Genomic DNA, 228337 nt, shown 5'->3' with positions numbered 1-228337 from the left:
CGTGCGGCGCCGCAACGACGCGCAGTCGGCGAGGAGCGTCGGCAGGTTCTCGTGGAGTGCGTCGAGCACAGCTCGGGGCCGCTGTCCGGTCAGGTCCTCGAAGTCGGTGCTCACGACCGCGTGCCGGCCGTCGGCGACCGCCAGCTCGATGTCGACCAGGGCGTCGGCGACGTGCTCCCACAGGCCCAGCCCGAGCAGGTTTCGCCGCAGCACCACCGGTTCCGTCACCACGGCGGCGACCTCCCGGCCGCACAGCTCACCCGCGACGGTCGCGATGGTCTGCCGGTCGATCGCCGTGCCGCCGGTGATGTCGAGGACCCGGCGCCCGCCGGTCTCGGCCGACAGCGCCGCCGCGGCGGCTCGCGCGCAGTCGTCCCGCAGGACGTAGCCGACCGGTGCGGCCGGGGCGATGGTGGTCAGCTTCCCGAACACGAGCGCCACGGGAAGGGTGTCGAAGAACTGGTCCGCGTAGAGGTTGTTGCGCAACACGGTCCAGTCGAGCGCGCTGTCCGCGAGGCACTGCTCGGTCTGCCAGTGGTCGTCGTACAGCGACGGCTCCGGCGTCGGCCGTGGCGAGCTGATCGACGTGTAGACCACGTGCGCGACGCCGCGGCGTTGCGCCGCCTCGATCACCGCCCGGTGCCGCGCGAGCCGGCGGCGGCGGGTCGGATCGGAGCCGGTGCTGATGAGCAGCAGGCGATCGACACCGGTGAACGCGCGCTCCAGGGAGTCGGGCACGTCGAAGTCGGCGTAGCGGACCTCGACGCCGCCGCGCAGCAGGTCCGCCGCCCGCTCCGGTGAGCGCGTCGTGGCCACGACCTGGTCCGTCCCGCCGGCCCGCAGCAGTTCGACCACCCGGCGCCCGAGACGCCCGTTCGCTCCCGCCACCAGCAACGTCCGCCCGTTTCCCACGGTCACACCGCCACCCGGGTGGCGTCGTCGACGCCCTGTCGGGCGGACAACGCTCGCAGGTCCGCGACCTCGCGCAGCCACAGCGTCGAGACCGCGTCGCTCGGCATGCGCCAGTCGGCTCTCGGGGACAGCCCGACCACCGTGACCTTCGGTCCGTCGGGCATCGCGGACCGCTTGAACTGGTTGGCGAAGAAGGCGTAGTAGAAGATCCCCAGCCATTTGAGGACCTGCTCGGGTGCGTATCGGCCGTCGAACGCCCGCTGCGCGAGCCGGAACACCTTCGTCGGGGAGAACCCGGAGCGCACCGTGTGGAACAGGAAGAAGTCCTGGAGCTCGTCGGGGCCGACGATTTCCTCCGTGTGCTGCGAGGATCGTCCGTCCTCGTTGGGCGGCAACAGTTCCGCGGTGCTCGGCGTGGCACAGATGTCGCGCAGCACCGCCGCGGTGTCCTCGTCGAACAGGGTGTCCGCACACCACTGCACCAGCTGCCGCACCAACGTCTTGGGCACTCCGGCGTTGACGTGGTACATCGACATCTGGTCGCCGTTGAAGGTGCAGTAGCCCAGCGCCAGCTCGGTGAGGTCTCCGGTGCCGAGGTTGAACCCACCGTGCAGACCGGCGACGTCCATCAGGATCCGGGTCCGCTCCCGCGCCTGCGCGTTCTGGAACGTCGCGTCGTGCCGCCCGGAGTGCCCGATCGCGTCGAGGTGGTGTCCGGTCGACTCCTCGATCGGGATCACCTCGCACGTGACGCCCAGGAGTGCGGCCAGCGCCTCGGCGTTGCCCCGCGTCCTGCCGGTCGTGCCCGGTCCCGGCATCGTGACCGCGACGATGCCCCGCCGGTCGGCGCCCAGCCGGTCGAAGGACCTCACCGCGACCAGCAGGGCCAGGGTCGAGTCGAGGCCACCGGACAGGCCGATGCTCACCACCGGGCCGCCGCGGCCGGGTCGCGGCGCGGCCAGGTGCCGCAGCCGCGTGCACAGCGCTGTGGTCTGGATCGTGAACGCCTCGCAGCAGTGCTCGGCCCGGTCGTCGGGGTCCTCCGGGACGAACGGCGTCCGGGTCGGCACCGGTCTGAGCGCACCGGGATCGGGGCCGTCGGCGTCCGGCCGCGGAAGGTGGAACTCGACCCTGCGCAGCGGCCCGCCGGTCGAGGAGGAGAACCCGGATCTCCGCGCCCGCTCCCCACCCAGGTGCTGGAGGTCGACGTCGGTCACGATCTGCTCGGTCTCGAACCCGAACCGGCGCGACTCGGCCAGGGTGACGCCGTTCTCGACGATCATCGAGTGGCCGCCGAACACGGTGTCGGTCGAGGACTCGCCAGGACCGGCGGCGGCGTAGACGTAGGCGGCGGCACACCGCGCGGCCTGCTCGCGGACCAGGTCACGGCGGCGGCGGGACTTGCCGGCCAGGTCGTTGCTCGCCGAGGGGTTGACCAGGACCGTCGCGCCGCCGAGCGCCAACCGGCCGCTCGCCGGCTGCGGTGTCCACAGGTCCTCGCAGATCTCGACGCCGATCGCGCACCCCGGCAGGTTGCGGGCCGGGAACACCAGGTCCTCGCCGAACGGCGCCTGGTCGCCCGCGAGCTCCACCTCGTCCCGCGTCCGCAGCACGCCGGAGGTGAACCAGCGCTGCTCGTGGTACTCCCCCGCGGTGGGCAGGCAGACCTTGGGCACCACGCCGACGAGCCGGCCGCCGGACACGAGTGCGGCGCAGTTGTAGAGGCGTCCGTCCAGCCTGACCGGGAGACCGACGACCGCCGCGACGCCCAGCCGCCTGCTCGCCCGCAGCACCTCGCGCAGCCCCTGCTCCGCGGCGTCGGCCAGCACCTCCTGGTGGAACAGGTCGGCGCACGTGTAGCCGGTGAGCCCGAGCTCGGGGAACACGGCGAGCCGGCAGCCGTGAGCGGCGAGCCGCTCCAGCGCCTCGACGGTGGCGCGCGTGTTGTGGGCGACGTCGGCCACCCGCACCGACGGCGACACCGCGGCCACGCGCAGGTAGCCGAGGTCGAGGCCGGCGAGATCTGGTTCGTTGCGTCCCATGTGGTTCGGCTCCCCGTTCGACGCGAGTACGACGGAAGGGGAGGACCGCCGCGTGCAGCCGCCGGCCCTCCCCGCGCGTTCGCCCCGATCTAGTTGATCGCCTCGCCGAGCGCGCCGCCGACCTCGCGCAGCAGTTCGGCCGGCACCTCCTGCAGGGCGCTCATCCGGCCGACGGCCTCGGTCGTGTCGGCGGTGTAGGACTGGATCGCGCCGGTGTCGAGCGACTTGTCGTCCACGATGTCGGCTCCTCTCCATTCGTTGGCACTGGTGCGCGTCACCAGTGCGGCGGTACTGGCTTCTGCACGCTAACTCCTTGCGGGGCAACGGTTCCCGACTCGATTCGTGGACCATCCGGGTCCCTCTCGGCTCCACGGATCTCCACGAGATCTCCATGGGCCGTCCCGCCGGCGCTGGTTCGCTCACGGGTGATGACGACGAGATCAGGTGGGTTCAGGGATCGCCAGCTGGGGCCGACGCTGGCGCACGCCGCGCGGCACCCGTTCTACCGGGAGCACTGGGCGCGGCACCGCGACACCTCCGGCGCTCTGGACCCGTGGGAGCTGCTCGCCGCTCTGCCGCCGACGGAGAAGCGCCACCTGAGCGAGGACATCTCGCCGATGCTCGACGACGGGGACGAGATCGTCGGTGTCGGTTTCTCGTCCGGCTCGACCGGATCGGCCATGACCCGGTACTTCACCGCCCGCGAGCGGACCCTCGTCGGCGCGTTCGCCCAGGCCGCCGCCGGAGCTGCGCCGGCAGGCGGGCCGAGGCCGCTGCGGCTGGACTTCCTGTCCACGTGGCACGGAGTGGGCGGGGCCGACACGTCGGGCGCCGTGCTGGTGCCGGGAACCGTGGTGGACGACGAGCACGCCGAGCGCACGGTCCACATGCTCCGCAGGAGGTTCACCGCTCCTGGGGTCGCCTCGCGGGTGTCGATGCTGTCGGGCGGTGTCGTCGGCGTCCACGCCTTCACCCGGTACCTCGTCGACAACGGGATCCCGGTCTCCGACTTCGCGATCGGGGTCGTCGGGCTCTTCGGCGGCTACCCCGGCCGCAGCCGCCTCGCCTGGCTGGGCGAGTACTGGCGGTGCCCGGTGCTCGACAGCTTCTCCGTCTCGGAGTGCCGCGGGAAGGCGCTGGTGTGCCCGCACTGCGGGTACCTGGAGTTCGACCCGCAGCTGGTGGCGCAGGCCGTCGCCCTCGACTCCCCCGAGCTGGTCACCGCCGGCACGGCGAGGCTGGCCGTGACGGAGCTCTACCCGTTCGGGATCGCCCAGCCGGTCGTCAAGTACCTGACCGGCGACCTCGTCGAGGTGCTCGAGGACACCTCCGCGTGCCACCCCGGCCACGTCGGCGGGCTGCGCAGGATCGGCCGCGTCGAGACCTCGGTCGTCGCCTCCGTCGACGGGACGACGACGGTGCTCGTCCCGTCGCAGGTCCTGTACGACGCCTTCGACCGGCCGGGGGTGTGCCGTGCCGACTTCCGCTCGACGCTGAGCGGGGTGACGGTCAACGACCTGGCGCAGCCTCACGTCCACGCGTCGCTCAGCGAAACAGAGGGCGTGCTGCGTCTCCAGTGCCGCTACCGGCCGGACGACTCGGGCATCGACTGCGCCGGCGAAGCCCTGGCGGCACTGCGGTCGTGGCCCGCCGCCCGCGCCTGGGCGGACCGCGGGCGGCTCGTCATCGACGTGGTCGCCGATCCCGCCACCGCGCCGCCGCGGGCGAAGTTCGCCTGACGCCGTGACCGGGTCCTGGTCAGCCGACCGGCGGCGTGCCGTCCCGCGGCCCGCGCCCCGCCTCCCCGAGGAACGCGCGGAGCTCGCCCGCGAACATCGGCCAGGCCGGGTCGACGTCCGCCAGGAGGTGGTTGTCGCCGGGCAGCGCGACGAAGGTGCTCCCCGGCACCAGGTTCGCCAGTTCGAGCCCCGCGGCCAACGGCACCGCGCGGTCGTCCCTGGCGTGCACGGCCAGCACGGGGCACCGCACGGCCCTGGCCGCCGCACGGATGTCCACGTGGGCGAACAGGGTGACGATGCGGACGGCGGTCTCCGGCGAGACGGCCAGCCGGCGGGCCTCGTCGAACTGCTCCCACTCCTCCCGGCTCGCCTTCGGCAGCATCCTGGCCGTGAAGACCTGGCGGATCCCGGGATCGTCGTGCTCCCAGCCCATCCGGGCGAGGTCGAGGTCGAACGCCGCCAGCTCCTTCTCCCGCTGGGTCGTGGCCCTGGCCATCCGTCCCCGCGCGCACGCTCCGTGCAGGACCAGGCTGTCGACCCGGTCCGGGTGGCGGGCGGCGAACGCGACGGCGACCGCGGCGCCCTCGGACACGCCGAGCAGCGGGAACCGTTCGAGGCCGAGCGCGTCGACGACCGCCAGCAGGTCGTCGACCCAGTCGTCGAGGCCGAAGCGGTCGACGTCCCGATCGGACAGCCCGCAGCCCCGCGCGTCGTAGCGGACCAGCGTGTGCCGTTCGGACAGTCGCAGCAGCCAGTGCCCCTGAGCCCCGTGGTCCAGGCTCGTCATGCCGCGCGCGGCCTGGACGAGCACCGGTCCGGACCCGTTCATCGCGTAGGCCAGCCGGACGCCGTCCCGCGCGGTGCAGAACCGGACTCCCTGCTGCGGCCACACGACGGGTCTGCTCGGTGGCACGCCGGTGGCGCCGCGCACCTCGCGCACCGGGGCCACCAGTTGGTACCCGCGGCCGAACATCGTGCGGATGACGCGCTGGGACGTCCCGTTGTCGCCGACCGCGCGCCGGGCGGCCTTCACGCGGGACGCCAGCGCCGAGTCGCTCACGAACCGGTCGCCCCACACGCTGTCCAGCAGCTCGGTCCTGGGCACCACCCGATCGCGGTGCCGGAGCAGGTGCAGCAGCACCCGGAACACCTGCGGCTCCACGTGCAGCCGCTCGCCGCCCCGGCGCAGCTCCAGTCGTGCCGGGTCAAGGGAGTAGTCCTCGAACTCGTAGCGCACCGGCTCCCGTTCCCCCGACACCCACCACGCCCTCTCCGCACACGGCACTCGCCCCAGGAGTGCCGAAGTTCCCAGCCGCGGCTGGACGGCGAGTGGACGTGGGTGCGCCGCGGCTGGACGACGGCTGGACCGACGCGGCGGACTCGTCCTCAGGCGTGCTGGTGGGCGACTTCCAGACCTGCCCGGGCGCGGTCCCGCTCGTCCTGGTCGCCGGTCTCGGTGGCGATCCGCAGGGCGCTGGTGTGCGCGTCGCGGGCCTCGTCCAGCCGGCCGGCGGTCCGCAGGATCTCGCCGAGTCCGTTGAGGACGTTGGCCTCCCCGTACCGGTGGCCGATGTCCCGGAACATCTCCAGGGCGGACGTGTAGCAGCGGTGCGCCTCGGCCCAGTCGCCGAGCCGGGTGTGGACGGTGCCCAGGTTGCTCAGCGCCGACGCCACGCCGTAGCTGTGGTCGAGGCGCTGGAACATCTCCTGCGCCTCGGAGAGGTGGCGGACCGCGTCCGGGTAGCGCCGCAGGCTCGCGCAGACGTCACCGAGGTTGGACAGGGCGCTGGCCTGGCCGACCGCGTCGTCGAGGCGGCGGAACAGGTCCAGCGCGCGTTCCAGGTACTCGACGGCGTCGGCGTGGTGCCCGGGGCGGCTGTACGCGTTGCCGAGGTTGAGCAGCGCCGCCGCCTCGCCGTACCGGCTGCCCAGCCGCTGGTGCAGGGCCAGCGCCTCCAGGTGCAGTGACGCCGCTTCGTCGTGCTCCCCGAGCCGTTCCTGGACGATGCCGAGGTTCGACGACGCCCGCGCCGCGCCGTAGTCGTCGCCGGTCCGCCGATGCAGCTCCACCGCCTCGCGCAGGTGCCTGGCCGCCTGGTCGTAGTCGCCGAGGAGGCGGCGCAGCGCGCCGAGGTTGGTCAGTGCCGCGGCGAGCAGGCCGTCCTCGCCGGCCCGCCGGGCGGCGCGCAACGCGCACTCGTGGATGGTCGACGCGTCCGCGTAGTGGCCGCTCTCCAGGTACCGGAACAGCGTGTTCGCCAGGTCGACCGCGTAGCCGGGCCGGTCGTCCCGCTCGGCGAACCGGCACAGGGCGACGAGCGTGGACCGTTCGGCGTCGAGCCAGGCGCGCGCGGCGTCGGCGGCGGGGAACTCCAGCGGCGGCGTCACGGCGACGTCGGGCCGGTAGGGGCGGTCGGCCGGGTAGAGCAGGTCCATCGCCGCCGACGCGGTGGCCAGGTGGCGCGCGAGCAGCCGTTCGGTGGCGGCGGACCGCTCCGGCGCCGGGTCGTGCTCGCGGGCCAGTTCCTCGGCGTAGGCGCGCAGGAGGTCGTGGACGACGAACCTGCCGGCCGGTGCCGGCTGCACGAGGTGGTTGCGGGCCAGCACCTCCAGGGTCCGGCGCGCGGAGTCCTGGTCGCTCCCGGTGAGAGCGGCGAGCGCGAACGGCGTCACGTCCGGTCCCGCGTGCAGGCCCAGTCGCCGGAACGCCTTCGCGACCGGCGGCGGTAGCTGGAGGTACGACCACGAGAAGACGGTCCGCACGGCGGCGCGGACGTCGTCGCCGGCGTCGAGCACGTGCAACCGGCGGCGCCGGTCGGCCAGCTCGCCGGTCAGCTCGGCCAGCGCGCTGTCCGGCCGGGACGCGGCCAGCTCGGCGGCGACCCGCAGCGCGAGCGGCAACCGGCCGCACTGCGCGGCCAGCTCCGCCGCGGCGGCGGGTTCCCGGCGCACCCGCTCGCCGATCAGCGTGCGCAGCAGCGCCGTCGAGTCCGGCGCCGGCAGCAGGTCCACGTCGAGCCGGTGGGCTCCGTGCAGCGCGACCAGGCCCGCCAGGCTGTTGCGGCTGGTCACCAGCACCAGGCAGCCCGGCGTGCCGGGCAGCAGCGGCCGCACCTGGTCCACCGACGACGCGTTGTCGAGCACGATCAGCATCCGCCGGTCGGCGAGTGCGGCGCGGTACCGCGCGGCCCGCTGGTCGGGATCGACCGGGACCTCCGCCCCGGTGACACCGAGGCCGTCGAGCAGGCGGCTCAGGGCGTCCTCCGCGGTCACCGGTGACCGCGGGTCGTAGCCGCGCAGGTCGACGTACAGCTGCCCGTCGGGGAAGTCCTGCCGGATGCGGTGGGCGCAGTGCAGCACGAGCGCCGTCTTGCCCACGCCGGCCGTGCCGCACACGACGACGATGGGCACGCCGGTCCGCTCGGCGCCCAGCACCCGGCCGAGCTCGGCGAGCTCCGCCTGCCGGCCGGTGAAGCCGAACACGTCTCCCGGCAGCTGGTTCACGCCGGGCGGCGCGGGCCGGGACTCCGCCGGTGCGGCGACGACGTCCGCGGGTGTCTCCTCGAGCGCGTCGAGGTACGCGGCGGTCAGGTCGGGTCCGGGGCTGACGCCCAGCTCCTCCGCGAGCTGTCGCCGCACCAGGTTGTAGGTGCCGAACGCCTGGTCGCGCTGACCGGCCGCGGTGTGGGCCCGGATGAGCAGCGCGTGCATGGCCTCGTCGAGCGCGTGCGCGGCGGCGTCTTCGACCAGTGCGGGCAGCACGTCGCGCGGTGCCCCGAGAGCGATCATCACCTCGGCGTGCCTGGCCAGTGCCGCCCGCCGCTCCTCGGCCAGCGTGACGACGGCGGGGTGGGCGTCGAGCGCCGGCACGTCGGCCAGCGGACGTCCGTGCCACAACCCCAGGGCCTGGCCCAGCAGGTCCGCGGCCCGCCGGGGGTCGTCGCGCGGCACGGCGGCGGCGCGGGCGACCAGCGAGCGGAACCGGACCACGTCCACCCCGTCCGGCGGCGGGGTGAGCGCGTACCCGTCGCCCACGGCAGGCAGCAGCGTGCTCGGCGCACGGGCGCCGCGGTCGGGTTCGAGCACCTGCCTCAAATGCTTGACGTGGGTGTGGATGACGTTGGTCGCGCTCAGCGGCGGACGTTCTCCCCACAGCGCGTCGACCAGCTCGGCGCGGGTCACCGGTTTGCCACCGGCGAGGACGAGCAGGCCGAAGAGGGCTTTGCGGCCGGCGGGGCCGAGCGCCAGCGCGGTGCCGTCACGCCAGGCCCGGACGGGGCCCAGCACCTGCACGACCAGCACGCACGACCCCCATCATGCCGCTCGTCGCGGCGCAAACGAAGTTCCATGCTGGCACGCCGCCCAGAGCCGCTCCAGCCACCATCCAGACGATCTGCGTGGCGCGACGCACTTCCGGTCCAGAGGCCGACCAGTCGCCGTCCAGCCTCGGTGGACAGCATCGAGGGGCGGCAGCTTGCCGGCGGTGGAACGGGCGTGCACGGCACCAGCCGTGCGGCGTTCACCCACGCTGATGGGGGGACGGGCGGAATGCGGTTTGGCGAGCTGCACCCGACTCTCCGGCTGCGCATCACCGTGGCGTTCGTCGAGCGGACCCTCACCACGATCATCACCCCGCTCATGGCCATCTACCTGGCGGACGAGGTCGGCGCGGCGCGGGCCGGGCTGCTGGTCGGGGCGGCGGTCGTGTTCGCGGTGGTCGCGAGCCTGGCCGGCGGGCCGGTCGCGGACGGCAGGGGCAGGCGCGGGCCGCTGCTCGTGGGCACGGCCGGCACGGCGGTCGCGTTCCTGGGCATGGCGGCGGCCAGTTCGCCGTGGTGGGGCTCCGCGGCGGCGGTGTTCGCCTTCTACGTGCTCAACATCGCGGTGGCGAACTTCGCCCTGCCCGCGAACGAGGCGATGATCGTCGACGTCACCCCGGCCGGGCACCGCAAGGCCGTCTACACCCTCCAGTACTGGACGGTGAACGCCGCGCTCGCGGTGGGCGCGCTGGTCGCGAGCTTCCTCTACAGCGGGTACTTCACGGCGATGCTGACCGTCGCGGCCGCGGTCGCGGGCGTGGCCGCGCTGGTGAGCCTGAGATACCTCACCGAGACCATGCCCGCGGCGGGCGGCCGGCCGCCGTTCGGTGAGCTGCTGAGCGGCTACGCCGGCGCGCTCCGGGACCGCCTGTTCCTGCGGCTCGTCGCGGGCATGACGTTGTGGCTGGGCCTGGAGACCCAGCTCATCGGCTACATCGGCGTGCGCCTCGCGCAGGCGTTCCCGGAGCGCCGCGAGTGGCTCGCGCTCGGAGGGTGGCACGTCCGCCTCAACGGGGTGGAGGTGCTGGGCGTGCTGCGCGCCGAGAACACGCTGCTGATCGTGGTGCTGGCGGTGTTCTCCGCACGGCTGGCACGCGGGCTCGCCGACCGGTCGCGCGTCCACCTGGGCATCGCCCTGTTCACGACGGGCACGGTGGTCCTCGCGCTCGGCGCGGACCTGGTCGTGCTGATGGCCGCGGTGCTGGTGCTGACGATCGGCGAGCTGCTGCACATCCCGGTGATGCAGGCGATGCTCGCCGAGCTCGTTCCCGACCACGCGCGCACCCGCTACATGGCGGTGTTCAAGCTCGACGTCCAGGGCGGCCTGCTGATCTCGGCCGCCGGCATCAGCGCGGGCACGGTGCTGCCGCCGTGGGGGATGGCGGCGGCGTTCTGCGTGCTCGCCGTGCTGATCGTGACGTCCTACCGGCCCCTGCTCGCCCGGCGGGCCGTCCGATCGTCCACATAGGAACAGTCAGAAACGACTCGGAGAGAAGGAATCGCCGCGATGGCAGTCAAGAGCATCGGCGACGCCCACGTCGTCGTGCTGAACCGGTGGCGTGACTCCTTCGCCGAGTACGCCCGGTATCTCGACCACGACACCGCCCGCGTCACCTACGTCACGACCGAGGTCGGCCGGGCCGCGGTGCCCACCGGCGCCCGCGAGGTCGTGGTCGTCGAGGACCTGCTCGACCTCGCCGCGGTGCGGGCCGCGCTCGCACCCGCGGTGCGCGCCCACGGCCGCCCGGAGGCGGTGGTGGCGTTGCAGGAGAGCGACTTCGCCGTGGCGGCGGCGCTGCGGGAGGAGTTCTCCTCACGGGGCCGCAAGACCGCCGACCTGCACCACTTCCTGGACAAGCACGCGATGCTGCTGGCCGCGCGGCGGACCGGCGTGCCGGTGCCGCGCTTCGAGCTGGTCACCGACGCCGCCGGGATCACCGGGTTCGCCGCCGGGGCCGGCTGGCCGGTGGTGGTGAAGTCGTTGCAGGGCAGGGCGAGCACGGGGGTCCGGCGGCTCGGCTCCGCCGACGCCGTCGACCTGCTGGACCTCCCGCTCGACGCCGGGCACCCGCTGGTGGTCCAGGAGTACCTGCCGCACCGGATCCACCACGTCGACGGCGTGCACCTCGGCGGCGGTGTGCTGGGACCGTGGCGGCTCAACGCCTATCTGAACGCGCCCGGCGCGGCGACCCTCGGGCCGCTGGCCTTCGCCATGGGAGAGCCGGTCGGGTCGGTCGAGGTCGACGACCCGGCGCTGCTCGCCGAGGCCGAGAAGGTCCTGCGGGTGCTGGTGCCCGGCATGTCCCCCGACCCGTGGGTGTTCCACCTGGAGCTGTTCCTGACCCCGGACGGCGAGTTCGTGTTCCTGGAGGTCGGGTGCCGGCCCGGCGGCGGTGAGATCCCGTTCGTGTGGCGGGACGTGCACGGCGTCGACCTGATGGAGTGCGAGTTCTCCTTGCAGTGCGGCGAGATCCCGGACCTCGCGCCGTTCGGCGACGACGAGCCGGTGGCCGGCTGTCTGCACGTGCCGCTGGACCGGCCGGCCCCGTGCCGGGTCGTGGCCGCGAGCAGCATGGTCGCCGGGGACGGCCCCTACTCCGAGGCCATCCCCGCCGTGGGCTCCGTCGTTCCCCGCACCGCGGGCTCGTACGAGTTCGTCGGCGGCCGGTTCCGCCACCGCGGCACCTCCACGGTGGAGGTCGCCGCGCGGGTGATGACGACGGCCGCGCGCTACCGGCTGGTGACCGAACCGGTGCGGGTGGCGGTGATCGGCGGCCGGGTCGAGATGCTCGAGGCGGCCGCGGACCTCGGTCTGGACGTGGTGCTGGTGCACTTCCCGGACCGCTGCGACCCCCGGTCGGCCGAGCTGTGCGAGAAGGTCCTCCACGCCGACCTGATCGCCGAGCCGGACCGGGTCGTGGACCTCCTGCGCCGCGAACACGCCGAGCGGCCGTTCACCAGGGTGCTCACGCTGACCGAGCCGGGCCTGCTGCCCGCCGCGCGGCTCAACGCCGAATGGGGGCTGGGCGGCAACAGCGTCGAGACCGTGCTGCTGGTGAAGGACAAGGCGCTCATGCGCGACCGGCTCGCCGACGTCGGCCTGTCACCGTCCGGTACCGGACGGTGCGCGGCGCGCAGGAGCTGGCGGCGTTCCTGGACGAGCTGGACGGCGTGCCGGTGGTCGTCAAGCCGCTGGACTCGGGTGGCAGCGACGGAGTGGTGATGGTCGCGGGGCCGCAGGACGTGCCGGCCGTGTGGCGCCTGGTCGAGGGGTCTGGGCGCACGGTCGTGCTCGCCGAGGAGTACCTCGACGGGCCGGAGGTCAGCGTGGAGGCGTTCAGCCACGACGGCGTGCACACCGTCGTGGCGCTGACCGACAAGGTCCTCGGCACCGGGTTCGTCGAGGTGGGCCACGCGGTGCCCGCCGACCTGCCGGAACCGGTGCGGCGGCAGGTCAGCGAGCTGACCACCGCACTGCTGGACGCGGTCGGTTTGGTCGAAGGGCCGTCGCACACGGAGATCAAGCTCACCGGTCGCGGGCCGCGCGTCGTGGAGTCGCACAACCGCGTCGGCGGCGACTTCATCCCCGACCTGGTCCGGCTCGTCCACGGCGTGGACCTGCTGCGGCTCGCGGTCGGCGTTCCGCTGGGCCTGATGGCGTGGCGGCCGGAGCCGCGGCAGGCCGAGGGCGGCGCGGCGGTGCGGTTCCTGCTCGCCGAGCCCGGCACCGTTACCGAGGTGACCGTGCCGGAGGCGCTGGACCCGGCCGTGTCGCTCACGCTCACCGCGAAGCCCGGCACCGAGGTGCCGCCGCTGCGGTGGTCCGACGACCGCGTGTGCGGGCACGTGATCGCCACCGGGGACACCGCCGCCGACGCCGCGGCGCGCTGCGTGGAGGCCGTCTCCCGGATCCGCGTCGGCACGATGCCATGATCGTCGATCCCACCGACCCGAACCGCGTCCTGGTCGAGCTGTCCGACCTGCGCGGACCGCTGCCCGACCAGGTTCGCCGGTACCAGACCGCCCTGTACTCGGTGGTCGGCTGGGCCCACCAGTACCTGGTGAAGCCCCACCCCGATCTCGGCCGCAACGGCCCGGTCTGCCCGTTCGTGCAGGGCTCCCTGGACAGGGGGCTGCTGTACCTGGCGGTCCACCCCGGCCGGCCGGGGACGGTGACCGAGGTGACCGGCGCCCTGGCCCGTTACCGGGAGTGGTACCCGGAGCTGCGGGCGGCGGCCGGGCGCGCCGCCCAGTACCTGACGATCCTGGTGCTGTTCCCGGAGGTCGCCTCCCGGCTGGTCGACGAGGCCCAGTCGCGGCTCAAGGCCGGCTACGTCGCGCAGGGCCTGATGATCGGCGAGTTCCACGACGGACCGCCGCCGAAGCCGGGGCTGTGGAATCACGAGTTCCGCCCGCTGCGCAGCCCGGTGCCGATGCTGGCGATCCGGTCGCTCGTGCCGACCGACTTCCCGTTCCTGCGCGACGACCGGGACTTCGTGGCGGCCTACCTCGACCGCGTCAGGCCGGAGGACGTCCCGTCGCGCTGGCGTGCCGAGGTGGCCGAGGTCGCCGCCGCGTTCGGCCTGTAGCGCCCGGCACCTCGGCACGACCCCGTCAGACGGCCCGCGCGATCGCGATGTTGCCCGCCAGCCGCTCCCCCGCCTCGTAGATCATGTACTCCCGGCCCTGGTACGTGCCGAACGACGGAGCGGCCGACCGGCCGTTGTCCGGCGCACCGGACAGGGAGTCGTGGAAGACGCCCAGGTGCCTGCGCAGGGAGAAGTCGCGGCCGACCTCGGTGATGAGGATGTTGCCGCCACTGCCGATGTCGGTGTTGTAGACGACGTACACGCTGTTGTTGCGGAAGAGCAGGTGCGGCCCGCCGACGTTGACCGCGCCGACGTCCTGGTGCCGGATCAGCGGGGTCTGCGAGAACGTCCAGTCGCGGGCGTTCGCCGACCAGCCCCAGCCGATGTCGCGGTGGTTGCTCTGGTTGTTGAGCATGAAGACCATGACGTAGCGGGCGCCCTGCGAGGTCAGGTCGTGGCGGAACACCCTGGCGTAGGAGGTCTCCGTCGTCCCCGCCGGCTGCAGCCTCGTGGACAGGACCTCCTTCTCGTAGGTGAAGTTGATGCCGTCGGCGGAGCTGGCCAGGCGGGTCACGGTGTTCTCGCCGTGGAAGTACAGGTACATGCGCTTGACGTCGTCGTTCCACATCGCGTGCGGCGACGACACGTGGGACGCGCTGTACTCGCCGGGCCAGCTCCTCGAGATGATCGGGTTTCCCGGATATTCGGTGAACTCCTCGTCGAGGGAGTTCGCGTAGGCCAGGCAGATGCCGCCCGGTGCGTCGTGCGGCGCGTAGTAGAGGTAGTAGGCGGCACGTGCGCCCGCGATCCGGTCCTTCGTGCCGCGGATGGTCGGGAAGATCAGCTCACCGGTGGGGTTGTAGCGCAGCTTGCTCTTGACCAGGGCGAGCCTGCTGTACCGGTAGTCCGGGAAGCCGGCCGGTGCCGCGGCGGCGGGGACGGCCGTGCCCGCCGTCCCCGCCAGCAGGGCGGCACCGCCGAGCAGCAGTCGGCGACGGTTCAGTGTCATGGCGGGGTGCTCCTCAGCGCTGAGTGGTTCCTCTGTGGACGGACCGGTCTTCTTCGGCTGTCAGTAGATGGCCACGCCGTACGCCTGGAGCGCCTCCGTGACGGGCTGGTAGAACGACCGGCCGCCGCTGGCGCAGTCGCCGCTCCCGCCGGAGGTCAGGCCGAGCGCGGTGTCGTCGGCGAACAGGGGGCCGCCGCTGTCGCCGCCCTGGACGCAGACGGTCGTGCCGATCATGCCGGTCACGGTGGTGCCGTCGACGTAGTTCACGGTGACGCCGAGGCCGGTGACCTTGCCGCGGTGGAAGCCGGTGGTGCTGCCGCTGCGGCCGACGGTCTGGCCGACCACGGGAGTGCCGGCCCTGGCGATGTCGCGCCGGGTGCCGTCGTACAGGTTGACCCCGCCGGGCCGGCTGATGTCGCTGGTGTAGCGGAACAGGGCGTAGTCGTTGCCGGGGAAGCTGGTTCCCACCCTGGAGGCGATGACCTGACCGCCGGAGGTGCTCCAGGTGGCCGTGGCGTTGCCGCAGTGGCCCGCGGTCAGCAGGTAGGCCGTGCTGGTGCCGGGCGTCTTCACGTTGAAGCCGAGCGAACACCGCACGCCACCGCCGAGGATGGCGTCGCCGCCCGTGATCGTGGGACGGAACGATCCGCCGACGTGCTCCAGCCTCGCTGTGTCGCCGAGTCCGTCGACCGCGGCCCGCAGCCGGGTGAGCGCGGAGCCGGCGACGGTGACGTCAGCGGAGACCACGACCTGGTTGGTGGCCGGGTCGACGCCCCAGGAGGTGCCGGGAATCCTCGCCGTGCGGTCGAGAACCCCGGCACTGGCGGCGAGGGTGGCGGCGGTGTGCTTGACGACCTTCGCGCGCGCTCCGGCCGCGGTGACGATGTTCGCCGCGGCGGTATCGGTCACCGTGACGACCAGCTGACCGCTCTCGTCGACGTAGGACCCGGGGCTCGTGGCTCCGAGACGTGCGCCCAGGACGTCGGCCAGCTGACCGGGCTCGGACAGGGCGGCCGGCGCACTCATGACGAGGCCGGCCGTCAGCGCGGCGACCGCGGTCAACACGAGCGTGGCAGAGCGACCCATCGATTCTCCTCGACTGTTCCGTGACGGGAGGCGGGGCGGAGCGCCTGACTACGGAATGACAGAGTGCTCGATTCGAAGAAGTGCGTCCAGGTGATAATTTTTATTTCTCGGCGCGGCATTCACAGCGCACTCGCTCGTCAACTTGCGAGGGATGAAAATAGTATTAGTGTCTTGATTCCGCTAACAGAACAGCCCGGTCGCAGAAATCGGAAGTCATCGCACTGACCGGCCGAGCTCGACTCCCCCGCTGTTCAGCACGTCGTCGGTCAGGCTGTCGATCCATTCGGTGACGGTGCGGGCGTAGACGGCCGGGGCGTGGCCGTGCATCGAGTGGGGCATGTCCGGGAAGGCCTTTCGGGTGAAGGAGTTCCCGGTCTCCTCGACCAGCTGCCCGATCCGCCGGACCTGCAGGTCGGTGACGGCTCCGAGCACGTTGCCGGTGTCGGGGTCCACGTGGTGGAAGTGGTGGGTGAACAGGACCGGCACCTTGACCTGGCGCAGCATCGACGCGTGGTCGCAGTTGAGCGTGGCCCGCCCGGAGACGAACGCGTCTCCCCATTCCGGGTCGTACTCCCGCAGGTCCTGCGGCGGCTCCCCCGGTGCACCCTCGGCGCCCGCCGGGGCCATCCGCGCCAGCGCGGCCGTCATCCAGGCGGGCAGCTCCTCCGCCATCGCCCGCCGCATCCCGGCGAAGTCGCCGATGCTCCACTGTGGACCGAGCCACCGGTGCCACAGCCGGAAGAGCGGACCGACGCCCTGCCGGATCGAGTGACCGACCTCGGGTTCGGTCTGGGACGCGAACAGCGGCGCGTCCTCCAGGACCGCGGCGCGGATCTGGCCGGGCGCCGCGAACGCGGCCAGCCACGCCGCGACCACGCCACCGGACGACAGCCCGCAGACCACGGCCGGCCGCTGGACGACCCGGTCGAGGAAGCGGACGAGGTCACCCCCGAAGAGGTCCACGCTGTAGCGGCCCGGCGTCCAGGTCGACCGGCCCTGACCGCGCAGGTCCACGGCGTAGACCCGGAAGCGGTCCGACAGCAGCGCCATCGCGGCCTCGTAGCCCCACCAGGACTCCGTCTGCGCCGGGACGAGCAGCAGCGGTGGCAACCCGGGATCGCCCGCCACGGCGTAGTTCATCCGGATCTCCCCGAGATCCACCACCTGTTCCGGACAGGCGTGCGGCACGAAGATCTCCGCGTGGTCCGCCGCCTCCAGGTACCTGGTCGAGCCGGCACCGGCCGGCGTTGGACCGGTCGGGCCGGGAAGGGTGTCGGTGGTCATGTGCGTGCTCCGGTTCTCGGTGAGGTGATCGCCTCACCACCCCACCCCGTTCTCCCCCACCGGAGAAGGACACGCGCAGCCACTGACTGGCAGGTCCTGGTTGAGCATCCGGCGAGGGCAGAGGATGGCAGCCATGAGCCACGCGTTCGACCGTTCGTCCCTCGGCGACTTCCTGCGCACCCGGCGGGAAGCGCTGCAGCCGGAGGACGTCGGGCTGCGCCGCGGGCCTCGCCGCCGCGCCCGCGGGTTGCGCAGGGAGGAGGTCGCGGACCTGTGCGCCATGTCCGCGGACTACTTCGCCCGGCTCGAACGCGGCGACGGGCCGCAGCCGTCCGAACCGATGATCGCGGCCATCGCCCGCGGGCTCAGGCTGACCCCGGACGAACGCGACCACCTGTTCCTGCTGGCCGGCTACCGCACGACGCGCCACGACCTGCGCTCCCAGCACGTGAGTCCCGGGCTGATGCGCGTCATGGACGGCCTCGCCGACGCGACCGCCCAGGTCATGGGACCGCTGGGCGAGACGCTGCTGCAGACCCCCGCCGCCGTGGCGCTGCTGGGCGACCAGACGTGCCACACCGGCAACGCCCGCTACGCGCCCTACCGGTGGTTCACCGGCCAAGCCGACCGCGAGCGCTACCACCCCGACGGCCACGCCGAGAACAGCCGGGTCAACGTCGCGCTGCTGCGCCAGGCCGCGACCAGGAACGGCCCCGGCTCCCCCGCGGCCGCCCTGGCCGGCCTTCTGCGCCGCACCAGCGACGAGTTCGCCCGCCTGTGGGACCTGCACGAGGTCGGCCTGCGCTGGAGCGACACCAAGCGGTTCGCCCACCCCGAGCTCGGCCGGCTCGACCTCCACTGCCAGCTCCTGGTCGAACCGGACCACGGCCAGTCCCTCCTCGTCTTCACCGCCACCCCCGGTTCGGAGAGCCACGAGAAGCTGGCCCTGCTCGCGGTGCTGGGCCACGAGCAGTTCACGAGTCACTGACCGCCGGACACCCCGGGTTTCACGGCCGACCGGCGGGCGTGCCGGGCGAGGACCTCGTCCAGGCGGGAGCCGACGTCCCGGCAGTTCGCGCGGACGACGTCGAGGAACGCGGCGAGCACGGGCGAGGCGTCGTCGGCCCGGAACGACAGCTGCAGGTCCGGCAGGCGGAAGTGCGGCGTGACGTCGCAGAACCAGACGTCCTCGCGGGTGATCAGCCGCATGCGGGCGGGGCCGAGGCCGACTCCGACGTGGCAGGCGGCGAGACCGATGATCGTGTGCACGTCCCGTGACGTGGTGGCCGCCGCCAGCGCGGCGGCGTCGGACGCGAACACGGCACGCAGGTGGGCGGCCACCGCCGGTTCCTGGTCGGGAGCGGAGATGATCAGCTGCTCGGTGGCGAGCTGCTCGAAGGTGACCTCGGCCTGCCCCGCGAACGGGTGGGAGCGGGCCACGACCGCGATGAGGTGATCGGCCCCGATCGGCACGGTGACGAGACGTTCCGCACCGGCGCCACGCGGGTTGCCGCGGCCGACGGCGACGTCCAGCTCGCCCGCGACGAGTGCGGCCGCCGCCTCCGGACTGCTCATCTCGCGCAGGTCCAGCCGCACCTCCGGCCTGCTCCCGCGGAACCGGCCCAGCACGCCGGGCAACGGGTCGAGCAGGGCCGAGCCGATGAACCCCATCCGCAGCAGCCCGGTCTCGCCCCGTGCGGCGCGGCCGGCGTCGACCGACGCCGCGGTGATCTCGTCCAGTGCCCGTCGCGCCCGTTCGAGGAAGGCCGTGCCCGCCGCGGTCGGGAACACCCCTCGTGGCGTGCGGTCGAACAACCGCTGGCCGACTTCCCGTTCGACGGCGGCGATCTGCGCGGACAGCGGCGGCTGCGCGATGCCCAACGAGGCGGCCGCGCGGCCGAAGTGCTGCTGTTCGGCCAGGGCGATGGCGTACCGGAGATGACGGGCTTCCACCCCGCGCATCATACGTAGAAAGTATTGCGGCGGTGCACTTCAGATATGGGAGTGGATGACGGCGCCGGGAGCGGATGAGCTGGGACCTGATCCGCAGCCGCTCCGAAAGGCAGTCATGAACGACACCACCGTCATCGTGTTCGTGCACGGCGCTTGGCACTCGTCCCTCCACTGGGCCGCGACCTCGCGTGCGCTCACGGCTCGGGGACTGTCCTGTGTCGCCGTCGACCTCCCCGGCCACGGCACGACGGCACCGCTGCCCTCCGGCTACCTGGAACCGGGGCAACCCGGCCTGGCCACCGAACGGTCCGCGCTCGCCGGCCTGACCACCGACGCGCTCGTCGGCGCCCTGCTCGCCGACCTCGCCGAGGTCCGCCGCCGGTTCGACCACGTGGTGCTCGTCGCGCACAGCGCGGGTGGCGGCCCCGCCTCGGCCGCCGTGGAACGGCATCCGGAGCTGGTCGACCACCTCGTCTACCTGTCGGCCTTCGTGCCCGCCGGCCGGCCGCGCTTCGGGGACTACGTGACCGACCCCGTGAACGCCGGTGCCGTGCAGGTGCCGCGAGCCGGTGACCCCGAGGCCATCGGCGCGTTCCGCATCAACCCGCTCTCCGCCGACCCCGCCGAGGTCGAGCTGATCCGGCAGTCGTTCCTCGGCGACTGGCCGGCGGACCGCCCAGGCTGGCGGCTCACCCTGCACCCCGACGAACCCCTGGCGTCGCTGGCCGGCGAGTTCACCGTCACCGCCGGCCGGTGGGGACGGGTCGCACGCAGCTACGTCCGGCTGACCGACGACCTGGCGCTGCCCACGGCGACCCAGGACCTGATGATCGACGAAGCCGACCGCGAGACCCCGGACACCCCGTTCGCGGTGCACTCCCTGCCCGGCGGGCACTCGCCGTTCCTGACCCGGCCCGGCGAGCTCGCCGACCTGGTCGCCCGGATCGCGCAGCAGCGGTGAGGCCCGCCGCGCTGGCCGTGCTGCTGTCGGGGACGTTCGTCCAGCTGATGAGCGTCACCGTCATGCAGCTGGCGGTCCCCCGCATCCGCCACGACCTCGACGCCGGGCCGGGCGCGGGCCAGCTCGCGCTCGCCGGGTACACGCTGACCTACGCCTGCGCGCTGATCACCGCGGCCCGGCTCGGTGACCGGTACGGCTACCGGCGGCTGTTCGTGCTCGGCACCGCCGTGTTCACCCTCGCGTCGCTGGCCGCGGCCCTCGCGCCGGGAGCGGACGCGCTCGTGCTGGCCCGGCTGGTGCAGGGCGCCGGCAGCGGGGTGGTGGCACCGCAGATCCTGTCGCTGATCCAGACCGCGGTACCCGCCGGCCACCGGGCTCGGGTGCTCGGCCGGTACGGCGCCACGATGGCCGTCGCGTCGCTCGCCGGTCCGTTGTGCTGCGGCGTCCTGCTGCACTTCGACCCGTTCGGAGCCGGCTGGCGGGTGGCGTTGGCTCTGCCGGTGCCGGTGGGGATCGCCGCGCTGGCGCTGTTCCGGGTGCTGCCGGACGGGCGTGGAGCCGGTGCGGCGACCAGGGTGGACCCGGTCGGGTCCGCGTTGTCCCTGGTGGGCCTGGCCTTGCTGGTGCTGCCGCTGACGCTCGGCCAGGACGCGGGCTGGCCGGCGTGGACGTGGTGCAGCCTGGCGCTCTCCTCGGGACTGCTGGCCGCCTTCGCCTTCTCGCAGAAACGCGTGCCGCACCCCCTGGTGCATCCGGAAGCGCTGTCCGCGGCCACCACGCGGTGGGGCATCGGAGCGGTGCTGCTGTTCAACGCGGGGATCCCGTCGTTGAGCCTGCTGCTGTCCCTGCACCTGCAAGGCGCCCTGCACCGCGATCCGCTCGTGACGGCGTTGACCGTCGCGCCGTACGCGGTCGGAGGCCTGCTGGGCAGCGGGATGGCCGAAGCCGCGGCACGTCGTCTCGGCGTGGTGGCCCTGGCCGCCGCGTCCGGGAGCCTCGCCGTGGTCTCGCTGCTGGTCGTTCCCGCACTCGAAGCCCCGGCACCGGTCTTGTGGGCGGTGCTCGCCGCGGGCGGCTTCGCCTTCGGCCTCTTCACCGCGTCGGCGTTCTCCCTGGTGCTGCGCCAGGTGCCGCCGCACGCGGCGAGCTCGGTGTCGGGTCTGCTGCCGACGGCGCAGCAACTCGGCGGCACACTCGGCGTGGCGGTGGCCGGAATGGTCTACACCGCGGGAGCCATGGGGTCGGCGATGGTCTACGAGGCCGTCGTGTTCCTGCTCGCGGCCGCGGCCACGGCGCGCCTGCGCAGGACACCTCAGCGCGTCGGGCCGGGCCGTGGACCGCGGCGCAACCCGTCACCACTTAGCTGAGGCGAAGGACGAGCTTCCCGGACCACTCACGTCCTGTGCCTGGACGGCGGCCACTCCTGAGCGCGGCGCACGAAACCCGTGTGGACAGTGACCCTGGTATCACGGCGCTGAGACCGCAGGACTACTGCAACGGGGGTCTGCGGGTGGATGGGCGACCAGATCCGCGCCGTTAGCGTCGGACCCATGACCGATGTCCTGTCCGAGCCCGCCGCGGCGGATCGGTTGCGCCCCAGCCGATTACGCGTCGCCTCCGCTTGGCTCGCAACGACCGCAGGGGCGTTCATCGTCGTCCTGCTGTATCTCGTCGTGTTGCTCGTGATCGCGCAATTGACGGAGAACTCGGCACTCTCCTACGTTGTCGCCGCGCTGGCCGCACTCGTAGGTGCAGCGGTCTTGGCACGCGGGTCCGCGCGAATCCGGGGCACCCGCAGCCGGTTGAGCCGAGGCGTGTGTCTCGCGGTACCGCTGCTGCTGGCAGCGGGGGTGTCGTGGGCGTGGTTCGGGGCGCCCGCAACCCACACGCCGATGCCCGGCTCGCCGGCCGTCCAGTACTGGGATCTGCCGACGGGGTCGCGGATCGCCTACGTCCGCACCGCCGGCGCGGTCTCGCACGCCGAACCCGTGCTGCTCGTCCACGGTGGTCCGGGAGCCCCGAGCACCACGAGCGAGGAGTTCGCCCGGCGCCTCGCGACCGCCGGGTTCGCCGTGTACACCTACCAGCAGGTCGGTTCCGGCCAGTCGAGCCGGCTCGACCCGGACGAGTACACACTCGCACGCCACGTCGCCGACCTCGATGCCATCCGGCAGGAGCTGGCGGCTCCGAAGGTGGTGCTGATCGGCTCGTCCTGGGGTGGCCAGCTCACCGCGCACTACATGGCCGCACATCCCGGCAACGTCGCGAAAGCCGTCGTCGCGAGTCCCGGAGCGATGTCCGACGACTCCGTCGACGACGGCAGCCTCACACCCAGCGGCGCCGACGACCAGACCGACCAGTTCACCCAGCACCCCCGCTTCGCGGCGACGTACTTCCTGGCTCACGCCGGTGGACTGCGCGCAGCACGGACGTTGACGCCCGCCGACACCGCGGACGGGCTGTACCAGCAGTTCGCACGCAGCCTCGACATGAGTTCCGGCTGCCCCGACGCCGCCAAGAGCGAACGGCCCGCGGACGCCACCGCCGGGTACGGCCTCTGGGCCAACATCGCCACCGTCGCGTCGGCGTCGAAGGCACCCGACCCCAGGCCGACGCTGCGCCACGACAACACTCCCGTGCTGGTGCTGCGGGCGCAATGCGACTACCTCCGCTGGGAGGTCACCCGCGACTACCGCGACACCTTCCCCAGCGCCACGTTGCTGCCGATCGACGCCGCCGGCCACACCGTGCTCGCCGACAAGCCCGCCGAAACCGGTGCGGCCGTTGCCGCTTTCCTCACCGGAGGAGCTCTGCCGACCACGCCGTACACCCCGGCGGAAGCGCCCTGGCCACGGTGAAAGCGACGGGGCTCAACGCTGGCCGGCCAGCTGCGCGGCGTTCGTCCTGGTTTCCTCGTTCATCGGGAAGAAGCACTCGATCCGCAGCTCTTGGAGCGTCACGTCCTGCGGAGTTCCCAGGGTCGTCACGGTGGAGAAGTAGTCGAACCGCCGCCCGGCGTGCTCGTACCGGATCGGCACGATCGGCAACGAGGACACCGTGACGTCCACGTCCCGGAGATGGGAGGGCACTCCCGGGAAGTCCAGGACCTCCGCGAGGATCCGCTGAGCCCGGTCGTCGGTCACACCGCCGATCGCCTCCCGTCTCACCCGGCGCACCAGGGCCTCGGCGACCTCCACCCAGTTGACGACGTGCCGCCGCACGCCGTCCGGGTGGAACATCCGGCGGAGGACGTTGGGCGGTCCCGGGACGTGCGGGCCCTGTTCGTCGAGGAAGGCGAAGAACCGACGGGCAGCGGTGTTGGTGTGCCGGATGTTCCAGCTGCGGTCCATCACCAGTGCGGGGAAGGGCTCCTGCTGGAGCAGGATGCCCTCCACCGCCTCGCGCACCGCGGCCAGCGCCGGAGCGTCCAAACCGGACTCCGGGTACTCCGGCGAGAAGCCGGCGCTGAGCAGCAGGGTGTTGCGCTCGCGCAACGGGACGTCGAGCACCTCCGCCAGCTTCAGCACCATGGCACGACTCGGGTTCGCACGACCTGTCTCCACGAAACTGAGGTGGCGCACCGACACGGCGGCCTCGGTGGCCAGTGCCAGCTGGCTCAACCGCCGGGCGCCGCGCCAGTGTCTCAACAACGGACCCACGTCAGGCACCGGTCGAGTTTCCCACCGTCCAGGCGTGCGGCAACACGGGCTCCTCCAGCGACGGCCGGGCGAGGTTGACGGTGTAGTTCGTCATCGCCGAGATCGCCACCCCGGTGATCACCTCGACCACCTGCTCGTCGGTGAACCCGGCGGACTTGAACGCCTCCACCCGCGCGTCGTCGACGGAGCCGCGGTTCTCGATCAGGGACCGGGTGAACGCCGACAACGCCGCCATCCTGGGGTCGGCGGGCACCTCGCCGAGCCTGATCGCCTCGACCACAGCGGGCTCGACGCCGTCCTGGAGCGCTTCCAGCGTGTGGAACGCGACCGCCCACTCACTGCGGTTGGCGACCGCGTTGGACAGCAGCAGGACCTGCCGTTCGTCCGGGCCGAACGTCCCGATGCCCCGGAAGTGGCCGAACGCGGAGAAGAAGGTGGTGATCAACGCCGGCGAGCTCGCCATCAGACCGGCCGCGGCCGGCACGAACCCGAACGCGCTTTCGAGGCCCCGCAAAGGTTCCTTCGCGGCTTCCTGTGCGGTGTCGACGGTGTGCACGCGATAACTGGTCATGGGACGCACTCTGCTGCGGCCCTGACACACAGGCAATTCCCTCGGAGGTAAAGCTCGGACCGACCTGACAGAGCCTGCTGACCGGGACTGGCAGTTCAGCAGCTGACCGATAGCATGCCGCCATGGCGAGGCACAGGATGGTGGTGGTCCTCCTGGAGGACGTTCTGCCGCTCGACTACGCGATCCCGCTGCACGTGTTCGGCAGGGAGGCCTCGGAGGCCTACGAGGTGGTCACGGTGTCCGTCGGCGGCGGCGCCGTGCGGGTGGCGGGCGGAACCTCCGTCGTCCCGGACGGTGGGCTGGAACTGCTGCGACGGGCTCGCACCGTGGTGGTGCCGGGCTACGCGGGCGCGGGCGACCGGGATCTGCCCGGCTCGCTGGTGCGCTCGCTGTCGGCCGCGCACCGGCGGGGCGTGCGGATGGTCTCCATCTGCTCAGGGGCGTTCGCGCTCGCTCGCGCCGGTGTGCTGAACGGGCTCACCGCCACCACCCACTGGTCGCTCTGCGCGGACCTCGCCCGCCAGTTCCCCGAGGTCGAGGTCGACCAGTCGGTGCTCGTGGCGGGCACCGCGTCCGTCCTGACCTCGGGAGGGGTCACCGCGGGGGTCGATCTCTGCCTGCACCTGCTGCACCTGGACCTGGGAGCGGCGGCCGCGCGGCACGTCTCCCGGCGCATCGTGATGGCGCCGCGCCCGGCGGACGGCCAGCAGCAGTTCGTGGAGACGGCCGTCGTTCCGCCCGGCGACGACGTCATCGCCCGCGCACAGCAGTGGATGCTCACCTCCCTCGGCCGGACGCTCTCGGTGAAGGACATGGCCGACGAGGTGGCCATGTCGGAACGGACCTTCCACCGCCGCTTCCGCGAGCGGGTCGGCTCGCCGCCGTTGACGTGGTTGCGCGAACAGCGCATCGCGCGGGCCAAGGAGCTGCTGGAGAACTCCGATCTGTCCGTTGAGGACATAGCTCGCCGCGTCGGTCTTGGCACCGCGACCAATCTCCGCGTGCAGTTCCGGCGTTCCACCAGCGTGTCGCCTCGTGAGCACCGACGATCGTTCACGTTCAAGAACGCCTGACCTCATGGCAGGAAGGTTTCGATAGTCGGCGGTGCTGCCACTGTCACCTGCCGACCACGTTGCCGAGACTGGATGTCGTATCCCGCTCGAAGGAGAACGACATCCATGTCCCAGCCGACTTTCGTCCTCGTCCACGGCGCCTTGACCGACGCCTCGGTGTGGCGACGAGTCTCCGTGCGCCTGCAGGACGCCGGCTACCCGGTCATCGCCCCAGCACTCCCCCTGCGCGACCTCGACTCCGACCTCGCCTACCTCCACCAGTTCCTGACCACGCTCGACGGACCACTCGTGGTCGCGGCACATTCCTACGCCGGGTCCGTCATCTCGGCTCCCGGTGCGCTCACCCCGGCTGTGCGGTCGCTCGTCTTCGTCACCGCGTTCCAGCAGGACGCCGGTGAGACGGCCGGCGGGCTCAACGGCAAGTTCCCGGGAAGCCTGCTCACGCCGGAGAACCTGGTCGTGCGGAACTATCCCGGTGGCGCCGAGGTCTACCTCCGCCCGGACGCGTTCGCCGAGGCCTACGCCGCCGACGCCGACGACCGCGACCAGAAGGCCCTCGCCGCCGCGCAGAAGCCGTTCGACCCGGCCGTCCTGGACGGGACCTTCGCGGGCACCCCCACGTGGCGCACCCTACCGTCCTGGGCCGTGGTGTCCACACAGGACAGGTCCATCCCCGCCGAGGCGCAGCGGTGGATGGCGCGTCGAGCCGGGTCCGAGATCGCCGAGGTCGACTCGTCACACGCGGTTCCGCTGGTCCACCCGGACCTGGTCGCCGGCACGATCCTCAAGTCGGCGAACTGAACCTCGGTTCTGCGAGCACGCTGTCGACGGCCCGGGGTGCGGGGAGACGGCTTCACCTGTCTCCGCGCACCCCGGGCCGTCACGGTCGTGGCCGGCTCGAACCCTTCGTCACCGTCCCGAGGCGGTGTCCACTTCCCGCTCGTCGGCCGCACCGGCCCCGGCGGGTACAGATCGGCTCTCGTCGAGCTCGGAGTGGCCTTCGCCGACCGAGGTGAGCCGGACCGTCGAGGGGGCGAACTCCCGGCGGACCCACAGCGGTCCGAGCACGAGCAGCAGCACCGCGGCGACCGGCATCATCGAGGACGCCAGCTGCTGTCCCACGTTCATGGCCATCGGCTCCGCCGGGAACTCCGGCACGCCCACCCACCAGAACACCCGCAAGGTGAACACCGCCCAGAGCAGCACCGTCACGGCGGTCAAGCCGGCCGACCGCCGTTGCCAGGCCCGCACGGCCAGCCACACCAGCAGGGGAACCACGTAGACCCAGTGGTGCTCCCAGCTCACGGGCGAGACCAGCAGCCCGGTGAGCGCCGCGGCGCAGAAGCCCAGGAAGTCGGAGCCCCGCCGGTGGACGTACCAGGCCACCGCGATCCCGAGTACCCCGACGACGGCCATCAGGACCAGCCACCAGCCGGCGAACTCCCCGGTCTGCGACACCCTGGCCACGGCCGCGGCCAGGGACTGGTTGGGGGTGCTGTACACCGCACCCGCCCGCGACGACTCGAACACCAGTCCGCCCCAGTACTCCAGGGAGTCGGCCGGGGCCACCGCGAAGCCGACCGCGACCGTGCCCGCGAACGCCAGCACCGCCGTCCGCGCCGCCTTCCACTGGCCGGTGACCAGCAGGTAGGCGATGAAGATCAGCGGCGTGATCTTCAGCCCTGCCGCGATGCCGATGCCGACGCCGCGCCACCGCCCGGCGTCGCGGCGGAAGTCCAGCAGCACCAGCAGCACCAGGAACGCGTTGATCTGGCCGAAGATCAGGTGGATGCGGGTCGGCAGCAGGCAGAACACCAGCGCGAGGCCGACGACGGTCAGCACCAGACGCATCCTCGCGGCACGGACCTCGGCGACGCCGAGGGTGATCCACACGATCGCGCCCAGCGCGGCCAGCGTCAGGGTGTTCCAGATGAGCCCGGCGGCGCCGAACGACAGGAAGGTCAGGGGAACGAAGAACACCGTGGCGGTCAGCGGCGGGTACAGGTACGGCATCGGCCCGTACAGGGGCGACATGATCACCACGTCGTACAGGGACGTGCCGTCGCGCACCGCCTGCCCGCTGGCGATGTAGACCCACAGGTCTGCCATGTAGCGCACCCCCCAGTGCGCGTCGCTGGTGTAGATGACCTGGGCGATCAGCGCCAGGACGAATGCCGTGACGGCGATCGCGGACCAGGTGAGCACCCTGGTCCTGTTGTCAGCGCGAGTGGACACGGTCGTCGACCTTCCTCGTGGGTTCGGTGGGCGGGAGCGGAGCGGGTGGGCAGGGGCCGAGCAGCAGGTCGTCGTGGGTGGCCAGCCGCACCTGCGCCCCCTCGATCCCCAGGCGGTCCAGCACGCCGAGGGCGTCGAACTCGTCACAGCCGTTGAGCAGCACGCCGACCGTCCCGCCGGCCTCGGCGACCTCGTCGGTCACCCGCAGCGCGGTCGCCGGTACGGGGACACCCGCCGGCAGCCGGACCAGGGCAGCGGTGTCGAACCGGGCACGGCGGCGCAGACCGTCGCGGCGGTTCGCGCGCATCTCGTGCTCCACCGCGGCCGTCAGCAGCCCGGCGGTGCGGTCCCACCGGAAGCCCTCCGCCCAGCCGCGGCAGATCCTGGCCAGTTCCGCGGCGTGCTGCGGCTCGGCCAGCCGGGTGAGGTGGCGGGCGATGGCGGGGGCGAGGTCATCCGGCGAGGGGACGACCTCGCCGACCCGGACGAAGTCACGTGCGCCGACGGCGTCGAGCGCCACGCACGGCACCCCGTGGGCGGCGGCCTCCAGGACGGCCTGCGCGGGCAGGTCGCCGCCTGCCGCGGAGACGAGCAGCCACGCCCGGCGCAGCGCCGCCACCCGCTCGTCGTCGGGCACCCGGCCGTGGAGGACGACCGCGTGGGCGACGTCGAAGTCGTGCGCGATGCGCCGCAGCCTGGGCAGCTCCGGCCCGTCGCCGAGGACCTCCACCTGCAGCCGCGGCTCGTGTGCCAGCACGAGCGGAAGACCCTGCAGCAGGACGTCCAGGTGACGGTCGGGCGCGGGCACGACCACGACGGGGTGGTCTGCGCGTTCACCGGTGCCAGACGCGGGCGTGGCACCGGGTGGTGCGACGAGCACGGGGCCACGCAGGCCCACACGGCACCGCAGTTCGTGACGCGCCGACGGTGACGGCACGACCGTGGTGCGGCGGTCGCGGACCCATCGCGCCAGACGGCGCCACGCCACCGGTGGCCATCCGCGCCCGGTGCCGTGCGACGACCACGCGTGCGGCCACAGCTCCAGCCGCACAACGGCTGTACGACCACGTGCGGACAGCCACGCCGTGGCCATCGCGCCGTCAGTCGCGTCCAGCACCGCGTGGAAGCGGTGTGCGTGCCGCAACGCCCACGCCGCCAGCGAGGTCGGCCGCGCGAACCGCCGCACCTGGACACCCGTGCCGACGCCGTGGGACGGCTCACCGGTCACTGCCAGCGTGACCCTTGTGCCGTCGGCGATCCAGCGCCGCACGACCTCGTGCACGTACCGCTCCCCCTCCGCCGCCGAGGGGTGCGCCGGGTCGTGGCTGGACAGCACCAGCAGGTGTCGCCGGGTGCTCACCGCGCCACCTCCGCGCGGTACAGGCGCACGAGGTCCGCGAAGGCCGCACGGCCGTCGTGCAGCGGGCGGAACGTGGACCGCTGGTCGTCGGTCCAGGCGACGGGCACCTCGGCGATGCGTCCGCCGCCCAGCCGGATGCGCCGCAGCAGCTCCACGTCGAACGCGAACCCGTCGACCCGGCAGTCGGCCAGCGCCCGCTGCACGGCCACCCGTTCGAAGAGCTTGAACCCGCACTGGGTGTCGCGCACCTCGGGCACCAGGCGGCGGGCCAGCGCGCGGAACACCGCGCCGCCGACCCTGCGGCTCAGCGGCTGCGGGATCACCAGCTCGGCTCCGGGAACGTGCCGGGACCCGATCGCCGCCGCGGCGCCCGCCTCCAGTGCCGCCACCGCGCGGGTCAGCGTCCGCACCGGCGTGGACAGGTCGGCGTCGAGGAACCCGACGAACCGGGACGTGCTGCTCTCCAGGCCGCGCCGCACGGCCGCGCCCTTGCCGGGGCGGGCACACCCGATGACCACCACGTCGGGGTGACCGGCGACGGTGGTGGCGGTGCCGTCCGTGCTGCCGTTGTCCACCACCACGACCCGCGACCGCCACGGCCGCTGCGTCAGGAACTCGGTCAGCTCGGCGAGCGTGGCGGGCAGCCGGCCCGCCTCGTTGAACGCGGGCACCACCAGCTCCAGGTCCACTGTGGACCGTGCGCGTCCGGTGCGCTGCCGCGGCAGGACCACCGAGGACGAGGTCATCACCGGTCCCCCGGCTCGGACGCGTCGGCGACCAGTGAGCCGCGCGCGGTCGTGTGCCGGGAGGCGAACAGCTTCGGGTGGTTGGCCCTGATGCCGTCGACCACCACGTCGTAGGGGACGTCGTCGAACTCGCCGTGCTCGTGGAGGAACTCCATGTGGCGACGGCCGTCCTCGTCGTACGGGTGATACATGCTGTCGGTGCGGCCGTCGAAGTCCAGTGGCTTGATCCGGTAGAGCTTGCACAGCATCTTGGTGAACACCGGGGTGGCGCGCACCCACTTGCCGTCGAGGAAGACGGTGGCCAGGGCGTGGTAGGTGAAGACGTTGCCGCCCATGAGCTCTTCCAGCTGCGGTGACGCGAGGTGGTTGCGCACGTCGCCGTAGTAGAGGCGGCTGGGGATGCCCGCGGACCGCGCGGCGGCGGCGTACACGATGGACTTGTGCACGCAGAAACCCGTGCCGCGTTTGATGGTCGAGCTCGCCTTGAGGCCGTCGCGGGACAGGTCGGCGCCGTAGACCTCGTAGTGGATGCCGTCGCGCACCGCGTAGTAGAGGGCGCAGGCCCGTTCGACGTCGGTCAGGTCCTTGCCCTCGCCGGACAGCACTCCGCGCACGAACTCGCGGACCACGTCGCTGTCGTGGTCGAGGAACTCGGTGACGGCGAGGTTCGGGTGGAGCAGGCCGGCGTTGAGCGCTTGCACAGACATCTTTCGCTCACTCTCCTCATAGACCCATCATGGAAGCGATGCGCTGACGCTGGATGTCCGAGGTTCCGGAGTAGATCGTCCCGGCGACGGCGTTGCGCAGGTCCTTCTCCAGCCCGTACTCCGCGGTGTAGCCGTACCCGCCGAAGAGCTGCACCGCCGACAGGGCCGTGCTGACGTTGGCCTCGCTGGCGACGAGCTTGGCGACGGCGAGGTCCGCGGTGACGGTCTGGCCGTTCTGGAGCTTCACCGCCGTGTCGTAGAGCCACTTGCGCGCGGTCTCCACCGCGATGCGCATCTCCACGACCCGGTTCGACACCGACTGGAACGACCCGATCTTCTGTCCGAACTGGACTCGCGTGCGGGCGTAGTCCACGCAGCGCTCCAGCCGGTGCTGCATCTCGCCGACGTTGATGATGAAGGAGCAGAGGATCTCCCACTTCATCACGTGGTCGAGGATGAGGAACCCCGCGCCGGTCGAGCCGACGACGTTCGCCGCCGGCACCCGGCAGTCGTCGAAGTACAGCTCGCTCAGGGGCGACGTACGCAGCCCCATCTTGGCCACCGGCCTGCCCGCGGTCAGTCCCGGTGTGTCGCGGTCGACGAGGAACGCGGTGATCGCGGCGGGGCTGCCGCGCTTGCCGGTGCGGGCGTAGACGACGACCACGTCGGCCAGCGGCCCGTTGCTGATGAACGTCTTGCTGCCGTTGAGGACGAAGTGGTCGCCGTCGCGCACCGCGGAGGTGCGCATGGCCATGACGTCCGACCCGCCCTCGGGCTCGGTGATGGCGTGCGCGCCGATGATCGAGCCGTCGCACACCCTGGTGAGGTAGCGGTCCTTCAGCTCCGCCGAGCCGAAGCGCTGCAGCGGCACGCCGGTGCTGACCATGTGCGTGGACAACGAGAAGCTGAACCCGCCGTCGCGGCAGGTGTAGCCGAGGCCCTCCAGCACGTGCATGGTGGTCAGCAGGTCCTGGCCGAGGCCGCCCCACCGCTCGCCGAACGGCAGGCCGAGCAGTCCCGTCTCGCGCAGCACCTTCCAGGCCTCCGCGGCGAACTCGCCGGCGGCGTCGCGCTCGACGTGCCCCTCGCCGAGCACCGGACCGAGGTCCTCGACCGCCGCGCGCAACGAGCGCTGGTCCTCGTTCCACTCGATCATCGGGTCACGCTCCTTCCGCGACCGCTGTCCGCCGTGCGCAGAGCGGTGCGGTCGACCTTGCCGGTGGAGGTGCGGGGCAACGCCTCGTCGCCGATCTCGAACGCGCCGGGGATGGCGGTCCTGGGCAGCGCGGCGGCGCAGTGCGCCCGCAGGTGCAGTCCGTTGAGCCCGGAGCCCGGCGCGCGGCGGACCACCGCGCGCAGCAGGGTTCCCGCCTCCTCGTCGGGGAGCGGGACCACCGCGGCCTCGACCACCTCCGGGTGCGCGAGCACGACGTTCTCGACCTCCTGGACGTTGGTGCGCACGCCGCGCACCTTCACCTGGTGGTCGTTGCGGCCGGTGAGGTGCACGAGCCCGGTCTCGTCGCGGCGGACCAGGTCGCCGGTGCGGAACCAGCCGTCGTGCCACCGGTCGCGGTGCAGCGCGGGGTCGAGGTAGCCCTCGGCGCGGAAGGGGGTGCGCACCACCAGTTCGCCGCTGTCGGTGTCGCGGCCCTCGTCGTCGACGACGCGGAACTCGACACCGTCGATCGGTGTGCCGATCGGCGTCGGCGTGCGGGTGGGGTCGATGCGGTGCACGAAGCTGTCGTTGGTCTCGGTGCAGCCGTAGACGTTCCACAGCCGGGCCTGCGGGAAGGCGGCCGCGACGCCGGTGAGCAGGGCGGGCGGAGCGGTGTCCCCGGTGAGCAGGACCTCCCGGACGTCCGGGAGCACCCGCCCGGTCGCGGTGACCAGCCGGAAGAACAGCGGTACCGCCTGCACCACCGCGGGCGCCCACTCGGCGCACAGGTCGGCCAGGTGGTCGCCGTCGGTGGCGCGGTCGGGATCGACCAGGTCCGTCCTGGCGCCGACGGCCAGCGCCGCCCACAGGTCCAGCAGGCACAGGTCGAAGTTGAGCGGCGCGTAGTTGAGCACCCCGACGCCGGGCCCGATGCCGAACGCGCGGGCGGCCCAGGCGAGGAAGTCGTCCACGCCCCGTTCGGCGAGCACGACGACCTTGGGCGTGCCGGTGGAGCCGGAGGTGGTCAGCAGCAGACCAGGCCCCGGCAGCACGGCGGCGGCGGCGCCGGTCGGCCGCACGCCCCTCGGGGTGAGCACGTGCGAGCAGCCGACCTGGTCGCACAACCGCAGCAGGGCGTCGTGGCCCAGCGACGCCGACGGCAGCAGCACCCGCCTGTTCTCGCGGAAGCACGCGATGAGCAGGGCGATGGTCTCCGGCGACTTGTGCGCGGGCACGCACACCGGCGCATCGGCCGGGAGACCGTGCAGCAGCGACGCGGACTCCCGTGCCAGCCGGTCCAGCGAGGCGTAGTCGACCGCGGCACCGGCCCAGGACAACGCCGGAGCGTGCGGTCTGGCGTCCACCTGGGCGGCGAACGCGGTCACGAAGGATGTGGTGGGCATGGTGGGGCACCCCAGATCGAAGTAGGGCCGGCTCACCGGCCGGCGGTCAGCAGTCCGCCACCGGGCACCGTCGCGGCCAGGCCGGTGAGGTCGAGCAGCCGCCACAGGCACGCCTGGTTGGAGGTCACCACCGGCACGCGGAGCTCGCGCTCCAGCTCGTCGACGGCCTCCCAGGAGCGGAACCCGCTGCCGGGCATCAGCAGTCCGTCGGCGTACGCGGGGAAGGCCTCGGCGGCCTGGCGGCACACCTCGGCGGGGTGCACGTCCCAGCGCCCGCCGCGGTCGAAGAGCCGGTGGCGCTCGACGCCGTCCCACCGCTCGCCCAGCCGGAAGGGCACCAGCGCGGCGGGCTCGAACCCGGCGCTCACCAGGTAGGACTCGGCGGCGGCGAACGTCGGCGCGGTGAACCACGGCGGTGCGAGCACCATGGGCCGGCGCACGCCGAGCGCGGTCAGCGCGGCGCGGATGGCCTGCCCGGCGGTGTAGACCGGGGTGCCGCCGGCCAGCTCGGCGGCCGCGGCGGCGAACCCGGCGTCGAACGCCAGGCCGCCGAAGAAGCTGGCCGACCCGAAGCACAGGCAGATCGCCGAGACGCCCAGCTCGCCGAGCTGCACCAGGCCGCGCCGCACGTCCGGGCTGGACACCAGGCGCTCCCAGGACTCGCTGGTGTACTCGGCGCCGGTGCGGGTGGGGCTCTCGAAGCGGGCCGTGTGGACGGTGACGCCCGGCGGCGCCATGGCCCACAGCTCCGCCTCGACCACCGGATCGTTGTGCACGACCAGCACACCCAGCCGCGCGGTCCAGGCTCGTGTCGTCACGACCGGCTCCCTTCTCGCCGGACCGGCCCGAACCAGGCCAGCAGTGCGCCCGCCGCGGCCGCCGCGGCGGTGGTGGCGAACGCCGCGGCGAACGCGCCGGGGCCGGGGTCGCGCCCCAGCACCAGGACCAGCACGGCCACGCCGAGTGCGCCGGCCATGTACTGCGAGGTCGTCATCAGCGCGCTTCCGGTGCCCTGGTTGCGGTCCTCGACGTCGGCCGTGCCGGCGATGAACATCGACACGTAGGTCACGCCGTGGGCGAAGCCGGTGATCAGCAGACCTGGCAACAGGTGCACGACGTAGCTGTCGCCGTGCGCCTGGAACGCGAGCAGCAGCAGACCGGCCGCGTCGGCGACGAACGCCAGTGCGAGCGTGGCCCGCACCCCTATCGCGGCCACGATGCGCGCCGCCACGGAGTTCGCCACCGCGATGGCCACCGCCATCGGCAGGAACGCCAGCCCCGCGGCCAGCGGGTCGTAGCCGCGCAGCTGCTGCACGAGCAGCGTCACCACGAAGAACTGGTTGCCGACGCTGGCCATGTAGAGCGCGGTGGTGCCACAGCCGACCAGCAGCGAGCGGGTGCGCCGCAGCACCGGGTCGACCAGCGGGCGTTCGCTGCGCCGCTCCTGGACCGCGAACCCGGCCAGGAGCACCGCGGCCGCGCCGAACGCCGCGAGGACGCCCGGATCCGTCCAGCTGCCGCTCGCCGTCAGCGTCAGGGCCAGCGCCGCGGACAGCACGGCACCGGTGCACAGGACGGCGCTGGGCACGTTGAGGCCGCCGCGCTCGTCGGCGGTGATCTCGGTGCGGGGCAACAGCTTCGGCGCGGCGAAGGCGCTGATCACCGCCAGCGGCAGGTTGATCAGGAACACCCACCGCCAGGAGACCGTGGTCAGCAGACCACCGATGATCACACCCGCGGCCAGCCCGGACGCGCCGACCGTCCCCCACACGCCCAGGGCGCGGTTGCGGGCGGGCCCGGCGGGGAAGGACGTGTTGATCAGGGCGATGACCGCGGGCTGGAGCACCGCGGCCGCGACGCCCTGGGCGGCGCGGGCCACCAGGAGCAGCGGCGCGCTGGGCGCGAGGCCGCCCGCGAGCGAGGCGACGCCGAAGAGCAGGGTGCCGGCGACGAACAGGCGGCGCGGGCCGAGCCGGTCCGACACCCGGCCGCCGACGACGAGGAACCCGGCGAAGAACACCGCGTAGCCGCTGACCACCCACTGCAGGGAGCTCTCGCTCAGCGCCAGGTCCGCGCCGACGCTGGGCAGTGCGATGTAGACGATGGAGTAGTCGAGCGCGATGAGGAACTGCGCGACGGCGAGGATCGCGAGTGCCCCGTTCGCGGTGCGCCCGCGGGTCGTGGCGCCTTCCGTACTGGTCATGGAGATCACCTCGAAGGGGTACCGAGCGGGAGGAGGACGGTGGCGAGCCCGAGCGCGTCGGCGTGCACGGCACTCGCCCCCGCGGCCAGCAGCTCGCCGGTGGTGGCGACGCCGGTGGCCACGCCCAGGGCGGTCATGCCCGCGGCACGGGCCATCGCCATGTCGTCGACCGCGTCGCCGACGACGACGCAGCCGGCCGGGGCGACGCCGAGCCGGTCGGCCGCCAGCAGGGCCAGGTCCGGGTGCGGTTTGCCGCGGTCGGTCATGCCGTGGCAGGCCAGGACGTCGAAGCAGGCCAGCAGGCCGGTGGCCGCCAGCAGCTCCACCGCGCTGCGGTGGACCTTGCTGGTGACCGCGGCGACGAGCCGGCCGCGCTCGCGCAGGCCGTCGAGCAGCTCGGGCACGCCGGGCAGGACCAGCTCGCGCGCCGACGGGATGACCACCTCGGTGAACAGCTCACGGGCCCGGCCGGCGGCGCGCTCGGCACCGGGGTGGCCGGGTGGGAGGCCGAGCAGCAGTGCCAGGGAGGCGACCAGCGGCCGGCCGACGGTGGCGCGCAGCCGCGCCTCGTCCGGCACGCCGCCGTTCTCGGCCACCACCTGGCGCAGCACCGCCGTCATTCCGGCCGGCGTGTCGACGAGCGTGCCGTCGACGTCGAACAGCACGGCGGTGCTCATGCCCGCTCCTGCAGGCGGCTCTGCGCGAGCGCCGAGGCGAACTCGGCGGCCAAGGCGCTGGTGGACAGCAGGACGGACCGGTTGGCCTCGCTGGTCCGGCCGCTGGTCGCCTTGCCGACCGCGCTCAGGATGGCCGGTGTGACGTCCTTGCCCTGCACGCCCGCCGCCTCGGTCTCGGCCTGCTTCTCCCGCACCAGCGCGTAGACCTCGTCCGCGGGCAGGGCGTCCTCGGGGTGGATCGGGTGGGTGACGAGGAAGCCGCCGGTGTTGCCCACCGCCCAGTGCAGGCGCACCGCGGCCGCCAGCTCGTCGAGGTCGTCCACGCGTCGGGGATTGCGCTCGCCGCTGGAAACGCTGTAGTAGGCCGGGAAGTCGTCGCAGCGGTAGCCCACCACCGGCACGCCCTGGGTTTCCAGGTACTCCAGGGTGAGCGCCGGGTCCAGCAACGACTTGGCGCCCGCGCAGACCACGGCGACCTCGTGCCGGGTGAACTCCACCAGGTCCGCGGAGACGTCGAGGCTGCGCTGCGCTCCGAAGTGGACACCGCCGATGCCGGCGACCGCGAACACCTCGATGCCGGCCCGGCCGGCGGCGACCAGTGCCGCGGAGACCGTCGTGCCGCCGTGCCCTCCGCCGGCCAGCACGGGACCGATGTCGCGGGCCCCGACCTTCGGCACGGTCGGCGTGGTGGCGAACAGCTCCACCTGCTCGTCGGACATGCCCACCACGAGCCGGCCGGACACGATGCCGGTGCGGGCGGGCACGGCGCCCTCGGCGCGGACGGCCTTGTCCATGTCGAGCGCGGTGCGGAGGTTCAGCGGGTGCGGCAGACCCTGCACCACGCCGGACGACTCCAGGGCCACCACCGGCCGGCCCTCGGCCAGTGCGTCGGCGACCTCCTCGGACACCGAGAAGAACTCGTCGCGTGCGGACACCGTGCACTCCTTCACGTCGTGGGATTCGGGCCGGTGGCGCGGAAGCGGACGTGCTCCCGCGCCACCGGTCACCGGTCAGTACTGGGAGAACTCGTCCGTGTCGAAGTTGTGCCGCTCGTCCCCGCGCAGCGGCGGGTTGAAGACGCTGATCAGCTCCAGGTCCCGCTCGGGGGACGCGATCAGGAAGTGCTGGTCGTGGCGATCCAGCGCGTACATCACACCGGGCTCGAGCTCGTGCGTCGTACCGTCCGCGTCGATCACCTGTCCGCGCCCGGCGATGCAGTAGCACGCCTCGAGGTGGTTGCGGTACTCCAGCGGGGACTTCGATCCCGCCTTCACGACGGTGTGGGCGATCGTGAAGCCCATGTTGTCCTTCTCGACCAGCAGCCGGTAGCTGAGACCGTTCCCCCAGTCGATGCCGGTGACGCCGGCCTTGTCGCGCACGATCATGTGCGTGAGCCCTCCCTCTCCTCGGTCTTTCAGACGTAGGTGTGTGCGTCCGCGATGAAGGCCGTGATGGCCTCCACCGAGCTGAACTGGGCCGGGGAGACGTCTCGCTCCTCGACCGGGATCCCGTACTGCTCGCCCACCCAGGCGATGAGGCGGAGCAGGCCCAGGCTGTCCACCACCCCGTTGTCCAGCAGGTCGTAGTCGGACGGGAGCTGGCCGGGGGTGATGTCCGGGGCGAAGGTGGTCACGATGAACCGCTTGACCTCGTTCTCGATCGACACTCGTGGTCCTCCTGGGAGTTGGTCGTGCTGCCGTTGCCCGGTCGGCAGCCGGTCGCCGCCGGCGTTGACCGGCAACGCCTCGCTGGGCAGGTGCGCGGGCCACGTGCCGGATCGGTGCCGGCGGTGACGCGGGCCGACGACTTCAGGTGCGTCCGGCCCGTGCCCACGACCGACGCGGTGACCACGCCGGCTGCGAGCACATACCGGGCAGCCGGGGCGTCCACGAGATCAGCCGCCAGGTGCCGCCTGGAGTCCACTTCGGAACAGTCCACCTGTGCTGCCCTCCGTGGTCGCCGCGGCAGGTACGGGGACAACCGTGCGGGGCAACGCTGTCGATGCGCTTTCCACCCGCTATCGATTCCGGGCCAGGTCCTTTGAGCGGGGGAAAGGCGCGTCGAAGGCGGGAGCGGGTCAGCTGGTCGCACCGGGCCAGAGCGGCGCGGTCGGAAGGAGCCCCCGGTGCTGAAGTCCCTGCTCACCACGGCCATGGTCGGTGTGGCCGTCGCCGCCGGTCCCGCGGCAGCCGTCATCACGGCCCCCGCGGCGACGGCGGCCGTGCAGTGCCCGCAGGACACCAACTGGAGTGATGAACTGCAGACGTGCGTGGACGACACGCACTGGTGAGCGGATCGGCTGACGCAAACGGCCCGGCCACTTTCGTGGCCGGGCCGTCACGCGCTCGGCCGGTCACCCCACGACGGCCTCGCAGGCGCACCGCTCGCGCAACCGCGCCACGAGCCGGGCCGCCTCGGCGGACTCCATGCCGGCCAGGAGCACGACGGCCTGCTCGACCCGCTCTCGTGACTCCGTGCAGTCGCAGTGTTCCGCGAGCAACGCGAGCGTCCTGGCCTGCCACAGCGCCGACCCGAGCTCGCGGAAGAGCCGCAAGGCCGCCTGCAGGTGCGCCACGCCCCCGTTCACGTCGAGGCGGGCGAGCGCGATCTCCCCGAGCGAGTACCGCGACTTGGCCTCGATCAGCCGCTCCCCCACCCGCCGCGCCAGCTGCAGCACGGTCACCAGCGTCGTGTCGGCGTCGTCCAGCCGCCCCTCCCGCTGCTCGAGCACTCCCAGCCCGTACACGGTGTGGACCTCGCCGATCCGGTCACCGTTGGCGCGCACGATGCGCAGCACGCGGTGCAGCGCGTTCCTGGCGGCCTCGATCTGTCCGTTGGCGAGGTGGAGCTCGGCGAACCTGTGCACCACCTGCGCCTCGACCCGCAGGCAGCCGGTTTCCATGGTGATCGTCAGCGCCTGGTCCAGCAGCAGGGCCGCGCTCTCGACGTCACCCTCGTCGAGGCGGTGCTTGGCGATGCTGCGCAGGACGTGCGCCTCGCCGATCCGGTCGCCGACGGCCCGCAACGTCGCCAGCGCCTCGACGTACTTGGCCATCATCACGACGGTGTCGCCGCGGAGTCCGTGGACGTGCGCGTAGTTCCGCAGCACCAGCGCCCGGCCGTGCGCGTTGCCCACCGCGTCGAACAGCTCCACCGCGCCGGCGAAGCACTTCTCCGCGTCGTCGAGCCGGGCCTGGAACATGTGGAGCGTTCCGAGTGAGTACCGCGTCGCGGCCATCCCGAGCCAGTTGTCCGCCCGCTGGGCCGCCTCGTGGGCGAGCCCCGCGCACTCCACCCAGTCGTCGAAGTACCCCTTGGCCTCGAACAAGGTGACGGAGGTCAGGGCGAGGTCCCAGCACAGCTCGTCGAACCCGGCCTCGGCGGCCTGCCGGACCGCCGCCACCAGCGCCCGCCGCTCGGCCTCCCACCAGTGCGCGGGCTCGCCGAGGTGGTCGTCCAGCTCGGCGGCGCCGGGGTGCCACCGCCGCGCGCTGCCGTGCAGGATCGTGTAGTCACCGCCGTACTCGCGCCGGTGCGCCTCCTCGGCGAGCGCCAGCCAGCCGCCCAGCACCCGTCCGAGCGCGTGTGTCCGCTCCTCCTGCGTGGTGTCCTGCTGCAACCGCTCGGCGGCGTAGACCCTGATCAGATCGTGCAGCCGGTAGCGCGGCGACGCTTCCCCGTACTGCACGATGTCCACCAGCTGGGCGTCGACCAGTCTCTCCAGCACCTCCTCGGCCTCCGCCACCGTGGTGTCCAGCAGGGCGGCGGCCGTCCAGCCGGGGAAGTCGGGTGCCGTGACCAGCGAGCACAGCCGGAACAGCCGCCGGGCCTGCTCGTCGAGCACCCGGTGGGTGATCTCGAACGTCGACCGCAGCTCCAGCCCGTGGTGGGCGAACTCGTCCAGCCACCGCGCCTCGTCGCGCAGCCGCCGGACCAGCCCCCGCACCCGCCAGTGCGGCCGGGACACCAGCCGCGCGCTGGCGATGCGCAGGGCGAGCGGCAGCCCACCGCACAACCGGGCCAGCTCCACCGCCGCGTCCGGCTCGTCCCCGACCCTCGCCGGGCCCATGACGCGGTTCAGCAGTTCGAGCGACTTCGCCACGTCGAACACGTCGACGTCGAACTGCCGGACCCCCGGCAGGCCGCTCAGGCGGACCCGGCTCGTCACGATCACCGCGCACGACGGGCTGCCCGGCAGCAGCGGCCGGACCTGCGACTCGTCGGACACGCCGTCCAGCACGAGCAACAACCGCCTGCCGGACAGCTTGCTGCGGTACAGCTCGGCCCGTTCCTCCAGGTCGTCGGGCACCGCCGAACCGGAGACCCCCAGCGCGCGGAGGAACCGCGCGAGCAGCTTGGCCGTGTGGTCGTTGTCGCTGGTCGCCTCCATGTCGGCGTACAGCTGGCCGTCCGCGTAGCGGCTGCTGAGCTGGTGGGCCGCGCGGGCCGCGAGAGTGGACTTCCCGACGCCGCCCTTGCCGGAGATGGCGATGATCGGTTTGCTCCAGCGCTCGTCGGCGTCCACGTCCAGCAGCCGCATGATCTGCTCCAGCTGCTCCTCGCGACCGGTGAAGTCCGCGATGCCCGCCGGCAGCTGCCGGGGCACCACGACCGGCTCCTGCCGTTCGGCGGGGACGTGCGCGGACGGGGCCGACGGACCGGACGGCAGCGGTGACTCCGGTGCGCCGAGCGCCTTGTCCCGGCGCAGGATCGCCTGTTCCAGGTCGCGCAGCTCCTGGCCGGGCTCCAGCCCGACCTCCTCGATCAGGAGCGTGCGGGCACGCCGTCCCACCTCCAGCGCCTCGGCCTGGCGACCGGCCCGGTACAGCGCGAGCATCAACAGCCCGTGCAGTCCTTCCCTCAGCGGGTGTTCGGCCACCTGAGCGCGCAGCTCGAGGATCACCTCGCGGTGCCGCCCGAGCGTCAGGTCGAGCCGGATGCGGGCCTCGATCGCGGCCAGCCGCTGTTCCTCCAGCATGGTGGCGCTGCGCCGCACCAGGTCGCTGGGGATGTCCGCCAGCGCGGGTCCCCGCCACAACCCCAGGGCCTCGCGCAACATCGCCGCCGCGTCGACAGGTCTGCCGCTCTCGGTGAGCTCCCGCGACGCCGCCACGAGCTCACCGAACCGGAGGCTGTCCACCTCCCCGGATCCCAGCCGCAGCACGTACCCCGGCGGTCGGGTCACGATCACGTCCGACCGACCGGCGTCGGCGAACAGCTTGCGCAGCAACGAGATGGAGATCTGGATCTGCCCACGCGCCGTCAGCGGCGGAGCGGTGCCCCACACGGCGTCGATCAACTGCTCCACCGGCACCACCCGGCCGGCGTTCAACCCCAGTACCGCCAGCACGACCCGCTGCCGCGGGCCTCCCAGGTCCAGCGACCGGTCGTCCAGCACCAGCTCGACCGGTCCCAGCAGCCCAAGCCCCATGCGAAAGCTCCCGTTCCCCCATCACGGTGGCTCGATCGGCGCCGCGCATCGATGCGCAGCGGCGAAGTGCACATCTCCGGGCGCCGTGAGCGACGTGGAATGTTCACCGAGACTACCGCAATGGCGAGAGCGATTTCCGCGCAGAAATAGTCGTTGTCCCGTGGAATAATCCGGACCCGGGTTAGTTCGGCAATAGAACCGAATTGCTCGGGAACCGAACATTGCGCGTTTCCCTTCAGCGGCTGTCCCGAACTCCGCAATGGATACCCCGTCCGGAGCAATCGCGGTGCGTCCAGCCCGAACCGGGTCTCGTTCCAGGGAAAGCGCCTGCGAAAGCCGCCTTCGCGACCGCGAACAGCACGGCGAGCGCTTCGCATCGTCCATTCCGGCGACAGAGGGAACGGAATCGAACGGCACCCCGAACTGGTCGATCCTGCCACAAACCAGGAAACGAAACTCGCCGGTCCGGTCATCCAGCTCAACGAGGAAGTCGAGAGCCTATTGCGCGGTGCTCAAGAGGCCTGTCGTCGGCAGCGAGTGGCCGAATGACTTCACGCACGCCGGCGACGGCGTCCGGTGACCTCGCCGCGCGGCACTTACTGTGGCATCCGTGGACATCGTCGTGGTCGGTGCAGGCATAGCGGGTCTCTCGTGCGCGCGTGCGCTGGCAGACGGCGGCGCACGGGTACGCGTCCTCGACCGTGGCCGTGTCGTGGGCGGGCGGCTGGCCAGCCGGCGCAGCAACGGCCGGTACGCGGACATCGGCGCCGCCTACCTGGTCGCCGACGACCCCGCTTTCCTTGCGCAGACCGAGTCCTGGCAGTCCCGGGGCCTCGGTCGTCCCTGGACCGACACTGTGCGGGTCTACCCCGAAGGCACGGACACCCGCGGCCCCGTCCGCTGGGCCGCACCAGGCGGACTGCGCAGCCTGGCCACGGACCTCGCCGACGGACTCGACGTCCGCCTCTCCACCCCGGTCACCTCCGTCGAGGCCGTCGCGCAGGACGCGGACGCGGTGGTGCTGGCCATGCCCGGCCCCCAGGCCCTGAAGCTGTCCCCGCCACCGGCAATCGCCTCCGCCGCGACCTCGCAGAGCTGGCGACCGGTGATCGCCGCGGTCCTCACCTACCCAAGCCGCTCGTGGACCGGATTTCGCGGTGCGTTCGTCAACGACCACCCGGTCCTCGCCACCGTGTGCGACGACGGCGACCGCCGAGGCGACGCCGCACCGGTCCTCGTCGCCCACTCGACCCCCGAACTCGCCTCCGCACACCTGGACGCACCCGCCGAGGCCGGTCCGATCCTCGCCGCAGCCGTGGGAGAACTGCTCGGCATCACCGCCCCGCCGGAGATCGAGACGCACCGCTGGACCTACGCCCAACCCGAGAAGGCGTCCGAGACCCCGTTCGCGAGAGACGGCCGGGTGTGGTTGTGCGGAGACGCGTTCGGCCGCCCACGCGTGCAGACGGCGTGGCTTTCCGGTCGTGCCGTGGCGAGCGCCCTGCTCGACGGGTGAGCCGTGACCACGGCAGTCCCACTCTGGCCGCTGATTCCCGAACATGAGCCGGCGCGTGGCGATGCGCCGGCTCGACCCCGGCTACGACAAGCGGGCCTTCGACACCAGCCAGATGGGGCTCAGCGCCGTGGTGCGCGCCAAGGCCCACGACGACTGGGCCCGCGGCTTCCTCGCCGATCATCCCGACGCGGTGGTGCTGCACCCGAGCCACCCGCATCGTGCGGTTCCGGTTCTGACGCACGGATGCCGCAGCCGCCGAGACAGACTGTCCACATCGGACTCGAAGCGGCGAACCGCGCTTCCCCGTTTGCCTCAGGACCACCCGACAATCAGCGCGCGCCAAGTTTCGCGGTCACTGAGCACGACGAACCCGCCTTCGGGCGCCACGTTCAGCAACGTGACAAGAACCGCGGCACCGCTACGCCTCGATCACCGATCCGGCGCCCACCGCTGACGCCACCGCAGATGCCGAGCGCTTCGACGACCGTCCCGGCGGGCGAAAGGTGATCGGCGGACCGGTTTGCATCGAAAGCAGGAGCCGGTCGGTTGGCATCCTTTCGCCGATGCACCCGCCTGCCCGGATCACCACGATGGACTGGCCGGACAGCCGCTGGACGTCCGCCGCGACCGGGAGGAACGAGTCATGACCAACGAGAACGGCACACCTGGCACCCCAAAGGCCTCACGCGAACTGCCGCGCGTGCTCGCGTGGGTGCTGCTGGTTCTCGCGCTGGCGGTCAACATCTGCGTGTCGCTGTTCTCGCTGCCGCTCGCCCTCGGCGTGGTGTCCGGGGTCATCGCTCTCGCGCTCGCCGCGATTCTCGTGAGCGACCACCGTCGGAAGCGCAGCCGACCGAAGCCGTGAGAGCGCGCCCAGTACGTCGGCCACCCGTTCCAGGACGGGATCGACGTGCCGCGTTCAGACCACCACAAAATGGTCGTCAATCGAATTATTGAGACATGCATTTGCAACTTCGAGGGTTTACTTGAACCTTCAATCATGGCCCACTAGATTGGCTTCACCCGCCAAGAACGCCATTTCACAAGGGGAACAATGCGCATCGCTTTCACCGGCAACCCGATGACCGGTCATCTCCTGCCGATGATGCCCTTGCTCGACGCCGCTCGCGCGGCCGGGCACGAAGCGGTGGTCGTCACCGCCAAGGAGCTGGAGCCCCGGCTGGCTCCGGCCACCGTCCTGCCGGCCGGCCCCGACGCGGCCGTGAACGTTGAGGAAGCCCTGCGCCGCACGGGTTTCCACCCGGCGCACCCTAGCCCGGGAACGATCGAGTACTTCGCCGGTGTGCGGGTCGACCTGGCTCTCGAGGAGACCTTGGACCAGCTGACCCGGCTGGAGCCGGACCTGCTGGTCGTCGAGGAGCTCGACTTCCTCGGCCCGCTCGTCGCGACGATGCTGAAGATCCCGTGGGTGGGACACCGAGTTGGTGCACCGCTGCCGGAGGAATTCACCGCCGCGTTGCGCGAACGTTCGGAGAAGAATTTCACCGCGCACTCGCTGCGACCGTCGGAACGCGTCGCCCTGGTCGACACCTATCCCGATTTCCTGCTCGGCCCGGATGAACACCATGACGCCGACCGGATTTCCCTGCGGCCGACGCCGAACGAGCACGGCGAAGGAACGACGGTCTCCCTCCCGGAGCGGTCCTCCCGGCCTCGTGCGCTGGTCACGCTGGGCACGACGGTGGAGGACGACGACGCGCTCGCGAGCATGGTGTCCGCGGTGAACGCCGCCGGGTTCGAGGTGCTCACCACGGTGGACGAGCTGCCTGCCGCAGCCGGTGCGCAGGGTGTGCACGCCCTCGGCTTCGTGCCTGTCGCGAAGCTGCTCCCCGAGGTGGACCTCGTGGTGTCCGCCGGTGGCACCGGCACGGTGCTGGCATCACTCAGCGCGGGCCTGCCCCTCGTTCTCCGGCCGTTTCTCGCCGACCACCCGTGGAACGCCGCCCGAGTCGCCACGCAGGGAGCCGCCATCGTCATCGACGATCCGGCCGACGCCGGCGAAGCGGCACTTCGCATCATGAACTCGGACGACCACCGAACGGCAGCCACCGCCGCCGCCGAGGCGATCAGTGCGATGAACTCCCCCGAACACGTCATCGAACTGCTGACCGCCAAGCTGCACCAGCGGTGAACGTCTGATCAGCGGCTCGCCCGCAGCATGCGGAGCACGTGCAGCGCCGGAGGCGGGGCACCGTCGAACGCCCCGCCATAGCCGGCGATCAGGTCGGGCCCGGAGCAGTCCTCGACGCCGGTGAACCCGAGCGCCAGCAACTCGGCGGCGATGCCATCAGGACTGAAGTAGCTGAACAACGGCTCACCGACCCCCGCCAACCGGGCGGCACGTGCCCGCTCGTGCACGCGTTCCTCCTCGGTAACGGCCGACCGCAGGTAGTCGAACACCACCTCGACCGACCCGCCCTGACCGGCGATGTAGGCCAACGTGGCCCGAGCGGCATCCGGAGTCAGGTAATAGACGACGCCCAGCCACACGAACACAGCCGGCTCAGCGCGGTTGAACCCGGCGGACTCCAGTTCCGTTGCCAGGGCCTGGGTCTCGAAGTCGACCGGCACGAACGTCACCGTCTCCGGACTGGAAATCCCGGCAGTGGCAAGACGTTCCCGCTTCCACGCCTGGGTAGCGGGGTGGTCCACCTCGAACACACGCACGTCCCGATGCGGATTGCGGAAGGCGAAGGTGTCCAGCCCCGCACCCAGCACCACGACCTGCCGCACACCGCCGGCCACGGCCGCGGCGACAGCGTCCTCGGCGAAACGGGCCCGGGAAGCGAAGAACAGACGGCGATGCCGGTTCGTCACAGCGTCGCTGAGACGACCGGCCGCGCCCAGCTCGACCAGATCCTCCGCGGTACGGCCGAGCAGACGTGCTGCCAGGGGGTCGGTGAAGATCTGTGGCCGGTCGACGACCTGGTGGTACGCGCGGGCGTACGCGGTCGCGAGCGCCGTCCGGCTGGGGCCGCCGTTGTCCATGGTCACGACGCTACTCACGAAACCGGCACCCCGTCAGGGCCGGGCCGGCCAGGGCCGGTCAGCGCTGATGCGGCAGGGCGTTCGTCGCCACCAGTCCGAAGGTCGTGCTCGGCCCGAACCGCTCGCCGACCCACTGCAACGGGCCTGCCTGCGTCGACCAGTAGCGGTCGACGCGCACCGAGGAGAACCGCGGCACGAGCAACGCCTCCAGCGCGCGCTCGTCGACGCCGTCGCGCACCACGTGGTACTCCACCATGTCCCCCGGTTTCGTCTCGTCGTAGGCGCCTCGGACGCGGCGCAGGAACGAGGCGAGGCCGCGCGTCAGGTCGGGACGGCCCAGGCGCCAGGTGAAGTAGGCGCCGCGGTCCACCAGCACGGACGCCCGCGTGCGCCGCGGGTACCAGAGCGGGTCCTGGTAGCTGACGAACGCTCCGCCGGGCGCGATCTGCGAGGTGTACTGCCGGACGGTGCTCAGGTAGTCGGGGATGTGGTGCAGCACCGACAGGCACAGCACCACGTCGAACGTGCCCAGCGAGGCCGCCGCCGTGCCGTCGCTGTCGTGGAGCACATGGACGGAGTTGTTGTGCCGGAACCGGTCTGCCAGCAAGATGGCGCTGTCCTGGCTCATCTCGGTGATCCACACCTCCGCACCGAGAGCGGCGACGTGGTCGGTGAACGCGCCGTGGCCCGCGCCCACCTCCAGCACGCGGCAGTGGCCCCAGCGGTCGAGCACCTCGCGCACAACGTCGCGGCAGACGTCGATCACGCGCTGGTTCAGCGTGCGGTGTCGCAGGTGCGGCGATCCCGCCGTGTAGTCGAAATCGTTCTGGTAGGCCACACTCTGATGACGTGCGACCTGTTCGGCGATGATCGTCATGGGTGTTCGTTCCTCCTGTGGGGTCGTCCGGGTGCAGTCCGAAGGGGACAGATGTCACCGACCTTCCGGTCCGTCTGGGCCGCCGACGTCGCCGCGGCGACCGGCGCGCCCACCTGCTCGGCCGTCCGCGTGCTCTGGTTGCTGCTGACGCGTCCCGGGGTGCTCGCGGTGTTCTTGTTGCGGTTGCAGCAGGTGCTGTACGCGCGCCCGGCGCTGCGTCCCGCGGCGCACCTGGTGCGTTCGTTCGCCCACTTCGTCACCGGGGCGGACTTCGTGCCCGGTTGCCGGGTCGGTCCCGGGTTGCGGATGGAGCACCCGGGAGGGGTCGTGTTCGGGGCGGGGGCGGTGATCGGGCGGGACGGGTTCGTCTGCCAGCGGGTCACGCTCGGCGAGCGCCTGGGACGCCAGGCGGGGCACGCCTACCCGGTGGTCGGTGACGGCGTGTTCATCGGTGCCGGTGCGACGGTGCTGGGCGGGGTGCGGATCGGTGACCACGCCACCGTGGGCGCCGGGGCGGTCGTGATGTGCGACGTGCCCGGTGGTGCGCTGGCGGTGGGGGTCCCCGCGCGCACGGTGACGCCGCCCGCTCAAGACGGTCACGCTCGTTCTGCCGCGGTGTAGAAGGTGTTGTAGGGCAACACTCCCGGGACCCGGAGCGGTCGGTACCCTTGCGGCGCCAGTGCTTCCCGCACGGCGAGGACCGACTCGGCCGTCGGCGTCTCCACCATCAGCAACGGCCGGTCGCGGTGCAGCACCTCGTCCGCACCGGCGAGCACCTCGGTCTCGGCGCCCTCCACGTCGACCTTCATCGCGTCGACCCTGGGCCGGCCCGCCTCGTGCCAGCGTTCGTCGACCGTGGTCACCTCGCAGGTGTGCACCGCCGGCGAACGACCGGGTGAGCCCTCCGACCGGGAGACCTGGTGGGCGAACGCGTCGTCGTCGGTGAGCACGAACCCGGCGGACCCGGCGGCCCGGCCCGCCGCGGCGCGGATCACCCGCACGTTCGGGCACCGGGCCCGGCGCACGTTGTCCGCGAGGCGCCGCGAGGTGACGGGCAGCGGTTCGAAGGCCCACACCTCCGCATCGGGCCGGTGCAGGCCCAGCAGCAGCGAGAACCAGCCGATGTTCGCCCCGACGTCGACGAACACCCCGCCCGGCCTCGTAGCGCCGGCCAGCACCTCGGCCTCCCGGTGCTCGTAGCCGGCCGCGATCAGCGACGCCCTGGCCATCGCGCCACCGGGGTCGAGCTCGATGGACACGCCCGGCGCGAGCTCGGCGGTGACGGCGGGCAACGACGTCGCGGGCAGCAGCACGTCCAGCGCCTTCAGCACGGGCATCCGCAGGTTCCCGCGCGTCACCGCGACGTGCAGGGACGCCAGCGCCAGCGTCGCCCGGGAGCGCCAACGCCCGGTGGGCGGCCCGTCTCCGAGGACGAGCCGCGGTCTCGGCAGGGAGCTCATGGTCCGACCAGGCCCCGGCGCACGAAGATCCCGTCGCACTGCAGCATCCGGCCGGTGCGCGTGTCGCGGAACCCCGGTTCGATCGACCACAGCCCGAACCCCTCGCCGGACAGGAGCTCCACCAGCTCGCCCATCAGCGGCTGGCCGGTGTAGAGGGGGACCAGCGACAGCTCCAGCTGCACCGCGACGATGCGGCGCAGCGACCTGCTCGCCCCGGCCAGCACCTCGCCCTCGTAGCCCTGCACGTCGATCTTGAGCAACGTCGAGGCCGCCGTCACGTCGTCGAGCAGGTCGTCGACCGTCGTCAGCGGTGCCTCCTCCGCGCCGACGTACACCGACTCCGGTGCCGCGTCGGCGTGGCTGGGCAGCATGTCCAGCACCGACGACGAGTAGGAGTTCCCCGCGACGTGGACGGTGACGGTGCCGCGCTCACGCCCCAGCGCGGTGCGCACGACGTGCCACCGCGGGTCCGGTCTGGCCGCGGCGCGCAGCCGTCCGCACGGTTCGGCGAGCGGTTCACACGAGATGATCCGGCCCTGGTAGCCGCCGGTGCGGATCAGCTTCGCGTACTGGCCGGAGTTCGCTCCCACGTCCAGCACCGTGCGCACGCCCGCCTGCTCGCACAGCCGCGCGAGCCTGCGGGCGAACGGGTCGCGGGTGACCTCGAAGCCCGCGCGCGCCGCCGTCCTCTTGACGGCGGAGCGCACGAAGGCGGGCACGAGCTGTCCGGTTGATGTCGGCATTTTCGGCTTCACGTCCTTCGATGTGGCGAAAAACGTTCTGCGGCAGGGACTCCGCGGTCGAGTGTGGACACAATCACCACCGTGTCGCACCCCGGAGCACCATCCCCGACCCGTTCGGGTGGAAGCCGTTCGACGCTGCTCGGCGCTGTGGTACGACTGGGCGGCGGGCAGCTCTGCGCTCAGCTCCTCACCGGCGTGCAGCTGGTCCTGGTGGCCCGCAACGCCTCCGCGGCGAGCTTCGGCTCGGCCGCCCTGTGGTACGGGGTGGCCTCGATGCTGGTCCCGCTGGTGGACCTCGGCGCGTGCACGCGGGTGCTGCGCGACGGTGGCCGGCTGGGCGCGGTCCCCGCCGGGGTGATGCGGATGTTGTTGCTGCGCAAGAGCGTGCTGCTCGGCGCGGTGGCCGCCGTGGCCGTGGCCGCGCTGGCGGTCGCGGGGCTGCCGCCCCTGTTGCTCTCGCTGGCGGTCGCCTACGGCCTGCTGCGCGCCGCGCTGCTCCTCGTGCAGGCGCAGTGGCAACTTCGCGGCAGGGCGGGGTTTTCCGCGATCCTGGCGGTGTGCGAACGGTTGGTCGCGCTGGTCGTGGGAACCGGTCTGCTGTTCGTTCCCGGTCTGCCACCGGCCGTCGGCCTCGTGGGCGGTCTGGTGTGCGGAAGTGGTGTCGTGCTGGCCTTTTCCGGCACCGTCGGCGACGAGAGGGCGTGCCCACCGGCGGCGAACCCCTTGGCCTACGGGATCCGGTTCGCGGGCGCCGCGGTCGCGGGCAACCTGGTGCTGCTGGACACCGCGGTCGTGACGCTCGTGGCGGGCGCGGAACAGGCCGGGTTGTACTCGCTCGGCGCACGCCTGTTGGGCCCGCTGCTGGTGCTGGTGTCCGCGGCGGGAACGGCGGCGCTGCCCGCCCTGTCGGCGGGAACTCGGGCGGCGACGCGGATGCTGGTGCTGGCGGGCGTGGTCTCCACGGCGCTGGTGGTGCTCCTGGCCGTGTGCGCGCCCTGGATCATGCCCCTGGTGGCCGGGTCACGGTTCACCGACGCCGTGCCCGCGCTCAGGTGGTACCTGTTCGCGACGCTCTTCGTCGTGGTGGCCCAGCTGCTGGTGCTGGCCGCTCAGGCGCGCGGTGACGAGACCGCGATGAGCGTGCTGCTCCCCGTCGGGGCGGTGCTGGGACTGTGCGGACTCGGGATCGGCGGATGGCTCGGCGGTGCCGTGGGCGCCGCGCAGGGTCACGCCGTCGCGTGCGTCGTCGTCACCGCCGCCATCGCGATGCGCAACCGCGGTCAACGCCAGCGCGAGCGCCAGCGCGATGTGTCCTCGGGTGGTGTCGCCCAGCGGTGAGAACAGCACGTGCCACAACGCCATCACGAGCACGAACAGCTCGGCGATGCCGCCCCGCCGCAACGCACGGACGATCCCGCCGCACAGCAGCACCATCGCCAGCAGCCAGAACGGCAGCGCCGCCAGCCCGGCCGTCACCCAGGACCCCAGCACGGTCGAGTGCAGGAACAGGGTCGCGGGACGGACGAACGTGAGCACGTCGTACGCCTCCAGCGGGTAGTCGTGCGACCGGAGCCAGCTCACCGCCTCCGCCTTCACCTCGGGCGGCACGACCGCGCCGGGCCCCCAGCCGAGCACGGGCCGTTCGGACACGGCCGCGAGCAGGAACACGAAGTCCTTGCGCCCGCCGACGAGGAGCCCGAGGTCGCCGTCCTGGAACCCGACCTTGATCTGCTGCTCCGCTCCGAGCGCCCCGCTGGTCGCGAGGGTGGTGTAGGCCTGCTGGAGCACGAGTGCGCCGGCGACGACCGCGCCGGCGAGCAGCACGGCCCTCGCCCGCCCCAGGCGCCTGCGCGACAGCGGCGCGAGCAAAGTGCCCAGCAGGGCGACGAACGTGACCAGGGCGAGGATGCGCGACCCGACCGCGAGGTGCCCTGCCGTGAGCACGAGCAGCACCACGGGCAGCGCGTACCGGCGGCTGTGCGCGGAGAACCGTTCCGCGGCCAGCAGGACGACCAGCGTGACGGCCTGTCCCCCGCCGAACTTCCACAGGTCGAGCCCGGCCGCGGCCGCCGGCGTGACGAACAGCCCGACCAGCTGGCCCCAGGCGAACCCGAGGAGCACGGCGCGGCGCCGGTCCGCCTCCCGGTCGCGCGGCGCCAGCACCAGGCAGAGCAGGCCGGTGGCGACGACCAGCGCGACCACGGTCGCGAAGGCGCGCACCACCGCGGCGGCCGGTCCGGGGAGCACGAGCTGGCTGACCACCAGGCCCGCGAACCAGCAGCCGGCCGTGACGAGCAACGCCGGCCCCCTCCGGCAGCGCGCCACCGCGACCAGGCACGGCGGCGCCAGCAGCACGGCGGCGATCTCCGTGAGGGAGATCCGCCCGCCCAGCGGCACGAACAACCAGAGTCCCGCACCCGCCCCGACGGCGCCGAGCAGTCCGGTCCTGGCGGCCGTCACCTGCCGATCCACGCACGGGTGCGGTGGAAGTACGCGCCGTCGATCTCGCGGATCGGTTTCGCCGGAACGCCTCCGAACAACGTGTTCGCGCGGTAGGTCTGCCCGATCGCGGTGACGCTGCCCGCGGCGAGCACGGCCCGCGGCTCCAGGCGGCACCCGGCCATCAGCAGGCAGTTCGTGCTGAGGAACGCGTGCTCGGCCAGCGTCGCCGGTGCCGTGGTCTGCTTGCCGGTCTCCAGGTCGACGGTGTGCGTCAGCACGGTGCAGCGCACACCGGCGATCGACGCGAAGGGACCCAGCAGCAGCCCGCCGGACGCGTCGACGTAGTGCCTGCTGGTCATCACCGCGTGGTCCTCGACGCGCACCACCCCGTCGAGGCCGTGGCGGCCGTCCCGCAACGAGGGCGCGGTCGAGAACCAGTTGAACTGTCCGATGAGGACGTCGGCGCCGATGTCCAGCGACCTCAGGCCGCGGAACGTGTTGCCGTGTCCCACCACGGAACCCGCGCCCACGCGCACGGCGGTGCCGCCGAGGACGAGGCAGATGCCGATCCTGGCCGAGGGCGCGATGTCGTGACCCAGCAGCACGAGCACCCGGTTCTTGAAGCGCCCTGGCGGGAGCAGCCAGCACGCGGACCGCACCAGGTCACGCACTCGGTTCAGCACGGGTGGACCACCTCTCTCGAAGCCGGGTGTACGTGGGGCCGAAGCGCAGGCGAGCGGTCGCGACACCGGCGGCGTGCCACGCGGTGCCGGCGACGGCGCGCACGACGTCGAGGTCGGTGCGGCGGCCGCGCCACCGCACCACCGCGCCCTCGGTGAAGAACCTGCGGCCGAGCCCGCCGGACTTGCTGGCGTCGTGGTACCGCAGGGCGCCCAGCGGCCGGGGGACGACGACCTGCGCGGCGTCCGCGAGCTTCAGCATCAGGTCGAAGTCCATGACGTAGTGCAGGTCGCGGGAGTAGCCGCGCAGCAGGAGCAGCAGGTCGCGCCGCACCAGCATCGCGCCGGAGAACGCGTAGCACCCCTGCACCAGCAGGCGGCCGCGGTCGAGCTCCCGCGCGGGGCTCTCGCGGACCACCTCTCCCCCGCCGCCGACCAGGCGCCATCCCCCGACGACGACGTCGGGAAGGCTCGCCCGGCGCTCGAGCTCCCCGCGCACGACCTCGAACGCGCCGGGCAGCACCAGGTCGTCGGCGTTGACCCACCAGACGTAGTCGCCCCGCGCGCGCCGCAGCGCGCGGTTGAGCGCGTCGGACTGACCGCCGTCCTTCTCGCGCACCACCAGCATCTTCGGCGTGCGCGCGGCATAGCGGTCGAGGACCTCGGCCGAGCCGTCGGTGGACAGGGCGTCCTGCACGATCAGCTCGTCCTGCGGCCCGAGCTGGTCCACGACGCTGTCCAGGCACGGTCCCAGATACCGCCCCGCGTTGAGGCAGGGCATCAGGACGCTCACCGCTACCACCGCGCGAACACCCCCTCCACCACTCGCCGGTAGCTCCGGCTGACGCGGTCGCGGTCCAGTGCCCACCGCGCCCAGTCCTGCCCGGCCCGGGAGATCTTCTCCCGCACCCGGTCGTCGGTCAGCAGCGTCCGCAACGCCATGGCGGCCACCGCCGGGTGGCGGCGGGTGACGACCGCGCCGCCCGCCGCCACCAGCTCGTCGCCGAGGTAGACCTCGTCGCTCAGCAGCACCGCGCACCCGGCGGCGAGCGCCTCCGCGGTGGCGACGCTGAAGTTCTCGTTGTCGCTGAGCAACGCGAACACGTCGGCCGCGGCGAGCAGCTCGCGCCGCCGTCTCGGCTCGACCCAGCCGGTGAAGACGACCCGGCCGGGTGACTCGCGGGCCGACGCCGCGGCGCGCAGCGACCGGTCCAGCTGGGCGTCGCCGACCCCGGCCACGACCAGGGTGTCGTCGGGTCCCGCGGCGAGGTCGAACGCCTCCATCAGCAGCGGCAGCCCCTTCTTCCGGTCGATGCGGCCGAGGAACAGCACCACCCGGCCGGTCACCGGCAGGCCGCACGCACGTCTGGCGCGTTCCCGCGACTCGCCGGCCGCCGCGACGGGGACCGCGTCCGGCAGCGGCAGCGGCAGCACCTCCCGGCGGGTCCCCGCCCCGAAGTCCTCCAGGCGGTCCGCCTCCCGCTGGGTCGTGCACATGACCGCGGACGCCCCCGCGATGCTCTCCCTCCACAGTGGAGCGAGACGGCGCTTGGCCCACCCGTGCTCGCGGAGGTCGTAGGGGTCGAGGCTCCCGTGTGGCCAGAGCAGGTAGGGAACGGCGTACCTGCGGGCGGTCCGGCCGCACAGGTGCGCGGTGAGGTCGAACACGCCGTGCACGACGACGAGGTCGTGCTGGGGCACCAGCCGGGCCAGCGTCGAGCGCAGCCTGCCGGAGCCGTGGAACCTCCCGGACACCCGGCCGGGTGGCAGCACCTCGACGTCGAAGCACGACGACAGCTCGCTCAGCAGCCGGTCGCCCTGCTCCGGGCGGTGCAGGCTCACCAAAGTGGCGTCGTGGCGCAGCATGCTCTCGACGTGGCCGAGCGCTCCGACCGCCGCCGAGACACCTCCGTACCGGTCGCCAACGCTCGCGACCGCGTGCAGCACCCTGAGCATCAGTGCCGGACGATCTGCGCGCCGGCGAACGTGCCCGAACGCGGCCGGGGCGGTCGTGGCCCGTGCCGGTCGACCTCGTCCAGGTCCGCCTCGATCATGATGCGGGCGAGCTCCGGCCCGTGCGTCCGCGCCGTCCACCCGAGCTTCGCCGCGGCCTTGCTGCTGTCACCGATCAGCGCGTTCACCTCGACCGGGCGCAGGTAGCGCTGGTCGAAGCGCACGTGGTCGCGCCAGTCGAGGCCGATCGCGCCGAAGGTGTAGCCGAGGAAGTCCCGGACGGTGCACGAGGTGCCGGTGGCCACGACGTAGTCCTCCGGCTCGTCCTGCTGCATCATCAGCCACATCGCCTCGACGTATTCGGGGGCGTAGCCCCAGTCGCGCACGGCGTCGAGGTTTCCGAGGTAGAGTGCCTTTTGTTCGCCCGCCCTGATCCGCGCGGCCGCCCTGGTGATCTTGCGCGTCACAAAGGTCTCGCCCCGCCTGGGGCTTTCGTGGTTGAACAGGATTCCGTTGACCGCGTACATTCCATAGCCCTCGCGGTAGTTGCGGGTCACCCAGTAGGCATAGGTCTTGGCGGCGGCGTACGGCGACTGCGGCCGAAACGGGGATTCCTCGTTCTGCGGTGGCGGAGTTCCACCGAACATCTCGGAACTGGACGCCTGGTAGAACCGGCACGGCAGATCAACCATTCGGATGGTTTCCAGCAGCCGCACGGTGCCTAGACCGGTGGTGTCGCCGGTGAACACCGGTTCGTCGAAACTGACTCGAACGTGGCTCTGCGCGGCGAGGTGGTACACCTCATCAGGCGCGATACTGGACAAAAGGGTGGCAAGACGACAACCGTCCGTGAGGTCGCCGTAGTGGAGTGTGAGCCTTCCGGGTTCCGCCACCGGATCCCGATAAAGATGATCGATTCTCTGCGTGCCGAACGAGCTGGACCTGCGGATGATTCCGTGGACTTCGTATCCCTTGGCGAGCAACAGTTCGGTGAGGTAGCTTCCGTCCTGTCCGGAGATTCCAGTGATCAGAGCAGTTTTCATCGCGGTCTCCCGGATCGATCGGCTGACGCGTCGTCTTCACTCCTTGGTCACCGGGACATCATCGGCAGATACTTCGGCGACAGGCGACCACGCATCAGCAAGTTCACACAAAAGAATTATTTTTCCGATTGCCGGAGGGGATGCCGAATGCACAGCCCGCTCAACAGGGACGTTCCCGTCTACGTCGCCGGCCACACCGGGCTCGTGGGCTCCGCCTGCGTGCGGCTGCTGCGGCGACGGGGGTTCACCAGGGTGGTCACGGCGTCGTCCGCCGAGCTCGACCTCCGCGACCACGAGGCCACCGCCGGGTTCCTGAGGCGCCACAGACCGGAGGTGGTGCTGCTGGCGGCCGCACGGGTGGGCGGCATCGCGGCCAACCACGCGGCACCGGCCGACTTCCTCAGCGACAACCTCCGCATCCAACTGTCCATCATGGACGCCGCCCGCGCGCTGCGGATACCGCGGCTGCTCTTCCTGGGCTCCTCCTGCATCTACCCGCGCGACTGTCCACAACCGATCCACGAGTCGGTGCTGCTGAGCGGCCCGCTCGAACCGACCAACGAGGCCTACGCGGTCGCCAAGATCGCGGGCGTGACGCAGGTCAGCTCGGTCCGCCGGCAGGACGGGCTGCCGTGGATCTCGGCCATGCCCACCAACCTGTACGGGCCGGGCGACAGCTTCGACCCCGAGCGCTCGCACGTGCTCCCCGCGCTGCTGCGCAAGTTCGACGAGGCGGTCCGCGAGGACGCCGGCACCGTGACGGTGTGGGGCACCGGCACGCCCCGCCGGGAGTTCCTCCACGTCGACGACCTCGCCGAGGCCTGCCTGACCCTGCTCGAGCACTACGACGACGACAGCCCTGTCAACGTCGGCACCGGCGAGGACCTGACCATCGCCGCGCTCGCCGAGCTGGTCGCCGCCACGGTCGGCTTCCGCGGGCGGATCGCGTTCGACCCGCGCCGCCCGGACGGGACGCCGCGCAAGGTCCTCGACATCAGCACGATCCGCGCGCTCGGGTGGGCACCGCGGATCGGTCTCGCGGAGGGGCTCCGCAGCACCTACGCCTGGTACCGCGGCGCGCAGGAGGTGGTGGTCCGGTGAAGGTGGTCATGGTGGGGCTGAACTACGAGCCCGAACACGCGGGCATCGCCCCGTACACGACCGGCACCGCCCGCGCGCTCGCCGAGGCCGGGCACGAGGTGCACGTCGTCACCGGGTTCCCGTACTACCCGCAGTGGCGCACGGCGGACGGCTACCGCGGCCTGAGTGCCGGCCTGGTCCGCAGGCTGCGCGACGGCGACGTCCGGCTCACCCGGTTGAGGCACTACGTGCCGTCCAGCTCCACCGGGGTCGGCAGGATCGCGCACGAGGCCTCGTTCGCCGTGCACGCCTGCCTGCGCACGCGCGGCCGGGAGCTGCGCGACGCCGACGTGGTGATCGGGGTGAGCCCCTCGCTGCTCTCGCTGCTGGCCGCCCGCGGCCTCGCCGCGCGGACGGGGGCCGCGTTCGGCGTTGTCGTGCAGGACCTCTACGCGTCGGTCACCAGCGAGGTGGGCGCGCTGGGCGGCCGGGGCGGCTCGCAGGTCGCGCGGCTGGAGGCGAACCTCCTCCGGTCGGCCGACGGGGTCGTGACCGTCCACGAGAGGTTCAGCGACGTGCTGCGCACGCAGCACGGGGTCAGCCCGGACCGCGTCACGGTCATCCGCAACTGGACGCACATCCCGCTGTCGTCCACGCCGGTGCCGGCGCCGTGGCCCACCGGCACGGGCACCGTCGTGCTGCACGCCGGGAACATGGGCGCGAAGCAGGAGCTCGGCACCGTCGTGGACGCCGCGCGGCTGGCGGACCGCCGGGGTGACGACGTGCGCTTCGTCCTCGTGGGTGACGGTGCCCGGTGCGCCGAGCTGCGCCGCCAGGCCGCCGGGGTGCGCAGGATCAGCGTGCTGCCCCCGGTCCCCGACGCCGAGTTCGCGGGCGTGCTGGCCGCCGCGGACGTGCTGCTGGTGAACGAACGCCCCGGACTGCGGTCGGTGTGCGTGCCGAGCAAGCTGACGTCCTACTTCGCCGCGGGCCGTCCGGTGCTCGCCGCGACCGAGGAGGACAGCCCCGCCAGCGCGGAACTGTCCGCCGCCGGTGCCGGAGTCCGCGTGGCGCCAGGAGATCCCGCCGCGTTGCTGGACGCGGCGCTGCGGCTGGGGCACGACTCGTCGCTGCGCGAACGCCTGGGGCGCAACGGGCACCGGTACGCCAGCACGGAGCTGTGCAGGCAGCAGGCCGCCGAGCGGTACCGCGCCTGGGTCGCCGGTCTCGGCGCGCGGAGCGGCCGATGAGCGCGCCTCATCCGGTGCTGGTGCTCTGCACCGCCAACGAGTTCCGCTCCCCGCTCACCTCCCACCTGCTCGCGTCCGTCGCGGGCACGGGACTGGTGTTCACCAGCGCCGGCCTGCGCGCGAGAGAGGGCGACCCGGTCGCCGAGGTCGTGCGGGACCTGTTGGCGGAACGGGGAATCGACGCCTCGGGGTTCCGCTCCCGGCGGGTGACGGACGCGCTGCTCGCCGAAGCGGGCACCGTGATCGCCATGACGAGGGCGGAGCTGTCGGACGCGTTGCGGCTCCGGCCGCGGGCGCTGTCGTCGGCCGTGACGCTGGGCGAGCTCGCCGCCGCGGCGGAGCACGTGGGAGAAGCCGAGTGGGACGCCCTGGTCGCCACGGCGATCGCCCGGCGCGGCACGACCGACGTGGACGACGTCCCCGACCCGAGCGCGGCCGGTCAGAAGGTCACCGAGGAGGTCGTCGCGCGGATCGTCCGCTGCACGGACGCCATCGGCACGAGTATCGGCGCCGGACTCACCGCGAGGCGGCGGTGAAGCCCGTGGCCGCGGCCGTCGCGGGGCTGCTCCTCGCCGGTACCTGCGCGGTGCTGCTCGCGGTGGCGCTCGGCCTGGTGCACCACCCGTTGTGGTGGTGGTCCGGGCTCGGCGCCCTCGCGCTGACGAGCGGGGTGGCCGCCGTCGTCCGGGCACGACGCGGCGCCCGCGGGCGGGTCCCGGACCTCGTCCTGCCGACGACGCCGCTGCCGCGCGCGGCCGGTGATCAGGACGGCGTGATGGTCAGCGGCAACGGGATCGGCGCGCCGGTGCGCACCGCCTCCGCCACCGCCGCGAGGCGTTCGCGGTCCAGCTCCAGGTAGGCCTGGCCGTCCGCGGAGGTGCCGGATCCCGCGACGGGAGCGGTGTGGAACGAGACCGAACCGGAGGGGAGGGTGGCCATGTCGAAGAAGAGGTCGAGGAACGTGTCGTCGTCGAGGCCGGAGTCGGTGCTCACGTCGCGGCGCACCACCGAAAGCACTTTCTGCCGCAGCGCGCCGTCCGTCAACGCCCGCGCGGCGATCTGCCTGCCCACCGCGGACAGCAGGACGTGCTGCCGGGTGATCCGGTCGATGTCGCCGCCGGGAAGCCCGTACCGCTGCCGCACGAAGGTGAGCGCGCGGTCGCCCTGCAGCACCAGCCGGCCCGCCTCGAAGGTGGTGCGCGTCAACGGGTCCGTCGACGTGGTGGGGTTGTCGACGGCGACGCCGCCGAGCGCGGTCGTCAGGTCGCGCACCGCGGCGAAGTCCACCACGACCACGTGGTCGATGCGGATGCCGGTCACCGCCTCGACGGTCCTGATCGTCAGCGGCACGCCGCCGTAGGCCAGCGAGGCGTTCACCTTCGCCATGCCGTGTCCCGGGATGTCGACCCACGAGTCGCGCGGGATGGACAGGACCTCGGCCCTGTCGCGGCTCTGCGGCAGGTGGGCGAGGAGGATCGTGTCGGCCCGCTGCCCGGTGACGCCGCCGCCGGCGTCCGCGCCGAGCCGGATGTCGCTTCCCAGCAGCAGCACCGTTTTCGGCGGCGCGGCGGCCACGGAGATGCGGACCGACTCCGGCCGGTTCGTCATCCCGGCGAACACGTCGCCCTGGAGGTGCCCGACGCTCGCCGCGACCTCACGGCGCAGGTACCAGCCGTACCCGGTGAGAACGAAGGTGGCGAGCACGGTCACCACGACCAGCAACCTGCCCGCCCGCACGAGACCACGGCGCTCGGAGATGGCACTCATGCCACGACCATGATCAGCGGTCTCCGCGGCTGTCAACCGGGTCTCCCCCATCAGGTGACGCCCGATCTCCTGGCAGACGAGAAGGATCCGACGATGTACGAACCTCCTTGGTGGACGAGGTACCGGCAGCTCCTGCTCGGCTCGGACGCGTTCGCCGTGCTGTGGGCGGTCGCCCTCGTGCCGGTGACGAGCGCCAGGCCGGCGGCGTGGCGGGAGACCGCGACGGCGATCCTCTTCGCGTGCCTGTGGTTCGCGGCCCTCACGGCGTTCGGTTCCCGCACTCCTGCCGTGCTGGGCGACGGGCACGAGGAGTACCGGCGGGTGCTCGCGGCGTCCACGACGTTCTGGGGACTGGCCGCGATCGCCGCCTACGTCCTGCGCGACGCGGAGGTGCGCGGGTACCTGCTGGCCGCGTTCCCCACGGGCGTGGCCGCGCTGGTGCTGTCGAGGTGGTTGTGGCGCCAGTGGTTGCACGCGCACCGCTGGTCGGGCCGCTGGTCCGCGCGCGTGCTGCTCGTGGGCGATCCCGACCGCTTCCCGCACCTGGCGGACCAGCTCGACACCGTTCCCTGCGCCGGTTTCCGGGTGGTGGGCACGTGGTCGGGCGAGGACCTCGGGTCGGCCGCGGACTCCGCCCGCGCCGCGCTGCGGTCCGCCCGCCGGGTGCGCGCCGACACGATCGCCGTGACCGGGGAGCCGTCCGCGGGCGCGGACCTCCTGCGACACCTGAGCTGGTTGCTCGAGGGGACGGAGACCCAGCTCGTCGTGGTTCCGGCGGCGATGGCGGTCGCGGAGCCGCGCATCCACGCGCGTCCCGTCGCCGGCCTTCCGGTGCTGGTGATCGAACCACCGCGCTTCACCGGCATCGCCAGGTTCGTCAAACGCGTCGTCGACCTGGTCGCGTCCGCCACCGCGCTCGTGCTGCTGAGTCCACTGCTGCTGGCCGTCGCGGTGGCGGTCAAAGTGGACAGTGCGGGTCCCGTCCTCTACCGGCAGACCCGATCGGGACGGCACGGCAGGGAGTTCCAGGTCTGGAAGTTCCGGACCATGTCACCGGGTGCCGACCTGGTCCAGCACGAGCTCGCCGCCGGCAACGAGGCCGGCGGCCCGTTGTTCAAGATGCGGGCCGATCCGCGCGTCACCCGGCTGGGCAGGCACCTGCGCCGCTGGTCGCTCGACGAGCTGCCGCAGCTCGTCAACGTCCTCATGGGACAGATGAGCCTGGTCGGTCCCCGCCCGCCGCTGCCGAGCGAGCTGCGGCGCTACGACCGCGACGTGCGCCGGCGGTTGCTGGTCAAGCCGGGGATGACCGGGCTGTGGCAGATCAGCGGACGGTCCGACCTCACCTGGCACGCCAGCGTGGAGCTCGACCTCTACTACGTGGAGAACTGGTCGTTCACGCTGGACCTCATCGTGCTGTGGAAGACCGCGCGGGCGGTGCTGAGCTGCCGCGGGGCCTACTGACGGCCGACGGCGCGCGGCAGCGCCCGGCGAGTGCGCCGCCACCGGGCGAACCACCCGGGGGCGGCCCCACCGCCGTAGCGGTAGTAGCCGGGTTCCTGGCCGGACGGCACGGGCATCAGGTTCAGCACCGTGCCGACCACTCGCGCGCCGACGGTCTCGAGAGCGCGCACGGACCGTTCGAGCTGGTCGCGGGTCGTGCGGCCGATCGCGGTGACGAGCAGGACGCCGGTGGCGCAGCGGGCGAGCAGGGCGGCGTCGGTCACCGGCAGCAGCGGCGGCGAGTCGATGATCACCAGGTCGAACCGGGTCTCCAGCTCCCCGATCAGCTTGCCGGCGGCCGGGGAGCCGAGCAGCTCGCTCGGGTTCGGCGGCAGCTCGCCGGCGGTGAGCACGTGCAGTCCCCCGTCCCAGCGCTGCAGGGCCTCGTCCAGGCCGATGCGGTCGAGCAGCACCGTGGTGAGGCCGACCGTGTCGACCAGGCCGAGGTAGTGCGCGATGCGCGGCTGCCGGAGGTCTGCGTCGACCACGACGACCTTCATCCCGCTGTCGACGAGCGTCAGCGCCAGGTTCACGGCGGTGGTGCTCTTGCCCTCGTTGGGCATCGACGACGTGATGACGACGGACCGGAGCTCGCCGACGGCCGACACGAACTGGAGGTTGGTGCGCAGCTTGCGGAACGCCTCCGCGCGCGAGCTCTGCTGGCTGCGCAGCAACGTCGGGTTCTGCGCGGCCTGCCGGTCGAACGGGATCTCGCCCAGCACCGCGCCGTTGACGCTGCGGGGCAGGTCCGCCTCTCCGCGGACGCGGGTGTCGGCCGCGTTGCGCACGAGGGCCGCGACGACGCCGAGGACGAGCCCTCCCAGCACCCCCGCCCCCAGCGTGAGCGGGATCGACGGGAACACCGGCTCGTCCGGGACCGTCGCGCGGCGCACGAAGCTGACCGCGACCGGGGAGGTGTCCGAGGTCGCCGTCTCCAGCCTGGTGATGACCTGGATGAGCGACTCGCCGACCGCCGTGGCGATCGCGGCCGCGCGGCTCGCGTCCGCGTCGCGCACGGAGATGTCGAGGAGCACGGTGTCCAGGGGCGCCGACACGACGACGCGGGACGCCAGCCGGTCCGCGGTCTCGGTGAGCCCGAGCTTCTCGATGACCGGGTCGAGGACGCTCGGCGTGGCGACGACCTGGGCGTAGGTCTTCACGCGCTGCTGGCCGAAACTGCTGCCGGAGAACAGTTCCGCGGTGCCCTGGCCCTGCTTGGTCGACACGAAGAGCTGGCTGTTGGCCTGGTACTGCGGCGTGGTTCCGCTCAGGAACACCACCGCGACGATGATGCCGAGCGCGAGCCCGGACGCGATCAGCCTCCACCTTCTGCGCAACACGCGGAGGTAGTCGACAGGTCCCACTCCGATTCCCTCCGGCCTCGTCGCTCAGGAAGTGCTGGTCTTGGACTCGCTCCGCCGGCGCTGGGGCATCGACGCCGGCCCCGGCGAACGTGGTTTGCCGGAGGCGCCGGAGCGGCGCGGGCTGGGCGGCACGATCTCGTCGGCCGGCGTCTCCGGCGGTTCCGGTTCGGCGGGCACGACGCCCTTCTGCTCGCGCGGCAGCGGAGCGGTCTCCCGCAGGTCGCGGATGGTGGCCTCGACGCGCGCCAGGTCGGCGAAGATCGCGCGCGCGGCGGAGCGCAGCTCGGCCGCCTCCCCCTCCGCGTGCGCCACGATCCGCCTCGCCTCGCTGCGGGCGGCGCGTTCGGTCTCCTCCTTGAAGCCCTTCGCCGCGTCGCACAGCTCGGAGCACTCGCGCAGGGCCTCGTCGCGCAGTTCCGCGGCCTCGGCCTCGGCGAGCGTCAGCACCCTCTCGATCCGGGAGCCGATCCCGGTGACCGCCGCGTCCACCTCCACGTGCTCGGGGAGAACGGCCACCCCGTCGCGCACCGCCCGCTCCAGCCGCAGGGCGCGTTCCTGGAGGGCTTGGACGTACTCGTCGACCTGCTGTCGGTCGTAGCCGCGGAAAACGACCGCGAACCTCTCCTGTCCGCCGGTGGCCGGTTCGACGTGGACAACCCCGGAATCCTCCATGATCGCAGTGTCATCGGCGTGGTGTCTCTCGGCAATCCGGAAACCGTTCCGCCCCAAGTCGTTCGCACCATTGAGTGAACTCTCGCCGACACCCGCGGTGGTTCCACAACGGACCGGAGTCGACGCACCTCGGCAGGACGGCGCCGGGCTCGGTCACCGCTGACCGGTGGCCGGCGGAGGCGCGTGAACCGTCGTGGACACAGCACGGCCCTCGTCCGCAGCCGCGGACGAGGGCCGTGCCGGTTCCCGGACTGATCCGGCCCGGAGTGCCGTCAGCGCAGGGAGAGCGCCCGGCTGATCGTGTGGAACAGGTCGGTCTGGTCGGTCACGCCGACCACGTTCGCCGCCTGCGGGCCGTAGCCCGCGATGCGCACCTGGGTGCCGGTGTGCTCCTGCGACTGGCCAGGGGTGTTGGTCGCGTAGTTGATGGTCATCTGGGCGTTGTCGTGCGTGATGAGCGTCGCGGTCTGGCCGGGGCTGGCCGTGCCGTTCGGGATGATCTGGCTGGTGTGACCGTGGTCCGCGGTCACGACGACCAGGGTGTCCTGGTGGCTGCGGGCGTAGGCGAGGCCCGCGGCGACGGCGTCGTCGAAGCCGACGGTCTCCCCGATCTGGCCGCACGGGTTGGCGGCGTGGTCCTGCTTGTCGATGCTCGCGCCCTCGACCTGCAGGAAGAAGCCCTTGTCGCGGCGGTTCGAGCGGTCGAGCAGGTCCAGCGCCTTGCGGGTCATGTCCACGAGCTTCGGCGCCGCGGCGGGCAGTGCCGGGTTCGGCGTGCAGGTCGAGGCCGGGGTGCCGCCCACCTTCGCGGCCGGGCCCGCCCACTGGACCTCCATGTTGCCCTCGGCGAACAGGCCGAGCACGGGCTTGTCCCTGCCGGCGGCCTTCAGCGACGCGGCGTCGGTCGGCAGCTGGTAGCCGGCGGCCTTCGCCTGGTCGATGACCGTCCTGCCCTGGAACTGGCCGGCCTTCACGGTCTGCTTGAAGTACTTCGCGCCACCACCGAGGATCACGTCCGGGTGGGTCTGCACGAGCTGTTCGGCGATCGAACCGGCGCCGCCGTTCTCCTTGGCGTTCACCGCGCACTTCGCGGTCGTCTCGTCCGGGCCCTTGCAGTCGCGGTTCACGACGTGCGAACCGAGCACGGCCGGCGTCGCGTCCTGCACCTCGGCGGTGGTGACGTCACCCGTGCGGTAGCCCTGGCGCTTGGCCAGCTCCAGCAGCGTCGGCACCGGGTTCCCGTACGCGTCGACGGAGATCGCGCCGTTGTAGGTCTTCGTGCCGGTCGCCCAGCCGGTGCCGGACGCGGCCGAGTCGGTCACGTAGTCCGGTTTGGACGGATCGTTCTGCGTCACGGCGTACGTCGTGTACGCCCCCGTCAGCGGCAGGGTGTCCATGTTCAGCCTGCCCGCGGCGCCGCGGGAGTAGTTGCGCGCCGAGGTGATCTCCGAGTCGCCCATGCCGTCACCGATGAACAGGATGACGTTGCGCGCCTTGCCTCCCTGGATCGCCTGGCGCACCTCCTGCGTGCGGTCGCCGGAGGACGCGCTGCGCTTCGACTGGTCGTCCTGGGCCGACGCGGACGGTGCGACGGCCGCGACCACCAGGCCGAGGGCGGCCAGCGCCGTCCAGGTTCGCCGACGATTCAACACAGCCACCGGGAAACACCTCCACGAGCACGACAGCGGGACGCCGAAGTACCTCACTTCCGCGTGTGCTCGGAAAGGCGCGCAGATGTGCATCGTCCAGCGATCCGGTGAACAGGACGACCAGACGTTCAACCCAAATCGCCGATGTCGTCCGCTCCGGACACCAATCGCCGCACGGCTTGTCCGTTAAGACGGATCTGCGGTTCTGCCGCCGCAGCACCGCTTCTCGACCGGATCGGCATCCCCTGACGCGCAAGGGCTGTTATCGGAACGTCTGCCGATATCGCGACGGAGTGGTGCGGTTGTGCTCGTTGAAGTGGACCCGCAGCGACTCCATCGAGCCGAACCCGCACATGACCGCCACCTCGGCGATGGGGAGGTCCGTCGTCTCGAGCAGCGTCCGGGCCTTCACCACGCGCTGGGCGGTGACCCAGTCGAGCACGGACGACCCTGTGATGGCCTTGAAGCGACGGCTCAACGTCCGGGTGCTCGTGTGCGCTTGGCGGGCGATCGCGGCCAGGGTGAGGGGCTGGTCGAGGTTCGCGAGCATCCAGCCGAGCAGGTCGCCCAGGGCGCCGCTCTCGTCGGGTGCCGGGCTCTGGATGAACTGCGCCTGGCCGCCCTGCCGGTGCGGGGCGCTGACCAGGTAGCGAGCCACGGTGTTCGCGACGGCCTGGCCGTGGTCGGTGCGCAGGACGTGCAGGCAGAGGTCCACGCCGGCGAGGATGCCGGCCGAGGTGATCACGTCGCCGGCGTCCACGTACAGCTGGTCGCGCAGGATCTCGACTTCCGGGTGCCGGGCCTCGAGGTGGTCGGCCCAGGCCCAGTGGGTCGTCACCGGTCCGCTGCCCAGAACTCCCGCCTCGCCGAGGATGAACGCGCCGGTGCAGATGGAGATGATGCGCGCTCCGCGGGCGTGGGCGGCGCGGACAGCATCGGAGAGCTCGGGCGCGACCGGCCGCAACGGTTCGGCGGTGCCCGGCACGATGACGGTGTCGGCTCGCGCGAGCTGTGACAGCGGCAAGACGTCGCGGGCTCCCAGATAGGGGCCGCAGGCGGCGTCGGGCTCGCCGACGAGCGCCACCTCGTACGGATGGCTGGTCACGCCCGTGTCGGCGTAGACCTGCTCGCTCCACGGCCCGAAGACCGACAACGGGACGACCAGGTCCAACGCCACCACGTCGGGAGGGATCAGGACGTGCACCCGATGCTTGGCTCGATCCTGGGAGTACCTGGCCATCGAGCCATTGTATCGACCTGCGCGCCTCCCTACCGTTTGGACCGGCATCAAACAGTTCGGTGCGTCGAAGGAGCGATTCATGCACGTCGTAGTGGTGAACTGGACATCCGCGGCCGCTTCGCCGCGGACCCGCGCGGTGGACTTCAGGTCGTTGAGCGCCGGCGTGGCGGCCAACGGGATCGTGAGGCCGCACGCCTGATGACGACCCTGCTGAGCGACCTCCCCGACGTTCTCGGGCCGTGGCCCCGGACCCCGGCGACCGTCGCGGCCGTCGAGTTCATCGGCGAGCACGAGCCCGACCACCTGGTCAACCACAGCATCCGCAGCTACTTCTACGGCCGTCACCTGGGCGACCTCGCCGGCACCGAGTACGACGACGAGATCCTGTTCCTCGCCACCGTCCTGCACGACATCGGGCTCACCGAGGAGGCCAACGGGTCGCAGCGGTTCGAGGTCGACGGCGCTGACCGGGCCGCGCGGTTCGTGCTGGACCAAGGTCTCGGTGACGCTGCCGCGGAGACCGTCTGGGACGCGATCGCCCTGCACACCTCGCCCGGCATCGCGAACCGCAAGTCCGCCGAGATCGCACTGGCTCACGCCGGCATCGGCGCGGACATCCTGGCCGTGGGCGCCGACAGGCTCGACGACGCGCTGACCGCCGCGGCGCACGCCCGGTACCCGCGGCTGGACCTCGCGAACAGGCTGACGGCGGACGTCGCCGGCCAGATCCGCCGCAACCCGGCCAAGCACGTCCTGTTCTCCTTCGCCGACGCCGCACTGCGGCACCACTTCCCCGAGGTGCCGCAGCCGACCTTCCGCGAGCTGGCGGCCAGGGGCTGGGGCTGAGGCCAGGTCGTTCCCTGCTGTCCGGGAGCACCGGACAGCAGGGACATCGGCCGAAAGTCCACCTGCTTCGCGCAGATCGACCGATGCGGCGACCCTCGACGCCCGGCTACCGTCCACTCACGACACGCTGTTCGCCGGAGGAGGGCACATGAAATCCGTTGAGGCACAGGCACGCGAGCTCGCGTCGAGCACCGGCCGGTCCCACGAGGACGCACTCCGCCTGCTCCAGCTCGAAGGCAAGGTCCCGCTCACCGTGCCGGAAGCCGCCTTCGTGCTCGGGCACCCGCTGGCGGTGCTCGCGGACTCCGAGCGAGATCCCGCCGTCACCGGGACGACGGGTCTCGGCCCACGACTGCGCGACGTCCACCTCGGCTACGGGACCGGGGCGTTCCCCGACGTCCTCGTCGTGACGAGCATCCCGCTGCCGGGAGAGGCAGCGGACGAGACCCTGGCCGCCGTCGTCCTGCACAACTTCCTGTGCTTCCACGGCACTCCACGCGACACCGCCGGGCGCCGGGCCGCCTGGCAGGAGGCGACCTCGGCGGTCCCGGTACCGGTCGAGGTCGTCCTCGACGGCACCGCGACACCGGCGACCGAGATCGCGGTGGGCGGGTCGCGGGCCGTGCGCCTGCCCTATCTGACGGGTCAGGTCGTCATCGGCCTCGCCGGGCCCGAGATGCCGGTCGTCGCACTGACCGAAGGCCCGGTCACCGCCCGGTGATCAGCGCTTCCTGCACGACGGTGTTCGTCAACGACCCGAGCTGCTCGATCTCGACGGTGCACTCGTCCCCCGGCTCGAGCCACACCTGCGGCTGCCGCAACGCACCCACGCCGCCGGGGGTGCCGGTGACGATGACGTCGCCCGGATCCAGCGTCATGGCCTCGGACAGGATCGAGACGAGCCGCGCCACCCCGAAGATCATGTCGTCGGTGTTGGCGTCCTGCATGGTCTCGCCGTTCAGCACGGTGCGGATGCGCAGCCCGCGGCAGCCGTCGGGCAGCTCGTCGCGGGTGACGAGCTCGGGGCCGAAAGCGCCGGTGCCGTCGAAGCTCTTGCCCATCGTCCACTGGTCGGACCTGATCTGGAAGTCGCGCACCGACCCGTCGTTGAACAGCGAGTAGCCCGCGACGTGGCCGAGCGCCTCGGACTCGCGGATGTGGCGCCCGCCCTTGCCGACGACCACGGCCAGCTCGCACTCGTAGTCGAGCAGGTCGGACGCGTCCGGCCGCACGAGCGGGTCGCCGTGCGCGACCAGGCTGTTGGCGAACCTGGCGAACACGGCCGGGTACGACGGCGGCTCGAAACCGCTCTCCCGCGAGTGGTCGACGTAGTTCAGGCCGATGCAGAGGATCTTGCCGGGGCGCACCACCGGCGGCAGCAACGTCACGTCGGACAGGACGATCTCGGGCGCGGTCTCCAGGATCTTCGCCAGTTCCTCGAGAGCGGCGTCGTCACGCAGGAAGTGCGGGAGATCGCCGCCGAGCTCGGAGACCGGGAGTCCCCGGTAGCCCTCCCCCGACTTGAGCGCGATGCCCTCTTCGGCGCCGACGGTGTAGGTGATGAATCGCAACAGTGCCTCCAGCACTTGGGGTCAGGCGAGGTGGATGGCGCCGGTGACGGTGGCACCCGCCATGGCGACGAGGCTGAGGCCGAGGGTCCACGGCCAGGCGAACCGTTGCAGGGAGCCGATGTCCGTGCGCAGCAGCGTGGCGACGAAGTAGATCGGCGCGATCAGCGGGCTCAGCGAGTGCAACGGCATGCCGATCAACGCGGCCCTGGCGATGACCTCGTGCGGAAGGCCGAACGCGTCGGCCGTCTGGGCGAGGATCGGGACCACGCCTAGGAAGAAGCTGTCGGTGGACAGGATGACCAGCAACGGCATCGACAGCACCGCGGTGACGAAGGCGAAGGCACCGCCCCAGCTGTCGGGGACGACGGAGACGATGCTGCCTGACATGGCCTCGACCATGCCGCTCTCGTTGAGCACACCGGTGAACGCGCCGGCCGCCAGGATGAGCGTGACCAGCATGACGACGGTGCCGGCGTGCGGCTTCAACCGGTCCTGCTGCACCTTCAGGTTCGGGAAGTTGACGGTGAGCGCGATGGCGAACGCGGCCATCACCATGGCCGGCAGCGGGAAGAAGCCGAGGCCCAGGCTCACCATGAGCGCGATCGTGAGAACGAGGTTGAACCAGAAGTTCTTCGGCTCGATCACCTTGCGCGGCGCGTGGGTGCCGGTCGGCTCGGAGGTCTCGCCGTCCGGCTCCGCCGCGTCGAGCCTCTGCAACCGGCGACGCTCGGAGCGGCCGAGGAAGTAGGCGAAGGCGACGGCGGCGGCCAGCGTGAGGAAGAACGTCGGCAGCATGGGCACGACGATGTCGGTGACGTCGATGCCGAGGGAGATCGACATGCGGGCCGCGGGGCCGCCCCAGGGCATCCAGTTGAGGACCGGGCAGATGATGCCGAGCAGCATGGCCATGATCAACGGGTTGATGCCGATGCGGCGGTAGATCGGGTACATCGACGACACCGTGATCAACGCCGCCGTGGCGCCGTCGCCGTCGAGACCGACGACCATCACCAGGACCGCGGTGCCGACCACGATCTTCACCGGGTCCTCGCCCACCGCCGCGACGATCCGGCGGACGAACGGCTCGAACAGCCCGCACTCGAACATCACCAGGAAGTAGAGCAGGGCGAAGACCAGCATGACCGCGGTCGGCGCGGTCTCCACGATCCCGGACACCATCATGTCGCCGAGACGGGACCCGAAGCCGCCGATCAAACCGAACACCAGCGGAACGAGAACCAGTCCCGCCACCGCGGACAACCTCTTCGCCATCACCAGCGCGGTGAAGAGCCCGATGGTGCCAAACCCCAGAAGAGCCAGCATGGCGTTCCTCCCGCAGCGACGTCGACGGCGCGATGACTGGGCCGAGGCTAGGACCGCCGCGATCGGCGAATCGTCCTACTGTCCGGGGAGTTCTGTCCCCTGACCGGGGGACTCGGCGGGGCGCCTGCCGAGGACAATTGTCCTGTGGCCACTGTGGACGAATGCGGGACCGTGACGGCGCACGCGCGCGGGACGGTGACTACCCGGCCGGAGCGTTCGTTCGGCCGGCAGGCGCTCCTCATAGCGCTGGCGTGCCTGGTGGTCGACACCGTGGCGTTCACCGCCGCGACGCCGGACCTGTCCCCCGTCGCCCAGGCCGGCGCCCTCCTCGCGATCGTCTGCGTGGACGCCGCCCTGGCCCTTCCCGCTCGGTCGTCCGGGTGGGTGACCGCGGCGCACGCCGTCACCGCCGTCGGGCTGGCCGTGATGCTCCGCTCCACGCCGGACGTCGACGTCGACCTGGTGGGCAGCGTGATCGCCGCCTACCGCGCCGGTGCGTGGCTGCACGGCAGGGCGAGCGTCGCCGCCGTCCTCGTGCTCGCGACCGGCACGATGCTCTCGCAAGCCCTGGTCGATCCGTCCGCCGTCCTCGGCACGGCCACCGAGGTGGTCAAGGACGCGTTCATCCCCTGGCTGGTGGGCCGGTACACCTCGGCCCGCCGCGCCTACATCTCGGAACTGCGCCACCACCGGGAGACCGAGCTGCGCGAGGCCACCGAGGAGGTGGACAACGCGGTCCGCCGGGTGCGGACCACGATCGCCCGCGACCTGCACGACGTCATCTCCCACCACGTCAGCGCGATCGGCGTGCACTCCGGGGTCGCCCGCATCAAGCTCGCCGCGACGCAGCAGTTCATCGCACCGGAGATCATGGACTCGCTGAGGGCCGTGGAGCTGTCCCGCAGGTCCGCGATGGCCGACCTCCGCCGCATGCTCGACCTCCTGCACGGCAAGCCGGACTCGTCCGCGCAGCCCGGCCTCGGCAACCTCGACGAGCTCTTCGACGGCGTGCGCCGGTCCGGTCTCGCCACGCGGTTCCGGGTCAGCGGCGCGCCGCGGTGGCTGCCCGGTGCCATCGACATCGCCCTGTACCGGATGACCCAGGAGATGCTCACCAACGCCCTGCGCTACGGCGACGGATCCACTGTGGACATCGATCTCGACTTCCGCGAGACCTCCATCGTGCTGACCGCCCGCAACGCCATCGGGGCTCCGGCCGACCACGCGTCGACCGGGCGCGGGCTGGCCGGCATCCGCGACCGGGCAGCCCAGTTCGGCGGCACCGTGTCGCACGGACCCGATGCCGCCGGCGAGAACTGGGAGACCAGGGTCAGCGTGTCCTACAGCGTCTCATCAGCAGGAGAACCCCAGTGACGTTCCGCGTCCTCATCGCCGACGACCACGCGACCTTCCGGTCCGGCCTGCGCGCGATCCTCCACACCCAGCCCGACTTCGAGTGCGTGGCCGAGGTCGGGGACGGCCGCGCCGCGGTCGCCGAGACCATCCGGCTGCGCCCCGACCTCGCGATCCTCGACGTCCAGATGCCCGAGTTCGACGGACTGGCGGCAGCCGCCGAGATCGTCGCCTCGGGCCTCACCGGGGTGCGCATGCTCATGCTCACGACCTACGACAACGATGACTACCTCCGCCGGGCGCTGACGGCCGGCGTGCACGGCTTCGTCCTCAAGAGCCTGCCGCCCGAAGAGCTGATCGCCGCCATCAGAGCGGCCGCCAGAGGCGACACCCACGTCGCATCCGCGGAGTGAACCCGACTCCCCCGCAACGCAAAAGGCTGTCCGGCGCGAGGATCTCGCGCCGAACAGCCTTTGTGCCTCGGGGTCGCTCTACCGGACGGTCACAGGGCGAGCCGGAGCAGGTAGGGGTACTGCTGCCCGGAGTGCAGGTCGCGCTCCTCGACTCCGCCCTGCGGCACCCTCCTGGGGAAGGAGATCTTCAGCACCTGCAGGGACGGCATCGGGTACAGCGACACGGACGCGGGGTCGACGTCGTAGATCTCCGCGATGGAGTCGGCGCTGAGCGCCGGGCTGCCGGCGTAGCGGTCGTAGTTCTCCTGGCCGTCGAACATCAGGTCGATGGTGACCCAGAACGGACCGGCCACTTTGGACCGGACGTGCCAGCAGACCTCTTTGAGGTTAGGCATGGGCGGCAACCTTCTCTGCGGTGCGGGTCTCGATGGTCTCGACCCGGACTAGTTCCATGGGGTGTTCGACGCTGACGACGTGGTTGAGCGTGAACTGGTAGACGGGCCCGCGGTCGATGTCGCCGGGGGTGAACGCCCAGCCGTAGCTCGGCAGCTCCAGGCCGTTGCGGATGGGCATGTGGAAGAAGTACGGGTCGCACGCACGGGCGATCTCGCTCGCGAGCTGCTGGGTCTTGGCGGTGATGACGCCCATCAGCCCGATCTCCAGCGGCACGGAGCCCGGTGCGGGCGGCAGTCCGCTGACGCCGTTGTAGCCGTACATCCGCAAGGAGATGTGGAACTCGGACTCGTCCAGGCCGGTCGCGGACTTCGCGCGTTCGGTCAGGACGAACTGCATCCGGTCGTGGAACACCTGCGGTTCGGCCAGCACGTTCGGATCGGTGATGCCGACGATCATGATGGTCTGGAACAGGTTCCCCGAGGCGCCCTCCAGCTTCATGGTGTAGGGCCGGGGAGTCCACTTCGACCCGGTGACGCGCACCACGCGGTCGGTGAGCTGGACGTACTCGCACCCGGTCAGGTCGAGCTCACCGCCCGGCTCGGTCAGGATCCACGGGTTCTTGTTCTCGTAGAGCGAGTGGATCGAGATGCCCCTGGTCAACGCCTTGAACTGCGGATCGACCGGAGCGACGTCGAACCCGTCCTCGTGGATGTCGATCAGCACCCCGCGCTGACCCGTGGCCGCGGTGGTCGACTGCGCACCGCACTCGGAGATCTTGCCCGCGTGCCAGGACGGCCCGGCGGGCGCGCCCTTCCAGAGCGCGTAGGCGGCGATGACCGCCGGGTCGGAGGAGCGCCCGCCGATGACGATGTCCGCACCCGCGTCCAGCGCGGCGAAGTACGGCTCCGGACCCATCAGGGCGACGATGTGCAGGTTGCTGTCGATCGTCTCCTCGTCCAGCTCGCCCAGCGGGGGCAGGGCGGTGATCTTGCCGTCCGCGAGCTTGTCCTTGATCACTTGAGGCGACTGCTCCGAGTACAGCAGGGCGATCTTCGGCGTGTACCCCCTCTCCGCGGCGATCTCCAGCACGATGTCGCGCGTCCAGTCGACGTTCAGGTCACCGCCGGCCTGACCGGCGGTGCCGATCAGGAAGGGGATTCCCGCTTCCTGCTGCAACCCCATCAGCAGTTCGAGGTCCCTCTTCACCGAGCCGCGGTCGTTCTTCGACGTGCCCTTGGCGAGGAACGCCGCGCCGCTGTCCGTCGACCCCGCGTCCACCGCGATGGCCTGGGGCCTCGCCGCCGACGCGTGGCCGATCTCCTCCGGGAAGATCCCGACCCCCAGCGAACCCTGGGGCACGTAGATCCTGATCGATTTGCTCATGTCGCCTTCTCTTCCAGTGACGGATCGATGTCGTCGGGGCGGAACGCCCCGGTCGCGGAACTGGTCATGGCCTCTCCGCAACCGCGGGGAGGACGGGGGTCAGCGGGTCGCCGCCGGTCAGCACGGCGACGACGTTCTCCACGGCGATCGCGGCCATGAGGGTGCGGGTCTCCGTGGTGGCCGAACCCAGGTGCGGTGTGAGCACCACGTTCTCGAGGGTGAGCAGGTCGGGGTGCACGCGCGGCTCGTCCTCGTAGACGTCGAGCGCGGCACCCGCGATCTGCCCTGTGCGCAGGGCCCGGACCAGGGCGGCCTCGTCGACGACCGGACCGCGCGCCGTGTTGACCAGGTAGGCGGTCGGCTTCATCAGGCGCAGGGCCGCTTCGTCGATCAGGTGGCGGGTCTCGCTGGTGAGCGGGCAATGCAGCGACACGACGTCTGAAGTGGACAGAAGCTCGTCCAGTCCCGTGCTGATCCCGCGGCGGGAGTGGTGCACCACCTCCATGCCGAACGCGAGCGCACGGGCGGCCACGGCCCGGCCGATCGACCCCATGCCCACGACGCCCAGCCGTCGCCCCTGCAACCCCGCCCCGAGCAGGAACCCGATGTCCCACGCCCACGGCTCGCCGGACCGGATCAGCCGGTCCCCCTCGCTCACCCGCCGGGTCACGTCGAGCATCAACGCCATCGTCAGGTCGGCGGTCGCCTCGACCAGCACACCGGGCGTGTTGGTCGCGACCGCGCCGTGCGCGGTGATCGCGGCGACGTCGAGGTTGTCGTAGCCCGTGGCGGTGTTGGCCACCACGCGCAGCTGGGGACCGGCGGCCGTGAGGACCTCCTGACCGACCCGGTCGTTGAGCGTGGTGATCACCGCGTCGGCCCCCGCCACCCCGGCCCGCAGCTCGGCGGGGGTCAACGGCCTGGCGTGCGGGGAGACCGTCACCGTGCCGACCCCGGAGAGCGGGGTGAGGACGTCGCCGGGCAGTGCCCTGGTGATGAAGATGTTCACCGGATCCCCTAGTGCCGGACCCGCTTGAGGGCCAGCAGCCCTTCCGGCGTGAACTCCGGGGAACGCGCCCACGTCACGATGGACTGCTCCTCCTCGCGGACCTCCTCCGCCAGGCCGGGCAACCGGCCGGCGATCTCACGAGGGACGCGCAGGACGCCGTGCTGGTCCCCGTGCACCAGATCGCCGGGAGCGACCTCGAGCCCGGCGACGCGGACGGGCACGCCGACCGAGGTGAGCCGCATGTGGGCACGGGCGACGCACAGTCCGGCGGCGTGCACGGAGAAACCCAGCCGGCGCAGGTCCTGTTCGTCCCGCACCCGGCCGTTGGTCACGAAGCCCGCGATGTTCAGCGCCGCCAGCAGGGTCCCGTTGACCTCGCCCAGGAACGCGCCGGCCCCGGGCACCTCGTCGAGGTCCTCCAGCACCACCACGACCGGCCCCTCGGCCGCGAGCACGGCCCGGTGCAGCTCGGACACCGGCACCGCGTCGTCACCGGCGTGGCGTGCCCGCATGGTCGCGGTCACGACCGTGCCCAGGAACCGGCCACCGGTGACCTGGCGCACCGAGCCGTCCGTGTACGACTGCCCGTCGGCACCGGCCTCGGTGCGGCGCAGGGCGTTGCTCAGCGCCGGGGTGTCCCAGTCGAAGAGTCCTTTGTAGATGCTCGTGCTCACGTCAGGTCTCCGGTCTGCGGGGAGGGGGTGGAGGGTCGCCGGACCGCGATCCGGGTGACGACGAACGCGGCGACGCAGGCCACGACCGCGATGTCGACGAGCATCAGCCGCCAGCCGGTGACGTCGACCATCGCGCCGATCAGGAACGGGCCGAGGAAACCGCCCATGCCCCAGCCGATGTTGTAGATGGCGGTGTACGTGCCGAGCACCCTGGCCGACGGGGCGAGGTTCCACAGCACCACCGCGGCGTTGATGATGAACCCCGCCGCACCCGCACCGGCGACGGACAGGGCGATCATCGTCCCGATCTGGCTCGCGAACGCCGTCGCGGCCAGCAGCGCCGTGGCGAAGGTGACCATGCCGATCACCATCACCCGCAGGCGCCCGAAGCGTTCGGCGAGCAGGGCGATCGGGTAGGCCAGCGCGATGTAGACGAGGCCGCTGACGAGCGGGAGGCCACCCGCGTCACCGCGGGAGAGGCCGAGCGCCTCCATGCCGTACGGCGTGATCAGCGACCGCGAGGCGGCCCACGCGCAGCTGAAGAGCAGGGTCGCGACGACCAGCAGCAGCCGGCTCCGGTCGCGGTCCCGCAGGATCTCCGCCATCGTGCCCGTCGCCTTGATCTCCTTGCGGGAGCGCGACTGCGGCAGCTGGTCCTCGACGAGCGCGGCCTGGTAGGCCGGCGAACGGCTGTCCCGCACCGTGAGGCCCAGCACCACCACCGCCACCAGCATCATCGCCGCGGGGATGAGGAAAGCGGCGTTCGGGTGCTGGTCGACGACCAGGATGCTGAGCAGCGCGGCCACGATGCTGGTCAGCCCGGAGGCGATCTTGACCGCGGCGTTGCCCCTGCTGCGCCGCTCCGGCGGCAGGAAGTCGGGCATGAGCGACTCGGAGATCGACTTGAACCCGTTCGTGATCAGCCCGTAGAAGAAGATCACCACGATCAGTGCCGGCAGCGAACCCGCCACCAGCGGCACGGTCAGGAACACCACCGCCGCCAACGGCATTCCCACCACCAGGTAAGGCATCCGCCGGCCCCACGACGTGCGGGTGTTGTCGGACCGGTTCGCCATCCACGGCTGCACGAACAGCCCCAGGACGTTGTCCATGCCCATGAACAGCCCGACCAGCGCCGCGCTTCCCAGGTGTGCCAGCAACAGCGGCGGAACCTGGGCGTCGTAGAAGTTCCAGGTGACCTCCTGCGCGAACACCGCGAGCGTCACCAGGAAGGTGATCTTCGCCGTGCCTCGCCGCCGGTCAGGGGGAGATCCGCCCGCGGTGAACCGTTTCAGCTTCGGCCTGTCAGACAACGGCACCTGCACCCGAAGGCGGGCAGTGCGTTCCACAATGGACTCCAGGTCTCTGGTCAGGAGATCGGCGGCCCGGCGGCGTCGACCGGCCTCGGAGGCCACGCGCCCGTCGAGCTCGGAGGCGCCCCGAGCGATCCCGGGAAACCCCGGCGCGGCAGCGCTCACCGCCGGTCCCCTCCGGTGATCGAGGCGTTCGTCGCAGGTGGACGATCTCGTTGTCCACCACGGTAGGAACCGCACCCCGGCCGGATCGTCACGAAGACCGGGGACTCCCCTCCCCCGACCAGGGGACCATGGCAATCGTCCTTAAAGTTGCATGTTGCTTTTGCTATAGCATCTGCATTAGCGTGACGACGCGTTACCGGTTGGTAACCCATGGAGAAGAACCAGAACCATGGCGCGACCCCCGTGCTGAGCACGGCGGAGAGGTCCCGGCGACGCCGGGCGGCTCACCTTCCTCACACCGGTCGCACCTTCGAAGATGGAGCGGTTTCTTGAACACATCCGACGCACGCCCGTGCGGCCTGGCGCGGCTTCCGGCCCGCCGGGCGATGGCAGCCGTGCTCGTCACGACGCTCGCCGCCGGCACGCTCGGCGCCCTGCCCGTCGCGAACGCCGGCACCCCACCCGGTGCCGTCGCCCCGTGTCCCGCGCCCCTGGCGGAGAAGGCCACCTGCTACGCCGGCCAGGACGCCGACGGCGCCTACTTCACGATGGCCGTTCCGAAGCAGTGGAACAAGTCTCTCGTCGTGCTCGCCCACGGTGGTCCCGACTTCGCCTACGACCAGTCCAGCACGGACGAGGAGCTGGAACGCTGGGCGGTGATGGTCGACCAGGGTTACGCCTGGGCGGCGTCGTCGTACCGGCGGGGCGGGTACGGCGTCCGCATGGCCGCGGCCGACACCGACAACGTCCGGCGCTTGTTCATCGACCGGTTCGGCAAGCCCGCGCGGACGTACCTGCACGGCCAGTCCTTCGGCGGGAACGTCGCGGCCAAGGTCGCGGAGACCTACGGCAAGCAGCCAGGGCTGTACGACGGCGTGCTGCTGACCAACGGGCTCGTGGGTGGCGGCTCCCGCGGCTACGACCACCGGGTCGACCTGCGGGTGGTCTACCAGTACTACTGCGCCAACCTGCCGCGACCCACCGAGCCGCAGTACCCGCTGTGGCAAGGACTTCCGGCCGGCTCGACGCTGGCGCCCGAGGACGTCGTGGCCCGGCTGCAGGAGTGCACCGGCATCGGCTCCGAGCAGCGGACCGCGGCGCAGCAGCGCAACCTCGGTGAGATCCTCGCCGTCACCCGCATGTCGGAGGAGGTGCTGCCGACCAACCTGCTCTACGCGACGTTCCTGTTCCAGGACATCGTCTTCAAGCGGCTCGACGGCAGGAACCCGTTCGGCAACGAGGGTGTCCGGTACACCGGTTCGAGCGACGACAAGGCGCTCAACGCGGGGGTGGAACGGTTCTCACCCGACCGCACGGCGCGTCGTGACCTGTCCTACGACGCCGACCTGACCGGCAAGATCTCCGTGCCCGTCCTCACCCTGCACGCGATCCACGACCCGCAGGTCTACGTGGAGCACGAGTCCGCCTACCGGGAGACGGTCCAGGCCGCCGGTCGCGCCGGCAACCTCGTGCAGTCCTTCACGGACGAAGCCGACCACGGCGAGCTGAGCAACGCCGAGTACGCCAACTCGATCGCCGCGCTCGACACCTGGGTCCGCACCGGCCGCAAGCCCACCGCCCGGTCCCTCGCCGACTCGTGCGGCACGTTCGACAAGACCTACGGCAGCGGGTGCTTCTACCAGCCGGAGTTCACTCCCGCGTCGTACGCGTCCCGGGTCCCGCCGCGGCCGGGCGGCCAGAAGTGGCCGGCGCTGACGGACGCGCAGGAGTGCGCGTGGAGCCGGATTCCCGGCATCGGGATCGCTCCCTGACCTTCCGAGGTCCGCACGACACGAGGCCCGTTCCGCGGAACCCACCGCGGGGCGGGCCTCCCCCGCGCTCAGACCAGTTCGTCCACTTCGGACTTCGCGGCCAGCACCCCGTTGAGCAGGCCGGGGAAGAGGGCGTCGAGATCCGCCCGCCGCAGGCTCGAGATCTTCCTGGTGCCGGCGGCGATGGTCGTGATCACCCCGGCTCCGCGGAGCACGCGCAGGTGGTGCGTTCGCGTCGACGGGCTCACCGACAGGGCGAACTCGCCGCACGCGTGCCCGTCGGGGCTCGTCGCGAGCGCTCGGACGATGTGCAGGCGCACCGGGTCCGCGAGCGCGTGCAGCACGCGTTCGATCCGGATCTCGTCGCGATCCGGCTGCGGCAGGAAGGTCACCTCTGAGGTCTCCACCACCCCATCCTACGACATCGGTAGAACTTTGATGGATGTCGTATTACGATCACCGTCGAAGTACGACGCTCATCGAAACTAGGGAGGGAGGTGAGATGACAGCTCGGGTGATCCCGCTGTCCGCGGGCGCTTTCGTCGCCGGGACGAGCGCTTACGTCGTCGCCGGTCTGCTGCCGCGGATCAGCGCGGAGAGCGGCGTCTCCCTGGGAGCCGCCGGACAGCTGTCCACCGTCTTCGCGATCACCTACGCGATCAGCGCTCCGATCGCGACCGCGGTCACCGCCCGCTGTGAGCGGCGTTCCGTTCTCACAGGAGCTCTTCTCCTGGCAGCGCTCGGCAACGCGCTCACCGCGTTGGCGACCACGTACCCGTTGTTGCTTCTGGGGCGCGTGATCTCCGCTGCCGGCGCGGCTGCCTTCACCCCGACGGCCACCTTCGTCGCCACGTCGTTGTTCCCTCCCGAGCGACGAGGACGTGCGGTCGCCCTCGTGTTCGGCGGGCTCACCGCGGCGATCGCGCTGGGAGTGCCCATCGGCTCACTGCTCGGGGGCGTCACGGGGTTCCGCGGCGTCTTCGCGTCGATCGCGGTGGCCGCGGTGGTGATCGCGTTCGCCACACGCCTGTTCGTTCCCGCCGTCGCGCCAACGGAAACGGCTTCACCGAAAGAGCGGTTCGCCGTGCTGGGCAACCGGGTGGTGCGCCGTCTGCTCCTGGTCACCACGCTGTCGGTCCTCGGTGCGATGACGATCTACACCTACGTCGTCCCGCTGGTCGCCGGCTACACCGGCTTCCGGGATGACGCGGTCAGCGCACTGCTGCTCGTCTACGGATGTGGCGCGGTGGTGGGCAACGTCGTCGGCGGGCTGATGTCGGACCGGTTCGGTCCCGGCCGCAGCGCGCTCGTCCTGCTGGTCGCCTCCGCGGTGGCCGCGGTGAGCCTGCCGCTGACCCTGACGACCACCGCCGGAGCCGCACTCGCCCTGTTCGCCTGGGGCTGCGCGAACTGGGCGTACAACCCGCCTCAGCAAAGCAGCCTGCTGATCTCCGCCGGCGAGCAGGGCACCTTCGCCCTCTCGCTCAACGCGTCCGCGATCTACCTGGGATCCGGTCTCGCCGGCGTCCTGGGCGGACTCGTGGTGTCCGGCCAGGGGATCGAGACCCTTCCCCTCGCCGGTGCCGCCGTGACCGGTCTGGCCGTCGTCGTCATGACCACAGGCCGGACGTCTTCCCCCACTCCGAAGGACTAGAACCGTGACATCAACCGTTCCCGCCACCACCTTCACCATCGGCGGTGACCTCACCGTCCGCCGCCTGGGCTTCGGCACCATGCAGCTGACCGGACCGGGCACGTTCGGGTACCCGGCCGACGTCGACAACGCGATCGCGGTGTTGCGCCACGCCGTCGACCGCGGTGTGAACCTGATCGACACCGCCGACAGCTACGGACCGTTCGTGACGGACGACCTCATCCGCCGCGCGCTGCACCCGTACGCGGACGACCTGGTCATCGCGACGAAGGTCGGGGTCACGCGCCCCGGCCCGGACGAGTGGGTGCCCGTCGGCCGTCCGGCCTACCTGCGCCAGCAGGCGGAGCTGAGCCTGAGGCACCTGGGCGTCGACCACCTCGACCTGCTGCAGCTGCACCGCGTCGACGACGAGGTGCTGCTGGAGGACCAGGTCGGCGAGCTCGCGCGGCTCCAGGAGGAGGGGAAGGTGCGGCACATCGGCCTGTCCGAGGTGACCGTCGACCAGGTCCGCGCCGCCGGGGCCGTCACGCCGATCGCGTCGGTGCAGAACCTGTTCAACCTGCTTACCAGGTCCGCGGAGGACGTCCTCGACCACGCGGAGGCCTCGGGGATGGCCTTCATCCCGTGGTACCCGCTCGCCAGCGGCGGGATCGCCGACCAGGACGGCGCACTGGCGGAGCTCGCCCGCCGGCACGACGCCACGACCAGCCAGCTCGCGTTGGCGTACCTGCTGCGCAGGTCCCCGTCGATGCTGCCGATCCCCGGCACCTCGTCGGTGGCGCACCTCGACCAGAACATCGGCGCCGCGGCGATCGAGCTGACCGACGACGACTTCGCGCTGCTGGACCAGATCTCGGCGGACAAGACCGCCTGACCCACCACCACGGAGGAACTTCCGATGTCCTACCTCAGCGTCAACCCCGCCACCGGCCACGTCCTGGACACCGTCGAGCAGATCTCCGACGCCGGACTCGACGAGGCACTCGCCACCGCCCACTCCGCCTACGAGAACGACTGGCGCCACCGACCGGCCGAGGATCGGGCGGCCGTCCTCCGCGCCGTCGCCGCCGAGCTGCGGTCCGGGACCGGGTACGCGGGCCACCTCACCGACGAGGTGGGCAAGCTGGTCGGCGAGGCCGAGGCGGAGGTCGACCTGTCGGCGTCGATCTTCGAGTACTACGCCGACCACGGCGAGGAGCTCCTCGCGCCCCGGCCGGTGCCCGAGTCGCCGGGATCCGTCGTGTACACCGACCCGCTCGGCGTCGTCCTGGCGATCGAACCGTGGAACTTCCCGTACTACCAGGTCGCGAGGGTGGCCGCGGCGCAGCTCATGGCCGGGAACGTCGTGGTCGTCAAGCACGCCGAGAGCGTTCCGCGCAGCGCGCTCGCCCTGCAGCGCCTGTTCGAGGTGGCCGGTGCCCCGGCCGGCGTGTACACGAACGTGTTCGCCTCCCACGAGCAGATCGGCAGGCTGATCGACGACCCGCGGATCGTGGGCGTGGCGCTCACCGGCAGCGAACGCGCGGGAGCGGCGGTGGCCGAGCGCGCCGGGCGCAACATCAAGAAGGTCGTGCTGGAACTCGGCGGCAGCGATCCGATGATCGTCCTGCCGGACGCCGACCTCGGCAGGAGCGTGGCGGCCGCTCTCGGTGCCCGGCTGATCAACGCGGGACAGGCGTGCAACGCCACGAAGCGCGTCATCGTGGTCGGCAGGGACAGGGCCGACGAGTTCCTCGCCGCCGTCAACGAGAACCTCGACGGCCTGGTCATCGGCGACCCCGCCGACCGGGCCACCGGCCTCGGGCCCCTGTCGTCCGAACGAGCGCTGGAGACGCTCGTCGAGCAGGTCCGCCGGGCGCAGGAGCACGGAGCGACCCTGCTGCGCGGGGGTTCCCGGATCGACCGGCCGGGGTTCTACTTCGAGCCGGCGGTCCTGACCGGTGTGGAGGAGACCAACCCCGCCTTCCACGAGGAGTTCTTCGGGCCGGTGTTCCTGTTCTTCGTGGTCGAGTCGGAGGAGGAAGCGATCGCGCTGGCGAACGCGACCCCGTTCGGCCTCGGCGCCTCGGTGTTCACCGAGGACCTCGACCGCGGCGGTGAGATCGCCCGGCGCCTGGAGAGCGGGATGGTGTTCCTGAACCAGCACGCGTGGACCAGTCCCGAGGTGCCGTTCGGCGGCGTCAAGCGCTCCGGGTTCGGGCGTGAGCTGGGCGAGTACGGCTTCGGGGAGTTCGTGAACCACAAGCTGGTGAGCAGTGCCCAGGCTCGTGTGCACGCGTGAGCCCGTGAGGTAGTGGGGAGGGCGGGGTCCCGCCCTCCCCACGGGTGCCGGGTCCCCTGGTCGGGGGACTCGCTGGAGGTTTCGGCGAGGATAATTACGCGCGTGACCACAGTGGACGACTCCCGGACGGCGGTGCCGCCGACGCGCGGGATGCGCTCGTTCGGACGGCAGGCGCTCCTCATCGCGCTCGCCTGCCTCGTGGTCGACACCGTGGTGTTCGCGGTCGCGACCCCGGAGCTGTCCCCCGCCGTGCGGATCGGTGCCTTCGTCGTCATCGTGTGCGTGGACGCCGTGCTGGCGCTGCCTCCCCGGTACTCCGGGTGGGTGACGGTGGTGCACGCGGTCGCCGCGGTGGGTCTGGCACTGGTGCTCCACGGCACCTCGAACCCCGACATGGACCTGGTGGGTGGCGTGATCGCGGCCTACCGCGCCGGCGCGTGGATGCACGGCCGGTGGAGCGTCGCGGCAGTCGCCGGGCTGGCGGCGGGCGCGGTGCTGTCGCAGGCGGTGGCGGACCCCGCGAACGTGCTCGCGATGGTCACGGAGATGATGAAGGACGCGTTCATCCCGTGGATGGTGGGCCGGTACACGTCGGCTCGCCGCGCCCACATCTCCGAGCTCCGGCACAACCGGGAGAAGGAGCTGCGCGAGGCCACCGAGGAGGTGGACAACGCGGTCCGCCGGGTCCGCACCTCGATCGCGCGCGACCTGCACGACGTCATCTCCCACCACGTCAGCGCGATCGGCATGCACTCCGGTGCCGCGCGCATCAAGCTCGCCGCGAAGCCGGACTTCGACGACAAGGAGATCATGGACTCGCTGTCGGCGGTCGAGCTGTCGAGGCAGTCGGCGATGTCCGACCTCCGCCGCATGCTCGACCTCCTGCACGGCACCTCGGACTCGGCCAACCAACCGGGTCTCGGCAACCTCGACGAGCTGTTCGACGGCGTGCGCCGGTCCGGCCTCGCCACGCGGTTCCGGGTCAGCGGCGCACCGCGGTGGCTGCCGGGATCGCTCGACATCGCCCTGTACCGCATCACCCAGGAGATGCTCACCAACGCCCTGCGCTACGGCGACGGATCCACTGTGGACGTCGAGCTCGACTTCGGCGAGACCCGCGTCGAACTGCTGGCCCGCAACGGCATCGGACCGTCGGCCGCGCGCCCGTCGACCGGACGCGGCCTCGCCGGGATCCGCAGCCGCGCGGCGCTGTTCGGCGGAACCGTCTCGCACGGGCCCGATCCCGCGGGAGCGAGCTGGGAGACGAAGGTCAGCATGTCCTACGGCGTCTCACCACCAGGAGAAGCACCCTGATGTTCCGCGTTCTCATCGCCGATGACCACGCGACCTTCCGGTCCGGCCTGCGCGCGATCCTCCACACCCAACCGGACTTCGAGTGCATAGCCGAGGTGGCGGACGGACGCGCCGCGGTCGCCGAGACCATCCGGCTGCGCCCGGACCTCGCGATCCTCGACGTCCAGATGCCCAAGTTCGACGGACTGGCCGCGGCCGCCGAGATCATCGCGTCGGGCCTGACCGGAGTGCGCATGCTCATGCTGACGACCTACGACAGCGACGAGTACCTGCACCGCGCCCTGACGGCCGGCGTGCACGGCTTCGTCCTCAAGAGCCTGCCTCCCGAAGAGCTGATCGCCGCCGTCAGGGCAGCCGCCCGAGGCGACGCGTACGTCGACCCGTCGGTCGTCCAACGGCTCAGGCCGCGCATCGCCGACGCGCTGGCCCCGGCCGACGACGAGGCGAAGGAGCTGCCACCGGGCATGGCCCGGCTGACGGCACGCGAGCACGAGGTCTTCCTGCTGCTCGCGGAGGGTTTCACCAACCCGGAGATCGGGCTGCGCCTGTACATCGGCGACGAGACGGTCAAGACGCACGTCTCGCGGATCCTGACGAAGCTGAAGCTGCGGGACCGGGTGCACGCCGTCCGCTACGCCTACCGCCACGGCATCGTCCAGGCCGGCGACGAACAGGACCTCTAGTCACCAGCCGGGTGACTCGTCGGTCCCCGGTCCGCGGAACTGCCCGGTCATCGTGCCCGGCGCCAGCGTCGCCAGGTGGACCGGAGCGACCGCGCCGTCGGCGAGAGTCCTGTCGCCACGCCACGGAGTCGCCGCGTTGATGTCGGTCGGCACCCGGCCGGGCGTGGCCGCGTTGACCTGGATGCCGTCCTCCCGCAACGCCTCGGCGTACAGCAGCGTGAGCACGTTGAGCGCCGCCTTCGACGAGCTGTACGCGAGCGCGCCGCGGCTGCGTTGCCGGCTGTCCGGTGTGCTCAGGGCGGTCAGCGAACCGAGGCGGCTCGACATGTTCACGATCCGGCCGTTCTCCGATTTCCGCAGCAACGGGACGCACGCCGAGGTCACGGTCACCACGCCGAGCACGTTGACCTCGTAGGTCGCCCGCAGCTGGTCCGCCGTGATGGCGAGGACCTCCGTGCCGATCTCCCCCGCGATGCCCGCGTTGTTGACCAGCACGTCGAGGCGGCCGCACTCGGCGCCGATCGTGCGGACGGCGTCGTCGACGGACACCGGGTCCGTGACGTCGAGGCGGACGAACCGCACGTCGCCGGTGCCGATCGCGGCCACCGCCTCCCGGCCGCGGGTCTCGTCCCGCGCGCCGAGGTAGACCGTCATCCCGCGCTCGGCCAGCTGCCGGGCGATCTCGTGGCCGAGTCCCTTGTTCGCGCCGGTCACCAGAGCGATCTCGCTCATGCCGCCCTCCTCGTGTTGGCCCGCACCGCCGCGAAGTCGGGGTATCCGTTCACGGCCATCAGGAGGTCCGCCTCGGCGAGCACGGACCTCAGCAGGTGGACAAGTCCCGGCACCCCGCCCAGCGCCAGGCCGTGGACGTACGGGCGGCCGATCCCGACCATCGTGGCGCCGAGCCCGATCGCCTTGACGACGTCGGTCCCGCTGCGCACCCCGGAGTCGAACAGCACCGGCACGTCGCCGCAGGCCTCCGCCACGGCGGGCAGCAGCTCGAGCGCGCTGAGACCGCCGTTGGCCTGCCGGCCGCCGTGGTTCGAGCAGTAGATGCCGTCGACCCCGGCGTCGATGGCGCGGCGGGCGTCGTCCGGGTGGCAGATCCCCTTCAGGACGATCGGCAGCTCCGTCAACGACCGCAACCAGCCCAGGTCGTTCCAGGACAACGGGTTTCCGAAGACGCTCGCCCAGGTGCGGACGACGTCGCCGCCCTCGGCGAGACGGCGGAACACGGGATCGCTGGTGTAGTTCGCCAGCGCGTGCCCGCGCAGCTGCGGGAAGCTGCCGCTGGTGAGGTCGCGCGGCCGCCAGCCGGGGGTCCAGGTGTCCAGCGTGACGGCGATGCCGCGGTACCCGGCCTTCTCCGCGCGCTGGACGAGGCTGGCCGCCAGGTCGCGGTCCCTCGGGGTGTAGAGCTGGAAGAAGCTCGCCGTCGGGCCGGCGTGCCCGATCACCTCCTCCAGCGGGTCCACCATGAGCGTGGAGAACATCGCGGGCACACCGGTCTGCGCGGCGGCCTGGGCGACCGCGATGTCACCGTGGTCGGTGACCAGCCCGATGACGCCGACCGGTGCCATGAAGATCGGGCCGGGGAAGGTCGTGCCCCACAGGGTGACCGACAGGTCCCGGTGCTCGGCGCCGACCAGCATGCGCGGCACGAGTCCCCACCGCGAGAACACCTCCACGTTGCGGCGCTGGGTCGCCTCGTCCCCGGCGCCGCCGGCGACGTAGGACCGCAACGACGGCGGGAGCACGGCCATCGCCTTGCTCTCCAGGGTCCCGTGGTCCATCGGGAAGTCCGAGATCCTGCCGTTCAGCGCGTCGAAGTAGATCCCGAACTGGTAGTCCGCGAACCGGGCGGTCATGGCCGGGCCTCGATCGTCTCGAAGCGCACGAGCTCCATGGGGTCCTCGACGCTGACGACGTGGTTGAGCGTGAACTGGTAGACCGGCCCGCGGTCGATGTCGCCGGGGGTGAACGCCCAGCCGTAGCTCGGCAGCTCCAGGCCGTCGCGGACGGGCATGTGGAAGAAGTACGGGTCGCAGGCCCTCGCGATCTCGCTCGCCAAGGCCTGGGTCTTGGCGGTGATCACGCCCATCAGCCCGATCTCCAGCGGGACCGAACCCGGTGCGGGCGGCAGTCCGCTCACGCCGTTGTAGCCGTACATCCGCAGCGAGATGTGGAACTCGGACTCGTCCAGGCCCGTCGCCGACTTGGCCCGCTGCGTCAGGACGAACTGCATCCGGTCGTGGAACACCTGCGGCTCGGCCAGCACGTTCGGATCGGTGATACCGACGATCATGATGGTCTGGAACAGGTTCCCCGACGCGCCCTCCAGCTTCATCGTGTACGGGCGCGGGACCCATCTCGACCCGGTGACGCGCACCTTGTGCTCGGTGAGCTGGACGTACTCGCAGTCGGTGAGGTCGAGCTCGCCGCCGGGTTCCGTGAGGATCCAGGGGTTCTTGTTCTCGTAGAGCGAGTGGATCGAGATACCCCTCGTCAACGCCTTGAACTGCGGGTCGACCGGCTCGACGTCGAACCCGTCCTCGTGGATGTCGATCAACACACCACGCTGACCCGTGGCCGCCGTGGTCGACTGCGCACCACATTCGGAGATCTTGCCCGCGTGCCAGGAAGGTCCCGCGGGTGCGCCCTTCCACAACGCGTAGGCCGCGATCACCGCCGGATCCGACGAACGTCCCCCGATGATGATGTCCGCACCCGCGTCCAGTGCGGCGAAATACGGCTCAGGCCCCATCAACGCGACGATGTGCAGACTGGTGTCGATCGTCTCCTCGTCGAGGTCGCCGAGCGGCGGCAGCGCGGTGATCTTGCCGTCCGCGAGCTTCTCCTTGATCACCTGAGGCGACTGCTCCGAGTACAGCAGGGCGATCTTCGGCGTGTATCCGCGCTCCGCGGCGACCTCCAGCACGACGTCGCGCGTCCAGTCGACGTTCAGGTCACCGCCGGCCTGACCGGCGGTGCCGATCAGAAAAGGGATCCCCGCCTCCTGCTGCAACCCCATCAGCAGCTCCAGGTCCTTCTTGACCGAGCCGCGGTCGTTCTTGGACGTCCCCTTGGCGAGATAGGCCGCGCCGCTGTCCGTCGACCCCGCGTCCACCGCGATCGCGTGAGGCCTCGCGGCCACCGCGTGGTCGATCTCCTCCGGGAAGATCCCGACCCCCAGCGAACCCTGGGGCACGTAGATCCTGATCGGTTCGCTCATCGCTCTCGTCCCTCTCCGTGGCGGGTCAGTGCTGGTTGGGCGGGACGTCGCTGCCGGTCCGGCCGACGAGGAAGTCCAGGTCGCACCCGTCGTGCGCCTGGTTCACGGTGTCGACGTAGAGCTTCGCGTAGCCCCGCTTCGCCTTCGGCTCGGGAACCTCCCGCGCGTCGAGGCGTTCCCGCAGCTCCACATCGGACACGAGCAGGTCGAGCCTGCGCGCGGCCACGTCCAGCTCGATCAGGTCGCCGTCGCGGACCACGTCGAGCACCCCGCCGGCGGCCGCCTCCGGTGACACGTGCAGGACGACGGCACCGAACGAGGTCCCGCTCATCCGCGCGTCCGAGACGCGCACCATGTCCCGGACGCCCTGGGCCAGGAGCTTCGCCGGGATCGGCATCATCCCCAGCTCCGGCATGCCGGGAAAACCTTGGGGGCCGCAGTTCTTCAGCACCATCACCGAGTCCGCGTCGATCTCCAGCGCGGGGTCGTCGACCCGCGCGTTCAGGTCGTCCTGGTTCTCGAACACCACGGCCCGCCCGCGGTGCTTGAGCAGTCGTGGCTCGGCGGCGGACGGCTTGATGACAGCGCCTTCCGGGCACAGGTTGCCGCGCAGCACGGCGATGCCCGAGTGCGACATGTACGGCTCGGCCACGCTGGAGATCACGTCGCGGTTGTGGCACACGGCACCGGCGTTGGTCTCCGCGAGGGTCTTCCCGCCGGCGGTCAGCGCGTCGCCGTGCAGCAGGCCCGCCTCGCACAGGTCGCGGAGGACCACCGGCAGCCCGCCGGCCTCGTGGAAGTCCTGCATCAGGTACCTGCCGGACGGCTGGATGTTCAGCAGCGTCGGGACGTCCCTGCCGATCTCGTGCCAGTCCTCGATGGACAGCGGAACCTCGGCCCTGCGCGCCATCGCGGTCAGGTGGATCACCGCGTTGGTCGACCCGCCGATCGCGGCGTTGACCTTGATGGCGTTCTCGAACGCCTCACGGGTCATCAGCTTGTCGAGCGTGAGCCCTTCCCGGACCATGCCGACGATGCGCCGCCCGACCATGCGTGCGAGCACCTTGCGCCGTGCGTCGACGGCCGGGATCGCGGCGTTGTCCGGCAGGCCGATGCCCATCGCCTCCACCAGTGCCGCCATCGTCGACCCGGTGCCCATGACGTTGCAGACGCCGACCGTGCGGTTGAGGCAGGACTCCGCCTCCTCGACGTCCGCGACGGTCGCCCGGCCCGCGCGCAGGTCCGCCGCGAGGGTCCAGGCGTCCTTGATGCCGAAGGGCTTGCCGCGGAAGCTGCCGTTGAGCATCGGTCCGGCCGACAGCCCGATCGTCGGCAGGTTCACGCTGGCGGCGCCCATGAGCAGCCCGGGGGTCGTCTTGTCGCACCCCATCATGAGCACCACGCCGTCGAGCGGGTTGGCGCGCAGGGTCTCCTCGACGTCCATGCTGCACAGGTTGCGCAGCAACATCGCGGTGGGCCGGGTCAGCGTCTCCCCCGTCGAGATGACGGGGAACTCCATCGGCACGCCGCCCGCTTCCAGCACGCCCTCGCGCACGTGCTGGGCCAGCTCGCGGAAGTGGGAGTTGCACGAGGTCAGCTCGGACCAGGTGTTGCAGATGCCGATGACCGGCCGTCCGTCGAAGTGGTCCACCGGGACGCCGCGGCTGCGCACCCAGCTGCGGTGCGTGAAACCCTTGGCCCCCTTGCCTCCGAACCAGTCCTGCGACCGGAACTGCTCAGCCACGGGAGACCCCTTCCCGGAACCGGTCGAGCTCGGGCAGATAGCCCACCGAGCCCTCTTCCAGGGTGGTGCCGAAGACGCGTGCGACGCACGACTGCAGGACGTAGAGGCCGTAGACGAGGATAAGATCGGTGACGCCCTCGGTGCCGAACTCGTCGAACCGGTGCCAGTTCTCGTCCGAGATCCTGTTGTGGAAGAACATCTCGTCCACGGTCCGCACGACGACCCGGTCGAAGTCCAGCAGCAGCGGGCTGTCCGGTCCTTCCGCGACACCGGCCAGGTCGTCGTCCGTGACCCCCAGCTTCAGGCACGCCTTGCGGTGCTGCGACCAGAGGTACTCGCTGTCACACAGCCACACCGTCCGCATGCACGCCAGCTGCCACACCCGCGGCGGCAGGCACGTGTCGTCGATCGCCCGCTTCCCGAACGGCGCCAACGCCCCGAGGAACTCCGGGTAGTTGATCATCGCCTTCTGCAGCTTCGACGTGCTCGGCTTGCCGCGGCGCCCCATCCGGTTCGCCTGCTCCACCTGCCGCGGACCCAGGTGCGCGTAGTCGGCCTCGAAGACCCTCTTGGTCAGGACCCGGGGCGACGCGACGAGCTTCCGTTCGGGGGCACCCGGTCCGTCCCAGCCGACGAGTCCCTCCTCGAGCTGCACACCCATGCTGCTGACCGCGGCCGCCAGCGACACGAAGAAGCCGTAGGTCGTGATGAGGTCCATGACCGCGTTCGGGCCGAGCTGCCCGATCCGGTACCACTTCTCGTCCGACAGGTTGTGCGTCTCGTGCAGCTCGTCGATCGCCTCGACGACGTGCTTCGCCATTCCGTCGAGGTCGGTGGAGGTGATTTCCGGGTGTTGCGCGCGGATGTGCGCCCACAGGTATTCGCTGCCGCACAACCAGGCCGTGCGCGCGGACGCGAGCGCGGCCAGGCTCGGCGGCAGGTCGCTGGTCAGCGTGACTCGCGTGCCGATCCGGCCGAGCGACCGGGCGAACTCCGGGTAGTGGAGGAAGGTCCTCATCATCGAGGAGGTGCCGCTCTCCCCGTAGGGGCCCATCTTGACGCGCACGGTCTCCTGACGTCCGGTGAGGGCGTCCAGGTCGACCGGCGGAACACGCATCGGGTACTGCGGACTCATGGTTTCTCCGGGAAGGGGCGGGAGACGGGCCTCGCCGAGGTCCCGTCGGGTGGTCATCGACCTCGCGGCGGTGTCAGAACACCGGCGGGACGAGGGCGTCGATCAGGTGCGGGCCCGGCTCGGCCAGGGCACGCCGGAACTGCTCGGCCAGCTCCTCGGCGGTGGTCGCGCGGGAGGCGGGAACGCCCATCCCCTCGGCGATCCTCACGAAGTCCAGGTCCGGCCGGGAGAGGTCGAGCAGGTCGTTCGCCTTGGGGCCACTGCCCTGCGCGCCGACGCGCTGCAGCTCCATCCGCAGGATCGCGTAGGCGCGGTTGTTCAGCAGCACGGTGGTGACGTTCAGGTTCTCCCTGGCCTGCGTCCAGAGCGCCGACATCGTGTACACGGCGCTGCCGTCGGCCTGCAGGTTGACCACGGGCCGGTCGGGCGCGGCGATGGCGGCACCGGTCGCGACGGGCATGCCGTAGCCGATGGCCCCGCCGGTCAATGTCAGCACGTCGTGCCGTGGCGCGCCTGCGGTCGCGGCCGGCAGCAGCAGACCGGAGGTGTTGGCCTCGTCGGCGATGATCGCGCGCTCGGGCAGGAGCGCGCCGATCACCTCGGCCCAGTTCTGCGGCGTCAGCGGCCCGGACGGCAGCGCGGGCCGTTCCGCCTGCCGCAGCACGGGTTCCGCGCCGGACGCGACCAGGTCCGCGAGGTCCTCCAGCGCACGCGGGACGTCCTGACCGGGGTCGGCCAGCACGTGGACCCGCGCGCCGTCCGGCACCAGGTCGCTCGGCTTGCCGGGGTAGGCGAAGAACGACACGGGCGGCCGCGTCCCGGCGACGACCACGTGCCGGATCCCGTCCAGCTGGTAGGCGACCTGTTCGGCGAGGTAGCCGAGCCGGTCGACCGCCGGCAGGCCCGCACCGCGTTCGAGCCGGGCCGGGAACGTCTCGGCGAACACCTTCGCCCCGGTGCCGACAGCGATCCGTGAGGCTGCGCGGAGACCGGCCTCACGGCACGCACTGCCGCCGATGAGCAACGCCACCGGTTCACCGCTGGTCAACACCTCCGCCACGGCCTTCACCGCGCTCGCGTTCACGACCTGGGGAGCGCTGGGCGGGACGGGCGCACCGGCCACTCCGCCCTCACCCCAGGACGCGTCGGCCGGGAGGATCAGCGTCGCGACCTGTCCGGGCGCGGACCGGGCGGCCGCCACCGCGGCGGCGGCGTCGGCACCGACGTCCTCCGGGCGCTCGGACCGGTGGACCCAGCCTTCGAGAGACCCGGCGACCGCCTCGACGTCCGAGTCGAGCGGGGCGTCGAACGCCTTGTGGTAGGTCGCGTGGTCGCCGATGACGTTGACGACCGGGGTGTGCGCGCGGCGCGCGTTGTGCAGGTTCGCGAGCCCGTTGCCGAGTCCGGGACCGAGGTGCAGCAGCGTCGCGGCCGGTTTGCCGGCGATCCGCGCGTACCCGTCCGCCGCTCCGGTGACCACGCCCTCGAACAGGCCGAGCACGCCCCGCATCCCCGGCTCGTCGTCGAGCGCGGCCACGAAGTGCATCTCGGAGGTGCCGGGGTTGGCGAAGCACACGTCCACCCCGGCGTCGACGAGCGTGCGGATCAGGGACTGCGCGCCGTTCACGAGGCGTCCTCCTCGGGGATGAGCACGCCGGGGTTGAGGATCCCGGCCGGGTCGAAGCTCGCCTTGAGCCGGCGCAGCAGCGCGATCTTCGCCGGGTCCTCCAGGTCGAGGAAGTACGCGGACTTGGCCCTGCCGATGCCGTGCTCGCCGGAGATCGCGCCGCCGAGCTCGACGCCGAACGCGAAGATCTCGGTCAGCAACGCCTTGCGTTCATCCGGGTCCGGGCAGAAGACGCCGAGGTGCACGTTGCCGTCCCCGGCGTGCCCGCACCCGGCGACGCGCGCGTCCCGCTTGCGGGCGATCTCCTGCGTCCCGCGCAGGAACTCCGGCATGGAGGCTCGCGGCACCACCACGTCGATGACGTCGTCGACCCCGAACGCCTTCGCGGTCCAGAAGGACTTCTCCCGCGCCTGCACGAGCCGCCGGGCCGCCCCGCCTTCGAGCACGTAGACGTCCAGCGCGCCGAGGTCCGCCAGCAGCCCGCCGAGCTCGTCGACGTCGCCGTGCAGCCGGTCGCCGGCGCGGTTCTCCAGCGCCACCACCAGGTACGCCCGCGCGGACTCGCGGATCTGCTCGGGCACACCGAGGCTGAGCTTCTCGTGCTGGCTGATGGCGGCGAGGGTCACGTCGTCGATGTACTCGAGGACGTGCGGCCCGAGCCCGCTCGCGACGACCTTCGGAACGGCGGTGAGCACCTCGTCGACGGTCCCGAAGGGCGCGAGCACCGTCGCGCCGTGCGGCAGCCGCGGCTGGAGCTTGACGATGACCTCGGTGGCGAGCGCGAGGGTGCCCTCCGACCCGATGATCAGCTGGGTCAGGTCGTAGCCGCTGGAGACCTTGGCGATCCTGCCGCCGGTGCGGATGATCTCCCCGGTCGGCAGCACCGCCTGCAGCCCCACGACGTGGTGCCGCGTGACGCCGTACTTGACCGCGCGCATCCCCCCGGCGTTCGTCCCGACGTTCCCGCCGACGCTGGCGCTGAGCTCACCGGGGTGCACCGGGTAGGTGAGACCGGCGGCCGCGGTCCGTTCGTCCAGTTCGGACAGCGTGACACCGGGCTGGACGACGGCGACGTGGTTCTCGGTGTCGATCTCCAGCACCGCGTTCATCCGCTCGAACGAGATCACCAGCCCGCCCGGTGCCGGCCGGGCGGCACCGGAGAGCCCGGTTCCCGATCCTCGCGCGGTGACCGGGACACCGAGCTCACCGGCGGTTCGGAGGAGGTGCGCGACCTCCTCCGCCGTGGCCGGTCTCGCCACGTGTGCGGGTTGCCTGGCAGTGACCGTCAAGGACTCGTCGTGCCCGTAGTCCGGCGGGACCGCGTCGCCGGAGAGCAGGTTCGCCTCCCCCACGATCTCCGCGAACCGTGCCACGGCAACGCTCATCGTCGCTCCTCTTCGAGTGACCAGGACGGATCTCTTGGCCACCACGGTAGGAACGGCGGCGCACGGGAGTCGTCCCGAAAGTCGGGGACGCCTCTCCCCCGACCAGGGGACGAAGCCGGCGCGTCCCTAGGGCGGCAGTCCACAAGGGAGCGACCGGGCGCGGTCTAGCCGCACTGGAGCGGGGCTTGAGCCCCGTGCCGGGGCAGCCGAAGCCCTGGAGCGAGCATCACCGCAGCTCAGCCCGCGAATCGCGGCCGAGGGCGGTCACCTCGTGACCGAGCGGCTCAAGCGGAACTGGATTTCGTCGTTTGTCGATCCCGACGCCCGCGCTGTACCTCGTAGGGGTGAGGCCGCCAGTGGGGGCGGCCCGCACCGAGAGGTTGACGACGTGGCGAAGTACATGATCCTCATCTACGGCGACACCCAGCAGTGGGCAGCGATGACCGAGGAGCAGTGGCAGGCGCACCACACCGGTCACGGGGCGTTCATGGCCAAGGCCGGCGACCGCCTCCGCGACGGTCAGCAGCTCGACCAGGCCACCGTGACCACGTCGCTGCGCGCGGACGCCGACGGTCAGGTCAGCGCCACCGAGGGCTCGTTCCTGGGGGCCAAGGAGACGCTCGGCGGCTACTACATCGTCGAGACGGCCGACCTGGACGAGGCGCTGGAGCTGGCGCGGCTGCTGCCGGAGCTCAACCACACGCACAGCGGCCTGGAAGTCCGGAAGCTCGCCGAGCGCGGCTGACCGGCCCGCACCACGAGGTCTTCGCGGCGGTGACAGAGGCTCACCGCCGCGACCCGGCCGGGTGAGCCACGCCGGAGTCGCGGCGGCGGGGTCAGGGCGAGGGGTGGAGGTGGCTGCGCTGCCCGTCGCCGTCGAGGATGACGAGGACCTCCGCCGGACCGCCGTGCGCCTTGATCGCGTGCGGGACCATGGTGGAGAACTCGGCGGCCTGGCCGGTCTCGACCCGGATGGCGCGGTCGCCGAGGATGAGCGCGACGGTTCCCGACAGCACGGTGAACCACTCCTTGCCGGGGTGCACTCCGAGCTCGTCGACCCCCGGTCCGCGAGCCTCGTCGGTGATGCGCATCTTGGCGACGGTGACGCCGGCGGGTGCGGATCCCCGACTCAGCAGCCAGGTGGTCAGGCCGCGTTGCTCGTCGCGTTCGGGCCTGATGACCACGTCGTCGTCGTTGATCGTCTCCAGCAGCTGGTCGGCGGAGGTTCCCAGCGCCTTGGCCAGTGAGGCCAGCTGGTCCAGGCTGAGGCGCTGGCGCCCGGTCTCGATGCGGCTGAGGCCGGACGGGCTCAGGTGGGCGCGCTCGGCGAGGTTGTCCAACGACCAGCCCCGTGCCTGCCGCAGACTCCGGATGCGCATGCGGACCGTGGCGTCCAGATCGCCTTCTTGCGTCATATGCAAGAGTGTATGCGTTCGATGCAAGGCCTCGCTACGGTCGAGGCATGAGTCAATCCGAGACCACCGCGATGGCCGAGCTGCTGGAGCTCGACGCCCAGGTGCTCCAGTCCTACCTGGCGGAGCTGGTCGACTGGCTGGGCGACCTGTCCGACGGGGCACCGGCACGCATCGTCGACCTGGGCAGCGGGACCGGGACCGGGACCCTGGCGCTCGCTCAGCGGTTTCCCCGTGCCCATGTCACGGCTGTGGACCTGTCGCCGCAGATGCTCCACCGGCTGACGGAGAAGGCGTCCGCGCTCGGCCTGGCCGGCCGCGTCCGGGGGCTGCGGGCCGATCTCGACCAGGGCTGGCCGCGGACCGGGACCAGCGACCTGGTCTGGGCGGCGTCCTCGTTGCACCACATGGCCGATCCCGGCCGCGTGCTGGCGGGGGCGTTCGACCACCTGCGGCCCGGCGGGCTGCTGGCGGTCACCGAGATGAGCTTCTTCCCGCGCTTCCTGCCCGACGACATCGGCGTGGGACGTCCCGGCCTGGAGGCTCGCGTCCACGCCGCGCTCGACTCCGGGCCGTCCGTCGACTGGTCGCCGCACCTGGAGCGCGCCGGCTTCCGGCTGGAGGCCGCGCGGCCGTTCGCCATCGACCTGCGCGGCTCGCTGCCGCCCGCCACCGCGCGCTACGCGCAGGTGTGCCTGCGAAAGCTGCGCTCCCACCTCGGCCGCGAGTTCGCCGCCGACGACCTGGCCGCGCTCGACGCCGTCCTCGACGACGACAGCCCCCACAGCGTCTTGCGGCGCACCGACCTCACCGTGCGGACCGTCCGCACCACCTGGGCGGCCCGCCGTCCCTGACTCGGACGCCCTCCGGACCGCCAGCGCTCAGAAACAGTGCCCGTCATGTCCCACCCGAACTCGTCCCGCCAGTCCGGCCGCTGGCGCGTCCTCGTGGTCATCTGGTGGTCCGCCGGAATCTTCGGGGCCGGCGCCGTCCTCACCGCCGTCCTCCACCGGCGTCGGGCCACAGCGCCGAGCGCCCGGGAAGCAGTCTCTCCCTCCGCATCCGCCACCACCCAGCGAGAGTCCTCATGACCGAGATCCACGGCTTCGCCGACGAGGGCTTCGGGCCCGTCGCCGACGCTTTCCAGGACAACTTCGACCGCGGCACCGAGACCGGTGCCGCCCTGGCGGTCTACCGCGGCGGCCGGCTGGTCGTCGACCTGCACGCCGGAACCGCCGACGCCACCACCGGCCGGCCCTGGACCACCGGGACGCTCGCCGTCGCGTTCTCCGTCACCAAGGGCCTCATGACTCTGGCCGCGTACCTCGCGCGGCAACGCGGACTCCTCGACTTCGACGCCCCCGTCACGTCCCTGTGGCCGGAGTACGGCGCCCACGGCAAGGAGTGCACCACGATCCGCGACGTGTTCGCCCACCGCGCCGGCGTCGTCGCACTCGACACCGACCTGACGTTCCGGGACATCACCCGCTGGTCACCCGTCGTCGAGGCCGTCGAAGCCCAGCGGCCGCAGTGGGAACCCGGCACCGAGTTCGGCTACCACGCGCTGACGTTCGGCTGGCTCACCGGCGAGATCCTGCGCCGCGCCACCGGACTGCGCCCACACGCACTGCTCGCCGAGTACCTCACCACTCCCCTGGCCGTCGACGCCTGGATCGGCCTCCCCGCCGACCACGAGTCCCGCGTCGCGCGCATCCACCCCGCTCCCGAGGTCACCGACGAGAGCGTGCTCGCCTTCGTGCGGAAGGTGATGGGCATGACGACCTTCGTCAGGTCGGTGACGCTGGGCGGAGCGCTCCCCGCCCGGTTCCTCGACGACGGTCCCGAGGACTTCAACTCACCCGCGCTGCACGCGACGGAGATCCCCGCGGCCAACGGCATCATGTCCGCCACCGCACTCGCCAGGATCTACGCCGCCGCAGTGTCCACTGTGGATGGAGTACCGCGGCTCCTGGACGACAGCAGCATCGCCGACGCGCTGACCCCGCGCTCCACCGGGGAAGGCTGGTCCGGAGTGCTCACGCCGCCGGGAATCCGCTACTCCACCGGGTTCCTGGTCGACGGATTCCCAGGCCGTCCGCTGCTCTCCGGCCGTTCCTTCGGGCACGACGGGGGCAACGGCGGCCTGGGCTTCGCCGACGCCGGCGCCGAGATCGGTTTCGGCTACCTCAACAACCAGCTCGCCAACCCCGTCGACGAGCGGGCCGACCGGCTCACCGCAGCTTTGCGGAAGTCGCTGGGGACATGAGCACGGCCGGCCCGCCGTCGTCGAGGGGTGAGCTGCCACCCGCGCCGCTCAGTCGACCAGCAGGTCCTCGATGGTGATGGGGGTGTGCCGGACCCGGACACCGGTGGCGTTGTAGACCGCGTTGGCCACGGCCGCCGCCGTTCCCACGACGCCGATCTCGCCGAGGCCCTTGGCGCCGACGGCGTTGTGCAGCGTGTCCGGGTAGGACAGGAACTCGACGTCGATCGCCGGGATGTCCGCGTTGACCGGCAGCAGGTAGCCCGCGAAGTCACCGTTGGCCAGGCGGCCGTTCGCGTCGAACTCCATGGCCTCGTGCAGTGCCGCCGAGACACCCCAGATCATGCCGCCGCTGATCTGGCTGCGGGCGGCCTGCTCGTTGATGATCCGGCCGGCGTCGAACACGCCGAGCAGGCGGCTCACCCTCGTCTCCCGCGTCCACCGGTGCACCCGGACCTCGCAGAACTGGGCGCCGAACGAGCTGAACGAGTGCTTGCCGAGCTCCTCGCCGGGGGCGGACGACCCCGTGGCGGACAACGACTCGCGTCCCAGAGCGCTCAGGAGCTCGCCGAACGGCATGTCGCGGCCGCCGCCGACCACCCTGCCGCCCTCGTAGGCCACCGAGACACCGTCGAACGGGGCGCCGGGCGCCGAGGCGAGCCCGAGCAGGTCGTCGATCAGCTGCGCGGCCGTGGTCATGATGGCCGTGCCCGCGCTCGCGGTGGCACTGGAGGCACCGGACAGGCCCCCCGGCGGGTAGGCGGAGTCGCCCAGCCTGGGGGTCACGCGGCCCACCTCGATGTCCAGGGACTCACCGCCGATCCGCGCCAGGACCGTCAGCAGGCCGGTTCCGGGGTCGGCGCCGCTGGTCGAGACCACCGCGGTGCCGTCGGTGCGCAGGGTGATCTCGACCGAGGCCGGGAAGCGCAGCGCGGGGAACAACGCGCTGGCCACGCCCATCCCGACGAGCCAGTCGCCGTCCGTCCGCCCGCCCGGTGCCCGCCGCTCCCAGCCGAACCGGGCCGCGCCGGTGCGGAAGCACTCCTCGAGGTGCTTGCTCGACCACTGCAGGTCGCTGCCGATCGGCGCGGTGGAGTTGTTGCGCAGCCGAAGTTCGATCGGGTCCATGTCCAACGCGACGGCCAGCTCGTCCATCGCGCTCTCCAGCGCGAACGAGCCGGGTCCCTCGCCGGGCGCCCTCATGAACGTCGTCGGCGGCAGCGCCAGCGGCACGATCTTCTGGCTCACCGCCAGGTTCGGCGTGGCGTAGTACTGGCCCGACGTGCCGCGCCCGGTCGACTCGACGAACGAGCGGTCCAGCGCCGTGCTGCACCAGGAGTCGTGCCGCAGCGCGATCAGCTTGCCGTGCTCGTCGGCGCCGAGGGTGAGCTCCTGGACGGTCGAGGCCCTGCCCGCGGTGGCGGTGAAGACCTGTTCCCTGGCCAGCGCGGCCTTCACCGGACGGCCGAGCGCCCGCGCGGCCGCCGCGGCCAGGAAGGCGGGCGCGGACGTGCGTCCCTTGCCGCCGAAGGCACCGCCGACGAACGGGTTCACCGCGTGGACCTGCGCCGGTTCGACGGCCAGCGCACCGGCGAGCTCGGCCGCCTGCATGTTCGAGGCCTGGTTGCCGCTGTGCACGGTCAGGACGCCGTCCTGCCACGCGGCGACAGCGGAGTGCGGTTCCATGGCGGCGTGGTTCTGCGGCGCCGTGTGGTAGGTGGCTGCGACGACCACCGGGCTCGCCGCGAATGCGTCCTCGATGGACTCGACGCCGTCCGCGAGGACCTCCAGCACGGCCGGTTCCCCGTTGCTCGCGGGCGCGTCCTCGGCGTCCGCCATCCCCTCGGCCATCGACGTCGTGGCCGGCAGCACCTCGTAGGTGACGTCCACGAGCATCGCCGCGTCCCTGGCCTGTTCGAAGGTCTCCGCCACCACGAACCCGATCGGCTGGCCGTGGTAGGCGACCTCGTGGTCCTGCAGGGGAACCCACGTCGGACCGATCATCGACATCGGTGTCCGCAGCGCCAGCGGGTCGAACGGTGTGTACACGGCGAGCACACCAGGGGCGCCCTTCGCGGCCGTGACGTCCATCGCCGTGATCCGGCCGCGGGCGATCGTGCTCAGCACGAGGTAGCCGTACACCATGCCGGGGAAGAGGTGGTCGGCCCCGTAGCGGGCCTCGCCGGTGACCTTGAGCGGTGCTTCCAGGCGGCCGATCATCCGAGTTCCCCTTCGGTGAGCTCCAGCAGTGCGCGAACGATCGTGCGCTTGAGCAGCGCACCCTTGAACGCGTTGTGCGCGAGCGGCTTCACGTCCTCGGCCGCTCGGGCGGCGGCCTTCTCGAACGACGCGAGGGAGACCGGCTCGCCCCGCAGCGACTCCTCGACCACGCGCAACCGCCACGGGACGGTGCCGACGCCACCCGCCGCCACGCGGGCGTCGACGATGCGCGAGTCCTGGACGTCCAGCGCGACCGCGGCCGAGCACAGCGCGAACTCGTACGACTGGCGGTCCCGCACCTTCACGTAGGTGGAGCGGGAAGCCCAGTCGGCACGCGGGACGCGCACCTCGGTGATCAGCTCACCGGGACGCAGGTCGTTCTCGACACCGGGGGTGTCGCCGGGCAGGCGGTAGAACTCGGCCAGCGCGACGACGCGGTCACCGTCCTCGCCGGCCAGCGTGATCTCGGCGTCGAGCGCCACCAGCGCGACGGCCAGGTCGCTCGCGTGAGTCGCCACGCAGTGGTCACTGGTGCCGAGGACGGCGTGCATCCGGTTCGCACCGCTGATCGCCGGGCAGCCGCTGCCGGGTTCGCGCTTGTTGCACGGCATGGCGACATCGCGGAAGTAGGTGCAACGGGTGCGCTGCAACAGGTTCCCGCCGATGCTCGCCATATTGCGCAGCTGCTGCGACGCGCTCAGCAGCAGGGCGCGGGAGATCGCCGGGTACACGCCGGGGTGCGCGGCCACGTCGGCCATCCGCTCCAGCGCGCCGACGCGCAGCCCGTCCGAGGTGTCGATGCCCCGCAGCGGGAGGTCGTTGATGTCCAGGACGTGCTGGGGCGTCAGCACGTTCAGCTTCATGAGGTCGACGAGGGTGGTGCCGCCGGCGAGGAACGTGCCGGGCGTGGCGAGCGCCGCGTCGACGGTGGTGGGAGCGGTCAGCTCAAACGGACGCATGTGCGCTCCTCGCCTGTTCGACCGCGGCGACGATGTTCGGGTACGCCGAGCAGCGGCACAGGTTGCCGGACATGAACTCCCGGACGTCGTCGACGTCGTCGCGCACCGCGGCGACCGCCGACAGGATCTGACCCGACGTGCAGAAGCCGCACTGCAACGCGTCCTGGTCGACGAACGCCTGCTGCACCGGGTGCAGGCCGTCCTCGGTCGCCAGCCCCTCCACCGTGGTGACGGGCTGCCGCACGGCGGCGGCGAGGGTGAGGCAGGAGAGGACGGGGCGGCCGCCGACGTGCACCGTGCAGGCGCCGCACTGACCGCGGTCACAGCCCTTCTTGGTGCCGGTCAGGCCGAGCCGCTCGTGCAGCGCGTCCTGCAAGGTGACGCCGGGCTCTACGGTGAGCCGTTCGGTCTTGCCGTTGACTTCTAGTGAGATGTCCACCGGATCTCTATTCATCGCGGTTCGAAACGGATACTCATCCGCTTCCCTTTTCGAACGTAGCGGATCAGAATCCGGTACGCACCCTCGCGCGGGGTCCGGAACGTGGACGGGAGAAACGATGACGGGTGCGGTCAGTCCTCGCCGTGCGGACACCAGACGGAACCACGAACGCATCCTCGCGGTCGCGGCGGAGTCGCTCGCGCGCTCCGCGGAGCTGTCGTTCAACGCCATCGCGAAGGCGGCGGAAGTCGGGGTCGGCACGGTCTACCGCCACTTCCCGACACCGGAGGCGCTCATCCTGGCCGTGTACCGGCGCGAGCTCCAGCACCTGGTGGAGGTGGTGCCCCGGCTGCTCGCCGAGCACCCGCCGGAGGACGCGTTCCGGCGCTGGGTCAGCGGGTACCTGGCGCACTACATGATCACCAAGCGCGGCCTGGCCGACGCCATGACCCACGCGACGAAGTCCCCTGGACGGATGCCGGCCGACACCTACGACGCCCTGGTCGGCGCGGTCGCGGCCCTGGTCGACGCGAACGTCACCGCCGGGACCGTCCGCGCCGACCTGAACCCGGAGACGGTCCTGCGGGGGCTGGGCGGGCTGTTCTACCTCAGTCCGGCCGAACACTGGCAGGAGCACGCGGCGGATCTCACGGACCTGCTCTGGCGCGGCATGCGCAGCGACTAAGGCCGATGCTCACCGGGCCGGACCGACGAACTGGACCTCGGGGAACTCTGACGACGGGCTGTCCAGCAACGGTTGAGCACAATGCCGCAAGTGCAGGTCCACGAACGCGGCCACGTACGTGCGCATGATCTCGACGACCCGCTTACCCGGCAACGGTTCGGCGGGCAGGCCGAGCCACTCGCCGACGACCGCTATGTCGCTGAGCGACGAGTGTCCCGTGTCCGGCACGTGCAGCCAGCGCCGCCAGCCGGTCAGGTGCGGCCACGTCAGATCCCAGTCCTGGCGTCGCCCCGGGGTCCGGTCCTCCGCGCTCACCAGGAGGAACGGGCGCGCCAGGTCCTGGGCGAGCGCGGGCTGGAACGAGCCGTCCAGGTTCAGCCCCGCGTCCACCCGCGAGTCCGCGAGCATCGTCGCGGCGGCGGCCGCTCCCCCTATCGAGTGGCCCGCGACCGCGATCCGGTGCGGGTCGACGAGGTCGCGGTACTGCGCGAGCACGTGGTCGAGCACGAACGAGATGTCCAGGGCTCGGCTGGCGGTGATCGACGCGCCGCTCGTCCCTCCGGTGCACACCACGCATTTGGCGACGCGGCCGTCGGGGAAGGTGACCGCGGCTCCCTCGTAGGTGTGGTCGATGCCGGCCACGACGTAGCCGCGGCTGGCCAGCTCCTCGGCCAATGTCGTCAGCGTCCAGCGCGGGAACGCGAGGCCTGGCGACAGCACGACGAGTGGAAACCGGTGATGTGTGCGCAATGGGGGCGCCCCGGCTCGTGCGTGGGTGCGGACCTCGGTCAGTGCGTCCGGAGGCACGCTGGTGATCCCGTACAGCTCCAGCAGCAAACGGGATTCCTCGGCGGTGGCATAGGGAACGCGGTCGCCGCGCGCCGCAGCGGCCGGGTACCAGACCGAGACCATCAACTCGCGTGGTCCGGTCGGCACCCACGGGTCCGTCCGGTCCTCGTCGACGAGGTGGAGCCGGCTCCAGCCGACCGGGTGCGGCCCGGTCGGCGCGGGCAGCACCAGCTCACGCGGTGCGGCGCCGGCCGGTGCGACGAGCGCTGTGGCCGTCACCAGGCCGACGATCACCGTCAGGTACTTGCGCACCATGTCGTCACTCCTTGTCGGGTCAGGCGTCGCGGCGGGTGAACAGCGTCCAGGCAGCGGCCAGGACGATCGCGACGAACGCCGCGAGGACGCCGCCGGACGCCCAGCGGCCGAAGAGCTCGGCGTCGGCCTCTCCGCCGAGGTGGACCAGTTGCTGGCCGGCGGTGAAGGGGAGGAACTTGACGGCCGGCGCCAGCCAGTGCAGCACCGGGACGTAGGACAGGCTGATGATCAGCTGCTCGACGACCAGCGGGACCACCAGGATCACGACGAGCGCCGCCGGCACGCCGCGGAACAGTTGGGCCAAGGCCGCGCCGAGGACCGTCCACAGCAGAACCAGGACGAAATGTCCCGGTATCGCCGCGTTGAGCGGCCAGTCGGTCAGGCCGGGGGCCTCGCCCCGGACGAGCAGGGTGGTGGTGAGGGTGGTGACCAGGGACGCGGCCGTGACGACCAGGGCCGTGGCGGCCAGGACGACGATCTTGGCGGTCAGCAGTGCCGAGCGGTGCGGCACGGTGGTCAGGGTCGGCTGGATCGTGCCGTAGCGGTACTCGTGGCCCGTCGCGAGGATGCCCACGACGGCGAGGAAAACCCCGACGAGGGGCACCGGTGAGCTCGCTCCTCCCCCGGTCACGGCGATGCCGACGACCTCGCCGTCCGGCGGGTCGTTCCGGGTGAGGAGGGCGATCCCCAGCGCGAGGGCGATGTTGAGGAGCAAGGCCGAGGCGATGAGCCACCAGGTGGAGCGGAGGGTCCGGATCCGCACCCATTCGAAACGCAGGGCGTCGCTCACGCGGCACCTCCGGTGGGCTGGTGCGCCACGTACTCCTCGGCGGCCGCGGTGGCGGTGATGAAGGCCGTCTCCAGCGAGGCGGTCTGGGTGGTCAGCTCGCGCACCATGATGTTGTTGTGGAAGGCCAGCTCCCCGACCGCTCCTATGTCCACACCGGACACTCGGAGCGCGTCGCCGGGAAGGGCCTCGACGACTCCGTCTGCTGCGCGCAGCAGAGCCGCGAGCCGGTCGGCCTCCGGGCTGCGGACCAGGACCGTCGACCGGGTGAACCGGCGGACGAAGCCCTGGACGTCGCCGTTGTAGATCATGGTGCCGCGGCCGATGACCGCGAGCTCGTCGGCCATCAGCGACATCTCCGGCAACAGGTGGCTGGAGACGAAGATCGTGCGGCCCTCGGCGGCCAGCGAGGAGAGCACGTCGCGCAGCCAGTGGATGCCGTGCGGGTCCAGGCCGTTCGCCGGCTCGTCGAGGATGAGCGTCGCCGGGTCGCCCAGCAGGGCCTGGGCCAGCCCGAGCCGCTGCGCCATGCCCAGCGAGAAACCCCGGGGCCTCTTGCGCTTCACCTCGGCCAGGCCGACGAACTCGAGCACCTCGTCGGCACGGGACGCGCGAATGCCGCTGCCGGCGGCCAGCATGCGCAGGTGGTCGCGCGCCGACCGGGTCGGGTGGAACGCCTTGGCCTCCAGCACCGCGCCGATCTCGCGCAGCGGGTGCCGGATGGCGGTGAAGCGGCGGCCGTCGAACAGGGTCTCGCCGCCGCCGTGGTCGAGGCCGAGCATGAGCCGCATGGTGGTCGACTTGCCGGCGCCGTTCGGGCCGAGGAAGCCCGTCACCACGCCGGGACGGACCTCGAACGAGAGGTCGTCGACGGCGACCTTGTCGCCGTACCGCTTGCTCAGTGCCTTGGCCGTGATCATGGCGCCGACGTTAGGAAAGCGGCCCCGGCCGGGACATCGGTCGTCCGTCAGGCCGGCACCCTGACTTTCGTCGGGGGCACGGCGACCGCCGGGGTTTGTATCGTGAGCCGGGTGCGAAACCGACGCGCGGATCCGGTCTGGGCGCCGCTCCTGGTCCTGTCGGCCGGGCTGTCCCTCTCACAGGTGCTGATGTTCGACGGCGGCGGCTGGCTGGCGTTGCCGATGGCCGTGCTGGCCTATCCGGCCGGCCGTCGGATGAGCTCGCTCGCCGTCGCGATGTGGGTGTTCACCGCTGTGACGGCCGTCGGCCTCGCGCTGGCGTTCGCGCGCTCGCCCGACCCGGTCCCGGTGTGGCTCTCGGTGGTGTTCGTCGAGTTCACCGCCTCCGTGCTGCCGTGGTGGTTCGGCCGCTTCCGGCGTCTGCTCGCCGAGCAGCGCGAACGCGAACGCGGCATCGTCGCCGAACAGGCCCGGCTTCGCGAGCGGGCCCGGATCGCGCAGGACATGCACGACTCGCTCGGCCACGAGCTGGCGCTGATCGCGTTGCACAGCGGTGCGCTGGAGCTCGCGGCCGGCGTCACCGACGAACAGCGCCGGACCGCCGGCGAGGTGCGGGCGGGCGCGGTCAGGGCCACCCACCGGCTGCACGAGATCGTGCGGGTGCTCGGCAGCGCGGACGCGGCGACCGGCCTGCGGCCGCCGGACGAGAGCATCGACGACCTGGTCCGGCGCGCCACCGCGGCGGGCCTGCGGGTGCGGCTGCGGTACGACGGCCCGGTCCCCGCGTGGTCGCCGATGGCGAGCCAGGCCGCCCACCGCGTCGTCCAGGAGTCGCTGACCAACGCCGCCCGGCACGCGCCGGGCGCGTCGGTGACCGTCACGCTCGCCCCCACCCGGATCGAGGTGGTGAACGACGAAGCGACGCGACCGGCCGCCGGCGCGGGAAGCGGGCAGGGGCTGATCGGGCTGGACGAGCGGGTCCGGCTGGCCGGCGGCAGCCTGGTGGCGGGCGCACAGCCGGACGGCGGCTGGGCGGTGACCGCGGTCCTGCCCGACGGCGCACTCACCGGCGCCGCGCCACGGCGGCCCGCGTTCGAGCCCGGGGTCACCAGGCGGCAGACCCGGCGCCGGCTGCTCCAGGCCGCCGCGCTGCCGGTCGGCGGCGGGCTCGCGCTGGTCGCGGCGCTCGTCGTCATGCAGGCGCTCAGTGCCGCGCGGTCCGGGCTCGCGGACGACCGGTTCGGGACGCTGCGGCCCGGCCAGCCACGTGCGGACGTCGAGCGCCTGCTGCCGCCGCGTGACATCGGCCGGGCGCCGAGGGTGATCGCCACACCGCCGCAGCCCGCCGACGCGGATTGTGTGTACTACCAAGCTGGTGACGGCCTGGTGGACATCGGCTCGGATGTCTACCAACTCTGCTTCGCTGACCAAGTGCTGGTGTCCAAGAACCGGTTGGAGAAGGCGTAGTGATCCAGGTGCTCGTGGCCGACGACGAGGCCATGGTCCGCGCCGGCGTCCGGGCGATCCTGGCGACCGACAGCGGCGTCGAGGTCGTCGCCGAGGCCGCCGACGGGCACCAGGCCGTCGAGCTGGTGCGCGCTCACCGCCCGCACGTGGCGCTGCTGGACATCCGGATGCCCGGACTCGACGGCCTCGCCGCGGCGGACGAGATCGCCGCGGTGGCACCGGCCACGAGCGTCATCGTGCTCACCACCTTCGGCCAGGAGGACTACATCGCCCGCGCACTGGGCGGCGGGGCGGCCGGGTTCCTGCTCAAGGCGTCCGACCCGCGCGAGCTGATCACCGCGGTGCACGCCGTCGCGGACGGGGCGGCGTTCCTGTCCCCCGCCATCGCCCACCGCGTCATCCGCACGTACCGCGGCTTCGGCGTCTCGGCGGCGCAAGCACGGCTGCGGGTGGAGACGCTGACCGACCGCGAACGCGATGTCCTCGCGCTGCTCGGCGCCGGGCACTCCAACGCCGAGATCGCCCGCACCCTCTACATCGTCGAGGGAACGGTGAAGGCGCACGTCAGTTCCATCCTGGACAAGCTCGGCGCGCGCAACCGGGTCCAGGCCGCCGTCGTGGCCCACGAGGCCGGCCTGACCTGAGCGCGCCGCGGGACCCTCGTCGGCTACGACCTCGCCCTGGCCGCGATCACCACCGCCACCAGGGTGAGTCCCAGCGCGACCCACGTCGTGACGGCAGGCCGGAAACCCACGGCGAGGTCGACTCCCGCCGCGCCGAGCAGCTGCCCGCACACGCTCGCCAGGCCGAAGAGCAGCACTCCGGTGCGCGGGACGACCGCGGCCGCCACCACGATCAGGCTGATGCCGATCAGACCCGCGCTGTAGAGCCACGGTTCGCGCGGAAGAGCTCCTGCCGGCAGGCCGCGCACCGCCACCTCCGCCAGGAACATCGCGGACAGGGTCAGCACCGCCACCACGAAGTTGAGCACCGTGGCCGCCAGGACGGACCCCGCCTGGGCCCCGACCCTGCCGTTCACCGCAGTCTGCCAGGCCAGCGCCGCCCCGGCGACCAGCGGCAGCACGATCAGCGCCACTCCCCGCGCGTCGAGCTCGCCGCTGCCGGCGACCGCGACCGCCGCCACGCACACCGCGGCGGCGCCGATCCGAGCCCTGGTCACCGGGTGCCGGCCGCTGGGCCCGAGCCCCCACCGGTCGATCAGCAGGCTGCCGGTCGTGGTGCCCGCGACGACCGCCACGGTGAACACCGCGACACCGAGCGAACCGACGCTCAGCCCTTGGCTCGCCACGAACAACGCGCCGCACATCCCGCCGAGTCCGTGCCACCAGCGCATCCTGCCCGTGCGGAACGCCGTCCGGACGGCCCCGAGCGCGCGGCGACCGGCAGGCAGGGCGGGGACCACGGCGGCGAGCAGGGCCAGCCCGATGGCCGTCGTGACGAGCGGAGCGGCGATCCCGTCGTGCAGACGGGCAGCGAGCTCCGCGTTGACGCGGGCCTGAACGGCGCCTCCGGTGCTGACCACCACCGCGACCGCCACAGCGGCCGTGCGCGTCGAGCTGTGAACATCGATCACTTGACGGGAGCGAACCACACTCCCGTCGAGCGGTCATCCGGTTATCGGCCTCTCCCGGGGGAATCCCGGGACGGACCTCAGCGGCGGAGGTAGGTGGCCAGGCCGCCGAGCTCCTCGCTCGCGATGAAGACGGAGCGCACGTGGATCAGCGCCTGCTCGACGTGCGCGGCGCAGCCCCACGCCGCGTCGCCCCACGAGTCGGCGACCTTGATCTCGGCCGGTGCGGCGCACCCCGCCTTGCCGCCGAGCTGGCACAGCTCGGGCCGCGGGGCCCTGGCCTGCTCCACGGCCGCGGCGCGCATCCGGGCGGCCAGGTCGGCGGCGGCCGCTGCCCTGTGCTCCGCGTCGGCGCGCAGCTCCCGTTCGGCCTCGACCGCGGTCGCGAGGTCTTCGAGGGCGGACGCCGCACGGGCCTCGGCGGCGCGCTTGGCCTGTTCGATGTGGTGACGTTCGATCGCCAGGGCCGCGGTGCCGGTGAAGACCTCGATGAGGGCGAGGTCGGTGTCCTGCGGGACGCGCGGTGCCGGGTGGTACATCGCGAACGTGCCCAGCAGGCTGCCGTCTCGCGCCAGGATCGGGGTGGACCAGCAGGCGCCGAGCCCGGCCCGCTCGGCCAGGTCGCGGAAGTCGTCCCAGAACGGGTCGGTGGCGATGTCGGTGACGATCACCGGTTCGCGCCGGTGCGCGGCGGTGCCGCAGGAGCCGACACCCTCGCCCGTCGCGATGCCGTCGATCGCCTCGTTGTAGAACGCGGGCAGGCTGGGCGCCGCGCCGTGCCGCAGGTGCAGGCCGTCGGGTTCGGCCAGCAGCACGGACACGAACAGCTCCTGCGGCACCAGTTCCTCGATGCACCGCGCCATTCCGTCGAGCACCTCGGTGAGCGGCGCCTGCCTGGCGATCTGCTCCAGCAGGACGCGGTGTTCGGCCATCAACCGCTGGGCGTGCCTGACCTGAGTGGTCTCCGAGCCGATCACCTGCACGCCGACGACCTCGCCCGCGGAGTCCCGACGGGGCTCGGCGGTGAGGTCGAAGGACACCTCGCGGGCGTCGGGGCCGGTGCCCAGTTCCGCGCACACGTCACGCGCCGTGCACGCCTCGCCCGTGCGATAAGCCTGGTCCAGCAAGGGAACCAGGCTGTCCGCGGCCGATCCGGGCAGCACGTCACCGACGCGGGCCTGATCGACGCCGAAGAGCGTCATGAACGCCGGGTTCGCGCTCTCCAGCACGTGCGTCGGACCCGCGAACGACGCGATGACCGCGGTCGCCTGCCCGAACAACCCCCGCAGGTCTGCCTCCGCACGGCGTACCGGCGCGGTCGCCTCGAACCGGTCATGGCTGTCCAACGCGTTCACGGCGCGCACCTCTCGCTCGACGTCGTAGGCACGCTGTTGGACCGTGGACGCTGTTCTCCGCTGCTCACCACACGGCGAGCAGCAGAGATGCTACGCACAGTCGATGCCGCACAGAACTTGGTCCCGACGGCGTGTCAGGACTCGCTGACCGCCGGACGGAGCGGCCGGAAGAACTCCCGGACGTGGTCCACCAGCAGCTCGGGCTCTTCGAGCGCCGCGAAGTGGCCGCCGCGTCCCTCCACGTCGGTCCACGACGTGACGTTGTTCGACCGCTCCAGGAACTTCCGGATGCCCCGGTCGTGGGCGAACACGATCGCGCCGGTCGGGACGCCGGAGCTCACCGGCGGCGGACCGCCCAGTCCCAGCTGGGAGTAGCCCACGTAGGCCGACGACTCCGCGGTGGCCGTCAGCCAGTACAGGGTGATGTTCGCCAGCAGCCGATCGGCGCCGAGAACGGTGTCGGGCAACGCCTCCACCGGCCAGGTCCACGCCTTGAACTTGTCGACCATCCACGCGAGCAGGCCGACGGGTGAGTCGACCAGGGCCGGTCCGATGGCGGCGGGCCGGGTCGCCTGGATGGCGATGTAGCCGGTCTCCTCGCGCAGGAAGGTGCCGATGCGGCGCGCCCGATCGCGTTCGAGGTCGGTCAGCCCGGCCAGTTCTTCCTCGGTGAACTGGTGCCGCACGAACCCGCCGCCGTTGATGTGCACCCCGATCACGCGGTCCGGCGCGGCCCGGCCCACTTCGGGTGACACCGCGGATCCGATGTCCCCGCCCTGCACGCCGTAACGGTCGTACCCGAGCCGCTCCATGAGCTCGGCCCACGCCCTGCCGATCCGCGCCGCGTCCCAGCCGGGATCGGGCACCGGACCGGAGAACCCGAAACCCGGCAGGCTCGGGATGACGAGGTGGAACGCGTCACCGGGGTCACCGCCGTGGGCCGCCGGATCGGTCAACGGTCCGATCACGTCCAGGAACTCGAGGATCGAGCCGGGCCACCCGTGGGTCAGGACGAGCGGGGTCGCACCGTCCACAACGGACCGGATGTGCAGGAAGTGGATGGTCGTGCCGTCGATCTCGGTGATGAAACCCGGGTACTGACGAAGCCGCGCTTCCACGGCGCGCCAGTCGAAGCGCTCACGCCAGTGCGCGACCAGCTCGCGCAGGTAGGCCACCGGCACGCCGGTGTCCCATCCGTCACCGGGCAGCGGGGCGGGGAACCGGCTGCGTTCGAGCCGTGCATGCAGGTCTTCGAGAGCGGAGTCGGGCACTTGGACGTCGAACGGTGTCACGGAAGTCATGCGGCAATCCTGAAATCCGAAACGGAGGCGTGCCACCGCCCGTCCGCCGCTTTGAGCCCGGAAACCCGCCAAGATCCACATCCTGACCGCACCGGCTACCGGTCCGCGCCGCCGCTCGCGTAACGACCGGGGGTCTGGCCGACGACGGCGCGGAACGCCTCGGTGAAGCTGGTCGGGTTGGCCCAGCCGAGCCGCACCGCGGTCTCGGTGACGGTCAGGCCGCGGGCCAGGTGGATCAGGGCGCGCTGGACGCGCAGCAGGGTCCGCCACTGGTGGAAGCTCATGCCGAGCTCGGTCTTGAACAGGCGGCTCAGGGTGCGTTCGCTCGCGCCCACCTCACGCCCCAGCTGGGCGAGGGTCAGGGTGGACCCCGGTTCCTCGTGCAGACGGCGGGTGACGGCGCGCAGCCGGTCATCGCCCGGCTCGGGCAGGTGCAGGTGCTGTTCGGGCATGGTGACCAGCTCGTCCACGACCACGTCGCGCAGGCGGTCACGAGGCACGTCCGCGAACGCACGGCCACTGGTCAGCGACAGCACCGCCTCGCGCAGCAGCGGCGACACCGCGAAGATCCCCGGCTGGTCCGGCAGCTCGGCGCACCGCCTCCACGGGACCTCCACGACGCGGATGTCCGTGACCCCGTAGGTGCGGTGCTCGTGGGTGAAACCCGGTGGTGTCCAGGCGATCTGGTCGGCCGGCGTCGCCCACGTGCCGCGGTCGGTCGTCGTGACCAGGAGTCCCGACGCCGGGTAGACCAGCTGCCCGAACTCGTGCAGGTGCGGGCCGACGACCTCGCCGTGGTCCAGGAACCCCTGCCACGCGTCGACGCCGCCCATCGTCGAGTGGTCGTCGATCTCAGGCACCCGAACAGCCTAGTCAACGCTCATCGACTCGCCCGCCGTGAGCAGCGGGACGACCACTCCGGGAGTGACCGGAGCGTCACGCACGCGACACGGCGGAGAACGCGATCAGTATGGTGTCTGCGCCCATGCCGACACCGGAGGAAACCCGATGATCCGCGTGCTCGTCGCCGACGACCAGCCGCTCGTGCGCGCCGGTCTGGCGGCCCTGCTGCGCGCCGAACCCGGCATCGAGGTGGTGGGGGTGGCCGCGGACGGCGCCGAGGCGCTCGCGATGGCGCGCGACCTCGTCCCCGACGTGGCCTGCCTCGACATCCGGATGCCCGGCCGCAGCGGCATCGAGGTCGCGCGGGAGCTGTGCGCGCCGGACGCCGACCCGCAGGTGCCGGTGCTCGTGCTCACGACGTTCGACCTCGACGACTACGTGTTCGGGGCGCTGGAGGCGGGCGCGTCCGGCTTCCTGCTCAAGGACTCCGAGCCGGACGACATCGTCCACGCGGTGCGGCAGGTGGCCGCCGGCCTGGGCACGATCGACCAGACGCTGACCCGCCGCATCCTGCGCGAGTTCGTGCACCGCCGCCGGCTCCAGCCGGTGACCGGGCGGCGGGCCGAGGAGCTGCTCACCCCTCGCGAGCACGAGATCCTGCTGCTGCTCGCCCAGGGGATGTCCAACGACGACATCGCGCGCAACCTGGTCGTGGAGGTGTCGACGGTGAAGTCGCACCTGGCGCGGATGCTGCCCAAGCTCGGGGTGACCTCGCGGCTGCAGGCCGTCGTCTGGGCGTACCAGAACCACGTCGTCGCCGTTCCCGGCAGAAGCTCCTGACGCGGGACCCGGCCGTCATCCGGCGGGTGGGCGGTAGCCGAGCCGGCCGCGGGTGCCGAGCACGACCAGGACGGCGGCGACGACCGACCCCGCCGCCATCGCCTGCATCGGGCGCTCACCGGTGATCGTCGGGAACGTCTCCGCCCACATGACCGAGGCGAAGTTGTTCACGCTGACGTGCAGCAGCATCGCGAGCGGCAGGCTTTCCCCGGTTCGGTTGAACACCCACGTCATCACGACGTTGAACGTCACGCAGAACACCACGAACACGACCGGGCGGGTCCAGTCCGCGTTCGGCCAGCCGCCCCACTCGGTCAGGAACAGCGGCAGGTGCCACGCCGCCCACAGCGGGCCGAGGATCATCGTGCCGGTCAGCGGCCCGAACCGGCGCTGCATCCTGGGCAGCGCGAAGTCGCGCCAGCCCGGTTCCTCCGCGAGCCCCGTGGTGACCATCTGGAGCAGGAGGGCGGGGACGTAGGCGGCCAGGGCCATCGTCGACGGCGCCGCGATCCGCCCGCCCGAGAACGCCAGGCCCGTGAGCAGCATCGCGACCGGCACCGCCAGCAGCGAGAACGCGTACCACTGCCACCGGACCCGCCAGCGCCACATCCGGCCCGCCCACCGCCGCAGCCCCGCTCGGCCGTCCGCGACCGCGGTGACCACGAGGGCCGAGACGATCGGGCCGAGGTACGCGCCGGGCAGCACCCCGGCGAACTGGCTGGTCCCGAGCACCTCCGGGAAGCGGTAGTCCCAGAGGCCGAGGCCGTTCTGCGACAGGACGTAAGGCGTCCAGGCCAGCCAGCTCAGCAGGTTGGCGAGCACGAAGAAGCTCAGCAGCGGATGCCGGCGCAGCGGCCCGCCGGAACCGCGCGGTTCCGTGGCCTGCCGACCGGGTGCGGCCGGCGACGGGGTGTGGTCCGAGATCGTCATGCCGAAATCCTCGGGGCGCGGCGGGCCGGCGCCGAGATGCGAAGGACCGAAGCCGTGCGGTGCCATCGAAAGGTGCAACGAGCGCGCTCGGGCGCTGGTGCACCGGTGGCTCAGGGGACGCTGCGGGCCCCGTTCGCCGCACCGACCGTCTCCCCCACCGGCAGGCTCAGCCGCACCTCCCACCCGCCCTCCGCGGTGGGGCCGTAGTCGAGGACGGCGCCGACCAGCTGGGCCCGTTCGGCCATGCCGACCAGACCGAAACCGCTGCCAGACCCCAGATCCGGGCCACCGGGCATGCCGTTGCGCACGGTGACCGCCAGCCATTCCCCGCCCGCCTCACCGACCTCGACGGCGCAGGGCGCGCCTGGTGCGTGCACCGCCGCGTTCGCCAGTGACTCCTGCACCATCCGGTAGGCGACGAGCTGCGCCAGCGGGCCGACCGCGACCTGCCGCGCGGGCAGCACGAGGCTGACCTCGGCGCCCGCCGCGCGGTGCACGCGCACGAGCTCGGCCACCGAGTCGAGGGTCTCCACCGGACGGCCCGCGTCGGCGTCCTCGCGCAGCAGCCCGACCAACCGGCGCAGGTCGGTGAGCACGGCACGGCTCTGCTCGCGGATCTGGCCCACCGAGTCCTTGGCCGTGGCGGGGTCGGTGTCGATCTGCCGGGCGACCGCCGCGGCCATCATCGCGATCCCGGACAGGTGGTGGGCGGCGATGTCGTGCAGCTCCCGGGACATCGCCGTGCGCTGCTGCGAGATCGCCACCTTCAGCAGCGCTTCCTGTTCCCGGCGCAGGGCTTCGTGCGCTTCCCTGCGTGCCGCGATCACCGAGCCGGCCAACAGCGGAAGCCCGATCACCAGGAGCGCCTGCGGCACCGCGCCGACGAAGGCGGCAGCCGTGCTGGAAGCGCCGCGGGAGTCCGCCGTGACGAACTGCCCCGCGGCCAGCAGCACGCCCGCGGCGAGCAGAGGTCCCCGCAGCGGTCGCACGCCGCGGGCGCCGACAGCGAGGAACACCGCGACCATGACCGCGACGGCGGTCAGCGTGAACGCGGGCCCTGGTGACACCGGGATCAGCACCAGCGCCATCCCCGCCACGCCGGGCACCACAGCACTCGGGGCGCGAGCGGTCCAGGCGACCGCGGCCGCCTGGACCAGCAGGACTGTCGCAACCGTCCACCACTCGGCGTCCCCGCGAGCGGGCACCGGTCCGAGGCCGGAGCCGACACCGGCCGCGCTCGGGAGGAGCAGCAGCATGCCGATCGAGGCCACGGCGGTGCCGAGTGCGGCCCACGGGTGCAGCGGCGGGGACTGATGTGCCGGCTGCGACAAAGTAGGCATGACGGCCCTCCGCGAATCCCTCCGGCACGATCGCCCCCGCGTTCCGGGGCACCGCAGTGGCCGCCGTCGGTACTCGGTGGACGTGACCGGTCCATCATCGGTCACCGCAGCGCACGAAAGGCGTTCGAGGGGCTGGTTTGCATCAAAAGTAGGAGGTGGACCGGTCGTGCGAAACGCACCGCGTCCGCCGAGAGGCCGCTCAAGTCCGAAGTGGACTGTTCGGGGCCGGATCGTGCGCGGCGGCCGCCGAAATCGGCGGAACCCGGGTTCTGCCGGGGTACCGTGCCGGGCGTGGCTACTCATTGGACGCTCGGCTGCGACGCTGTCGATCCTCGCCGGCTCGCCGCGTTCTGGGCGCTGGCACTCGGGTACGTGGCCGAGCCCGGCTACGACTTCCCGGACGGCGCGTCGATCATCGACCCGGCCGGCAGGGGTCCGGCGATCGGTTTTCTCCGGGTCCCCGAGCCGAAGACCGCCAAGAACCGGATGCACGTCGACATCCGGGTGGCGGGCGAGCCGCCCTGGGACATGACCGAACGGGAACGCCTGATCCGCGCGAAGGTCGGCGAGCTGGTCGTCGCGGGGGCGACGGCCGTGCGCGAGGAGTTGGAAGACGACGGGGTCCTCGGGCACGTCGTCATGCACGACCCCGAGGGAAACGAGTTCTGCGTCGCCTGACCAGGCCTTGAAAAGTCCATCGGGTGTGGCGTCTCCTTCCGCCCGATGTGCAGACGGGACCGGGTGCGGGTAGTAGAGGAACCATGAGCGAGATCAACGCGACGGACGTGCTGCTGGACGGGTTCGACCGCGTGCGGCACGCCGTGTCCCGGGTCCTGGAAGGGCTGTCGGACGACCAGCTCGCGCACCGGGTGAACGGCACCTCGAACTCGATCGCCTGGCTCGTCTGGCACCTGACCCGAGTGCAGGACGACCACGTGGCCGACCTGGCCGGCACCGGCCAGGTGTGGGAGACCGACGGGTGGGCGGACCGCTTCGGCCTGCCCCTGCCGCCCGAGGACACCGGGTACGGCCACGACGACGAGCAGGTCGCCGCCGTGGTCGCCTCGGCCGGGTTGCTGCTCGGCTACCACGAGGCGGTGTGTGCACGCACGCAGGACTACCTGCGCGGGGTCGAGGCGGCGGACCTGTCGGAGGTGGTCGACGAGTCCTGGGATCCGCCCGTGACCCGTGCGGTGCGGCTGGTGAGCGTGCTCGAGGACGACCTGCAGCACGTCGGGCAGGCGGCCTTCGTGCGCGGCCTGCTCTCCTGACCTAGCGGTGCGAGATCGTGAGAGCGGTAGCCCTCGATCGCGCCCGACCGAACCAGTGCGTCAGCGAGATCGAGCGGCTGGCTCTGGCGACCGGCTGGTCACCGACGACGGTCCGCCGCAGGATGGCGGAGCTGCGCGAGCGCGGGGTGCTGTACTCGGACATCGACGTGGACGGCAGGTTGTTCGGCGTAGGCAGCCGAACCCTGCTCTGGCTCTCGGTCGCTCCCGCCCACCTGGAGGACGCGGGCGCGGCACTGGCCGGACACCCCCAGATCGCGTTCGCCGCCGCCACGACCGGGCCGACGAACCTGTACGCCAGCGTGGTGTGCGCGAACCAGCAGGAGCTCTACCGGTATCTGACGACCCGCGTGGCCGCGCTTCCGTCGATCACCCACGTCGAGACCGCGCCGGTGATCAGGACCGTCAAGCGGGCGGCGAGCCGACCTCGCTGACCGCGCAGCCGGGTTGTCGGCAGCGGCCTCACCATCCACAGTGGACTAATTGCTCACCGACCTGTCAGCCGGTGCACGAAGGCGTCGCTACCGCGAGCCACGTCACCGCAATCGGCCGATCGCACGAATCCGCTGCGCCACAGTCGGACGAGACGACCGGAACTGTCATGTTGTTGTCCAGTAACGAATCATCGGACGGATCTAGCATGTTCCCGTGTGACGACCTCCGACGAGCCACCTCGCCCAGAGCCCGGGAAGATCGAGTCGCTCGAGCAGGCCGTGATGCGGCACGTCGCGGTGGTGGAGGGCTCGCCGCTCGTCAACGGCAAGGCACGTCCGTTCCTCGAAGAGATCGCCTTCCGATGTCGCGACCTGGATTTCGCCGACGCGCTCGCGAAGGCAGCAGCGATCAACCTGCTCGACGAGCGCGAGCAGGGTGCCTCGCTCCACCAGTTGCTGGTGGAGCACGATGTCGTCGCCAAGCGCGGCGGTGTGACCTGTTTCGTGCCTGACGGCGTCGCTGACTACCTGGCCGCCTGTCACTTCGTCCGGGAGTACCCACGCGGCCCGCGATGGTGGCGGCCCATGCGGAAGTTCCTCCGTCCTCTCGCCACGTGGCCGTGGCCGGACAGCGAGACGCAGCTCTACCAGGTGGCGTTGTGGTGGCCCCACGCCGAAGCCGCGATGCGCAAGCGACTCGACGTGTTGCTGAGCCGGAAGCACTGCGACCCCAACGTGCATTTCGTCGCCGAACTGCTGCACCGCGGGTTGGTGAGCGCGGACGATCTCCGTGTGAAGACGGTCGAAATCCTGCGCGAGCACCTCACTCAGCCCGGCCGGGAGCTCACCGCCTGGCAGGCGACTGTCAGCACGTTGCACGTGCTCGAGCCCGTGGAGACCCTCGACGCGCTGGAACGGCTGGGCCGGCTGCGGACGATCTCCTCGTTGCGACGGCTCAACGCCGTCGACGAGTTGGCCAAGCACGATCCCGCTCGCGCCTGGCAGGTGCTTCGCGTGCTGGCGGAAACGCTGTCCGGCAAACCGCTCGAGCGGCTCGAAGTCGCCCTGACGATCCAACAGCGTCACGAAGAGCTGGGAGACAGCGCCTTGCGCGGTCTCGCGAACACTCCGGACATGGGCGACCTTCAGGCGGAGGCGGCGAAGCTCACCGGTGACACCGAGCTGTGGGCCGAGAAGGTCGGCAGTGGCCTCGACATCTCCGACGCTGCACGGTTGGGGTTGCTCGTCGCGTTGGTCGACGCCGACCCCGCGAGGGCGGTCGCGGCGGCCGAACAGTTCGCGAGCACGACGCGTTCCGACTCCACGCCGGTGAAGATCGCCAAGACGATCCGCGACGTGGACGCGGACGTCGCGCTGCGCATCACGGACGAGGTCGCCTGGCCAACGGGACGCAAGATCGCCGGACCGGTGCGGCTGGACGCGGTGCACCTGATCGGTGAGCTCGTGCCGAGCCGCCGGTTCTCGGACCTCGCCCGGCTGTCGCGTGAGGTGGAGGACGAGGACACACAGCTCAAGGCCGCGCTCAGCATCGTCGAACAGCGCGGCCCCGTCGACGCGCTGCGCGAGTTCGCCGCGAACTCGAGAAAGGACCGCGATCGCAGGATCAAGGCGGCCCGCGGGGTCGCCGAGATCGACAGGCGTATCGGTGGCCGACTCCTCGTCGACATCGCGCAGAGCTACAAGCCGGCGGACCCCGGCCAGCTGACGCTGCTTTCCGAGGCACACGCGCTCGCGCCCGCAGCCGCGGCAACGGCACTCGAGGAGCTCGCGCGGGACAGTCGAATCCAGGCGCCGTTCCGCATCCGCGTCGTCGAGCTCGGCGTCTTCGACAAAGCCAAGACCCTTGGCCTCTACCAGCACATCGCGACCACCACCTCCGACAAGGAAGCCGCTCGTACCGCCGCGCGCAAGGTCGCCGGGATGAACCAGGACCTGGGCGAACAGCTGATGGCGCGCCTGGCGGGCAAGTTCACCGCGGACCGCGCCTTCCAGCTGAGCCTCGCGCTGGAAGCCGGCGCACGAGGAAAGCCCGTGTTGCGTCAACAGGTGTTGCAGGCGGGGCCGGCCGACCAACGAGTGCAGGCCGCCACCGCGCTTCTCGACCTCGACCGGAAGCTCGGCGCAGAGGTGATCAACAAGATCGTCAGAACCCGCCGGGGCGGCCAGATCCGGGTCAGGCTCGCCTGCCTGCTTCCCGACAAGCAGGCTCTCGAGGCCTTGCTCCACGTCGTCGGCGATCAGGATCACGACGACGTTCTCATCGAGGCGGGCGAGCGGGCGGTGGAACTGAATGCGGAACGCGGGAAGCGGGCTCTGCGGGAACTGGTCGCGAAACGCCGGCTTTCCCCGCGCGCCCGTGACAAGGTCCGCAAGATCCTGGAACGCTGAGTGTGCGTCGAAGGCAGGACGCCGGCCGGCACGATCGGGCCACGCCTGACCGTGCCGGCCGGGCCTCAGGAACAGCCGACCCGAGACGTCCCCATCACGATGTCGTCGAACCACAACGTGTCATCGCCGTTCCCATAGCTCTCCCAGCCGAGCCGGAAATCGCTCAAAGCGGGCCGCCATCCGCTGCGGCGCAACCACTGCGAGTCCACGTCCTGCGTCGGAACGCCGTCCACGCGCAGACCGGCGACCTCGGTGCCGTTGACCCAGGTGCGCAGTTCCGCACCGGTGATCCCGAACTCCACGCAGGTCCACTGGTCGACCGCCAGCGGGGTGCTCTGCGCGACCCCGGCGGGGCTCTGCTCCGGCAGCGTCGCGTCGTCGGACTCGCGGTTCCACTGCAGGGCGCGGTTCTGGCCGCCCATCCGCAGGTCCTTGCCGCCGTCGGCGGTGTCCTTCATGGCCGCGAAGGTCACGTGCGCCTCCGGCAGCGCGGTGGTGTGCCGCACGTAGAACCGCGCGTACAGGCCGGATCCGCTCGTTCCCCTGGACGTCGCGAGGAACACGTGGTTGCAGTAGCCGGCGCGGCCGTTGATCCGGACCGACTTGCTCCCGCTGTGTGCGGTCGAGGTGTCGACGGTCGCGGTGCCGGCTCCTTGGCAGTTCGGGAACACGAGCGACCAGTCCCCCGCCGGCGTCGTCCCCGTCTGGTTCTCGAAGCCGTCGCAGAACGCGCCGCTCGGACAACCTGGTGGCACTTGCGGTGTCGTGGTCGTGGTCGTCGTCGTTGTGGTGGTAGTGGTCGTCGTCGGCGGGTTGGTGTCGTTGCAGCGCAAGCCGTTGAGGGTGAAGTCCGCCGGAGCGTCGTTGGTGCCCTGGAAGGACGCCTGGAATCCGAACTGGACGGACGCGCCGGTGGCGATGCCGCGGTTGAACGCCTGGTTCTTCGCGGTCACGACCTTTCCGGACTGCGTGAGGTCGGCGTTCCACCCCGAGGTGACGCGCTGGTCACCGGCGAAGGTCCACGTCAGCGTCCAGCCGTCGACCGGCGCGCCGTTGTTGGTCACCTTGACCTGGGCCACGAAGCCGGTGCTCCACTGGTCGACCTGGTAGCCGACCACGCACGCGGGCGCGTCCACGGCCTGCACGGACACGGGGTTCGCGACGATCGCGGCCGCCACCACGGCTGCCGCCGCGGTCATGATCGAGACAGCGTTCGTTCTCGGACGCATGGGTTCTCCTGTCGTGGCCGACCGATGGCGGCGTACCGGTTGCCGGGTTGCTCTGGTCGTGGGCGACGTGGTGGCGGAGGACGCTGGCGCGGACCACAGAGTTCGCCTTCCGGGAAAGCTAAAACAAGGGCCCATCCGGGTCTGCCCGTCGTCACTCAACGTCAAGTTCGGCGGCACCGACGTGGACCGGCGGGGCTCTAACGCTGCGCTCAGGTTGGTCGGGAACGATGAGCCGCAAAACCGACTGGAGGGCGGGCCGGGCGTGCGGATCATGATCGCGGACGACGAGGCGGCCATCCGCGAGTCGCTGGAGCGGGTGCTTCAGGTCGAGGGGTACGCCACCAGCACCGTGGCCAACGGTCTCGCCGTGCTCGACGGGGTCGGTGACGACGCGCCGGACCTGCTGATCCTCGACGTGATGATGCCCCGGCTCAGCGGGGTGGAGACCTGCCGGCGGTTGCGGGCGGCGGGCAGGGACCTGCCGGTGCTGATGCTGACCGCCCGGGACCAGGTGTCCGACCGGGTCGCCGGGCTGGACGCGGGCGCCGACGACTACCTGCCCAAGCCGTTCGCCACCGAGGAGCTGCTGGCCAGGGTCCGGGCCCTGCTGCGCCGCCGGACGCCGGGCGACGAGGAGTCGCAGGTACTGGCGTTCGCCGACGTCCTGGTCGATCCGGACAGGGTGGAGGCGTGGCGGGGCGGGCGGCCGTTGCGCCTGACCCGGACCGAGTTCTTCCTGCTGGAGGTCCTCGTGCGCAACGCGACGAGGGTGTTGACCAGAGGCGAGCTGTTCGAGGCGATCTGGGGCTTCGACATGAGCATCACCTCGAACAACCTCCAGGTGTACGTGAGCTACCTGCGCCGCAAGATGGAGGCCGGGGGCGAGCCGCGGTTGCTCCACACGCGGCGCGGCCTGGGGTACACGCTGCGGGAGACTCCTCCGTGAGCCGCCTGACCCGGTGGTGGCGCCGGCAGTCCCTGCGGACCAGGCTGACGGTGATCGCGGCGACGGCCATCGCGGCCAGCGTGTTCCTGGCGTTCCAGGTGGCCAGCGAGCTGCTGGACGGGCAGCTGCGGAACTTCGCGGAGGACCAGCTGCGCTCGGACTCCCGCGTCCTCGCGGCGAACGCGGAGCGCGCCGGTCTCGCAGAGGTGCCGCTGCCGCCGTACCCCGGGTCGGGTCTGCTGGTGCGGGTCGTCCTGCCCGACGGCTCGATCCGGACGCCGGACGGCCAGCCCGCGCTGCCCCCGGTCAGCGAGCAAGCTGAGACCGTGGCGCGGGGTGTGTCCGCCGACCTGATGGAATCGGGCGACAGCGACGACGACGGCTACCTCGTCTACACGTCGCGGGCGGGCGGCGGTGCGATCCAGGTGGCCCGCGCCGCCGACGACAGCCCGGTCAACCAGTTCGGGTTCGGCATGCTGCTGATCGGGCTGCTCTGCGTGGCCTGCGGCGCCCTCGTCGGGCGGGCCGTGGCGCGGACCGGGCTGGCACCGATCGACCGGCTGACCGCCGCCGCGGCCCGTGTCGCGCACACCAGGGACCTCGACGCCGACATCCCGGATGAGGGCGGTGGGGAGATCCGGCAGCTGATCCGGTCCATCAACGACATGCTGGCCGCGCTCCGGGACTCCCGGCGGGCCCAGCGGCTGCTCGCCGAGGACGCCGCCCACGAGCTCAAGACCCCGCTCACCAGCCTGCGCCTCAACATAGAGCTGCTGATCCGGCTCGACCGGCGCGGCGCCCTGGACAGCGGGCTGCCGGCGGAGAGCCGCACCCGGCTGCTCACCGACCTCGGCACCCAGGTGGCCGAGCTGAGCACCCTCGCCGCCGAGCTGACCGACCTCGCGCGCGGCGACGTCGGCGACGAGAACACCGAGCCGCTCGACCTCGCGGACGTGGTGGTGGCCGCCGCGGCGCAGGCGTGTTCCCGCATGCCCGACGTCGAGGTCGCGCTCGACGTGACCTCCACGTGGGTGAACGGGCGTCCCGCCGCGCTCCAACGGGCGGTGCTCAACCTCGTCGACAACGCCGGCAAGTGGTCCCCCGCGGACCAGCCGGTCCAGGTCCGGCTCCGCACCGAGGGCGCGTCGGCGGTGCTCGAGGTCGACGACGCCGGGCCGGGCATCGACGACGCCGACGTGCCGCGGGTGTTCGACCGGTTCTACCGCGCCGACAGCGCGCGGGCGTTGCCGGGATCCGGTCTGGGGCTGTCGATCGTGCACCGGGTCGTCGACGCCCACGGCGGCCGGGCCACCGTCGGCCGTTCCGCCCGCGGTGGCGCGCTGCTGCGGGTCGACCTTCCGGCCGTGCCGGGTCTCGACTGAACCCAAGTGTCCTAAGAGGACGAAGCGGACTAGTACCGTCGTACCGCCTCCCTCCGGAAATGACGACCGCGGTAGGACGAAACAGGTCGGACTCGGCCATAGCGTTCAGGCCATGACCAAGACTGATAGTCCACTGTGGAAGCTTGGTGCGGCCACCGTGGCACTGGCGACGGCGTTCGCCGTCGTCGCCTGCGGGTCGCCCACCGGCACCGGTGCGGCACCCGTCCCGCCCGGTCCGCACGACGCGCACGCGGGCCGGCCGCCGGCTCCGACCGAGCCGCTGCGCGCCGGCGAGCGGTTCCTCGACCTGAAGATGGCCGAGTCCTACACCCCCGCGCCGCCGGAGGGTGGCGGCACGGACGAGTACCGGTGCCAGGTGATCGATCCGGGCCTCACGAAGACGGCGTTCCTGACCGGGACCCAGGTCACGCCCGAAAACGTCGCCCTCGCCCACCACGCCATCGTGTACGCGGTGCCACCGGGCGGCGCTGCCGCGGTGCGCGAGCAGGACGCGAAGACCCCCGGCATGGGCTGGCAGTGTTTCGGCGGGACCGGCGTGAAGGGCGCCGAAGTGGAAGAGGGGGAAGCGACGTGGGTGGACACGTGGGCGCCGGGCGCCGCGGAGACGCTGTTCACCGAGGACGTCGGCTTCAAGCTGGAGCCGGGCAGCCTGATCGTCCTCCAGATGCACTACAACCTGCTCGCGAGCGACGGCAAACCGGCCGGGTCGGACCGCTCGGCGGTGCGGCTGCGGCTGACGGACGGCACTCCGCGGACCCGCGAGCTCGACACGTGGCCGCTCGACGCACCGACCGACCTGCCCTGCGCCGCCGACGAGTCGGGTCCGCTCTGTGACAGGGCGGCCTCGATCGCGGACGTGACGAAGCGGTTCGGGCCGGACGTCGGCGGCAGCGCGGACCGGCAGGTGGAGGAGTGCGGCCAGAGCGCGCCGAAGCCCGGCGACACCCAGACCTGCGACCACGAGGTGGAGGCGCCGATGACGCTGTTCGCCGGTTTCGGGCACATGCACCTGCTCGGGCGTTCCATCAAGGTCGAGCTCAACCCCGGCAAGCCGAACGCCGAGGTCGTGCTGGACGTGCCGCAGTTCGACTTCGACAACCAGCGGCTGGTGAAGCTGCCGGCGCCAGTGGACATCGGTCCGGGTGACACGCTCCGGGTGACGTGCACCCACGACGCGGGTCTGCGCAAACGGCTGCCGCAGCTGAGCAAGCTGCCGCCGCGCTACGTGGTGTGGGGCGACGGCACCAGCGACGAGATGTGCACGGGCATCATGACCGTCTCCCCGCGCAGGTGATCCGGCTGCGGCTGGATTCCCCGCTGCGGTCACCGGCCTGGATGTTGTTGCCGCTGCGAGCTTTTCTCGGTGGCACCTTCGTCTACGCCGGTGTCTCCAAGCTCCTCGACCCGCGCTACTTGGACGGCGGCTCGCCGCTCGGTGTCCACGCGCAGATGGTGAACGCCGCCGCGACCTCCCCGATCGGCCCGCTGGTCTCGTTCACCGCCGGCCACGCGACCGTCGCCGGGCCGGCGATCGCTCTCGGGGAGGTCGCGGTCGGGCTCGGCACGCTGCTCGGGCTGTTCACCCGGCTCGCCGCGCTCGGCGGTGTCCTCCTCTCGCTCGGCTTCTTCCTGACGGTGAGCTGGACGACTCGGCCGTACTACGTGGGGGCCGACGTCGTGTTCGCCTTCGCGTGGACGCCGTTGCTGATCGCGGGCGACGCCGGGGTGTGGTCGCTGAGCGCCCGGCTCCGAGCGAAGGTGCGGCACGGACTCGGCCTGCCGCCTCGTCCCACGCCGGAGGAGGACGGGGCGGTGCAGGACGACGTCGAGCGGCGCACCCTGTTGCGGAGCGGTCTGATCGCGGGGGTGGTGACCGCGGCCGGAGTCACCGCGGGCAGCGTGCTGGCGCTCGCCCGGCGCCCTGCCGGCCCGCCCGCGGCACCGGTGGGCCACGGCCCGGTGATCGCTGCCGTCGACGACGTCGCCGTCGGCTCGTCGAAGAGCTTCACGATGCCCGACGGGACGCCCGCCCACCTCCTGCGCCCGGCACCGGACGCGTTCCTGGCGTTCAACGCCACCTGCAGTCATCAGGGCTGCCCGGTGTCGTACGTCGGTCCCGGGTTCCGGTGTCCGTGTCACGGCGCCACGTACGACGAGACCGGGCAGGTGACCGGAGGGCCGGCACCCGCACCGCTGGTCAGGATCCCGGTCAAGGTCGTCGAGGGCCGGGTCGTGCTCGCGTGAGGACCGGCCGGGTGAGCCTGAGGTCGTAGGCGAAGATGACGGCCTGGATCCGGTCCCGTGCGCCGATCTTGGCGAGGACCCGGCCGACGTGCGTCTTCACCGTCGACTCCGACAATGTGAACCGGCGCGCGATCTCGCCGTTGGTGAGGCCGTGGCCGACGGCGACGAGGATCTCGCGTTCACGGCCGGTCAGGGAGTCCAGCCGGGGATCCGCCTGCCCAGGCGGCCACAGGTCGTCGCAGAGGTCGTCGCCGAGCTGGTCGGCGACCGTGTCGAGCAGCCGCCGGGTCAGCGCGGGCGAGATCACCGCGTCCCCGGCGGCCACGGCCCTGATGCCGGCGAGCAGCTCCTCCGGGCGGGTGTCCTCGTGCAGGAACCCGCTCGCCCCGGCCCGCAGCACGGCGAACGCGTGCCGGTCCACGCCGGACGTCGTCAGCACGAGGATCCGCGAACGCCCACCGGCGGCGACGATGCGCCGGGTGGCCTCGATCCCGTCGACGCCCGGCCCGCGGAGGTCCATCAGCACCACGTCGGGACGCAGCTCGGCAGCCCGCCGCACGGCCTCGGCGCCGTTCTCGGCCTCGCCGACGACCTCGGTGTCCGGGGAGCTCTCCAGCAGCACGCGGAACCCGAAGCGGTGCAACGGCTGGGCGTCCACCACGAGCACGGAGATCATGAGCGACTGCCTTTCGGGGTCACGTGGACGGTCCGGCCGCCGTTCGGTGCGGGGGCCGTGGCCGCGTCGCCCATTTCCTATCGAGCGGACCTGAGACGATCGTTAAAACCGTGCTCAGCACCCCCAGGAGGGCCGAGCTCGGCCGCGCGCGGGGTTCTACCCGAGCAGGCCGCGGTAGAGGACCACGTGCCGGGCGGCCGCCCTGTCCCAGCTGTACCCGGCGGCGAGGTCCCGTCCCGCCGCCTGGCGAGAACCGGGGTCGGCGCACGCGGCCCGCAGCTGAGCGGCGAACCCGGCCGGCTCCGTGGCGAACCGGGCGACGGTGCCGAAGACCTCGCGCAGCACGGGCAGATCACGGGTCACCACGGGCACTCCGGCGGCGAGGGCCTCCATCGCGGCCAGGCCGAAGCCCTCTTTGTTGGAGGGGAAGGCGAACACGCTCGCGGCGGCGACGAGGGTCGGCAGTTCGTCGTGGTGGACCGGGCCGAGGACCACGGGCTCGACGCCCAGCTCGGCGGCGCGGGCGTCGAAGCGGGTGCGGTAGTCGCGGTAGTCGAACAGGGTCTCGCCGCCGGCTATCACGAGCCGCATCTCCGGCTCGGACTTCCGCAGCAGCGCGAATGCCTCCAGGAGGTCCAGCGTGCCCTTGCGCGGCTCGATACCGCCCACGGACAGCACGTAGCGGCCCAGTCGCGAACGCCACCGGCTCAGCCCGGGAACGTCTTGCGCCGCCAGCTCGAACCGTTGCGAGTCCACGCCGTTCGGGATGACGTCGGCCCGGATTCCCCAGCCCTGCCGGAGTTCGTCCGCCACGGCCGCGGAGACGCAGACGTGCGCGAACGGCTCCCTGATCGCGCGTTCGTGGCAGGCGATGAGCTCGGGAGTGGTGAAGTGGTCGACGTGGTGGACCGTGCGGACGCACCGCGAGACGGCGTTGGCGCTGATGCAGTCCTGGGCGTGGACGACGTCGTAGCCGGCGGGGTCGAAGGCGGCGCGCAGCGTGTCGATGGACCGCAGGATGCGCGGGCCGACCGCCTCGCCCCGGACGTCGGGGAACGGCACGATCTCCTGCCGCACAGCCGGGTCGACGGGGCGGAAGAAGCCGCTGTCGCCGCCACGGCCGAGCGTCCACACCGTCACGTCCTCGCCGGCCGCCGCCAGTGCTTCGGCGAGGGCGAGGGTGTGCACGACGCCGCCACGGGGTTTGGTCGAGTAGCTCAGCAGCGCGATCTTCACGGCGTTCTCCGGTAGGCGGCCGGGTTGAGCTCGCCGAGGTGGTGCAGCACCCGGCGGGCGGTGGCGATCTCCGCGGCCACGTCGAGCTCCGCGACGGCGATGCCGGCCTTGCTCCACGTGCGGGCGAGGACGTCGCCGCCGGGGCCGACCACCTTGGCCTGCCCCAGGAAGCGCATCCCGCCCAGGGCGCCGGTCTGGTTCGACGAGACGAGCACGACCTGGTTCTCGGCGGCACGGGCCTGGTCGTAGAGGTCGAACAGGCGGGACTGGCGGTCCTGGGCCATCCGCGGCGCGCGGTTGGTGATGCTCGTCGGCCACGCGGACAGGCACGCCACGATCTCGGCACCGTCGAGCGCCAGCGACCGCGCCGACTCCGGGAACGTCTTGTCGTAGTCGATCAGCATGCCCAGCCGGCCGACCGGCGTGTCGAAGGCGGCGAACGTGTCGCCCGGCGAGTAGGCGACGGTCTCCCCCGGCGGCTGGTGCACCTTGCGGTGGTGCCCGAGCACCCCGTCGCCGGTCACGCACACCGCGGCGTTGTACCTGGCGCCGTCGGCCGCCTCGCAGTAGCCGACGCAGACGACCATCTCGGCGGCCAGCGCGGCGATCTGCCCCACCAGCGGGCTGTCGCGTTCGAGGGCGGGCGGCAACGCGTGCGGGTCCGGGTGGCGCAGGTCCGCGAGGTAGCCGCCGAGTGCCGCGTCCGGCAGCACCAGCAGGGAGACTCCCGAAGCACGCGCGTGGTCGATGAGCGTGGTGACGCGTTGCAGGGCGAAGTCGAGGTCCCGCCCGAAATGCGCGGCGACGGCACCTATGCGGATCGCTCCCATCGGGTCAGTATCTCGCTGCCAGCAGGTCCTCGTACGCCTCGGGTCGCCGGTCCCTCAGGTGTCCCATGGACCGCCGGGCCGTCTCCAGTGCCTGCCGCACGTCGAGCTCGGCGACCGCGACGCCCTCGGCCACGCCGGTGTCGGCCACGACCTCGCCGCCGGGGTCGACGACCTTGGCACCGGCCACGAACCGCAGGTCGCCGAACGTGCCGGACTGGTTGGCCGACAGCCACACGATCTGGTTCTCCAGCGCCCGCGCCCGGTCGAACAGGTCGAACCGGCGCTTCCACCGGTCCTGCGCGAGATCGGCGGCGGGGCTCGTCCGGCTGCCGGGCCAGGCCGACACGCACACGACGATCTCCGCGCCGTCCAGGGCGAGCGCCCGCGCCGACTCGGGGAACGCCTTGTCGTAGCAGATCATCATGCCCAGCCGGCCGACCGGCGTGTCGAACGCCGCGAAGCCGTCGCCCGCCCGGTAGGTGGCGTCCTCGGACAACGGCTGGTGCACCTTGCGGTGGTTGCCGAGCACGCCGTCACCGTGGACGCACACCACGCTGTTGTAGCGGAACCCGTCCGCCTCCTCGCAGTACCCGGCGGTGACGACCATGTCGCCCGCGAGCGCGGCGAGCCTGCGGACCTCCGGCCCGTCGAGGGCGAGCGCGGGCGGCCCGTCCGCGTCCCCGTCGAGGTTGGCCAGGTAGCCGCCGAGACACGCCTCGGGCAGCGCGAGGAGCCCGACCCCGTCGGCACGGGCCTGCTCGATCAGCCGCGCGATCCGCGCGAAGCCGGCTTCCAGGTCGCGGTCGAACGGCGCGGCCACCGCGGCCATGCGCAGCGTGCTCATGAGGTCCCCAATCCCGTGACCCCGGCCGCGATGGCCGTGGTCTGTTCGCCGTCGGGCCAGCGCAGCGTCACGCCGCTGCCCGCCACCAGCTCGCCGCAGTCGGCGCTCACCGCAGGGCTCACCAGCGTGGCGCCACCGGGTTCGTCCGCCGTGAGCACCGCGAAGCCGGGGAAGCAGGTGAGCCAGTCCCCCACCGTCGCGCCGGACGGCCGGGGCACGTCGGCGACGGTGAGCACCGCCCCGCACCCGCTGGCCTCGGCAAGCATGCCGAGCGTCCCCGCGACGCCCGCCATGGACACGTCCTTCGCGGCCGCGGGTCCGGCGGCCGCGACCGATCCCAGCATCGCCCGCAGCTCGGGCGTGCGCCGTGAGGTCGTGGAATCCCATTGCCTGCCCGCGTATCCCGGCCGCCAGCCGCCCGCGAGGTCGGCGGTGAGCCGCACCCGGTGTCCCGGTTTCCCGCCACCGCCCGGAACCGGCCGGGCCGTCCGGCCGAGCGCGGTCACCGAGAGGGCGGCGGGCACGCCGAGCTGGGTGTGGCCGCCGAGCACCGGCACGTCGTAGGCCTGGCTCGCGCGCCGCAACCCGGCGAGCACCCGTGCCGCGAACGAGCGGTCGCGCGCTCCCAGCGCGTCCAGCAGGCCCACGGGGTCAGCACCCATAGCGGCGAGGTCGTTGACGTTGACCAGCACCGAGCACCAGCCCGCCCAGTCCGGGTCGCGTTCGACCATCGACGGCAGGATCGCGTCGCACGCCGCGACCAGGTCGCTGCCCGGCACCGGCACGCCGTCGTCGCCGACGAAGCCGGGCACGCCGGTGAGCCCGGCGAGCAACGGCCCGAGATCGCCCTTGGTGATCCGCGCCAGTGCGGCGATCCGGCCGATCGGCCACCGCATCAGCACGTGCGGGGTGCCGGCCACGGTCACCGGTCGCACCGCGGTCCAGCCCAGGCGGGTGAAGAGCGTCTCGGTGCGCGCCTGGACGGTGGCCTCGAACCGGAGCACACCGGCGTTCTCCGCGTACGCGCACGCCGCCTTGATCAGCGCCGCTCCGACCATCCCACGGCTGGCCGGAGCGACCACGAGCCTGCCGCCGAGCCACCAGCCGAGGTCGGCGCCCTGCGTCGCCGGGCCGAGCCGCACCCCGCCCAGGACCTCCCCCGCGCCGTCACGGGCGACCAGCACGACGGTCCGCGGGTCGTCGTCGCGGTCGTCGCGGTCGTGCCCGGTGAACAAGCCTTGCTCGCGGACGAACACCTCCGTCCGCAACGCGTGGTACGCCGCCAGGGTCACCGCGTCATCGGCCTGGTCGACGCGGAACGCGGGCTGGCGCGCGATGGTGGCCCGGTCGCCCAGCACCGCGAGGACGTCGATCATCGTCAGCCTCCCGCCGCGCTCAGCGCACCGCACGCCCCGCAGGCCGCGCAGCCGGCGCCCTGGTCGGCACCCTTCATCCCGGCCCGGCGCAGCACCGCGGCCACCCGCTCGGTGACGTCGCGGACCACGGCGGGCGCGGGTGCCTCGGCGCCGTCGCGGCGGGCGAGCGTGCCCAGCATCGGCCGCATCGGCACCACGAACGGGTACACGCCGCGCTCGACGAGCCGCGCCGCACCCGCCACCAGCTCGTCCGGGTCCTCGCCGAGGCCGATGAGCAGGTACGTCGAGACGCGGTTGCGGCCGAACACCCGGACCGCCTCGTCCCACGCGGCCTCGTACTCGGCGAGCGGCACGGTCGCCTTGCCCGGCATCCACCGCCGCCGCACCTCGTCGTCCAGCGACTCGACGTGGATGCCGACCGAGGTCGCGCCCGCCTCCCGCAGCTCGGTCAGCACGGCGAGATCGGCGGGTGGTTCGATCTGCACCTGGATCGGCAGGCCGGGCACCGCTTCGAGCACCTCGCGCACGCACCGCGCGAGGTGCCGGGCACCGCGGTCGGGGCCGGTCGTGGTGCCGGTGGTCATCACCATCTGCCGCACGCCGTCGAGCCGGACCGCGGCCTCCGCCACCTCGGCCAGCTGCGCCGGGGTCTTCGCCGCGACCGTGGCCCCGGACCGCAGGGACTCCTCGATGGCGCAGAACCGGCAGCGTTGGTCCTCGGCGTACCGGATGCAGGTCTGCACCACCGTCGTGGCGAGCACGTCGCGTCCGTGCAGCAGCGCGATCTTCCGGTACGGCACGCCGTCCGCCGTCGTCAGGTCGTAGAACCTGGGCCGTGCAACGGGTTGGACGGACAGGCCGAGGTCGATCGTTCCCTCGAACACCCGCCCGTCCCGGACGGTGTAAGGACTTTCGGGGTTCAGCGGCAGTGCGGCGTTGGCGCCGTCCACGACCAGGTGGCCGTCGTCGCTCGGGCCGGCGCCCTTGCTGCGCCGCACCGGCGCGTCCGCCCGCACGCCCCGCACGGCCAGGTCGATCCTCGTGGCGAGCTTCTGCGCCGCCTGCTCATCTGTGTCAACGCGCACGGTCACACCCCTGACTCGGCAAGGACATCTGACGGCGGCTGCCATCCGGCAGCCGCCGGTCGGGAGGAACGCGGATGGGCCGGTGTGGCTACCACATGTACGTGGAGTTGATGATCGCGCCCTTGCGGGCGTAGTGGATCAGCGCGTCCTGCACGTCGAGCGGGTGCGTCGGGATGACGCCCTCGATCAGGTCCTCCTCGCGCAGGCCGTGCAGCGACAGGCCGAAGCGGCAGCAGTAGACCTTGCCGCCCTCCTTGATGAAGGTCTTCAGCTGGTCGTTGATGTTGTGCTCGCCGGGGAACGCGGAGTTGCCGGTGGTCGGGAACCCGCGGGTGGCCATGGCGTTCATCGAACCGGGTCCGTAGAAGTAGATCGCGGTCTCGAAGCCCTTCCGCTGCGCGCGGGTGGCCTGCAGGATCGCCACGAAGCTCACCGACGACTCGTGCGCGATGCCGTGGATCAGGGTGAAGTAGGACTGGCCGGGCTCTGCCTGGTAGTCGGGGAAGACCTTGGTACCGCCGTAGAGGCTGGAGCCCTCCGGCAGCGACGGGTGCGGGATCTCCTCGAGGCTCTGCTTCTCGGTCTCGGTCAGCTCGGACACGCGTTCTCCTCGGGGTTGTTCTTCGGGGTTGTTCTTCGGGGTTGGTCGGTGGACGTTCACCACGGGAGCTACCCGTAGAGCTTTTCGAAGGTGCCGCGGAAGACCAGGCCGGCGAGCTCGCCGTCGCCCGTGGCGGCGCGCAGGCGGGCGTACTCGCCCTCGTGGTCTCCCCACGGCTGGTCGCTGGCGAAGAGGATCCGGTCGTGCCCGATCCCGCGCCGGTCGATCTCGCGGGCGAGCCAGCGCGGCGCGAAGCCGATCGCCCACGACAGGTCGGTGTAGACCCGCTTGCCCGCCTCGACCCAGTCGAAGAACCGGTGCGAGACCAGCTTGATGTGACCGCTCATGCCCCCGCCGAAGTGCACGAGGTGCACGGCCACGTCGTCGCCGTACCAGTCGACGAGGTTGCCGACCTGGTCGATGTCCGACGCCGCGCCGGGCGAGGTGTGCACGTGGACGACGAGCCCGTGCGCCCTGGCCACCGCGAAGATCCGGTCGAGGCCGGGGCGGCACGCCGGGTCGTCCGGCCTGCCGCCGAGCAGGAAGCTCAGCTTCAGGGCCCGCACACCGCGTTCTCCCGCCAACGCCAGCGCCTGCTCGGTCCTTCGTGCGTCCCGTTCCAGCGGGGACACCCACAGGCACGCCCGGATCCGGTCGTCGCGGGTCGCCGCCTCGACGCACAACTCGTTGAAGGAGAAGGCGATGTCCGGATCGGGCACGCCGTAGTTGGGCAGTACGAGCGCGCGTTCGGTGCCCTCCGCGTCGAGGTCGGCGATCAGCTCGTCGATCGTGGCCCTGGCGGTGACGTCGGGCCGTACGGGAGGGCCGCCGTAGAAGGGGTACTCGGGCATCACACCGATGTGCCGGTGTGCGTCGTGGACAGGTCGCTCAGGCATGGCACCCACTTCGTCGGTCGCCTAGGCCACGGTGCGGGTGGCCGTCCAGTACTCGTCGCCGGGGAAGGTGGCCTCGGGTGTCCCCGCGATCCACGGCACCCCGTTCGCGATCCCGTTGCGGCGCGCCGAGACGATGTGCGACACCAGGTGCCGGGCGTCGTCCGCCACGCCGCAGAACCGGCCGGAGCCCCAGGTGTGCTGCCACGGCAGGCCGATGAAGTAGAGCCCGGGGCAGCTGGTGACCCCGCGGTCGTGCGTCGGGTACCCCCGCCCGTCGAAGACGGGGACGTCGATCCAGCGGTGGTCGCGGCCGAACCCCGTGCTCCACACCACCGCGGCGATCCCGGACAGGTCCAGTTCGGACGGTTCGGTGTCCGGCGTCCACACCGGCACGTACCTGGCCTCGGCGGGCGCGTCGACGCCGCGGGCGAGGACGTGGGCGTCGATCGAGTCCTTGATGCCCTCGGACACCGCGTCGGCGTGGTCGAGGTTCTTCGCCAGGTCCGGCGCGAACCGCGCGACGCCGTCGCGGATGTCGGTGAGCCTGCCGTAGAGCCGCATGCCGTCACGGGCGAACGCCCGCAGGTCGATGTCGCGGCCGCCGTCACGACCGGTCACGTAGTGGTTCGCCCGCAACCGCACCGCGTCGGCGTCCTCGAACTCGTCGATGCCGCGCCGGTAGTAGCCCATGTCCTCCAGCCACGCCACCACGTCGCGGCCCCGGTAGTTCCGCGCGACCCGCGGCGCGCTGCCGACCGCCAGATGCACCCGCCGGCCCGCGAGGTGCAGGTCCTCGGCGATCTGGCAGCCGGACTGCCCCGTGCCGACGACGAGCACCTCGCCCGGTGGCACCGCGTCGGCGTTGCGGTACTCGGAGGAGTGCAGCTGCACCAGGTCCGCGGGCACCCGCTCGGCGATCCTCGGCCTGAGCGGCACCTGGTAGGGCCCGGTGGCCAGCACGACGTGGTCGGCGGTGAGCTCGCCGTGCGTCGTGGACACCAGGAAACCGCCGCTCTCACGGCGCCTCAGCCGGACCGCCGTCACGCCCTCGGCGAGCGGGCAGTCGAACGACTTCACGTAGTCCTGGAGGTAGCGCACGACCTCGTCGCGGACCATGAACCCGTCGGGATCGCTTCCCCGGTAAGGAAAACCGGGCAGCTGACACTGCCAGTTCGGCGTCACCAGGCAGAACGAGTCCCACCGCCGGTTCCGCCACTCGCCACCGGGACGATCGCGCTCCAGCACGACGTGGTCGATGCCCGCGGCGTCCAGGCAGTGGCTGGTGGACAACCCGGCCTGCCCGCCGCCCACGACGACCACCGTGCGGTGGACCCCGTCCAGGTCGGTGCTCATCGCTCGAACCCCTCGACCACGATCCTGGCCTGCTGGTCGGCGAACTCGGTGGCCTTCAGCTCGATGTCGGCGAGCTGCGCCGCCGCCTGGGCACACCCGTACCCGTAGCGCTCGCGCACCCGTTCCGACGCCTCCGTCAGCGCCTTCCTGCTCAGCGCGACGAATTCCGTCAGAGGATAGGAGCCGCCGGTGCGGAAATAGTCCTCGACGACGGTCGAAGGGGAATAACACCGGTTGACCGAGTCGTCCGGCCAGCGCACGCGGAACACCACTTCAGGCACGGTTGCCTCCCGCAGTCCCGTTGATGACAGGAACAAGTTCAGCCGCGAATCATTTCCGTTCGGTTTCATCCGGAACAGCGAAGGGTTACGCGTCCTGGTCTTTGTTAAGGCCGCCCCGGCAAGCCGATACAGAGAAATGACGCCGACGACACGGGAGTTGACTAAAGGAAATCCACTTTCCCGAAGCTCAGATCTTTTCGAAAACGCGCCGTCTCCCCTGTGCCGGGGTCACGACTGTTCGTGGTCGATCTCCCGCAACGCCACCTCGAGCACTTCGAGATAGGTCACGTCGGCCACCACGGTCTTGCGCTTGCGGCCGAGCACCGTGCGTTCCGCGGGCTCGTCGCGGGTCTGCCACCACTTCGCCCCGTCGGCGGTCGACCGGATGACCAGCGTGCCACTGGGCAGCATCAGCTCGTACTCGTGGACCTTGAAGTGGTCGAGCTCGCCGTCCAGCAAGGCCAGCAGGACGCACGCGCGCCGCAGTGCCGCCTCGTACGCCTCCGAGTCCTGGTCGCTCGGCGGCAGCACGATGACGACGCGCGACGTCATGCCGGCCTGCCGGATCTGCTCGACCTCCCAGACGAAGCCGTCACCGAAGTCCCGGTCCGGCGGCAGGATCAGCACGATGACGTGGGCGCGGCCGATGAGGCGCCGGGCGACGTCCTGCCACACGTCGTCGTCGGCGCGCATCAGGACCGGTCCCGGCGGGGCGAACGTGGTGCGCTGGTCGACGATGCCGTAGGTGTTCATGTCGAGCACCGTGCGCGCGGCGCGGGTGACGAGCTGCTCCATGGTCAGGTTGCGGGTGAAGGGCCCGCTGTCGGTGCGCCGTTTGGCCCCCGTCCTCGGCAGCACGATCTCGGCGTCCCTGCCGAACGGCCGCAGGACGAGGCAGTACTTCTTCCCGGACCGCAGCAACCCGAACACGACCTCCTCGTGCGACGGCGTCCCCGCGGACCGCGGGTACTTGGCCGCGCCCACGACGATCATCACGAGTGCGCTCACCGCCATGCCGAGCACACCGCCCGCGCCGCTGAGCTTCTCCACCCCGCCCAGGGCCAGCAGGGTGATCCCGGCGGTCAGACCGGCGAACAGCACGATCAGCCCGCGCACGCGGGTGAACCGGCGGAGCCGCAGGAACAACGCCCTCACGCCAGTTCCTCGACCGCCGGCGGTAGATCGTTACGGAACACCGCCGGTCCCCTGAAGCCGATGTGCCGCCACGACTTACTCCGAATCGATCTTGACACCGGCCTCCGCGCGGTGATCGTCTGAACCACCTGACCCGTACCCGGCGAACGGACCTGGTGACAGCAGTGAGCGTGGATTCCGCAGGCGTTCCCGATCCGGCGACCACGGAGAGGATCCAGGAACCGGGCCTCGCGCTGGGAACGACGCTGGAGCGGCTGATGACCGCCTACGCCGGCCGTCCCGCGATCGCCGTGCGGCAGGCCGAGGTGGTGACCGACCCGGCGACCGGCCGCCGCACCCGGCGGCTGCTGCCCGCCTTCACCACCCGCAGCTACGCCGAGCTGTGGGCCGACGCGGGCGCGCTCGCGGCGCAGTGGGCGGCACGCGGTGTCGGCGCCGGCGACTTCGTGGCGACGATCGGGTTCACCAGCGCCGAGTACGTGACGGTGGACCTGGCGGCGATCAGGCTCGGCGCGGTGACGGTGCCGCTGCAGCCGACCTCGGCCCTCGCGCAGCTGCACGACATCGTGGCCGAGACCCGTCCCCTGGTCCTCGCCACGAGCGTCGAGCACCTCCCCAGGGCGGCCGCGCTGCTGCACGAGGCAGAGGGGGCGCGGTTCGCCCTGGTCTTCGACCTCAACCCCGACGTCGACGACGAACGCGACGCCGCCGCCGAGTTCGCGGAGGCCATGGCGGGGACGGGCGTCGAGGTCACCACCTTCGCGCAGGTTCTCGGTCAGGGCCGGGCGCGGCCCGTTCTGCCCGTGCACGTGCCGGAGCCGGGAGAGGACCCCCTGGCGTCGCTGATCTACACCTCGGGCAGCACGGGCAGCCCCAAGGGCGCGATCTACACCCAGCAGTCGGTGCGCAAGCTGTGGACCGGCGGCAAACGCCCCGCCGCCGGCTTCCCGGTGGTGACGGTCAGCTACATGCCGATGAGCCACGCGTTCGGCAGGACGATCATCAGCGGCACCCTCGGCAACGGTGGAACGGTCTGCTTCTCCGCCCGCAGCGACCTTTCCACGCTCTTCGAGGACATCGCCCTCGCCAGGCCGACGCAGCTGATGGCCGTGCCGCGCGTCTTCGACATGCTCTTCCACGAGTACCAGGGACTGCTGGCGCAGCGCGCCGGCGCGTTCTCCGACGAACGCGAACTGGACGCCGCGGTCAAGGAAGAACTGCGCACCAGGGTCCTCGGCGGCCGGATCGTCGAAGCGCTGGTCGGCAGCGCGGCGATCTCCGCGGAGATGAAGCGGTTCGCCGAGGAGTGCCTCGGCGGCCCGCTGACGCTGGGCTACGGTGCCACCGAGTTCGGGACGGTCCTGCGCAACGGCAAGCTGCTCCGCCCGCCGGTGGTCGACTTCCGGCTGGTCGACGTCCCCGAGCTCGGCTACTTCCACACGGACCGGCCCCACCCGCGCGGCGAGCTGCTGCTCAAGGCCGAGTCGATGTTCCCCGGCTACTTCAAGCGGCCGGAGGTGACCGCGTCGGTCTTCGACGAGGACGGCTTCTACCGCACCGGCGACATCATGGCGCTGACCGGTCCGGACGAGCTGGTCTACGTCGACCGCCGCAACAACGTGCAGAAGCTGTCGCAGGGCGAGTTCGTCACCCTGTCCAAGCTCGAAGCGGAGTACACGGCGGATCCGCTGATCCGCCAGATCTACGTCTACGGCACCAGTTCCAGGCCGTACCTGCTGGCGGTGATCGTGCCCGCCGACGCCGCGGTGCGGGAGGCGGCGGACGCGGAGGCGTTGCGGCAGAACCTCGCCGAGGCGCTGCGGCGGACCGCGGTGAGGGCCGGGCTCGAACCGTACGAGATCCCGCGCGACTTCCTCGTCGAGACCGAGCCGTTCAGCGCGGAGAACGGACTGCTGTCCGACGTGCGCAAGCTGCTGCTGCCCCGGCTGCGCGAGCGCTACGGCCCGAGGCTGGAGGCCCTCTACGCGGAGCTGGCGCGCGGCGAGACGGACGAGCTGCGCGCGTTGCGGCGAGGCGGACCGGACCAACCGGTCGGCGAGACGGTCGCGAGGGCGGCGCGGGCCATGCTCGGCCACGGCGGCGCGGAACTGGACGGCGAGGCGCGCTTCGGCGAGCTCGGAGGCGACTCGCTGGTCGCCGTCTCGTTCGCCTCGCTGCTCAGCGAGATCTACCGGATCGAGGTCCCGGTCGGCATGCTGCTCGGCCCGTCGGGCACCCTGCGGGAGATCGCCGCGTACGTGGCGGCGCACCGCGCGTCCGGCAGTGCGCGGCCCACCTTCGCCTCGATCCACGGCGCGGACGCGACCGAGATCCGGGCAGACCACCTGACCCTCGACCGTTTCCTCGACGAGGAACTGGTCGCAGCGGCCTCCGCCCTGCCGCGCCCGAGCGGGCCTCCGCGGGTGGTGCTGCTCACCGGAGCGACGGGGTACCTGGGCCGGTTCCTCTGCCTCGACTGGCTCGAACGCCTGTCCCGCACCGGTGGGAAGCTCGTGTGCGTCGTGCGCGGTGTCGACGACAAGGCCGCCCGCGAACGGCTCGACGCCACGTTCGACACCGGTGACGCGGCCCTGCTCGACCTCTACCGCGACCTGGCCGACGGACACCTCGAGGTGCTCGCGGGCGACCTGGCGGAGCCGTCCCTGGGACTCGACGCGCGGACCTGGCACCGGCTCGCCGGCGAGGTCGACGCGATCGTGCACCCCGGAGCCCTCGTCAACCACGTCCTGCCCTACGAGCACCTGTTCGGCCCGAACGTGGTCGGCACCGCCGAGCTGATCCGGCTCGCGCTCACCGAACGGGTCAAGCCGTTCACGAACGTGTCGACAGTGGCGGTGGGAAACCAGGTTCCCGCCGGGGAGTTCACGGAGACCGCCGACGTCCGCACGATGAGTGCGGTGCGCCACCGCAACGACGACTACGCCAACGGCTACTCGCTGAGCAAGTGGGCCGGCGAGGTGCTGCTGCGGGAGGCGCACGAGCGGTGCGGGCTGCCGGTGACGGTGTTCCGGTCGGACATGATCCTCACCCACAGCCGCTTCACCGGTCAGCTGAACGTGCCGGACATGGTCACGCGGCTGGTGCTCAGCCTGGTGGCCACCGGTCTCGCCCCGAAGACCTTCTACCGCAGCGCGGACGGCACACCGCCCAGGGCGCACTACGACGGTCTGCCCGTGGACTTCATCGCCGAGGCCGTGAACGTCCTGGGCACCCGTGACACCGCGGACTACCGCACGTACCACGTGTTCAACCCGCACGACGACGGCATCTCCCTGGACACCTTCGTCGACTGGCTGGCCGAGGCCGGTCATCCCCTCACGCGGGTCGAGGACTACGACGAGTGGTTCCGCCGCTTCGAGTCCGCGCTGCGCGACCTGCCGGACGCGCTCCGCCAGCACTCGCTGCTGCCCCTCCTGCACGCCTACCGCACACCGGCCGAGCCGGCGGACGGCGACGCGGCGCTCTCCCGCCGGTTCCGGGAGGCGGTGCAGGAGGAGAAGGTCGGCGAGTCCGGCGACGTCCCGCACATCACGCGGGAGCTGGTCCTCAAGTACGTCAGCGATCTACGGCAGCTGAGGCTCCTGTAGAGCCGGCTCGTGGACCCGGTTCGAGCCGTCGACCCGGGTCCACGAAGGACCGACCCGGCCGGCACATCCGCGTGAACGCGCACAACAGTTGTCCACCTTGCCGCCGAACCTTGCCCGACCCGTGCCCGAACCCCATGCTGGACACGCCTTTCGCGCCTCTTCGACCAGAACGGGGACACCGTGGCCGCACTCGGCGTGGACGTCGGCGGCACCGCCACCAAAGCGGTCCTGCTCGACGACGCGGGAACCGCCCTGGAGGTCCGGTCGCTCCCGACGCCCCAGCCGGGCGGCTCCGTCGTGGGCGAGGTCCTCGACGTGGTGGCCGGCCTGGCGCGGGAGCTGCCGGCCGGCCGCGTGGGCGTCGCGGTGCCCGGGATCGTGGACGAGCGGCGTGGTGTCGGGGTGTTCTCGGAGAACCTGGGCTGGCGTGACGTCCCCTTCGCGGAGCTGCTCGCCGAACGCCTCGGCCGGCCCGTCGCGTTCACCCACGACGTGCGCGCGGGTGCGGTGGCCGAGAACCGGCTCGGTGCCGGACGCGGCGCCCGCACGATGGTGTTCCTCCCCATCGGAACCGGCATCGCGTCCGCTCTCGTCAGCGATGGCCGGGTGCACGACGCCGACGGCTACGCGGGCGAGTTGGGACACGTCGACGTCGGCCACGGCGAGCCCTGCGTGTGCGGGCGCGCCGGATGTCTGGAGGCCATCGCCTCCGCGGCGGCCATCGCGCGCCGCTACACGGCGTCGACCGGCCGGGAGGTGCACGGCGCCGTCGACGTCGCCCGGCGGGTCGAGGCGGGCGAGCCGGAAGCGGTCGCCGTGTGGGACGAAGCCGTGGAGGCGCTGGCCCAGGCGTTGGCGTGGACCGCGGGTGTGCTGGCTCCCGAGGTGGTCGTGGTGGGCGGTGGTTTGTCCGGAGCGCAGGACCTCCTGCTGGAGCCGCTCGCCAAGAGCCTGTCGGAACGCCTGACGTTCCAACGGGAACCGAGGCTGGTGCCCGCCGCGCTCGGTGGGCTCGCGGGCTGCCACGGAGCGGCGCTCGCCGGAGCGAGCCGGGCGGAGCCGTGAGTCCGCAGCGCTTGAGTCCACAGTGGTTGAGTCCACAGGGGACGGTGTCAGGAGAACTGGGGCGCGACCGGCGCGGCGAGCTGGCTGCTGAGCAGGGTGTTGTCCACCTGGTCCAGCGCGAGTCGCAACGCCCCCAACGCGACACCTTCGTCGCGGAGGGTGGAGGCGCGCAGTTCCGGCACGCGCAGGCAGTGCTTCGCGAGCTCGCGGCGCAACGGGTCGAGCACCAGGTCGGCGGACCGGGAGAACCCGCCGCCGTAGACGACGATCTGCGGGTCGAGGGTGAGCACGAGCGCGGCGACCCCGACGGCGAGGTCGCGGATGTAGCGCTGGACGGCGGTCTTCGCCGCGCTGTCGCCCTCCCTCGCCGCCTGGAACACCCAGGCCGCGGCCTCCCCCGGCTTGGCGCCCGCGGGAACGTTGGGACAGGCCGCGAGGTGCTCCGGCGCATTGAGCCACCGCACGGCCTTGAGTGCGCCTATCTCCCCGGCCACGCCACCGTGACCGCGGCGCAGGGTGCCGTCGATGATGAGGCCCGCGCCGGTGCGCAGACCGGCGAGCAGGTACACGATGTCGTCGGCGTCCTGGGCGACGCCCTTCCAGCGTTCGGCGACCGCGGCGAGCTTGCAGTCGTTCTCCACCCTGATCGGGCAGGTGAACCGGGTGCGCAGGTGGGCGACGGGATCGGCCTCGCGCCACCCCGGCAGGGGGGTGGAGACGATGGTGCGCCCGTGCTCGTCGACCGGGCCGGTCACGCCCACGGTGATCGCCCAGAGGTCGGCGGGCGCCATGCCGGCCTCGCGCAGCACGTCGTCGATCGTCTCGTCCACCGCCGCGAGCCGCTCGGCGGGACCGGCGTGCGGGTCGGCCGGGCGGCGCAGGGACCCGACCAGGTTGCCCTCGAGGTCGCAGAGCATGACGAGGACCTTGTGCACGCCGATGTCGATGCCGAGCACGTGCCCGGCGTTCGCGCGGAACCGGTAGCGCCGGGCCGGGCGTCCCACCGTGCTGCTGGCCCCCGGTTCCTCGACCTCGGCCCAGCCGTCGGCCACGAGCTGCTGCACGAGCACGTCCGCCGCGGGCCGGGACAGGCCGGTCCGGCCCGCGAGCTCGGTGACGGTCGAGGGCGCGGTGCCGCGCAGGGCCCACAGGACGGAGAGCTGGTTCAGCTCCCTCATCCGCGCCAGGTCCGTTCCGCTCATCGCCATGCTGTGCCCCTCTGGAAAAGCGCGACCACCCGCGTAGCCACCACCGAATAATGCTACGCAGTTTACTAAATCCGGCCACGTGAGCTCAGCCGATCGGATACACCTGCTCCGCGCCGGGGTCGACCGCCGGGGTGAGGTCGACCTCGCGCCCGTCGAGCGCGAACCGGTAGCGGCCCAGCGTGCGGACGTCCGGCCGGTGGCCGAGGTAGCGGGTCATCGCCTCCAGCTCGTCGGGGCGCAACCAGCCGGGCGGGTCCGAGATCGCGCGGAAACCGCAGACGTCGGCCAGGTCGCGCAGCCAGCCCTGCTGCCGTTCGGTGAGCAGGTTCAGGCGGCTGCGGAAGTACACGACGTCCGGGTCGACCTCGAGCAACGGCTTGTGCCACAGGCGGTGCAGCGTGTTGACGACGGCGTTGCGGGCCAGCGCGTCGGACGGGTCCTGCGTGGCGTAGTGGTCCCACATCGGGGCGACGTCCGGGCCGCTGCGCAGCCCGTCGGCCAGGCCGAGCGAGGGCAGCAGGGGCGCGCCACTGGCCAGCAGGTAGGCGTCGTCCCCGGCGGCCTCCCGGATGGCGCGCAGGCCGGCGCGGTAGACCTCCTCGCGGTCCACGCCGGCGGACCGCGCCCCCGGCGTCGTGCCGGCCTGGAGGAAGTCGAGCTTGAGGTAGGTGAAACCCCACTCGTGGGTGACGCGGTGAATGGTCTCCCGCAGGTGGTCCAGCACGGAGTCCGAGGTCAGGTCCAGCGTCCAGTAGCCGGTCCCCCAGTTGTGGCCCGCGACGACCGGCGCTCCGTCCGCGTCGCGCAGCAGGAGCTCCGGCCGGGCGCGCGCGGTCCGCGAGTCCGGGTGGACGATGAACGGCGCGAGCCACAGGCCGGGCCGCAGCCCCGCGTCCGCGATCCGGTCCGCCAGTGCCCGCATCCCGGCGGGGAACTTGCGGTTGGCGTGCCAGTCCCCCACCTGCTCCTCCCAGCCGTCGTCGATCTGGGCGACGTCGAAGGGCAGGCCCCGCAACGAGCCGACGTCCTCGACGAGCTGGTCCTCGGTGATGTTCTCGTAGTAGGCGTACCAGCTGCACCACACGTTGCCGGCCCGTTTCGTGCTGCGCCCCAGCCGATCGCCGAGGTGCTCCGCGTAGGCGGCGAACACCTCGTCCTCGTCCCCGTGCGCGAGCAGCCACGGGCCTCCGCCGGTCTCGCACCAGCCGACGAGGGTGTCCCGGTCGGCGGCGAGCCGGGGCACGCCCAGGCCCAGGCCGCCGAGCAGCAGCACCTTCCCGTCCGGTCCCTCCAGCGCGGCGACCGCGGAGGAGTGGTGGCGGCCGGGGTCGTCCCACGTGGTGTCGTCCGCGGTGAGGCGGCGCTCCGCGTCGGCGATGCGCAGGGGGACGCCGGACAGGCGGCGCCACCCGCAGGGACTCCAGGAGTTGTGCCCGTGCCGGTAGAAGAGCGCGTCGCCGAGTCCGTGCAGCAGCGCGACCCGGCCGGGTGGCAGCAGCAGGCCGCCGGTGACGGGCCGCGGGGCGTCGCCGCCCTCCAGCTCGGCGGCGAACGTGCGGCCGCCGACGGTCAGGAACTGGGCCATGGGTGTCCTCGCGGGAGAAGGGGCACGAGCGGCTACTTGAAGAGCGCGTTGACCTTGTCGTTGGCGTCCTTGAGGGCCGCGCCGACCGGGGTGTCGCCGAGGATCGCGGACTGGATGGCGTCCTGGACGATCGGGTTCAGCTCGGTGCCGTGCTCGGTGACCGGCAGCAGGAAGGTGTCCTTCTTCGCGGCGGCGGTGAAGGCGTGCACGTCCCGGCCGGCGGCCTGGTGCGCGGCCTCGACCTTCTGGCTGGCGCTGGTGATCGCGGGGAACACGACGGCGCGCTGGGCGACGCGGTCCTGGCAGTCGGCGGAAGCCAGGAACTTGACCCACTTCCAGGCCTGTTCCGGGTGTTCGCCGCCGGCCCAGATGGAGTCGGACAGGCCGTTGATGGAGCTCTTGCGCCCCGACGGGCCGGCGGGCACGGGCGTGAAGGCGAGCTGCTGCTTCACCTTCTCGTCCATGAAGGTGAGGATCGTCCACGAGCCGGCGACCGTCATCGCGCCCTTGCCCGCGATGATCAGCTCGGAGTTGGCGACGCTGGACTGCTTGTCGAGGCGGGGCGCGTACCCCTTGTCGATCAGGCGCTTGAACCAGCCGATGGTCTCGGCGAGCTTGGGGTCGTCGTAGTTGTAGTGGGTGCCCCAGGGGTTCTTGTCGAGGTAGCTGAACCCGTTGGCGGCGGCGAAGACGGCCCAGCCGTTCTGCCCGTTGGCACCGTCGGCCCACTCGGGCAGGAACCCGTAGACCTGCACGCTGTTCTTGTCGAAGGCGGGGTCGAGACCGTTGCGGCCGTTGGCGTCCACGGTGGCCTTCGCGATCACCTGCTCGAACGTGCCGCCGTCGGCGGGGTTCCAGGTGAGGTTCTCCAGCTGCGCGGGGTCGACGCCCCGCTTGCCGAGGACGCCGGTGTTGACCACCAGCGCCATCGTGTCCCAGTCCTTCGGCAGCCCGTAGCGCTTGCCGTCCTTGACCCACACCTCGCTCAGACCCGGCTGGTAGACGGTCAGGTCCACGTTGTCGCGCTTGACGAAGGGGTCGATGTCCAGGAGCTGGTTCTGCGTGGCGAACTGCGGGTAGTAGGTGCTCTGGTTGGTCCACACGTCGGGCGCGTCACCGGAGGCGAGCTGGGTGGTGAGGTTCTGCCAGTACTGGGCCCAGGCCGTCTGCGTGATCTTGATTGTGACGTCCGGGTTCGCGGCGTGGAAGGCGTCCGCGCAGTCCTGGTAGGCCGGTAACTGCCGGTCGTCCCACAGCCAGTAGTCCAGCGTCGTCGCACCTCCGGCATCGTCACCGCCCGAGCAGGCGGCGAGGGGGGCGGTCAGGGCCAGGCTCAGCAGGAGGGCGCCGGCGCGCCGTCGTGTCGATCGCATGGGGGTTCGCCTCTCGGATCGGGCCGGCTCACTTGATGCCGGTGAAGTTGAGGGACTCGACCAGGCGGCGGCCGAGGAAGATCAGCAGGACGAGCACGGGCAGCACCGTGAGCGTCGAGCCGGCCATCAGCCCGGTCCAGTCGGGCTGCACGTTCGGGGACTGCTGCTGGAAGATGCCGAGCGCGACGGTCAGCACCCTGGTCTTCTCGTCACGGCCGGTCAGCAACGGCCACAGGAAGTCCTTCCACGACCACACCGCGGTGGTCAGCCCGATGGTGAGCAACGGGCCGCGGCTCATCGGCAGCACCACGCGCCAGAACATCCCCCAGCTGCCCACACCGTCCAATGTGGCCGCTTCCTCGATCTCACGCGGGAGCGAGAGGAAGAACTGGCGCAGGAAGAACACCGCGAACGGGGTCATGAGCACGCTCGGGGCGACCATGCCGGCGAACGTGTTCAGCCAGCCGAGGTTCTTCACCAGCACGAAGTTCGGCAGCAGGGTGAAGATCGGGGGCACCATGAGCGCGGCGACCAGCACCCCGAACACCAGGTCCCTGCCGGGGAAGCGCAGCCGCGCGAACGCGTAGCCGGCCATCGCGCAGCACAACGTCTGCAGCACGGTGATCAGTCCGCAGTAGACGAACGAGTTGAGCAGGTACCGCAGGAAGTCGACCTTCGCCCCGGAGCCGCCGGCCGCCCGCGCCTCCTGCTGGGTCGTCAGCCCGAGCACGCGCAGGAAGTTGATCGCCGTGGGGTGCTCCGGCAGCAGGCCCGCGGCGTCGGTGTAGAGGTCACCCGCGGGCGTGAGCGCCGTGCGCACCATCCAGTAGAACGGGAAGACCGTCGCCACCGCGGCCACGACCAGCAGGGCCCAGGCCGCGGCCCGGCCCCACGGGAACCGGTCCGACGACGTCCGGCCCGACGTGGTCCGGACGGGCGGGGTCCGGTTCGGCGAAGCCGGGGCGGGTGAGGTCGGAGCCGGCGGGATCCGGGTGCGGGCGGGAGTCATCGGCACTCTCCTCAGGCCAGGTCCGAGCGGGACGCGCGCAGGAGCCGCATCTGCACGGCGGTCAGCACCCCGAGCAGCAGGGCGAGCACCACGGCGATGGCGGAGGCGTAACCCATGCGGAAGTTCGTGAACGCCTGTTCGTAGATGTAGAAGTAGATGACCCTGGTGGCACCGACCGGACCGCCCTTGGTCGTCACGGCGATGGTGTCGAAGATCTGGAACGAGCCGATCAGGGAGACCACCAGCACCAGGGCCAGCACCGGGCGCAGCAGCGGCAGGGTGACGCGGGTGAACATCCGCCACTCGCCGGCGCCGTCCAAGGAGGCGCTTTCGTAGAGGTGCCGGGGGATCTGCAGCATGCCCGCGTAGAGCAGCAGGGCCGTGTAGCCGGCGTACGCCCAGGTGTTGATGCCCGCGACGGTCGGCATCGCCCACGTCGGCGAGGTGAGGAAACCCGTGGAGCCGAAGCCCAGCGCGGTCAGGGCGTGGTTGACGAACCCCAGGTTCGCGTCGAGCATCCACATCCAGAGCAGGCCCACCGTCACGTTGGGAACCAGCCAGGGCACCAGCAGCATCGCGCGCATCACCACCGACCTGGTCAGGCGGTGCATCAACGTGGCCAGGCCGAGGGCCAGGACGGTCTGCGACACGATGTTCAGCACGACGTAGTAGGCGGTGACCTTCAGCGCGTTCCAGAACTTGTCGTCGTGCACGAGGTCGCGGTAGTTCTCCGCGCCGACGAGGTTCGGTGCCGCCAACATGCCGTAGTCGGTGAGCGAGTAGTAGACGCCCAGCACCGTCGGGTACGCGTAGAAGAGCACGAAGCCCACCAGCACCGGCGCCAGGAACAGCCACGCCACCTTGCGGTCGTCGCGTCGCCGCGGCGGTGCAGCAGTCTTGCCGGCGCCCATGGACACGCCTCCGCATCGGGCCGTCGCGCCTCGCCTCTTGCCAGTGGGGCGCTGTTGCTACATATTGATGAGGAATAGTGAAACTTTGTCAATGCTCAAGCGGAACTATTTGGGACCCTGCACCTCTCCCCCTCCCTGGAGGTCGCGTCATGTCCACAGCCACGCCCAAGCGCCGCAGAGTGGTGGCCGCGTTGTGCGCCGCGGCTGTCGCCCTGCTCCCCGTCGCACTGCCCGGACCCACCCGGGCCGCGGACCTCTCGGCACAGGGCGTTCCCGACCGCCCCTCGCCCGGCCCGTCCCCCGATCCCTCCCTGCCCTCGCACACCCTCGCCACCGCGGACGCACCGCTGGACAACCCGCTCAAGGGGTTCGCGCGGTTCCTGCAGCCGGGCACCGACCCGAACGCCGGCTACCCGCTTTCCCTGACGTGGGCCTACTTCGGCCTGTCCGAGGTGATGACGGACGCGACGAACTGCGCCAGCTACAACTGGGGTGTCGTGGACAGCGCGCTCAACACGATCGCGGCGGCCGGCAACCACGCGGCGATCCGCCTCTACATGGAGTACCCCGGCGGCGGCACGGGCAGCCACCCCGGCAACGCGATCCCCCAGTGCTTCAACGGGCACGTGGCCATGCGGCACAACGCCTACTGGGACGTCACGAGCCCGGACTACGACAACCCGTACCTGGTGACCGGGCTCAAGAACTTCATCACCGCCTTCGCCGCGCGCTACGACGGCGACCCGCGGCTCGGCTACATCCACCTGGGACTGATCGGACTGTGGGGCGAGTGGCACACCTGGCCCTACGACACCGACACCTCCGGTGACACGTACCCCAACTACATGCCCACCAACGCGAACGCCGCGGACATCATCAACACCTACAACCGCGCGTTCACCCGCACCAGGCTCGAACTGCGCTACGCGGACAACGCGGGCGGCGCCGCCGACAGCCTGCCGGCGATCGGCTACCACGACGACTCGTTCTGCTTCCGCGAAGGCGGTCAGGGCGTGACGCTGCCGATGTCGATGGGCGGCGCGTCCTGGTCCCAGCTGCAGAAGGCGCTGGAACACGGCGTGGAGAACCGGTGGACCACGGCCTCGATGGGCGGCGAGGTCCGTCCCGAGATCCAGTCCGTCGCATTCGCGAACTGGCCGAACGGCTCCGGCGCGGTCGACAACATCAAGGCGTGCGTCGAGCTCGAGCACACCACGTGGAAGATCAACGAGCTCAGCCGGGACTACTCCCCCACCGACCCGAACGTGGCCGCGGCCGTCCGGTTGATGGGCTACAACCTCACCGTCCGCAACGCCTACTTCCACGGCACCGCGCAGGGCAGCACCAAGGTGGGCGTGCGGATCGACAACACCGGCGTGGCGCCGTTCTACTACCCGTGGACCGTCAGCCTCGGTCTGAAGGACGCGGCGGGCACCGTGGTCCGGTCGTGGACCACCTCCTGGGACCTGCGGCAGATCCAGCCCACCCGCATCCGCGCGTTCCCCGACTGGCAGGTGGGCGCGGACCCCACGTACCGGGACTTCGGCTACGCCAGGTACTTCGACACCTCGGTCGACCTCTCCGGCGTCGGCACGGGCAGCTACCGGCTGGTGATGAAGGTCAAGAACCCGTTGGAGACGATCAACGCCAACGCGAAGAAGCTCCGCTTCGCCAACGCCGGCCAGAACGCCGACGGATGGCTCGACCTCGGCGGGATGGCGGTCGGCGCCGGCACGACGTCGGGCTACGAGGCCGAGAGCACGGGCAACACCCTGTCCGGAGGCGCGGTCGTCAGCGCCTGCGGCGGGTGTTCCGGCGGGAGCAAGGTCGGTTACCTCGGCAACGGCGGCACCCTGACGTTCAACGACGTCGACGGCGGTGCCGGCGGCACGCGCACGGTGACGCTGCACTACGCCTCCCCGGAAGCCCGCAACGCCAGGATCCAGGCCAACGGCGGGACCGCCCAGACCGTCGGCTTTCCGTCCACTCCGGACTGGAGCACGACGAGGACCACGACCGTGTCGCTGTCCCTGCGCGCGGGGCGGGGGAACACCGTCACCCTCTCGAACCCGTCCGGCTGGGCACCGGACATCGACAAGATCACCGTGAGCTGACCGCGGTCCGCCCAGGCCTGTCCCGGAGGTTCGTCCGGTGGCAGGCCTGGGCCGTCCGGGCCGTCCTCCCACTCCACCACCAGCGCCGCGCGGAAGGCTTTCCATGAACACCACCCCCCATCGCGACCTCCGTCTCGGCGTCCTCGGCTACGGGCTCCGCGGGTCGATCGCCCGCCTCGCCCACCGCCCCGGCGCGGGCGGGCGGGTCGTCGCGGTCGCCGAGCACGACCCGGTCGCGCGGGCGGAAGCGGACGAGGCCTTCCCGGGCGCGCTGACCACCGCCGACCACACGCGGGTGATCGAGTCCCCCGACGTGGACGCCGTCGTGGTCCTCACCCCCGACCACACGCATGCCGATCTCGCGTGCCAGGCCCTCAAGGCGGGCAAGGCCGTCTTCGTCGAGAAGCCCCTCGACATCTCGATCGAGCGGTGCGACGAACTGCTGCGCACCGCCTACGAGACGGGCAGCCGCCTCTACGTCGGCCACAACATGCGGCACATGCCGGTGGTCCGCCTGATGCGCGACATCATCACGCGAGGCGAGATCGGCCAGGTCAAAACGGTGTGGGTGCGGCACTTCGTCGGTTCGGGCGGCGACTTCTACTTCAAGGACTGGCACGCAGAACGCCGGTACACCAACGGACTCCTGCTGCAGAAGGCCAGCCACGACCTCGATGTCCTGCACTGGCTCGCGAACGCCTACACGCGGCAGGTGCAGGCCTTCGGCGACCTGATGGTCTACGGCGACAACCCGGACCGGCGCCTGCCCGGCGAGCCCAAGCACGCCGACTGGCACGACGACCGCAACTGGCCGCCGAACTCCCAGCGCGGCCTGAACCCGGTCATCGACGTCGAGGACGTCTCCCTGGTGAACCTGAGGCTGGACAACGGAGTGCTGGCCGCCTACCAGCAGTGCCACTTCGCCCCGGACTACTGGCGCAACTACACCGTCATCGGCGACGCCGGCCGCCTGGAGAACTTCGGCGACGGCCCCGGTGCGGTGGTGAAGGTCTGGAACTCCCGCCGCCCGTCCCACAGCGACCAGGCCGATGCCGCGTACTCCGTGCCGGACGACGAGGACGACGACGGGCACGGTGGCGCGGACCCGCTCCTGGTGGCCGAGTTCCTGCGGTTCGCCAGGGACGGCGGACTCACCAACACCTCCCCCGTCGCGGCGCGCATGGCGGTCGCTGCCGGGGTCCGGGCTACGGAGTCGCTTCGGGCTGGGGGCGTGCCGCAGGAGGTGCCGGGGCTCGACGCGGAGCTGGTGTCCTATTTCGAGAACGGGCAGGTGGCGCCGCTGCGGTGAGGACGTCGTCGGCGGGCTTGATCAGGCCCGCCGACGACCGAGTGTATCGAGTCGGGCGTGCAGGGTGTCAGGCATGTGGTCCGGACGGATCCGCCTGCGCACGAGTCGAACCCGCCGTGGCGTAAACCGAGACCTCGAACATCCTGCGCAACTGCGGCCGCAAACACGATGGCGTCCGGTACGCCCACTCAAGGCGTCGCCCAGGTGCACAACCTGTCCCTGATGGCCTGAAAGACCACCGGCTACACAACGCCGCTGTCATCTGCCACCGCCAACACCCGGCACCGCATATTCCATTACGCAAAGAATTACCTGCGTTCGTCCATTGGAGTGAAGAGGCGACGAGATGGATAACGCCGCGCACTCCGACGATCGATTCCGGAACACACGGGCTAAGCGAACGCAACGCCAGCAGCAGGCCGGAGACGCGCAATGGAATATCCACGGGTTCTTCCGCGGGGAATGCTTGCGGTCGTCTTCATCGCACTTTTCTTGTCCGGCCCGCTGGTCTCACCTGGCGCTTCAGCCGCAGATCCACAAAGCGGTGACCGATGGCTCACTTCGCAGATGCTGGGATTGCGCGAGCTACACGGGTACTACCCGCTGACCAACCACGAAGTGCCTGCCACCGAGGTGATCCCGGGCAACGGCTTGTACTTCGACACCCTCAGACAAGGCAGCCTGATCACCGCGCACCTGCGCGGCTATGCGTCGTTGGACGGCTACTCAGATCTCGACCTGTGGCTGATCGAGACGACCAGCGCCGAGTTCTCCGGTGCGGGCCGCGGGGCCGTGCGGCCAGGCTTCGACGCACCCCTGAACACCTTTGCGCAGGAACCCGCCGAGAACGACCGGACGGCGCACACCGTGATCTTCGGACGTGGCCGGGTCAAGGCGAAGATCACGTTGACGACGAGCTCTGCCGCCGACATCGCCGCGACAACCATCCAGAGCGTCGCCAACCAACAGTTCGCGAAACTCACCGACTCCCCGAATCTCTCCGACCAAAAATCGGTGTCCACGAGAGCAGTGCAGATCCGCCTGTACATCGGCACGGTGCTGACCGTCTTCCTCCTACAGCTGGGGATATGGCTCGCGGTCTGCTTCAGCGATCGCGGCACTCGCGAACGCCTCCTTCGATTCGTACTCCGACGACACCCGCAGCCATGGGTCGGTCCCGCACGATTCGACGACATCTCCGGCGAATCGAAGAAACGAGCACGTGCGCACACGAGACGCGCTGTGATCCGAGGTGCCGTTTTCCTGGCCTTGTTCACCGCCACTTACCAGCTGACAAGTTTGCGACAGTTCCTCCTGTTCGCCGCGCTCGGCGTGGTCGTGTCGTTCGCCCAGCTCTTCACCACACGCCGCAGTTTCTCTGCGGTGCAGGGGATCCGGGCTTCGCTGGTCGTCGTGGTGACCAATGCGACCGGTATCGCGCTCGCGGGTACCGGGCTCCAGGCGATCCTGCTGACCGCGGTGACACCTCTGGCCGCGCCCGCCGACCTCACCTCGGAAGGCCTCGACAAGGCGACCCAGATCCTCTTCCTCATCGGCTTGGCGCTGCTGGCGCTCTCCGACATCCCCCACCGGCTCGCACGCCGTTTCGCCTCGCGCGACGCCAAGCGAAGACTCGCGGCAGACGGCCGTCAGGAGATCCTCCTGCTCCGGTCGTTCCTCGACGACAACCTGAAGATCAGGACACGCCGGACGGCCCGGCACACGCTGCTCGAGCGCCTGGCGTTGCGCCGCCGGGAGCGCGTGGAGGAACTGGTCGCCTGGAGCCTGTGGCGACAAGGTCCCGTGGTCGCGCTCGGAGAACCGGGGACGAAGCTGCCCCCGCTGGGCGCGGCCCGCACCTACCACGGCACCGACTGGCAACAGGCGGTGATGGACAAGATCCACTCCTGCCGGTTCGTGGTGTTCCTCGTCGGGCGCACACCGTCGCTGAAGTGGGAGATCTCGGCGGTGCGCCAGGCAGGAGCATTGCAGCGCGCGATCTTCGTGATTCCACCTGTTCCATTGAAGGAGACACGTGCCCGCTTGACGGTACTCGCCGGCGCACTGGGCATGACCGAGCTCGTTTTCCCACCGGTCGACCTCCGGCACAAGTTCGCACTCGTCCTCGGGTTCGACGGGGATGGCACCCCGCGTCTTCATGTCGCGAACACTCGAGATGACACATCGCTCCTGCTCGCACTGGAACACGCCACCAACGCGGTTCTCCCCGCCGCTCAAGCGCACCTGTCAGAGCCGTCTTCGGCGGCGGCAGCAGTTTCGCCGCGGTCGGTCGACTCGCTGTTGCGAATGTCCCCCACCCGCCGCGAAGCACGCGCCGCACGCTGGAGTCGCCGCTGGCAGACGTGGCCTTGGCTGACGAGCCTTGCGATCTCCTTCGTCACCAGCGCCCTGGTCGCGGTCGGACCTGCTACTCCTCCTCCGCCGCCGACACCGGGAACCCCTTTGTCCCAGAAACCGGTCAGCTCGATCGTGGCGATCGGCTCGGGAAGGTTCATCGGAGCCGACCGAGCGGCCAAACAGCTCGTCCTCTTCGAGCAGACACGGGCCTACCCGGCCCACACGATGACCGAGGTCCCCCAACTGCTGGCCGCGTCCGGCGATCTGGTCTTCGCGACGACGCTTCGGCCGTACAACCTCATTGCGCTGCGGGCCAACGGGTCCCGGTACGACGAAATCTGGCGTACCGCCCTGCCGTCGATCGCCTTCGGGCTTCAGGTGGTGGACGACCGCATCGCCGTGCTGACCCCGCGGACCGAGGAGGTTCGGGCGTTCGACGTCAGTACCGGAGCGAACGCGACCACGACGAAACTGAGCGGCGGGCCCCTCGCCCTTGCGGCCTACCGAGGTCAGCTACTGGTAGGCGGCACAACCAGCAGGACGATCACCTGGGTCGAGCCCCACTCCGGAGATCCAGGACGGACGTTGCAGCTGGCTCTGGGTCCCGATCACCTGCGGACAGTGGGTGACGCGCTGTTCGTCAGCAGCATCGAGGACTCCGCTCTCGTCAAGCTTTCCCTCGCGAACGACCAGGTCCTCGCGCGCGCCGAGATAAGCAGGTTCACCGGAGTGATGGCGATCGGCTCCCGCCACGTGCTCGCCGGGACCTACGACGAGGTTCCGAAACTGGTTCTGCTCGATGCGGTCGATCTGGGCCGGGTGTCCGTTGTGGACACTCCACGCCAGCTGACTGAAGCGACGTTCGCGGACTCGGCCTACTACGTCTCCCTGGGCGCTCCAGGAGTCATCACCCGCATACCGGAGGAACCGTGACACCGAGCCGACGGACGATCTTCATAGCCTTCGCCAAGGAGGACGAGAGCGCCCGCAACCTGTTCACCGGTCAGCGAATCAGCGCGCGGACACCGTTCGAGTTCGTCGACATGTCGGTCAAGGAGCCTTACGAGTCGCAATGGAAGGACAGAGTGCGGACACGCATTCGCCGCTCGTCGGGGGTGATCGCGCTGATCAGCCCGCACACACCACGTGCGACCGGGCAGCTCTGGGAGATGACGTGTGCGGTGGAGGAGGGCAAGCCACTCATGGGCATTTGGCTTCACGGCTCCTACCTGATCAAGCCACCCGAGATCGCATCAGCTCCGTGCCGCACCTGGTCGTGGAGTGCCGTGGCCGATTTCATCGATGGGCTCTGACATGAGACGCGCACTGTTGGTAGGCGTGAACGCCTATGACTTGTTCGACGATCTACGTGGTTGCGAGAACGACGCCTTGGCCATCGAGCCGCTGCTCGCCTTCAACGAAGACCGTTCCAGGAACCTGCGATGCCATTCGCTGACCGGAACCGTGACTCGGCCGCAGCTGCATGCGCGGCTGAAGGAGTTGCTGGCACCCGGCGCTGACTTCGCTCTCCTGTACTTCGCTGGTCACGGCACGCTGGAGACCAAGGACCTCGCACTGATGTCCAGCGACAGCACGCCTGACAACCTCGGCATCCGTTTCAGCGAGGTTCTCGCGATGATCGACGCTTCCGACATCCAAGAGGTCGTGGTCATCCTGGACTGCTGCTTCTCCGGTGCCGCGGGGACTGTGCCCGCCCTCAGCAAGACATCGGCACTCGTGCGCTCTGGCGTCTCCATCTTGACCGCGAGCCGCAGCGACCAGCTGTCGGAGGAGGTCGACGAGCGCGGAGTGTTCTCCACATACCTCCAGGGAGCACTGAACGGTGGAGCCGCGAACGTGCTCGGTCATGTGACAGCTGCCGGCTTGTACGCCTACCTCTGGGAGTGTTTCGACGGTTGGGGCCCGAACCCGACCTTCAAGACCAACGTGGACCGTCTGCACGTCCTGCGGAGGTGCGAACCGTCGATCAAGGTCGAAGTCCTGCGACAGCTGGCCGACTGGTTCCCCACTGCTGACTACGAGTTCCCGCTTGATCCGACGTACGAACCGGACAAGGAGAGGACCCAGCTGCCCCCGCATCCCGAGAACGAGGCCGTCTTCGCCCAGCTGCAGTCTTGCCGGGCGAACAAGCTCGTCGAGCCCGTGGCACCGCACCACCACATGTACTACGCCGCGATCCACAGCGGGAGTTGCCGACTCACCGCACTCGGCAAACACTACTGGTCGATGGCCACGCAGGATTTGTTGTGATGATCATCGGGGTGAGCGGGCACCAGCAGATGCCCGAGGTGGCTCGGGACCACGCGGAGCGCGCCATCCGTGCGCTCCTCGAGCTCCAGCACGATCAGGTGATCGGCATGTCGAGTCTGGCGGCGGGGACCGACCAGCTGTTCGCCGACGTGGTACTCGCCGCGGGTGGCGAGTTGCACGCGGTAATACCTGCCTTGGACTACGAGGACACCTTCACGAGCGCCGCACTCGACGACTACCACCGGTTGCTGGCGGCCGCCGGACAGGTGACCCGACTCGGCTTCGAGCACTCGAGCGGGACCGCTTACGACTCCGCAGGTCAGTTCATCGTTGCTCATTGCGACCTGCTGCTGGCCGTGTGGGACGGGCAACCCGCGCGAGGTCTGGGCGGCACGGCCGACGTGGTGGCGCACGCTCGGGAACTCGGGCGCGAGATGCTGGTCGTCTGGCCGTCAGGAGTGCGACGGACATGATCACGACGCTGCAAGGACTGGTCGTCGCGTTGCTGGCCTTGTTGCCGGGAGCGTCGTACACCTTCGCGTTCGAACGTGTCGCCGGCAGCTACGGGATCACGTTCTCAGACCGGCTGGTCCGCTTTCTCGTCTCCTCGGCGCTCATGCATGCAGCACTCGCCGGGCCCGAGTACCTGCTCTACCGCGACCTCGTCGTCGGCAAGCGTCTCGCGGACGGCACCGTCTCCTGGTGGGTGCCGGAGCTGCTCGCGTTGGGCTACGTGATCGTTCCCACCGTCGCGGGCAGTGTTCTCGGCTGGGGACACAAGCACCACAGGAAATGGGCGGTCCTGATCGTCGGTGAGACACCCGAGCCGCGGGCGTGGGACTACTTCTGGCGGCATGCCGAGCAGGCGCTGGTCCGGATCAGACTCAAATCCGGAACCTGGCTCGCGGGCTACTACGGCACCACCCCCGGTGGCCGCAGGTCCTACGCGTCCGGTCATCCAGAGGAAGGTGACCTCTACCTGGCTCTGGGGCTGCGGATCGACCCCGGATCGGGCGAGCTCACGCTGACCGACGGCAGACCCGAGCCGGTCGCCGGTGATCGCGGGCTCCTGGTCCGATGGCAAGAGATCGAGTATCTCGACGTGCAGGAGTACTAGATGACGGAAAAGAAGCGCACACCAGGCCCCGCGCGTCGCACACCTCGTCGCCCGGTGACACCGGCAAGCGAATCCGGCAAGCGCGGCGGCTACGCCGCACCGAAAAAGCCCTTTTCGCTCCCGCCGGCACCAGCGGGGCCGGCCCAGGGCGGCGAGCTCGCGAAGGATTCGAACGAAGGAAACGAGCCGACCACGAAATAGCAACGCAATACGACCAAATGGGTGAACATCAGCCCTCCGGTTAACAGCAGGACCGAAGCGACCCGATTAGCCGGGTACGAGCCGCAAATCCTGACCGACACGAATCCGAGAGAAGAGCCGCGATGACGGATCCACAGTCGAGCCTTTTCTCGGTCGAGCACATCCGTGTCTCCGTGCCAAGACGGAGCCTCCACTGATCGGGGTGGCCCCCGCGACGGGGAAGATCTTCTTCAGCCACAGCGCCCGCGTCAGAGTCGGCAGCGAACTGCAGCTTCGCGACGGGGAAACCCCTGGTCGCTACCTCGCGCGCAAGAAGTTCGTGGAACAGCTGCTCGACGCACTCGTGACAACGTTCGGGAGCCGCGGCCGCGACACCTGGCTCGATCGCCGGGAGATCGCACCGGGTGAGGTGTTCGACCGGGCCGTATGTCTGGCTGTCGTCCGCAGCAGCGGTGCCGTGGTCGTGGTCGACCAGGACGCCTTGACGTCCGGCTGGATGAAGGAAGAGGCAGCACTGCTGGGACTGATGCGACAACTGGTCCCGGACTACCCCGTCAAAGTCGCGCTGGTGGGCGGAGTGTCCGAGCGGCAGTTCGCCCGCAGTGCTCTGGGCAAAACGGGCGGTCTCAACCGGCTGAGCTGCCTGCGCTGGTCTGACCGGCGCAAGGGCTCGCGGAACCAGGAAGCCGCCGAGAAGTTCGCCAAGGAGATCGCGGACTGCTTCCCGCCCGCACCGATCGAACCCGCCCAGGCACGCTGGGTCAACGACGTCGCGCACTTCATCAGTGGAGCTCCGGCGCACATCCTCGACGAAGCGGCACTGGCGCTGCACGTCTCTCCCACAACACCGGTCTTGCCGCAGGACAAGCCTGCTCTGGTCGCCGCCGCGTTGCTGGGCAGCACGTTGCAGGAAGCGTATGACGCTGTCTACGTCCTCACCGAGTTCCTCGGCTCGCAGCTGACCTCGGTCAAGAACCGGATCACGCCGCTGTGGGTCGACCTCGACGATGCCCGCAGAGTGATGGCTGTGTCCCTCAACGCCCCCGACCGGCGAATAGTGCACCTCGCCGCCGGGAACCTCCCCGCGTACCACGCTGTGCAGCGCGGCAGCGCCCAGCGGGACGGAGTCCTGGTGGCGAGCTTCAGCGGCATCGGCGGAGAGGACATGCGCGAACAGCTGCTGCGGCGCTGCGACCGGGGACTGCGCGACGCTCTCAACATGGCTCCGGACCAGACCGCGGAGGATGTGCCGCGTCGTCTGAGCGGACCCCGGCGGGTCGTGTTCGCGATGTTGCGTTGCGACGACGTCGACATCAAGGTGCTGCAGGGAGTTCTGCAATCACTCACGGTCCGGTTCGGCGGCGTTGTTTTCGCGCTGGTCACACAGCATCCCGTGACCGCGCTGCGCAAGTTGAGCAGCACCACCGTTCGGCTGAGCAACGGCGGGCAGCAGGAGCGCGACACCATTGCTCTGCTCGGCGACATCGAGAAACTCGGAGTTGTTCCCAATCTGATCGACTACTGATGTGCGAACCATTGATGAGGCGAGCGACGGTATGACGGATGTGACCGAAAGAATCAACCACCAGGACGCGGAAGCACGGTTGCTCCGCGACCTGGAACCGCTGCTCCAGATCTCTGTCGGCGAGGACGGCTCCGGCCGGCACGGTGACTCCCGTGCAGGGGATGTCTACATCCTCACCCCTGAGATCGAGACCGCGGTCAAGGTCGCCGTGCTGACAGGCCGGCCGCTGCTGCTCGGTGGTCCTCCCGGCTGCGGGAAGTCCAGCCTGGCGAGTTTCCTGGCCCGCAAGCTCGGGGTCAGCTACCACGAGTTCGTGGCCACCGAGGACTCCAGGCCGTCCGACCTCATCTGGAGGCTGGACGCCGTCCGCAGACTGGGTGACGCGAACACCAAGTCGTTGTCCGGCCGAACAGGTCGGGACTCGACCGCCCCCTACATCGAGCCCGGTCCGTTGTGGTGGGCTCTGAACCCCGAGTCGGCCAGGGAGCGCGGCGGTTCCGCCCGCCTGGAGGAGAACGAGCAGGCCGCACCGCCCAAACGGCTGACCAACCACACACCGGACCGTGCCGGCGCTGTACTGCTCATCGACGAGATCGACAAAGCCGACGCCGCTTTCTGCAACGGTTTGCTGGTGCCTCTGGGCAGCCGCCAAGCGTTCGTCGGGCCACTGGACATCACCATCGAGGTTCCCGTCGGCGCACCAGCGTGGAGCCCGCTCACCGTCATCACCACCAACAACGAACGCGACCTGCCCGAGGCGTTCTTGCGGCGATGCCTGGTGCTGCGTCTGCCCGAGCCGGACGGATCCCGGCTGGTCGACATCGTCGTCGAGCACTTCGGCCCGCTGCCCGCTGCACTGGAACAGCTCGTGCGAGATCTCGCCGAGGAGGCGACCCAGCCGCACACCGGCAGACCGGTCAGCACCGCGGAGTTCCTCGATCTGGTGAAAGTCCTGCGCCACCTGGACCAGGCCGAGAACCTCGGCGACGGCCTGTTGGAGATGCTCAAGCGAATCACCCTGGACAAGCACGCCCTGTACAGCGCTGACGAACGGTCCTGGTTGCGGTGACTCTGCGGGACGCGGCCCTGATCATCGCGCACATGGACCTCTTCGACGACCTCGACGCCGCGCTGGCCCTGGTCGGCGCGGTGATCGGCGCACCACTGGAGGAAGCCGTCCAGGTTCCCCCGCCGCCTGCCCCGTTCCACGAACCAGGTGACCAACTCGACGCCGAGGAAGAGTGGCTCGCGGCGGGGAGCGACGGCTGGGACGAGGCGGACCTGGAGGCTGACGACGCGACAGACCTGCCGGAAGGGCACGACGACCTCCCCGAGCCGGAGCACCTGCCGAGTGACGGAACCGGCGGCGGACCTGGCGGCAGCGCAGCCCACGTACCTTTCTTCAGGCCGCCAGGTCCCGGTTTGATCGCCAAGATCCTCGATGCCGAGCCGGACGACGAGTCCAGCGCAGGCCCACGCACACCTCGCTCCTACACATCGGTTCCCCTGCCCACTCCGATGTACGGGCTCAGGGAGACGGCCCGGGAGCAGAGCGGGTTCCGGATGCGGACCCTGGCGCTGACCCTGCAGAGCATGGTCCGGGTGCCGCTGCGCGGGTATGAGCCCGACATTCCCGCCGTGGTCGACCGGATGGCACTGGCCGAGCCGCTGACCGACGTCCCGATGCGTTCCAGACTCGGCGAGCCCGCCCAGATCCGGGTCATGTGCGAACTGTGGCTGAAGAACGGTCCCTACGCGGAAGACACTCGGCTGTTGATCCACGTGCTGCATCGGCTGTACGGCGCGGAGCGAATCGACCTGCGCTGGTTCGAGCAGTCCCCGGCGCTCGGCTGCGGCAGAGGTCCTGTGTGGACCTGGCAACGCTGCGAGACACCTGCCCGTACCGAGGCAACGGTGCTCGTCGCGCAGGGGGTCCCCGATCGCAGGTCCGATCCAGAGGCAGTGCACGAGTTCGCCACCAGGCTGGCAGAGCACGACGCGGCGGTGTGCGCGGTACTTCTCGGCCCAGGGCCGCGAGTGCCCCGGTTCCGGCGCTATCCCCAGCTTTTGGTCGACGACTGACGGAAGCAGGCGAACGTGGTTGCTGAGTGGACATCGTCCCTGGACGGTCCTGCGGACCGGCGGCTCGTGTGGCTGGCCGCCATGACGAGCCTTCCGCCACTGGCGCCGTTCCCGCTGATCCGCCAGGTCCGGCGAGCCTGCCTCGGCCGCGGCACCCTCCACCTGGAGGCGGAACTGTGCGACACGCCGATGGTCGTGGCCGTCGCCTATGACGGGATAGAGCTGCACTACGACTTCCGCAGCCAGTCACGACACCTGCTGCGCACCCACGTCCTGGACGGTGTTCTCGACTTGGACGAGCTGCGCCGCACCGTCAGGATCGACGGAATGGGCATGAGCCCGCTGCTGGAACTGGAGGAGAAGCTCTCCTGGGCATACGTCAGCCAGGAGAACCCCGGGCCGGTCGCCGACCGGCTGCTGACCGACTGCCTGCTCAGCGTCGTCCGGGAGGAACGGTCTCGCATCCTGGACTGGGCCGCGGGTGCCCTGAGCAGGCTCCCCCCACTCCTCCGGCGCACGCCTGCGGCGTGGCTTTTGAGCGAGCTTTGCGCGGCGACGCGACGCCAGGCGATCCGGATCCCGGCACCAGACATCGACCAGGTGGACGGTGATCTGCTCGGGGAGGTCGCCCGGAGCATGCCCACGGCATTGATCGGGTTGTCCCGTGACGGCGAGATGATCTCCCTCGGGCCGATCGGACGTGAACGGAGGGTCGCGATCCGAGTTCCCGCGCTCGCCTACAAACCGGTGACCGTGTCCTGGTCCGGCCCCGACGGTCCACAGCAGACCACTGTGGACCTCGGCGGTCATCGCGTCGTGGAGCTGCCGGTCGGTGGAGGTCGGCTTCACCTGCGCACCGTCGCGGGCCAGGTTTCCACGCTGGAACCGATCCGGCCGGGAGAACCCGCACCGGAGATCGAGGATCTCGATGCCAAGCTGGACGCCATCAACGAAGCGTGGCTCGCCGCGCGGACGATGCACGCCCAGGTGATCAGGATGATCTCGGCGCGGACGGCCATCGTGTCGTTGGACGGCGCGGAAGGCCTCGGTGTACTCCTGCGGGCCGAGCCCGCGGACGAACTGGAAGGCCGCGTCTCCGGTCTGAGCCGAGGCACGACGCTAGGTGTGCGGATCAGGAACTTCGACCGGCTCAGGCAACGGGTCGTCTGTCGCCCGGCACCGCCCGAGGAGTGGGCCGGCGCGCAACTCGACATCGGCGCCGAAACCGAGGGCAGGTACCACTCGCGGGCGACCTACGGGATCTTCGTCTCGTTCCCGGCCACCGAACGGGGGTGGGAGGGGCCGGTGGTCTCGGGCCTGGTGCACCACACGGAGTTCCCCCGCAGCTGGCGCTTGGCACCACCGGAGCTGGTAGTGGGTGACCCGGTACGAGTCCGGATCCTGAGGGTTGAGGCCAGGCGCCGACGAATCGCCCTGGCTGCCTTGGACGACGGGCCCGATCCGCTGCTGGCCCATCCGGTTGGAAGCGTCGTGACCGCGACGCTGACGAGGATCGTGGCGTTCGGAGTCTTCCTCAGACTGCCTTCCGGGGTCGAGTCGCTGTTGCACCGCAGTGAGATCGCGGCGAACACCCGCCTCGAACTCGGTCTCGTGATGCGCGTGCGAATCCTGACCATCGACGAGGAACTCGGGCGCATCACCCTGGTCACCGATCCCCGCCTGCCGTCGGGCGCACCGGCGATCAACATGACACGGCTCCTCCGACCTCAGCGACAACCCGCTCCTGGGCAGGAGCAGGCTCCCGCCCAGCCCCAGGGGGAGGTCGATCCGGACGACGTCGCCGCGTTCCTGAGGGAACGGCTTCGCCGTTCGGACGCGATGTACACCACGAGTCTGGCTCAGCAGGTCATCGTCAGGTTCGGATCCCGCGTGCACGGCAATCGCGGGAACTGGCTCGGCATGGGCAGCTTCACCGTCATGTTGAGGTACCTGATCCCCGGCGTCAGACTGTCGGGCGAGCAGGTGTTGCCTCCGCTGGAATGACGCCGGGTGCCGACATCAGCTGCGCCGGTTCCCACCGATCGTCGACTTCCGGAGTCGTACGCCCCGCTCACCTGACTCGTTCGAGCCGGCGACACGCGGAAAACCTCGGTGCGATCTGCCATCTACAAGGATGTCCGGCCAGTTCGTCGTACGCGTCCGGACCAATCCGAAGGACATCGACCGACTCCAGGGCAGGGCGACTGGAAGCCGACATTCGTCGACGCGGACATGCGCGTGATCGTGCGATCGCGCCGCGCGACAGGCGGCGCCTTCGTGCAGGACTCGCTGATTTCGACCCTCTGTGGGCGCCGAAATCGGGCCGATACCGTTCTCAGGTGGTATCAGCCCGATTCTCGATTCGGCGAAACCCCGGCTACCCGACGACGAGCATTCCGGTGTCCGTTGCAGGTCACAGTTCTGTTGTAGGACCCGGCGCCGGCCTACACCGGCGGGTTACCAGCGGTGTCCCTTAAGCTGCCCCGTCGATCACGAACTCGCCGTCGTCCTCGTGTATGCCGTCGCCGGCACGCCGATGCCCAGGAGCGCGACGAGCACGACCAGCGCCGGGATGAGTTTCTTGACCATCTGGAGCGTTCCCCCTTCTCGGATCGACCGAATCGGCCGGCTGACCCGACCAGCGGTGAGTCCGAGAACCACGCGCTGACCGGCGTCACGTTTGAACCCGCCGCATCCGTGGTATCGACCAAGACCATTTCTGTCTCGTTCCGGAGGGTGCTCATGCAGATCCAGGTCAACACCGACCACAACGTCCACGGTGGCGAAAGGCTGGCCACCTACGTGACCACCGACCTGGAAAGCAGCCTGTCCCGGTTCATCGGCTGGGTGACCCGCGTGGAGGTGCACCTCAGCGAGGACGGGGGCGGCAAGCCGGAGGACAAGAAGTGCGTCATCGAGGCGCGGCCGGGTGGCAAGCAGCCCGTCGCGGTCACGCACCACGCGACCACCGTGGAGGACGCGTACTCCGGGGCCGCGCACAAGCTGGGACGGGTGCTGGACTCCCGGTACGACCGCGCCCACGACCACAAGGGCAGTGACAGCATCCGTCACATGCCGGCTCCGGAGGACCCGGAGCTGGTCGGCGCGATCGAGGACGAGCCCCGGGGCTGATCGGGGCGCGGTAGTCGGACCTCTGGCCGGGCGAATCCCGGCCAGAGGCGACGCACCGGCCTCGATTCGCACCAAACCAACAAGTCCATTGTGGACATCGCAAGGCGGGTCAAGCCGTCTCGGTCAAGTCCGCGTGCTTCTCGATGGACGCCACGACACCGGCGAGAACCCGGCCCACCGAGTGTGGATCCATCCGTTCGATGGTGCCGCTCACCACCACAGCGGCCACCGGGTCCGCGCTGCCCAGGTACACCGGAGCGGCCACCTCGAACAGTTCCGGCAGGTACTCGCCACGGGCGTAGGACAATCCGGTGCGCCGGATCAGGGAAAGCTCGCGCCGCAGCACGTCCTCGTGGACGATGGTCCACGGCGTGTGCGCGAAAGAGGGTTCCGGGGCTGAACGGGAACCGTTGGCCAGCAACAGTTTTCCGGCCGCGCTGCAGTGCGCGGGCATGGGTTGCCGCAGTGCCTTGGCCACTCGGGCGTGGTCGTGGTCGTAGAGCAGGCCGGCGTGGTGGACCTCGCCGCCGGACAGCACGGCCACGCTCACCACGTGCCGGGTCGCCCGGAACAGCTCCAGCAGGAACGGCGTGATGGCGCAGCTGACGTCGTAGGCGCGGGCCGGGCCGCTCTGCTTGGCCAGGCGCTGGAGGTAGTCGCCCAGCTCGTACCTCTTCGACTCGGTCTGGGCGACCAGGCCGATCTCCATCAGGTGCCGCATCAGCCGGTGCAGGGTGGACTTCGGCAGGGGGACCACCTCGACCAGCTCCGACAGGGACAGCGGTGCGGCGGCCGCGGCCAGGACCTCGACCACCGCCACGACCTTCCACAGCCGTCCGCGCGCGGTGCCGGTGGACCGCGTCGTCTCGTGTTCGCTGGCGGGCTGCACCATTACTTGCTATCGGAACACCGGTGGCCGGTCCAAGTCCCCGGGAATGCGCTGTCCCCTCGACACCCCCAGCGTTTCCCCTTTGCGACAGATGCCCCTGGGTGCCGCGAAATCGTCCCGGGAAACGGAATCCTTCGTTGAGCGGGGAGTTGGGGCGTGCCTACGGTGCGGTCATGGCACAAGCAAGTTCGGACATGCAGGTGACCGACGCGAGCACACGCCGAGTTCTGCTGGCCGGCCCACGTTCATTCTGCGCGGGTGTCGAGCGAGCGATCGAGATCGTCGAACGAGCCCTGGAGTCGCGACCCGCTCCGGTGTACGTCCGCAAGCAGATCGTGCACAACGCGGTCGTCGTGGACGAGCTGTCCGACCGCGGCGTCATCTTCGTCGAGGAGCTCGACGAGGTCCCGGACGGCGCGACCGTCGTGTTCTCCGCGCACGGGGTGTCGCCCGCCGTCCGCGAGGAGGCGGACCGGCGCGGTCTCGACGTCATCGACGCGACCTGTCCCCTGGTCACACGGGTGCACATGAAGGCACGCCGGTTCGCCGCCCGCGGCGACACCGTGGTGCTGATCGGCCACGCGGGCCACGAGGAGGTGGAGGGCACTCTCGGTGAGGCACCCGACTCCATCGTGCTGATCCAGGACCACGACGACGTCGCCGCCTTCACCCCGGAGAACCCCGGCCAGATCTCGTACCTGACCCAGACCACTCTCGCGGTCGACGAGACGGCGGAGTACATCGAGGCGCTGCGCGAGAGGTTCCCGCAGATGCGCGAGCCGGCGTCGGAGGACATCTGCTACGCGACCACCAACCGGCAGCAGGCACTGCGCGCGTTGCTGGCCGAGGTGGAGCTGGTCCTCGTGGTCGGCTCCACCAACTCCTCCAACTCGGTGCGCCTGGTCGAGCTGGCGCAACGCGAGGGCGTCGAGGCGAAGCTGATCGACAGCGCGGCCGACGTCCGCCCGGAATGGCTGACCGGGGTGCGTGCGGTGGGACTGACCGCCGGCGCCTCCGCGCCGCACCGGCTGGTCGAAGAGGTCGTCGCCGCGTTGCGCGCCCACGGACCGGTGGTGGTCGAGGAACGCGAACTCACTCGCGAGGACACGCACTTCGAGCTGCCGTCCAGCGTGCGGGGCCCGAAGGCGGCGACCGGGGAGCAGGACTCCGCCACGCGACAGGACCGGGACGGTGGTGCTGCATGACGACGAGGTTTCAGACGCTCAGCGAGATCACCAGCCCCGAACGGCTGCGGGAGCTGCCGGAGGACCGCCTGCCCGCGCTGGCGGACGAGATCCGCGCGTTCCTCGTGGACCGGGTGTGCCGGGCGGGCGGGCACCTCGGGCCCAACCTCGGCGTGGTCGAGCTGACCATCGCCCTGCACCGGGTCTTCGACTCCCCCGCCGACCGCATCGTGTTCGACACCGGCCATCAGGCCTACGTGCACAAGCTGCTGACCGGCCGCCAGCAGGAGTTCGACTCGCTGCGCGCCCCCGGCGGGCTGGCCGGCTACCCGCAACGCGCGGAGTCGCCGCACGACCACGTCGAGAACTCGCACGCCTCGACGTCCCTGTCCTACGCCGACGGCTTCGCCAGGGCGCAGCGGCTGCTCGGCGAACCCCACCGCCGGGTCGTGGCGGTGATCGGCGACGGTGCGATGACCGGTGGCATGGCGTGGGAGGCCATGAACAACCTCGGCAGCCGGGGTGACCGGGTCGTCGTGGTGCTCAACGACAACGGCCGGTCCTACGACCCCACGGTCGGCGGGCTGGCGAACCACCTGGCGGCGCTGCGCACCGGCGAGCACTCCGGCCAGAACCTGTTCCAGGCCCTCGGTTTCCACTACCGCGGACCGGTGGACGGCCACGACATCGCCGCCGTGGAGGCCGTGCTGGCCGAGACCGCCGCGCTCGACGGACCCGTGGTCGTGCACTGCGTGACGGAGAAGGGCCGCGGCTACACCCCCGCCGAGACCGACGAGGCCGACCGGATGCACGGCATCGGCGTCCTCGACCCGGTGACCGGGAAGGCACCCGCGAGCGGTTCGCGCAGCTGGTCCAGCGCGTTCGCCGCGGAGCTGGCCGACCTCGCCGCCGAACGACCCGACGTGGTCGGGCTGACGGCGGCGATGCTGCGGCCGGTGGGCCTGCTGCCCATGGCGCGGCGCTTCCCCGAGCGGGTGATCGACGTGGGCATCGCCGAGCAGCACGCCGTGACCAGCGCGGCCGGCCTCGCGATGGCCGGGCTGCACCCCGTGGTCTGCCTGTACGCCACGTTCCTCAACCGCGCGCTCGACCAGGTCATCATGGACGTGGCGCTGCACGGGCTGCCGGTCACGTTCGTGCTCGACCGCGCCGGCATCACCGGCCCGGACGGCCCGAGCCACCACGGCATGTGGGACATGGCGCTGCTCGGCGCCGTGCCCGGCATGCGGGTCGCGTCCCCGCGCGACGCCACACAGCTCGCCGCACTGCTCCGCGAGGCGGTCGACACCTCCACCGGCCCGACCGCCGTGCGGTTCCCCAAGGCGTCCGTCGGCGCGGAGATCCCCGCCGTCGCGACGATCGACGGCCTGGACGTCCTGCACCGCACCCGGTCCCGTCCGCTGGACGTGCTGCTGGTCTGCGCCGGCGTCATGGCGGGACCGGCCGTCCAGGCGGCGGAGGCGCTGGCCGCCGAGGACATCGGCGTGACCGTGGTCGACCCCCGCTGGCTGCTGCCGGTCAACCCGACCCTCGTGCACCTCGCCTCGCGGCACCAGGTCGTCCTCACCGTCGAGGACGGCGAACGCACCGGCGGCGTGGGCGCCGCGCTGGCCCAGGCGTGCACCGACGCCGGCGTGCAGGCCCCCGTGCACAACGTCGGACTCCCCCGCGAGTTCGTCGAGCACGGCGACCGGCGCGAGATCCTGGCCGAGCACGGTCTCACCGCCGACGCTCTCGTGCGGGCCGCCAGGACGGCGCTGCTCGCCCGGCAACCGATCACCCGCTTGGAGAGGACGGCGCCGTGACCGCGGTCGAGCTCGGAGTTCCGGAGATTCCCGCCGCTCCACTGGCGACACGGCGCAGGACCAGGCAGCTGGCCGTGGGCAAGGTGGGCGTGGGCAGTGAGTTCCCGGTGTCGGTGCAGTCGATGACGACGACGCTGACGGCGGACGTGAACGCGACCCTGCAGCAGATCGCCGAGCTGACGGCGGCCGGGTGCGACATCGTCCGGGTGGCGTGCCCGTCGGCGGACGACGCGGAGGCGTTGGCGACGATCGCGGCCAAGTCGCAGATCCCGGTGATCGCGGACATCCACTTCCAGCCCAAGTACGTGTTCGCCGCGATCGAGGCCGGCTGCGCCGCGGTGCGGGTGAACCCGGGCAACATCAGGAAGTTCGACGACAAGGTGCGGGAGATCGCCGTCGCGGCACGGGAGCGCGGCACCCCGATCCGGATCGGGGTGAACGCCGGGTCGCTCGACCCGCGGCTGCTCGAGAAGTACGGCAAGGCCACCCCGGAGGCGCTGGCGGAGTCGGCGCTGTGGGAGGCGAGCCTGTTCGCCGAGCACGACTTCCACGACCTGAAGATCTCGGTGAAGCACAACGACCCGGTGGTGATGGTCCGCGCCTACGAGCTCCTGGCCGAGCAGTGCGACTACCCGCTGCACCTCGGGGTGACCGAGGCGGGGCCCGCGTTCCAGGGCACCATCAAGTCGGCGGTGGCCTTCGGGGCGTTGCTGCGCCAGGGCATCGGCGACACGATCCGGGTCTCGCTGTCCGCGCCCCCGGTCGAGGAGGTCAAGGTCGGCACGCAGATCCTGCAGTCGCTGAACCTGCGGCCGAGGAAGCTGGAGATCGTGTCGTGCCCCTCGTGCGGACGGGCCCAGGTGGACGTCTACACGCTGGCCGAACAGGTCACCGCCGGGCTGGAGGGGATCGAGATCCCGCTGCGGGTCGCGGTGATGGGGTGCGTGGTCAACGGACCCGGCGAAGCCCGCGAGGCAGACCTGGGAGTGGCGTCGGGCAACGGCAAGGGCCAGATCTTCGTCAAGGGCCAGGTCATCAAGACCGTGCCGGAGCACAAGATCGTCGAGACCCTCATCGACGAGGCCCTGCGCATCGCCGACGAGGCGGGCACGGCGCCCGGTGCCGGCGCTCCCGTGGTGACGGTCGGCTGACCGGTCCGCTCCCCCGTCCCGCACCGGCTCCGGCGGCAGCACCGCCGGAGCCGGTCACTCTGCGCATCTGAGGGATTACCCCCTCTGGAGCGACGTACCGCGATCTTGCATCGACGCGGCAACGTTCGCGGCCATACGTTGGGTCGTGGTGAAGCCAGCAGACCCTGCGGAGACACGATGAATGTGACCAAAGTGCTCGTGCAAGCCTCAGACCCCCTGGCGGACGTGGCGATCAGCAACTACCTCGGCGCCAGCCCGAACACCGAGGTGGTCCCGGACGAGAGCCGCGACGCCGCGGACGCGATCGTGCTCGCCACCGAGCGGGTGACCGTGAAGGTCCTGTCCCTGCTGCGGTCGATGAAGGACACCGTGGCGGCCCCGGTCGTCCTGATCATCAACGAGATCGGCGACAGCGACCTCTTCGTCCTGGTCGAGTGCAACGTGATGGCGGTCTTACCGCGCGCCACCACCACCGGCGACCGCGTGGTCGAGGCGGTGCTGGCGGCGGTCCGCGGCGGCGGCGTGATGCCCCCGAAGATGCTCGGCGAGCTGATCCGGCACGTGGACAGGATCCAGCGGGAGGTCCTGTCCGCGCACGGCCTGCACGCCTCCGGCCTCACACCGCGCGAGATCGAGGTGCTGCGGATGATGTCGGACGGCCTCAACACCAAGGAGATCGCCACCGAGCTGTTCCTGTCCGAACGCGCGGTGAAGCGCGTGGTGTTCGGCCTCACGACCAGACTGAACCTGCGCAACCGGCCGCACGCGGTGGCCTACGCGCTGCGGATGGGCCTGATCTGACCTGCCTCGTCACCGGACATCCGCCACGCCCACGGCGCCCGTCCCTCTGCCAGCATCACACGGCGCAGCCGGACCGCGTAGACGATGTCCAGCACCACGTACGTCGGCACGAGCACCAGGAACAGGTACCTGCCCGGGTACACCAGGAACGCGGTCAGCCCCGCTGCCACGGAGCCGGCCAGCTTGACCACCGCGAGGTGCATCGACTGCCCGGCCGATGAACCTCGCCGGTCCAGCAGGAACAGGAACGACGCGCTCAGCGGCACTTGGATGATCATGCCCGTGTACATGCCGTTGGTGTCGTGGAACTCGTTGGCGGCGGCCAGGACCGCCAGCGCCGCCCAGACCGCCACGCCGGCCACCGACCAGCGGAACGCGCGCGGCGACATCCGCGGGTGGTCCGCGTGTCCGAACCGGAAGGCCTGGTACAGCAGCACACCGCTCAACAGGCACCAGAGGAGGTTGACCGGGCGCTGCTCCGGCACCTGCTCCAGGACGAAGGTGAGGGTGAACTCCCACGCGAAGTTCACCGCCACCAGGTGCGCCGGCACGCCGACCCGTCCGTCGAGGACGGCCTGCCGGATCGCCAGCAGGTAGGTGAGCGTCCAGCCCAGCGCCGTCGGTCCGGCGACCAGCCAGTACACCCAGCCCACCTCGGCCGGGCCCGCCGCCACCGGTGCCGGCCAGGACATCGGGATCAGGTACGGGGGCAGCCAGTCCACAGTCGACGTCCTTTCGGGGACAACACGTTCACAGGCTGGGCACGACGAGGTCGAGGCCGAAGAACGCGCCTCCGTAGAGCTCGCGCCCGATGTGCGGGTTGAGCATCGCGTGGCGGGCGGCGATGTTGCCGTCCCGCCAGAACTGCTGGAGCAGGCTGGACTCCGCGAAGGAGCCCGCCCCGTGCAACCACATCAGCTCGTCCAATGCGACGGTCGCCAGGTTCGCGGCCTGCGCGACGTCACCGCGGATGCGGCGGAGCTCCTCGTCGGGGACGTGCACCGCCGCCACCGCGGCCGCGTCCAGGACCTCGGCGGCCCGGTTCACGTGCATCTCGGCCGCGTCGATGGTCAGCGCCGTCTTCCCGAGCGAGGACACGAACGTGCGCGAGTCGGTCTGTCGGGTGTAGACGGACGGCGCGATGCCGCGGTTCGGCGCCCGCTCGACGACGTGCGCCCGTGCGGCCTGGGCGACGCCGACGACCACCGAGGCGCAGATCACCGCCATGGCGGCGATGGCGGCGGTCCTGAGCAGGGGTGGCACCGTCAGGTCGGTCGCGCTGTCCCGGCTGCGCTGGGTCTCCCCCGAGATCACCCGGTGCTCGGGGACGAACAGGCCGTCGAGCTTGACGGTGTTGCTGCCGGTGGCGCGCATCCCGACGGTGTGCCAGGTGTCCTCGACCGTCACCTCGGCCACCGGCACCAGCAGGGCGAGCCCGCCGACGGGGGCGCCGTCCTGGCCGAGCTCCTTCGCGACCAGGATGGTCCAGTCGTCGTGCAGGATGCCGGTGGCGTAGGGCCAGGTGCCGGTGAGCAGGTAGCCGCCGGCCGTCCGGACCGCGGTACCGGCGGCCGCGAACACCGACGCCAGCTTGACGTCGGGGTCGGGTCCGAAGACCTCGTCCTGCGCGTTCTCCGGGAACTTGGTGGCGAGCAGGTTCGACCCGTTGATGTTGTTGACCACCCACGAGGTCGACGGGCAGTAATGCGACAACGCCTTGGCGACCTCGCTCAGGGTGCGGACGTCGGTCTCCAGCCCGCCGTAGCGGGCCGCCGTCCACAACCGGCTCAGCTGCAGGTCGTCGATGACCGCCACGGAGGCGTCGGGCAGCCGGCGCTCCCGTTCACCCTGCGCGACACCGGAGGCGAGGACCGGCCCGAGCTTGTGGACCCTGCCCACCAGCTCGGCGCGGAGCTCGGTCGTGTCCGTTCGCATGTTGGTCATGGTCACCAGTCCGCTTGCTCGGAGATGAGGTTGGTGGAGTCGTAGTAGTCACGCCAGGCGCGGATCCGCCCGTCCCGCAGCTCGAACGCCCCCATCACCTTCAGGTTCTTGGCGATGGGAGTGCCGTCGACGCGGAGCATGTCCTCGATCCGTTCGACCAGGACGGTGTCCGCGACCACGGCCACGTGCCGGAACCGAGCTTCGAGCCGTGCGAAGTCCGCCGGCATGAGGGCGAGGACCGCGTCCCTGCCGCGGCAGACCGGGGCTCCCGGGTTCTCCCACACGCAGTCGTCGGTCAGGTAGCGCTCCACGGCGGCGCGGACGTCGGCCGGGGTCGGCCCCATGGCGGCCAGGAACGCCCGGACGACCAGCTCACCCTCGTCGTCGGCCATCGGCACCTCCCTGCCGGTGCAGCAACCGCCGGAACACCGCGTCCAGGTCCTCCTCGGGGTGGTCGCCCGCGACCTCGCTGCGCCAGGCCACGTGGTTGTCGGGACGCACCAGCACCGCGCCGTCGTCGTCCGTCCCGCGCACCGCCGTCCAGGTCCCGTCGGTGTCCCGGTAGCCCGTCGCGTCGGAGCCGGTCCCGACCGCGACCACGGTCAGGGCGACCCGGTGGCTGTCCGCGACCTCCTTCGCCGCGACCGTCCACGCCTCGCCGAGCGCGCCGGTGATCAGCACGAAACCGCCGTGCCGTCCGACGAGGTCCAATGTGGACACACGAACGTCGCCCCGGCGCAGCCACGCGTGCGGCACCCGGTGCCCCGGCCTGGCGACCGGGTGGTGGACCGTCCCCATCGGATCGCGCGGGGGCGGCGGAGTGCCGTCCGGCACCAGCGCCCCGTCCTGGTAGTGGTGCCCCAGCTCGATGTCGTGCGCCTGGTACTCGATGCGCTGCGTGCCGAACACCTCGCGCACCACCGACCGGCGGGTGTCCCCCATCGGCGTGTCGGACAGCAGCTCGCGGAAGCTCGCCGTGGTGGCCTCCGGCTGACCGGGCACCACGCCGAGACTCGCGAACAGCGCCCCGTAGTTGCGCAGGCACGCCATCGACCAGCTCACGTTGCGACGCGCCACCGGCAGCCGCTCGGCCTCGTAGGTGTCGACCAGCGCCGGTCCGGCCTGGCCGCCCAGCACGACCCCGAGCTTCCACGCGATGTTGTGCGCGTCCTGGATCGCCGTGTTCAGGCCGAGTCCGGTCGCCGGCGGCTGCCGGTGCGCGGCGTCACCGGCCAGGAACACCCTGCCGGCCTGGAACGAGTGGGCGACCACGGCCTCCGGGCGGTACTCGGTCGCCCGGTGCACCGTCAGGTCCACGTCGTCGGGCAGCTTGAAGAGCGCGCGCAGCCGCAGCGCGAGGGCCGCGGGGTCGAGGGTGTTCTCGGTCGCTCCCGGCGGCATCCGCAGGTGCAGCGCCCACTCCTCGCAGGCCAGGCCCCAGTGCGGGCCGGCGGCCACGATGATCGACACCTCGCCCTCGCCGCTGACGAGGTGGGTCATCAGCACCGAGTCGCCCGGCCACCACCGGGACAGGTCGGCGCTGAAGTGGACGGACAGGATGCTGAAGCCGCCGCTGATGGCGTCCATGGGCACGCCGAGCGACGCGCCGACGAGGCGGCCGCCGTCGGCGCCCAGCAGGTACCGCGCGCGGACGGTGCGCACCTCCCCGGTCGCCCGGTCCCTGACCCGCGCGGTCACGCCGTCCGCGTCCTGGTCGAACTCCTCCAGCTCGTGGTGGAACAGCAAGCTCTCCGGTGCACGTTCCCGCGCGTGCCTCAGCAGCACCGGTTCCAGGCGGTGCTGTGGCAGGTTCGTGGACGGGCACGGGCTGTCGGCCGCGTACGGCGCGGCGGTGCCGAAGCCGCCGAACGCGTCCATGCGGTGCAGGTCCCGCGCGTCGACGGGACCGTCGCCCGCCAGCGTGGTGCGCCAGACGACCTCGCTCATGTTCTCGAGCGGGCAGCTGATCTCGTAGACGTCGTCCGCGATGCCGTGCTGCCGGAGGATCTCCATCGTCCGCTGGTTCAGGTAGTGCGCCCGCGGCAGGACCGACGTGGACTCGCGGCGTTCCACCACCAGGTGGCGCACTCCGGCGTCGGACAGGAACACCGACGCGGCGAGCCCGCAGCCACCGCCGCCGACGACGAGGACCGGCACCTCCAGGTCACCCATGGCTACCTCCGTTGTCAGTGCGGCGCTCACCGGCGGTCACCCGCGGCTGGTCGCCGGAAGCGGTGCGGTGCAACGAGATCACCGAGGCCGGGCACAGCGACGCCGCCTCGCGCACCCGGTCGTGCTCGTCCGCGGGAGGGGTCGCGTCGAGCAGGACCACGGTGCCCTCCTCCTCGCTCTGGTCGAAGACGGCCGGCGCGCTCAGGACGCAGTTCCCGATCGCCATGCACCGGGCCTCGTCGACCTCGACCTCGATCGCCACGTCGCGGGTCACCAGGTGACCGGCAGCGAGTTCACGCCGAAGACCAGTGCGCTCGTGCGGTAGTCCACCTCGTCCGCGGGCACGGCGGTCCGGAGCTCCGGGAAGCGGTTCAGCAGGGCGGGCAGGGCGACCCGCAGCTCCATGCGCGCCAGCTGACGGCCGAGGCACTGGTGCGGGCCGAAGCCGAACGCGAGGTGCCCGAGCAACGGGCGGCGCACGTCCAGCCGGTCCAGGTCCTCGCCGGACTCGAGGTCGCGGTTGGCGGCGAGCGCGGACACCACCACGAACTCGCCCTCGTCGATCACCCGGTCCCGCACCTGGATCTCGCCGGCGGCCTTGCGCGGCAGGATCGTGGCGGGCGCGCAGAAGCGCAGCAGCTCCTCCACCGCGCCGTCGATCGCGTCGGGCTCGTCGCGGACGATCGCGAGCTGGTCGGAGTGGCGCAGCAGCAGGGCGACGCTCGCGGCGAGCGTGCTGGAGATCGTCTCGTGCCCCGCGATCAGCAGCATGTTGCCGACGCCGGCGAGCTCGTCGTCGGTCAGCTCGGCGCCGTGCTCGCGGACGATGCCGCCGAGCAGGTCGTCCCCCGGCTCCTCGCGGTGGCGTGCGACGAGCACCCCCATGTAGGCGTTCACCTCGGCCACGGCCCGCATCTGCTGCTCGAAGGTCGAGTTGACGTCCAGCACGGCCTCGGTCCGGCGCTGGAACTCCTCGCGGTCCTCGTACGGCACGCCGAGCAGCGCGCAGATCACCTGCGTCGGGATGGGCATGCTGAAGTGCGCCACCAGGTCCGAGCCGGGGCCGGCCTTCTCCAGCCCGTCCAGGACGTCCGCGACCACGCCCTCGATCATCGGCCGCAGCTCGCGCGCCCGCTTCGTCGTGAACGAGCCGGTGAGCCTGCGCCGCAGGCGGGTGTGCTCCTCGCCGTCGTAGCTCATCAGATTGCCCGGCTGGAACGGCATCGCGCCGCCCATCCGCAGCTGGTCGGAGCCGAGCACCGCGCGGGCGTCCTGGTACCGGGTGACCACCACGGCCTCGAACTCGCCCATCGGGCTGGGCACGGGACAACGGCGCAGCTCGTCGTCCTCCAGCGCCTCGTAGAGCGCGGGAGCCGGGTCGAACGGGCAGCCGGCGGCGCGGGCGGCGATCGGGGACACCTTCGGTTCGGTCATGGGATCGTCTTCCTGTTCGTCCGCAAGGGGGAGTCACGGCGCGGTAGGTGGGGAACGGCGGCGGCGGTCACCAGGGCGAGGACCGCGCCGGCCAGCCCCACCACCGCGATGAGCACGAAGGCGTCGCGCTGCGGGACCGTCGCCGCCCCGCGCGGCACGCTCAGCCCGGCGACGACGGCGCCGACCACGGCGCCGGAGAGCGCGGTGCCGATGGCCCGCATGAGCGCGTTCACGCCGTTGGCCACCCCGGTCTCCTCCGGCGCCACCGCGGTCATGATCAGCAGCGGGATCGCCCCGAAGGCGAAGCCGACGCCGCCGTTCGTGATCACGGTGCCGGCCACCAGCCACCCGGCCGAGTCCATCCCCGCCAGGCAGACCACGTAGCCGAGGCCGATCAGCACGATGCCCAGCAGCAGGGAGAACCGCGGGCCGCGCTGTGCGGCGATCGGCGCACCGAACGCCGCCGCGGCCATCATCGCCAGACCGGCCGGCAGCATCAGCAGACCCACCTGGACCATCGGCAGGCCGAGCCCGTAGCCGGTGTCCGCCGGCAGCTGCATCAGTTGCGGCACCAGCAGGATCTGCGCGTAGAGCGCGAAGCCCACCAGGACGGAGGTGGCGTTCACCAGCAGCACCGGCCTGCGCGCCGCGGTCGCCAGGTCGATCAGCGGGCTCGTCACCCGCCGCTCCCAGACGCCCCACAGCGCCAGCACCGCGAACCCGGCGACGACCAGGCCGAGCGTGGTGGTGCTCAGCCAGCCCCAGTCGCCGCCGTAGGAGATGGCCAGCAACAGCGCGGTCAGGCCGACGACGAGCCCGGCCGTGCCCACGACGTCGAACCGCCCGGCGGCCAGGGGCGGAGCGGGCGCGACCAGCCGGGCCACCACCAGTGCGAGCACGGCGGTCACCACGGCGGTCGCCCAGAACAGCACGCGCCACTGCGCGAACTGCGCCACCGCGGCGGCCACAGGGATCCCGATCGCCGCGCCGATGCCCTGCGCGGAGGAGGTCAGCCCGACCGCGGCGCTCAGCCGCGCGGCGGGCAGGACGTCCCGCAGCAGGCTGATGCCCAGTGGCACCAGACCGACGCCGACGCCCTGCAGCGTGCGGCCGGCGACCATCGGGGCCAGCGAGCCGGCCACCGCGCACAGCAGCGAGCCCGCCGTCACCAGCCCGAGCACGACCAGCACCAGGCGCTTCTTGCCGTAGAGGTCACCGAGCCGCCCGACGACCGGGCTGGTCACCGCCCCGCTCAGCAACGCGGCCGTGACGACCCAGGAGGTCCCGGCGACACCCGCGCCCAGCACGGTGGGCAGGGCGCCGAGCAGCGGCACGACCAGGGTCTGGTTCATGGCGGCCACGCCGGCCGCGACCGCGACCACGGCGACGACCGCCCTCTCCGCCGGCATCAGAACTCGCGGCCGACGACGAACGAGGCGACCTGGGCCAGGTCGACGCCCACCGCTCGCGGGACGTCCGCGGCGGCGAGGCACTCGCGTGCGGCGTCGATCTGGCGGGCCGCCTCGGTCAGCGCCCAGTCCCGGCCTCCGTCGCGCTCGACCAGCGCGGCCGCGCGCGCGACCTCCGCCTCGGTCAGCGGCTCCTCGCCCGAGTACAGCTCCCACAGCTCCGTCGAGGACGCCGCCTGCAGGGCCGCCACCACCGGCAGCGACTTCTTCCTGGCGACCAGGTCGGCGCCCGCGGCCTTCCCGGTGGTCGCCGGGTCGCCCCAGATGCCGAGGAGGTCGTCCACCAGCTGGAACGCGAGTCCGACGTGCTCGCCGAACGCGGCCAGCCGGTCGACCAGCGCGGTGTCCGCACCGACCAGCGCGGCGCCGAGCGAGCAGGCGCAGGACAGCAGTGCCCCGGTCTTGTCGCCGGCCATCCGCACGCACTCGGCGAGGGTCACGTCCCCGCGCCGTTCGAACTCGATGTCCGCGGTCTGGCCGGTGATCATCCGCTGGGTGGCGGTCATCAGCCACGCCGTCGCCGACCGCGGGTCGGCGCCGTCGGAGTCGAGCAGCACCGAGGTGGCGGCGGTCAGCAGCGCGTCGCCGGCCAGCAGCGCGTTGGGGACGCCGAAGACGGTCCACGCGGTCGCCCGCCCGCGCCGCTTCGTGTCGTCGTCCATGATGTCGTCGTGCAGCAACGAGAAGTTGTGCACCAGCTCCACCGCGACGGCGGCGGGCACCCCGGCCTCCTGGGCGTGGCCGGCGGCGCGGGCCGACAGCAGCGCCAGCGCGGGCCGCACCAGCTTGCCGCCCCAGCGGCCGGTCGGCCGTCCGTCGGCGTCGGACCACCCGTGGTGGTAGGAGGCGACCTGCCCCATCCGCGGGGACAGGTAGCGGCGGACGGCGTCCTGCAGCGCGGGGGCGACGAGCTCGCGGCTGGACTCCAGCACGGAGACCAGCGGGCGGGCCGGCGAGGCCGCCGTCATGACCGCACCGCCGATGCGGTGACCGGGTCGGCGAAGCCGGGGAGAACCGGTGACCGGCTCACCCGCTGGCGGAGGGATGCGCGGCGCATGGCGTGGCCTTCCTGGTTCGGTCGGAGGTCGGGAGGGCGGCGGGTCATGGCGTCGTCGTGGTGCGGACCGGCGGGCGCAGCAGGGACCGCCGGACGACCTGGGCCGAGGTGAGCAGGCTGCGCGGCGGTGAGAGCAGGAACAGCACCTCGCTGAAAGCGCCGCACACCACCGGATCCCCCGGAACGTGCTCGCGGACCCGCTCCAGATACCAGTCGAGCAGGCGCGGCACGACGCCGGTGCGCACGGCGTTGCCGGTCACCCCCGGCATGGGGCTGTCCGCGCCGGTGGCGACCTCCCACGCCGAGCCGGCCGAGCGCAGCACCGCCCGTTGCAGCACGTGGGCCGCGGGCGCGGTGCGGGCCTTCGCCAGCACCCCGGACAGGGCGACCGCGTTCAGGGCGGCCACCGACATGCCTTGGCCGTACACGGGGTTGAGGGCGCACAGCGCGTCGCCGACCACCAGGAGCCCGTGCTGGGTCCTGGCCGTGCGGTCGTAGCGGCGCCTGCGGTTGCCGGTGTGCCGGTAGCCGACCGGGCGGCCGACGGCGGTCGCCCCGCTCAGCCACTTGTACGGGGCGTCGTGCGGCAGCCTGCTCACGAAGTCCACGAACCCGGCCACGTCGGTCGGCGGTTCCTGACCCTTCGGACCGGACAGCGTGACGAGCCACCGGCCGTTCTCGGCCGGCAGGACGATGGTGCCGAACGGCTGCCCCGCGTCCGGGACGATGTAGAAGCCGCGCAGGTCGTTGCCGAGCGGTTCGTCCGCGTAGAACTCGCAGGTGGCGTAGGCACGTCCGGTCTCGACGACCTCCTCCTCCGGTGGCCGTGCGTCCAGCTCGGCGAGCCACCGGTGGGTCTGGCTGCTCCTGCCGGTCGCGTCCACGACCAGGTCGGCGTCGATCTCGTCGACCGGCGCGTTCCGCACGCCGCGTCGGCGGGTGCGCACTCCCGTGACCCGGTGCGCGTCCCCGAGCAGCCCGACCACGTCGACCGAGCCGGCCACCTCGATCCGGCCACCGGCGAGCACCGCCTGGCGGACGCGGTGTTCGAGCAACGGACGCGACGGCGTGAGCACCGGGTGGGACGGGTTGCGGCGGGACACCCATTGGCCCGCCTGCCAGACGCCGACCTCGGCCGGCACGGCCAGGCTGGGCGCTCCCGCGCCGTTCAGGTCGTCGAGCAGGCCGGGCAGCAGCTCGTCGAGAGCGCGGATGCCGCTGGTGAGCAGCACGTGCGTGTGGCGGGACTGCGGCACACCCGCTCGCGGTACCGCCTCGTCGGCGGAGTGGTCGCGCTCCAGCACGGTCACCCGCTCGGCGTGCGGGGCGAGCACGTGCGCGGTGAGCAGACCGGCGAAACCACCGCCCAGCACGACGACCCGGCCCAGCAGCGGCCGGTGTCCTGTCAGGACTGACGCGGTGCTCCGCGCGCGGCTCGGTGCCGCGGCGATGACGGAACCGTTGTCGTGGAACGTTTTCTCTTCGTGCACCGGTTCCGGACCACGCTCGTCGTGGGCGACCGGGCAGGTGGCTCCCACGCTGGACACGAACGCGTTCATGCTCCTGTCGAGGAACCTCGCGCCCTCGGTCTCGCCGGTGCCCGGCAGTTCGCCGATCATGTGGTCCACCAGCACGAGGTGGGCCCGCAACCAGCCCTCGACCGCGTCGCGCAGGTGGTCCAACGCCGGCCGCACGCCCTCGCGACCGTCCTGCTGACCGGCGACGAGCTTCTCGGTGAGCGCGAACAGCTCGTGGAACTGGGACGACTGCAGGCCGCTGGCCGTGCCGAGCCGGTCGCGGAAACCGAGGAAGTCCTCGCGCCGCAACGTGTCCCGCAACAGGTGCAGGTGGCCTTCCATCGTCTCGACCAGCCTCGCCGCCCGCTCCACCCGGCCGGCGGCGCAGCGTCCGCCGCACCGGTTCTCGTCGACGTGCCTCAGGTCGATCAGGCCCTGGCTGAGCAGCGTCTCGGACACCTGGTGGACGATGATGAACAACCGCTCGCTGTCGCGCACGTCGGGCTCGGTGTCCGGGGTGAGCGGCTGCTGGAGCGAGAGCAGCTCCTTGAGGTGCAGGTACCTGGAGTAGGTGACGGCGGTCGTCGCGACCTCGCTCCCGGCCGTCACACCAGCCGTCCCGGCAGGGCCAGCTCGACCAGCGCGTCCCGGTGTTCCGTGGCAGGCAGGTCCAGCAGTGCGGTCGCGGCCCGCCGGCCGTACTCGTGCGACATCTCGCGGGCCGCCTCGACGCCGTCGTTGGCGGTGACCAGCTCGGCCATGGCCGCGTACCGCTGCTCGACCGGGGCGGTGGTGTCCGCGAGCAGCTCCTCGATGGCGCGGCGTCCCGCGGCGGACGCGTGGTGGTGCGCGAGCAGCACCGGCAGGGTCGGCCGGCCGTTGTCGACGTCGGAGACGTTCGGCTTGCCGGCGCGGGTGCCGTCGAACGTCATCAGGTCGTCGCGGATCTGGTAGGCGATGCCGAGCAGGTCGCAGTAGCGGCGGAACGCCTCGACGGCGACGTCGTCCCCGCCCGCCAGCGCCACGCCGATGCCGCAGGCCATCCAGAGCAGGGCGCCGCTCTTGTCCCTGATCATGTTCAGATAGGCGTCGACGGAGCACAGCGCGCGGCTCATCCGGATCTCGGTCACCGCCGCGTCGCCGATCCGCACGCCGATCTCCGCCAGCATGCCCAGCGCCCGGACGACCCGCGCCTCCGGCACGCCGGTGCGCAGGCAGTCGGACAGCGCCGCGAACCCGTGGAAGAACAGCGCGTCCCCGCCCACAATCGCGGCCGGCGCGCCGTAGACCGTGTAGGCGGAGGCTTTTCCTCTGCGTTCCGGGGCGTCGTCGATAATGTCGTCGTGCATCATCGCGCCAACCTGAATGCATTCCACCGCGACCGCGGCCGGCAGCACGGACGCGATATCACCGCCCACCGCGAGGCTCGACCTGATCAGCAACCACGGGCCCATCATCTTGCCGAACGGCACCAACCCGTAGCGCACCAGCTCGTCGACACCGGAAGCCGTGTGCGGCCACCGGCTTTCCACCTCGGCCTGAACCAGGGCGGCAACCTCGGAGTCCGCGATCCGCAGAACGTCGAGTTCGGTCATGCGATCGACTTTAGGGTCGTCAGAAGCCCATTGTCCGGGCGCGAGACCGAGCTGGTCCTCAAGGGGCACCGGCCCCGGACCCTTCGTTCCAGCCCAATAGAAAAACGATTCCGCGCGCTTTTACCGGTAATTCACGACGAATTCGGAGGAGCGGCGCGCCGCCGGTCAGACCACCTTCGGCGTGCCCTGGGGATCACGCCCCAGCCGGCCGTCCAGGCTGGCGGCGGCCAGCTGGACCCGCGACCGGTACCCGGTGCGGGCGAAGAGCCGGGTGAGCCGGTTCTCCACGGTCTTCTCGCTGATCTTGAGCTCCAGCGCGATCTGCCGGTTGGTCAGCCCGTCCCCGATGAGGTCGATGATGCGCTGCTCGGTCGGGTGCAGCTCGTCGCGCTGAACGCGGGACCGCAGCGCGGACACCCCACGTTCCTGGGTCAGTCTGCGCACCCGTTCCACCAACGCCGGAGCCGCGCACCGCGAGGCGATCTCCTGCGCCTCCGCCAGCCACGGCCGCGGGTCGTCGGCGAACCGGGCGAGCGCCAGGCACGCCTCCAGCAACGCCGGCTGCTCCCACCGCCGCCGCACCAGGTCCGCCGCGACCCCGAGGTACACGACGTCCCCGGCGACGAGTCCCCTGGCGGCGAACACGACCTCCGGGGTGGTGTCCCAGGCACCCGTGCGGTGCAGGCGTTCCACCTCGGCCAGGAGAGCGGCGGCGCCCTCGGTGCCGCCCGGCTCCGCCGCGACCACGAGGCCCCGCAGCACCAGCCGGTCCAGCCCCGTGCCGGGCACGGACTCGCCCAGTCCCGCGCAGTGCTCCACGGCCAGTGCCACCGCCTCCCGGCGCCGGCCGTCCGCCACGAGCAGGCCTGTCTCCACCCACGCGCGCAACGTCGCGAGCCGGGGCTGCGCGGGCGCGGCGGCGAGCCAGCCGCGTGCCTGGTCCACCAGTCCGCGGGCACCGCAGATCTCCGCAGCCAGCAGCCGGGACACGTTGTGCGCCAAGGTGTCCCGGTGCCCGGTGAGCTCCAGCTCCCGCGCCGCGGACAGGGCGGCCGACCAGTCGGCGGTGAGGTAGCCCCGCACCACCCGGTGGTGAGCGCTGAGCACTCCGCTCCGCGGCAGCGCGTAGCCCGCACCGAGCAGGACGCCGAGCACCGTGCCGACGTCCGCCAGCTCACCCGCGTGACGCAGCCGGGTCAGACCGGGTGAGGGCACCGGCAGCACCACGCGCTGCCAGGCCTCCCCGCACGGCAGCGGCCCGCGGGTCAGCGCGGAACGCAGCCGGCCGATCCTCCTCGCCAGCACCGCGTCCCCGGCGAGGTCCGCGTGCGCCTGCTCGCGGTCGGCGAGCGGCCATCCCGACCAGTGCCCGAGGGTGCCCACGCCCTCGTCGGCGAGCGTCTTCTCCAGCAGCCGGCGCACCCGTTCGTCGGCGGGTTTCCCGCCGGAGTGCAGGGCGGACAACGCCACCACCGCGCACAGCTCCGTGTCGCGGCCTCCCGCGTCGGCGGGCGGCACGAGCCGTTTCAGCACCTCGTCCAGCAGTTCGTACGCACCGGTCCGCAGCACCAGGCCGACCAGCGACCGCACCGCGTCCTCGTGGCCGGCCTCCGACGGCGGCAGGTGGCGCAGCGCCGTGGCGCACCACCGCGCGGCCGACTCCGGCTCGTCCTTCTCGACGGCGGCCGCGAGGTCGAGCAGCCACCGGCACAGCGCGGGCTCCAGCGACACGGCCGTGCCGCTGCTCGCGAGGTGGTCGGCCAGCATCGCCGGCATCACCCACTCGCCCCGCCGGCGCGCGGCCAGCAGCCGTTCCGCGACACCGGCGTGCAGCCAGGCGGCCTCCGAGCCCCCGCCGCGGCGCTCGGCCGCCACCGCGAGGGCCGGGCAGCGGACGTGCACCCGCTCGCCCGCCTCGACCACCAGCACGCCGCCCTCGATCAACGCGTCGAACACCCGGCCGCAGTCGGCGACCGACGTCCGCAGCGCGGCGGCGACCACGGGCAGCTCGTCGACGGTGAACCCGTCCAGGACGGCCGCCGCGAACAGCAGCCGGGGCCCCAGCTCCCCCTGCGCCTCGGCCCGGCGCACCAGGTGGTGCCCGGCCGGCAGACCGATGCGCGCCGGCGGCACGCCGAGGCAGACCCGGCCGTGCACCACCACGAGGAGTCCTTGCGCGCTCAGGTGGGCGAGGGTGTCGAGCACGGTGGCCGGGTTGCGGTACAGCGGCCCGAGCGCCGCGCGCAGCCCCGCCGGCACCGAGTCGTCCGCGGTCGGGCCGGCCGCCTGGCGCACGAGGTCGGCGACGTCGTCGTCGGCCAGCGGCCCCAAGGTCACCACGCGGTCGGCCACCGACAGCAGCTCGGCGACGCCGGTGGCGCAGACCGCCTCGTCCGGCGTGGAGACCAGCACCTGGCAGCCGGCGTCGCGGGCCGCGGCCAGCAGCGGCGTGGGCTCGGCGAGCACGTGCACGTCGTCGAGCACGACAGCGGTGCGACCGCGTTCGGCGACGTGGCCGAACACCGCGCTCAGCTCGGCGACCAGCTGCGGTGCCCAGCCGGAGCCGTCCTGCTCCGCCCGGTCGCGGATCCGGACGAGCGCGCCGAGCGAGTCGGCGAGCCGCCGGTCGCCGAGCTCCTCGAACTCCCCGCGCACGGCCCGCACGAGCGGTGCGATCCCGAAGGGGTCCTCCGGCTCGCGGTCGCCGCCGGGCGCCCACCGCAACCGCAGCACCCGCACGCCGTTCGCGCGCAGCTCCCTGGCCGTGGCGTCGAGGACGGCCGACCGGCCGATCCCGGCCGGGCCCCGCACGACGACCAGGCAGCCGGACTCGACCGCCAGCGCGACGCGGAGCTCGGCGATGTCCCGGCCCCTGCCCCTGAGCTTGGCACGGCTTCGGTTCACTCCGGTCGCCCTTCTCCGCGAACCGCGCGCGGACCGGGTGTCCGAACGCGGCGGCCCCTGCCACGTGACGACTGGAGCACAGGCGAAAGCCTAGTGCGGTGACCACCTCGACAACTTTCGACGATCACCGCAATACTCGCTCTCGTGACCTATCGCGGGCACGGCTCAACGGTGTGGGACGGCATGACGCTCGACCAGGTGGTGCTGGACAGAAGATCGGTGGATCCCCGAGGACTCGTGTGCGGCCGTAGGCGATGAACCCACCGGACGACGGTGGACGCCGGGAGCTCGTCGAGCGCGACGAGGTCGTGACGCGCGTCGTCGGCGCCGTCACCACACCGGCCTCCCCTCCCCTGGTCCTCGTCAGCGGACCGGCGGGCATCGGCCGCAGCGCCTTGCTGGCCGCCGTCCACGACGAGCTCACCGCTCGCGGCGTCCCCACCCTGGCGCTGCGGGTGACCCCGGCGGAACGGGACCGCGCCTTCTCGCTGGCCGCCCGGCTGGCAACGGAGCTCGGCGCGCCGCTGCGCACCGGGGACAAGCCGCGGACCGCCGTGGCCGTCCAGCAGCCGTCTGCGGCCATCACCGGTCTGCTCGCCAGCGTGCTGGCCGCCGCGCGCACCAGCGGCCGGCAGCTCGTGGTGCTGGTCGACGACCTCCAGTGGGCCGACGCCGAGTCGCAGGAGTCGCTGTTCCCGTTGCTGGCCAAGCTCACCGCCACGTCGGTCAAGGTCGTCGGCACGGTCCGGTCGCCGCGGACGGGACCCGCGCCGCACCTCGCGCTCGACGCCGCGCTGGTCACCGTCCTCCCGCTGCGTCCGCTGTCCTGGCCGGCGGTCCGCAGCCTCATCACCAACGAGCTGCAGGCGCGTCCGTCGGACTCGCTCGCCGATCGCCTGCGGGAGACGGGCCGGGGTGTGCCCGGTGCCGTGCTGGCCGCGCTGTCGGCCTACCGGGACGCCGACCGGCTGCGGGTGCTCGACCGGTACGCCTACCTCACGGAACCGGACCACCCGTTGCGCCTGACCGGGACCCCGGCGTCGGCCGAGCCCCTGGTCGGGCCGGGCTCCGCCGAGTGGCCGGTGGCCAAGGCGCTGGTCGTGCTGCACCCGCTCGGCCGTGCCGCGCCGAAGCTGGCCGCGCGGGCGCTGGGGATCAGCGAGGGCGAGGTGCGCACGGCACTGGACTCGTTGCGGCTCAGAGGAGTCGTCCGGCACGCGCGGGCGAAGGGGCACTGGCGGTTCCGCCTCCCGTTGATGGCCACCGCGCTGGCCGCGCACCTCGGTCCCTACGAACGCCGCCGGCTGGCCCAGGTCGCCGTGACCGCGATCTGGGAGGGCGAGGCCGAGGCCGAGGACGACTACCTCGCCGAGCAGCTGGTCGACGCCGGCCGGTTCGTGGACGCCCAGCGGTCCGGCGCCGAGCTGCTCTCCCGCGGCGCCGCCGCGATGCTGAACAACGGCTACCTCTCGGAACGCTGGCTGCGCGCGGCCGTCGAACGCGTCGTCGTCCCGTCCCAGCGCGCCAGGGCGTTGTCCCTGCACGCGTCGGCGTGCTGCATCCACCAGCGGTTCGCCGACGCGGTGGACAGCAGCGAGGCCGTGCTGTCCGGGTACGCCGACCTGATCGCGCCCGAGGCCCTGCTGGAACTCCAGATGGTCTACGTCATCGCGCTGGCCGGCTCCGCGGACGTGGAGGCGTTGCGCGCCATCGCCGACCGGGACTGGGAGTCGTTGCCCGGCAGCACCAGCCACCGCCTGCTCACCCGCTTCGCCGCGCTGTGCCACCTGGACCGGTGGAAGGACGCGGACGAGCTGCTGCGGCCCACCCAGCCGTTGTGGCGCAACGACGGCACCGTCGTCGGGCTCGCCCTCATCTACAGCCACACCGTGGCCGCGTTCCTCGGCCGCACCGAGGAGTTCGACCAGGTCGTGGCGGACCCGACCAGCTGGCCGCTGTGGCACGTCCCCCGTGCGCGGTTCGAGATGCTGTCCGGTCTCATCCGCATCCTGAGCGCGTTCGGCGAGCTGGACCGGGCACGGCACCTGCTGAGCTCGTACGAGATCCCCGCGAGCCACCGGTCCACCCCCGACCGGGTCGTCACCGACAGCCTGGCCGGGCAGTGGGACGCGGCGCTGGACGGGGCGCGGATGAGCTTCACCACCGGGTCCGCGGTGGGATATCCGCCGGCGCTCACCCTGATGACCAGGGAGACCAGCACGATCCTGATCAGCCGCGGCCGGCTCGCCCAGGCCCGCTCGTTGCTGGAGGGCGCCCGCGCACAGCACCCCGTGCTCCCCCACCTGCTGGCCATCCCGGCCGCCGACCTGGAACTGGTGATGGCCAGCCGTGAGCGGGCCCGGCGGGTGGTCGTCGACGGGCTCGCCGGCGCCACCGGCAGCGGTGTCGTGATCGGCACCGACGAGCTGTGGCTGCGGCTCACCGGCTGGGCCGCGCTGGAGGACGACCAGGCCGAGGCCGCCCGCTGCGCCGCCGAGGTCAGCCGGATCGCGGCCCTGATCGGGACCGGCCGCGCCCGGCTGTGCGAGCTCGTCGCGAGTGCCGTGACACGACGTGACCCCGTGACCGCCGCCGAGGCCGTCCGGCTGGCGAGGCGCCGCGGTCAGCCCTACGAGCTGGCGACGACGATCGTCGACCTGTCGTACCACCGGCTCGTCGACGACGCGTTGCTGCTCGAGGCCTACGAGCTGTTCGGCGAGCTAGACGCCCTGCTGATGCGGGCGCGGTTGCGCAACATCATGCGCGAACGCAAGACCGTGGTGCCGCGGCGGGAGACCACGGTGGCGGAGAACGAGCGGCTGCTCGCCACGCTGGTCACGGACGGCCTGAGCAACCGCGAGCTGGCCGCGGTGCTGGACACGAGCGAGAAGACCGTGGAGGGCAGGCTGACCAGGCTGTTCCAGCGCACCGGCTACCGGTCGAGGGCCAAGCTCGCCTCGGCGGTGCTCACCGGCGAGTACGGCACCTGACCGCCGGGCACCGGCACCGGCGGGTGGGCGAGCCACGCCCAGGCCGACGCCGAACGGCGCGCGGCGGCCGGGACCGGGGGCAGCGGCGCGGGGTCGGCCAGCCTCGCCAGGCCGGTGCGCAGGAGATCCACCACCTGGACCGGGTCGGTCGCCGCGTGCAGTGCGGCGACCTGCTGTTCGTCCAGCACCAGCCGGGTCACGAGCGAGATCAGCTCGACGGGCTCGTCCTCGCGGCAGGCGAGCGCCGCGCACACCGTGACCCGGTCGCCCCGCCAGTCGACCCCGGCCGGGAACCTCACCACGGCCACCGCCGTCCTGAGCACGTGCTGCCGCGCCGGGCCGACGCCGTGCGGAAGAGCGACTCCCCGCCCGACGACGGTGGACACCGCGCGTTCCCTGGCGAGCATCGCCGTGACGTAGGGCGCCTCCACCGCGCCGATCCGCGTCAGCACCTGCCCGCACCGGGCGACGGCGTCGTCCGCGTCGGCCGCTGTCGCGTCGAGGAGGACGGCGTCGGGCCGCAGCACGTCCACGGACATCGCCACAGGGCTCGCACTCTCCCGGCCCACCCGGAGCTCCGGACGGTGACCGCGTCCGCTCTTCCCGCGGGCGCGCGGCCGTGCCGCGGCGGAACCACGGCAACGCACGCCGGCACGAGAAAAGGAATACCGCCGAGTTCTTGACGTTCAATTTCGAATTTGAATTGACCGCATCCGGCGAAATGAATTACTTGACGGAGGCTAGCACGGTCGTCAAGATTTCGGCAACCAACCAAACGAGACGCGAAACATTGTTAACCTACCTTTCCGGCGCGGATTCGCCGCCACCTGTGCACTCGTTCGGCGAACACTCGCGACACGGTCATTTTCACCGTTCGAAGTGCCCGATCGGGCAGCGAAGCGGCTTCCGCCGGCAAGCGCGCGCTTAGTTCTGAGAATTTTTCATATCCGCACTTCGCACCTGGCCAGGAGATCTCAATTGGATCTTTTCGGGGATGCCACGGCGTCACCTGGCGTTCACCGGGTGGCGCTGCCGTTTTCACATCAGCCCGGCGGCCCGTCCTGACCAGCGGGCGAATGACCTGTTGCCCGAAATCGAAGCCGTGCCGGACTAGTGCTTGAGCGCTGCCTTCCTGCACGAGTTCGCGCGGTACTCCAGGAACGTGCCCCTCGGGTCCTCGAAACGGCTCCACGGTGCGCCGTCCGCCCGGTTGCCCAGAGCACGGAACTGCTCGATCGCCTCGGCGAAGCGGTTGTGGTCGTACAGCGCGAGGACCAGGTGGCCGCGGTCCTCGTTCGAGAGCTCGTCCTCCGCGAGGAGCCGCTCCATCGCACCGGTCACGAGGTCCGTGCGCCAGATGAGCGGATCGTCGTCCTCCAGCAGGAACGCCGCCCGCAGGACCAGCCCGGGGCCCGCGTTCGCCGCGAAGTCGAGCATCACGGCGGCCGACTGCCCCGCCCAGTACTCCAGGGCTGCCTCGTGGGCGGCCCGGTGCCGCGGGGCGCGGCCGAGGAGCTCGTGCCAGATCTCGGCGAAGCGCGCCTGGTCGAACGAGAGACCGCCGGCGACCTGGACCAGCGTCCACCACGGCGTCGGGTCCTGCGGGGCGAGCTCGGCCGCGTGCTGCGCCGCCCGTTCGGCCCGGTGCAGCACGCGGTGGAACCCGGCCAGGTGGTCCTGCTCGTCGCTGTCGCCGAGGATCTCCTTCGCCACCAGCACCCACGCGGCCGCGTCGAGCACGGCCAGGTCCCGGTCCGGCTGCTCGTCGCGCCAGCGGGTCAGCCACTCGTCCGTGCGCGCGCCTTCGCGGGCCAGCGCCAGGGTCACGCGGGCGCGGTGGTCCCAGTCGCCCCAGGTGGGCTTCATCGCGGCCGCGGCCGGCTGCCACTGCCCGCGGGAGGCGGCCGTGACGGCGTGCGCCAGCTGCGGGTCCTCCTCGGGGAAGAAGTCGCGGACGTACGCGTCCGCGACCAGGCCCCAGCGTTCCGGATCGGCGTGTCTCGTCGGGTCGAGCACCACTGCGTCGTCTCTCCTAGCGGGTCGGGGCCTGGTCGACGCGGAGTCCGGCGAGCGCCGCGCGCAGACCTTCCGTCGAGCCCCTGTCGTCGGTGGCCTGCTCGATCTCGGCGGCCAGGTCGGGGCCGTGGAACGTCGTCAGGCCGAGCCAGTCGGACTCCCAGCGCGCCCGGCCCTGGTCGGCGAGGGTGAGCTCGACGAGCGCGGTCAGCTCCCCGATCAGCAGGCCGCGGGCGAACTCGCGCCGCACTCTCGGCGCGGACGTCCCGCTGCCGGGCCGGACGTCCGTGCGGAGCAACGAGGACAGCCTGCCCTCGTCGAGCAGGTCGAGCACGGCGCCGAGCGAGCCGCCGCCGACCCGCACCAGCCGCCGCGACCGGTCCACCCGCGTGGCGCGGGCCGCCGTGTGCGACAACGTCGCCCAGTCGACGCGCTGCTTCACGCCGACCTCCTCGACCAGGCGGCTGACCAGGGTCCTGTCCATCACCGCGCCGTTGTGCGCGAGCAGTGCGCCGGCCGGCCGGTCGGGGCCCCTGGTCGGCACGGCCATCGCGGTGGCGGCGGCGATCCGCTCCCGCAGCGGCGGGTGCGAGTCGTAGTGGCTGAGCACGCGCTCGGGCGGGTTCCGCCTGATCTCGTCGAGGTGGGCGCGCAGCTCCGGCGAGCCGCGCAGCCCGGCGAACGCGTCGAAGATCGTCGTCGGCAGGAACCCCGCGTCCCAGGCCGGGCGGAAGTGCCTGTCGTGGAACAACGTCCAGGCGGCCTTGACCACCTCGATCTCCCGCAGGGCGCTCACCGCGGCCTCGGTCCCGGCGATCCGGGTGGCCGTCGCGTCGGCGGCGAGCTCCTGCCGGCGCGCCAGGGACGCGCTGACCGCGAAGTAGAACTTCGCGTAGAACGTGAACATCGCGGTGGCCGCCGCGTGGTACCAGGACCGGTTGTCCAGCTTGGTGAGCATGCGGTCCAAGGTGACCCGTCCGGTCACCACCACACCCGCCAGCCTCGTGTCGCGGTTGCTGTAGTGCCCGAGCTCGTGCGCGAGGACGGCGCTCAGCTGCCGCTCGGTCATGCACGCGAGCAGCGGTGCCCCCACGTACATCCGGCGGGTGGTCGCGACGAGGCCGAGCAGCCTGGTGCGCTGCGAGACCCCGGCGTTCGCCTCCGGCACGATGAAGACGCGGTCCGGCGGCGGCGTGCCGACCTCGGCGGCGAGCCTGCGAACCAGCGCCCACAGCTCGGGCTCGTCCTCCTCGCCGACCCGCTCGCCGTGCTCCTCGTCGTCCGCGCTGCCCGCGATGGTGAACAGACCGCTCAGCACCGTGAACGCCAGCGCCCCGCCGATGACGACGGTCCAGGCGAAGCCGATCAGCCTGCCGTTGACCAGCAACAGCACGGCGACGAGCACGATTCCGGCGACCACCGCCAGCCCGAGGACGTAGACCCCCACGAGCAGCACGACCGCGACGACAGCACGCATCACTTCCCCCAAGACGCCGCACCCCTACGGCGAGAGGGGAAGTGTGCCCGATGAAGGGCACCAACGGATAGCCCGTGCGCGGCATCGCGGCGCGCCGCGTGGCGGTTCATACTGGACGCGTCCGGACTGGCTCGTCGAGGCTGGTGGATCACATGCGGATTCCGGGACGTCGCCCGCGACCAGACGCGGTGGTGCCCAGTGCGAAGGAGTCCGCCGCCGCGCGTCTGCTCGCACTGCGGTCACTGCTGGAGGTGGCCACCCGTGCCGTCGCGCTCCAGCCCGCCGCCGAGCAGATCATCGGCGCCTGCGCGCAGCCCGGCGAGGTCCCGGCGCGGGTGGCCCGCCAGGGCGGCCGGGTCGCGTCCGACTACTGCCGGCTGCACGGGTGGGCGCTGGACCTCATCGGCGACGCCGACCGCGCGTCGCTGGAGTTCCGGGTGGCCCAGTTGCTGCACTACCACTCCGACATGATCGACACGTGCCTCAAGCTCGCCTTCCCGCGGTTCCGCAGCCCCAGGCTCGAACAGCGGCGGCTGGCGTTGCGCGGACTCGGCGAACCCGCACGCACCCTGCGCGACGCACAGGCCGCCCTCGCCCTGTGGATCCACGACCTCGAACAGACCGGCGGCGGCGCGCCACCGCCCTGAGACCGAGTGGCGCGGGGACGGGTCAGCGCGTGCCGACCGCCTCGTCGAGGAAGCCGCCGGACTGGTGGCGCCACAGCTTCGCGTACGTCCCGTCGACGTCGAGCAGCTCCGCGTGGGTGCCCTGTTCGACGATCCTGCCCCGGTCGAGCACGATCAGCCGGTCCATCCGCACGACCGTGCTCAGCCGGTGCGCCACGACGATCGCGGTGCGGCCCACCATGAGCCGCCACAACGCCTCCTGGACCAGCACCTCGCTCTCGGAGTCCAGCGCGCTGGTCGCCTCGTCGAGCAGCAGGATCGGCGCGTCGCGCAGGACGGCGCGGGCCAGCGCGACCCGTTGCCGTTGTCCCCCGGACAGTTTGACGCCGCGTTCGCCGACCATCGTGTCGAACCCGTCGGGCAGCGCGTCGGCGAACTCCGTCACGTGGGCGGCGTGCGCGGCGCGGCGGATCTCGGCGTCGGTCGCGCCCGGCCGTGCGAACGCGATGTTCTCGCGCAGCGTGCGGTGGAACATCGCCGGGTCCTGGGGCACGTACCCGATGAGCCCGCGCAGGTCGGTCTGGCTCAGCCGGGCGATGTCCTGGCCGCCGATGAGCACGCGGCCCCGGTCGACGTCCATCAGCCGCAGCAGCAACCGGGTGAGGGTGGTCTTGCCGCCGCCGGAGCGGCCGACGAGCCCCATCCGGGTCCCCGCGGGGATGTCCAGGTCGAGCCCGTCGAACAGCGGGTCTCCCCCGCCGTGCGCGAACACGACGTTCTCGAACCGGATCCGGGAGTCCTTGACGCGCAACGGTTCCGGGTGCACGGGGTCGAGCACGGTCGGCGGGTCGAGCAGCAGCTCGGTGAACTGGGCCGCCTCGGTGAGAGCGCTTTCGGCCTGCCGGTAGATGTGGTTGAACTCGAACATGATCCGCGTCGCGTTCCCGAAGTAGGCGAACGTCACCACGATCGCCTCCACGCCGAGCCCGTCGGCGACCGCGATCGCGACCACGAGGCCGAGCACGTTGGTGAGCACGGACAGCGGCGCGATCACGGTGTCGATGCGCAGGTTGTTGTAGTCCCACGACCGCAGGGCCAGCTTTCGCTGCTTGGCGGCACGGGTCCGGTGCTCCGCGCCCTCGCGCCGTTCGGCGGCGAACGCCCGCACCGTCTCCATGTTCGTGAGCGTGTCCGAGACGTGGCCGGACACCTCGGCGATGGCGGCCTCGCGCTGGTCGACGAGCCGTTGCCGGTGGCGGATGAGCGGCGCGACCACGCCTGCCGTGACCAGGATCAGGCCGACCAGCACGGCGACGAGCACCGGGTGGTAGCTCCACAGCACGACGGAGGCGAAGCCGAGCGGGATGAGGTTCGCGAAGACCTTGAACGCCAGGGTGTCCACGAAGTCCTCGAAGCGGAACGCGAAGCTCAGCACCCGCTTGGTGAGCGACCCGGCGAAGTTGTCGTGGAAGAACGCCGCGTCCTTGCCCAGCAGCTCGTCCATCGCCACGGCGGACAGGCTCTCGATCCCGTGGCCGTCCACGCGGTTGAGGCAGTGGATTCCGATGCGCCACAACAGTTCCGACAACAGCATGAAACCGCCGAAGGCCACCACGTACGGCAGGACGGTGCCGAGGCCGGTGTCGCGAGCCTCCGCCAGCTCTCCGACGAGGCCGCCCACCGCCAGTGGCGCGAGGTAGAGCTGGCACGTCACGCCCAGCGCGGGCAGCACGAGTGCTCCCGCGGAACTGAGTCCGTGGCGGCGCAGCTCTTTTCCGTACAGGCGCAGGGCGAGCGGCACGGCGTTCTCGCGGACAGGCCTTTCCGGCTTGGGCACGACCCTCCGCTCCCTCCCGGTGACTCGGCTTCTTCATGCTCCCGCAGAAGAGCCGGCGGCAGCGATCGAATATCGCCGGGCAGCCCGGTTCCGGGAACGCGACGGGCGCCGTCGCCGTCCGAGGGAGGAACGCCCGGGGAGCGGAGGAGCCATCAGCGGGGTGAGCGTGCGGGTGCTGGGCCCTCTGCAGGTCTGGCGGGACGGCGGAGCGGAGAGTCTCGGCGGTGTGAAACAGCGGGCCCTGCTCGCGCACCTCGCGCTGCACGCGAACACGGACGTCTCGCTGGACCAGCTGGTCGAGGCACTGTGGCCGGTGACCCGGCCGCGGTCGGTGGTGCAGAACGTCCGGACCTACGTCTGGCGGCTGCGGCAGCTGTTCGCCGAGCAGCTGCGCACCCGCGGCACCGGCTACGTGCTCGAGCTCGGGGCCGACGAGCTCGACGTGCTGATGTTCGACGAGCTCGTCGCGGAAGCCCGCCGGCGCCCCGGCGCGGCGCTGGGGTTGTTGCGGCGGGCGGAGTCCCTCTGGCGCGGGCGCCCGCTCGAGGACCTGCCGGACCACGACGCGTGGACGCCCGCCCTCGCCCGGCTCGACGAGGCCCGGCTCGGCGCGACCGAGCTCCGGCTCGGGTTGCAGGTGGCCTCGGGTGAGCACGCCGAGGCGATCCCGGAGCTGCGGGCGTTGCTGGCGGAGCACCCCTACCGGGAGAGCGTGAGCGCGCAGCTCGTGCTCGCCCTGCACCAGGACAACCGGCGTGCCGAGGCGTTGCAGGTCTACTCGGACATGCGCGTGCGGCTCGCCGACGAGCTGGGCCTGGAGCCCGGATCCGCGCTGCGCGAGGCCCAGCTCGTGGTGCTGCGCGACGAACCGGCATCGGCTCCCCTCCGTCAGCTGCCGCCGGCGGTGTCCGACTTCTGCGGCCGTGAGCAAGAGATCGCGGTGCTGACGGCGGCACTGCGGCAGGGCCCCGCACCGGCGGTCGTGACCGGGCCTCCCGGCGTCGGCAAGTCGACGCTCGCGATCCGGGTGGCGCACCTGGTCGCCGGCCACTTCCCGGACGGACAGCTCCACGTCGACCTCGGCGGCACCTCCGACCACCCGCGCGAACCGGGTGAGGTGCTCACGGAACTGTTGCACGCCTTGGGGATCACGGGCGCCGGACTGCCCGCGCAGGTCACCGCGCGAGCCGCGCTGTTCCGCTCCAAGCTCGCCGGTCGCCGGGTGCTGGTGGTGCTCGACGACGCCGCCTCGGTGCGCCGGCTCGAGCCCCTGCTCCCGGCCGACGCGGGCTGCGCGGTCCTGGTGACCAGCCGGCGCAGGCTGACCGAGCTGCCCGGCGCGCTGCAGGTGGAGCTGTCTCCGTTCTCCCCGCAGGAGGCGGCGGACCTGCTCGCCGCCATCGCGGGCGAGGACCGGGTGAGCGCCCAGCCCGGCGAGGCGGCGGCGATCGCGGCGGCGTGCGGGCACCTGCCGCTGGCGATCCGGGTGGCGGGCGCGCGGCTGGCCGGGCGCGGCGGGTGGTCGATGCAGGTGCTGCGCGAGCGGCTGGTCGACGAGTCGACGCGGTTGCGCGAGCTCACCTCGGGTGATTTGGCCGTGCGGGCGAGCTTCGACCTGAGCGTCCGGCAGCTGTCCCCGCGGGAGTTCCAGGCGTTCGCGCGGCTGGCGTTGCTGGGCCCGCACGACTTCCCGAGCTGGGTGGTCGAGACGCTGCTCGGCGAACCGGGCACCGAGCACCTGGTGGACGGGCTGGTCGACGCCCACCTGCTGGAGACCTCCGGCGCGGACGGCATCGGCCAGCCGCGCTACCGGCTGCACGACCTGTTGCGGTGCCACGCCCTCGACCACCCGCTGCCGGACGGCCGGGCCGCGCTCGAACGGACGTTGCGCGCGTGGCTGTGGCTCGCGCTCACAGCCGCACGACGGTTGCCCGTCACGTTCGGCACCACCATCGCCGACGTCACCCCGGTCGCGGCACCGGACCACCTGCTCGCCGAGCCCGTCGCGTGGTTCGAGGCGGAACGGCGCACGCTGTGCGGCGCGGTCGACCTCGCGGCGGACGCGGGACTCGACGACGTGGCGTGGCAGCTCGCGGCGGCCTGCGTGCCGTTCTTCGACCTGCACAGCCACTACGAGGACTGGGCGCGCACCCACGCGCGGGCGTTGCGGGGTGTTCGCGCGGCCGGCAACACGGCGGGCGAGGCGGCGTTGCTGCGCGGGATCTCCCAGGTGCACATCTACCGCAGCGAGTTCGCGGAGGCCGAGCAGGGACTGCTTGCGGCACAAGAGCTGTACCGCTCGCTGCGCGACGACCGCGGCCAGGGCATCTCTCTGGCGGGCATCGGCGTGGTGTACCGGCTGCGGGCGGAGTACGAGCGCTCGATGGAGTTCTACGCCGAAGGCCTGCGGTTGCTGGAGCGCGCGGGCGATCAGCATTCCGTCGCTCACGTGCGGGCGTCGATCGGCGCGGTGCACGGCTCCCTCGGCAGACCGGAGGAGGCGCGGACGTGGCTCACGAACGCCCGGCAGCTCGCCGCCGACCTCGGTGACGCCCACCGCGAGGCCCTCGTGCTGGTGCGGCTTTCCGCGCTCTACCGCAGCACCGGCGAACACGAGCAGGAGCTGGTCAGCGCGCGCCGGGCCGTGGCGATCCTGATGGACCTCACCGACGAGCGGTGCACGGCGTTCGCCCAGGTCGAGCTGGGCGAGGCGTTGATCTCGAACGGCCTGCCTCGGGAGGCGCACGACCTCCTGCGGCAGGCACTCGACACCTACCGCCGCACCGGGAACCGGGAAGGCGAACCCGCCGCGCGGCGCGCACTCGCCCGCGCGGCGGAGTCACGGGATCAGTTGCTGTTGCCGGGCTTCCAGCCGAGGTAGTTGCTGAAGTAGCCGGTCGAGCCGGCGTGGCCGATCTTGCCGCCGATGCTGGTCGACCAGAAACCGCCGTTGCCGTCCGCGACGCCCACGTGGCCGTACTGGCTGATGTTCCAGAAGACGAACGCGCCCTTGGGCGGCGTGCCCGTGGTGTGGCGGGCGCCGTCCGAGGACCGCCAGTGCTCGATCGCCGACGCGTGGTGCGTCGTGCGGTCCCACGCCAGGCGGACGGCACGCTCGCAGTAGCCCTCGTACGCCGTGCTGCCGCGGCGGTCGGACATCCACTTGACGGCGCCGGCCGCCGTCTGCTGGATGGTGATGTCGCCGTCGGCGGCGGGCGCGGTGGCCGTGTCGTCGAGCCACGGCTGCGCGACCTCGACGTTCGGGCTGAACGCTTCCCCGCTCGCCGCACCGGCCGGAGCGGCGGTGCCGATCAGCGCCGCGCCGAGCAGGCCGAGGGCAGCGACCGTGACTTTGGTGAACCGCATGAGATCCCCTTTTCGCATGTCTGCACTGCTCGCACAGCGTCCGGGGGTGGCATATACGGCCGATACACCGCCGATACACGGCGAACTAGGCTGCCGTCGTGGCACGGGGACGAGCGGGGCGGTCGAAGACGCAGCGGCGGCGCAACAACGCGCGACGCGTGCCCGCGGGCGAGGCCAGGAAGGCGCGGGAGGCCGCGAAGCTCGACGCCGCCACCCGAGCCACCCGCGACCAGGCAGACCGCACCTGGTGGGGGCGGCAGACGCAGGGCACCCAGGCGTGGCTCGTGTTCGCCGCCGTCGTCGCGGTCGTCGGCGGGCACTTCCTGGTGTGGGAGCTGCTGCTGCCGGCGCTCGGCGACCTGGTCGGCCCCGTTCCCGTCGTCTCGACGGTCGTGGGCTGGCTCTTCTGCGGCGGCGCCCTCGCGGCGACCGGGATCACGCTGGCGACCTGGCGCACGTCCCCGGCCGGCACGAAGTCTCGCTGGACGATCGTGTCGGTGGTCTGGGGCGTCGTGGCGCTGATGGTCGGCGTGCCGAGCGATCTCGCGTTCGAGGAGCCGCTGCCGCTCGACTACTGGGCGGGCCTGTACGCGGGTGTCCGGGGTCTGCTGGCTCTTCCCGTGCTGGCGCTTCTGGTGGCCCTGGTCCTGGCGGGGGTCGCGTGGGTGAGGAAGCGCAAGGCCACGTGCTCCCGCACCACGGTGGGGTGGTTGTTCGTGGGGTACTCCGTTTTCCTGCTGTTCTGGGGCGCGACCTTCCTGCGCATGGGGTGACACCGGCAGCGCCGGCGGTACCGCGATGTCGAGCAGTGCGTTCTAGGGTGGACGGATGAAGGTTCTGTCCATCCAGTCGGTCGTCGCCCACGGCCACGTCGGCAACTCCGCCGCCGTGTTCCCGCTGCAGCGCCTCGGGGTCGAGGTCGTCCCGATCCCCACCGTGAACTTCTCCAACCACACCGGGTACGGCGCGTGGCGTGGTCCGCTCCTGCCGCCGGCGGACGTGGCCGAGATCCTGCTCGGGGTGGAGGAACGCGGGGTGTTCCCGCAGGTCGACGCCGTGCTGTCGGGGTACCAGGGCGGTACCGGGATCGCCGATGTGATCATCGACGCGGTGCGCAGGGTGAAGGCGGCGAACCCGGCCGCGCTCTACGCGTGCGACCCGGTGATGGGCAACGCCAAGTCCGGCTGCTTCGTCGCGCCCGAGATCCCCGTGCTGCTGCGCGACCGGGTCGTGCCGGTGGCCGACATCATCACCCCGAACCAGTTCGAGCTGGGCTTCCTCACCGGCACGGAGCCGGCGAGCGTCGAGGAGACGCTGGCGTCGGCCGACCTCGCCCGCGCGATGGGGCCGTCGACCGTGCTGGTCACGAGCGTCGAGCGGCCCGACCGGGAGGAGGGCACGATCGAGATGCTCGTCGTGGACACCGCCGGGGCGTGGCTCGTGAGCACGCCGCACCTGCCGTTCAAGGCGAACGGGTCCGGCGACGTCACGGCCGCGTTGTTCACCGCCCACTACGTCCAGACCAAGGACGCGGCGCTGGCACTGGAGCGCACCGCGTCGAGCGTCTTCGACCTGATCGACCTGACCTACCGCTCCGGTGAGCGCGAGCTGCGGCTCGTGCAGGCCCAGGAGTTCTACGCGACGCCGCGGATGCAGTTCAAGGCCGAGCAGGTGCGCTGAGCCCGGGTCGCGGGGTGATGTCGTGGCCGGGAGGATCACGACATCACCTTCGGATGCGGACTACTCGGCGCCGGGTGCGTTGATCGCCGACGCGAAGTCCGGGTACACGCCGAGCTGCACGAGCAGCACGCTGATGCCGGCGTAGCAGTTGAACGTCTTGATCTTGCCGTTCTCGACGTACCAGAAGTCCGCGGTGGGGAAGTCGACCTTGGCGCCGGTCGGCTGGAGCACGCCGGCGGGGGTCTCGAACGGGCCGGCGAAGGTGCCCCTGATCGACAGCTCGACGGTCACCAGGTCGCCCTGGACGTGGAACCGGTGCAGCTCCCGGTGGACGTCGGGCAGGAACCGCCCCATGGACAGGACGAGATCGCCGACGCGGTCGCCGACGTAGGTCTCCCCCGCGACGACGTTGTTCAGCACGCCGTCCTCGGTGAACAGCTTCCGGAACCCGTCGGCGTCCAGGGCATCGCCCTCGGCCGCGCGGTACGCCGCTCTGACCACTTCTTCCGCACTCGTGCTCATCTGAGCCACCTCATTAATTCAATCACTTGATTAATTTTGAGGGCAGCAGCCGACCCGATGCCGTTCCACCTGATCAGACCGCGTTGCCGCGCAACGCTCCCGACACCACCGCGACGACGAGGCGTTCGATCTCCGCCGGTGACCTGGTGGCGAGGTCCGCGCCGACCGGCGCCACGGCGAGCCAGTTCAGCAGGCCCGCCGCACAGCGGAGGCGGAAGACCAGCTCCTCCTGATCCACCCCGGGCACCCGTGCCGCCAGCACCCGCAGGGCGTGCCGGCGCGTCCCCCCAAACTTGCCCGCGAGGCGGTCCCACCCCGGCGGCGGCTCGATCCCGGCGCGCGCCACGGTCCGGATGACCATCAGGTCGTGTCCGCCCGCGGCCAGCGCGCGCATCATCGGCTCCGCGAACGCCGCGGCCAGCTGGTCCACCGTGGCGTCCGAGCCGAGGCGTTCGAGCGCCTGGGACTGCGCGTCCAGGTACTGCTCCAGCGCCTGCTCGATCGCGGCGTCGCACAGCGCGCCGAGCGACCCGAAGTGGTAGCTGACCGCGGCGACGTTCGCCCCGGCGCTCTCGGTGACCTCCCTGAGCGTGACCGCCGCCTTGTCCCGTTGCGCCAGCAACCCCGTCACAGCCGCCAGCAGGCTGTTCCTCGTCCGATGACCGGCCTCGCGGCGTTGGTCTGCTTGCTCTGCCACGAGTCCAGAGAACCAGCGTCCGGCCGACTAGTCAATCAAACGATTGAATTTGCTTTTCGGGACGGCCGCGCGAGGTCAGCGGTGGTCGTCGCGGTGGTCGTCGCGGTCGTCGCCGCCCCTGCCCCTCCCCCGGCCGCCGTGGTCGTCACCGCCGCGGTCCCGGCGGCCGCCGTGGTCGTCGTACTGGTCGTGCGTGGGGCCGTCGTCGCCGCGGCTGCGGTACGTGCTGCTCGACGTCGTCGGGGACGTGGTCGTGGTGCTCGGCCAGGTCGTCCGGTCCTCCGTGGTGGAGGTGGTGGTGGTCGTGCTGGAGGTGGTGGTCGTGCTGGGCGAGGACACCGAGATGGGCACGTTGCTCACACCGTCGTCGTTGCCCTGCGCCATCGCCGACAACGTGACGCCGCCCGCCAGTGCGACTCCGGCCGCCGCGATCGCGATAACCCTGCGCATGCTGTTCTCCTTCTCGTTCGCTGCCAACGGGAAGAGCTTCGCCGAGCGTCGGATAGCGGCGCGCTGCACCAGGTTTAACGAACTCCTAAGAGGGCCGGCCGAGGTCGAGCACGATCCGCGCGCCGGTCGGTTCGACCCGCGTCACGTGGAACGCGCCGCCCGAGGACCGTGCGGTCTGCCGGGCGATGTCGAGCCCGAGCCCGGTCGAGCCCGCGCCGCTCGTGCCCCGCTCCAGGGCGGCGTCGTCGGCGAAGCCGGGGCCCTCGTCCTGCACGACGAGTCGTGCGCCGCCGGGTGCCGGGGTGAGCGAGATCAGGTAGGGCGTGCCCTCGGGTGTGTGCGCGAAGACGTTGCCCAGCAACGCGTCCAGGCACGCGCCCAGCTCCGCCTCGCCGACCGCGACGACGAGTGGCCCCGCGGCGACGTCCACGCGAGCGACGCGGTCCTGGTCCTGGGCGAGCACGGCCCAGAACTCGGCCCGCCGCGCGACGACCTCGGCCGCGTCGCAGGAGCCCGGCGTGGAGTCGCGGTGGCGGGCCTGGTCGATGAGCGCGGTGACCTGGCGCTCGAGGTTCTCGGCGTGCGCGGTGATCCGCTCGGCCTCGTCGGGGTCGGTGAGCGACTCGGCGTCCAGCCGCAGCACGGTCAGCGGCGTGCGGAGCCGGTGCGAGATGTCGGCGACGGCTTCCCGCTCCTGCCGCACGAGCTCCCGGATGCGGCCGGCGAGCCCGTTCAGCGCGGCGGCGACGGACCGGACCTCGGCCGGGCCGCCGGGCCGGGCGCGCGCGTCGAGGTCGCCGGCCGCCAGCCGGGTGGACACCGCGGCCAGCTCGTCCACCGGTCTGATGATCGAGCGGGCCAGGCGGTCCGCGACCAGCACGCCGAGCACGAGCAGGACCGCGCCGAGCGCCGCGAGCACCAGCCAGGCGGAGGTCAGTCCCCGGCTCAGTTCCTCGGCGTCGACGTACGCGCGCACGACGGCTGTGCCCGCGGGGAGGCCTTGCACGGCGAGCAGGATCTCCCGGCCACCACCGTCCTCGACGACGAGACTCCCCCGCTCGGCGGCGAGCCGGACACCGGGCGTGCGGCCGGACGCGGCCCCGACGACGGTGCCGTCCGGCAGGAACACCGAGACCGGCTGGCGGGCGGAGGTGTTCAGCTGGTCCACGGCGGCCTGGAGCGAGCGGGCGTCGGCGGTGGCGACGAGCGAGGTCAGCGACTGGGCCCGCGCGGTCGCCGCCGTGACGGCGCGATCGGCGGCGACGGAGCTCAGCAGGATCGCCAGCGGGACGAGGAACGCGATGACGACGAGCGTCGTGACGGCCGCGACGAGCACCGTCAGCCGCCGCCTCACGGCTGGTCACCGGGTTCGGCGAGCCGGACGCCGACACGGCGGACGGTGTGCAGGTAGCGCGGTTCCTGCGCGGTCTCGCCGAGCTTGCGCCGCAACCAGGACAGGTGCACGTCGACGGTCTTGTCCGCGCCCGCGTAGGGCTGCTTCCACACCTCGGTGAGCAGCTCGCGCTTGGTCACGACGGCACCGGCCCGCACGGCGAGGTAGTGCAGGAGGTCGAACTCGCGCGGCGTCAGGTCGAGCGGCGCGCCGTCGAGCGAGGCCGACCTGGCGCGGGCGTCAACGACGAGAGAGCCGACGGTGACGGCGGGCTCTGGCTGGTCGGACGCGGTGCGCCGGAGCACGGCCCGGATGCGCGCGTCGAGCTGCGCGCCCCCGAACGGCTTGACCACGTAGTCGTCGGCCCCGGCGTCGAGCAGCCGCACGATCTCCGCCTCGTCGGCGCGGGCGGTGACGACGATGATCGGCACGGCGCTGACGGCGCGGATCATCCGCAGCACCTCGCGTCCGTCGAGGTCGGGCAGCCCGAGGTCGAGCAGCACCACGTCGGGGCGCGCGGTGACGGCGGCCTGCAAACCGGACATCGCGGTGGCGGCGGACGACACGACGTGCCCGTGCTCGGTGAGCGCCCTGATCACCGCCGTCCGGATGGTCGCGTCGTCCTCGACGATCAACACCGTGGCCATGGTGCGCCACGCTATAAGCAGGCGGGTGCGCACGCGCGCGGCGAGCCGCCTCCTAGCCTCCGCTTAGCCGCGCCTTAACCATCGCGGATGCCACACTGGCGCCGTGGGACGACGGGGAGCGCTGATGACCGGAGCGTGGCTGCTCGCCGCGCTGGTGGCGGCGGGCGCGGGCACCGTGGCGCTCGACCTCGTGGGCGAGGGCCTGCTGGGCACGCAGACACAGGCGCTGACCCAGGACGAGGTGGCGAAGGCGCTGGCAGCGGTGGGACAACCGGCGACGAGCACCCGGCCCTCGACCACCCAGCCGACGTCCACCCAGCCCTCGACCCCCCAGTCCCCACCGTCATCCGCGGTGAGGGGTGCGCCGAGGGGCCTGACCGTGCCGGGTGGGAGCATCGTCGCGGAGTGCACGAACGGCCTGGTGACGCTGACGACGTGGACCCCGGACCCCGGCTACCGCTCGCACGACGTGAACCAGGGACCGGCGGCGCAGGCGTTCGTGAAGTTCAAGGCGGACAGGGCCAAGCTCGAGAGCAGGGTGACGATCACCTGCCTCGGCGGCGAACCCCAGGCACAGGTGGACGACCACCACTAGGCACCTCCGGGGGCGCGTCGACGCCGGAGACGGTCACGGGCGGTGCGCCTTCCATGCCGCGTACTCGGCCGGCACGCACACAGAGCACGGCCGACAGCCGGCGGCGACCGCGGTCTCCTCGTCGGCGAAGAACACGCGGTTGCGCACGTACCCGCCCCGAGCGATGGGGCCGATGACGGTGTACCGGCTCACGCGGCGCGCTCCAGTTCCAGCAGGGTCGTCTTGGCCTGCAGGCCTCCGACGTAGCCGCCCAGGGAGCCGTCGGTGCGCAGCACGCGGTGGCACGGCACCACGACGGGCAACGGGTTCGTCGCGCACGCCGTGCCCACCGCCCGCACGGCCTTGGGGTTGCCGACGATGGTGGCGACGTCCTTGTAGGTCTCGGTCCGCCCGTAGGCGATCTCGGGCAGATGCAGCTGCACGAGCCGGCGGAACCCGCTGGACAGCGAAAGATCCAACGGCAGGTCGAACCCCGTACGCCTGCCCTCGAAATACTCGTCAAGCTCACGCCGGGCGAGATCAAGGCGCCGGGGCGCGCGCAGGATCCGCGGGCTGATCTTCACCGAGAGGGTCTGCAGGACCTTGTCGTGGTCCTCGACGTCGTAGGCGACGCGGACCAGGCCACGTTCGGTCGCCGCCAGCAGCAGCGAGCCGACCGGCGTGTCCACGACCGTGTAGGCGACGTCGAGCAGCCCTTCGCCCGCGGCCGCCTCCTGCAGCCTGCGGTGCAACCGGTCCAGCACGTCCGGCTCGGCTGGGCGTGCGAGCAGCGCCGCGATGTCGGGCTCCTGTCCCGGCGCACCCCCGCCGGTCATCATCGGGCCGGTGGTGATGGTGTCGTTCATCGGGTTTCTCCTCTCGAGAGTGCGCCCTGATAGGTGGTTCGCAGTCTGCTGATCCCGTCGGAGGCGGCTCTGCGCACCGCCTCCGGCGTCGCTCCGACGATCACGGCGATCTCGGCGTAGGGCAGACCGACGACGTGGTGGTAGGCCACGGCCTGGCGTTGTTTGTCGGGCAAGGACCGCACCGCCTCCCACAGCCCGGCATCGGCCACCTCCGGACCGTCCACGAAGGACACCCGATCGGCCGCATCCTCCACCGGCACCGCCCGCCGACGCCGCGCCCTGATCATGTCGACCGCCTTGCGATGCGCGATCGTCACCAGCCACGCCTCCACGTTCGCGTCCTCCGGCAGACCCGGATAGGCACGCATGGCCGCCAAGAACGTCTCCGACCACGCGTCCTCGGCGTCATGCACCCCCACCACCGCCCGGCACACCCGCAACACCGTGCCCGAGTGCGCCGCCACGACGGCTTCGAATGGCTTCTTCATGTTCATCAGCAGGCAGACGTCCCGGTCATCCCGATCGTGAGGTGCGGTGTCAGAAGAGCCTGGCGGCTTTGACCTCTGCCGGCTCCTCCAGCTCGAGCAGGTACTTCTTGCGGGGGATGCCGCCCGCGTACCCGGTCAGGCCGCCGTCCGCGCCCACCACGCGATGACACGGCACGATCACGCACAACGGGTTGCGCCCGACCGCCTGGCCGACCCTCTGCGCGAGTGCCTTGTCGCCCAACTGCACGGCGATCGCCCCGTACGTGGTGGTCTCTCCGCGCGGGATCTCGCGGAGCAGGCTCCAGACCTGCTCCTGGAACGGGTCGCCGGCGGTGGCGACCGGCAGGTCGAACCCGGTGCGGTCGCCGGCGAGGTACTCCCCCACCTGCGTGGCCGCCCGCAGGAGGAGCTCGTCGTCCGCGATCGGGACCGGGACGCCGAAGGTGTCCTGCGCCGGGCGGTGCCAGTGGTGCGGGAAGTACAGGCCGACGACCGCCTCGCCGGTGGCCACGATCGTGACGTCACCGAGCACCGTGCCGACGACGGCGTGCCGTGTGTACATCGTTGCGCCTCCTTGCCGTTCGGTTTTCGTGGTCTCGGCCGGTAGACGACGCCGGTCGCGCGATCGTGAGGTCCTGGGCCCCCAACGTGGCGGCGATCACATCATCAGCCAATTCTCCCGGCGGCCTCACATCCGGCGGGAGGCGGGCGTCTACAGCGCGACACCACCAATCGCGATCGGGCGTGGGCATCACCCTGCCCGGATGAAGGGACGATGATGGGGCTCGACCTGTTCGTGCTCGCGGGAACGCTGTCGACCGGGATGTTCGTCGCCGCCGCACTCCCCATGCTCGTGAAGGCCGTCCGGACCAGGGAGATGGCGTCCTACAGCGTCGGCAACCTCGGGATGAGCAACTTCGGGAACGCCCTCTACTCGTTGTACGTCTTCAGCACGCCACCCGGTCCCGCGTGGGCGCTGCACGCGTTCAACACCGTGGTCGGGATCTTGATGCTGGCGGGCTGGCTCCGCTACGGCCGGCGTTCGCGTTCACCCCGGGCCACCGAACGGTTGGCGCGTCAGTATTGATGACCTTCATAGGATCTTCACGGCCCGTCGCTACTTTCGTCTTCCTCCTGCCAGGACGGCGGGAGGAAACGGGGGGTTCGATCATGGGGATGACGATCCGCTTGGCGGTGCTGGCCGGTGTGGCCGTGGCCGCGGCGGGGTGCGGTACGGCGGAGCCGAAGGTCGCGACCGCGGTCGACCAGGGCGACACGGCGTCCGTCAAGGCGACCTCGACGGCGTCGGGGGACGACGTCGCGGCGTACCTCGACGGCATGCGGGCGTGGGTGAAGTGCTTGCGGGACAAGGGTGTCGACGCCTCCGACCCGGACTCGACCGGCGTCGTGACGTTCCCCGGCGACCCGGTCGCGCAGAAGTCCGACCCGAAGTTCCAGGACGCGCAGCAGCAGTGCTCGAAGCTGCAGCCGGCGGTGCCCGAGAGCGTGCTGGACAAGCGCAAGCCGAAGCTGACGCCCGACCAGGTCAAGACCCAGCAGCGGTACGCCGAGTGCATGCAGGCCGGCGGCGCGCCGGACTTCCCCGACCCCGGCCCCGACGGGTACTCGCCGCGGGACCACCGCTGGGACCAGTCGTCGCCGGGCGCTCAGCAGGCCACCAGGGCCTGCGCGTCGATCATCGGCGACCCGGAGACGCCTGCCACCACCCGTGGGTGAGCGGGACGTGCGCGGCATCGCGAGCCGCCGCACCCTGCTGGTGTGCGGCGGCGTTCTCATCGTCGTCGTGGCCGTCGGCGGAGCGTTGGGTCTGGGCGGGAACGCCGAGGACGCCACCGAGAACCCGGTCCAGGCGACCGGTGCCACGGCCGAGGTCACCAAGGGCACGCTGACGAACGCCACGACCGTCAGCGGGGAGCTGAACCACGGCACCGAGACGCCCATCGCCCTGCGGGCGGGCGGCACCGTCACCTGGCTGCCGCCGGAGGGCACCGTCGTGAAGCGCGGCGAACCGCTGCTGCGGGTGGACGACCGGCCCGTGGTGCTGCTGTTCGGCGACCTGCCCGCGTACCGCGACCTGGCGGAGGCCACCGCGCCGCCCGCGCCGCAGAAGGCCGAGGGCGACACCACCCCTCCCGCCCCCGTTCCCCCGGTGCAGCCGTTCACCGGCCGCGACGTCGAGCAGTTCGAGTCCAACCTGGCGGAGCTGGGCTACGGCGGTTTCACCGTCGACCGCACGTTCTCGGCGCAGACCACGACCGCGGTCAAGCGGTGGCAGAAGGACCTCGGCGCACCCCAGACCGGCAAGGTGGCCGCGGGTGACGTGGTCTACGCGGCCGGTCCGCTGCGGGTGGCCGAGGTGCTGGTGCGGCCCGGCGCACCGGCGACGGGCGACCTGCTGAGCTACACCGGCACCACCCGGTCCGTGCGGGTGAAGGTGCCCGCCGCGGAGGCGGGCTGGGCGGCCGCCGGCACCCCCGTGCTCGTCACCCTGCCCGACGGCAAGGCCGTGGCGGGCACCGTGACGAGCACCGGCACGGCGCAGGCACCCGACGCCGCGCAACCCGCGGACGGTGCCGCCGCGCCGCCTTCGGTCCAGGTGGTCGTCGACATCCAGGACCAGGGCGCGCTCGGCACGCTCGACCGCGCGCCGGTCACCGTCGAGCACGTCGCCGAGAAGCGCGAGGACGTGCTCTCCGTGCCGGTCGCGGCGTTGCTCGCGCTCGCGGAGGGCGGCTACGGGCTGGAGGTCGTCGACGGTGCCGGCACCCGGATCGTGCCGGTGGAGACCGGGCTGTTCGCGGACGGCCGCGTCGAGGTCAGCGGCACCGGGATCGAGCAGGGCCGGCACGTGAGGATGCCGGGATGACGCCGGTGGTCGAGCTCGACGCCGTGTCGAGGACCTACCCCGGCGGGGTGGTCGCGGTGCGGCACGCGGACCTGGCCGTCGGGCGCGGCGAGCTGGTGGGCGTCGTCGGGCCGTCCGGCTCCGGCAAGTCCACGATGCTGCACCTGATGGGAACGCTCGACCTCCCGTCGGAGGGCAGGGTCGTGGTCGACGGGCACGACGTGGCCTCGCTGACGGACCGCGAGGTGTCGGCGCTGCGGGCGCAGCGGATCGGGTTCGTGTTCCAGCAGTTCCACCTCGCCGGCGGCACACCGGTCATCGACAACGTGGCGGACGGCCTGCTCTACACCGGCGCCGCGATCCGCGCGCGCAGGGAACGGGCGGAGGTCGCGCTGGAGCGGGTGGGACTCTCCCACCGGCTGGGTCACCTGCCGCACGCCCTGTCCGGCGGCGAGCGCCAGCGGGTGGCCATCGCGCGGGCGGTGGTCGGCGAGCCCGCACTGCTGCTCGCCGACGAACCGACCGGCAACCTCGACACCGCCTCCGGCCAGGCCGTGCTGGCACGGCTGTGCGAGCTGTCCGCGGCGGGCACCACCGTCGTGGTCATCACCCACGACCGCGACGTCGCGGCGGCGATGGACAGGCGGATCGAGATGCGCGACGGGCGGATCGTGGCGGACACCGGGGGGACGTGCCGATGAGCGGCGAGTTGCGGCCGGCGCGGTTGCGGCCGGCGGACGTGGTGCGGCTCGGCGGTTCCGGTCTGCGCACCCGGCCGCTGCGGGTGTTCCTCTCCGCGCTGGGCATCGCGATCGGCGTGGCGGCGATGATCGCCGTGGTCGGCATCTCGGTGTCCGGCAAGGCCGAGATCAACCGCAGGCTCGACCGGCTCGGCACGAACCTGCTGCGGGTCTCGCCCGGCCAGAACCTGCAGGGCGAGAAGACGACCCTGCCGGAGGAGGCCACCGCGATGATCTCGCGCATCGCGCCCGTGCGGTCGGTCGCCGCGACCGGGCAGGTGCGGGCGAGCGTCTACCGCAACGACCGGATACCCGCGGGGCGCACCGGCAGCATCGCCGTGCTGGCGGCCGGTCCGGGACTGCTGCCGACCGTCGGCGTGACCGTCCACAGCGGAGTGTGGTTCAACGCGGCCACCGAGACCTATCCCGCCGTGGTGCTCGGATCGGCTGCGGCACAACGCCTCGACGTGCGCACGCCCGGCACGCGGCTGTGGCTGGGCGGCAAGTGGTTCTCGCTGCTGGGCGTCCTCGACCCGGCACCGCTGGCACCGGAGATCGACAACGCCGCGCTGGTCGGCTGGCAGACCGCCCGCACCTACCTCGGGTTCGGCGGTCATCCGTCCACCATCTACCTGCGCGCGGTGGAGAGTCAGGTGGTCGCGGTGCGGGCCGTGCTGGCCGCGACCGCGAAGCCGCGGAACCCCGGCGAGGTCCAGATCTCCCGCCCCTCCGACGCGCTCACCGCGCGCGGGGCGGCGAACTCCGCGCTGACCGGCCTGCTGCTGGGCCTGGGCGGGGTGGCGCTGCTCGTCGGCGGCGTGGGGGTGGGCAACACGATGGTGATCTCGGTGCTGGAACGACGACCGGAGATCGGTCTGCGCCGGTCGCTGGGCGCCACCCGGCGGCAGATCCGCGGCCAGTTCCTCACCGAGTCGCTGCTGCTCTCGGCGATCGGGGGCGCGGGCGGCACGGTGCTGGGCACGGTGATCACCGCCGTGTACGCGACCTCGCAGGGCTGGCCGACCTTCGTGCCGGTCTGGATCACCGCCGCCGGCCTCGGCGCGACGCTGCTCATCGGCGCGGTCGCGGGGGTCTACCCGGCGGTGCGGGCCAGCGGGCTTTCCCCCACCGAGGCTCTCGCCGCGCCTTAGCATCGTCACGGGTTCCTACTGACGTCACGGGGAGTCACATGGCCATCCGCGTCCTGGTCGCCGAGGACGACCACAAGCAGGCCCAGCTCATCGGGATCTACCTGGAGCGCGAGGGCTACGCGGTCCACGTGGTCGGCGACGGCCGCTCGGCCCTCGGCTACGCCCGGCGGGCCCGGCCGGACCTGGTCGTGCTCGACGTGATGATGCCGGTGGTCGACGGGCTGGAGGTGTGCCGGGTGCTGCGGGCGGAGTCGCGGGTGCCGATCCTGCTGCTCACCGCCCGCAGCACCGAGGAGGACATGCTGCGGGGGCTCGACCTCGGCGCGGACGACTACCTGACCAAGCCGTACAGCCCCAAGGAGCTCGTGGCACGGGCGCGGGCACTGCTGCGTCGCTCCACGGCCCTCCCGGCGGCCGAGCCGGTGGTGCTCAGGATCGGCGACGTCGAGGTGGACACCGCGCGGTTCGAGGTCAGGGTCTCGGGCACGCCGATCACGGTGACGGCCAAGGAGTTCGGCATCCTCGAGGTGCTCGCGGCGGAACCCGGCCGGGTGTTCACCAGGGCGCAGATCATCGACCAGGCGTTCGGCTTCGACCACGACGTGCTGGAGCGCACGGTCGACGCGCACGTGATGAACCTGCGCCGCAAGCTCGAGGCCGACCCGAACCGGCCGCGCTACCTGGAGACCGTGTACGGCCGCGGCTACCGGCTCGCGGAGCCGCCGGCATGAGCTTCCGGTTCCGCGCCCTGGTGCTGGTCGTGCTGATCGTGTTCGCCAGCACCGCGGTGACCGCGTGGCTGACGCTCGACCAGGCCAACACCCAGCTCACCGAGTCCGTGGCGGCCGGCCGCGACGAGGCCGCCCAGATCACGGCGACCGTCCGCGAGCACGGCCTGGCCAGGGGCGGCTGGGACGGGGTCGGCGCCGTGGTGAGCGCGCTCGCGGGCCGGACCGGTCAGCGCATCCGGGTCGTCGACGAGTCGGGAGCCCCGCTGGCCGACTCGGACGTGCTCGGCGGCCGGGAGGCCAGGCAGGTGGTCGGCGCGCCGATCCTGGTCGACCCCGGGGTGTCGTTCCGGCTGCCGCAGGCGCAGGACGCGGCGGTCCTGGCCAGGCTCACGACGTTCGCGCTCTACCGGTACCGCACGGCGGTGGACTACAGCCGGTGCCTCGCCGAGGCGGGGGCGGAGGTGGTGGTGCGCACCGATGACGAGGGCATCCCGCTGTTCACACCGGCCGCGGACACTCCGGCGCCGGGATGCGCGCAGACACCTCCCCCGGACGCCGACGTCGTCGCGGACAGCGCCGCGGTGGTCGCGTGCCCGGTGGATCCGCCGCAGCAGCTGCCGTCCTGCCTCCAGCGGGTGTTCACCCAGCGGGCGCAGACGTTCGCCCCGCGCCCGGTGCAGGTCTACCTGGGAGCGGTCGACCAGTCCACGCCCCCGCTCGCGGTCGCGCCGATCGCGGCGCTCGCGCTGGCCGTGGCCGTCGTGGCGGTGCTCGGCGCGCTGCTGCTCAGCCGAGGGGTGCTCCGGCCGGTGAGCGCGCTGACCGGCGCTTCGCGCAGGCTCGGCGCCGGCGACCTCAGCCAGCGGGTCCGGGTGTCGGGGCGGGACGAGATCGCGGAGCTGGGCCGGTCGTTCAACCGGATGGCCGACTCGCTGCAGGCGGGCGAGGAACGCCAGCGCAGGCTGGTCGGCGACGTCGCCCACGAGCTGCGCACCCCGCTGGCGAACCTGCGCGGCTACCTGGAGGCGCTGCGGGACGGCGTCGTCGCACCGACCCCGGAGCTGCTCGACTCGCTGCACGAGGAAGTCCTGCTCCAGCAACGGATCGTCCAGGACCTGCAGGACCTCGCGCTCGCCGAGGCGGGCACGCTGACCTACCACCGGACCGACGTGGACCTGGCCGAGCTGCTGGAGACCTGCCGCACGGCGCACCGCGCGCTCGCCGACCGTTCGCAGGTCGCCCTGGTGGTCGACGTGGACGGGCCGGCCGTGGTGCACGGCGACCCCGACCGGCTGCGGCAGGTGTTCGCGAACCTGGTCGTCAACGCCGTGCGGGCCACGCCGCCGGGTGGCACCGTGCGCCTCTCCGCGCGCTCCGGTGGCGACTCGGTGCTGGTCGAGGTGTCCGACACCGGGACCGGAATCCCGCAGGAGGACCTGCCGCACCTGTTCGACCGGTTCTGGCGCGCCGACGCGTCGCGCGGCCGGTCCACCGGGGGCAGCGGGCTCGGGCTGGCGATCGTCCGGCAGATCGTCACCGACCACCGCGGGACGATCGAGGTGCGCAGCACCGTCGGGGTGGGCACCGTCTTCACCGTCGCACTGGCAGCCGAAAAGAATGCGTTCGACGCCACCTAGAATCGATCTTCCCTCTTCCGCGCGACTATTTGGCTGACCTTTTGCTCGTTGACACCCGAGTTCGCCGGTGAGTAGATTCGTGACCTGTCCGCCGGGGGGAGGACTGACAGGGGGAAGTGGACTCGCGAACCGGATTCCTCTATTCCAGGAATTCACCGACGGGCGAGGCGCGGTCAGCGTGCGCTGACCAGGACTTTCTGGGGAGAGAGTCTTCTTCGCACGGAATTCTGCGCTGGTGAGCGCACTTGTTCTGCTGCCGCGCCGACCGCGTGCTCACGTGAGCGCGCGGCTGTTTCCACATGAATTCGGCGACGTTGGTCGCGCCGCCGAAAAGGGTGGCTTCCGCGGTTCCGCGCGCAGTGGCCGCCCGACGTTTCTGGGGAGGAAACAATGGAATTGGCGAAGAAAGCGGGGGCAGTCGGCGCCGCAGTCGCACTCGCCTTCGGGATGAGCGTCCTGGTCGCGGCACCGCAGGCGAACGCGGCGTCGTGCCCGGACAACGGGTGGAGCATCAAGGACGGCCGCATCGGCCAGTACTTCTCGGGCAACGGCATCAACATCAGGACCGGCCCCGGCACCGGCTGCACCGCCGTCGGCCAGGGCCAGGCCAGCCACTCCGTGCAGCTCGACTGCTGGAAGCCCGGCGACGGCGGCACCTGGTCGCACCTGTTCGACTTCACCACCAACCGGCAGGGCTGGGTCAAGGACTCCCTGCTGGTCGGCAACGGGGCCAACGTCCGGTGCTGACGGGGTTTCCCGGGTGATGTCCTGAACCGCCGCCGCGATCACCAGGTACCGGTGATCGCGGCGGCGCGCGTCGTGCACCTCGCCACCGAAGCCGTGGCCGACCGGGCTTGCGACTGGCTGCCGCAAGCCCGGCCCCGGATCAGCTCATCTCGAACGACCAGTCCGGCCACGAGCCGTCCTCCGCCGAGCAGCTCGTCTGCTTGACCAGCCAGTGGATGCCGTCGCCCTCGCCGTCGCGTTGCGGCTCGAGGCACTTCTGGCTGCGCAGGTTCCTCATCTTCGCCTCACCCTGGCCGTCCGGCGTGCCGGGGTTGCGGTCGACGAAGCCGAACCACTGCTGGAGGTTGTTGAACTCGGCGTTGCACGTGCCCAGGCGCATCGGCACGTCGACGTCGGTGCTGCCGTTCTCCGGCTCCAGGCACAGCCCGGTCGCGCGGTCCTGGACGCTGTAGGTCGGGGTGGTGCCGACCGTTCCCACCTTCTTGACGATCCACGTGTTCGCCGTCCACGACGAGCACGCCCTGAGCTCGATGCGGGCGGTGCTCGCGTTCTGCGCGGGCTGCAGGCACCTCTTGTCCACGGCGACGCTGCGGATCTGCGGCATGTACGGCGCCGCGCTGTCATGACCGCCCAGCGGCCGGATCGCGATCGCGTCCCACACGACGTCGGTCGCCGCCTCGGGGCCGTCCATCAGGTTCGTGAGCGACACCTTCGGCTTGCCGTAGAAGGGGAACTCGCCCAGCGTGACCCACCGGTCGTAGGCGCCGAGCTGGTCCAGCTTCTTCTTCACCGGCCCGTTCGACGTGTAGACCGTGTAGTTCGCGAAGGCGGCGTCGGTGGTCCTCGCGTCGAGGTGCGCCGGCAGGTGCACCATCACCTGGCCGAGGCCGTCGACGACGTTGTCGAACTCCCACGTGCCGGTGATCTGGAACCTGCGCCCCACGTCGCTGTTCACGGTGTTGTGCCCGAACCAGAAGTGGCCGCCGAAGCCGCCGCCGATCTGGTGCAGGTCGATCTGCCCGGTCGCCCGGCCGCTGTCGTCCTTGCCGAAGGTGAGGCCGAACGAGCCGGAGTTGCCGCGGATGCCGGCCTTGCACAACGAGTTGCGGATCGGCGCCTCGTCGTCGGGACGGTTGTCGATCACCAGCATCGTGTTGTCGATCCCGGAGTTGTCGCACCTCGGCGGGTACGACGTGCCGTCGGCCTGTTCGTCGGCGTAGTCCGGGTACGGGAAGCGCTCGTACTCACGACCGCAGGTCGCGTTGCAGTCCGGTTTCCAGGTGGCGGGGTGGTGCACCCAGCACTTGAGGTCGTACAGACCGGCCGCGTCGGTGTGACCGCACGGTCCGACGGGTTCCCCCTGCACGTCCGGGCCGTTGGGCGGGAACTGGCCGCCGGTGTAGCACTGCTCCGCGGCGACGCAGAACAGCTCGTGGGTCGGCCACGCGTGGGCGCGGTTGTAGGTCGCCGAACCCGGTGTCGTCTCGGAGTCGGTGGTGCCGGGCCAGCTCGCCGCGCGGAAGAACGGGACGGTCTGGCCGGGTGACTCGTAGCCCGACGGCGGGTTCGCGGCGAAGCCGAGCACCTTCTCGGGGTACGGCCAGCCCTGCGGGTGCGCGAAGTCGTGCGGGTCCTTCCCGAACGGCGCGCGGGCCGCCGGGTAGCGCGGGTTGATCGGGTTGTTCAGCCAGCCGAGGCCGTACGCGCCGTTGGCCCCGTCCTCGCCCTGCTCGTGGTATCCCGAGTTGTACGCCCACACAGCGTAGAACCAGTTCTCCAGGCGCGAGGGGTTGTTGTCGTTCAGCGTCATCCCCTTGGCCTGCATCTGGTTCCACTTGCCGATCAGCAGCTGGAGTCCCGAGGCGAGGTTCGCCGCGTAGTCCGTGGCGATCGCGACCTGCTGGTCGTGCGGCTTCGGGTTGTCGGGGGTGTTCGGCTTGGGATGACCGGGGAGCCGCATGCCGTCGGTCATCTGCGAGACGCCGTAACCGCAGTCCGACTTGCCCCAGTTGATGTTCCAGTCGGACGAGTCGGTGACGTCGAGGCCGTAGTAGTTGCCGATCAACGGGTTTCCGTACTCACCGGGCAGGGTGTAGCGGTCGGCCTGCCAGAGGTTCGACTCCTGGCCGAGGATGCCGAGCAGGATCTGCATCGGCACGTGCGCGTTCGGCGCTCCGGCCAGCTGCGGCAACGGGAACATGCCCTGCGGCGTGTACGAGCCGAGGCCGTTGCCGTGCCAGTTCGCGGGCCTGGCGTTGTGCAGGTGGTCCTTGACCGCCATGTTCGCCGCCCACTCCACCTGACGCGGCTTGGGCTGCATCACCTGAACGCGGAAGTCGTTGCGCGGCACGGAGCACACGCGGTTCGCGTCGAGCGGGTCCTCCGACGGGACCGACGCCGCGGACGCGGCCTGGAGTGCCTGTGCCGCAGCCGGTTGAGCGGCTTTCGGGTTGAGGTCGTGGCTGAGCACCCTGCCGGTCTTCAGGCTCTTGCCCTTGATCTGCACCGGACGCGTGCTGCGCGGGTCGGCCTCGGTCTTCGGGTTCACCTCCGTCACCGCGGCCTCGCCCGTGGTGGACACGACGGACGTCGCGGGGACGTCGACCTTCGTCACGGACTTCGGCAGCGACTCGGTCCGGTCCGCCTTGCCGGTGAGGAACACGCGACCACCCGCGCCCCGCTGGACGCCGACCTCGCGGCCGGTGGCGAGCGTGACGGCGTCCTTGCCGGGCAGTGCGCGGCGCACGCGCATCATGTCCTTGTCGTGGTCCATGAACACCACGCCGCCCTCGGCGTCCACGGCGACGTTGAACGGCACACCGCTGGTGCCGCGCACGAGCCGGTCCTTGGTGCCGTCGGCCTTCACCTGGATCAGGCCCGCGGCGTCGGCGACCACGACCCCGTCGTCGACGGGCGTCGCGGAGGTGACCTGGGCGCTCAGCTCCGTGCGCGGGCCGACGTGCCCGTTCGCCGCGTCGACCACGAGGACGCCGGTCTTGCCGAGGTCCTCGTCGCCCTCCTGCGTCAGCGCCGCCGTCTCCCCCTTGCCGCAGCCGGGGTTGAAGTACGCCAGCGACGTGCGCACCTCCAGGCGCGTCACGGCGCCGGAATCGAGGTCGACGACCGCGGTGAAGCCGCCCCGGTTGGCGAGCTGCTGGTTGTTGGTGAACGTGCGTGGCGCGTACACGGCGACCGCGCGCCTGCCGGATCCGGTGACGCACACGTTGCCGACCCACTGGTCGGCCTCGACGCCCGGCACGGCCAGCGTGGCGGCGGTGCGCCAGGTGTAGCCCGTCCTGGCGTCGGCCACGAGCAGGTGCAGCCCGGTGGCGTCGCCGTTGGTGGTGACCATCCGGTCGCCCGACTGCTGCCAGCCGCCGCCGAGCAGCTCCGTGCGCTCGTCGGCGTGCGCGGGCGCGGCCGGCGCGATCATCGCGAGGACCAACGTGCACAACGCGGCCCTTCTCCCCCGTCTTCTCGTCATGCGCGCAGAGTCGCCGCCCGGCGTTGCTCGAATGTTGTGACCGCGTTGAGGGCCAGCTCAGCGGGAGGGCGCGGCCACCGGCTGACCGGATTCGTCCGGAACCGGTCGCGCCACGGCCGACCGGCGCGTCGAGGTGCGACACTCGCCCGGCACAGGTCCATCTGGTGGCGGGGGAACCTCATGGGGGTCTGGTTCAGGCTGCTCGGCGGTGTCGAGGCAGGGGTCGGGGACGAGGTGGCCGACCTGGGGCCCGCTCGCCAGCGGTGCGTGCTGGCGGTGCTGCTGGTCCAGGCGGGCCAGCCGGTGCCGCTGGACCGGCTGGCCGACCGGGTCTGGGGCGCGGCCGCGCCCGCCGGGGCGCCGGGGACGTTGCGCAGCTACCTGTCGAAGCTGCGGACCGCGCTGCCCGACGGCGACGGGTTCGCCCTCCGGCGGGGACCGGCCGGGTACGTGCTCGACGTGGACGCCGGCCAGGTCGACCTGGGCAGGTTCCGCCGGCTGGTCGCCGAGGCCGGGGAGGCGGACGACAAGACGGCCGCCGAGCTGTACCGGCAGGCGTTCGGGGTGTGGACGGGCGAGCCGTTCGCCGGGGTCGAGACGCCGTGGCTGCTCGACGTCAGGGAGGCGCTGCTCGCGGAACGGCGTGCGGCGGTGCTGGACCACCACGACGTCCTGCTGCGGCTGGGCAGGCACAGCGAGGTGGTCGGGCCGTCGACCGCGCTGGCCGCGGAGCACCCGCTGGACGAGCGGATCGCCGGGCAGCTGATCACCGCGCTGCACGGCAGCGGGCGGCAGGCGGACGCGCTGGGCCACTACGAGCGGGTGCGGCGGGAGCTGGCCGACGAGCTGGGCGCCGACCCCGGTGTCGCGCTCCGCCACCTGCACCAGCGCGTGCTGGCCGCCGACGAGGGGCCGCGCCAGCTGCCGCAGGCCACCAGCGCGTTCACCGGCCGGGAGGCGCAGCTCGCGGTGCTCGACGCGGCACTGGACGCCTGCGACCCGAACGGGCCGCCGTTGGTCGTCGCGGTGCACGGGCCCGGCGGTGCCGGCAAGACGACGCTGGCCCTGCACTGGGCGCACCGCGTCCGCGGCCGCTTCCCCGACGGGCAGGTCCACCTCGACCTGCGGGGCTTCGGTCCCGGCGAGCCGATGGACCCCGCGCTGGCGCTGGACATCGTGCTGCGGGCGGTGGGGGTGCCCGCGGCCAGGATCCCGCGCGCCGCGCAGGAGCGGTCGGCCCTGCTGCGCACGACGCTGACCGGTCGCCGGGTGCTGCTGTTCCTGGACAACGCCCGTGACGCGGGGCAGGTGCGGCCGCTGCTGCCCGGCACCGGGTGCGCGGTGCTGGTGACCAGCCGCAACGAGCTGCGCGGCCTCGCGGTCAGCGACGGGGCGCGCAGGCTCGACCTCGGTGTGCTCGACCGGGCGGAGGCCGTGGCGCTGGTCGCCGGGATCGTCGGCGGCGACCGGGTGGAGGCCGCGCGGGAGGCGGTGGCGGACCTGGTCGAGCTGTGCGGACGGCTGCCGCTGGCGCTCGTCGTCGCCGCACAGCAGGCGGCCACCCTCGCCACGACGCCGCTGGCCGACCTCGTGGCCGACCTGACCGCGCGGCACGACCGCCTGGACCTGCTGTCCACCCCGGACGACCCGGCGATCGACCCGCGCGCGGTGTTCTCCTGGTCCTACCGGGGCCTGCCCTCCGACGTGGCATGCGCCTTCCGCTACCTCGGCCTGCACCCGGCGCCGGAGATCGGGCTGGCCGCGGCGTCGGCCCTGCTGCGCGCCGAGCCCGCCGCCACCCGCCGGCTGCTGGAGCAGCTGGTCTCGGTGCACCTGCTGGAACGCGACCAGCTCGGCCGCTACCGGTTCCACGACCTGCTCCAGGTCTACGCGGCGGAACGGGCCGCCGAGGAGGAGGACCCCGACGACCTGGCCGCCGCGACCCGGCGCATCCTCGACTGGTACCTGCACGCCCTGCTCCGGGCGAAGACGGTCGCGTTCACCCCGACCACCGTCCAGGTCGGTCCCCCGGCCGAGGACGTCCCGCGCCCACCCGACTTCGCCGACGCCCACGCGGCGAAGTCGTGGTACCGCGCCCACCGGACCACGCTGCTCGCGGTGCTGGAGCACGCCGCCGACCGGGGCTTCGACACTCACGGCTGGCAGCTGGCCTACCTGCTGCAGGCCTTCCACGAGCCCGAGCGGCACCTGGACGACCTCGTGCGCGCCGCGGAACTGGGGCTGCGGTGCGCCCGGCGCACCGGTGACGACACGGCGATGATCCACTCGACCCACCTCCAGGGGTCCGCGTTCAGCAGCCTGGGCCGCTACGAGGAGGCCAGGGCGTGGCAGCGGGAGTCGCTCGCGATCAGCAAGCGCGTGGGCGACGACGCGATGGCGTCGATCGCCATGGTCACCTTCGGGCTGACGTTCCTCTACGCCGGGCAGGTGGCGGAGTCGGCCGAGTGGCTGCACCGGGCGCTGGCGGCGGCCCGCAGGTCGGGCAGCGCGGTGCAGGTCGCGCACGTGCTGCTCAACCTCGCCGCGCTGGAGGGGATGTCCGGCCGCCCCGCCGAGTCGCTGGCGTGCAGCCAGGAGGCGCTGGAGCTGTACCGGGAGATCGGCACGGCGTACTACGAGGGCTTCGTCCTGGGCAACATCGCCGAGGCCGAGCTGGACCTGGGGAAGGTGCCGGACGCGCTGGAGCACGTCGACGCCGCCATCGCCCTGCTGGACCCGGTCGCGGACCAGATCGCCCTGCCGGAGTCGCTGCTCGTCAAGGGGCGGATCCACCTCGGGCTGGAGGAGCCGGCCGCGGCGCGGCAGGCGTTGCTCAGGGCCCTGGAGCTGTTCCGCAGCACCGGGAACCCGCGGTCGGCCGAGGTGCTGGACCTGCTCGCGGCCGCGGGGTGACGCGGCGGGGGTCCACCGTCCGGTGTGGACGGTGGACCCCGCTTCCGGTCAGTGCGAGCCCGAGTACCGCGGGTCGGGCCTGTCGGTCACGAACGCCCGGCAGAAGTGGACGCTCGCCGGGTTGACGCCGGGATCGGACGGGACGGAGACCTTCCACGGGTTGCCGTACCGCTCCACGCGGTCGGGCCCGCAGTCGTCGTAGGCGTTCTCGATCCCCGCGGCGGGGAGTTGGGAGAACGTCAGGAAGTCCCCCTTCATCACCGGTGCGGCGGACCCGCTGTACCGGCCGTCGCGGTCGATGGCCTTCCCGTTGTGGTAGAGGTACTGGTCGGGCATGTAGCTCGCGGTGAGCACCGGGGCGAGTGCCCCGCTGCGCCGCACGGTCCCGTCCGAGCAGGCCGCGAAGTTCAGCTCCTGCCAGATCGGCGGGGCCTGGCCGAAGATGCTGGCGTCCACGCCGGGAACCGCGCCGGTGCCGAAGAACATCCCCAGCAGGTCGGCGCTCAGCGTCTTCACCTCCCGCGGCACGGCCGGGTGGTCGGCCACCCTGGCCTGCCACTCCCGGACCGCCCCGGTGGGCCCCGACTGGCTGAGCATCGGCCGGTAGCCGATGGTGCCGCCCGAGGTGGTCACCGTGCGGACGCACTCGCTCCCGTTGCCCGCGGCGGGATCGAGGTCGAACACCGCCGGCGCCATGCCCGCGTTCTTGTACTCGCGGCCGGGCAGCACGCCGGTCGCGATCGGGTCGGCCGTGCGCCACACGCCGTCGTGCGCGTTCAGGTCGGGCATCGAGTAGCGCAGGTCGGGGGCGGCGATGCCGTAGTCCTGCCGCAGCGCGGACACCAGCTCCAGGAAGAAGCCGGGGAGGTGCGTGTTCCCGGTCCTGCTCTCGTAGCGCGCCGCCTCGCTGCCCGGCACGACCTTGCCCGCCGGGTCGGCGACGAACGACACCGTCGACCTGATCTTGTGCTTGTACCGGCCGTCGTCGTCGAACGACGCGGGGCGCGCGTCGCTCGCGGGCCGGTCGGTGTAGGCGTTGGCGAACCCGACCCACCGGGCCTCGCTCAGCCCCGGCGGGTGGTTCACCGGGTCGGTGCCCGAGCGCAGCACCTGGTCGCGCCACCGGTCGTCGAACGTCCGCAGCGCGGGCGACAGGCACGCGCCGCCGGTGACGCCGGCCGGGCAGTCCGGCAGGGCGTTGATCGCGGTCGTGGTGTCGAAGCCCCAGTCGAACAGCGCCTGCCTGCCTCCCAGCGGGCCGCCGAGCCAGGACCCCGGCGCGGGCGTGTCGATGTTCTGGTTCTCGTCGAACACCGCGACCGCCTCGACGGTCTCCTCGTGGTAGGTGCCTTCGATCGGCACGAACGCCACCGCGTCGAACGCGATGTCCTTCGACCCGTCACCGTCCTCGGTGACCGAGCTGAGCGTCACCTCCGGGACGACCCCGTCGAACATGTAGGTGCCCAGCGGGACCCACCGGTTGCCGTCACCGGGCTGCCGCAGCACCTGGTCGCGCCCGCCACCAGCGGCGTTGACCCGGTAGGATGCCAGGTCGGTCTGCGCGCCGTGGTCCGGCAGCGCGACGAGCACCTTCATCGGCCCCGTCCTGGCCTGGTTCAGCCGCCACGTGCCGCGCACCTCCAGCCGGCCGCCCTCGGCGGCCGCGGTGCGGGTGTGGGTGAACCAGAAGTGCCCGCCGAACCCGCCGCCGATCTGGTGGGTGTCCACCTTGCCGGGGAAGTGCCCGGTCCCGTCGTCGCGGTAGGACAGGCTGAACGCCCCCGCGCTGGTCCACGGGTGCCCGCAGCCGGGCCGCACCGACGGCACCGAGTCCGGCACGTCGTCCACGACCAGCGCGCCCGCGGGCAGGCCCGCCAGGGTGCACGACGGCGGGTAGCTGGTGGCGTCGTCCTGGTAGGCGTAGCCGGGGTCGAACCGCAGCAGCTCGTTGCCGCAGGTGTAGTCGCAGTCCTCCTTCCACAGCGTCGAACCGTGGAACCAGCACTTCAGGTCGTACCGGCCCGCGCTGTCGGTGTGGTAGCAGGGGCCGGCGGGCTCGCCCACGACGTCCGGCGCGGTCGGCGTGACCTTCGGCCGGTCGGGGAAGCAGGAGTCGCCGGGACCGCAGAACTGGTTCACCGGCGGCTTGACCCCGCGCCGGTACTGCACCCCGGTCTCCCCGTCGCCGTTCCACCACGCGGCCCGGTACCCGGACACGAACGTGCCGGGCGACTCCAGCGCCTCGATCGGGTGGCCCGCCCACCCGAGCACCTTCTCCGGGTAGGGCCACTGGCCGGGATGCGCCGCGTCCTCGTAGGAGGTCTCCAGGAACGGCGCGCGGTTGGCCGGGTAGCGCGGGTTCGCCGGGTTGTTGAGCCAGCCCAGCCCCCACGCCTGTCCGTCGTGCGCGTCGGGGTGCAGTCCCGAGTTGTACGCCCACGCGGCCAGGAACCAGTTCTCGATCTTCTCCGGCTTGCCGTTGTTGAGCGTCATGCCCGCCTGGCGCAGCTGGTTCCACTTCGTCTGCAGGGTGCGCAGCCCGGCCGCGACGTTGGTCGCGAAGTCCAGCGCGACGGCGCGCTGCTGCTGGTAGGGCCAGGCGGTGTCGTCGGGCCCCTTCTCCTTGCCCGCCAACCGCATGTGGTCGGTGATCTGGGTGATCCCGTAGCCGCAGTCGGCCTTGTCCCAGCGGATCGTCCAGTCGTCGGCCTCGGTGCCGTTGTAGTAGTCGATGCCGTAGTAGTTGCCGATCAACGGGTTCGCCGTCACGCCGGGCACGGCGACCTTCGCGGCCTGCCACAGGTTCGACTCCTGGGCGGCGATGCCGAGCATCACCTGCGCGGGCACGTACCCGCCGCCGTCGAGCGGGATCGACGGGAACAGGCCCTGCGGCGTGTAGGCGGGCATCCCGAGGTTCTTCCAGTTCGCGGGCCGCGCCACGGTCAGCGCGCCGCGCACGGCCTGGTCGACAGCCCACTCCACCTGGCGGGGCTTGGGCTGCATCGCCTGGTTCGCCGGGTCGTTGCGCGGCACCGAGCAGACCCGGTCGGCCAGGTCGGCGGGGGTGTCGGCGACGGTCGCCGCGGTGGCCGCCCGCTCACCTGCCGCGCCGGCCGGGGCAGGGTCCGGCGTGGCCGCGAGGTCGACGGACTTGCCGGTGCGCAAGGACTTCACGCCGATGTTCACCGGCTGCGGAGCGGTCGGGTCCTCGGCGGGCAGCCGCGGATCGGCCTGCTTCGTCTTGCGGACCGAGGTGACCGCGACGGCGCCGTCGGACGACAGCACGGCGTCCTTGGGGACGTCCACCAGCGACACGCTCGCGGGCGCGGACTCCTTGGCCTGCTTGGCGCCGGTGACGAAGACGCGCCCACCTCGCCCGGACGTGACGCCGACGTCGGTCAGCCGTCCGTCGGCCAGCGTGGCGGTGCGCCCGGCGGCCACCCGCTTCACGACGGCGCGGTCCTCTTCCTGTTGCAGGAACACGACTCCGCCGTCGGCATCGGCGGCCACGTCGAACGGCACACCCGCGGCGGGCGCCAGCAGACTGCGCTTCCCGTCGCCGCCGACGCGCACGAGCCCGCCCGGCTCGGCCGCGACGATCCCGTCCTTCGTGGGCACGGCCGAGGTCAGCTGTCCCGGCACCTCGATCGGCGCGGCCACCGCCCCCGTCACCGCGTCGAGCCGGAGCAGCCGCGTGGCACCGAGGTCGTCGCCGCCCTCCTGGGTCAGCACGGCGGACTCGTCCGGCCCGCACGCCGGCGTGAAGTACGCCAGGCTGGAGCGCACCGGCAGCGTGCGCACCGCCCCGTTCCGCAGGTCCACCACGGCGGTGAACCCGCCACGGCCCGCCAGGTCCGCCTTGTTGGTGAACGCCCGCGGCGCGTACACGACCACCGCTCGCTCGCCGGAGCCCGTGACGCACGCGTTGCCGATCCACTGGTCGGTCTCCACGCCGGGCACGGCCAGCGTGGCGGCGGTCCGCCAGCGGTAGCCCTGTGCCCCGTCGGCGACCAGCACGTGCAGCCCGTCCGCGTCGCCGCTGGTGGTCCACGCCCGGTCGCCCGACCGCTCCCACCCCTGGCCGAGCACCTCGGCCCGCCGGTCCACCGGCACCTCGTCGGCCGCCCGCGCGGCGACGTCCACCTTCACCTGGTCCTCGGGCGAGGCACTCGCCCCACCCGCGCCGATCGCGCCCATCACCGCCACCGCCGTGGCCACGCACAGCCATCGGCGTCGAAGTCGTCGTCTCACGTAACCCCCTGGAAGCACCGGTCGGCCGGTCCGACCGGCGCCACGATCTCCGGCAGGCGATGCGGAACTGTTGAAGTGACGTTGAGCGCCTGGTCAGAGGGGGTGTGGTGCCGGAACAACGAGAGCGCAACGTTTCCTCAACGCCCGGCGCGCACAGTGCTCCCCAGGGGGAAGACCCCCGTCCAGGATCGAGGGGAACAATGCGAAAAGTCCTGCGGGCGGCGTTCGTCGCCTGCTTCCTGGCGAGCCTGGTGGTCGTGGGCACGACCACCGGTGCCTCCGCCGCGCCCGTGGAGAAGGTCGTCGCGTCCGGCGAGATGACCACCCAGGCCAACCCGTGGTGCTGCCGGCTGTTCAAGAACCAGGACACCGGTCTGTGGCTGGACGACAGCTTCGAGTTCGGGCTGCGGACCTACCAGTACAACGGGAGCAACTTCCAGAAGTGGCAGATCACCGACTGGGCCGACCAGACCCACGAGATGCGCAGCGTCTCCACCGGCCGGTGCGTCGACGACAGCGTCGAGTACGGCCTGCGCGCCTTCGACTGCAACAAGTCGAAGTACCAGAGCTGGTACTGGCACAACTGGCCGGACGGCACCACCGAGTTCAAGAACCAGGCCACCGGGCGCTGCATGGACAACTACTTCGCCCTGCGCGCGACGCAGTGCGACACGTCCACCTCGCAGAGCTGGTGGTGACCGCGCACGCTCCCCGGTGAGCGGGGCGTCCTCGGGGGTGCGGCGGATCGAGGGGTCGACGCGGCACCGGTGACGAGCCTGTGCGGAGCTCGGCACAACGCCCGCACGGGTGTCCCGTCCGAGCGTTGTGCTTGACCGACCGCCGCTGCTCCGGCGTCCGCTGGGGGGACGCCGGAGCAGCGGTTCCTCAGGTCATTCCTCGCCGAAGGCGAAGTCGTCGCCGCCCTCGTCCTCGAAGACCTCCTCGACGACCTCGCCGAGGATCATGCCGCCGACCACGCCGGCCGCGCCCGCCGCGACCATGCCGCCGACGCCGGGACCACTGCGGTGACCGTGGTGCCCGTGCTGGTCGTAGCCGTGGTGGCCGCCGTAACCGTGCTGCTGGTGGCCGTAGCCGGGCTGGCCGCCGAACGCGGGGTTGTAGCCGCCGCCGTGCCCGCCGAAGGCCGGGTTGTGGCCGCCGCCGAACGCCGGGTTGGCGTGGCCGCGCTGCGCGACCTGGGCGAGCCAGCCGTTGATCGCCGACGCCCAGTCGGTGCCCTGCGCCTCTTGGTGTGAGGCGCGGAAGTGGCCGAACGAGTCACCGCCGGAGGAGAACATGCCCCCGCGCTTGTCGGCTTCGAGGATCACGTACAGCTCGTGCGGGTTCGCGACGAACGTGAGCTCGACCTGGCTGACCGAGCCGGCGAACTGGCCGGGCGGGTAGAACTCGATCTCCTGGTAGAAGCCGAGCTCCTGCGGCACGCCGTGCAGCCGGCCCGCCTCGACGTCCGCGCTGCGGAACTGGAACCCGAGCTGCCCGAAGGCGTTGAGCACCGCGTCCTGCGAGGGCAGCGGGTGCACCAGGATCGGGTCGAGGTCGCCCTTGTCCGGGGCACCGGCGATCACGAGCTCCGTGCGCACGCCGACGGTCATGCCGGGCAGCTGGCTGCCGCCGACCGCGGTGATCGGGGTCTCCCAAGGGATCGGGAGCTGGAACGGGACGGCCACGAGCTGGCCGGCGGGGACGCGCACACCCTGCTGCACGATCGTCCGGAAGAACTCCGACACACCGCCGTACTCGTGGTCGCCGTGCTCGACCTCGACCCGTGTCACGAGCGACAGCACGACCTGGCCGATCTCAGCGTCCGCGCTGCCGCCCTGGATGCGCACCTGGCCGGTGACGAACTGGCCGGGCGCGGCGTGCGGCGAGTCGAGCACGGTGTCGACGGACGGTCCGCCGACACCAAACGCGCCGAGCATCCGCTTGAACAAGTCTCCTCCTGCGGGGACTGGGTTGGAGTTACTTCTGGCGCACCGCAACGCGCGGTGCGTCGGTCTCGTCGTCGAAGTCGCCGATCAGCTCTTCGAGCAGGTCCTCCAGCGCCGCGATGCCGATCACGCGGTCCTCGTCGGCCACGAGCGCGAGCTGCGCCCGGTCCGCCTTCATCGCGGTGACGGCGGCGGCGACCGGCATCGAGGCGGGCAACGTCAGCACCGGGGCCATCAGGTCCCCGGCGGCGGGGTCGTCGCCCGCGGCCGTGGCGCGCATCGCCTCCCGGATGTGCACCAGGCCGACGAACTCGCCGCCGGTACCGGTGACCGGGAACCGCGACCGTCCGCACTGGAGGCTGCGGCGCTCGATCGCGCGGGCCGTGGTGTCCTCGGTGACCGTCGAGGTCTCCTCGATCGCCACCATCACCTCGCGCAGCGTCGTCTTCTGCACCTGGAGCATGCGGGTCAGCAGCCGTTGCTGGCCCTCGGGGATCAGGCCGTGCTCGCCGGACTGGCGCACGAGCATGCGCAGGTCGTCCGGCCGGTGCGCCTGCGCCAGCTCGTCCTGCGGCTCGACCTTCATCAGGCGCAGCAGGCCGTTCGTCGTCGAGTTCAGTCCACTGAGGACCCAGCGGACCGAGTGCGCGAACGCCCGGAACGGCAGTGCCAGCAGCAGCGCGGACTTCTCCGGGTGCGAGATCGCCCACGACTTCGGCGCCATCTCACCGACGACCATGTGCAGGAACACCACCAGCACGAGGCTGATCGTGAACGCGATGCCGTACGCGACCGCGTCCGGCAGTCCCACCAGCTGCAACAGCGGGTCGAACAGGTCCGCCACGGCCGGCTTCGCCAGCGCGCCGAGTCCCAGCGTGCACAGCGTGATGCCCAGCTGGGCGCCCGCGAGCATCAACGACAGCTCACGCACACCCGCCACGGCGGCACGCGCCGCCCGCGACGTCTCGGCCTCCTGCTCCAGCCGGTGCCGCTTGGCCGCGATCAACGCGAACTCCGCGGCGACGAAGAAGGCGTTCAGCGCCAACAGGACGAGGGAGATCCCCAGGGCCGTTCCGATGCTCATCGGGCCTCCTCCGGCACCTTGGTGGTCACCACGACGGTGTCCGGCACGTTGCGCGAGACCGCGCCGACCAGCAGCGTCACCTCGCCGAGCCGGATCTCGTCGCCGACCTCGGCGGTCCGGCCGAGCCGGTGCAGCACGAGGCCCGACACCGTGTCGTACGCGTCGTCCTCGGGCAGCGCGACACCGGTCGCGTCCTCGATCTCGTCGAGGCGCATGCGGCCGGGCACCTGCCACCTGGTGTCGTCGACGCGCTCGATCGCGTCCTCGACCAGGTCGTCCTCGTCGTGGATCTCCCCGACGAGCTCCTCCGCGAGGTCCTCCAGCGAGACGATCCCGGCGAAGCCGCCGAACTCGTCCAGCACGCACGCGAGCTGCCGCCGTTCGGCGCGCAGGCGTTCCAGCACGGCGGGAAGCGGCAACGTCGCGGGCACGACGAGCGCGGTCGAGGCGATCTCGCCGATCGGCGTGACGGGTCGTTGTTCCGGCGTGAGGGTCAGCACCTCCGCCAGCCCCACGACGCCCTGGATGTCGTCGAGGTCCTTGCCCACCACCGGGAACCGCGAGTGGCCGGTGTCGAGCAGCTCGACGACCCTGGACGCGGGCTCGTCGACGCGGACCGACTGGACGTTCACCCGCGGCGTCATGGCCTGCTCGGCCACGAGCTCGCGGAAGTCCAGCCCGCGGTCGAGCAGCTGGGCCAGCTCCGGGTCCAGGTGTCCCTGGTCGCCCGCGTCGCCCACGATCTGCTTGAGGTCCTCGGGCGTCGCACCCTGCGGGAGCTCCTCCACCGGCTCGATCCCGATCGACCGCAACAGCTTGTTGGCGGTCGCGTCGAACAGGCGGATCACCGGACCGGCGATCTTGAGGTACACCAGCGTCGACGAGGCGAGCCAGGTCGCCAGCGCCTCGGGCTTCGCGATCGCGAGGTTCTTCGGCAGCAGCTCGCCGAGCACCATCTGCACCACGGTCGCGAACGTCAGCGCGACCGCCATCGACAGCGGCACGCCGAACGACTCGGGCAGGCCGAGCAGGTTCGCGAGCCCCGTGCCGAGCAGCGGTTCGGCGACGTAACCGACCAGCAGCGCGGTGACGGTGATGCCGAACTGGGCACCGGAGAGCATGAACGACAGCTTCTGCGTCACGCGCAGCGCGCGGTCGGCGGCTTTGTCGCCCGCCTCGGACATCTGCTGCAGCCGACCGCGGTCGACCGCCATGTACGCGAACTCCTGGGCGACGAAGTACCCGGTGGCGGCGGTGAGCGCCACGATCGCCAGCAGTCCGGAGAGGATCAACATGCCGCACCCGCGGCACTCGAGACGGTGCGCCGGGCTCGCCCCGGCGTACTACTGCAGCCGTCCACGTCGGCTTCATCAGGCATGTTTCCGACAGTAGCACGTAGCACTGTATGGTTGCTCGGAGGAGGTCCACGTGAGCGAAGCGTTGCTCAAGATCGGCGAGCTGGCCGCGCGAGCCGGCGTCAGCATCCGCACGATCGACTACTACACGACGCTGGGCCTGATCAGCCCCGCCCAGCGCACGGCGTCGAACTACCGCCTCTACTCCCCCGCCGACGTCGACCGGATCCACCTCGTCCAACGTCTGGAAGTCCACGGAGTTCCCCTGGACGAGATCTCCACGGCCCTCACGGCCCGCCAGGCCGACGTCGCGGCGATCCTCGACCGCATCGACGTCGACCTGCAGACCCTCCAGACCGCGGCCGACGGCGCGGCACCGGAGATGCAGGGCCTGCTCGCGATCATCGCCACACGGGTGCACTCGCTGATCACGATCGCCCTGCAGATCCCTCCGGACAGCTACCTCCCCTAGCGCGTGCCGATGTGACGACGCGCGCTGGGACCACCCGGACCACGTCGTCCGGTCAGAGGTCGGTCAGAGCTTGATCAGAGGTCGTCCCGGTCGAGCGTGAACGAGACTTCGTACAGACCGGGCTGCGCCTGCCCGAACGCCTTGTTGCCCTCCAGCAGCCCCCGCGACCCCAGGTGCCGGACCACGCGCTGTGCCGCGTCGAGGTCGGCGCTCTGCGCGTAGTTGACCACGCGCGTGCCGTCCAGGCTGCGGTGCAGACTGGCCGAGATCCAGCCGGGCACCTCAGCGGCCACCTCGGCGGCCTGCGCCAGGTAGTCGAGCAGCGGCTGCTGGCGACCGGGCTCCACCGTGAACACGTTGATCTGGGTGACCGCCGACCCCACCCGAATGACGGGCATGACTTCTCCTCGCACCGATGACGAGGTGAGCAGCCGGAACTCGACAGGACGTGCCGCGTCAAGCCTCGGTTGCCCACCAAGAACTTGTCGCGGGTCGCCACCGGGGTGGCGAACGGAGCCTCTTGCGAGGGGCCGGGCTTACCAATGCCGGCCAAGGTCCTTTTCGACCTGACGAGCGTACCCAGGCCGGCGCTCCCGCGTCCAACCAGGCCACAACGACGAAAATCCTCCGCTGCGTCACCGTGAAGTCCTCCCAACGCTGGGCCCGAGAGGCGAACCCCGTCTGCCCGGCTAGGCTGCCGGGTCCGCACCACAGTCATGTCCGCACGCTCGTGGAGACGGTCGATGACGAACCAAGGCCGGTACTGGGACGACCTGCATCGCGCACGCAGACTGACACCATCGGCAACGGGTCCCTCCGATCTCGCCCAGGCGAGCGGGGGAATGCTCCGCCACCCGGGCCTGGTTCTCGAGCTCGGGTGTGGCAGCGGACGCGACGCGCGCTACTTCCACGAACTCGGCCATTCGGTGGTGGCGACCGACATCTCACCGGTTGCCCTGCATGAGGCGAAGGCCCGTGGCGGCGGTGGCGTGGCCTACGTCGCCGCTGACACGGCAAGTCCTCTGCCGGGCCGTTGTGAGCGCTTCGACCTGGTCTACAGCCGGCTGTCGTTGCACTACTTCACGGACAGCGTGACCAGGCAGGCGTTGTCCGAGATCAGCCGGGTGCTCAAACCCGGTGGCGCGTTCGTGGCCCTCTTCAGGTCCACCCGGGATCCTCTGCACGCCAGAGGAACCCGCCTGGAGCAGGACATGTACGCCCTGGACGGTCATGTGCGGCGCTTCGTCGACCCGCCCTACCTCGAGGAGGTGGCCACGCCGATGTTCGACGTGGAGGACCTGAGCCAGATCGACGGCGACGCGTTCGGGTACTCCAGCTCGTTCACCCGGCTCGTAGCACGCAAACGACGGTCTAGCGCCGCAACCGGCTGAGCGCGACCTGGCCGGCCACCAGGACGAACGTCGCGAGGAAGTTCGGTGTGAGCTCCTTCGCCGAGCTGCTGTCGTCGAGCCACCACTGCGCGGTGGTGATCGCCACGACGGCGCCGGTCGACAACCACAACACGATCGCGGCCGTTCTCGAGTACGCGAACCGGGTGACGTTGTTGATCAGCTGGCTGGCCATCCGCATGCGCGGCACGCTCGACAGGCGCTGTTGGATCTCGTTCAAAAGGTTGCACACCGTGCCGTAGGTCCGCGTCGACAGAGCGCTGCCGGACGCCGGATATCGGAAGCCGTCCGCCGAGTCGACCGCTGCGATGACCCGCAGCAGGTGGTCCTGGACGTAGGAGTGGAAGAACCGGGTCGTCGGGTGCAGGCGCACGGTGAGCTCGACCAGGTACAGCTGCCAGGGGATCCGGACGTAGTACTGACGCTTTCCCACGGTGTACTCGTAGTTGGCCTCCACGAGCACACCGAGATCGGCGTGCAGCTCGCGAGTGAGGCGCTTGAACTCGTTCTCGACCGCTGCACGATGGACCTTCGCGTCGCAGTACGTGAGCGTCAGCAAGGCGAAGCACCGCACGTACCTGTCCGTGCCGGCCTGCTCGCCCCCGACGACGGATTTGAGCAGCGCGTCCATGTCGGCCGGTCGAACGGGAACAGAGGCGGCACGGATCGCGCGTACGACGTGAGCTGTCGCAAGAGGATCGAACTCGCCGGACTCCTGCAGCCTCGTCGCCCAGCCGCCCTGGGGCAACCGGGCCTGCTCGATCCGCCGCGTCAACGATCGCAGCAACTCGTCTCGCCTGGACACGGCGGCGGGAACGAAGGACAGCGCGAACACGAGGTCCGCTGTCTTGAACGTGTCCAGCTTCTCGACCTCGATGCGACGACTGATCTCGATCGCCTCCTCGGCGGAGGCGGCGAGCCGCGGCTCGAGGTCGGCCCGGTCGTGCAGGTAGTCCACGAGGACCTGGATCGTCTCGATCGACTTCTCGTCCCGGCCGGCCTGGGCGAACACCAGGATCGCCGCCGCGGTGCCGAAGAGGCCGCGCTGTTCGAAGTCGTGGCGGTCGAGGTACTGGCCTGCCGCGACCAGCGACCCCGGCAACTTCCTGGCCTGGGCGCCCGCGGCGAGGAGCACCTCGAAGCGCCGCTTCACCGCCTCCATGGAGATGCCGACGAGGTCCTCGTCCACGCATCGGTACTGCCGAACCGCCGGTAGAAGTCGCATGCTCATCTCATCGTGCCCTGGCTCCGATGCAAGAGCCGGACCACGGTCTCCCTCATGCGCACCTCTCCCGGCACCGCGGCGTAGTCCCAGGAATGCGGCTCGCCCGTCCACTGGGCGAGCTGCCGCCGGAAGTACTGCGGCACACCGATGTCCGAGGTGAGCGAACATTTTCGGTCTGTACCACCAACGAGCAGGTACGGGCGTTCCGTCCAGTCCTCGTGCGCTTCGTCCAGCAGGGCGACGAGGTCCACGGCCTCCACGACGGGTGGAGACGGCAGGGTCAGTGGTGGGCTGCCCGGCACGACGTGGAGGTGCGCGTGGTCGACGCACGCGGACGTCGGCGAGCCGAAGTCGGCCGAGGTTCCTCCGTGCTCCCAGTAGGTCAACGGCCCCAGAGCTTCGTGGAGGAAGTCCAACGCGGTCTGGAGGAACCGCGCGAAACCGGGTCGCCGGGTGACGGTGCAGAGGCTAGGCGAATGCGTGCTCGGTGCGATGAGGACGTACCCGGCCACGAGAGCTCCCGCTCCCGGCACTACCGCACCGAACCTGGGATCCAGGAACAAGGGTCTGTCCGTCCACGGAATGTCCCGGTCACCGAGGATGGCGCCACACAGGAAGCATCCCTCATGGGGCATATCGGCTCCTCGTCAGGAAGGTCGGTCTGCCAGCAGGTTCTCTACGTCTCTCATCAGGACTTCCTGAAAATCGCGGATGCCGCGGTCCGAGTCGTCCAGCGTGGGTGTGCGGATGAAACCGGAGTTCTCGCAGCGCAGGTCGAAGACCTCGGGCGAGTAGGAGAAGGAGATCCCGTACAGGCGGGCGAACTGCTCTCGGGAGAACAGGTCCTTGGCGGCGACGAGTTCGCTGCTGGCGGCGACCGAGCGTTGTTCTCCGTTCCGGAGAAAGGACACCGCGCACTTCATGGCTCTGCTGCGATGATCGGACTCGAACCAGACGTTGACGGAGCTGCCCGCCGGTTGGAGCCACGGCTGGAGCCATGCGTCCACCACGACGTGCTCCTGGCCTGCGACGAACTCCGTCATCTGCTCGTCGGCGAGGCGGTCGATCCCGACGTCGGCAGCGCGCCGAGCGTCGAAACCGGCCTCCCACTCCTGGGCCTGACCGGTGACGCCGAGAAGCTCGTGCATCACGGTGGACATGCCCACGTAACGCCATCCCAGCTCGCGTGCCAGCAGCCGCGCGTGCGTGGTCTTGCCGGCCGCCGTGTAACCCGAGATGACGATGCGCGCAGGTTTGCCGGGCAGGTCCATGTCAGCGGGACGCGCCCACCAGAGACGTCTCGACGATCTCCCGCAGTACGTGCTCCTGGCTGGGTATGACGTCCCGTCGGAGCACCGAGTCGAGCGGCACCCACTCGCTCTCCGCCAAGAAGTCGTCCACGTCGCGGTTGTCCCCCGTGATCGTCCCGTCCAGCACCTCGCACGCCCTGGCGACGGCGACCACTGTCACGGCACCGCCCGCAGCAGTCATGGTCCACGACCAGATCGAGAGAGGCCGCCCTGGGACGACCGTCAGCCCGACCTCTTCCCAGATCTCCCGGCGCAGGTGATCGTCGATCGACTCGTACGGCTTCATGCGGCCACCGGGCAGCTCCCACCGGTTCGGGTTGTGCGGATCCTCCGTGCTCTTGCGAACCATGAGAAGGGCGCCGCCCCGGATCACGACGGCCTTCTGGGCGAACTGCAGATTCATGCTTGTCCCGCGTTCAAGTCGTGGCGGAATCCGCTGACCGGAACGTCAGGAAAACCGCCGGATACGGTGATGGGTCGGCAGCACATCGGATATTTTCTCCACACAGACTCGTTACCGCATTCCAAGCCTCAAGGCCAAGAGCCTCGGTCTTGCCTCGTGTCCGACGGACCGTTGTCACGGAGTTCGAGAGCCGCTCGTTTGGACATGAAGTAAACCACAGCGACGTGGTCGAGTGAAGGCGGAGTCCAAGCGCCTCACCGCCCGAATGCCCTGGTCGGCCCGGTTGCTCCCGGAAGTCGCAGCTCAGTCGCACTGCGCTGTCAGGTCCCGATGTCGTAACAGGTTCACCCGGTGCGGTGAGTGGCCGCCGGCCGACTCCGACGCACCGGCGGTGAACAACATAGATATTCCACCAATAAACAGAATCGACAGTCGGTGACCGTCAGCACGACATCTCTGAAAAATCACCCTGTAGATGTCCAGTTCCGGCACTGAGAGTGGCCTGTTTCGACTGAGATGGCACCGGCACCAGCTCACCCGCCGGATTCGACCCACTGAAGTGATCCCGATCGGGCGACCGCCGTCAGTGAACCCCACACCCGTCGCCGTTGGCCGCGCTGCGGTCGGCGGGCCGGACAGGTCGAGTTCGCTCCTGGTGTCAGTGTCCGGTTTGGACAGTACGCAAGCTCCTGGGCGACGTGACGGGATCGGAGCTCGCAAGCGACGAGGGGTGGCAGTCACAGGGCCACGAAGGACGACGTCGGCGGGGAAAACGGCGACCACCGTAAACG

General features: G+C 71.6%; 202 protein-coding genes and 1 pseudogene (1 of these 203 cut by a window edge). 84 read left to right on the top strand and 119 right to left on the bottom strand.

The annotated features are described in order from the left end of the window. The 3 genes from ACFWV3_RS26185 to ACFWV3_RS26175 all read right to left on the bottom strand — a co-directional run. A protein-coding gene (locus ACFWV3_RS26185) for an NAD(P)H-binding protein (protein ID WP_382414626.1) crosses the window boundary here: on the bottom strand, window positions 1–918 show its 5' portion. The gene continues 18 nt to the left of window position 1, outside the view; only the first 918 of its 936 coding nucleotides appear in the window; the start codon lies at window positions 916–918; its stop codon lies beyond the left edge, outside the window. Beyond that, entirely contained in the window at window positions 915–2954 is a 2040-nt protein-coding gene (locus ACFWV3_RS26180) for an NAD(+) synthase (protein WP_382414624.1), read from the bottom strand. The genes ACFWV3_RS26185 and ACFWV3_RS26180 overlap by 4 nt, the downstream gene beginning before the upstream one ends. An 89-nt stretch (window positions 2955–3043) precedes the next feature. Beyond that, window positions 3044–3190 carry a hypothetical protein gene (locus ACFWV3_RS26175; protein ID WP_382414622.1) on the bottom strand — a complete coding sequence of 49 codons (147 nt, stop codon included), beginning with the start codon at window positions 3188–3190 and terminating at the stop codon, window positions 3044–3046. A 192-nt stretch (window positions 3191–3382) separates the two neighbouring features. On the opposite strand from ACFWV3_RS26175, the gene ACFWV3_RS26170 reads away from it, so the two are divergent. Continuing rightward, window positions 3383–4693: a hypothetical protein gene (locus ACFWV3_RS26170; RefSeq protein WP_382414620.1), complete on the top strand. Its 1311-nt coding sequence runs from the start codon at window positions 3383–3385 to the stop codon at window positions 4691–4693. 19 nt (window positions 4694–4712) lie between these two features. On the opposite strand, the gene ACFWV3_RS26165 is transcribed toward ACFWV3_RS26170, so the two are convergent. Then, window positions 4713–5951, bottom strand: coding sequence for an alpha/beta fold hydrolase (locus tag ACFWV3_RS26165; protein ID WP_382414618.1), 1239 nt, complete (start codon window positions 5949–5951; stop codon window positions 4713–4715). A gap of 128 nt (window positions 5952–6079) precedes the next feature. After that, complete coding sequence (locus ACFWV3_RS26160) at window positions 6080–8995, bottom strand: tetratricopeptide repeat protein (protein WP_382414616.1); 2916 nt, start codon at window positions 8993–8995, stop codon at window positions 6080–6082. A 246-nt stretch (window positions 8996–9241) separates the two neighbouring features. Here ACFWV3_RS26160 and ACFWV3_RS26155 point away from each other — a divergent pair, with 246 nt between their 5' ends. Genes ACFWV3_RS26155 through ACFWV3_RS26140 form a run of 4 tightly spaced genes read left to right on the top strand, consistent with a single transcriptional unit; the run spans window position 9242 to window position 13601 of the window. After that, a complete protein-coding gene (locus ACFWV3_RS26155) occupies window positions 9242–10480 on the top strand; it encodes an MFS transporter (RefSeq protein WP_382414614.1) in 1239 nt (412 codons plus the stop codon). Between the two features lie 39 nt (window positions 10481–10519). Further along, a complete protein-coding gene (locus ACFWV3_RS26150; RefSeq protein WP_382414612.1) occupies window positions 10520–12235 on the top strand; it encodes a hypothetical protein in 1716 nt (571 codons plus the stop codon). Beyond that, a complete protein-coding gene (locus ACFWV3_RS26145; protein WP_382414610.1) occupies window positions 12136–12945 on the top strand; it encodes an ATP-grasp domain-containing protein in 810 nt (269 codons plus the stop codon). Before ACFWV3_RS26150 ends, ACFWV3_RS26145 begins: the two co-directional genes overlap by 100 nt. After that, window positions 12942–13601 carry a DUF6875 domain-containing protein gene (locus ACFWV3_RS26140; protein ID WP_382414608.1) on the top strand — a complete coding sequence of 220 codons (660 nt, stop codon included), beginning with the start codon at window positions 12942–12944 and terminating at the stop codon, window positions 13599–13601. Before ACFWV3_RS26145 ends, ACFWV3_RS26140 begins: the two co-directional genes overlap by 4 nt. A gap of 25 nt (window positions 13602–13626) precedes the next feature. On the opposite strand, the gene ACFWV3_RS26135 is transcribed toward ACFWV3_RS26140, so the two are convergent. From ACFWV3_RS26135 to ACFWV3_RS26125, 3 genes are all read right to left on the bottom strand, one after another. Continuing rightward, window positions 13627–14610, bottom strand: a complete 984-nt coding sequence (locus ACFWV3_RS26135) for a hypothetical protein (protein ID WP_382414606.1) — start codon at window positions 14608–14610, stop codon at window positions 13627–13629. Window positions 14611–14670: 60 nt separating this feature from the next. Beyond that, window positions 14671–15696, bottom strand: a complete 1026-nt coding sequence (locus ACFWV3_RS26130) for a S1 family peptidase (RefSeq protein ID WP_382414604.1) — start codon at window positions 15694–15696, stop codon at window positions 14671–14673. Between the two features lie 213 nt (window positions 15697–15909). Further along, window positions 15910–16980: an alpha/beta fold hydrolase gene (locus ACFWV3_RS26125; protein ID WP_382414602.1), complete on the bottom strand. Its 1071-nt coding sequence runs from the start codon at window positions 16978–16980 to the stop codon at window positions 15910–15912. Between the two features lie 133 nt (window positions 16981–17113). On the opposite strand from ACFWV3_RS26125, the gene ACFWV3_RS26120 reads away from it, so the two are divergent. Further along, complete coding sequence (locus ACFWV3_RS26120; protein WP_382414600.1) at window positions 17114–17968, top strand: helix-turn-helix transcriptional regulator; 855 nt, start codon at window positions 17114–17116, stop codon at window positions 17966–17968. Here the strand turns inward: ACFWV3_RS26120 and ACFWV3_RS26115 are convergent. After that, window positions 17962–18933 carry a LysR family transcriptional regulator gene (locus tag ACFWV3_RS26115; protein ID WP_382414598.1) on the bottom strand — a complete coding sequence of 324 codons (972 nt, stop codon included), beginning with the start codon at window positions 18931–18933 and terminating at the stop codon, window positions 17962–17964. The genes ACFWV3_RS26120 and ACFWV3_RS26115 overlap by 7 nt on opposite strands. A gap of 115 nt (window positions 18934–19048) precedes the next feature. Between ACFWV3_RS26115 and ACFWV3_RS26110 the strand changes: the two genes are divergently transcribed. The 3 genes from ACFWV3_RS26110 (at window position 19049) to ACFWV3_RS26100 (ending at window position 22752) form a co-directional block, all read left to right on the top strand. Beyond that, window positions 19049–19894, top strand: a complete 846-nt coding sequence (locus ACFWV3_RS26110) for an alpha/beta fold hydrolase (protein ID WP_382414596.1) — start codon at window positions 19049–19051, stop codon at window positions 19892–19894. Then, window positions 19891–21261, top strand: coding sequence for an MFS transporter (locus ACFWV3_RS26105; protein WP_382414594.1), 1371 nt, complete (start codon window positions 19891–19893; stop codon window positions 21259–21261). Before ACFWV3_RS26110 ends, ACFWV3_RS26105 begins: the two co-directional genes overlap by 4 nt. Window positions 21262–21444: 183 nt before the next feature. Continuing rightward, the gene (locus tag ACFWV3_RS26100) at window positions 21445–22752 is read left to right on the top strand and encodes an alpha/beta fold hydrolase (RefSeq protein ID WP_382414592.1); all 1308 of its coding nucleotides are present in this window, start codon (window positions 21445–21447) and stop codon (window positions 22750–22752) included. A gap of 12 nt (window positions 22753–22764) precedes the next feature. On the opposite strand, the gene ACFWV3_RS26095 is transcribed toward ACFWV3_RS26100, so the two are convergent. Beyond that, complete coding sequence (locus ACFWV3_RS26095; RefSeq protein WP_382414590.1) at window positions 22765–23562, bottom strand: helix-turn-helix domain-containing protein; 798 nt, start codon at window positions 23560–23562, stop codon at window positions 22765–22767. Beyond that, window positions 23555–24124, bottom strand: a complete 570-nt coding sequence (locus ACFWV3_RS26090; RefSeq protein ID WP_382414588.1) for a carboxymuconolactone decarboxylase family protein — start codon at window positions 24122–24124, stop codon at window positions 23555–23557. The genes ACFWV3_RS26095 and ACFWV3_RS26090 overlap by 8 nt, the downstream gene beginning before the upstream one ends. 122 nt (window positions 24125–24246) lie before the next feature. Here ACFWV3_RS26090 and ACFWV3_RS26085 point away from each other — a divergent pair, with 122 nt between their 5' ends. Further along, window positions 24247–25197, top strand: a complete 951-nt coding sequence (locus ACFWV3_RS26085; protein ID WP_382414586.1) for a GlxA family transcriptional regulator — start codon at window positions 24247–24249, stop codon at window positions 25195–25197. A 105-nt stretch (window positions 25198–25302) separates the two neighbouring features. Beyond that, window positions 25303–25998 (top strand): alpha/beta fold hydrolase, encoded by a 696-nt coding sequence (locus ACFWV3_RS26080; protein ID WP_382414584.1) that lies wholly within the window; start codon window positions 25303–25305, stop codon window positions 25996–25998. Window positions 25999–26106: 108 nt separating this feature from the next. Here ACFWV3_RS26080 and ACFWV3_RS26075 read toward each other — a convergent pair whose 3' ends face one another. From ACFWV3_RS26075 to ACFWV3_RS26020, 12 genes are all read right to left on the bottom strand, one after another. Then, window positions 26107–27432 carry a glycosyltransferase 87 family protein gene (locus tag ACFWV3_RS26075; RefSeq protein ID WP_382414582.1) on the bottom strand — a complete coding sequence of 442 codons (1326 nt, stop codon included), beginning with the start codon at window positions 27430–27432 and terminating at the stop codon, window positions 26107–26109. Next, the gene (locus ACFWV3_RS26070) at window positions 27416–28792 is read right to left on the bottom strand and encodes a glycosyltransferase family 4 protein (RefSeq protein WP_382414580.1); all 1377 of its coding nucleotides are present in this window, start codon (window positions 28790–28792) and stop codon (window positions 27416–27418) included. Before ACFWV3_RS26070 ends, ACFWV3_RS26075 begins: the two co-directional genes overlap by 17 nt. Then, window positions 28789–29538, bottom strand: a complete 750-nt coding sequence (locus ACFWV3_RS26065; protein WP_382414578.1) for a glycosyltransferase — start codon at window positions 29536–29538, stop codon at window positions 28789–28791. Before ACFWV3_RS26065 ends, ACFWV3_RS26070 begins: the two co-directional genes overlap by 4 nt. After that, window positions 29538–30245: a transglutaminase family protein gene (locus ACFWV3_RS26060; protein ID WP_382414576.1), complete on the bottom strand. Its 708-nt coding sequence runs from the start codon at window positions 30243–30245 to the stop codon at window positions 29538–29540. The genes ACFWV3_RS26065 and ACFWV3_RS26060 overlap by 1 nt, the downstream gene beginning before the upstream one ends. A 16-nt stretch (window positions 30246–30261) precedes the next feature. Then, window positions 30262–31401: an acyl-CoA dehydrogenase family protein gene (locus ACFWV3_RS26055; protein WP_382414574.1), complete on the bottom strand. Its 1140-nt coding sequence runs from the start codon at window positions 31399–31401 to the stop codon at window positions 30262–30264. Continuing rightward, on the bottom strand, window positions 31398–32804 hold the full coding sequence (locus tag ACFWV3_RS26050) for an AMP-binding protein (protein ID WP_382414572.1): 1407 nt from the start codon (window positions 32802–32804) through the stop codon (window positions 31398–31400). The genes ACFWV3_RS26055 and ACFWV3_RS26050 overlap by 4 nt, the downstream gene beginning before the upstream one ends. Window positions 32805–32836: 32 nt before the next feature. After that, the gene (locus ACFWV3_RS26045) at window positions 32837–33622 is read right to left on the bottom strand and encodes a hypothetical protein (protein WP_382414570.1); all 786 of its coding nucleotides are present in this window, start codon (window positions 33620–33622) and stop codon (window positions 32837–32839) included. Continuing rightward, on the bottom strand, window positions 33619–35007 hold the full coding sequence (locus ACFWV3_RS26040; protein WP_382414568.1) for an MFS transporter: 1389 nt from the start codon (window positions 35005–35007) through the stop codon (window positions 33619–33621). Before ACFWV3_RS26040 ends, ACFWV3_RS26045 begins: the two co-directional genes overlap by 4 nt. A gap of 5 nt (window positions 35008–35012) precedes the next feature. Then, window positions 35013–35684, bottom strand: coding sequence for an HAD family hydrolase (locus ACFWV3_RS26035; protein ID WP_382414566.1), 672 nt, complete (start codon window positions 35682–35684; stop codon window positions 35013–35015). Then, window positions 35681–36619, bottom strand: a complete 939-nt coding sequence (locus ACFWV3_RS26030; RefSeq protein ID WP_382414564.1) for a pseudouridine-5'-phosphate glycosidase — start codon at window positions 36617–36619, stop codon at window positions 35681–35683. Before ACFWV3_RS26030 ends, ACFWV3_RS26035 begins: the two co-directional genes overlap by 4 nt. 75 nt (window positions 36620–36694) lie before the next feature. Further along, window positions 36695–37069, bottom strand: coding sequence for an ectoine synthase (locus ACFWV3_RS26025; RefSeq protein WP_382414562.1), 375 nt, complete (start codon window positions 37067–37069; stop codon window positions 36695–36697). A gap of 29 nt (window positions 37070–37098) precedes the next feature. Continuing rightward, a complete protein-coding gene (locus ACFWV3_RS26020; RefSeq protein ID WP_382414560.1) occupies window positions 37099–37350 on the bottom strand; it encodes an acyl carrier protein in 252 nt (83 codons plus the stop codon). Window positions 37351–37809: 459 nt separating this feature from the next. Here ACFWV3_RS26020 and ACFWV3_RS26015 point away from each other — a divergent pair, with 459 nt between their 5' ends. Further along, window positions 37810–37974 carry a hypothetical protein gene (locus ACFWV3_RS26015; protein WP_382414558.1) on the top strand — a complete coding sequence of 55 codons (165 nt, stop codon included), beginning with the start codon at window positions 37810–37812 and terminating at the stop codon, window positions 37972–37974. Window positions 37975–38037: 63 nt separating this feature from the next. On the opposite strand, the gene ACFWV3_RS26010 is transcribed toward ACFWV3_RS26015, so the two are convergent. After that, window positions 38038–41115 carry a BTAD domain-containing putative transcriptional regulator gene (locus ACFWV3_RS26010; protein WP_382414556.1) on the bottom strand — a complete coding sequence of 1026 codons (3078 nt, stop codon included), beginning with the start codon at window positions 41113–41115 and terminating at the stop codon, window positions 38038–38040. A gap of 610 nt (window positions 41116–41725) precedes the next feature. Between ACFWV3_RS26010 and ACFWV3_RS26005 the strand changes: the two genes are divergently transcribed. The 4 genes from ACFWV3_RS26005 to ACFWV3_RS25990 all read left to right on the top strand — a co-directional run bounded on the left by ACFWV3_RS26005 (window position 41726) and on the right by ACFWV3_RS25990 (window position 44783). Next, window positions 41726–42631, top strand: a complete 906-nt coding sequence (locus ACFWV3_RS26005; protein ID WP_382414554.1) for an NAD(P)/FAD-dependent oxidoreductase — start codon at window positions 41726–41728, stop codon at window positions 42629–42631. 43 nt (window positions 42632–42674) lie between these two features. Then, window positions 42675–43085, top strand: a complete 411-nt coding sequence (locus tag ACFWV3_RS26000) for a hypothetical protein (protein ID WP_382414552.1) — start codon at window positions 42675–42677, stop codon at window positions 43083–43085. 66 nt (window positions 43086–43151) lie between these two features. Further along, window positions 43152–43496, top strand: a complete 345-nt coding sequence (locus ACFWV3_RS25995) for a hypothetical protein (RefSeq protein ID WP_382414550.1) — start codon at window positions 43152–43154, stop codon at window positions 43494–43496. A gap of 189 nt (window positions 43497–43685) precedes the next feature. After that, window positions 43686–44783: a glycosyltransferase gene (locus tag ACFWV3_RS25990; protein ID WP_382414548.1), complete on the top strand. Its 1098-nt coding sequence runs from the start codon at window positions 43686–43688 to the stop codon at window positions 44781–44783. An 8-nt stretch (window positions 44784–44791) separates the two neighbouring features. Here the strand turns inward: ACFWV3_RS25990 and ACFWV3_RS25985 are convergent, their stop codons facing one another. Together ACFWV3_RS25985 and ACFWV3_RS25980 are read right to left on the bottom strand one after the other, a co-directional pair. After that, entirely contained in the window at window positions 44792–45640 is an 849-nt protein-coding gene (locus tag ACFWV3_RS25985) for a class I SAM-dependent methyltransferase (RefSeq protein WP_382414546.1), read from the bottom strand. Between the two features lie 58 nt (window positions 45641–45698). Beyond that, window positions 45699–46517 (bottom strand): class I SAM-dependent methyltransferase, encoded by an 819-nt coding sequence (locus ACFWV3_RS25980; protein WP_382414544.1) that lies wholly within the window; start codon window positions 46515–46517, stop codon window positions 45699–45701. A gap of 51 nt (window positions 46518–46568) precedes the next feature. On the opposite strand from ACFWV3_RS25980, the gene ACFWV3_RS25975 reads away from it, so the two are divergent. Next, a complete protein-coding gene (locus tag ACFWV3_RS25975; RefSeq protein WP_382414542.1) occupies window positions 46569–47138 on the top strand; it encodes a serine O-acetyltransferase in 570 nt (189 codons plus the stop codon). Here ACFWV3_RS25975 and ACFWV3_RS25970 read toward each other — a convergent pair. From ACFWV3_RS25970 to gmd, 7 genes are all read right to left on the bottom strand, one after another. Then, window positions 47114–47977 (bottom strand): FkbM family methyltransferase, encoded by an 864-nt coding sequence (locus ACFWV3_RS25970; protein ID WP_382414540.1) that lies wholly within the window; start codon window positions 47975–47977, stop codon window positions 47114–47116. The two genes, ACFWV3_RS25975 and ACFWV3_RS25970, sit on opposite strands and share 25 nt — an antisense overlap. Next, window positions 47974–48720 (bottom strand): FkbM family methyltransferase, encoded by a 747-nt coding sequence (locus ACFWV3_RS25965; protein WP_382414538.1) that lies wholly within the window; start codon window positions 48718–48720, stop codon window positions 47974–47976. The genes ACFWV3_RS25970 and ACFWV3_RS25965 overlap by 4 nt, the downstream gene beginning before the upstream one ends. Before the next feature lie 1020 nt (window positions 48721–49740). After that, the gene (locus tag ACFWV3_RS25960) at window positions 49741–51180 is read right to left on the bottom strand and encodes a hypothetical protein (protein WP_382414536.1); all 1440 of its coding nucleotides are present in this window, start codon (window positions 51178–51180) and stop codon (window positions 49741–49743) included. After that, on the bottom strand, window positions 51177–51845 hold the full coding sequence (locus ACFWV3_RS25955) for an acyltransferase (RefSeq protein ID WP_382414534.1): 669 nt from the start codon (window positions 51843–51845) through the stop codon (window positions 51177–51179). Before ACFWV3_RS25955 ends, ACFWV3_RS25960 begins: the two co-directional genes overlap by 4 nt. After that, window positions 51826–52635 carry a glycosyltransferase gene (locus ACFWV3_RS25950; protein WP_382414532.1) on the bottom strand — a complete coding sequence of 270 codons (810 nt, stop codon included), beginning with the start codon at window positions 52633–52635 and terminating at the stop codon, window positions 51826–51828. The genes ACFWV3_RS25955 and ACFWV3_RS25950 overlap by 20 nt, the downstream gene beginning before the upstream one ends. Window positions 52636–52637: 2 nt before the next feature. Beyond that, complete coding sequence (locus tag ACFWV3_RS25945; protein ID WP_382414531.1) at window positions 52638–53798, bottom strand: glycosyltransferase; 1161 nt, start codon at window positions 53796–53798, stop codon at window positions 52638–52640. After that, window positions 53798–54838, bottom strand: coding sequence for a GDP-mannose 4,6-dehydratase (gene gmd / locus ACFWV3_RS25940; RefSeq protein ID WP_382414529.1), 1041 nt, complete (start codon window positions 54836–54838; stop codon window positions 53798–53800). Before gmd ends, ACFWV3_RS25945 begins: the two co-directional genes overlap by 1 nt. Before the next feature lie 147 nt (window positions 54839–54985). Between gmd and ACFWV3_RS25935 the strand changes: the two genes are divergently transcribed. The 4 genes from ACFWV3_RS25935 to ACFWV3_RS25920 are packed head-to-tail and all read left to right on the top strand — an operon-like array spanning window position 54986 to window position 58027. Then, window positions 54986–55939, top strand: a complete 954-nt coding sequence (locus ACFWV3_RS25935; protein WP_382414527.1) for a GDP-L-fucose synthase family protein — start codon at window positions 54986–54988, stop codon at window positions 55937–55939. Then, on the top strand, window positions 55936–57168 hold the full coding sequence (locus tag ACFWV3_RS25930) for a glycosyltransferase family 4 protein (protein WP_382414525.1): 1233 nt from the start codon (window positions 55936–55938) through the stop codon (window positions 57166–57168). Before ACFWV3_RS25935 ends, ACFWV3_RS25930 begins: the two co-directional genes overlap by 4 nt. After that, complete coding sequence (locus ACFWV3_RS25925) at window positions 57165–57704, top strand: low molecular weight phosphatase family protein (RefSeq protein WP_382414523.1); 540 nt, start codon at window positions 57165–57167, stop codon at window positions 57702–57704. Before ACFWV3_RS25930 ends, ACFWV3_RS25925 begins: the two co-directional genes overlap by 4 nt. After that, complete coding sequence (locus ACFWV3_RS25920) at window positions 57701–58027, top strand: hypothetical protein (protein WP_382414521.1); 327 nt, start codon at window positions 57701–57703, stop codon at window positions 58025–58027. Before ACFWV3_RS25925 ends, ACFWV3_RS25920 begins: the two co-directional genes overlap by 4 nt. Here ACFWV3_RS25920 and ACFWV3_RS25915 read toward each other — a convergent pair. Continuing rightward, entirely contained in the window at window positions 57931–58935 is a 1005-nt protein-coding gene (locus tag ACFWV3_RS25915; protein WP_382414519.1) for an LCP family protein, read from the bottom strand. The genes ACFWV3_RS25920 and ACFWV3_RS25915 overlap by 97 nt on opposite strands. A gap of 93 nt (window positions 58936–59028) precedes the next feature. Between ACFWV3_RS25915 and ACFWV3_RS25910 the strand changes: the two genes are divergently transcribed. Further along, window positions 59029–60399: a sugar transferase gene (locus tag ACFWV3_RS25910; RefSeq protein WP_382414517.1), complete on the top strand. Its 1371-nt coding sequence runs from the start codon at window positions 59029–59031 to the stop codon at window positions 60397–60399. Here ACFWV3_RS25910 and ACFWV3_RS25905 read toward each other — a convergent pair. The 4 genes from ACFWV3_RS25905 to ACFWV3_RS25890 form a co-directional block, all read right to left on the bottom strand. Further along, window positions 60393–61802, bottom strand: coding sequence for a polysaccharide biosynthesis tyrosine autokinase (locus ACFWV3_RS25905; RefSeq protein ID WP_382414515.1), 1410 nt, complete (start codon window positions 61800–61802; stop codon window positions 60393–60395). The genes ACFWV3_RS25910 and ACFWV3_RS25905 overlap by 7 nt on opposite strands. 24 nt (window positions 61803–61826) lie before the next feature. Further along, a complete protein-coding gene (locus tag ACFWV3_RS25900) occupies window positions 61827–62474 on the bottom strand; it encodes a DivIVA domain-containing protein (RefSeq protein WP_382414513.1) in 648 nt (215 codons plus the stop codon). A 272-nt stretch (window positions 62475–62746) separates the two neighbouring features. Further along, window positions 62747–64132: an alkaline phosphatase gene (phoA, locus tag ACFWV3_RS25895; RefSeq protein WP_382414511.1), complete on the bottom strand. Its 1386-nt coding sequence runs from the start codon at window positions 64130–64132 to the stop codon at window positions 62747–62749. Between the two features lie 253 nt (window positions 64133–64385). Further along, entirely contained in the window at window positions 64386–65363 is a 978-nt protein-coding gene (locus ACFWV3_RS25890; protein ID WP_382414509.1) for a GlxA family transcriptional regulator, read from the bottom strand. Window positions 65364–65561: 198 nt separating this feature from the next. Here ACFWV3_RS25890 and ACFWV3_RS25885 point away from each other — a divergent pair, with 198 nt between their 5' ends. Beyond that, a complete protein-coding gene (locus ACFWV3_RS25885) occupies window positions 65562–66209 on the top strand; it encodes an HD domain-containing protein (protein WP_382414507.1) in 648 nt (215 codons plus the stop codon). A 148-nt stretch (window positions 66210–66357) separates the two neighbouring features. Further along, window positions 66358–66930, top strand: a complete 573-nt coding sequence (locus tag ACFWV3_RS25880; RefSeq protein ID WP_382414505.1) for a hypothetical protein — start codon at window positions 66358–66360, stop codon at window positions 66928–66930. Here ACFWV3_RS25880 and ACFWV3_RS25875 read toward each other — a convergent pair. Continuing rightward, on the bottom strand, window positions 66917–67795 hold the full coding sequence (locus ACFWV3_RS25875; protein WP_382414503.1) for a fumarylacetoacetate hydrolase family protein: 879 nt from the start codon (window positions 67793–67795) through the stop codon (window positions 66917–66919). The genes ACFWV3_RS25880 and ACFWV3_RS25875 overlap by 14 nt on opposite strands. 6 nt (window positions 67796–67801) lie before the next feature. After that, window positions 67802–69103 (bottom strand): CitMHS family transporter, encoded by a 1302-nt coding sequence (locus ACFWV3_RS25870; RefSeq protein WP_382414501.1) that lies wholly within the window; start codon window positions 69101–69103, stop codon window positions 67802–67804. Window positions 69104–69247: 144 nt separating this feature from the next. Here ACFWV3_RS25870 and ACFWV3_RS25865 point away from each other — a divergent pair, with 144 nt between their 5' ends. Further along, window positions 69248–70477 carry a sensor histidine kinase gene (locus tag ACFWV3_RS25865; protein WP_382414499.1) on the top strand — a complete coding sequence of 410 codons (1230 nt, stop codon included), beginning with the start codon at window positions 69248–69250 and terminating at the stop codon, window positions 70475–70477. Further along, window positions 70474–70869, top strand: a complete 396-nt coding sequence (locus ACFWV3_RS25860; RefSeq protein ID WP_382414497.1) for a response regulator transcription factor — start codon at window positions 70474–70476, stop codon at window positions 70867–70869. The genes ACFWV3_RS25865 and ACFWV3_RS25860 overlap by 4 nt, the downstream gene beginning before the upstream one ends. 89 nt (window positions 70870–70958) lie before the next feature. Here the strand turns inward: ACFWV3_RS25860 and ACFWV3_RS25855 are convergent, their stop codons facing one another. The 5 genes from ACFWV3_RS25855 to ACFWV3_RS25835 all read right to left on the bottom strand — a co-directional run bounded on the left by ACFWV3_RS25855 (window position 70959) and on the right by ACFWV3_RS25835 (window position 75809). Continuing rightward, window positions 70959–71264 (bottom strand): DUF4387 domain-containing protein, encoded by a 306-nt coding sequence (locus ACFWV3_RS25855; protein WP_382414495.1) that lies wholly within the window; start codon window positions 71262–71264, stop codon window positions 70959–70961. Then, window positions 71257–72648, bottom strand: coding sequence for an acyclic terpene utilization AtuA family protein (locus tag ACFWV3_RS25850; protein ID WP_382414493.1), 1392 nt, complete (start codon window positions 72646–72648; stop codon window positions 71257–71259). Before ACFWV3_RS25850 ends, ACFWV3_RS25855 begins: the two co-directional genes overlap by 8 nt. Window positions 72649–72712: 64 nt before the next feature. Then, on the bottom strand, window positions 72713–73657 hold the full coding sequence (locus ACFWV3_RS25845; RefSeq protein WP_382414491.1) for a 2-hydroxyacid dehydrogenase: 945 nt from the start codon (window positions 73655–73657) through the stop codon (window positions 72713–72715). An 8-nt stretch (window positions 73658–73665) separates the two neighbouring features. Further along, the gene (locus ACFWV3_RS25840; RefSeq protein WP_382414489.1) at window positions 73666–74331 is read right to left on the bottom strand and encodes an RraA family protein; all 666 of its coding nucleotides are present in this window, start codon (window positions 74329–74331) and stop codon (window positions 73666–73668) included. Beyond that, a complete protein-coding gene (locus tag ACFWV3_RS25835) occupies window positions 74328–75809 on the bottom strand; it encodes an MFS transporter (protein ID WP_382414487.1) in 1482 nt (493 codons plus the stop codon). Before ACFWV3_RS25835 ends, ACFWV3_RS25840 begins: the two co-directional genes overlap by 4 nt. 329 nt (window positions 75810–76138) lie before the next feature. Between ACFWV3_RS25835 and ACFWV3_RS25830 the strand changes: the two genes are divergently transcribed. Further along, window positions 76139–77581: an alpha/beta hydrolase family protein gene (locus tag ACFWV3_RS25830; protein WP_382414485.1), complete on the top strand. Its 1443-nt coding sequence runs from the start codon at window positions 76139–76141 to the stop codon at window positions 77579–77581. Between the two features lie 68 nt (window positions 77582–77649). On the opposite strand, the gene ACFWV3_RS25825 is transcribed toward ACFWV3_RS25830, so the two are convergent. Then, a complete protein-coding gene (locus tag ACFWV3_RS25825) occupies window positions 77650–77991 on the bottom strand; it encodes an ArsR/SmtB family transcription factor (protein WP_382414483.1) in 342 nt (113 codons plus the stop codon). 92 nt (window positions 77992–78083) lie between these two features. Between ACFWV3_RS25825 and ACFWV3_RS25820 the strand changes: the two genes are divergently transcribed. From ACFWV3_RS25820 to ACFWV3_RS25800, 5 genes are all read left to right on the top strand, one after another. Beyond that, window positions 78084–79235, top strand: a complete 1152-nt coding sequence (locus ACFWV3_RS25820) for an MFS transporter (RefSeq protein WP_382414481.1) — start codon at window positions 78084–78086, stop codon at window positions 79233–79235. Window positions 79236–79239: 4 nt separating this feature from the next. Beyond that, complete coding sequence (locus tag ACFWV3_RS25815) at window positions 79240–80109, top strand: aldo/keto reductase (RefSeq protein ID WP_382414479.1); 870 nt, start codon at window positions 79240–79242, stop codon at window positions 80107–80109. A gap of 24 nt (window positions 80110–80133) precedes the next feature. Beyond that, a complete protein-coding gene (locus ACFWV3_RS25810; RefSeq protein WP_382414477.1) occupies window positions 80134–81516 on the top strand; it encodes an NAD-dependent succinate-semialdehyde dehydrogenase in 1383 nt (460 codons plus the stop codon). A gap of 102 nt (window positions 81517–81618) precedes the next feature. After that, window positions 81619–82830 (top strand): sensor histidine kinase, encoded by a 1212-nt coding sequence (locus ACFWV3_RS25805; protein WP_382414476.1) that lies wholly within the window; start codon window positions 81619–81621, stop codon window positions 82828–82830. After that, on the top strand, window positions 82830–83513 hold the full coding sequence (locus ACFWV3_RS25800; protein ID WP_382414474.1) for a response regulator: 684 nt from the start codon (window positions 82830–82832) through the stop codon (window positions 83511–83513). The genes ACFWV3_RS25805 and ACFWV3_RS25800 overlap by 1 nt, the downstream gene beginning before the upstream one ends. On the opposite strand, the gene ACFWV3_RS25795 is transcribed toward ACFWV3_RS25800, so the two are convergent. The 7 genes from ACFWV3_RS25795 to ACFWV3_RS25765 form a co-directional block, all read right to left on the bottom strand. Next, complete coding sequence (locus ACFWV3_RS25795; protein ID WP_382414472.1) at window positions 83514–84245, bottom strand: SDR family NAD(P)-dependent oxidoreductase; 732 nt, start codon at window positions 84243–84245, stop codon at window positions 83514–83516. Then, window positions 84242–85381: an alpha-hydroxy-acid oxidizing protein gene (locus tag ACFWV3_RS25790; protein WP_382414470.1), complete on the bottom strand. Its 1140-nt coding sequence runs from the start codon at window positions 85379–85381 to the stop codon at window positions 84242–84244. Before ACFWV3_RS25790 ends, ACFWV3_RS25795 begins: the two co-directional genes overlap by 4 nt. Next, window positions 85378–86745 carry an acyclic terpene utilization AtuA family protein gene (locus ACFWV3_RS25785; protein ID WP_382414468.1) on the bottom strand — a complete coding sequence of 456 codons (1368 nt, stop codon included), beginning with the start codon at window positions 86743–86745 and terminating at the stop codon, window positions 85378–85380. Before ACFWV3_RS25785 ends, ACFWV3_RS25790 begins: the two co-directional genes overlap by 4 nt. 25 nt (window positions 86746–86770) lie before the next feature. Beyond that, window positions 86771–88489 carry an IlvD/Edd family dehydratase gene (locus ACFWV3_RS25780; RefSeq protein ID WP_382414467.1) on the bottom strand — a complete coding sequence of 573 codons (1719 nt, stop codon included), beginning with the start codon at window positions 88487–88489 and terminating at the stop codon, window positions 86771–86773. Then, complete coding sequence (locus tag ACFWV3_RS25775) at window positions 88482–89624, bottom strand: carboxymuconolactone decarboxylase family protein (protein ID WP_382414465.1); 1143 nt, start codon at window positions 89622–89624, stop codon at window positions 88482–88484. The genes ACFWV3_RS25780 and ACFWV3_RS25775 overlap by 8 nt, the downstream gene beginning before the upstream one ends. Before the next feature lie 73 nt (window positions 89625–89697). Beyond that, window positions 89698–91251 (bottom strand): acetolactate synthase large subunit, encoded by a 1554-nt coding sequence (locus ACFWV3_RS25770; RefSeq protein ID WP_382414463.1) that lies wholly within the window; start codon window positions 91249–91251, stop codon window positions 89698–89700. Continuing rightward, window positions 91248–92636 carry an FAD-binding oxidoreductase gene (locus tag ACFWV3_RS25765; protein ID WP_382414461.1) on the bottom strand — a complete coding sequence of 463 codons (1389 nt, stop codon included), beginning with the start codon at window positions 92634–92636 and terminating at the stop codon, window positions 91248–91250. The genes ACFWV3_RS25770 and ACFWV3_RS25765 overlap by 4 nt, the downstream gene beginning before the upstream one ends. A gap of 388 nt (window positions 92637–93024) precedes the next feature. Here ACFWV3_RS25765 and ACFWV3_RS25760 point away from each other — a divergent pair, with 388 nt between their 5' ends. Beyond that, complete coding sequence (locus ACFWV3_RS25760) at window positions 93025–93381, top strand: YciI family protein (protein WP_382414459.1); 357 nt, start codon at window positions 93025–93027, stop codon at window positions 93379–93381. 91 nt (window positions 93382–93472) lie between these two features. Here the strand turns inward: ACFWV3_RS25760 and ACFWV3_RS25755 are convergent, their stop codons facing one another. After that, entirely contained in the window at window positions 93473–94051 is a 579-nt protein-coding gene (locus tag ACFWV3_RS25755) for a helix-turn-helix domain-containing protein (protein WP_382414457.1), read from the bottom strand. Between the two features lie 47 nt (window positions 94052–94098). Here ACFWV3_RS25755 and ACFWV3_RS25750 point away from each other — a divergent pair, with 47 nt between their 5' ends. Together ACFWV3_RS25750 and ACFWV3_RS25745 are read left to right on the top strand one after the other, a co-directional pair. After that, a complete protein-coding gene (locus tag ACFWV3_RS25750; protein ID WP_382414455.1) occupies window positions 94099–94902 on the top strand; it encodes a class I SAM-dependent methyltransferase in 804 nt (267 codons plus the stop codon). Between the two features lie 233 nt (window positions 94903–95135). Continuing rightward, window positions 95136–96314 carry a serine hydrolase domain-containing protein gene (locus ACFWV3_RS25745; RefSeq protein ID WP_382414453.1) on the top strand — a complete coding sequence of 393 codons (1179 nt, stop codon included), beginning with the start codon at window positions 95136–95138 and terminating at the stop codon, window positions 96312–96314. Between the two features lie 48 nt (window positions 96315–96362). Here the strand turns inward: ACFWV3_RS25745 and ACFWV3_RS25740 are convergent, their stop codons facing one another. Genes ACFWV3_RS25740 through ACFWV3_RS25730 form a run of 3 tightly spaced genes read right to left on the bottom strand, consistent with a single transcriptional unit; the run spans window position 96363 to window position 99929 of the window. Continuing rightward, on the bottom strand, window positions 96363–98531 hold the full coding sequence (locus ACFWV3_RS25740) for a xanthine dehydrogenase family protein molybdopterin-binding subunit (RefSeq protein ID WP_382414451.1): 2169 nt from the start codon (window positions 98529–98531) through the stop codon (window positions 96363–96365). After that, window positions 98528–99490, bottom strand: a complete 963-nt coding sequence (locus ACFWV3_RS25735; protein ID WP_382414449.1) for an FAD binding domain-containing protein — start codon at window positions 99488–99490, stop codon at window positions 98528–98530. Before ACFWV3_RS25735 ends, ACFWV3_RS25740 begins: the two co-directional genes overlap by 4 nt. Next, a complete protein-coding gene (locus tag ACFWV3_RS25730) occupies window positions 99477–99929 on the bottom strand; it encodes a (2Fe-2S)-binding protein (RefSeq protein WP_382414447.1) in 453 nt (150 codons plus the stop codon). Before ACFWV3_RS25730 ends, ACFWV3_RS25735 begins: the two co-directional genes overlap by 14 nt. 118 nt (window positions 99930–100047) lie before the next feature. On the opposite strand from ACFWV3_RS25730, the gene ACFWV3_RS25725 reads away from it, so the two are divergent. Continuing rightward, entirely contained in the window at window positions 100048–100614 is a 567-nt protein-coding gene (locus ACFWV3_RS25725; RefSeq protein ID WP_382414445.1) for a TetR/AcrR family transcriptional regulator, read from the top strand. 9 nt (window positions 100615–100623) lie between these two features. On the opposite strand, the gene ACFWV3_RS25720 is transcribed toward ACFWV3_RS25725, so the two are convergent. Genes ACFWV3_RS25720 through ACFWV3_RS25710 form a run of 3 tightly spaced genes read right to left on the bottom strand, consistent with a single transcriptional unit; the run spans window position 100624 to window position 103425 of the window. Next, complete coding sequence (locus tag ACFWV3_RS25720; protein WP_382414443.1) at window positions 100624–101718, bottom strand: alpha/beta hydrolase family protein; 1095 nt, start codon at window positions 101716–101718, stop codon at window positions 100624–100626. A 19-nt stretch (window positions 101719–101737) separates the two neighbouring features. Then, complete coding sequence (locus tag ACFWV3_RS25715; RefSeq protein WP_382414441.1) at window positions 101738–102508, bottom strand: hypothetical protein; 771 nt, start codon at window positions 102506–102508, stop codon at window positions 101738–101740. Beyond that, on the bottom strand, window positions 102505–103425 hold the full coding sequence (locus tag ACFWV3_RS25710) for an ATP-binding cassette domain-containing protein (RefSeq protein WP_382414439.1): 921 nt from the start codon (window positions 103423–103425) through the stop codon (window positions 102505–102507). The genes ACFWV3_RS25715 and ACFWV3_RS25710 overlap by 4 nt, the downstream gene beginning before the upstream one ends. 111 nt (window positions 103426–103536) lie before the next feature. Here ACFWV3_RS25710 and ACFWV3_RS25705 point away from each other — a divergent pair, with 111 nt between their 5' ends. Further along, window positions 103537–104892 carry a sensor histidine kinase gene (locus ACFWV3_RS25705; protein WP_382414437.1) on the top strand — a complete coding sequence of 452 codons (1356 nt, stop codon included), beginning with the start codon at window positions 103537–103539 and terminating at the stop codon, window positions 104890–104892. Continuing rightward, the gene (locus ACFWV3_RS25700; protein ID WP_382414435.1) at window positions 104892–105536 is read left to right on the top strand and encodes a response regulator; all 645 of its coding nucleotides are present in this window, start codon (window positions 104892–104894) and stop codon (window positions 105534–105536) included. The genes ACFWV3_RS25705 and ACFWV3_RS25700 overlap by 1 nt, the downstream gene beginning before the upstream one ends. A 23-nt stretch (window positions 105537–105559) precedes the next feature. On the opposite strand, the gene ACFWV3_RS25695 is transcribed toward ACFWV3_RS25700, so the two are convergent. The 4 genes from ACFWV3_RS25695 to ACFWV3_RS25680 all read right to left on the bottom strand — a co-directional run bounded on the left by ACFWV3_RS25695 (window position 105560) and on the right by ACFWV3_RS25680 (window position 109972). After that, the gene (locus ACFWV3_RS25695) at window positions 105560–106486 is read right to left on the bottom strand and encodes a DMT family transporter (protein WP_382414433.1); all 927 of its coding nucleotides are present in this window, start codon (window positions 106484–106486) and stop codon (window positions 105560–105562) included. A 77-nt stretch (window positions 106487–106563) separates the two neighbouring features. Further along, window positions 106564–107838: a GAF domain-containing protein gene (locus ACFWV3_RS25690; RefSeq protein WP_382414431.1), complete on the bottom strand. Its 1275-nt coding sequence runs from the start codon at window positions 107836–107838 to the stop codon at window positions 106564–106566. A 134-nt stretch (window positions 107839–107972) separates the two neighbouring features. Next, window positions 107973–109139 (bottom strand): epoxide hydrolase family protein, encoded by a 1167-nt coding sequence (locus ACFWV3_RS25685; RefSeq protein WP_382414429.1) that lies wholly within the window; start codon window positions 109137–109139, stop codon window positions 107973–107975. 95 nt (window positions 109140–109234) lie between these two features. After that, complete coding sequence (locus tag ACFWV3_RS25680; RefSeq protein WP_382414652.1) at window positions 109235–109972, bottom strand: helix-turn-helix domain-containing protein; 738 nt, start codon at window positions 109970–109972, stop codon at window positions 109235–109237. Window positions 109973–110147: 175 nt separating this feature from the next. Here ACFWV3_RS25680 and ACFWV3_RS25675 point away from each other — a divergent pair, with 175 nt between their 5' ends. Further along, window positions 110148–110822, top strand: coding sequence for a response regulator (locus ACFWV3_RS25675; RefSeq protein ID WP_382414427.1), 675 nt, complete (start codon window positions 110148–110150; stop codon window positions 110820–110822). Between the two features lie 15 nt (window positions 110823–110837). On the opposite strand, the gene ACFWV3_RS25670 is transcribed toward ACFWV3_RS25675, so the two are convergent. Together ACFWV3_RS25670 and ACFWV3_RS25665 are read right to left on the bottom strand one after the other, a co-directional pair. Next, window positions 110838–111752, bottom strand: coding sequence for a CPBP family intramembrane glutamic endopeptidase (locus ACFWV3_RS25670; protein ID WP_382414425.1), 915 nt, complete (start codon window positions 111750–111752; stop codon window positions 110838–110840). 110 nt (window positions 111753–111862) lie between these two features. Next, window positions 111863–113092, bottom strand: a complete 1230-nt coding sequence (locus tag ACFWV3_RS25665) for a sensor histidine kinase (RefSeq protein WP_382414423.1) — start codon at window positions 113090–113092, stop codon at window positions 111863–111865. 291 nt (window positions 113093–113383) lie between these two features. Between ACFWV3_RS25665 and ACFWV3_RS25660 the strand changes: the two genes are divergently transcribed. The 4 genes and pseudogenes from ACFWV3_RS25660 to ACFWV3_RS25645 all read left to right on the top strand — a co-directional run bounded on the left by ACFWV3_RS25660 (window position 113384) and on the right by ACFWV3_RS25645 (window position 117224). Next, window positions 113384–113770: a VOC family protein gene (locus ACFWV3_RS25660; RefSeq protein WP_382414421.1), complete on the top strand. Its 387-nt coding sequence runs from the start codon at window positions 113384–113386 to the stop codon at window positions 113768–113770. 92 nt (window positions 113771–113862) lie between these two features. Next, window positions 113863–114363 carry a DUF664 domain-containing protein gene (locus ACFWV3_RS25655; protein WP_382414650.1) on the top strand — a complete coding sequence of 167 codons (501 nt, stop codon included), beginning with the start codon at window positions 113863–113865 and terminating at the stop codon, window positions 114361–114363. 62 nt (window positions 114364–114425) lie between these two features. Then, window positions 114426–114815 (top strand): annotated as a pseudogene (locus ACFWV3_RS25650) (Lrp/AsnC family transcriptional regulator); the annotation flags it as partial. A 216-nt stretch (window positions 114816–115031) separates the two neighbouring features. Continuing rightward, the gene (locus ACFWV3_RS25645; RefSeq protein WP_382414419.1) at window positions 115032–117224 is read left to right on the top strand and encodes a hypothetical protein; all 2193 of its coding nucleotides are present in this window, start codon (window positions 115032–115034) and stop codon (window positions 117222–117224) included. 65 nt (window positions 117225–117289) lie between these two features. Here the strand turns inward: ACFWV3_RS25645 and ACFWV3_RS25640 are convergent, their stop codons facing one another. Then, entirely contained in the window at window positions 117290–118453 is a 1164-nt protein-coding gene (locus tag ACFWV3_RS25640; protein WP_382414417.1) for a cellulose-binding domain-containing protein, read from the bottom strand. A gap of 262 nt (window positions 118454–118715) precedes the next feature. Here ACFWV3_RS25640 and ACFWV3_RS25635 point away from each other — a divergent pair, with 262 nt between their 5' ends. The 4 genes from ACFWV3_RS25635 (at window position 118716) to ACFWV3_RS25620 (ending at window position 123046) form a co-directional block, all read left to right on the top strand. Next, window positions 118716–119399 carry a response regulator transcription factor gene (locus tag ACFWV3_RS25635; protein WP_382414415.1) on the top strand — a complete coding sequence of 228 codons (684 nt, stop codon included), beginning with the start codon at window positions 118716–118718 and terminating at the stop codon, window positions 119397–119399. After that, window positions 119396–120781 (top strand): ATP-binding protein, encoded by a 1386-nt coding sequence (locus tag ACFWV3_RS25630; RefSeq protein WP_382414413.1) that lies wholly within the window; start codon window positions 119396–119398, stop codon window positions 120779–120781. The genes ACFWV3_RS25635 and ACFWV3_RS25630 overlap by 4 nt, the downstream gene beginning before the upstream one ends. 112 nt (window positions 120782–120893) lie before the next feature. After that, window positions 120894–122096, top strand: a complete 1203-nt coding sequence (locus ACFWV3_RS25625) for a hypothetical protein (protein ID WP_382414411.1) — start codon at window positions 120894–120896, stop codon at window positions 122094–122096. Next, window positions 122093–123046 carry a Rieske 2Fe-2S domain-containing protein gene (locus ACFWV3_RS25620; protein WP_382414409.1) on the top strand — a complete coding sequence of 318 codons (954 nt, stop codon included), beginning with the start codon at window positions 122093–122095 and terminating at the stop codon, window positions 123044–123046. The genes ACFWV3_RS25625 and ACFWV3_RS25620 overlap by 4 nt, the downstream gene beginning before the upstream one ends. On the opposite strand, the gene ACFWV3_RS25615 is transcribed toward ACFWV3_RS25620, so the two are convergent. The 11 genes from ACFWV3_RS25615 to ACFWV3_RS25565 all read right to left on the bottom strand — a co-directional run bounded on the left by ACFWV3_RS25615 (window position 123012) and on the right by ACFWV3_RS25565 (window position 133379). Next, window positions 123012–123722: a response regulator gene (locus tag ACFWV3_RS25615; protein WP_382414407.1), complete on the bottom strand. Its 711-nt coding sequence runs from the start codon at window positions 123720–123722 to the stop codon at window positions 123012–123014. The genes ACFWV3_RS25620 and ACFWV3_RS25615 overlap by 35 nt on opposite strands. Before the next feature lie 156 nt (window positions 123723–123878). Then, window positions 123879–124958 carry an MSMEG_0565 family glycosyltransferase gene (locus ACFWV3_RS25610; RefSeq protein ID WP_382414405.1) on the bottom strand — a complete coding sequence of 360 codons (1080 nt, stop codon included), beginning with the start codon at window positions 124956–124958 and terminating at the stop codon, window positions 123879–123881. After that, window positions 124955–125788: a carbon-nitrogen hydrolase family protein gene (locus tag ACFWV3_RS25605; protein WP_382414403.1), complete on the bottom strand. Its 834-nt coding sequence runs from the start codon at window positions 125786–125788 to the stop codon at window positions 124955–124957. The genes ACFWV3_RS25610 and ACFWV3_RS25605 overlap by 4 nt, the downstream gene beginning before the upstream one ends. A 4-nt stretch (window positions 125789–125792) precedes the next feature. Beyond that, the gene (locus ACFWV3_RS25600) at window positions 125793–126632 is read right to left on the bottom strand and encodes a carbon-nitrogen hydrolase family protein (protein WP_382414401.1); all 840 of its coding nucleotides are present in this window, start codon (window positions 126630–126632) and stop codon (window positions 125793–125795) included. Continuing rightward, window positions 126629–128008, bottom strand: coding sequence for an MSMEG_0567/sll0787 family protein (locus ACFWV3_RS25595; protein ID WP_382414399.1), 1380 nt, complete (start codon window positions 128006–128008; stop codon window positions 126629–126631). The genes ACFWV3_RS25600 and ACFWV3_RS25595 overlap by 4 nt, the downstream gene beginning before the upstream one ends. Before the next feature lie 2 nt (window positions 128009–128010). Continuing rightward, complete coding sequence (locus ACFWV3_RS25590; RefSeq protein ID WP_382414397.1) at window positions 128011–129093, bottom strand: MSMEG_0568 family radical SAM protein; 1083 nt, start codon at window positions 129091–129093, stop codon at window positions 128011–128013. A gap of 88 nt (window positions 129094–129181) precedes the next feature. Next, window positions 129182–129694 carry an MSMEG_0572/Sll0783 family nitrogen starvation response protein gene (locus ACFWV3_RS25585; protein ID WP_382414395.1) on the bottom strand — a complete coding sequence of 171 codons (513 nt, stop codon included), beginning with the start codon at window positions 129692–129694 and terminating at the stop codon, window positions 129182–129184. A 68-nt stretch (window positions 129695–129762) separates the two neighbouring features. Further along, window positions 129763–130590 (bottom strand): amidohydrolase family protein, encoded by an 828-nt coding sequence (locus ACFWV3_RS25580; RefSeq protein WP_382414393.1) that lies wholly within the window; start codon window positions 130588–130590, stop codon window positions 129763–129765. Window positions 130591–130611: 21 nt separating this feature from the next. Further along, window positions 130612–131943, bottom strand: a complete 1332-nt coding sequence (locus tag ACFWV3_RS25575) for an MSMEG_0569 family flavin-dependent oxidoreductase (RefSeq protein ID WP_382414391.1) — start codon at window positions 131941–131943, stop codon at window positions 130612–130614. Beyond that, window positions 131940–132293 (bottom strand): MSMEG_0570 family nitrogen starvation response protein, encoded by a 354-nt coding sequence (locus ACFWV3_RS25570; RefSeq protein ID WP_382414390.1) that lies wholly within the window; start codon window positions 132291–132293, stop codon window positions 131940–131942. The genes ACFWV3_RS25575 and ACFWV3_RS25570 overlap by 4 nt, the downstream gene beginning before the upstream one ends. Before the next feature lie 159 nt (window positions 132294–132452). After that, window positions 132453–133379, bottom strand: a complete 927-nt coding sequence (locus tag ACFWV3_RS25565) for a hypothetical protein (RefSeq protein WP_382414388.1) — start codon at window positions 133377–133379, stop codon at window positions 132453–132455. A gap of 164 nt (window positions 133380–133543) precedes the next feature. Between ACFWV3_RS25565 and car the strand changes: the two genes are divergently transcribed. Together car and ACFWV3_RS25555 are read left to right on the top strand one after the other, a co-directional pair. Next, entirely contained in the window at window positions 133544–136987 is a 3444-nt protein-coding gene (gene car, locus ACFWV3_RS25560) for a carboxylic acid reductase (RefSeq protein ID WP_382414386.1), read from the top strand. Window positions 136988–137167: 180 nt separating this feature from the next. Continuing rightward, complete coding sequence (locus tag ACFWV3_RS25555; protein ID WP_382414384.1) at window positions 137168–138052, top strand: ROK family protein; 885 nt, start codon at window positions 137168–137170, stop codon at window positions 138050–138052. Window positions 138053–138099: 47 nt separating this feature from the next. Here the strand turns inward: ACFWV3_RS25555 and ACFWV3_RS25550 are convergent, their stop codons facing one another. From ACFWV3_RS25550 to ACFWV3_RS25530, 5 genes are all read right to left on the bottom strand, one after another. Continuing rightward, a complete protein-coding gene (locus ACFWV3_RS25550; RefSeq protein WP_382414382.1) occupies window positions 138100–139254 on the bottom strand; it encodes an ROK family protein in 1155 nt (384 codons plus the stop codon). Window positions 139255–139345: 91 nt separating this feature from the next. Then, a complete protein-coding gene (locus tag ACFWV3_RS25545) occupies window positions 139346–140845 on the bottom strand; it encodes a glycoside hydrolase family 36 protein (protein ID WP_382414380.1) in 1500 nt (499 codons plus the stop codon). Window positions 140846–140877: 32 nt separating this feature from the next. Continuing rightward, window positions 140878–142218, bottom strand: coding sequence for an ABC transporter substrate-binding protein (locus ACFWV3_RS25540; RefSeq protein ID WP_382414378.1), 1341 nt, complete (start codon window positions 142216–142218; stop codon window positions 140878–140880). 28 nt (window positions 142219–142246) lie between these two features. Further along, complete coding sequence (locus ACFWV3_RS25535; protein ID WP_382414376.1) at window positions 142247–143227, bottom strand: carbohydrate ABC transporter permease; 981 nt, start codon at window positions 143225–143227, stop codon at window positions 142247–142249. Window positions 143228–143238: 11 nt separating this feature from the next. Next, the gene (locus ACFWV3_RS25530) at window positions 143239–144138 is read right to left on the bottom strand and encodes a carbohydrate ABC transporter permease (RefSeq protein ID WP_382414374.1); all 900 of its coding nucleotides are present in this window, start codon (window positions 144136–144138) and stop codon (window positions 143239–143241) included. A gap of 149 nt (window positions 144139–144287) precedes the next feature. Between ACFWV3_RS25530 and ACFWV3_RS25525 the strand changes: the two genes are divergently transcribed. From ACFWV3_RS25525 to ACFWV3_RS25465, 13 genes are all read left to right on the top strand, one after another. Beyond that, complete coding sequence (locus ACFWV3_RS25525) at window positions 144288–146252, top strand: DUF4832 domain-containing protein (protein WP_382414372.1); 1965 nt, start codon at window positions 144288–144290, stop codon at window positions 146250–146252. A gap of 103 nt (window positions 146253–146355) precedes the next feature. After that, complete coding sequence (locus tag ACFWV3_RS25520) at window positions 146356–147561, top strand: Gfo/Idh/MocA family protein (RefSeq protein ID WP_382414370.1); 1206 nt, start codon at window positions 146356–146358, stop codon at window positions 147559–147561. Window positions 147562–148128: 567 nt separating this feature from the next. Beyond that, on the top strand, window positions 148129–150852 hold the full coding sequence (locus ACFWV3_RS25515) for a hypothetical protein (RefSeq protein WP_382414368.1): 2724 nt from the start codon (window positions 148129–148131) through the stop codon (window positions 150850–150852). Then, the gene (locus tag ACFWV3_RS25510) at window positions 150849–151232 is read left to right on the top strand and encodes a TIR domain-containing protein (protein WP_382414366.1); all 384 of its coding nucleotides are present in this window, start codon (window positions 150849–150851) and stop codon (window positions 151230–151232) included. Before ACFWV3_RS25515 ends, ACFWV3_RS25510 begins: the two co-directional genes overlap by 4 nt. Then, window positions 151222–152190 carry a caspase domain-containing protein gene (locus tag ACFWV3_RS25505; RefSeq protein ID WP_382414364.1) on the top strand — a complete coding sequence of 323 codons (969 nt, stop codon included), beginning with the start codon at window positions 151222–151224 and terminating at the stop codon, window positions 152188–152190. The genes ACFWV3_RS25510 and ACFWV3_RS25505 overlap by 11 nt, the downstream gene beginning before the upstream one ends. Next, on the top strand, window positions 152190–152663 hold the full coding sequence (locus ACFWV3_RS25500) for a hypothetical protein (protein ID WP_382414362.1): 474 nt from the start codon (window positions 152190–152192) through the stop codon (window positions 152661–152663). The genes ACFWV3_RS25505 and ACFWV3_RS25500 overlap by 1 nt, the downstream gene beginning before the upstream one ends. Further along, on the top strand, window positions 152660–153307 hold the full coding sequence (locus tag ACFWV3_RS25495; RefSeq protein ID WP_382414360.1) for a DUF6338 family protein: 648 nt from the start codon (window positions 152660–152662) through the stop codon (window positions 153305–153307). The genes ACFWV3_RS25500 and ACFWV3_RS25495 overlap by 4 nt, the downstream gene beginning before the upstream one ends. After that, window positions 153308–153508, top strand: a complete 201-nt coding sequence (locus tag ACFWV3_RS25490) for a hypothetical protein (protein ID WP_382414358.1) — start codon at window positions 153308–153310, stop codon at window positions 153506–153508. Window positions 153509–153710: 202 nt separating this feature from the next. Then, a complete protein-coding gene (locus ACFWV3_RS25485; RefSeq protein WP_382414356.1) occupies window positions 153711–155033 on the top strand; it encodes a toll/interleukin-1 receptor domain-containing protein in 1323 nt (440 codons plus the stop codon). A gap of 40 nt (window positions 155034–155073) precedes the next feature. Next, the gene (locus ACFWV3_RS25480; protein WP_382414354.1) at window positions 155074–156102 is read left to right on the top strand and encodes an AAA family ATPase; all 1029 of its coding nucleotides are present in this window, start codon (window positions 155074–155076) and stop codon (window positions 156100–156102) included. A gap of 32 nt (window positions 156103–156134) precedes the next feature. Next, a complete protein-coding gene (locus ACFWV3_RS25475; RefSeq protein ID WP_382414352.1) occupies window positions 156135–157115 on the top strand; it encodes a hypothetical protein in 981 nt (326 codons plus the stop codon). 15 nt (window positions 157116–157130) lie between these two features. Beyond that, window positions 157131–159119 carry a S1 RNA-binding domain-containing protein gene (locus ACFWV3_RS25470; RefSeq protein ID WP_382414350.1) on the top strand — a complete coding sequence of 663 codons (1989 nt, stop codon included), beginning with the start codon at window positions 157131–157133 and terminating at the stop codon, window positions 159117–159119. Between the two features lie 738 nt (window positions 159120–159857). Further along, on the top strand, window positions 159858–160247 hold the full coding sequence (locus tag ACFWV3_RS25465) for an HPF/RaiA family ribosome-associated protein (protein WP_382414348.1): 390 nt from the start codon (window positions 159858–159860) through the stop codon (window positions 160245–160247). Between the two features lie 109 nt (window positions 160248–160356). Here the strand turns inward: ACFWV3_RS25465 and ACFWV3_RS25460 are convergent, their stop codons facing one another. Further along, the gene (locus ACFWV3_RS25460) at window positions 160357–161139 is read right to left on the bottom strand and encodes an IclR family transcriptional regulator (protein ID WP_382414346.1); all 783 of its coding nucleotides are present in this window, start codon (window positions 161137–161139) and stop codon (window positions 160357–160359) included. A 170-nt stretch (window positions 161140–161309) separates the two neighbouring features. Here ACFWV3_RS25460 and ispH point away from each other — a divergent pair, with 170 nt between their 5' ends. The 4 genes from ispH (at window position 161310) to ACFWV3_RS25440 (ending at window position 166098) form a co-directional block, all read left to right on the top strand. Next, window positions 161310–162341 carry a 4-hydroxy-3-methylbut-2-enyl diphosphate reductase gene (gene ispH / locus ACFWV3_RS25455; RefSeq protein WP_382414344.1) on the top strand — a complete coding sequence of 344 codons (1032 nt, stop codon included), beginning with the start codon at window positions 161310–161312 and terminating at the stop codon, window positions 162339–162341. Beyond that, complete coding sequence (locus ACFWV3_RS25450) at window positions 162338–164146, top strand: 1-deoxy-D-xylulose-5-phosphate synthase (protein ID WP_382414342.1); 1809 nt, start codon at window positions 162338–162340, stop codon at window positions 164144–164146. Before ispH ends, ACFWV3_RS25450 begins: the two co-directional genes overlap by 4 nt. Continuing rightward, window positions 164143–165297: a flavodoxin-dependent (E)-4-hydroxy-3-methylbut-2-enyl-diphosphate synthase gene (gene ispG, locus ACFWV3_RS25445; protein WP_382414340.1), complete on the top strand. Its 1155-nt coding sequence runs from the start codon at window positions 164143–164145 to the stop codon at window positions 165295–165297. The genes ACFWV3_RS25450 and ispG overlap by 4 nt, the downstream gene beginning before the upstream one ends. A gap of 177 nt (window positions 165298–165474) precedes the next feature. Next, the gene (locus ACFWV3_RS25440) at window positions 165475–166098 is read left to right on the top strand and encodes a response regulator transcription factor (protein WP_382414338.1); all 624 of its coding nucleotides are present in this window, start codon (window positions 165475–165477) and stop codon (window positions 166096–166098) included. On the opposite strand, the gene ACFWV3_RS25435 is transcribed toward ACFWV3_RS25440, so the two are convergent. The 11 genes from ACFWV3_RS25435 to ACFWV3_RS25385 all read right to left on the bottom strand — a co-directional run bounded on the left by ACFWV3_RS25435 (window position 166071) and on the right by ACFWV3_RS25385 (window position 180190). Continuing rightward, on the bottom strand, window positions 166071–166820 hold the full coding sequence (locus ACFWV3_RS25435; protein ID WP_382414336.1) for a hypothetical protein: 750 nt from the start codon (window positions 166818–166820) through the stop codon (window positions 166071–166073). The two genes, ACFWV3_RS25440 and ACFWV3_RS25435, sit on opposite strands and share 28 nt — an antisense overlap. A gap of 28 nt (window positions 166821–166848) precedes the next feature. Continuing rightward, entirely contained in the window at window positions 166849–168033 is a 1185-nt protein-coding gene (locus ACFWV3_RS25430) for a hypothetical protein (protein WP_382414334.1), read from the bottom strand. 11 nt (window positions 168034–168044) lie between these two features. Beyond that, window positions 168045–168434 (bottom strand): limonene-1,2-epoxide hydrolase family protein, encoded by a 390-nt coding sequence (locus tag ACFWV3_RS25425; protein ID WP_382414332.1) that lies wholly within the window; start codon window positions 168432–168434, stop codon window positions 168045–168047. Then, the gene (locus ACFWV3_RS25420; RefSeq protein WP_382414330.1) at window positions 168415–170214 is read right to left on the bottom strand and encodes an FAD-dependent monooxygenase; all 1800 of its coding nucleotides are present in this window, start codon (window positions 170212–170214) and stop codon (window positions 168415–168417) included. Before ACFWV3_RS25420 ends, ACFWV3_RS25425 begins: the two co-directional genes overlap by 20 nt. Next, window positions 170207–170488 (bottom strand): ferredoxin, encoded by a 282-nt coding sequence (locus ACFWV3_RS25415; protein ID WP_382414328.1) that lies wholly within the window; start codon window positions 170486–170488, stop codon window positions 170207–170209. Before ACFWV3_RS25415 ends, ACFWV3_RS25420 begins: the two co-directional genes overlap by 8 nt. Then, window positions 170485–171648, bottom strand: coding sequence for a cytochrome P450 (locus ACFWV3_RS25410; protein WP_382414326.1), 1164 nt, complete (start codon window positions 171646–171648; stop codon window positions 170485–170487). Before ACFWV3_RS25410 ends, ACFWV3_RS25415 begins: the two co-directional genes overlap by 4 nt. Continuing rightward, window positions 171645–173057 carry an MFS transporter gene (locus tag ACFWV3_RS25405; RefSeq protein WP_382414324.1) on the bottom strand — a complete coding sequence of 471 codons (1413 nt, stop codon included), beginning with the start codon at window positions 173055–173057 and terminating at the stop codon, window positions 171645–171647. Before ACFWV3_RS25405 ends, ACFWV3_RS25410 begins: the two co-directional genes overlap by 4 nt. After that, window positions 173057–174085, bottom strand: coding sequence for a polyprenyl synthetase family protein (locus ACFWV3_RS25400; protein WP_382414322.1), 1029 nt, complete (start codon window positions 174083–174085; stop codon window positions 173057–173059). The genes ACFWV3_RS25405 and ACFWV3_RS25400 overlap by 1 nt, the downstream gene beginning before the upstream one ends. Window positions 174086–174218: 133 nt before the next feature. Then, window positions 174219–176300: a tryptophan 2,3-dioxygenase family protein gene (locus ACFWV3_RS25395; RefSeq protein WP_382414320.1), complete on the bottom strand. Its 2082-nt coding sequence runs from the start codon at window positions 176298–176300 to the stop codon at window positions 174219–174221. Then, entirely contained in the window at window positions 176297–177286 is a 990-nt protein-coding gene (locus tag ACFWV3_RS25390; RefSeq protein WP_382414318.1) for a polyprenyl synthetase family protein, read from the bottom strand. Before ACFWV3_RS25390 ends, ACFWV3_RS25395 begins: the two co-directional genes overlap by 4 nt. A 165-nt stretch (window positions 177287–177451) precedes the next feature. After that, window positions 177452–180190, bottom strand: a complete 2739-nt coding sequence (locus tag ACFWV3_RS25385) for an AAA family ATPase (protein WP_382414316.1) — start codon at window positions 180188–180190, stop codon at window positions 177452–177454. Window positions 180191–180444: 254 nt separating this feature from the next. On the opposite strand from ACFWV3_RS25385, the gene ACFWV3_RS25380 reads away from it, so the two are divergent. Beyond that, the gene (locus ACFWV3_RS25380) at window positions 180445–183180 is read left to right on the top strand and encodes an AAA family ATPase (RefSeq protein ID WP_382414314.1); all 2736 of its coding nucleotides are present in this window, start codon (window positions 180445–180447) and stop codon (window positions 183178–183180) included. Here the strand turns inward: ACFWV3_RS25380 and ACFWV3_RS25375 are convergent. The 3 genes from ACFWV3_RS25375 to ACFWV3_RS25365 all read right to left on the bottom strand — a co-directional run bounded on the left by ACFWV3_RS25375 (window position 183123) and on the right by ACFWV3_RS25365 (window position 186673). Continuing rightward, on the bottom strand, window positions 183123–183719 hold the full coding sequence (locus ACFWV3_RS25375) for a PTS sugar transporter subunit IIA (RefSeq protein WP_382414312.1): 597 nt from the start codon (window positions 183717–183719) through the stop codon (window positions 183123–183125). The two genes, ACFWV3_RS25380 and ACFWV3_RS25375, sit on opposite strands and share 58 nt — an antisense overlap. Before the next feature lie 571 nt (window positions 183720–184290). Further along, complete coding sequence (locus ACFWV3_RS25370) at window positions 184291–185199, bottom strand: DUF4034 domain-containing protein (RefSeq protein ID WP_382414310.1); 909 nt, start codon at window positions 185197–185199, stop codon at window positions 184291–184293. Window positions 185200–185212: 13 nt separating this feature from the next. Further along, window positions 185213–186673 (bottom strand): M48 family metallopeptidase, encoded by a 1461-nt coding sequence (locus ACFWV3_RS25365; RefSeq protein WP_382414308.1) that lies wholly within the window; start codon window positions 186671–186673, stop codon window positions 185213–185215. A 191-nt stretch (window positions 186674–186864) separates the two neighbouring features. On the opposite strand from ACFWV3_RS25365, the gene ACFWV3_RS25360 reads away from it, so the two are divergent. Continuing rightward, a complete protein-coding gene (locus tag ACFWV3_RS25360; RefSeq protein ID WP_382414307.1) occupies window positions 186865–187320 on the top strand; it encodes a hypothetical protein in 456 nt (151 codons plus the stop codon). Between the two features lie 22 nt (window positions 187321–187342). Here the strand turns inward: ACFWV3_RS25360 and ACFWV3_RS25355 are convergent, their stop codons facing one another. Next, window positions 187343–189136 (bottom strand): ABC transporter ATP-binding protein, encoded by a 1794-nt coding sequence (locus ACFWV3_RS25355; protein ID WP_382414305.1) that lies wholly within the window; start codon window positions 189134–189136, stop codon window positions 187343–187345. A gap of 160 nt (window positions 189137–189296) precedes the next feature. Between ACFWV3_RS25355 and ACFWV3_RS25350 the strand changes: the two genes are divergently transcribed. Then, window positions 189297–192017, top strand: coding sequence for a BTAD domain-containing putative transcriptional regulator (locus ACFWV3_RS25350; protein WP_382414303.1), 2721 nt, complete (start codon window positions 189297–189299; stop codon window positions 192015–192017). Here the strand turns inward: ACFWV3_RS25350 and ACFWV3_RS25345 are convergent. Next, entirely contained in the window at window positions 191984–192502 is a 519-nt protein-coding gene (locus ACFWV3_RS25345) for a hypothetical protein (protein WP_382414299.1), read from the bottom strand. The genes ACFWV3_RS25350 and ACFWV3_RS25345 overlap by 34 nt on opposite strands. A 98-nt stretch (window positions 192503–192600) precedes the next feature. On the opposite strand from ACFWV3_RS25345, the gene ACFWV3_RS25340 reads away from it, so the two are divergent. Both ACFWV3_RS25340 and pdxY read left to right on the top strand, forming a co-directional pair. Further along, a complete protein-coding gene (locus ACFWV3_RS25340) occupies window positions 192601–193275 on the top strand; it encodes a hypothetical protein (protein WP_382414297.1) in 675 nt (224 codons plus the stop codon). A gap of 55 nt (window positions 193276–193330) precedes the next feature. Further along, window positions 193331–194182 carry a pyridoxal kinase PdxY gene (gene pdxY / locus ACFWV3_RS25335; RefSeq protein WP_382414295.1) on the top strand — a complete coding sequence of 284 codons (852 nt, stop codon included), beginning with the start codon at window positions 193331–193333 and terminating at the stop codon, window positions 194180–194182. A 60-nt stretch (window positions 194183–194242) separates the two neighbouring features. Here the strand turns inward: pdxY and ACFWV3_RS25330 are convergent, their stop codons facing one another. From ACFWV3_RS25330 to ACFWV3_RS25310, 5 genes are all read right to left on the bottom strand, one after another. Continuing rightward, complete coding sequence (locus ACFWV3_RS25330; protein WP_382414293.1) at window positions 194243–194704, bottom strand: ester cyclase; 462 nt, start codon at window positions 194702–194704, stop codon at window positions 194243–194245. A 73-nt stretch (window positions 194705–194777) separates the two neighbouring features. Further along, window positions 194778–195401 carry a TetR/AcrR family transcriptional regulator gene (locus ACFWV3_RS25325; protein ID WP_382414291.1) on the bottom strand — a complete coding sequence of 208 codons (624 nt, stop codon included), beginning with the start codon at window positions 195399–195401 and terminating at the stop codon, window positions 194778–194780. A 75-nt stretch (window positions 195402–195476) separates the two neighbouring features. Further along, window positions 195477–195851, bottom strand: a complete 375-nt coding sequence (locus tag ACFWV3_RS25320; RefSeq protein WP_382414290.1) for a hypothetical protein — start codon at window positions 195849–195851, stop codon at window positions 195477–195479. Between the two features lie 85 nt (window positions 195852–195936). Further along, window positions 195937–197205: a sensor histidine kinase gene (locus ACFWV3_RS25315; protein WP_382414289.1), complete on the bottom strand. Its 1269-nt coding sequence runs from the start codon at window positions 197203–197205 to the stop codon at window positions 195937–195939. Beyond that, complete coding sequence (locus ACFWV3_RS25310) at window positions 197202–197891, bottom strand: response regulator transcription factor (protein ID WP_382414287.1); 690 nt, start codon at window positions 197889–197891, stop codon at window positions 197202–197204. The genes ACFWV3_RS25315 and ACFWV3_RS25310 overlap by 4 nt, the downstream gene beginning before the upstream one ends. A 124-nt stretch (window positions 197892–198015) precedes the next feature. Here ACFWV3_RS25310 and ACFWV3_RS25305 point away from each other — a divergent pair, with 124 nt between their 5' ends. After that, window positions 198016–198486: a hypothetical protein gene (locus ACFWV3_RS25305; protein ID WP_382414286.1), complete on the top strand. Its 471-nt coding sequence runs from the start codon at window positions 198016–198018 to the stop codon at window positions 198484–198486. 33 nt (window positions 198487–198519) lie between these two features. On the opposite strand, the gene ACFWV3_RS25300 is transcribed toward ACFWV3_RS25305, so the two are convergent. The 4 genes from ACFWV3_RS25300 to ACFWV3_RS25285 are packed head-to-tail and all read right to left on the bottom strand — an operon-like array spanning window position 198520 to window position 200381. After that, window positions 198520–198678, bottom strand: coding sequence for a hypothetical protein (locus tag ACFWV3_RS25300; protein WP_382414284.1), 159 nt, complete (start codon window positions 198676–198678; stop codon window positions 198520–198522). Beyond that, a complete protein-coding gene (locus ACFWV3_RS25295) occupies window positions 198675–199331 on the bottom strand; it encodes a methylated-DNA--[protein]-cysteine S-methyltransferase (protein WP_382414283.1) in 657 nt (218 codons plus the stop codon). The genes ACFWV3_RS25300 and ACFWV3_RS25295 overlap by 4 nt, the downstream gene beginning before the upstream one ends. After that, entirely contained in the window at window positions 199328–199825 is a 498-nt protein-coding gene (locus ACFWV3_RS25290) for an RNA polymerase sigma factor (RefSeq protein WP_382414281.1), read from the bottom strand. Before ACFWV3_RS25290 ends, ACFWV3_RS25295 begins: the two co-directional genes overlap by 4 nt. A gap of 43 nt (window positions 199826–199868) precedes the next feature. Beyond that, window positions 199869–200381, bottom strand: coding sequence for a methylated-DNA--[protein]-cysteine S-methyltransferase (locus tag ACFWV3_RS25285; protein WP_382414279.1), 513 nt, complete (start codon window positions 200379–200381; stop codon window positions 199869–199871). A gap of 213 nt (window positions 200382–200594) precedes the next feature. Here ACFWV3_RS25285 and ACFWV3_RS25280 point away from each other — a divergent pair, with 213 nt between their 5' ends. From ACFWV3_RS25280 to ACFWV3_RS25245, 8 genes are all read left to right on the top strand, one after another. Then, window positions 200595–200906 (top strand): hypothetical protein, encoded by a 312-nt coding sequence (locus ACFWV3_RS25280; RefSeq protein ID WP_382414277.1) that lies wholly within the window; start codon window positions 200595–200597, stop codon window positions 200904–200906. Between the two features lie 89 nt (window positions 200907–200995). After that, complete coding sequence (locus ACFWV3_RS25275; RefSeq protein WP_382414275.1) at window positions 200996–201556, top strand: hypothetical protein; 561 nt, start codon at window positions 200996–200998, stop codon at window positions 201554–201556. A 7-nt stretch (window positions 201557–201563) separates the two neighbouring features. After that, window positions 201564–202706 (top strand): peptidoglycan-binding protein, encoded by a 1143-nt coding sequence (locus ACFWV3_RS25270; RefSeq protein ID WP_382414273.1) that lies wholly within the window; start codon window positions 201564–201566, stop codon window positions 202704–202706. Beyond that, entirely contained in the window at window positions 202703–203386 is a 684-nt protein-coding gene (locus tag ACFWV3_RS25265; protein WP_382414272.1) for an ABC transporter ATP-binding protein, read from the top strand. Before ACFWV3_RS25270 ends, ACFWV3_RS25265 begins: the two co-directional genes overlap by 4 nt. Next, window positions 203383–204576, top strand: coding sequence for an ABC transporter permease (locus ACFWV3_RS25260; protein ID WP_382414270.1), 1194 nt, complete (start codon window positions 203383–203385; stop codon window positions 204574–204576). The genes ACFWV3_RS25265 and ACFWV3_RS25260 overlap by 4 nt, the downstream gene beginning before the upstream one ends. A gap of 38 nt (window positions 204577–204614) precedes the next feature. After that, complete coding sequence (locus ACFWV3_RS25255) at window positions 204615–205307, top strand: response regulator transcription factor (protein ID WP_382414267.1); 693 nt, start codon at window positions 204615–204617, stop codon at window positions 205305–205307. Next, complete coding sequence (locus ACFWV3_RS25250) at window positions 205304–206944, top strand: sensor histidine kinase (protein ID WP_382414265.1); 1641 nt, start codon at window positions 205304–205306, stop codon at window positions 206942–206944. Before ACFWV3_RS25255 ends, ACFWV3_RS25250 begins: the two co-directional genes overlap by 4 nt. A gap of 390 nt (window positions 206945–207334) precedes the next feature. Continuing rightward, complete coding sequence (locus ACFWV3_RS25245) at window positions 207335–207691, top strand: hypothetical protein (RefSeq protein WP_382414263.1); 357 nt, start codon at window positions 207335–207337, stop codon at window positions 207689–207691. A gap of 139 nt (window positions 207692–207830) precedes the next feature. Here the strand turns inward: ACFWV3_RS25245 and ACFWV3_RS25240 are convergent, their stop codons facing one another. Beyond that, complete coding sequence (locus ACFWV3_RS25240; protein ID WP_382414261.1) at window positions 207831–211175, bottom strand: hypothetical protein; 3345 nt, start codon at window positions 211173–211175, stop codon at window positions 207831–207833. 180 nt (window positions 211176–211355) lie between these two features. On the opposite strand from ACFWV3_RS25240, the gene ACFWV3_RS25235 reads away from it, so the two are divergent. Then, entirely contained in the window at window positions 211356–214088 is a 2733-nt protein-coding gene (locus tag ACFWV3_RS25235) for a BTAD domain-containing putative transcriptional regulator (RefSeq protein ID WP_382414259.1), read from the top strand. A 48-nt stretch (window positions 214089–214136) separates the two neighbouring features. Here the strand turns inward: ACFWV3_RS25235 and ACFWV3_RS25230 are convergent, their stop codons facing one another. Further along, a complete protein-coding gene (locus ACFWV3_RS25230) occupies window positions 214137–218306 on the bottom strand; it encodes a hypothetical protein (RefSeq protein ID WP_382414258.1) in 4170 nt (1389 codons plus the stop codon). A 233-nt stretch (window positions 218307–218539) separates the two neighbouring features. On the opposite strand from ACFWV3_RS25230, the gene ACFWV3_RS25225 reads away from it, so the two are divergent. Next, window positions 218540–219037 (top strand): carbohydrate-binding protein, encoded by a 498-nt coding sequence (locus tag ACFWV3_RS25225; protein ID WP_382414256.1) that lies wholly within the window; start codon window positions 218540–218542, stop codon window positions 219035–219037. 192 nt (window positions 219038–219229) lie between these two features. On the opposite strand, the gene ACFWV3_RS25220 is transcribed toward ACFWV3_RS25225, so the two are convergent. Genes ACFWV3_RS25220 through ACFWV3_RS25210 form a run of 3 tightly spaced genes read right to left on the bottom strand, consistent with a single transcriptional unit; the run spans window position 219230 to window position 222667 of the window. Next, entirely contained in the window at window positions 219230–220291 is a 1062-nt protein-coding gene (locus ACFWV3_RS25220; RefSeq protein WP_382414254.1) for a sporulation protein, read from the bottom strand. 28 nt (window positions 220292–220319) lie between these two features. Further along, a complete protein-coding gene (locus tag ACFWV3_RS25215) occupies window positions 220320–221372 on the bottom strand; it encodes a hemolysin family protein (protein WP_382414252.1) in 1053 nt (350 codons plus the stop codon). Further along, a complete protein-coding gene (locus ACFWV3_RS25210; RefSeq protein ID WP_382414251.1) occupies window positions 221369–222667 on the bottom strand; it encodes a hemolysin family protein in 1299 nt (432 codons plus the stop codon). The genes ACFWV3_RS25215 and ACFWV3_RS25210 overlap by 4 nt, the downstream gene beginning before the upstream one ends. A 133-nt stretch (window positions 222668–222800) precedes the next feature. Between ACFWV3_RS25210 and ACFWV3_RS25205 the strand changes: the two genes are divergently transcribed. Continuing rightward, window positions 222801–223199: a MerR family transcriptional regulator gene (locus tag ACFWV3_RS25205; protein ID WP_382414249.1), complete on the top strand. Its 399-nt coding sequence runs from the start codon at window positions 222801–222803 to the stop codon at window positions 223197–223199. Between the two features lie 74 nt (window positions 223200–223273). On the opposite strand, the gene ACFWV3_RS25200 is transcribed toward ACFWV3_RS25205, so the two are convergent. Further along, window positions 223274–223597 carry an antibiotic biosynthesis monooxygenase gene (locus ACFWV3_RS25200; protein ID WP_382414247.1) on the bottom strand — a complete coding sequence of 108 codons (324 nt, stop codon included), beginning with the start codon at window positions 223595–223597 and terminating at the stop codon, window positions 223274–223276. A 345-nt stretch (window positions 223598–223942) separates the two neighbouring features. On the opposite strand from ACFWV3_RS25200, the gene ACFWV3_RS25195 reads away from it, so the two are divergent. After that, entirely contained in the window at window positions 223943–224590 is a 648-nt protein-coding gene (locus ACFWV3_RS25195) for a class I SAM-dependent methyltransferase (RefSeq protein ID WP_382414245.1), read from the top strand. Here the strand turns inward: ACFWV3_RS25195 and ACFWV3_RS25190 are convergent. From ACFWV3_RS25190 to ACFWV3_RS25175, 4 genes are all read right to left on the bottom strand, one after another. After that, window positions 224571–225833 carry a hypothetical protein gene (locus ACFWV3_RS25190; protein ID WP_382414243.1) on the bottom strand — a complete coding sequence of 421 codons (1263 nt, stop codon included), beginning with the start codon at window positions 225831–225833 and terminating at the stop codon, window positions 224571–224573. The two genes, ACFWV3_RS25195 and ACFWV3_RS25190, sit on opposite strands and share 20 nt — an antisense overlap. Window positions 225834–225835: 2 nt before the next feature. After that, window positions 225836–226345, bottom strand: a complete 510-nt coding sequence (locus ACFWV3_RS25185) for a hypothetical protein (protein ID WP_382414241.1) — start codon at window positions 226343–226345, stop codon at window positions 225836–225838. Window positions 226346–226480: 135 nt separating this feature from the next. Next, entirely contained in the window at window positions 226481–227104 is a 624-nt protein-coding gene (locus tag ACFWV3_RS25180) for a hypothetical protein (protein WP_382414239.1), read from the bottom strand. Window position 227105: 1 nt separating this feature from the next. Then, entirely contained in the window at window positions 227106–227546 is a 441-nt protein-coding gene (locus tag ACFWV3_RS25175; protein WP_382414237.1) for an NUDIX domain-containing protein, read from the bottom strand. Between the last annotated feature and the right edge of the window lie 791 nt (window positions 227547–228337).

This window comes from Lentzea sp. NPDC059081 (genome assembly GCF_042738015.1).
Classification (GTDB): domain Bacteria; phylum Actinomycetota; class Actinomycetes; order Mycobacteriales; family Pseudonocardiaceae; genus Lentzea.
Note: the sequence above shows the minus strand (reverse complement) of the source record. Positions and strands in the feature narration are given on the sequence as shown.

Bases quoted from the DNA above. Each gene is read 5' to 3' on its own strand.
- ACFWV3_RS25405 (WP_382414324.1), bottom strand. From the start codon at position 173,057: ATGCCGGCGGAGAGGGCGGTCGTCGCCGTGGTCGCGGTCGCGGCCGGC.
- ACFWV3_RS25450 (WP_382414342.1), top strand. From the start codon at position 162,338: ATGACGACGAGGTTTCAGACGCTCAGCGAGATCACCAGCCCCGAACGG.
- ACFWV3_RS26000 (WP_382414552.1), top strand. From the start codon at position 42,675: ATGAGCCGGCGCGTGGCGATGCGCCGGCTCGACCCCGGCTACGACAAG.
- ACFWV3_RS25725 (WP_382414445.1), top strand. From the start codon at position 100,048: ATGACGGGTGCGGTCAGTCCTCGCCGTGCGGACACCAGACGGAACCAC.
- ACFWV3_RS25280 (WP_382414277.1), top strand. From the start codon at position 200,595: ATGATGGGGCTCGACCTGTTCGTGCTCGCGGGAACGCTGTCGACCGGG.
- ACFWV3_RS25320 (WP_382414290.1), bottom strand. From the start codon at position 195,851: ATGCGCAGGGTTATCGCGATCGCGGCGGCCGGAGTCGCACTGGCGGGC.
- ACFWV3_RS25265 (WP_382414272.1), top strand. From the start codon at position 202,703: ATGACGCCGGTGGTCGAGCTCGACGCCGTGTCGAGGACCTACCCCGGC.
- ACFWV3_RS26155 (WP_382414614.1), top strand. From the start codon at position 9,242: ATGCGGTTTGGCGAGCTGCACCCGACTCTCCGGCTGCGCATCACCGTG.
- ACFWV3_RS25800 (WP_382414474.1), top strand. From the start codon at position 82,830: ATGTTCCGCGTTCTCATCGCCGATGACCACGCGACCTTCCGGTCCGGC.
- ACFWV3_RS25765 (WP_382414461.1), bottom strand. From the start codon at position 92,636: ATGAGCGTTGCCGTGGCACGGTTCGCGGAGATCGTGGGGGAGGCGAAC.
- ACFWV3_RS26170 (WP_382414620.1), top strand. From the start codon at position 3,383: ATGACGACGAGATCAGGTGGGTTCAGGGATCGCCAGCTGGGGCCGACG.
- ACFWV3_RS25885 (WP_382414507.1), top strand. From the start codon at position 65,562: ATGACGACCCTGCTGAGCGACCTCCCCGACGTTCTCGGGCCGTGGCCC.
- ACFWV3_RS25410 (WP_382414326.1), bottom strand. From the start codon at position 171,648: ATGACCGAACCGAAGGTGTCCCCGATCGCCGCCCGCGCCGCCGGCTGC.
- ACFWV3_RS25245 (WP_382414263.1), top strand. From the start codon at position 207,335: ATGGAATTGGCGAAGAAAGCGGGGGCAGTCGGCGCCGCAGTCGCACTC.
- ACFWV3_RS25375 (WP_382414312.1), bottom strand. From the start codon at position 183,719: ATGTCCGTGGACGTGCTGCGGCCCGACGCCGTCCTCCTCGACGCGACA.
- ACFWV3_RS26035 (WP_382414566.1), bottom strand. From the start codon at position 35,684: ATGAGCACCGCCGTGCTGTTCGACGTCGACGGCACGCTCGTCGACACG.
- ACFWV3_RS25290 (WP_382414281.1), bottom strand. From the start codon at position 199,825: ATGAACATGAAGAAGCCATTCGAAGCCGTCGTGGCGGCGCACTCGGGC.
- ACFWV3_RS25910 (WP_382414517.1), top strand. From the start codon at position 59,029: ATGTACGAACCTCCTTGGTGGACGAGGTACCGGCAGCTCCTGCTCGGC.
- ACFWV3_RS25195 (WP_382414245.1), top strand. From the start codon at position 223,943: ATGACGAACCAAGGCCGGTACTGGGACGACCTGCATCGCGCACGCAGA.
- ACFWV3_RS25945 (WP_382414531.1), bottom strand. From the start codon at position 53,798: ATGCTCAGGGTGCTGCACGCGGTCGCGAGCGTTGGCGACCGGTACGGA.
- ACFWV3_RS25600 (WP_382414401.1), bottom strand. From the start codon at position 126,632: ATGAGCACGCTGCGCATGGCCGCGGTGGCCGCGCCGTTCGACCGCGAC.
- ACFWV3_RS25530 (WP_382414374.1), bottom strand. From the start codon at position 144,138: ATGGGCGCCGGCAAGACTGCTGCACCGCCGCGGCGACGCGACGACCGC.
- ACFWV3_RS25740 (WP_382414451.1), bottom strand. From the start codon at position 98,531: ATGATCGGCCGCCTGGAAGCACCGCTCAAGGTCACCGGCGAGGCCCGC.
- ACFWV3_RS25190 (WP_382414243.1), bottom strand. From the start codon at position 225,833: ATGCGACTTCTACCGGCGGTTCGGCAGTACCGATGCGTGGACGAGGAC.
- ACFWV3_RS25935 (WP_382414527.1), top strand. From the start codon at position 54,986: ATGCACAGCCCGCTCAACAGGGACGTTCCCGTCTACGTCGCCGGCCAC.
- ACFWV3_RS26120 (WP_382414600.1), top strand. From the start codon at position 17,114: ATGAGCCACGCGTTCGACCGTTCGTCCCTCGGCGACTTCCTGCGCACC.
- ACFWV3_RS25540 (WP_382414378.1), bottom strand. From the start codon at position 142,218: ATGCGATCGACACGACGGCGCGCCGGCGCCCTCCTGCTGAGCCTGGCC.
- ACFWV3_RS25275 (WP_382414275.1), top strand. From the start codon at position 200,996: ATGACGATCCGCTTGGCGGTGCTGGCCGGTGTGGCCGTGGCCGCGGCG.
- ACFWV3_RS25310 (WP_382414287.1), bottom strand. From the start codon at position 197,891: ATGGCCACGGTGTTGATCGTCGAGGACGACGCGACCATCCGGACGGCG.
- ACFWV3_RS25925 (WP_382414523.1), top strand. From the start codon at position 57,165: ATGAGCGCGCCTCATCCGGTGCTGGTGCTCTGCACCGCCAACGAGTTC.
- ACFWV3_RS26125 (WP_382414602.1), bottom strand. From the start codon at position 16,980: ATGACCACCGACACCCTTCCCGGCCCGACCGGTCCAACGCCGGCCGGT.
- ACFWV3_RS26060 (WP_382414576.1), bottom strand. From the start codon at position 30,245: ATGTCTGTGCAAGCGCTCAACGCCGGCCTGCTCCACCCGAACCTCGCC.
- ACFWV3_RS25795 (WP_382414472.1), bottom strand. From the start codon at position 84,245: ATGAGCGAGATCGCTCTGGTGACCGGCGCGAACAAGGGACTCGGCCAC.
- ACFWV3_RS25680 (WP_382414652.1), bottom strand. From the start codon at position 109,972: ATGGGCGGCGTCGACGCGTGGCAGGGGTTCCTGGACCACGGCGAGGTC.
- ACFWV3_RS25670 (WP_382414425.1), bottom strand. From the start codon at position 111,752: ATGACGATCTCGGACCACACCCCGTCGCCGGCCGCACCCGGTCGGCAG.
- ACFWV3_RS25580 (WP_382414393.1), bottom strand. From the start codon at position 130,590: ATGCCTGAGCGACCTGTCCACGACGCACACCGGCACATCGGTGTGATG.
- ACFWV3_RS25985 (WP_382414546.1), bottom strand. From the start codon at position 45,640: ATGGACAACGGCGGCCCCAGCCGGACGGCGCTCGCGACCGCGTACGCC.
- ACFWV3_RS26135 (WP_382414606.1), bottom strand. From the start codon at position 14,610: ATGACACTGAACCGTCGCCGACTGCTGCTCGGCGGTGCCGCCCTGCTG.
- ACFWV3_RS25710 (WP_382414439.1), bottom strand. From the start codon at position 103,425: ATGATCACGGCCAAGGCACTGAGCAAGCGGTACGGCGACAAGGTCGCC.
- ACFWV3_RS25665 (WP_382414423.1), bottom strand. From the start codon at position 113,092: ATGCCTACTTTGTCGCAGCCGGCACATCAGTCCCCGCCGCTGCACCCG.
- ACFWV3_RS26040 (WP_382414568.1), bottom strand. From the start codon at position 35,007: ATGACCAGTACGGAAGGCGCCACGACCCGCGGGCGCACCGCGAACGGG.
- ACFWV3_RS26010 (WP_382414556.1), bottom strand. From the start codon at position 41,115: ATGGGGCTTGGGCTGCTGGGACCGGTCGAGCTGGTGCTGGACGACCGG.
- ACFWV3_RS25500 (WP_382414362.1), top strand. From the start codon at position 152,190: ATGATCATCGGGGTGAGCGGGCACCAGCAGATGCCCGAGGTGGCTCGG.
- ACFWV3_RS25575 (WP_382414391.1), bottom strand. From the start codon at position 131,943: ATGAGCACCGACCTGGACGGGGTCCACCGCACGGTGGTCGTCGTGGGC.
- ACFWV3_RS26025 (WP_382414562.1), bottom strand. From the start codon at position 37,069: ATGATCGTGCGCGACAAGGCCGGCGTCACCGGCATCGACTGGGGGAAC.
- ACFWV3_RS25675 (WP_382414427.1), top strand. From the start codon at position 110,148: ATGATCCGCGTGCTCGTCGCCGACGACCAGCCGCTCGTGCGCGCCGGT.
- ACFWV3_RS25490 (WP_382414358.1), top strand. From the start codon at position 153,308: ATGACGGAAAAGAAGCGCACACCAGGCCCCGCGCGTCGCACACCTCGT.
- ACFWV3_RS25750 (WP_382414455.1), top strand. From the start codon at position 94,099: ATGAGTCAATCCGAGACCACCGCGATGGCCGAGCTGCTGGAGCTCGAC.
- ACFWV3_RS25785 (WP_382414468.1), bottom strand. From the start codon at position 86,745: ATGAGCGAACCGATCAGGATCTACGTGCCCCAGGGTTCGCTGGGGGTC.
- ACFWV3_RS25550 (WP_382414382.1), bottom strand. From the start codon at position 139,254: ATGAGCGGAACGGACCTGGCGCGGATGAGGGAGCTGAACCAGCTCTCC.
- ACFWV3_RS25345 (WP_382414299.1), bottom strand. From the start codon at position 192,502: ATGCGGTTCACCAAAGTCACGGTCGCTGCCCTCGGCCTGCTCGGCGCG.
- ACFWV3_RS25595 (WP_382414399.1), bottom strand. From the start codon at position 128,008: ATGATCGACGTCCTCGCGGTGCTGGGCGACCGGGCCACCATCGCGCGC.
- ACFWV3_RS25720 (WP_382414443.1), bottom strand. From the start codon at position 101,718: ATGGTGCGCAAGTACCTGACGGTGATCGTCGGCCTGGTGACGGCCACA.
- ACFWV3_RS25240 (WP_382414261.1), bottom strand. From the start codon at position 211,175: ATGACGAGAAGACGGGGGAGAAGGGCCGCGTTGTGCACGTTGGTCCTC.
- ACFWV3_RS25295 (WP_382414283.1), bottom strand. From the start codon at position 199,331: ATGAACGACACCATCACCACCGGCCCGATGATGACCGGCGGGGGTGCG.
- ACFWV3_RS25225 (WP_382414256.1), top strand. From the start codon at position 218,540: ATGCGAAAAGTCCTGCGGGCGGCGTTCGTCGCCTGCTTCCTGGCGAGC.
- ACFWV3_RS25305 (WP_382414286.1), top strand. From the start codon at position 198,016: ATGACCGGAGCGTGGCTGCTCGCCGCGCTGGTGGCGGCGGGCGCGGGC.
- ACFWV3_RS25520 (WP_382414370.1), top strand. From the start codon at position 146,356: ATGAACACCACCCCCCATCGCGACCTCCGTCTCGGCGTCCTCGGCTAC.
- ACFWV3_RS25430 (WP_382414334.1), bottom strand. From the start codon at position 168,033: ATGCGAACGGACACGACCGAGCTCCGCGCCGAGCTGGTGGGCAGGGTC.
- ACFWV3_RS25420 (WP_382414330.1), bottom strand. From the start codon at position 170,214: ATGGGTGACCTGGAGGTGCCGGTCCTCGTCGTCGGCGGCGGTGGCTGC.
- ACFWV3_RS25775 (WP_382414465.1), bottom strand. From the start codon at position 89,624: ATGAGTCCGCAGTACCCGATGCGTGTTCCGCCGGTCGACCTGGACGCC.
- ACFWV3_RS25465 (WP_382414348.1), top strand. From the start codon at position 159,858: ATGCAGATCCAGGTCAACACCGACCACAACGTCCACGGTGGCGAAAGG.
- ACFWV3_RS25175 (WP_382414237.1), bottom strand. From the start codon at position 227,546: ATGAATCTGCAGTTCGCCCAGAAGGCCGTCGTGATCCGGGGCGGCGCC.
- ACFWV3_RS26090 (WP_382414588.1), bottom strand. From the start codon at position 24,124: ATGACCAGTTATCGCGTGCACACCGTCGACACCGCACAGGAAGCCGCG.
- ACFWV3_RS26100 (WP_382414592.1), top strand. From the start codon at position 21,445: ATGACCGATGTCCTGTCCGAGCCCGCCGCGGCGGATCGGTTGCGCCCC.
- gmd (WP_382414529.1), bottom strand. From the start codon at position 54,838: ATGAAAACTGCTCTGATCACTGGAATCTCCGGACAGGACGGAAGCTAC.
- pdxY (WP_382414295.1), top strand. From the start codon at position 193,331: ATGAAGGTTCTGTCCATCCAGTCGGTCGTCGCCCACGGCCACGTCGGC.
- ACFWV3_RS26130 (WP_382414604.1), bottom strand. From the start codon at position 15,696: ATGGGTCGCTCTGCCACGCTCGTGTTGACCGCGGTCGCCGCGCTGACG.
- ACFWV3_RS25965 (WP_382414538.1), bottom strand. From the start codon at position 48,720: ATGCCGACATCAACCGGACAGCTCGTGCCCGCCTTCGTGCGCTCCGCC.
- ACFWV3_RS25425 (WP_382414332.1), bottom strand. From the start codon at position 168,434: ATGGCCGACGACGAGGGTGAGCTGGTCGTCCGGGCGTTCCTGGCCGCC.
- ACFWV3_RS25250 (WP_382414265.1), top strand. From the start codon at position 205,304: ATGAGCTTCCGGTTCCGCGCCCTGGTGCTGGTCGTGCTGATCGTGTTC.
- ACFWV3_RS25525 (WP_382414372.1), top strand. From the start codon at position 144,288: ATGTCCACAGCCACGCCCAAGCGCCGCAGAGTGGTGGCCGCGTTGTGC.
- ACFWV3_RS26150 (WP_382414612.1), top strand. From the start codon at position 10,520: ATGGCAGTCAAGAGCATCGGCGACGCCCACGTCGTCGTGCTGAACCGG.
- ACFWV3_RS26180 (WP_382414624.1), bottom strand. From the start codon at position 2,954: ATGGGACGCAACGAACCAGATCTCGCCGGCCTCGACCTCGGCTACCTG.
- ACFWV3_RS25735 (WP_382414449.1), bottom strand. From the start codon at position 99,490: ATGCGTCCGTTTGAGCTGACCGCTCCCACCACCGTCGACGCGGCGCTC.
- ACFWV3_RS25255 (WP_382414267.1), top strand. From the start codon at position 204,615: ATGGCCATCCGCGTCCTGGTCGCCGAGGACGACCACAAGCAGGCCCAG.
- ACFWV3_RS25915 (WP_382414519.1), bottom strand. From the start codon at position 58,935: ATGAGTGCCATCTCCGAGCGCCGTGGTCTCGTGCGGGCGGGCAGGTTG.
- ACFWV3_RS25330 (WP_382414293.1), bottom strand. From the start codon at position 194,704: ATGAGCACGAGTGCGGAAGAAGTGGTCAGAGCGGCGTACCGCGCGGCC.
- ACFWV3_RS25615 (WP_382414407.1), bottom strand. From the start codon at position 123,722: ATGATCTCCGTGCTCGTGGTGGACGCCCAGCCGTTGCACCGCTTCGGG.
- ACFWV3_RS26110 (WP_382414596.1), top strand. From the start codon at position 19,049: ATGAACGACACCACCGTCATCGTGTTCGTGCACGGCGCTTGGCACTCG.
- ACFWV3_RS25880 (WP_382414505.1), top strand. From the start codon at position 66,358: ATGAAATCCGTTGAGGCACAGGCACGCGAGCTCGCGTCGAGCACCGGC.
- ACFWV3_RS25820 (WP_382414481.1), top strand. From the start codon at position 78,084: ATGACAGCTCGGGTGATCCCGCTGTCCGCGGGCGCTTTCGTCGCCGGG.
- ACFWV3_RS25390 (WP_382414318.1), bottom strand. From the start codon at position 177,286: ATGACCGAACTCGACGTTCTGCGGATCGCGGACTCCGAGGTTGCCGCC.
- ACFWV3_RS25380 (WP_382414314.1), top strand. From the start codon at position 180,445: ATGAACCCACCGGACGACGGTGGACGCCGGGAGCTCGTCGAGCGCGAC.
- ACFWV3_RS25440 (WP_382414338.1), top strand. From the start codon at position 165,475: ATGAATGTGACCAAAGTGCTCGTGCAAGCCTCAGACCCCCTGGCGGAC.
- ACFWV3_RS25200 (WP_382414247.1), bottom strand. From the start codon at position 223,597: ATGCCCGTCATTCGGGTGGGGTCGGCGGTCACCCAGATCAACGTGTTC.
- ACFWV3_RS25180 (WP_382414239.1), bottom strand. From the start codon at position 227,104: ATGGACCTGCCCGGCAAACCTGCGCGCATCGTCATCTCGGGTTACACG.
- ACFWV3_RS26080 (WP_382414584.1), top strand. From the start codon at position 25,303: ATGTCCCAGCCGACTTTCGTCCTCGTCCACGGCGCCTTGACCGACGCC.
- ACFWV3_RS25640 (WP_382414417.1), bottom strand. From the start codon at position 118,453: ATGCGTCCGAGAACGAACGCTGTCTCGATCATGACCGCGGCGGCAGCC.
- ACFWV3_RS25460 (WP_382414346.1), bottom strand. From the start codon at position 161,139: ATGGTGCAGCCCGCCAGCGAACACGAGACGACGCGGTCCACCGGCACC.
- ACFWV3_RS25855 (WP_382414495.1), bottom strand. From the start codon at position 71,264: ATGCCTAACCTCAAAGAGGTCTGCTGGCACGTCCGGTCCAAAGTGGCC.
- ACFWV3_RS25890 (WP_382414509.1), bottom strand. From the start codon at position 65,363: ATGGCCAGGTACTCCCAGGATCGAGCCAAGCATCGGGTGCACGTCCTG.
- ACFWV3_RS25900 (WP_382414513.1), bottom strand. From the start codon at position 62,474: ATGGAGGATTCCGGGGTTGTCCACGTCGAACCGGCCACCGGCGGACAG.
- ACFWV3_RS26065 (WP_382414578.1), bottom strand. From the start codon at position 29,538: ATGACCTCGTCCTCGGTGGTCCTGCCGCGGCAGCGCACCGGACGCGCA.
- ACFWV3_RS25400 (WP_382414322.1), bottom strand. From the start codon at position 174,085: ATGACGGCGGCCTCGCCGGCCCGCCCGCTGGTCTCCGTGCTGGAGTCC.
- ACFWV3_RS25515 (WP_382414368.1), top strand. From the start codon at position 148,129: ATGCTGGGATTGCGCGAGCTACACGGGTACTACCCGCTGACCAACCAC.
- ACFWV3_RS25745 (WP_382414453.1), top strand. From the start codon at position 95,136: ATGACCGAGATCCACGGCTTCGCCGACGAGGGCTTCGGGCCCGTCGCC.
- ACFWV3_RS25215 (WP_382414252.1), bottom strand. From the start codon at position 221,372: ATGAGCATCGGAACGGCCCTGGGGATCTCCCTCGTCCTGTTGGCGCTG.
- ACFWV3_RS25790 (WP_382414470.1), bottom strand. From the start codon at position 85,381: ATGACCGCCCGGTTCGCGGACTACCAGTTCGGGATCTACTTCGACGCG.
- ispH (WP_382414344.1), top strand. From the start codon at position 161,310: ATGGCACAAGCAAGTTCGGACATGCAGGTGACCGACGCGAGCACACGC.
- ACFWV3_RS25870 (WP_382414501.1), bottom strand. From the start codon at position 69,103: ATGCTGGCTCTTCTGGGGTTTGGCACCATCGGGCTCTTCACCGCGCTG.
- ACFWV3_RS26085 (WP_382414586.1), top strand. From the start codon at position 24,247: ATGGCGAGGCACAGGATGGTGGTGGTCCTCCTGGAGGACGTTCTGCCG.
- ACFWV3_RS25685 (WP_382414429.1), bottom strand. From the start codon at position 109,139: ATGACTTCCGTGACACCGTTCGACGTCCAAGTGCCCGACTCCGCTCTC.
- ACFWV3_RS25970 (WP_382414540.1), bottom strand. From the start codon at position 47,977: ATGAGCTCCCTGCCGAGACCGCGGCTCGTCCTCGGAGACGGGCCGCCC.
- ACFWV3_RS25285 (WP_382414279.1), bottom strand. From the start codon at position 200,381: ATGTACACACGGCACGCCGTCGTCGGCACGGTGCTCGGTGACGTCACG.
- ACFWV3_RS25850 (WP_382414493.1), bottom strand. From the start codon at position 72,648: ATGAGCAAATCGATCAGGATCTACGTGCCCCAGGGTTCGCTGGGGGTC.
- ACFWV3_RS25810 (WP_382414477.1), top strand. From the start codon at position 80,134: ATGTCCTACCTCAGCGTCAACCCCGCCACCGGCCACGTCCTGGACACC.
- ACFWV3_RS25475 (WP_382414352.1), top strand. From the start codon at position 156,135: ATGGACCTCTTCGACGACCTCGACGCCGCGCTGGCCCTGGTCGGCGCG.
- ACFWV3_RS26055 (WP_382414574.1), bottom strand. From the start codon at position 31,401: ATGATCGAGTGGAACGAGGACCAGCGCTCGTTGCGCGCGGCGGTCGAG.
- ACFWV3_RS25625 (WP_382414411.1), top strand. From the start codon at position 120,894: ATGACCAAGACTGATAGTCCACTGTGGAAGCTTGGTGCGGCCACCGTG.
- ACFWV3_RS25260 (WP_382414270.1), top strand. From the start codon at position 203,383: ATGAGCGGCGAGTTGCGGCCGGCGCGGTTGCGGCCGGCGGACGTGGTG.
- ACFWV3_RS25990 (WP_382414548.1), top strand. From the start codon at position 43,686: ATGCGCATCGCTTTCACCGGCAACCCGATGACCGGTCATCTCCTGCCG.
- ACFWV3_RS25535 (WP_382414376.1), bottom strand. From the start codon at position 143,227: ATGACTCCCGCCCGCACCCGGATCCCGCCGGCTCCGACCTCACCCGCC.
- ACFWV3_RS26140 (WP_382414608.1), top strand. From the start codon at position 12,942: ATGATCGTCGATCCCACCGACCCGAACCGCGTCCTGGTCGAGCTGTCC.
- ACFWV3_RS25570 (WP_382414390.1), bottom strand. From the start codon at position 132,293: ATGAAACCGAACGGAAATGATTCGCGGCTGAACTTGTTCCTGTCATCA.
- ACFWV3_RS25605 (WP_382414403.1), bottom strand. From the start codon at position 125,788: ATGGGAGCGATCCGCATAGGTGCCGTCGCCGCGCATTTCGGGCGGGAC.
- ACFWV3_RS25210 (WP_382414251.1), bottom strand. From the start codon at position 222,667: ATGTTGATCCTCTCCGGACTGCTGGCGATCGTGGCGCTCACCGCCGCC.
- ACFWV3_RS25495 (WP_382414360.1), top strand. From the start codon at position 152,660: ATGATCACGACGCTGCAAGGACTGGTCGTCGCGTTGCTGGCCTTGTTG.
- ACFWV3_RS25980 (WP_382414544.1), bottom strand. From the start codon at position 46,517: ATGACGATCATCGCCGAACAGGTCGCACGTCATCAGAGTGTGGCCTAC.
- ACFWV3_RS26050 (WP_382414572.1), bottom strand. From the start codon at position 32,804: ATGCCCACCACATCCTTCGTGACCGCGTTCGCCGCCCAGGTGGACGCC.
- ACFWV3_RS25755 (WP_382414457.1), bottom strand. From the start codon at position 94,051: ATGACGCAAGAAGGCGATCTGGACGCCACGGTCCGCATGCGCATCCGG.
- ACFWV3_RS25235 (WP_382414259.1), top strand. From the start codon at position 211,356: ATGGGGGTCTGGTTCAGGCTGCTCGGCGGTGTCGAGGCAGGGGTCGGG.
- ACFWV3_RS25505 (WP_382414364.1), top strand. From the start codon at position 151,222: ATGGGCTCTGACATGAGACGCGCACTGTTGGTAGGCGTGAACGCCTAT.
- ACFWV3_RS25975 (WP_382414542.1), top strand. From the start codon at position 46,569: ATGTCACCGACCTTCCGGTCCGTCTGGGCCGCCGACGTCGCCGCGGCG.
- ACFWV3_RS25365 (WP_382414308.1), bottom strand. From the start codon at position 186,673: ATGCGTGCTGTCGTCGCGGTCGTGCTGCTCGTGGGGGTCTACGTCCTC.
- ACFWV3_RS25545 (WP_382414380.1), bottom strand. From the start codon at position 140,845: ATGGCCCAGTTCCTGACCGTCGGCGGCCGCACGTTCGCCGCCGAGCTG.